The 197,747-nt window shown below is 38.5% G+C and carries 147 protein-coding genes and 1 pseudogene; 62 read left to right on the top strand and 86 right to left on the bottom strand.

What is annotated here, in order from left to right; all coding sequences use genetic code 11:
- The 13 genes from BUC06_RS14745 to BUC06_RS14680 form a co-directional block, all read right to left on the bottom strand.
- A partial coding sequence (locus BUC06_RS14745) for a DUF6443 domain-containing protein (RefSeq protein ID WP_228423765.1) occupies window positions 1-2,004 on the bottom strand: 2,004 nt, incomplete at its 3' end.
- A gap of 28 nt (window positions 2,005-2,032) precedes the next feature.
- The gene (locus BUC06_RS14740; RefSeq protein ID WP_073334775.1) at window positions 2,033-4,900 is read right to left on the bottom strand and encodes a hypothetical protein; all 2,868 of its coding nucleotides are present in this window, start codon (window positions 4,898-4,900) and stop codon (window positions 2,033-2,035) included.
- 6 nt (window positions 4,901-4,906) lie between these two features.
- Complete coding sequence (locus tag BUC06_RS14735; protein ID WP_228423763.1) at window positions 4,907-6,385, bottom strand: T9SS type A sorting domain-containing protein; 1,479 nt, start codon at window positions 6,383-6,385, stop codon at window positions 4,907-4,909.
- A gap of 432 nt (window positions 6,386-6,817) precedes the next feature.
- On the bottom strand, window positions 6,818-7,027 hold the full coding sequence (locus BUC06_RS14730; RefSeq protein WP_228423761.1) for a hypothetical protein: 210 nt from the start codon (window positions 7,025-7,027) through the stop codon (window positions 6,818-6,820).
- Between the two features lie 240 nt (window positions 7,028-7,267).
- On the bottom strand, window positions 7,268-9,937 hold the full coding sequence (locus BUC06_RS14725) for a beta-glucosidase (RefSeq protein ID WP_073334773.1): 2,670 nt from the start codon (window positions 9,935-9,937) through the stop codon (window positions 7,268-7,270).
- A complete protein-coding gene (locus BUC06_RS14720; protein ID WP_073334772.1) occupies window positions 9,934-11,379 on the bottom strand; it encodes an alpha-L-fucosidase in 1,446 nt (481 codons plus the stop codon). The genes BUC06_RS14725 and BUC06_RS14720 overlap by 4 nt, the downstream gene beginning before the upstream one ends.
- Window positions 11,380-11,429: 50 nt before the next feature.
- A complete protein-coding gene (locus BUC06_RS14715) occupies window positions 11,430-12,329 on the bottom strand; it encodes a TIGR01777 family oxidoreductase (protein ID WP_073334771.1) in 900 nt (299 codons plus the stop codon).
- 86 nt (window positions 12,330-12,415) lie between these two features.
- Window positions 12,416-13,120 carry a YqjF family protein gene (locus tag BUC06_RS14710; protein WP_073334770.1) on the bottom strand — a complete coding sequence of 235 codons (705 nt, stop codon included), beginning with the start codon at window positions 13,118-13,120 and terminating at the stop codon, window positions 12,416-12,418.
- Between the two features lie 61 nt (window positions 13,121-13,181).
- Window positions 13,182-13,637, bottom strand: coding sequence for an SRPBCC family protein (locus BUC06_RS14705; RefSeq protein ID WP_073334769.1), 456 nt, complete (start codon window positions 13,635-13,637; stop codon window positions 13,182-13,184).
- 190 nt (window positions 13,638-13,827) lie between these two features.
- Window positions 13,828-14,640, bottom strand: coding sequence for a DCC1-like thiol-disulfide oxidoreductase family protein (locus BUC06_RS14700; RefSeq protein ID WP_073334768.1), 813 nt, complete (start codon window positions 14,638-14,640; stop codon window positions 13,828-13,830).
- Between the two features lie 484 nt (window positions 14,641-15,124).
- The gene (locus BUC06_RS14690; protein ID WP_073334766.1) at window positions 15,125-15,526 is read right to left on the bottom strand and encodes a hypothetical protein; all 402 of its coding nucleotides are present in this window, start codon (window positions 15,524-15,526) and stop codon (window positions 15,125-15,127) included.
- A gap of 7 nt (window positions 15,527-15,533) precedes the next feature.
- Complete coding sequence (locus tag BUC06_RS14685; RefSeq protein WP_073334765.1) at window positions 15,534-15,878, bottom strand: hypothetical protein; 345 nt, start codon at window positions 15,876-15,878, stop codon at window positions 15,534-15,536.
- Window positions 15,879-15,947: 69 nt separating this feature from the next.
- Window positions 15,948-16,451 (bottom strand): GbsR/MarR family transcriptional regulator, encoded by a 504-nt coding sequence (locus tag BUC06_RS14680; protein WP_073334764.1) that lies wholly within the window; start codon window positions 16,449-16,451, stop codon window positions 15,948-15,950.
- 375 nt (window positions 16,452-16,826) lie between these two features.
- On the opposite strand from BUC06_RS14680, the gene mdlD reads away from it, so the two are divergent.
- A complete protein-coding gene (gene mdlD / locus BUC06_RS14675) occupies window positions 16,827-18,146 on the top strand; it encodes an NAD(P)-dependent benzaldehyde dehydrogenase MdlD (protein ID WP_073334763.1) in 1,320 nt (439 codons plus the stop codon).
- A 100-nt stretch (window positions 18,147-18,246) separates the two neighbouring features.
- Here the strand turns inward: mdlD and BUC06_RS14670 are convergent, their stop codons facing one another.
- The 4 genes from BUC06_RS14670 to BUC06_RS14655 form a co-directional block, all read right to left on the bottom strand.
- Complete coding sequence (locus BUC06_RS14670) at window positions 18,247-19,410, bottom strand: cytochrome-c peroxidase (protein ID WP_073334762.1); 1,164 nt, start codon at window positions 19,408-19,410, stop codon at window positions 18,247-18,249.
- A gap of 202 nt (window positions 19,411-19,612) precedes the next feature.
- Window positions 19,613-21,025 (bottom strand): RagB/SusD family nutrient uptake outer membrane protein, encoded by a 1,413-nt coding sequence (locus BUC06_RS14665; RefSeq protein WP_073334761.1) that lies wholly within the window; start codon window positions 21,023-21,025, stop codon window positions 19,613-19,615.
- Window positions 21,026-21,036: 11 nt separating this feature from the next.
- Window positions 21,037-23,829: a SusC/RagA family TonB-linked outer membrane protein gene (locus BUC06_RS14660; protein WP_073334760.1), complete on the bottom strand. Its 2,793-nt coding sequence runs from the start codon at window positions 23,827-23,829 to the stop codon at window positions 21,037-21,039.
- A gap of 388 nt (window positions 23,830-24,217) precedes the next feature.
- Window positions 24,218-25,204 (bottom strand): LacI family DNA-binding transcriptional regulator, encoded by a 987-nt coding sequence (locus BUC06_RS14655; RefSeq protein WP_073334759.1) that lies wholly within the window; start codon window positions 25,202-25,204, stop codon window positions 24,218-24,220.
- A gap of 226 nt (window positions 25,205-25,430) precedes the next feature.
- On the opposite strand from BUC06_RS14655, the gene BUC06_RS14650 reads away from it, so the two are divergent.
- The 4 genes from BUC06_RS14650 to BUC06_RS14635 all read left to right on the top strand — a co-directional run bounded on the left by BUC06_RS14650 (window position 25,431) and on the right by BUC06_RS14635 (window position 31,175).
- Window positions 25,431-27,848 (top strand): TonB-dependent receptor domain-containing protein, encoded by a 2,418-nt coding sequence (locus tag BUC06_RS14650; protein ID WP_083564084.1) that lies wholly within the window; start codon window positions 25,431-25,433, stop codon window positions 27,846-27,848.
- 95 nt (window positions 27,849-27,943) lie between these two features.
- Window positions 27,944-29,065 carry a glycoside hydrolase 100 family protein gene (locus BUC06_RS14645; RefSeq protein ID WP_073334758.1) on the top strand — a complete coding sequence of 374 codons (1,122 nt, stop codon included), beginning with the start codon at window positions 27,944-27,946 and terminating at the stop codon, window positions 29,063-29,065.
- Window positions 29,066-29,135: 70 nt separating this feature from the next.
- Complete coding sequence (locus tag BUC06_RS14640) at window positions 29,136-29,780, top strand: uridine kinase family protein (protein WP_073334757.1); 645 nt, start codon at window positions 29,136-29,138, stop codon at window positions 29,778-29,780.
- Between the two features lie 3 nt (window positions 29,781-29,783).
- Complete coding sequence (locus BUC06_RS14635; RefSeq protein WP_073334756.1) at window positions 29,784-31,175, top strand: MFS transporter; 1,392 nt, start codon at window positions 29,784-29,786, stop codon at window positions 31,173-31,175.
- A 166-nt stretch (window positions 31,176-31,341) separates the two neighbouring features.
- Here the strand turns inward: BUC06_RS14635 and BUC06_RS14630 are convergent, their stop codons facing one another.
- From BUC06_RS14630 to BUC06_RS14615, 4 genes are all read right to left on the bottom strand, one after another.
- Window positions 31,342-35,865 carry a TonB-dependent receptor plug domain-containing protein gene (locus BUC06_RS14630; protein WP_073334755.1) on the bottom strand — a complete coding sequence of 1,508 codons (4,524 nt, stop codon included), beginning with the start codon at window positions 35,863-35,865 and terminating at the stop codon, window positions 31,342-31,344.
- A gap of 3 nt (window positions 35,866-35,868) precedes the next feature.
- The gene (locus BUC06_RS14625) at window positions 35,869-38,634 is read right to left on the bottom strand and encodes a hypothetical protein (RefSeq protein ID WP_073334754.1); all 2,766 of its coding nucleotides are present in this window, start codon (window positions 38,632-38,634) and stop codon (window positions 35,869-35,871) included.
- Between the two features lie 68 nt (window positions 38,635-38,702).
- A complete protein-coding gene (locus tag BUC06_RS14620) occupies window positions 38,703-41,147 on the bottom strand; it encodes a vWA domain-containing protein (protein WP_073334753.1) in 2,445 nt (814 codons plus the stop codon).
- A gap of 11 nt (window positions 41,148-41,158) precedes the next feature.
- Window positions 41,159-41,677: an RNA polymerase sigma factor gene (locus tag BUC06_RS14615; RefSeq protein ID WP_073334752.1), complete on the bottom strand. Its 519-nt coding sequence runs from the start codon at window positions 41,675-41,677 to the stop codon at window positions 41,159-41,161.
- A 230-nt stretch (window positions 41,678-41,907) separates the two neighbouring features.
- Here BUC06_RS14615 and BUC06_RS14610 point away from each other — a divergent pair, with 230 nt between their 5' ends.
- From BUC06_RS14610 to BUC06_RS23865, 3 genes are all read left to right on the top strand, one after another.
- Window positions 41,908-43,110 (top strand): C1 family peptidase, encoded by a 1,203-nt coding sequence (locus BUC06_RS14610; RefSeq protein ID WP_073334751.1) that lies wholly within the window; start codon window positions 41,908-41,910, stop codon window positions 43,108-43,110.
- Between the two features lie 173 nt (window positions 43,111-43,283).
- Entirely contained in the window at window positions 43,284-43,445 is a 162-nt protein-coding gene (locus BUC06_RS23870; RefSeq protein ID WP_165789159.1) for a bacteriocin-like protein, read from the top strand.
- A gap of 84 nt (window positions 43,446-43,529) precedes the next feature.
- Complete coding sequence (locus BUC06_RS23865; RefSeq protein ID WP_164466145.1) at window positions 43,530-43,691, top strand: bacteriocin-like protein; 162 nt, start codon at window positions 43,530-43,532, stop codon at window positions 43,689-43,691.
- 153 nt (window positions 43,692-43,844) lie between these two features.
- Here the strand turns inward: BUC06_RS23865 and BUC06_RS14605 are convergent, their stop codons facing one another.
- Window positions 43,845-44,906 (bottom strand): NADH:flavin oxidoreductase, encoded by a 1,062-nt coding sequence (locus tag BUC06_RS14605; protein ID WP_073334750.1) that lies wholly within the window; start codon window positions 44,904-44,906, stop codon window positions 43,845-43,847.
- 132 nt (window positions 44,907-45,038) lie between these two features.
- Here BUC06_RS14605 and BUC06_RS14600 point away from each other — a divergent pair, with 132 nt between their 5' ends.
- A complete protein-coding gene (locus BUC06_RS14600; protein ID WP_073334749.1) occupies window positions 45,039-45,425 on the top strand; it encodes a winged helix-turn-helix transcriptional regulator in 387 nt (128 codons plus the stop codon).
- Window positions 45,426-45,441: 16 nt separating this feature from the next.
- Here BUC06_RS14600 and BUC06_RS14595 read toward each other — a convergent pair whose 3' ends face one another.
- Both BUC06_RS14595 and BUC06_RS14590 read right to left on the bottom strand, forming a co-directional pair.
- On the bottom strand, window positions 45,442-46,173 hold the full coding sequence (locus BUC06_RS14595; protein ID WP_073334748.1) for a methyltransferase domain-containing protein: 732 nt from the start codon (window positions 46,171-46,173) through the stop codon (window positions 45,442-45,444).
- A gap of 105 nt (window positions 46,174-46,278) precedes the next feature.
- Window positions 46,279-48,711: an alpha-ketoacid dehydrogenase subunit alpha/beta gene (locus BUC06_RS14590; protein ID WP_073334747.1), complete on the bottom strand. Its 2,433-nt coding sequence runs from the start codon at window positions 48,709-48,711 to the stop codon at window positions 46,279-46,281.
- 135 nt (window positions 48,712-48,846) lie between these two features.
- Between BUC06_RS14590 and BUC06_RS14585 the strand changes: the two genes are divergently transcribed.
- Entirely contained in the window at window positions 48,847-49,143 is a 297-nt protein-coding gene (locus BUC06_RS14585) for a hypothetical protein (RefSeq protein WP_228423759.1), read from the top strand.
- 157 nt (window positions 49,144-49,300) lie between these two features.
- Here the strand turns inward: BUC06_RS14585 and BUC06_RS14580 are convergent, their stop codons facing one another.
- From BUC06_RS14580 to queA, 5 genes are all read right to left on the bottom strand, one after another.
- The gene (locus tag BUC06_RS14580; protein WP_073334746.1) at window positions 49,301-50,278 is read right to left on the bottom strand and encodes a polyprenyl synthetase family protein; all 978 of its coding nucleotides are present in this window, start codon (window positions 50,276-50,278) and stop codon (window positions 49,301-49,303) included.
- Between the two features lie 73 nt (window positions 50,279-50,351).
- On the bottom strand, window positions 50,352-51,230 hold the full coding sequence (locus tag BUC06_RS14575; protein ID WP_073334745.1) for a hypothetical protein: 879 nt from the start codon (window positions 51,228-51,230) through the stop codon (window positions 50,352-50,354).
- 248 nt (window positions 51,231-51,478) lie between these two features.
- Entirely contained in the window at window positions 51,479-52,420 is a 942-nt protein-coding gene (locus BUC06_RS14570) for a sterol desaturase family protein (RefSeq protein WP_073334744.1), read from the bottom strand.
- A gap of 72 nt (window positions 52,421-52,492) precedes the next feature.
- A complete protein-coding gene (gene rlmN / locus BUC06_RS14565; RefSeq protein WP_073334743.1) occupies window positions 52,493-53,527 on the bottom strand; it encodes a dual-specificity RNA methyltransferase RlmN in 1,035 nt (344 codons plus the stop codon).
- A gap of 120 nt (window positions 53,528-53,647) precedes the next feature.
- Window positions 53,648-54,697: a tRNA preQ1(34) S-adenosylmethionine ribosyltransferase-isomerase QueA gene (queA, locus tag BUC06_RS14560; protein WP_073334742.1), complete on the bottom strand. Its 1,050-nt coding sequence runs from the start codon at window positions 54,695-54,697 to the stop codon at window positions 53,648-53,650.
- A 182-nt stretch (window positions 54,698-54,879) separates the two neighbouring features.
- On the opposite strand from queA, the gene BUC06_RS14555 reads away from it, so the two are divergent.
- The 4 genes from BUC06_RS14555 (at window position 54,880) to BUC06_RS14540 (ending at window position 59,073) form a co-directional block, all read left to right on the top strand.
- Window positions 54,880-55,572, top strand: coding sequence for an AIM24 family protein (locus BUC06_RS14555; RefSeq protein WP_073334783.1), 693 nt, complete (start codon window positions 54,880-54,882; stop codon window positions 55,570-55,572).
- A gap of 183 nt (window positions 55,573-55,755) precedes the next feature.
- The gene (locus tag BUC06_RS14550) at window positions 55,756-57,153 is read left to right on the top strand and encodes a Gfo/Idh/MocA family protein (protein WP_073334741.1); all 1,398 of its coding nucleotides are present in this window, start codon (window positions 55,756-55,758) and stop codon (window positions 57,151-57,153) included.
- A complete protein-coding gene (locus BUC06_RS14545; protein WP_073334740.1) occupies window positions 57,143-58,048 on the top strand; it encodes a sugar phosphate nucleotidyltransferase in 906 nt (301 codons plus the stop codon). The genes BUC06_RS14550 and BUC06_RS14545 overlap by 11 nt, the downstream gene beginning before the upstream one ends.
- The gene (locus BUC06_RS14540) at window positions 58,039-59,073 is read left to right on the top strand and encodes a phosphotransferase enzyme family protein (protein WP_073334739.1); all 1,035 of its coding nucleotides are present in this window, start codon (window positions 58,039-58,041) and stop codon (window positions 59,071-59,073) included. Before BUC06_RS14545 ends, BUC06_RS14540 begins: the two co-directional genes overlap by 10 nt.
- A 283-nt stretch (window positions 59,074-59,356) precedes the next feature.
- Here the strand turns inward: BUC06_RS14540 and BUC06_RS14535 are convergent, their stop codons facing one another.
- The 4 genes from BUC06_RS14535 to BUC06_RS14520 all read right to left on the bottom strand — a co-directional run bounded on the left by BUC06_RS14535 (window position 59,357) and on the right by BUC06_RS14520 (window position 63,152).
- Complete coding sequence (locus BUC06_RS14535) at window positions 59,357-59,848, bottom strand: DNA-deoxyinosine glycosylase (RefSeq protein WP_073334738.1); 492 nt, start codon at window positions 59,846-59,848, stop codon at window positions 59,357-59,359.
- 131 nt (window positions 59,849-59,979) lie between these two features.
- Window positions 59,980-61,974, bottom strand: coding sequence for a S9 family peptidase (locus tag BUC06_RS14530; RefSeq protein WP_073334737.1), 1,995 nt, complete (start codon window positions 61,972-61,974; stop codon window positions 59,980-59,982).
- A 301-nt stretch (window positions 61,975-62,275) separates the two neighbouring features.
- Window positions 62,276-62,620, bottom strand: a complete 345-nt coding sequence (locus BUC06_RS14525; RefSeq protein ID WP_073334736.1) for a phage holin family protein — start codon at window positions 62,618-62,620, stop codon at window positions 62,276-62,278.
- Window positions 62,621-62,729: 109 nt separating this feature from the next.
- Window positions 62,730-63,152 carry a PaaI family thioesterase gene (locus BUC06_RS14520; RefSeq protein ID WP_073334735.1) on the bottom strand — a complete coding sequence of 141 codons (423 nt, stop codon included), beginning with the start codon at window positions 63,150-63,152 and terminating at the stop codon, window positions 62,730-62,732.
- 456 nt (window positions 63,153-63,608) lie between these two features.
- Between BUC06_RS14520 and BUC06_RS14515 the strand changes: the two genes are divergently transcribed.
- Window positions 63,609-64,031, top strand: a complete 423-nt coding sequence (locus tag BUC06_RS14515) for a hypothetical protein (RefSeq protein ID WP_073334734.1) — start codon at window positions 63,609-63,611, stop codon at window positions 64,029-64,031.
- Between the two features lie 240 nt (window positions 64,032-64,271).
- Here the strand turns inward: BUC06_RS14515 and BUC06_RS14510 are convergent, their stop codons facing one another.
- From BUC06_RS14510 to BUC06_RS14490, 5 genes are all read right to left on the bottom strand, one after another.
- Complete coding sequence (locus BUC06_RS14510; protein ID WP_073334733.1) at window positions 64,272-66,395, bottom strand: type IA DNA topoisomerase; 2,124 nt, start codon at window positions 66,393-66,395, stop codon at window positions 64,272-64,274.
- 104 nt (window positions 66,396-66,499) lie between these two features.
- The gene (locus BUC06_RS14505) at window positions 66,500-67,375 is read right to left on the bottom strand and encodes a pirin family protein (RefSeq protein WP_073334732.1); all 876 of its coding nucleotides are present in this window, start codon (window positions 67,373-67,375) and stop codon (window positions 66,500-66,502) included.
- A gap of 127 nt (window positions 67,376-67,502) precedes the next feature.
- Window positions 67,503-67,814 (bottom strand): hypothetical protein, encoded by a 312-nt coding sequence (locus BUC06_RS14500; RefSeq protein WP_073334731.1) that lies wholly within the window; start codon window positions 67,812-67,814, stop codon window positions 67,503-67,505.
- Between the two features lie 42 nt (window positions 67,815-67,856).
- Window positions 67,857-69,467: a Na+/H+ antiporter gene (locus BUC06_RS14495; protein ID WP_073334730.1), complete on the bottom strand. Its 1,611-nt coding sequence runs from the start codon at window positions 69,465-69,467 to the stop codon at window positions 67,857-67,859.
- 137 nt (window positions 69,468-69,604) lie between these two features.
- Window positions 69,605-69,898: a GNAT family N-acetyltransferase gene (locus BUC06_RS14490; RefSeq protein ID WP_073334729.1), complete on the bottom strand. Its 294-nt coding sequence runs from the start codon at window positions 69,896-69,898 to the stop codon at window positions 69,605-69,607.
- 554 nt (window positions 69,899-70,452) lie between these two features.
- Here BUC06_RS14490 and BUC06_RS14485 point away from each other — a divergent pair.
- From BUC06_RS14485 to BUC06_RS14465, 5 genes are all read left to right on the top strand, one after another.
- Window positions 70,453-71,448: an EamA family transporter gene (locus tag BUC06_RS14485; protein ID WP_073334728.1), complete on the top strand. Its 996-nt coding sequence runs from the start codon at window positions 70,453-70,455 to the stop codon at window positions 71,446-71,448.
- 23 nt (window positions 71,449-71,471) lie between these two features.
- Complete coding sequence (locus BUC06_RS14480) at window positions 71,472-72,500, top strand: methionine ABC transporter ATP-binding protein (protein WP_073334727.1); 1,029 nt, start codon at window positions 71,472-71,474, stop codon at window positions 72,498-72,500.
- Complete coding sequence (gene metI, locus BUC06_RS14475; RefSeq protein WP_073334726.1) at window positions 72,493-73,149, top strand: methionine ABC transporter permease MetI; 657 nt, start codon at window positions 72,493-72,495, stop codon at window positions 73,147-73,149. The genes BUC06_RS14480 and metI overlap by 8 nt, the downstream gene beginning before the upstream one ends.
- Window positions 73,150-73,236: 87 nt before the next feature.
- A complete protein-coding gene (gene metQ / locus BUC06_RS14470) occupies window positions 73,237-74,043 on the top strand; it encodes a methionine ABC transporter substrate-binding lipoprotein MetQ (protein ID WP_073334725.1) in 807 nt (268 codons plus the stop codon).
- A gap of 319 nt (window positions 74,044-74,362) precedes the next feature.
- Window positions 74,363-76,624 (top strand): glycoside hydrolase family 3 C-terminal domain-containing protein, encoded by a 2,262-nt coding sequence (locus BUC06_RS14465; protein WP_073334724.1) that lies wholly within the window; start codon window positions 74,363-74,365, stop codon window positions 76,622-76,624.
- Window positions 76,625-76,999: 375 nt separating this feature from the next.
- Here BUC06_RS14465 and BUC06_RS14460 read toward each other — a convergent pair whose 3' ends face one another.
- From BUC06_RS14460 to BUC06_RS14435, 6 genes are all read right to left on the bottom strand, one after another.
- On the bottom strand, window positions 77,000-77,959 hold the full coding sequence (locus tag BUC06_RS14460) for a Fic family protein (RefSeq protein WP_073334723.1): 960 nt from the start codon (window positions 77,957-77,959) through the stop codon (window positions 77,000-77,002).
- 139 nt (window positions 77,960-78,098) lie between these two features.
- Window positions 78,099-78,653, bottom strand: coding sequence for a DUF2652 domain-containing protein (locus BUC06_RS14455; RefSeq protein WP_073334722.1), 555 nt, complete (start codon window positions 78,651-78,653; stop codon window positions 78,099-78,101).
- 59 nt (window positions 78,654-78,712) lie between these two features.
- A complete protein-coding gene (locus BUC06_RS14450; RefSeq protein ID WP_073334721.1) occupies window positions 78,713-80,131 on the bottom strand; it encodes an efflux transporter outer membrane subunit in 1,419 nt (472 codons plus the stop codon).
- Window positions 80,132-80,148: 17 nt separating this feature from the next.
- Window positions 80,149-83,289, bottom strand: a complete 3,141-nt coding sequence (locus BUC06_RS14445; RefSeq protein WP_073334720.1) for an efflux RND transporter permease subunit — start codon at window positions 83,287-83,289, stop codon at window positions 80,149-80,151.
- Between the two features lie 9 nt (window positions 83,290-83,298).
- Complete coding sequence (locus tag BUC06_RS14440) at window positions 83,299-84,444, bottom strand: efflux RND transporter periplasmic adaptor subunit (RefSeq protein WP_073334719.1); 1,146 nt, start codon at window positions 84,442-84,444, stop codon at window positions 83,299-83,301.
- Window positions 84,445-84,688: 244 nt separating this feature from the next.
- Entirely contained in the window at window positions 84,689-85,606 is a 918-nt protein-coding gene (locus BUC06_RS14435; protein ID WP_073334718.1) for a helix-turn-helix domain-containing protein, read from the bottom strand.
- A gap of 240 nt (window positions 85,607-85,846) precedes the next feature.
- Here BUC06_RS14435 and BUC06_RS14430 point away from each other — a divergent pair, with 240 nt between their 5' ends.
- A complete protein-coding gene (locus tag BUC06_RS14430; RefSeq protein WP_073334717.1) occupies window positions 85,847-87,922 on the top strand; it encodes a phospholipase D-like domain-containing protein in 2,076 nt (691 codons plus the stop codon).
- A gap of 22 nt (window positions 87,923-87,944) precedes the next feature.
- Complete coding sequence (locus BUC06_RS14425) at window positions 87,945-88,919, top strand: hypothetical protein (protein ID WP_139263367.1); 975 nt, start codon at window positions 87,945-87,947, stop codon at window positions 88,917-88,919.
- Window positions 88,920-88,922: 3 nt separating this feature from the next.
- Here the strand turns inward: BUC06_RS14425 and BUC06_RS14420 are convergent, their stop codons facing one another.
- Together BUC06_RS14420 and BUC06_RS14415 are read right to left on the bottom strand one after the other, a co-directional pair.
- Entirely contained in the window at window positions 88,923-89,669 is a 747-nt protein-coding gene (locus tag BUC06_RS14420; RefSeq protein ID WP_073334715.1) for a metallophosphoesterase, read from the bottom strand.
- A gap of 374 nt (window positions 89,670-90,043) precedes the next feature.
- Complete coding sequence (locus BUC06_RS14415) at window positions 90,044-91,432, bottom strand: MFS transporter (protein WP_073334714.1); 1,389 nt, start codon at window positions 91,430-91,432, stop codon at window positions 90,044-90,046.
- 142 nt (window positions 91,433-91,574) lie between these two features.
- On the opposite strand from BUC06_RS14415, the gene BUC06_RS14410 reads away from it, so the two are divergent.
- The 3 genes from BUC06_RS14410 (at window position 91,575) to BUC06_RS14400 (ending at window position 94,526) form a co-directional block, all read left to right on the top strand.
- On the top strand, window positions 91,575-92,045 hold the full coding sequence (locus BUC06_RS14410) for an Lrp/AsnC family transcriptional regulator (RefSeq protein WP_073334713.1): 471 nt from the start codon (window positions 91,575-91,577) through the stop codon (window positions 92,043-92,045).
- 292 nt (window positions 92,046-92,337) lie between these two features.
- Complete coding sequence (locus tag BUC06_RS14405; RefSeq protein WP_073334712.1) at window positions 92,338-93,105, top strand: methyltransferase domain-containing protein; 768 nt, start codon at window positions 92,338-92,340, stop codon at window positions 93,103-93,105.
- Window positions 93,106-93,347: 242 nt separating this feature from the next.
- The gene (locus tag BUC06_RS14400) at window positions 93,348-94,526 is read left to right on the top strand and encodes a T9SS type A sorting domain-containing protein (RefSeq protein WP_167367428.1); all 1,179 of its coding nucleotides are present in this window, start codon (window positions 93,348-93,350) and stop codon (window positions 94,524-94,526) included.
- A 102-nt stretch (window positions 94,527-94,628) separates the two neighbouring features.
- Here BUC06_RS14400 and BUC06_RS14395 read toward each other — a convergent pair whose 3' ends face one another.
- Both BUC06_RS14395 and BUC06_RS14390 read right to left on the bottom strand, forming a co-directional pair.
- Window positions 94,629-95,807: a hypothetical protein gene (locus BUC06_RS14395; RefSeq protein WP_073334710.1), complete on the bottom strand. Its 1,179-nt coding sequence runs from the start codon at window positions 95,805-95,807 to the stop codon at window positions 94,629-94,631.
- A 187-nt stretch (window positions 95,808-95,994) separates the two neighbouring features.
- Complete coding sequence (locus BUC06_RS14390) at window positions 95,995-96,321, bottom strand: hypothetical protein (RefSeq protein ID WP_073334709.1); 327 nt, start codon at window positions 96,319-96,321, stop codon at window positions 95,995-95,997.
- Window positions 96,322-97,183: 862 nt separating this feature from the next.
- Between BUC06_RS14390 and BUC06_RS14380 the strand changes: the two genes are divergently transcribed.
- From BUC06_RS14380 to BUC06_RS14370, 3 genes are all read left to right on the top strand, one after another.
- Window positions 97,184-99,514, top strand: coding sequence for a TonB-dependent receptor (locus tag BUC06_RS14380; protein WP_073334707.1), 2,331 nt, complete (start codon window positions 97,184-97,186; stop codon window positions 99,512-99,514).
- 3 nt (window positions 99,515-99,517) lie between these two features.
- A complete protein-coding gene (locus tag BUC06_RS14375; protein WP_073334706.1) occupies window positions 99,518-100,333 on the top strand; it encodes a DUF4249 domain-containing protein in 816 nt (271 codons plus the stop codon).
- Between the two features lie 474 nt (window positions 100,334-100,807).
- Window positions 100,808-101,836 (top strand): LacI family DNA-binding transcriptional regulator, encoded by a 1,029-nt coding sequence (locus BUC06_RS14370; protein WP_073334705.1) that lies wholly within the window; start codon window positions 100,808-100,810, stop codon window positions 101,834-101,836.
- Between the two features lie 275 nt (window positions 101,837-102,111).
- Here BUC06_RS14370 and BUC06_RS14365 read toward each other — a convergent pair whose 3' ends face one another.
- The 8 genes from BUC06_RS14365 to kduI all read right to left on the bottom strand — a co-directional run bounded on the left by BUC06_RS14365 (window position 102,112) and on the right by kduI (window position 111,855).
- Complete coding sequence (locus BUC06_RS14365) at window positions 102,112-103,725, bottom strand: UxaA family hydrolase (RefSeq protein ID WP_073334704.1); 1,614 nt, start codon at window positions 103,723-103,725, stop codon at window positions 102,112-102,114.
- 6 nt (window positions 103,726-103,731) lie between these two features.
- Window positions 103,732-105,195, bottom strand: coding sequence for a tagaturonate reductase (locus tag BUC06_RS14360; protein ID WP_073334703.1), 1,464 nt, complete (start codon window positions 105,193-105,195; stop codon window positions 103,732-103,734).
- 146 nt (window positions 105,196-105,341) lie between these two features.
- Window positions 105,342-106,871, bottom strand: a complete 1,530-nt coding sequence (locus BUC06_RS14355) for an MFS transporter (RefSeq protein WP_073334702.1) — start codon at window positions 106,869-106,871, stop codon at window positions 105,342-105,344.
- Between the two features lie 243 nt (window positions 106,872-107,114).
- Entirely contained in the window at window positions 107,115-107,792 is a 678-nt protein-coding gene (locus BUC06_RS14350; RefSeq protein WP_073334701.1) for a bifunctional 4-hydroxy-2-oxoglutarate aldolase/2-dehydro-3-deoxy-phosphogluconate aldolase, read from the bottom strand.
- Between the two features lie 2 nt (window positions 107,793-107,794).
- Complete coding sequence (locus tag BUC06_RS14345; protein ID WP_073334700.1) at window positions 107,795-108,802, bottom strand: sugar kinase; 1,008 nt, start codon at window positions 108,800-108,802, stop codon at window positions 107,795-107,797.
- A 9-nt stretch (window positions 108,803-108,811) separates the two neighbouring features.
- On the bottom strand, window positions 108,812-110,209 hold the full coding sequence (uxaC, locus tag BUC06_RS14340; protein ID WP_073334699.1) for a glucuronate isomerase: 1,398 nt from the start codon (window positions 110,207-110,209) through the stop codon (window positions 108,812-108,814).
- Between the two features lie 18 nt (window positions 110,210-110,227).
- The gene (locus tag BUC06_RS14335) at window positions 110,228-111,010 is read right to left on the bottom strand and encodes a gluconate 5-dehydrogenase (protein WP_073334698.1); all 783 of its coding nucleotides are present in this window, start codon (window positions 111,008-111,010) and stop codon (window positions 110,228-110,230) included.
- 8 nt (window positions 111,011-111,018) lie between these two features.
- The gene (kduI, locus tag BUC06_RS14330) at window positions 111,019-111,855 is read right to left on the bottom strand and encodes a 5-dehydro-4-deoxy-D-glucuronate isomerase (protein ID WP_073334697.1); all 837 of its coding nucleotides are present in this window, start codon (window positions 111,853-111,855) and stop codon (window positions 111,019-111,021) included.
- Window positions 111,856-112,735: 880 nt separating this feature from the next.
- Here kduI and BUC06_RS14325 point away from each other — a divergent pair.
- The 14 genes from BUC06_RS14325 to BUC06_RS14260 all read left to right on the top strand — a co-directional run bounded on the left by BUC06_RS14325 (window position 112,736) and on the right by BUC06_RS14260 (window position 131,943).
- Window positions 112,736-115,741, top strand: coding sequence for a SusC/RagA family TonB-linked outer membrane protein (locus tag BUC06_RS14325; protein ID WP_073334696.1), 3,006 nt, complete (start codon window positions 112,736-112,738; stop codon window positions 115,739-115,741).
- A 10-nt stretch (window positions 115,742-115,751) separates the two neighbouring features.
- The gene (locus BUC06_RS14320) at window positions 115,752-117,587 is read left to right on the top strand and encodes a RagB/SusD family nutrient uptake outer membrane protein (RefSeq protein ID WP_073334695.1); all 1,836 of its coding nucleotides are present in this window, start codon (window positions 115,752-115,754) and stop codon (window positions 117,585-117,587) included.
- An 80-nt stretch (window positions 117,588-117,667) separates the two neighbouring features.
- Window positions 117,668-118,690, top strand: coding sequence for a pectinesterase family protein (locus BUC06_RS14315; protein ID WP_073334694.1), 1,023 nt, complete (start codon window positions 117,668-117,670; stop codon window positions 118,688-118,690).
- A gap of 24 nt (window positions 118,691-118,714) precedes the next feature.
- Window positions 118,715-120,133, top strand: coding sequence for a pectate lyase family protein (locus BUC06_RS14310; RefSeq protein WP_073334693.1), 1,419 nt, complete (start codon window positions 118,715-118,717; stop codon window positions 120,131-120,133).
- A gap of 48 nt (window positions 120,134-120,181) precedes the next feature.
- Window positions 120,182-121,189: a DUF4861 family protein gene (locus BUC06_RS14305; protein WP_228423756.1), complete on the top strand. Its 1,008-nt coding sequence runs from the start codon at window positions 120,182-120,184 to the stop codon at window positions 121,187-121,189.
- Between the two features lie 13 nt (window positions 121,190-121,202).
- Window positions 121,203-122,462, top strand: coding sequence for a glycoside hydrolase family 88/105 protein (locus BUC06_RS14300; protein ID WP_073334692.1), 1,260 nt, complete (start codon window positions 121,203-121,205; stop codon window positions 122,460-122,462).
- 124 nt (window positions 122,463-122,586) lie between these two features.
- Complete coding sequence (locus BUC06_RS14295; RefSeq protein WP_073334691.1) at window positions 122,587-124,227, top strand: glycoside hydrolase family 43 protein; 1,641 nt, start codon at window positions 122,587-122,589, stop codon at window positions 124,225-124,227.
- Window positions 124,228-124,302: 75 nt separating this feature from the next.
- Window positions 124,303-125,148, top strand: coding sequence for a rhamnogalacturonan acetylesterase (locus BUC06_RS14290; protein WP_073334690.1), 846 nt, complete (start codon window positions 124,303-124,305; stop codon window positions 125,146-125,148).
- A gap of 1 nt (window position 125,149) precedes the next feature.
- The gene (locus BUC06_RS14285; protein WP_073334689.1) at window positions 125,150-126,817 is read left to right on the top strand and encodes a glycoside hydrolase family 28 protein; all 1,668 of its coding nucleotides are present in this window, start codon (window positions 125,150-125,152) and stop codon (window positions 126,815-126,817) included.
- A gap of 95 nt (window positions 126,818-126,912) precedes the next feature.
- On the top strand, window positions 126,913-127,830 hold the full coding sequence (locus tag BUC06_RS14280) for an alpha/beta hydrolase (RefSeq protein ID WP_083564082.1): 918 nt from the start codon (window positions 126,913-126,915) through the stop codon (window positions 127,828-127,830).
- 144 nt (window positions 127,831-127,974) lie between these two features.
- Window positions 127,975-128,943, top strand: a complete 969-nt coding sequence (locus BUC06_RS14275; protein WP_073334780.1) for a pectinesterase family protein — start codon at window positions 127,975-127,977, stop codon at window positions 128,941-128,943.
- Between the two features lie 149 nt (window positions 128,944-129,092).
- Entirely contained in the window at window positions 129,093-129,830 is a 738-nt protein-coding gene (locus tag BUC06_RS14270) for a rhamnogalacturonan acetylesterase (RefSeq protein ID WP_073334688.1), read from the top strand.
- Window positions 129,831-129,970: 140 nt separating this feature from the next.
- Entirely contained in the window at window positions 129,971-130,312 is a 342-nt protein-coding gene (locus BUC06_RS14265; protein ID WP_073334687.1) for a cupin domain-containing protein, read from the top strand.
- A 515-nt stretch (window positions 130,313-130,827) separates the two neighbouring features.
- Window positions 130,828-131,943 (top strand): pectate lyase family protein, encoded by a 1,116-nt coding sequence (locus BUC06_RS14260; protein WP_073334686.1) that lies wholly within the window; start codon window positions 130,828-130,830, stop codon window positions 131,941-131,943.
- Between the two features lie 254 nt (window positions 131,944-132,197).
- On the opposite strand, the gene pelA is transcribed toward BUC06_RS14260, so the two are convergent.
- From pelA to BUC06_RS14185, 15 genes are all read right to left on the bottom strand, one after another.
- A complete protein-coding gene (gene pelA, locus BUC06_RS14255; protein WP_073334685.1) occupies window positions 132,198-133,217 on the bottom strand; it encodes a pectate lyase in 1,020 nt (339 codons plus the stop codon).
- 10 nt (window positions 133,218-133,227) lie between these two features.
- The gene (locus BUC06_RS14250) at window positions 133,228-134,406 is read right to left on the bottom strand and encodes a DUF4861 family protein (protein ID WP_073334684.1); all 1,179 of its coding nucleotides are present in this window, start codon (window positions 134,404-134,406) and stop codon (window positions 133,228-133,230) included.
- Between the two features lie 190 nt (window positions 134,407-134,596).
- On the bottom strand, window positions 134,597-135,052 hold the full coding sequence (locus BUC06_RS14245; RefSeq protein ID WP_167367427.1) for a hypothetical protein: 456 nt from the start codon (window positions 135,050-135,052) through the stop codon (window positions 134,597-134,599).
- A gap of 49 nt (window positions 135,053-135,101) precedes the next feature.
- Complete coding sequence (locus BUC06_RS14240; protein ID WP_073334682.1) at window positions 135,102-136,469, bottom strand: hypothetical protein; 1,368 nt, start codon at window positions 136,467-136,469, stop codon at window positions 135,102-135,104.
- Window positions 136,457-137,116, bottom strand: coding sequence for a hypothetical protein (locus BUC06_RS14235; RefSeq protein ID WP_139263366.1), 660 nt, complete (start codon window positions 137,114-137,116; stop codon window positions 136,457-136,459). Before BUC06_RS14235 ends, BUC06_RS14240 begins: the two co-directional genes overlap by 13 nt.
- A 57-nt stretch (window positions 137,117-137,173) precedes the next feature.
- A complete protein-coding gene (locus BUC06_RS14230) occupies window positions 137,174-138,808 on the bottom strand; it encodes a phospholipase effector Tle1 domain-containing protein (RefSeq protein WP_073334680.1) in 1,635 nt (544 codons plus the stop codon).
- Between the two features lie 2 nt (window positions 138,809-138,810).
- Entirely contained in the window at window positions 138,811-139,932 is a 1,122-nt protein-coding gene (locus BUC06_RS14225; protein ID WP_073334679.1) for a DUF2931 family protein, read from the bottom strand.
- Window positions 139,933-140,025: 93 nt separating this feature from the next.
- On the bottom strand, window positions 140,026-141,108 hold the full coding sequence (locus BUC06_RS14220; protein ID WP_073334678.1) for a DUF2931 family protein: 1,083 nt from the start codon (window positions 141,106-141,108) through the stop codon (window positions 140,026-140,028).
- Window positions 141,109-141,317: 209 nt separating this feature from the next.
- Complete coding sequence (locus BUC06_RS14215; protein ID WP_228423754.1) at window positions 141,318-143,177, bottom strand: type VI secretion system Vgr family protein; 1,860 nt, start codon at window positions 143,175-143,177, stop codon at window positions 141,318-141,320.
- Between the two features lie 260 nt (window positions 143,178-143,437).
- Entirely contained in the window at window positions 143,438-143,845 is a 408-nt protein-coding gene (gene tssD / locus BUC06_RS14210) for a type VI secretion system tube protein TssD (protein ID WP_073334677.1), read from the bottom strand.
- 213 nt (window positions 143,846-144,058) lie between these two features.
- On the bottom strand, window positions 144,059-145,624 hold the full coding sequence (locus tag BUC06_RS14205; RefSeq protein WP_073334676.1) for an ABC transporter permease/substrate-binding protein: 1,566 nt from the start codon (window positions 145,622-145,624) through the stop codon (window positions 144,059-144,061).
- On the bottom strand, window positions 145,621-146,541 hold the full coding sequence (locus BUC06_RS14200; protein ID WP_073334675.1) for an ABC transporter ATP-binding protein: 921 nt from the start codon (window positions 146,539-146,541) through the stop codon (window positions 145,621-145,623). Before BUC06_RS14200 ends, BUC06_RS14205 begins: the two co-directional genes overlap by 4 nt.
- A gap of 9 nt (window positions 146,542-146,550) precedes the next feature.
- Window positions 146,551-147,723 (bottom strand): ergothioneine biosynthesis protein EgtB, encoded by a 1,173-nt coding sequence (gene egtB, locus BUC06_RS14195; RefSeq protein WP_073334674.1) that lies wholly within the window; start codon window positions 147,721-147,723, stop codon window positions 146,551-146,553.
- Window positions 147,724-148,043: 320 nt separating this feature from the next.
- Window positions 148,044-149,027, bottom strand: a complete 984-nt coding sequence (egtD, locus tag BUC06_RS14190) for an L-histidine N(alpha)-methyltransferase (RefSeq protein ID WP_073334673.1) — start codon at window positions 149,025-149,027, stop codon at window positions 148,044-148,046.
- 236 nt (window positions 149,028-149,263) lie between these two features.
- Window positions 149,264-150,364 carry a calcium:cation antiporter gene (locus BUC06_RS14185; protein WP_073334672.1) on the bottom strand — a complete coding sequence of 367 codons (1,101 nt, stop codon included), beginning with the start codon at window positions 150,362-150,364 and terminating at the stop codon, window positions 149,264-149,266.
- 797 nt (window positions 150,365-151,161) lie between these two features.
- On the opposite strand from BUC06_RS14185, the gene BUC06_RS24300 reads away from it, so the two are divergent.
- Window positions 151,162-151,293: a hypothetical protein gene (locus tag BUC06_RS24300; protein ID WP_262484531.1), complete on the top strand. Its 132-nt coding sequence runs from the start codon at window positions 151,162-151,164 to the stop codon at window positions 151,291-151,293.
- Window positions 151,294-151,450: 157 nt separating this feature from the next.
- Here the strand turns inward: BUC06_RS24300 and BUC06_RS14180 are convergent, their stop codons facing one another.
- Entirely contained in the window at window positions 151,451-151,720 is a 270-nt protein-coding gene (locus BUC06_RS14180) for a heme oxygenase (RefSeq protein ID WP_073334671.1), read from the bottom strand.
- Window positions 151,721-152,042: 322 nt separating this feature from the next.
- Window positions 152,043-152,603, bottom strand: coding sequence for a helix-turn-helix domain-containing protein (locus BUC06_RS14175; protein ID WP_073334670.1), 561 nt, complete (start codon window positions 152,601-152,603; stop codon window positions 152,043-152,045).
- Window positions 152,604-152,911: 308 nt separating this feature from the next.
- On the opposite strand from BUC06_RS14175, the gene BUC06_RS14170 reads away from it, so the two are divergent.
- On the top strand, window positions 152,912-153,352 hold the full coding sequence (locus BUC06_RS14170) for a hypothetical protein (RefSeq protein WP_073334669.1): 441 nt from the start codon (window positions 152,912-152,914) through the stop codon (window positions 153,350-153,352).
- A 71-nt stretch (window positions 153,353-153,423) separates the two neighbouring features.
- Here BUC06_RS14170 and BUC06_RS14165 read toward each other — a convergent pair whose 3' ends face one another.
- On the bottom strand, window positions 153,424-154,560 hold the full coding sequence (locus BUC06_RS14165; protein ID WP_073334668.1) for a 1-acyl-sn-glycerol-3-phosphate acyltransferase: 1,137 nt from the start codon (window positions 154,558-154,560) through the stop codon (window positions 153,424-153,426).
- 224 nt (window positions 154,561-154,784) lie between these two features.
- Window positions 154,785-155,330 carry a membrane lipoprotein lipid attachment site-containing protein gene (locus tag BUC06_RS14160; RefSeq protein ID WP_073334667.1) on the bottom strand — a complete coding sequence of 182 codons (546 nt, stop codon included), beginning with the start codon at window positions 155,328-155,330 and terminating at the stop codon, window positions 154,785-154,787.
- Between the two features lie 184 nt (window positions 155,331-155,514).
- Between BUC06_RS14160 and BUC06_RS14155 the strand changes: the two genes are divergently transcribed.
- The 13 genes and pseudogenes from BUC06_RS14155 (at window position 155,515) to BUC06_RS14095 (ending at window position 169,932) form a co-directional block, all read left to right on the top strand.
- Complete coding sequence (locus BUC06_RS14155; RefSeq protein ID WP_073334779.1) at window positions 155,515-157,059, top strand: T9SS type A sorting domain-containing protein; 1,545 nt, start codon at window positions 155,515-155,517, stop codon at window positions 157,057-157,059.
- Window positions 157,060-157,066: 7 nt separating this feature from the next.
- Window positions 157,067-160,294 carry a hypothetical protein gene (locus tag BUC06_RS14150; protein WP_073334666.1) on the top strand — a complete coding sequence of 1,076 codons (3,228 nt, stop codon included), beginning with the start codon at window positions 157,067-157,069 and terminating at the stop codon, window positions 160,292-160,294.
- Window positions 160,295-160,304: 10 nt separating this feature from the next.
- On the top strand, window positions 160,305-163,718 hold the full coding sequence (locus tag BUC06_RS14145) for a DUF6443 domain-containing protein (protein ID WP_139263365.1): 3,414 nt from the start codon (window positions 160,305-160,307) through the stop codon (window positions 163,716-163,718).
- Complete coding sequence (locus tag BUC06_RS14140; RefSeq protein WP_073334664.1) at window positions 163,705-164,190, top strand: ankyrin repeat domain-containing protein; 486 nt, start codon at window positions 163,705-163,707, stop codon at window positions 164,188-164,190. The genes BUC06_RS14145 and BUC06_RS14140 overlap by 14 nt, the downstream gene beginning before the upstream one ends.
- Window positions 164,191-164,319: 129 nt before the next feature.
- Complete coding sequence (locus BUC06_RS14135) at window positions 164,320-164,640, top strand: DUF2750 domain-containing protein (protein ID WP_083564080.1); 321 nt, start codon at window positions 164,320-164,322, stop codon at window positions 164,638-164,640.
- 318 nt (window positions 164,641-164,958) lie between these two features.
- On the top strand, window positions 164,959-165,258 hold the full coding sequence (locus BUC06_RS14130) for an NTF2 fold immunity protein (RefSeq protein WP_073334663.1): 300 nt from the start codon (window positions 164,959-164,961) through the stop codon (window positions 165,256-165,258).
- A 53-nt stretch (window positions 165,259-165,311) separates the two neighbouring features.
- On the top strand, window positions 165,312-165,665 hold the full coding sequence (locus BUC06_RS14125) for a hypothetical protein (RefSeq protein ID WP_073334662.1): 354 nt from the start codon (window positions 165,312-165,314) through the stop codon (window positions 165,663-165,665).
- Between the two features lie 391 nt (window positions 165,666-166,056).
- A pseudogene (locus BUC06_RS23595) lies at window positions 166,057-166,224 on the top strand (RHS repeat-associated core domain-containing protein); the annotation flags it as partial.
- Window positions 166,225-166,350: 126 nt separating this feature from the next.
- Complete coding sequence (locus BUC06_RS14115; protein ID WP_073334661.1) at window positions 166,351-166,896, top strand: HNH endonuclease; 546 nt, start codon at window positions 166,351-166,353, stop codon at window positions 166,894-166,896.
- 3 nt (window positions 166,897-166,899) lie between these two features.
- Window positions 166,900-167,340: a DUF4265 domain-containing protein gene (locus BUC06_RS14110; RefSeq protein WP_073334660.1), complete on the top strand. Its 441-nt coding sequence runs from the start codon at window positions 166,900-166,902 to the stop codon at window positions 167,338-167,340.
- Between the two features lie 4 nt (window positions 167,341-167,344).
- Window positions 167,345-167,965, top strand: coding sequence for an immunity protein Imm33 domain-containing protein (locus BUC06_RS23385; RefSeq protein WP_139263364.1), 621 nt, complete (start codon window positions 167,345-167,347; stop codon window positions 167,963-167,965).
- Between the two features lie 140 nt (window positions 167,966-168,105).
- Window positions 168,106-168,858 carry a DUF6882 domain-containing protein gene (locus tag BUC06_RS14100; protein WP_073334777.1) on the top strand — a complete coding sequence of 251 codons (753 nt, stop codon included), beginning with the start codon at window positions 168,106-168,108 and terminating at the stop codon, window positions 168,856-168,858.
- A gap of 147 nt (window positions 168,859-169,005) precedes the next feature.
- On the top strand, window positions 169,006-169,932 hold the full coding sequence (locus BUC06_RS14095) for a hypothetical protein (protein WP_073334659.1): 927 nt from the start codon (window positions 169,006-169,008) through the stop codon (window positions 169,930-169,932).
- 133 nt (window positions 169,933-170,065) lie between these two features.
- Here BUC06_RS14095 and BUC06_RS14090 read toward each other — a convergent pair whose 3' ends face one another.
- The 9 genes from BUC06_RS14090 to BUC06_RS14050 all read right to left on the bottom strand — a co-directional run bounded on the left by BUC06_RS14090 (window position 170,066) and on the right by BUC06_RS14050 (window position 189,082).
- Window positions 170,066-170,617, bottom strand: coding sequence for a hypothetical protein (locus BUC06_RS14090; protein ID WP_073334658.1), 552 nt, complete (start codon window positions 170,615-170,617; stop codon window positions 170,066-170,068).
- A complete protein-coding gene (locus BUC06_RS14085) occupies window positions 170,614-171,867 on the bottom strand; it encodes a condensation domain-containing protein (RefSeq protein ID WP_073334657.1) in 1,254 nt (417 codons plus the stop codon). The genes BUC06_RS14090 and BUC06_RS14085 overlap by 4 nt, the downstream gene beginning before the upstream one ends.
- On the bottom strand, window positions 171,864-173,135 hold the full coding sequence (locus BUC06_RS14080; RefSeq protein WP_073334656.1) for a condensation domain-containing protein: 1,272 nt from the start codon (window positions 173,133-173,135) through the stop codon (window positions 171,864-171,866). The genes BUC06_RS14085 and BUC06_RS14080 overlap by 4 nt, the downstream gene beginning before the upstream one ends.
- Window positions 173,136-173,139: 4 nt before the next feature.
- A complete protein-coding gene (locus BUC06_RS14075) occupies window positions 173,140-175,545 on the bottom strand; it encodes a glycosyltransferase (protein WP_073334655.1) in 2,406 nt (801 codons plus the stop codon).
- On the bottom strand, window positions 175,538-176,332 hold the full coding sequence (locus tag BUC06_RS14070; protein ID WP_073334654.1) for an alpha/beta fold hydrolase: 795 nt from the start codon (window positions 176,330-176,332) through the stop codon (window positions 175,538-175,540). The genes BUC06_RS14075 and BUC06_RS14070 overlap by 8 nt, the downstream gene beginning before the upstream one ends.
- Complete coding sequence (locus BUC06_RS14065; protein ID WP_073334653.1) at window positions 176,323-176,622, bottom strand: acyl carrier protein; 300 nt, start codon at window positions 176,620-176,622, stop codon at window positions 176,323-176,325. Before BUC06_RS14065 ends, BUC06_RS14070 begins: the two co-directional genes overlap by 10 nt.
- The gene (locus BUC06_RS14060; protein WP_073334652.1) at window positions 176,610-180,842 is read right to left on the bottom strand and encodes a type I polyketide synthase; all 4,233 of its coding nucleotides are present in this window, start codon (window positions 180,840-180,842) and stop codon (window positions 176,610-176,612) included. The genes BUC06_RS14065 and BUC06_RS14060 overlap by 13 nt, the downstream gene beginning before the upstream one ends.
- 19 nt (window positions 180,843-180,861) lie before the next feature.
- Window positions 180,862-187,857, bottom strand: a complete 6,996-nt coding sequence (locus BUC06_RS14055) for a type I polyketide synthase (protein WP_073334651.1) — start codon at window positions 187,855-187,857, stop codon at window positions 180,862-180,864.
- A gap of 775 nt (window positions 187,858-188,632) precedes the next feature.
- The gene (locus BUC06_RS14050; protein ID WP_073334650.1) at window positions 188,633-189,082 is read right to left on the bottom strand and encodes a hypothetical protein; all 450 of its coding nucleotides are present in this window, start codon (window positions 189,080-189,082) and stop codon (window positions 188,633-188,635) included.
- A 482-nt stretch (window positions 189,083-189,564) separates the two neighbouring features.
- On the opposite strand from BUC06_RS14050, the gene BUC06_RS14045 reads away from it, so the two are divergent.
- Complete coding sequence (locus BUC06_RS14045; RefSeq protein WP_073334649.1) at window positions 189,565-190,593, top strand: rod shape-determining protein; 1,029 nt, start codon at window positions 189,565-189,567, stop codon at window positions 190,591-190,593.
- A 114-nt stretch (window positions 190,594-190,707) separates the two neighbouring features.
- On the opposite strand, the gene glsA is transcribed toward BUC06_RS14045, so the two are convergent.
- On the bottom strand, window positions 190,708-191,721 hold the full coding sequence (gene glsA, locus BUC06_RS14040; protein WP_083564078.1) for a glutaminase A: 1,014 nt from the start codon (window positions 191,719-191,721) through the stop codon (window positions 190,708-190,710).
- A 287-nt stretch (window positions 191,722-192,008) separates the two neighbouring features.
- On the opposite strand from glsA, the gene BUC06_RS14035 reads away from it, so the two are divergent.
- From BUC06_RS14035 to BUC06_RS14020, 4 genes are all read left to right on the top strand, one after another.
- On the top strand, window positions 192,009-192,425 hold the full coding sequence (locus tag BUC06_RS14035) for a hypothetical protein (RefSeq protein WP_073334648.1): 417 nt from the start codon (window positions 192,009-192,011) through the stop codon (window positions 192,423-192,425).
- A gap of 376 nt (window positions 192,426-192,801) precedes the next feature.
- Window positions 192,802-193,989: an FAD-dependent oxidoreductase gene (locus BUC06_RS14030; RefSeq protein ID WP_073334647.1), complete on the top strand. Its 1,188-nt coding sequence runs from the start codon at window positions 192,802-192,804 to the stop codon at window positions 193,987-193,989.
- Window positions 193,990-194,002: 13 nt separating this feature from the next.
- Window positions 194,003-195,766, top strand: coding sequence for a flavin monoamine oxidase family protein (locus BUC06_RS14025; protein WP_073334646.1), 1,764 nt, complete (start codon window positions 194,003-194,005; stop codon window positions 195,764-195,766).
- Window positions 195,767-196,140: 374 nt separating this feature from the next.
- The gene (locus tag BUC06_RS14020) at window positions 196,141-196,338 is read left to right on the top strand and encodes a hypothetical protein (protein WP_139263363.1); all 198 of its coding nucleotides are present in this window, start codon (window positions 196,141-196,143) and stop codon (window positions 196,336-196,338) included.
- Between the two features lie 119 nt (window positions 196,339-196,457).
- Here the strand turns inward: BUC06_RS14020 and BUC06_RS14015 are convergent, their stop codons facing one another.
- Entirely contained in the window at window positions 196,458-197,678 is a 1,221-nt protein-coding gene (locus BUC06_RS14015) for a serine hydrolase (protein WP_073334644.1), read from the bottom strand.
- Between the last annotated feature and the right edge of the window lie 69 nt (window positions 197,679-197,747).

Raw genomic sequence — 197,747 nt, 5'->3', positions numbered from 1 at the left:
ATTGTTTGGATTCTGATAATAGCCTGCCAATAGCCTGTTGGTGCTGTCGTACGCATATCCATATCTCTTGGGGGTCAGAGATGGGTTTACGCCTACTGTTTCTATCGCTCTCCAGTCTATTTCCGTAATACTGCCGTTATATTTCGGACTTACATTTTTCCCTGGAAACTGAACAGTATCGGGATTATCAATACCCTCTTTTTGGCTGTACCTGATTCTGTACGCAAATAATTTCCCTCCAAGATCAGCAAGCCCCATCTGGTTTTTATTAATATCCGTCGTCCAGCCCCTGATATTGTAGGCATAGTCTATACTTTGAAGATTGTTTCCTACCTTCTTATTGATAAGCTGTGAAAGCTCGTTGTAGGTATTTTCCGTCAGCAGGACTTCCGGTTTATCATCCACCTGGTGATAATGCTGTTTTAGTCTTTTTTGAGCATCGTATACAAAACGTTCTTTAATGGTAACTCCCGGTTCATTCGCTTTTCTGGCGTGGTAAACATAGGTTTTTTGTGTTGTTCCTGAAAAATCAAGCTCAGCCTCCGTTTTAGTATATCCACCCAAATGATTTTTACCATACGTTCCAATCACTCTTCCCAGTGTATCATACCAGATAAAAGCAGATGTCCAGCTGTCATTTTCAATATTTTTGGTATAGCTTGCTGTTGGAAGTGTTTTTGTACTTCTTACAGACGATAGTCCATTGGAAACAATCGTTGTCGGTACAGATACAAGTGTTGTCTGATTTTGTATCTGTGATGGCTGCGAAGGAGACCCCGTAGGATATTCATCATAATAATTAACACTTAACAGGGTCATGCTTCCTGTCGGGAAAGCGGTTTTTGTATAGTACACATCAATTCCGTTGAGGGTAAATGGTGCTGTACTTGGAGTTTCATTATTATTGGCATTGGCAGACATATTGTTGAGTGCGGTCTGCATTGCCGCTCTTTCTGCTGTATTGGCAAAAAATCCAGTATAAACAACTCTTCCAAATTTGTCGTATTTGGTAAACAACCATCCTCTTTTTGTAAAGTTGTTGGTTGTAGTTCTCAGGTTGGCATCTTGTGAAAGTACAGCGCGGCCCTGCTTATCATATACCAGATATTCCCATCCTTTTCCGGGAATTTTCTTTTCTGCAACTCTGTTGTATTTATCGTATTTATACTGATAACAAAGCTGGTCTAATACAGTAGAGGTTAAAGTGGAAACGGAGGCTTTAGGAGGGATTACATAAGCAATATCATTAAATTCATTATAGACATAATAAGTATCCAGATTTTCGGTGGCTCCGTTTGTTTTTTTATTGATTTTACGAACTAAGAGAGTCTGTTTTTTAGAGTTGATAAAGGTGTGGATTTCATTGTTATCTTCATCTTTTGTAACCATCTTGTACAATGTATTGGCATTGTAATAGCCATTCGTTGTATACGCATCACCTGGTGCCGGAGCAATGGAAATATCATTGATCTGCGAGGAAGAATTCCATGTTGTGGTGACCTTATATCTTTTGACTTCACCCGCTTCATTAGAAAGGTATTCCATCTTTTGGGTATGGCTGCCGCTCATCTGCCAGTCTGATCCGGGAGCTGCCGATTTCTCAATCCTGCCCAAAGGCGATTTTTCGTAAAGAGTCTCCGAATAGGCATTAGCAGTCCCATAATACGTATTGACAGAGCTTTCTCCAATACCAGGAATAAAGGCTCCGTTTTGCGAGTCTACAGGTTGTGGAAGATAATCTTTCGTTTTTCTTCCTGATTGGTCATACACTACAGGAACAGCCAAATCTTTACCATTGGGCGATGCCTTTATAGCAATACTTTGGGTAGCCCTTCCCAGTCCGTCAAGATATTGAACTCCCTGAATCTGGGCTGCATTGGGCTGCTCTGAGGTAACAGGCTCCAGATAGGTCCTGCTGTATATATAATTTTCTGTTGGTGTTAAACTCTGTGCATGAAACAAAGCCACAACAAGAAAGGGTATGATAAATATAATTTTTTTCATAACTGATTGATTTTAATAAAAACTATGATTATAGCTGTGGTTTTGTATTGTACTTATAATCCTTAATGATATTTCCGTTAACATCAACTACTGCACTCAACTTTCCGTTTTTATCGTATTTGTATATTTCTCTTAGTCCGGTTGGATGTGTTACGGTTGTTGCACCCACCAAAGGATCATAGGTATATGTAGTAATCACAGCATTCTTCAATGCAGAATTGGTTCTGAACATATCTAATGCACCAATAAGAGCAGTTTCTGTCGAAGCATCTACATCTGCATTAGATTTTAGAATAATATCGTCTGCCAGATTTCCAATATCTGAAAGTTTCATCCCTTCAATCTTTGCTATCGGAAGGCTTTGATTATACCCCCAGATTATTACCGTTGGAATTCCGCCTCCCGTTGCAGCATCATAATTGGATGTAAATTGTCTGATATTTCCTTTGGAATCATAATCATCATACTTTACAGCTGTCTTCATACTATTATCATTAGGATTAACAGAAATTACCGTAGAAGGATACAAATTGTTAGAATTTTCATATTTGACCTTCGTTGCAGAAACCAATTTTCCATTATTCTTTATCTCTGTTTTTACAGGAACACCATTCATATTGGCAGTCTCTAAATTTTGATAGCCAGATAAACCTGTAGAGTAGGTAACTGTTCTTTCAGAAACATTTCCGTCTGATGAGGTTTCCTTAACAGAAGCTACTTTGAAGTTGACAGGATTAAATTCTGTCTCCACCTTACTTTCTACAAACCGGTTAGTTCCTGTATAATCCTTAGTAGTAACTTTTGTACTTTTCATAAAGGCCTTTTTGGTAACTCCACCCTCAACAGGTACTTCCGGCATTTGGTTTAATGTTTCAAAAGTGAAGTCATAATGAACGGCAGACACCAATTGATTTTGTGCGTTAAAAACCTCTTTTTTATCCATTACCCCGGTTTTGGTCAAATTATAATAAGGCCAGAAGTTTGTGCTACTGCCGTTATAAGTGTAAGGCGTTTTTGGATAATCATCAGGGTTTTTGAAATAATAATTAACGTATCCGTTGTCACTGTCATTGGTAACTTTTACATTTTTATAAAGTACTGTTGGGGAATATGAGACTGATAAACTTTCCATTTCTGGATAAAAACGATAGCCACTTACGCTGTTGGGATCACCAAATACATTATAATCATAGGCGACAGTTTTCTTAGCCACATAGTCTGCCTCAGAGTTGTAATATTTAACATTCTTAATACGGATTCCCAGTTTTTTATCGTTGCTTACCGCATTTTTATAAGGAAGTGGCTGGCTTCCTATATCTGATAGAGTAATCATCCCATGTCCTCCTGTTCCCGATATTTTAATGGTGTGGGTTCCGGGCATCAGGGATAATGTTTTAAATGACCATGTTCTGCCTTCCAATGCCTCATCATTATAGCTGTAGCACGTATTGGCAAGGTAAGGATCGTTATCTATTGTGTAATCAACGAAAGATTGAGGGTCCACAGTTGCAAAAGAAGGATAGTATTTATCTGCGTCGAAATCTACATATATTTTCTTGAGTTTATTAGGTTCTCCCGTCACCTGAAAAGTATAGGTTTGAGAAACATGGGTATCAAAAGGTACTCCTGCAAAAGTTTGGATAAACTGAACTTCCGGATCTGAAAAATATTCAGGCGTTACATAATCAGGCGTATTTTTATTGACATAATATTGGTTCGCTTCAAAATTATATTCAACCATTCCTCCTGTTAGCAGAATAACTTTGTGTAATGTTCCGACAGAACTTACTGTTGAATTTTGAGGATCAGCAGAACAAGCCCTGTCTCCCGAGCCATTACTGAAATAGTAATCTGTGTATAATAATTTGGTAGTTTCCAACGGACTTCCTGTAGGGTTTGATAAATTAATCTTATTAATTTTAATCAACTTTCTTGTATATCCCTGATTTATACCGTCAGAGTAGATCAACCCGTATTGTGAAATGACCCCGGCGTTATTATTTTTAAGTGAAACTTTTGTAATGCTGTAAGGGTCATTCATAGTGCCTTCCAACGTGGCGTCATAGTGATAATCAATACCGATGGAACCTGTTTCCGGAGATACAATGGTCTTTAATTTACAGGATTGATATAATATCTCGCTTGTATTAGGCTTGTTTTTATTTTCTTTTTGGTACGTAAAACTTAAAAGTTCTACATTATTTGCATTTTTAATTTGTGTCAGATAAAATGCAGATTTAAACAATGTCCCTGAAGTAAGGGGATGAGTGTAATTTCTAGCCTGGCTATAATCGTTAAAAATATATTTATAACCATTATCATCTGTTATCGTAAAAGAATTGGCAATCAGGGTGGCAGTATTACTGTCTCTTGTGTACTCAATTTTGATATTATTGGGGGTAAGATTTACAACTTGAAAGGTATTGGCATCTGTATTTCTTTCAATTTTGAATTTTCCGGATATGCCGGGTAAATTGTAATAATAGATGTCATCAAATTTATTTTTTTTGTAACCGATAAATCCCGCATCATCATATCTTTCATCCAATTCATCAACAACTTCTCGTGATATGATACCTCCTGCAAATATGGACCAGCCTATTCCTACTTCACTTCCGGCTTCTGTTTCATTCATATTTAACGGATGATACTGTAGTGATAGATTAGCGGCAATATTTTTATCATGGCTTGACAATCCAAATAAAGGAAATTTAATGTCAGGAACACCTGTTGCAAGAGATACCGGAGCCTCGGTGTACGTGGCTAAAGAGGAAACGGAAGGTACGGGTCTTGGTAAATCTCCAAAATTAATATCTGAGACGGGTTGCTGCTGTGCCAAAACAGGTATAGGCGCAATCCCTGCTATTATGCTTAATAGCGTAATAAGTTTTTTCATTTGTGTTTATTTTTTAATCAGTTTTGCATTGGCAGTTTTACCTGCATCAGTTTTCACAACGACCAGATAAGCCCCTTGAATCAAATTCTGAGTATTGATCTTGGTTACTTTGTTCTTCGTTTTCACAGTCTGCAACTGTCTTCCTCCCATATCATAAAGAATAATATCAGCTTCTTTAAAATCATACCCTATTTCCACATAAGCATAATCTGATACTGGGTTCGGATAGATTTTAATATCTTGCTTTTCAATCAACTGATCTAGTTGTTTATCTCCAAGCTTCACAATTTTCCAGTTCTCTTTTCCAAGCTCTTCAGCACTGGTTCCTGCCAGAATAATGGAGCCATCCCTGTTCAGTTTTATATCTGAAAGTCTCTCTTCTCTCTTTCTGGATTCACCTTTCACATGTTTGCGCCACTGTTCATTTCCGTCCTGATTCAAATACAGCATCCAGAACGTTTCGTCATCGGCTTCAATTCTTCCTTCGGCCTGCGTATAACCGCCCAACAAAATTCCTTTTGAAGATTTATCATCTGCTGAATGAAGTACGCTCATCCCCATAAGGATATCCCTATTTTTGAAATTGAAGGATTTCTGCCATAGCTCATCCCCTCTTTCATTTAAAGAGATCAACCATAGATCTGTTCCTTCTTCAATACCCACGGTTTTATTTCCTGATCTTTCTGAACGACTTTCGCCACCAATGATATAGCCAGTCGAAATCAAAGCAAGAGTTTTCAAATGGTCATCTGCTTTTCCACCAAAGTTCTTTTCCCATTCCACTTTTCCAGATTTGTCCAGCTTGATGATCCAATAGTCTCCTTCGCCAAAGTTTTCGGTTTTCTTTGAACCGCCCAAGTTGCTTCTGGAATAGATCCCTAACAAGGCACCTCCATCTTTAGTAGGAATCAGCTTTTCTACTTCATCAAGCCCCTTTCCTCCTAAAACAGACTGAGAGAGTTCTTTTCCGTCTTTGTCCAGTTTTACAATCAGAACATCTTTGGAACCGTAACCTTTAGCTGAATTCTGAACATTTCCAGCTACAAAAAAACCAAGGTCTGTTGTCTGAATAACAGATCTTGCTTCTTCATCAGAAGAGGTACCCAAGGTTTTCTGCCAAAGTTCATCTCCAAATTCGTTGATTCTGATCAGCCAGATATCCGATCCGCCTTTGGAATCCTCTTTTTTATCAAGACCTTTTCCGGAGTAGGTGGTGCCTGCAAGTAAATTCCCTCCGTCCTGCGTAGCAACGGTTGCAGAGAGATAATCATGATTTTGTCCTGAGAAATATTTTTCCCAGACCTGTTCGCCCTGCTGATTGAGTTTAATTAAGTGAAAATCATAACCATTATTTTGCTTATTGCCTCCAGCCTGAAGCTTAATGCTTTGAATACTGCTTCCCGTAATCAGATATTGCTGATCAATGGTTGTAGTCACCTGGCTTAGGAAATCCTGAGTAGAAGATTGGATATCTTTCTGCCACAATACTTCCTGGGCAGACAGCCCCAGAATAGTGCATAAGGTATACGCACCAGAGTAGAATTTCTTTATCTATTTGTGTATTTAAGTTAATGTTAGTTTTTATATAATTACAGAGCAAAATTAACAATTATTAACACATCTGCAAGTCGCGGATATAAGGTTTAATATGAATTTTATCACCTTATTGTGTATAAAGGTTTCCATTACTTTCTTACCGCAAATATAAATCCGCACAGCGACAGAAGATGTCGTATTATATTCCACCTGTAACTTTTTTATTGAGGTCAAAAATATAATGATTTACGATATTATCATTACGGAATACCATAACTACTTTAAATACAAACTGAGGTAACAGAAACTGATCTAAAAATTCAAAAAAAATACCCCCAAATAATTGGAGGTAAGGTATTGAAACGATGCATCTTTTTTACATCACATTTTTTTAAGTAATCTTTTCTGGCTCTGGTATTTTTCATTCAGGGCCTTGAGCTGATCTCTCTTCATTTTTTTAGTGGCAAGCGGATGATTCATAATTAGTCTTTTTTCTGTGTTGTATCTTTTATCCAGCTCACGCGACTTCATATTAATCATTTCAGTTTTAGACGGAGGTGCAGGCGGTCTCTTTTGCGCTTGAACACTCATTGATAAGCCTATTAGCAGTACTGTTGATATAAAAAAGGTTCTCATAACATTTACTTTTTTTGAATAATTATAAAAGATCAATATTGATCATCCAATTCATTTAGATTTAAAGCAAATATTACATATATCATACCATAATTTCAATTATCCTTTCATTTAATTGATATTGAAATCTTTAAATATTTCTTTTTATACGCTGGGGAAACATGACAACTGACTAATACGGTGATCCGTAAAAAATCATTCAACCTCAATATTCTGCTTTAACGTCAAATTTTTCGAAGAATTTCCAATCATAATCCTGTACATTCCTTTTTCTACGGTCCAATTCATGTTCTCATCTAAAAACTGAAGCTCTCTTACCGGAACTTCAAGGGTAACATATTTTGATTCCCCGGGATTTACATCCACTTTTTTAAAACCTTTCAGTTCGATGATCGGTCTTGATACGGAGGCCAGAAGATCTTTTACATACAATTGCACAACCTCGCTTCCTGCTGTTGATCCTGTATTTCGGACAAGAACCTTCGCGGTGATTGTTTCATTTTCTGAATACTTTGTTTTATTTAACTGCAGATCTTCGATCTCAAAAGTAGTATAACTGAGTCCAAAACCAAAAGGATACAGAGGCTCTCCACTCAGATCATAGTAATCATTTCCTCTTCCTGTCGGATGATGGTTATAGGTTAAAGGCAACTGTCCTTCTTCAGCCGGAAAAGTGACGGGAAGTTTACCGGATGGATTTTCTGTCCCAAACAGTACTTTTGCTACGGCATTTCCACCTTCTTCTCCAGGATACCAGATCTCTAAAATAGCACCTACCTGATCTTTCCAGGGAGTGGTTTTGATAGCAGATCCACCCACCAGTACTACGGTAACCGGCTTATTTAATTTTGAAACTTCCTGAATGAATTTCTCCTGATTACCGGGAAGACTCAGTGAAGAACGGTCCTGAAACTCTCCTTCATGGATTCCTGCCGCAATGATGATATGATCTGCCTTTTCTGCCATTTTCAGAGCATCGTCAAAATCTTTCTGGTGATGATCTATACCATAATTCCAGATCAGTTCGATATTGGCTTCTCCCCTGTTTTCACGGAACTCAATAGCAATATCATATTCCTGATCTTTCACAAAATCTACTGCTGTTGTTTTTGTTGAATATCCCAGTTTTTCCCATTGATCAATCATCAGTTTTCCATTTAAAAACAGCCTGAAACCGTCATTTCCCCGCAGCCCCAACTGATATTTTCCATGATCAGGACCTTTCAGTTTTCCTGTCCAGCGGATACTGTAATTATCGGATGGCAGTTTTTCAGGATCTGGCGAATACAGCGTCCACTTGAAATTCACTTCTTCATCCTGTCTTTCAAAAGCGGGACTGCCATTTAAGGTGCTGTTGGAAAAATAATGTCCTTGTAATCCTTTTTTATTTTCAAAAGATAAAAGGTTGGCAGAAACTGTTTTAAACTCTTTGATATCCCACGTAATGCCTTTTGCATAAAGGATTTCAATATTTTTATCCTTGGCGAAGTTTTTCATGCCCTGCAAAATACTCACCTTATTATTACCCGGTCCGGAATAACCTCCCAGTCTTGCATCAGCGGCATCGGTTCCAATCACTACTATTTTTTTTGCCGTGGAAGCTATGGGCAATGTCTTGTTATTATTCTGTAAAAGAACAAAAGACTCCACCGCAGATTTTTCTGCCAATGGCTTGTGACTGATCTTTTTTAATTCGCGGATATCTTTGTCAGAAACATAAGGGTTTTCAAACAATCCCAGTTCAAATTTTGCTCTGAGCACTCTTGTCACGGCATCATCTATCCTTTCCTTTGAAATTCTTCCGTCTAAAAACGGAGGGATAAACAAGGTATAGTGTTTGTATTCTGTCTGAAATATAACATCCAGTCCGGCATTGATGGCCTGTGCAGAAGCATCATCATAATTTTTAGCCGTAAAATGCAGCACATTGGCTCCTCCTACAGCACTGGCATCACTGATCACAAATCCTTTGAAGTTCCATTCCTTTTTTAATTTTTCTGTAAGTAGCCAATGATTGGCAGTTGAAGGTCTTCCGTCAAGCAAATTATAGGAAGTCATCACCGATCTGCTTTTTCCTGCTGTAAAAGCTTTTTGAAAAGGAATGAGGTGTGTTTCTTCGAGGTATCTTTTGCTCCAATGGATGGGATAGGAATCTCTTCCGCCCTCTCCTACATTCGCTAAAAAGTGTTTCGGAGTGGTAATGATTCCCTGATCTTCGAAAGAACTCACGAAATTAACGCCCATCACGGAGGTTAAAAAAGGGTCTTCCCCATAGGTTTCCTCTGTTCGTCCCCATCTGACATCACTGGCAAGATTCACCACGGGGGTCAGGATCTGCCTGATTCCTCTGAGTCTGGATTCTTTTGCAATGGCTGAAGATACATCTTTCATCAGATCCGGATTGAATGAGGCTGCTAATCCGATAGCCTGCGGAAAGGCGGTAGCGCCCTCGCGCATTAATCCGTGCAAAGCTTCATCAAAAGGGATGATGGGAATTCCCAATCTGGATTCTTCTATGAAATATTTCTGGATGGCATTGATCTTTTTTACCAGTCTTTCAGCGTCTTCGCCAGCATTATATTTCAACATCTGCCCTGCTGCACCTCCGCCCTGATTTCCGGCACTCACCTGTAATCCGAAAATCCCATGTCCGTACTGGTCTTTGGGAACGTTATCCAAATCTCCCGGAATCATAAAACACTGCCAGAATTTTTCTTCAGGAGTCATCCTCTTCAACAGGTCCTGAACCCTGACTTCAATAGGTTGCTTTGGGTCTTTATATAAAGGTTTTTGTGCTTGCGCAGGTATAAATCCTGAACTTAATGACGCTATGATGACCGTGATTTTAATACAGTTCAGTTTCATGATCTGGTCATTTGAATTACAGTGGCATACTTCAGTTTTGTTCTTTCCTCAGGAAGCTTTATTTCTATTGTTTTTCCAATCTGTTTCCACTTTACTTTTGAGGATAACCCAGGAATTCTCATCGATTTCGTTTTGAAATGATCAGGAATTGTGAACCTTAGGACCGATGGAGCCGTATAGTCTGTCTGGCCATCAATATGAAAAACATTCAGCGTTTTACCGTCTTTGGCCTGCGTATAATAAAAATTTCCGTCGTGATAAGGGCCTGCACTTCTCGTTGCAAAGACCGCCGATTGATTTTTTTCCATCCAACCTGAAATTTCTTTTAATCTTTCATAAACCACCGGATCATAGTCACCATTCGGCCCCGGGGCAATATTCATGAGGTAGTTTCCGCCTCTTGAAATAATTTTGATAAGTGTTTCAATGATCTTTTGGGAAGATTTGTAGTTGTCATTGGGAACGTAGGAAAAGGAATCTCCCATGGTGATGCAGCTTTCCCACGGAATCGACAGAGTGTGTTCCGGAACCGCCTGTTCGGGAGTTACATAATTCTCCCATTTCCCGGGCACCGTACGGTCTACCACAATGATTCCAGGCTGATTTTTTCTGGCCATGGTTCCTATTTTATCCATCTCAATATCCTGCTCTACTTTGATGGTTCTCTGCCATTCTACAGAAGGATCGATGGTTTTGAAAGGACGTACCCAGCCTCCATCCAGCCACAGAATATCAATTTTCCCATAATTGGAAGTGATCTCGTTCAGCTGATTAAATGTGAATTTTTTAAAGTTTTCCCATCTTTCCGGATATTTTTTCGGATCGTAATTAACGTTTCTGTCTTTGGGTGGAAAGTAGGGCCACCAGTAATTTTCAGAATGCCAGTCAGGTTTTGAAAAGTAGGCCCCGATCTTAAATCCTTCTTTTCTGAAGGTATTGAAAATTTCTTTCGTAACATCAGCTTTAGGATTTTTTGAAAAAGGTGTTTTGGGAGAGGTAATTTTATAGTCAGATTCTTTAGTGTCAAACATCGTAAAACCATCATGATGCTTTGTGGTAAACACTACGTACTTCATACCTGCCTTTTTTGCAGCATCTGCCCATTTTTGGGGATTAAAATCTACAGGATTGAAACTGGTCTGAAGGTTTTCATAATTCTTCACATACTCATCGTAAGATTTTCCATGTTCCGGTTTTCTTTGGGTCCAGGATTCATCTTCCGGACAAAGGCTCCAGCTTTCTACAATTCCCCACTGGCTGTAGGTTCCCCAATGCATAAACAGTCCGAATTTCAGATCCTGCCACTGTTCCAGATTCTGAACGACCTGTGGATCATCGGGCTTTTGATAACCTGCGGACACCTTATGCGCCTGCGAAAAAAAGGCTGAGGAAATGAAAAAGGAGGACAGGAAAAGGGTTTTTGTTTTCTGTTTAATGAGCATAGAAGGTTAGTTTTGGCTAATTTACTCATCCTTTCTTTAATCAGCAAACCTTAATTTTTCAGCAAAGCACTCAATGCGTTATCCAGATCAGAGTACAAAAACCGGAACCCGTTTTTGATGAGTTTTCCGGGATATACATTTCTGCTTTTAAGTAGAAGTTCAGTTTCTGTATTCAGAAATAATGAAGCTATTTCCAGCTGCCAGACCGGAGCGTTTAATCCAAAAGGAACCTTCAGTTGTTTTCTCATTTTTTTCATGAGATCTTCGTTTGAAACTGGATTTGGAGCCGTTATATTGACCGGTCCTGACATCTTTTCATTGTTGATGATCCATTCAATGGCTTTGCAGAAATCATCAATATGAATCCAGCTTACTTTTTGCTGCCCTTGACCTTGTTTTCCACCTAACCCTAATTTTGTGATCGTTCGGAGTTTCGGAAAAGCACCGCCGTTATTTCCCAAAACGATAGACGTTCTTAAGGCTACTTTTCTGACTTTTTCATTTTTGATCTTAAAAAATTCATTTTCCCAGCTTTTGCAGATATTCATTGAAAAATCGTCGCCAATAATTCCTGATTCTTCCGTATTCAGCTGTGTTTCTGAATGAACATAAATAGTTGCTGAAGCCGCATTCAGCCAGACTTTGGGTTTGACAGAACATTGATCAACCGCCTGCTGAAGAACTTTTGTACTGTCGATTCTTGAAGTATAAATTTCTTTTTTATTGGTTTCATTGTATCTGCAGTCTACAGATTTTCCTGTGAGATTGATCAGAGCATCACATCCTTCAATGGCACTTTTCCATTCTCCCAAGGTACGGGCATCCCAATATATATCATGATCCCGCTTGGGTTTTCTTGTTAAAATGTAAACCTGCGCGTCTTTTTGCTTAAAATATTGTTCCAGGCTTTCCCCCAGAAACCCGGTTCCTCCGGCGATTATTATTTTCATTGCGTTGTACGTTTTGAGTGATGATATTGATTGAGATGATACGGATGAGTCAAAAAACTTTTACATCTTATGTGGTTTCAGAAAAATTACAGAATATATTTTTTGGTTTTCACTTCAATTTCGGAGCCTTCTGCCAGCATTACTGAGACAGGACTTTGCTCATTCAGGAAGGCAAATTCTTTTCCGTAGAGCGCACTGAATTCTATATCCAGCTGATAATGTTTAACCGGATAATACTCCCATTTGGGATGACAGACTTCATATTCTGACGTTTTGTTTTCTCTTTTGGTAAACCCAAAATAATGTTCGGTAATAAATTCAAATTCTGAATCCGTTTCCATTGGCAAAGCAGCAGTATCAGCCGTGATTTGAATCGAATGCCAGCTTTTATCTTTCCATGAATATTTTACGGTCAGTTCGTCATCATTAACATCTATCTGATTATTCATCGGCATTGTTTTATAATTCTCTTTATAAAAGGAGTTGGCGACGAAGCTGAGTGCATATTTTGGAACGATCTCTTTGATGAAAACCACGCCTCTTTTCCATCCATATTTTTCTTTCTTTTTAACGTAAAATCTCAGGTTTACTTCTTCAAAATTCCGGTGAAAAGGAATAGAAACGCCCAATAACCGGGTATTTAAGAACATAAATCCAACGAGGCTTACGTAACACTTTCCCAGGTAAAAATCAAGTTCAGTGCCTTCCGGAAGATATTTTTCCAGAATATGAGGATCTATTTCATAATTGATAATCGCCAGTTTTCGCCATTCGGCTTTCAGGAAGTTCATTTTTGTTGGGTTTTAGGGTCATTTTCCGGGTTCGTGATGCAGAGTTTGGGTTTATTCCACTTTAATTATGAGCTTCTGCAGTTTCCTTAATTAATTCGTTTCGTTCTAATAAAAACCTTCTCATATAGGATTTAAGAAAAATATGATTAAAAAATCTTCCGAGTATTCCAAGAGGAGATTCAAATTCAAAAATATCAATCATCACGGTGCTGTTATTTTTCTTTTCAAAAATATGCTGATGTTTCATGGTCTTAAAAGCTCCTTTAAGCATGATATCGGTGAATTGAGATGGTTTTTCCATGCTTATGATTTTTGTGGTCAGGGTCTGTTCAACGCCTAAATGTCTGGCTCTCCAGGTGACCGTTTCATTTTTCTCAATAAGGCCCGATGTCCTTCCTGCCACTGCTTTTTCATTCGTTTTCCTTGTTGATTTCTGATGCAGATTGATATCTCTTGCCAGGTCAAAAACTTTGTGGATATCTGCGTTGATGTGGGTTTCTAAATAAATTGTAGCCATTGTTTGTTGTTTCTTGGTTCGGATATGGGATGAAGAGTTCAGGCGTTTGAAATACGAAGATTTGTTCAGTCCATTCCAGTCTATGATCTGATGTATTTTCTCTTGTCTCTTGTCTCTTTTATCTTTACTCTTTACTTTCTACTCCAAAATCTCCACAAAAACCATCAGTGCGACTCCTGTTTTCAGTTTTTTAAAAACTAAGCCAAATAATAAATGCCAAAGCGGTTATTCTGAAAAGGGTCCATGATAGGGTAGGAAGATAGTTCAATTTTAGGAGTTTACAACGTCTTATATGTTCCAGAAACATAATCAGCACTACCATTCCGAAATAGATGATATAAAAAACGGGAGTAAAATTCGTTAATAAAGCAGGAATCAGAAGTATTGTTCCGATCAGAGAGACCGTCATCATATTTCCAAGATAGTTCCAGATCTTGTCTTTTAAATAAGCTTTTAGAAATACAACCTGCCAAATAATCTGGCCAATGCATACTGCAAATTCTCTCCAAAAATTATAACTTCCATTAACTCCTAGTTTCCCGGAAAAAACACTTAGCACATAGGCTGATAAAATGACTACCCATGCTATATAAGTGATCCTGTATCTGAGATTAAAATCCGGCACACAAGCTTCTTCCCGATGATCATTTCCTGAAGGAATAATTTGTTTTCTGTTGTAGGAAATAAATGAATAAAGCTTCTTAAAAAACCAGTATAAAGGTTGTATTCTGGCTATTTTTTCCAGGAAAGGAAAGGAATTTCCAATGATAAGAAGAAGGCTGTCTAATCCGTACACCACTTTATTTCTGCGATGATCGATCAACGCAATTTCATTCTTTGCACGGGTAGAATCGATGATGGATTTATGGGCTGCAGATATTTCTGTAAAGGCTTCTCTTCCATTGTCATCAAGCATTCCGCATCGGGTAAAAGCTTTTGAATAGATCGTGCACATCGGACATTCATTGTCGTAGATCAGGGTGTGATTTTTCAGGGTTTTCATTTGTAGTTTGTATTAGATTTAACTTTTGATAATCGTTATAGCAGATGATATAATATGAGATGGCAAGAACCGGCGTTCCAAATAACCCAAAGCATAAAATACCGTATCCGAAATTGATACTATAATCATTTTTGAGAGGCAATGCGGAAAGAAGAAACAACGACAGCAAACTCAACATAAAAATCATACTGATCCAGTAGTAGACCGTAAACCAGATGGTTTTAATGTACTGTTTTGAAAAAAATCTTTTATTTGAGCTGATGATATGATTGAGAGCGATTAAAAAATAGATAACGGCTGATATAAAAGATCCAAAAACCCAAATGTCAAGGACTAAAAAAATAAAGAATAAGGAAAATAATATAGACTGAAGGTTATAATCTGTTTTGATAAAGTTTTTCATAGCGATCTGTTTTAAAGGTTCAGAAAGTCTCCTCTTGTTCTTTTATTCTGATAAAATTTGAATGTAAAGTACATCCAGATTTTAAAGATGATTGTTTTCATTTTCGATGAGTTTTTCTTTATTCATTGCATGTTTACGACCTTTCAGGAAAAGCAGTAAGTTAAAAAGCATCATAATTCCGAGGTAAATGGAAAAGCCGCCGATTTTTTTGCTAAGCGCAACCACCAGTCTCTCTATGGTTTCAATCTGGAAAAATTCAATAATGCACAAAGCGAATCCGATATTCAGGAGATAAAAACCAATCTTAAATAGAGAATTCGTTGCCAACGCAATATCTTTTTTCTGATGAAAGATATCAATCATGAACGTTTTTGAATTTTTGAACAGAAACTGGGATACCAGCACGGTCATAGCAATGACAATAGGTAAATAAATCATGTACGCTGAAAAATTGTACGTCGTGGTGAGAACTGTTGTGGTCATAGCGGTATTATTTTAATGTTAATTTGTTCCTTAAAACATAAAGGGTGAAAATGTTCATATAATGCAGTACACAGAGAATCAAAGCGATATATCCGATGCGGACCACAGTAACTGCAATGATTTCCTCCATAGAACTGACGCGGTCCCAAAATGCGAGGTTTACCGCAATATATCCCAGGTTCAGCAGATAGTAGCATCCGAGAAGAATCCTGTTGATGGTAAGACACATCTCCTGGTCATGAAGAAGATACTCCAGATAAGACTTTCCGGCCTGAAAGCATCTTCTTCCCACATCGATGGTAATGTAAGAGCTAACGGTAAGAAAAATGATGTATGAAACTATATTAAACATCTTGTAAATATTATATTTTCAGTAATTTTTGAAAATTAAATTCAAATAAAAAAGGAATTGAATCCTCTTTTATTTAAGCAGGTTGGTAATCTTTCCTACCAGCCAGTGATCATCGCTCTTAATGGCCAGATCCATAATATTATTGATTTTCCCGGTCACTGAACTGAAATCCTGCATCAGTTTAATGAACTCTTTGGCTTCCTCCGAATCATGATCTTCAATATTTTTCAGTTCTTCCAGAAAAGCAATGACAGGTTCTATTTCTCTTTTTCTTCGTTCTTTTGTGATCTGCTTAAAGAGATACCAGACATCTTTTTCGGCAATGAAATATTCTTTTCTATCGCCTTTTATAAATTCTTTTTTTACAATGCCCCAATCGATCAGGGCCCGTATATTCATATTGGCATTTCCTCTGGAAATTTCCAGCTGTTCCATCACCTCATCCGTAGAAAGCGGTTTACCACTCGCCAGAAGCAGTGCATGAACCTGCGCCATTGTACGGTTGATTCCCCAGTTGGTAGCGAATGTCCCCCATGTCTGGATGTACTTTTCTTTTGCTTCTGAAAGTTTCATTGATTACTCTTTTTTATTTCTGTAACAAATGTAATTATATTTTTTGAATTTTCAATAATTTTTGAAAGTTTATTTTAAATGATATTGATTAGTCTTTTCATGATCTTTCTTTCCTATCGTAAAAACGCTTTTTACTTCCGGTCTTCTGATTATGATATTTTTTAAATTTTCCCTCATTGACGAAAAATAAAATATCCTTTTTTTGTTGTTTATTAAACTCTTTTTACTTTCATAATGAAGCCATCCTTTAATATTATTTATACAAAAGAATTAATAACTGTATTTGCTGTAATCTCTAAAAATCAGGAAACGAAAACCGATACAATTATGGCATAAAAAATGATGGATTTATCCCCAATACAATTATTGAAAAAAATGGACGCACAATTAGAACAGCACATTATAGAAGTGTTTCAAAATCAGAAAAAATTCTTTGCAACACATCAAACAAAATCAATTGATTTCAGGATCAAACAACTGGAAAATTTCAAAAAAGTATTTGTTGCCCATACAGATGATCTTTGTGAGGCTTTATTTACGGATTTAGGAAAAAGCAGACAGGAAGCGGAATATGCCGAAATAAAGTTGGTAGTAGATGAATTGGACTACTGTTTATCCCATCTTGAAGATTGGGCAAAACCTGTAGAATTGCCTCCCGTTAAGCATTCTTCCGGAAGTGACATGATCAGTAAAATTACATTTCAACCCTATGGTGTTAATTACATCGTAGGTCCTTTCAATTATCCGGTCCAATTGACGTTCAGCCCTCTTGTGGGAGCCCTGATCGCTGGAAACACAGCGATCATCAAGCCATCGGAAAATACACCTAATGTAGCCCAGGTGATCGAAAAAATTGTACAGGAGGCCTTTCAGCAGGAGTATGTAAACGTTATCCAGGGAGCGATTGAAGAAAACACCCTTTTACTAAGTCTGGATTTAGATTATATTTTCTTCACAGGAAGCCCTAATGTAGGAAAGATTGTGATGAAAGCTGCCGCCGAAAAGCTGATTCCTCTTACCCTGGAATTGGGAGGCAAATCCCCTACGATTGTCCATAAAGATGCAGACCTGGATAAAACAGTACAAAGAATTGCCAGAGGAAAATGGATGAACTGCGGACAGACCTGTGTAGCTCCGGATTATATTTATGTACATGAGTCTGTCAAAGATGAGTTGATTCTACGGTTTAAAGCTTATCTGGATAAGACCTATCCGGATTCTTCGCTGGGCAAGATCGGAAAAATTGTATCTCAGCAGCAGGTTAAACATTTGGCAGGCTATTTAAGTGCTGCGGAAGATAAAGTAGTCTACGGAGGAAAATACGATGTGGAAAGCCGTCATTTTGAAGCAACCTTAATGGATCATGTGAACTGGGATGACGCGGTGATGCAGCAGGAAATATTTGGCCCGATTCTTCCTTTTTTGACCTATACAGATATTAATGTTGTTTTGGATGAAATTAATTCGAGACCCAAACCATTAGCTTTATATATATTCTCAGAAGACAGCCGTTTCGCTGAAGATGTATTGAACAGGACGACCAGTGGTGATGCTGAAATCAACAGTACCCTGATTCATGTCGGTGCTCATTTCCTTCCTTTTGGAGGTGTAGGAACATCGGGTATGGGAAAATACCATGGGAAATTCAGTTTTGAAACATTCAGCCATACGAGATCTGTACTGGAATTAAAATAAAAAAGAAATCACTTTAAGAGATACCCCATTCAAATTCTGTCAACAGACAGATCTATTTGAATGGGGTATCTATTTTATAATTAAGAGTAAGCTTTAGTCATTAATTCGGTAGTTTTGGCGGTACAGGTCTCGTTGTTCTTGTACTTAATGTACCCAGAAAAGCTTCCAGCTGTGCAATTTCCTCTTTGGTAAGATCCAGAAGTTTCAGCATTTCTGATTTTTGAGAATGCAGGGTAATACCTTCATGAACGGTGGATCTTTTCTTAGGAGGTTCCGGGTTTCCACTGTTGTAGAAAGTGAGTATATCAGTCAACGTACTAAAGGCTCCATTATGCATCCATGGCCCGGTTCTGGTAATCTCTCTTAAGGACGGAACTCTGAATTTCCCTGCATCTGCCGGATCTTTTGTGACCAGATATCTTCCCAAGTCTTCCTGTTTTGATCCTAATAAAGCGGTTCCGTCATTTTCAAACTGATTGTTTGAAAAATATCCGGAATTATGACAATTCATACATTGGGCCTTTGTGCGGAAAAGGTGAAGTCCCATCACTTCATTATCTGTAAAAAGGTCTTTTTGTCCATCGATAAATTTGTCGAATCTGCTGGGTGGACTTACTACTGTTCTCTCAAAAGTGGAGATGGCTTTTGCGATTCTCTCTTTCGTTACCCTGCTGTCACCGAAAGCTTTTTCAAAAAGGATTTCGTAGCCTTTTATTTTTGCAATTTTATCTGTGGCAATATCAATATGCTCGTGCATTTCTTTCTGGTCTTCTATGGGCATTCTCGACTGTTCTTCCAGTGATTCTGCTCTGCCGTCCCAAAATAAAGATTGGGCGTAGGCGATATTCAAGATCGTCATTGCGTTTCTGGATCCCAGCTGGCGATCATGTCCGAACGAAAAAGTTTTATTATCTGTCCATCCCAGCTCAGGGTCATGGCATGACGCACAAGCAATCTGGCTGGAGCCTGACAATCTTGGATCATAAAAAAGGGTTCTGCCAAGCGCTGATTTATCCTCAGAATAAGGATTGTCTGCAGGAAACTCCACTTTTGGCAAATGCCCGATTTCAGTAAAAACAGGTTTTGAAGGATCCAGGACAGGTTTAGGCCAGGATGAAGCATCACCAGATGAATACAGTTGTCTGAGCTGGTCAACAAAAGACTGCTTTTTACTGATCTCCTGGTACGTTTTGCGTTCAAGGCAGTTATTTAATAATGAAATGGTTAAAAATAAAACCAAAACCCAGCTTACCGCATTCTTCATTTTCTTGATAATTTTCGGCAAAAATAACCATTCTGAAATGAGATATGGCTGCCCTATTGACTAATTTTGTTTATTCTACTTTAAAACAAAGAAACTTAAAGAGAAACCTGTTATCGTCCAGATCAGGATTTCTCTCTTGAACACATGGACTGCTTTGACATGCCCACTCTTTTATTTTATTTACAACCGGTGAAGCTCAAATTTAGTATCCTTCATTTTGCTGCATACCGGTATTCACATTAATGGTTGCCTGTGGAATAGGAACCACAAACTTATTGTTCGGATAAGTGGGACTGCAACTGGTGGAGATACATCCGTTATTTCTTACAATATTTTTATGATTTCGCATCAGGTCAAAGAAGTACTGGTTTTCAAATGGAAACTCTTTTCTTTTCTCTTCCAGCAAAACATCAAGCGTGATGGCAGATAACGAACCTAATCCTGCTCTGTTTCTTATGGTATTCACATCACTTAAAGCCTGAGCAGAATTTCCCAAATGAAGAGCCGCTTCCGCCCTGATGAAATAAAGAAGGCTTAAACGATAGATTAAACTGGTCGTGGTGCCTTTGTACTTTTTGGTAAAGCGATAGGGAAGATTAGATGAGCCTGTAGTAAGATTGGTCTTTATATTTTGTGTTTCAAAAAGGCTTCTCCGGTTATCGCTGGCAGCATACAAATTATAGAGATCATCTGTTGCTACGTAATTCGATCTTTGTGCGTCACTCTTATAACTGTATACAGCATACGCCGGAAATTCATTGGTACTGGTATTCTCTATTTCAAAAATAGACTCAGAAAATGCCCAGTTGCCCGCCACTTCACCGGCAGAAGTAAGGCTAAGTCCTGAACCGTTAATAGCGTCGGTACTATAGTCGTATGCTTTTTGCCAGTCGTTTTTCCATAAGGATATTTCGGCAGCCAATGTTTTTGCAGCTGTTGCATTCATAAAGTTTTTCTTTACTCCGGCAGGAATCGCATGGTTAGGCTGAAAATAAGCAATGGCCTCAGCAATATCATTTTCAAGTAACGCAAAGGTTTCTGCAGACGTTTTCCGGACGGGATAGTCGATGCCTACTTTGAGAGGTGCTGTATTGTAAGCAATTCCTAAATGGGAAGCATCGGAAGTATAGGTATAATTTTGCGCATAATATTTATACAGCTGAAAATGCACAAAAGCCCTTAAGGATAATGCCTCCGCCTTGATTTCACTGATCTCTGAAGCGGTTGCATCAGGAAGCTGATCTGCATACTGAAGAATCAGATTAACATTATTGATGATCTGATAACTGTCGGAGTAAAAAGATTCAAGATCACTGCTCGTTTTCAGATCATCAAAATGATAAATTCCGTCTACCGAAGTTGCAACAGTCACTGCTCCCGATGTTCTTGGTGAAAATTTTAAATTTCCGGATAAAAGATCGCCGTAGGTAAAAACGGCTTCCTTAAAGTAATTTGAACGCAACTGATAATAGGCTCCGTTCAGAGATTCAAGAATCCCTTGCTTATTACTTAGCTGATCTTTGATAGAAATAGCTTCTACAGGCTCCTGTACCAGAAAATCACTGCAAGACATTGTAGAAAGTAAATAAATTGATAGCAATACTATTTTTTTCATGAGGGTGAAGATTAAAAATTAGCCTTAAATCCAAAACTGAAGGTTCTCATTTCAGGATACATATACCTGAATTCCCGTATTCCGTTTCTGCCTTCAGGCGATTTTTGTTTATACCAGTACAGCACATTGGTACAGTCGATAAAAATACTTGCATTTTTAATGAATCTGTTTCTGATTGTGCTTAATGGCAACTGATAATTCAGGTTAATGTTCTGAAGTTTTACGTACGTATTATCGTAAATAAATTTTGTGCTGTTGGGGATCACCCTGTTATTACTCTTAGGAATATGGTTCACCGCATTGGTGTCTCCGGGGCCCGTCCAGTAGTCAAGGGCATTGACACTCATATTTCGGTTCAGAAGAATTCTATGCTGATCAATGATCTCATCTTCTACGAGAATATCTCCCCCAATTTCAAAATTGATCAGAAATGATAAACTTATATTTTTATAAGTCATCGTATTGCTGAAACCTCCCGTAAGATCCGGCTGAGAATTGCCTATAATGGAATAAGTATCAGCACTTGCCGTAAACTGATTGGCATCTGTAGGCTTTCCGTTTACCATAAAGATATCCTGTCCATTGGCCGGATTAATTCCCAGCCACTCATACCCCCAGATCGCGGAGGTTGAAACGCCCACTTTCTGAGCTCTGGCAATGGAAGCAACAGAGAAATCGTCTCCAAAACCCTGTATTTCAGTTACACGGTTTTTTACACTTGAAATGTTAAATGAAGTCGTCCACCGGAAGTTTTTCCTGTTGAACCAGTTTCCACGCATGGAAAATTCAATCCCCTGATTGTACATGGAAGAACCGTTGATCTCTGCTGAAGAATAGCCTGTTTCCAGAGGTACTTCCCTGCTCGTAATCATATCAGATATATTGTTTCTGAAAACTTCTACTGTAAAGTCGATTTTTTTTTTAAAGCTGAAATCCAGTCCCAGATTCCATTTTTCGTTTTTTTCCCAGGATAATCTTGCATTCGGAGGTGCAGAATTATTTGGGTATGAATAATCGAAATCATATATAAAACCGGATTGATAGACATTATAAAGCCCCGAAGAGCGGTAGCTTCCTATTCTGGAATTTCCGGTAACACCCCATGAAGAACGAAGTCTCAGGAAGCTTAACCATGAACTATCTGTTAGTAAATTTTCTTTTGAGATCAGCCATGAAGCGCCGATTCCTCCATTTAATGAAGCATTGGTGTCAGGCCCGAAAGTAGAGCTTTCATCTCTTCTGATGCTGGCAGACAAAAAGTATTTCTTGTTGTAGTCGTAGTTAAACTGCCCAAAAATACTTCTCCCGCTATTGATCTGGGTAAGTGTTTTATAAGTATAGCTTCCAATACTGTTCCATGGATATTGATAATTGGTATAATTGTAAAAATTGCTGCTGTTATGTACTTCTTTAAAGTCTTTATTATGTCTTAGCTCTATACCTAACAGAAAATCAGTATGATGTTTAGGTGTAAAATCTTTTTCATACAGCGCCTGCATACTCCAGTTCCACTTTAAGGCATCAGATTTATTCAATCTGCTTCTTCCGTTAATATTATTTCCAATACCGCTTTGATTCACTCCGGATTTCCAATCTATATTTTCTTTTTCTGAAAAATCCATTCCGAATAATGTACTTACTTTTAGTCCCTTTGCCAGTTCGTAGCTCGCATTGAGACTTGAAAGCAGTGAATTATTATCAACATTGATCATATTCTGATTGGCCGCAGCTAAAGGATTAGGAATACCGTTGTTTCCTGATAAGGCATAATCACCGTTTGGACCATAAATAGCTCTGTCCGGAGCCAGTATAAAGTTAAAATAAGTATTAGGCTGCTGTTTATAGAAGTTGTTGTAGGCAGTATACAGACTGATATTCAATTTTTTATAATTAAATCCAATGGTTGCATCAATTCCCTTTTTTTCAAGAGAATTCATTACTTTTGATTCATTATTCTTAGAATAATCCAGTCCAACGCGGTAGGTTAAATATTTCCCCCCTCCACTCACGGTAAAGTTAGTTCTGAAGAAATCACCATTTGAATTCATGACATCAAACCAGTTTACATCCGTCCCGTTCCATGCATATCCAGGACTGGTAGCACTGTTATTTTTCAAATAGTCGTTATACAGCTTGGCATACTGCTGGCCATTCAGATATTTTATTTTATTAATGCTTTGGGATACTCCGAACTGAGAACTGATGCTATAACTGGGCTTTCCTTTTCGTCCTTTTTTAGTGGTAATCAGGATCACGCCATTCGCTGACTCAGCACCATAAAGCGATACTGCCGCGGCGTCTTTTAGAATATTAATACTCTCAATATTATCCGAATTAAATCTTGCCAGGGGGTTGATGTTCATCTCCGCATTGTTTCCTCCATCAAAAAAAGCATCCTGAAAAGGATTATCCTCTCTCATGATGATCCCATCAACCACAATGAGAGGCTGTGTAGAAGTCCCTAAAAAGCCACTGATAGGCACCATAGATCCAAGTCCACGAATGTTAATGCTTACAGGCTTCCCCAATTCCGGATTATTCACAATCTGTACTCCGGGAGTAAGCCCAATAATCATCTTATCAATACTTTCATAAGGCTGACTGGTGACGATATCCTTTTCTGTTAGGGTAACAATAGATCCTACCACTTCCTCTTTAAGCTTGTGGGTTCCGTAAGACGAAGTAATAATGACTTCTTCAATCATCTTTGAGTTCAAAGAATCCTGATCTTTCTTTTTTACAATTTGGGCTTTTACAGCAGTTACTCCACAAATAAGCAGTACGCTGGCAACAATTTTCTTCATTTTAACACTAGAAATGTAATCGATTAACCCATGCCTGGTGATCTGTATCAATAGAAAACAGGATTACCATTGGATTCTAAAACAAGCTGCCCATCATCATTTAGCTTATTTTGAATATCCAATCTCTACTCTCGTGTATCACGGCACAGTCAATGGCTGTTTTTAAATTATTTTATTTAGAATTAATAAAATTAAGGCGCAAAAGTAAGTAATTATTATTAAAAGAAACTAGTGCTTCATTCTGAATCAATATGATGTATGTCATGAATTAAGGGGTGATAAGATGAGGAATCAAAATCACATCAATTCTACGACATCACTCCTGCATCTATTTTAATTTCAGGTATTACAGAATGGATTTCATTATTTCACCCCCCAAGCTTTCCATTTATATATACTGTGTTTTCGGCAATGATCTACTCTGATCATCGTTATTTTTGTGAATAATACTGAGTAACCTGGAAGCTGCAATGATTCCCATCTGATAGCCATCATTGATCTCATATTCATAAGATTCATCAAGATATTTCGGAAGCTTTCCTTCGCTGATGGCCACGACTTTGATATTGGTATTATTGAGATTTCGCTTAATAAGACAGCTGTGAAGTCCGGCCAGAGTTTCATCACTCATCGCAAAAAAACCGTCAAAACTTTCCTGTTCCAAAATAACCTCCAATTGTTCTTTCACAATTTCCGGCGATTCACAAAATATCGTCTTATATTGAATTTCAGGGGAAGTATTTATTTTTTTTAAGAAAGATGTTTTTCTGGTCTGTGTAATTTCAAGGCTTTCATCTCCAAAAATGGCCAGTATTTTTTGACAACCCTGCTGAATAAGTTTCTCAGCAGATAATTCAGCATTTTTTTCATTGTCAAACACCACGGAATCATAAATATCCTGAGGAATGATTTTATCAAAAATGACCACGGGGATTTCCATTTCATCAATTTTCTGAAAATGCTTAAAATCCTTGGTTTCCTTAGTTAAAGAAATAAGAATTCCGTCCACCCTAGAATTGATACAGGTCTGAATATTTTCCAGTTCCTCTTCATAGGAATCCTCAGAAGATAAAATGAAAAAGTGATATCCTTCTTTATTGAGTACCGAAGAAATCCCTTTGATAATAGACGGGATAAAAAACATGGAGATGGCCGGAACAATGAGTCCGATCACTTTAGAAGATTTCTTTCTGAAATTGATCGCAAAATCATTGGGAACATAATTAAATGTCTCCGCGGCTTCCTTCACCCTGAGTTTTACAGAACTGCTGATATCGGGATGATCTTTCAAAGCTCTTGAAACAGTTGAAGCACTTATATGAAGCATTTCAGCGAGGTCTTTTATGGTCGTTCGTTTCATTTTGGCAAGTGACATAAATTATTGGGAGAAATTATGAATATTTTTGCGTTATTTTTTTATTAAAGAACGTTAAATAAAAACGGTAAAAAAGTTAACAAAATGTTAAATTTAAAATAACTTACTAACCGCAAACGTTTGCACAATCGTTTGCCATTCACAATCTGTTCACATGCTTATTAAAATCACTTTTTGATAGGGTAAAAAAAATACTTTTAGGCCATAAACAAAAACTCAAAAAATTATGGAAGCAAATGTGATTAAAAAATTGCTCGTTTTCGGAACGATGAATATCGCAGCCTTTATGTTCTCTCAAAGTACCACAACAGATTCTACTTCTGTGAAAGACAAAATGATCGATGAAGTAGTGATTACAGGTAACTCTAATCCAAAAGCTTCCATTAAAACGAGTACTTCTATTTCTACTTTAAAGCCTGCAGATATTATCAATGCCGCTCCAAGGACTACCGCTGAGATTTTCAGAACCATTCCGGGCATCCGTGCAGAATCTTCCGGCGGAGAAGGCAATTCTAATATTACGGTAAGAGGAGTTCCTGTGTCTGCAGGGGGATCAAGATACTTACTGATACAGGAAGACGGGCTTCCGGTGATGCAATTCGGAGATATTGCTTTCGGTACACAGGATCAGTTTACCAGATTTGACTCTTTTGTTTCGAGAATTGAAGCACTAAGAGGAGGTTCAGCATCTGTTTTTGCTTCTAACTCACCGGCAGGGATTATCAACTTTATTACCAAAACCGGAGAAAAACAAGGAGGAAGTATTACCCAGCAGGTAGGTCTTAATTATAAAAACTTCAGAACTGATGTTGATTACGGAACTCCTCTTGGAAATAATTATTTCATAGGAGTCGGTGGATTCTACAGAGGTGGAGACGGGCCAAGAAAAACAGGATATATATCCAATAACGGAGGTCAGTTCCGACTGTCTCTACTCAAAAAGTTCGAAAAAGGAAGCATCAGAATTTATGGTAAATATCTGGATGACCGTACTGCGGCCTACATGCCAATGCCCATCGCTGTTTCCGGTTCGGATTCTAACCCTGACTACTCTTCTCTGAGCAATTATAATATTTTAACCGGGGCGCTACAGTCTTCGAATTTTAGAAATGATCTTACCATCGGTGGAAACGGACAGGTCTTAAAAAGTGACATCCGCGACGGAATGCATTCTGTATCTAAAACTGTTGGTCTGGAGTTTAATTATGACCTGGGCTCCGGATGGAAACTTGAAGAAAAAGCAAGATATGCTGCGAATGACGGACAGTTTTTGGCTCCGTTTCCAGCTTCAGTAGGAAGTAAAGCTGAAATTCTGGAATCCATTGCAGGGTATGGAAGTGCCGTATATGCAGGAACCAACACCGCAGTAGACAGCAATGCAAAATATATGAAAACGGTTTTGTTCAATACCCAACTGAATAACCTTAACAATTTTTTCAGTGACCTGAATATCTCCAAAAAATGGGATAAGGCAAAACTGAATGCGGGAGTCTATAACAGCAGTCAGAACATCAATCTTTCGTGGAACTGGAATACGTATCTCATGGAAGTCTCTGACAACAACGCCAGATTGGTCGATGTGATCAGCCCTACAGGAACGAAAATTACTGATAGCGGACTGCTTCATTACGGAGTGCCGGATTGGGGAGGTGTAAACAGGAACTACGACACCAAATATTCAGTCATTGCTCCTCACGCGCAGGTAGAAATCAATGTTGTTAAAAATCTTACCCTGGATTTAGGGGCAAGGTATGATTTCGGAAAAGTATCCGGAAGTTTCTCGGGCACGCAAAACACGATGCGCACGATAGATGTCAACCAAAACGGAACGATTGAAACTCCTGAACAGTCAGTTGCTGTAGTGGACGGAACTGTACCTGTAAATTACCGGTACGGAATTTTTGGATACTCTTTTGGAGCCAATTATACCATCAACTCTCATAACGCATTTTTTGCAAGAGTCAGTCAGGGAGGAAGCGCTTCTGCAGACAGGATTTTGTTTGCAGGATATAACTACACGAACAATGATGATCCTGCTCTGGATGCTGTAAAAGTAAACAAGGTCAACCAGATTGAAGGGGGATACAAATTAAGATCAGCGAATTATTTCCTGAATACTACTCTTTTCTATGCTAAAACCATTGAAGCCAACTATGAAGCTACTACTCAGATAAGAACTGAAAACAGATACCAGTCCATGGGGGTAGAATTTGATGGATTTTACAAAATCAACAAATACTTTGATATCAAAGCCGGTCTTACGTATACTCATGCTGAAATTAAAGATGCCATTGATAAAACGATCGTAGGAAATACGCCCAGAAGAACGCCAAAATTCATGTACTCTATTAATCCTAATGTGAATATTGATAAGCTTAGCCTTGGTTTCTTTGTGGTAGGATCTACAAAAGCCTATACTCAGGACGTTAACAAACTGGTGATGCCGGGCTATGCTTTAGTAAATCCATACATCGCCTACCGACTCTTGAAAAATCTGACGCTAAATGTAAATGCCAATAATATTTTTAATTCACTGGCTATTACTGAAGCGGAAGAAGGTTCCATGGTGGGAACTAACGGAATTATCAGAGCAAGAACTTTACCGGGAAGAACTTTTGCGGCAAGTGTAAAATTCGATTTTTAAATAAGTAATTTCATTATCGATTTAAAGAAATTTTATTCATGATAATTTGATCTTTCATCAGAATTAACAGAAAGACTCCACTTTATAAAAATGATATGTTAAAGCAACAAGCCTTAGAAGTTATATACCAATCGATCTCTGAACAAGGGATCTTAGCATCATCCGAACAGCGGGACAATTATGCTAGAGTCTGGTCAAGAGATTCTATGATGACCGGAATTGCAGGCATACTGATTCAAAACCAAATCATCATTGATGGTTTAGAAAAGTCTATTCTGACCCTGGCCAAACATCAGGCTGAAAACGGACAGATTCCGTCGAATGTTTATGGTGAAAAAGCAAGTTATGGAACGCTTGTAGGAAGAACAGATGCTACAATCTGGTGGATTATCGGGGCTTGTGAATATATTGAGCATTGTAAAAACGATTCATTAAAAAACACAATACAACATAACATTTACAATGCTCTTTCATGTCTCAAAACCTGGGAGTTTAACCAAAGAGGACTTTTGTACAGCCCATTGGGGGGGAACTGGGCGGATGAATACGTCACTTCCGGATATGTTCTTTATGATAACGTCCTTCGATACTGGGCGCTGAAGAACGCCGCAAAAGTGTATGATGACTCTGATCTGGCCATGCAGGCTGCCGCAACAAAGAAACTCATTGAAAACAATTTCCGGAAAAACAGTTCTCATGAAACAAAACATCATGAGACTGCTTATCAGAAAGCAACGGAAAAGCCTTATTTATGGGCTTCTCTTAATGCAAACGGTTATGATGAACGTTTCGATCTTGCTGGAAATGCCCTTGCGGTTCTCCTTGGTTTTGAGCTTGATATGGATGCTTTTACTCATTTCTTAGAACAATTAAATTCAGAGTTTAAGCACTGGATGCTTCCTGTTTTTTATCCTGTCATTTTTCCTGGAGATTCAGACTGGAAATTATTAGAAAACAATTACAGTTATCAATTTAAAAATGAACCCTACCATTTTCATAATGGTGGATCCTGGCCCATTTATCTTGGCTGGCTTTGTCTTGGTTTGAAAAAAAGAGGATTTGACGAAATTCCCAATAAAATTTTAAGCCAATATGAACAGCTTCTTGAAGAAAAAGGAACCCGTTTTAAAGAGTATTACTCTACGGATCAATTACTGCCTTTAGGGACTGATCAATTATGTTTTTCAGCATCTGGGTACTTACTGATGACGGTTTAAAACACTTCATCACCCCTAATGTTGTCAAAATACCACAAAGAATTAAATTAATGACTAAACGAAAATAAAGATGATTGGAGATGTTATAGAACTGCAGGAAAAGCATTTGCATACAGCGGAAAATATTTATAAAATTATAAAGCAAACACTTGCTTTAAATGATGACTATAAATGGGCTGTCGGGATTTGTGGTGAAAGCGGGAGCGGAAAATCTGTCACTGCTTTTGCGCTGCAGAAGGTAATGGAACAAAGTGGAGTCAGCAGTCTGGTACTCCAGATGGATGATTACTTTACACTTCCTCCAAAAAACAATCATGAAAATCGTCAGAAGAGTTTAGACAATGTAGGAACCCAGGAGGTTCAGCTGCACCGTATCCAGGAAAATCTGAGGCAGTTTAAGGCCGGAAAAATTAGTATTGAAAAACCTTTGGTTGATTATCAGGCTAATTCTATTGCTACAGAAACTATAAAGACAGATGCTATTCAGGTCCTGATCATTGAAGGAACATATATACTGGATATCGATGATTTTGACTTCAGTATCTTTATTGACCGTAATTATAAAGACACCTATGAAAACAGAATGAAGAGAAACCGTGATGAACAAAGTGATTTCATAGAAAAGGTACTTGATATTGAACATCATATTATCAGCAAATTCAAGGATAAGGCGAACTTAATCCTTGACAAAAACTATCAAATTACAATGCCCTAAACCATGACAAAAAGAATAATTCCCCAACTTAGTTTCTGGCAGATTTGGAATATGAATGTCGGTTTTTTCGGCATTCAGTATAGTTTCGGACTGCAGCAGACTGCTGTAAATCCATTGTATTCTTTTCTGGGAGCCCACGCAGAGCAGTTGCCGATTCTTAATCTGGCAGGACCGGTGACCGGTTTGCTTATTCAGCCTCTGATCGGGGCTATCAGTGATAAGACATGGAGCCCAAAATGGGGACGCAGAAAACCGTTCTTCTTACTGGGAGCTGTATTTTGCAGTCTGGCACTTTTCATTTTTCCTTTCAGCTCTACGATATGGATGGCGGTAGGATTGCTATGGATTTTGGATGCAGCCAACAATACAGCGATGGAACCTTACAGGGCATTTATCGGGGACAAACTTCCTGAAGAACAGCAGACGTATGGTTTTCAGATGCAGAGTCTTTTTGTAGGAGCAGGCATTACGCTGGCGAATTTATCGTTATTCGTTTTTCAGAAGTATTTAGGGGGTACTTCAGAATCGGGAGGAATTCCGAAATGGGTATATTATTCCTTCTTTCTGGGATCTTTCTGCTCTATCGCTTCCGTGGTTTGGTCGGTGTATAAAACACCTGAAATTCCGCCCACAGATGAAGAACTTGCTCAACTGAAAGCAGAGCGGGAAAACAGCACCGTGTTCACTCCCTTCATCGATATTTTCAAAGCGATTGTGAATATGCCCAAAATACTCTGGCAGCTGGCTTTGGTTTATCTATTTCAATGGTATGCACTCTTCTGTTACTGGCAGTTTGTGACTCCTATGATCAAACAGACGCTTTATGGAGTTTCAGAAAATGATGAAGAAAAGGCGAGCCATATTCTGGAACTCTCAAAAAACGGATCAGCGATTGTGAACAGCGACCTGTCGTGGGCCAAAAATATTGTTCACCTGGCTGAAACAGCGGTAGGACAGACGGGTCTGATGAATGGTTTTTATAACTTCATTACGATGATTTCAGCGCTTATTCTGATTCCATTTGCAGTCAAATTTTCATCAAAAAAAGTATATGCTTTTTGTCTTTTTGCCACCGGATTATCATTGCTGGTATTACCTTTTATCAAAAATGAATTTTTAATATTACTCCCTATGGTCCTGTTTGGAATCGGATGGGCATCTATGATGGGACTGCCCTATTCGATGGTTTCCCCTTCTATCCCTTCGGAGAAAAGAGGTGTTTATATGGGCGTTATCAATATGATGATCGTTGTTCCGATGCTGATACAGACCATTTCGTTTGGTTTTATCTATAAAAATATTCTTCATAACAATCCTTCTTATGCTATTCTTACAGCAGGGATACTATTCTTATTGGCAGCTATATCCGTAACCTACATCAAGATGAAAAAATAGCTGGGTAATTATATACTTCACGGGTAAAAAAATAAATGAATGAACGCTTAGAATTATTTAAATTCAGTGTTATCATTTCATCTGACCTTTGAAGTATATAATTCCTATCCTCCCGGTAGCGTTTAATTATCTTGATCTCAATTGACAATACTACTGAAAAACTAATTTATTCCTCAATTTTTGCAGATATTCCCTGATTCCAGAATTTGGTTTCCGGCATATAATACAAGTACACATTGCTTGATTTCCCTGTATATTCTCCAGCAAATTCTACTTTGAGGTCAAGATTGATGATTTTCTTCTCTCCGGCATCAAAGTGTTCCCAGTACAGCACGAGATAGTTGTCGAAAATTTCATAATAAGAAACCTGTTTTTTATCGATGAGATCTTTCAGCAAAGCATTCTGCAAAGTCAATCCGGCAGGAATTCCGATTTTTGCAGTGACCATCGGCAGCGGCCCATTGATTTTGTTTTTTACAGTAATGATCATTCGATTGGTCTCCCCTACTTTTGAAATTGCCGATTTCAATTGGGTATCCAATGTCACAGAGAGGTCTTTTCTTTCCGGAGCCTGCAGAGTATAATACTCATATTCCAGTTTATAGGGCAAGCCATTTTTATCAGGATATTTCACATCTATTTTGTTCTCTCCCGACTGAAAAGCAGATCCAGCACTATTACCAGGTTTGATTTCTGCTCCGTTGATCCTTATGGCCGGTTTTTCCTTACCAAATAATTTCTCATTTTTAGAAAAGAAACCAGATAAACTTTCTATGGCGAGACTCGTTGCCTGCGTAGAGCCAAATCCATAATATCCGTTGTAATCCATCAGTTGATCTGCAGTCTCCGCTATTTTCATCTGATTTAATTTTTCATCTTTCTGAAGTGCCATCATGTAAAGAGACATTGTTTCTGCATCTGCGGATCTTCCCCACGCACCTGTAAAAGTGGCTTTGGACTGTATCCTTTTACTTTCATACTGACTGTTCAGAAGGTCCATGATCTGGTGGTATTCTTTATCTTTTCCAAGATGAGCGGATGCATTGCCCAATAATGCCAGCTGATAGGAATCTTTTGAGGCCAAAACTCTTTTAAGCATAACCTGATAGGAATCTTCCAGTTCATTTTTAAAACCTGTTTTAGACAGCGCATAAAGGACGTACATATTTCTTGACCATGAATACTCTGAGTAGGCTTCATTCATTTCGTATGTTTTTCTTACTTCAAAAAGTCCATTTCTGTTTTTCTTCGATAAAATAAATGACGATAATCCCTGAATCAGTTTAGGATCTATGTTTACATATTTTTTCAGATATGAAAACTCTAATAAGGCAAACGCAGAAAGAGATACATCAGATTCCGAACCGTTGCTGAAATATCCGAAACCTCCGTCCTTATTTTTATAGCTCAGCAGTTTTTGGAAACCTTTCTTCATATTTCTGATGACAAGCTCCTGATTCTCACTGTTGATCTTTCCAGCAGATTTCATGTAATCCAGTATAAAAATATTAGGATAGATGGTTGAAGACAGCTGTTCAAAGCAGCTGTAAGGTTCTTTTTTCAGTCTTTCCAGATCTTCAAATAATTGGAATGTCGAATTCTCGAAAACATAATAAGAGGAATAGAAACTTCCGTTGATATAATCCGGAATGTTGACGGTCTTAGTCCCTGTGCTATTATCGATAATGGAATGGTAGTGAGGAAATCCTTTTTCTTCTACTTTAAAAGGAAGAATCATCGTTTCGCGGAAATCTCCTGATCTTACCGTAAACTGAATATTGGAGTTGATGGTATTGTTTGTTTTTATACGGACCCATAATCTTCCGGATTCTAGAGGTTTTAAAGTAATTACACTGTCGGATTGCATTAATGTAACATGGTTAGGAACGATAACATCCATTACCATTTTTCTAGTTTCCGAAGAATTATTTTTAATCACAACCGGAATCGTAATTTGATCCGTTCTGGTCAGGTATTGCGGAATTTTAGCATCAATCGAGATCAGGCTTTGTGCTGCATACGTAGTTTCATCTCTTCCTAAAAGTCCTGATGAGGAAACCCCTTCCGTCATAATTCTGAATGCTGAACTGGCATCGGAATTATAAAATTCTACTTTTGCCTTTCCGTTTTTATCAGTTTCTACCACCGGATTCCAATACAATGCTTCCCGGTAATCGAAGCGGTATGAGGTAGCTGTTGAGGGATATACCGGATAGGAAAATTGTCTGCTTGGTCTGTACTCTGTAAGACTGTCTGGCGGAACTGATGTTATACCAAAATAAGACTTTGGAGTGATGTCAAACTTCGTTTTTGAATTATTGTCTTTAAATGAATTAATGATCACTACACCGTCTGCAGCCCTGCTTCCATAAACTGCCGTTGCAGCTGCATCCTTAAGGACTGTAATGCTGTTGATATCATTGGTATTGACTAATGTATTAAAATTGTCAACCGGAACACCGTCTACAATGAACAGGGGCGTTTTATTTGTGGAAGAGGATGCTCCTCTTATCCGGACATTTCCCTGATTAGGCATTCTGTCCGCTCCTACAATCTGCAATCCGGCAACTTTTCCGCTCAAAAGAGAGGGCATATTGGGGTTTAGAATTTCTACAGTGGTAGTGGTCGTTCGTGATGCTGCCTCCAGATTGTTTTTTATATTAAATGCCCCAACCATAACCACTTCCTCTATGGAAGAAGTTCTGATGGTATCTGATCTATTGCCTGCTGGTCTATTGACACGAGGTGGCGTAATTTCTTTGGCTTCTTTCGATTTTTCTTTGATCTCGGCATCTTTGATGATCTCTTCTACATCAATGTTACTTAATTTCTGATTGATCAGTGGATTAACATCCAGTCTGTAAGATAAAATTCTGGCTTTAACAGTCTGTTTAGGCAGAAAGGATCTGGCAATAATTTTATAAGAAAGATTTCTGTCCAGATCTGAAAAATAAAATTTTCCGTTTTCTGCTGTAGTCTGCTTCAGAATTTTGCTCTCTTTAGAATTTTGCTCTACCAGAAAAACGTCTGCTTTTACAGGGGTTTTATGTTCATCTTCTACGACTCCATAAATGGTATTCTTCTTTTCCGGCAGGTATTTATACTTCCCGGTTTTCACCACTTCAGGAATTATTTCAAAATAGCGATAACCGTTGGTAAGCATCACAAGGTCAAGGCTTTTTTGAGCTTTTTCTTCTTTTTGGTCAAAGTAAAACTGAGGGTTTTCAATTTTTCCTCTTAACTCGGAATCCATCAGCAGCCATGAAATGATATGATTTTGTTTGTCATCGGCATAAGTCCAGAGTTTATCATCTACCACACTCAGCGCTAAGTTGGCAGGAACCGGGCTTCCCTGATTATTGGTGGTTTCAATATCTAAAACAACTTTTTCTCTGGGAAGGTAGTGCTGTTTTACGGGCTGTATTTTCACATTCATTAGTCTGTTCTCATTGGTGAAAATAATACGTTCAGCCAATGGTAGGTCGTTTTCTGAAACTGTAAATCTGCAAATCCCCGATGGCAGCTCCGTTTCTGACACCTGGAGCTCATTCAATCCGCTTTTCAGTTGAATCGCTCTGGTATATATTTCCTTTTCACGAAAAGATCCTTTGAACGTTATATTTTTCTCATTTAAAGAAAAAAGTTTGAACAACAATTTTCCATTTTCTTTATTGATGTTAAAAACCAGACCCTCATCTTTTGCGATGGGCAGATCAAAAGTCTGTACAATATTTTCAGGCTTCATCACTTTTGCATAGTACGTTTCCTCTTTCTTTGGGGTGAAAAAGAAACTTCCCATCCCAAAATTATAGGCGGATACTTCTTTTATCTTTTGATGGTGCTGATTGTAAATTCCCAGTACAGCATCTACAGGTTTTTCAAATTCATCCAGGATCTTGAATGCTATATTCTGCTCTATTCCATTGACCAATGTTCCTCCTTCAGGCATGAATCTTACATCAAGATTATTTAAAACAACAGGAATATTTCGTGAAATTGATTCTGTAAAACCATCAAAATTCACTTTAATATTCAAGACGGCATCTGAGGATTTTAAAACAGCAGGAAGTCTGAACTTCAGCAGGTTTTTCCCTTCTTTATCGGTATCAAGCTTACCTTCTGAAACTTTTTCACCGTTGTGCATCACTGTATAATCCGCTTCATAAAACGGAATCGGAAGGTTACTGAGACTTCTCATTGAAAAATCTGCGGTCACCTCATCGCCTGCACTATATCCTTTTTTAGGGAAATCGAGCTTCATCAGGATTCTTGGTGAAACTATTTTCTGCAGGGTAATTTCTTTTTCAAATCCATTTTTTCCGGCCTCATTCTGCATCCAGTTGGTAGATGTTCTGATTTTATGGATTCCTCCTTTCATATCATCTGCAAAATAAACGGAACCTTCTGCATACCCGTTCCTGATCTCATATTTCGATTTCAAAAATACGCTACCGCTTGGCTCAATCAGCTCAAAATTGACCACTTTACTATCTTCAGATGGGAGATTATTTTCTCCTTTTACTACGTAGATTTTAAAGTACATCATGTCTCCGGGTTTATAAAATACATGATTGGTCTGTATATAGGTTTTCTCTTTTTCGAAATCATGAAATGCCTTTTGTGCCTTAACAAAGACTATTGAGCACAAAAAGAGAATTGAAATGATAGATGATGTCAACTTGTAATTCATAGGTTAAAATTTGAATGAAACCATGCATCCGAATGTTTTAAAAGAAGGGAGATTGAAGAAATCCAGTCCCCGCCCGTTATCCATATCGTAAAAATTCTGAGCCGGGTCTACGCCTTTATTGGCCTGCCAGAGCAGAATGTTATTGACGTAAAAAGTCAGAGTCAACACACGCTGGGTCTGATTAATCGGAAAATTGGCGGATAATGAGATATTATTGATTCTGATAAAATCTGCTTTTTGTACATAATCTTCGGCAACGCCTGCATAACCGTACCTCGACCATCTGTTTTCCTTTACATTGTTTTGAGGATTATAAAAATCAACAGGTACCTGATTGACACTTCCCGCCGCATTAACACCCTGAAAGATATAATTTTTGACATTCCTTTCTTCACCGGAGATAGAGGAACGTCCGTAATAATCAAGTACCGCCTGGGTTCCGTTCCAAAGCTGACCGCCGTTTTTCCATTCCCAATTGAGGTCTAATGTGTATCTTTTATAATTAAAACTATGATTGAACTTCATCACAAAATCCGGGGTAGGATCGGCAATTATTTTTCTTCCGGCAGCTTTTTTAGGAAATCCTGATTCATCAATGATCACCTGTCCGTCCGCACTTCTTTCATAATAACTTCCGACAATCGCTCCTAAAACCTGACCTTGTTTCAGGGTTTTGTAGATATCTTTAAATCCGGAAAGTGCCAGATCATTATAGACGGGAGCTGTTTTATCTACGATATCCGTATATCTGAAGAATGAAACTTTATTCGTTGTATAAAAATAATTCGACAAGGGCAGCCGGTCATACGAAAAATTGAATTCATACCCGCTGTAGGTATGATCTGCAGCATTTTTTAATAACAATTGATTATTTTCAAAAACGGGAAAAACATCATCTTTAATTTTTCTGCTGAAATATTCTCCTTCAAAACTTAGCCTGTAGCTTATATTGATTTTCGCTCCTGCTTTCCATTCTCTGGAATTAATATTGGACAATCCCTTAAAACTTTCAGCTTCCATGACAGGAAAGTATTGGTCATACTGATCCGCATTCAGGAGTACGGAAGCGTATGAAGCATATGATCTGGTCATCTCAGGTTCGGAACTTAATTGGGTATAAGCGCCTACAATTTTAAAATTAAAATTATTCCAGTTAAAAACATCATTAAACTTTAGTGAGGCATTGACTTTAGGCAGCCAATAATTATTTTTTTGTGACGTATTTGATATGTAGAATGAGTTTCCAAGATTAAATCCTGCTTCAAAATCATCATCTCTGATTTCCATATTGTAATTAAAAATATGATCCTGAGAAGTTCGCTGATAGATATTTCTCTTCACATTCAAACTGTTGTACACATCAGATTGGATATCATTGAGGATAAAATTAAGGCTGAACATATTCTTAAAATCATACCCTCCCAAAGTATAGGTTCCTAAAATATTGGAATGATAAAGCTTGTCATGCTGCGATCTTTCATTGTAAATTCCATTCGCAAATCCTGTAGTGGAGGGACTGTACCGGTCCAGATTCAGGAAACTGTCATTTTCATAGGACTGATTGATGTTCAGTTTAAAATTGCCCCAACTTTTGGAAGCTTCCAGACTGAATTGCCTGCGCTGGCTGCGGTAACTGTATCTTTTATCCTGATCAAAAAGAAATTGAGGATTATCAGCATTACTGCTATAACTTCTTTGTGAGCCGTCATTCAAAAACAGTTGCTGAGCATTTGAAAATGATACAGGTGTTAACAGTGAATTCAGATATACCCTGTTGAACAGTCCTGTTCTATTGGTATTTGTGACTTTATTGTCGTTATAATTAAAGGTGAAATTGAAAATATAACCGTTAAATAAGGTATTTAGCTTTGTTTTAATGGAATTGGCTATGCTAAACTGATCTGTAAAATACATCTGGTCCTTTTGATTTCCAAGTTCCACTGAAAGCCGGATTTTTTCCGCGTAGCCTTCTTTTATAAAAGCATTCAGCTTAAGTTGATTATTATATCCAACCGTAGTCTTAAAAACGTTATTATCATAGACTTTAGCAGGAAAATGACCGTCTGAAAGAGGCACCAACCTTCCGTTAAAATCATAATCATAAGGCAGTCCGTCAAAGGCTAATGAAGCGATATCCGGTCCGAAACTGAACATTTCATCTGTTTCTGGACCTTTCCATACAGGATTTCCGTTTTCAGATCTTCCCTGTACATAGGTTCTTTGGGTCTTAGGAACTGCATTCCGAGTTTTGACATCAAATGAAGTGGTAAAACTGCCGTTAAAGATCAAATTATTATGATTTAATCTTTTCAGCTTGTAAGTGCTGTCGGTTTTCTGTTTCAGTTTTCTTATTTCGTAAAAAGAGGCATCGGAATTTTTAGTCAGAACGGTTGGAGCATTATCAATACTGAAACGGTCTTCGTTTTTTCTGAAGATCAGACTGTCATAATCTTTAGTATAAATAGGAGTGACTGTTTCATTTTTTATTTCTCCTTCTACAATGGATTTAAGTTCTCTCAGATGATAAGACTGTACTACCAGATTATTTTTGCCGTTGTTCCAAACCAAGGTGTCATAAGGCTTGGCCGCAATAATGGCAGATCCTTTCTCATTGGTCATTTCATAAATACCACTGCTTTTATTATAAATTTTTAAAAAGTTCTGAGCCTTATCCCTGGGCGTTAAGAAGGTTCCGGAATAATACAGCTGTGAATTCTGTGCGCGCAAAAAGGTGACGGCAAACGGCAGCAGCAGATAAATTTTCTTCATCGTTATTAATATCTTTAAAAATAGAGAAAAAAAAGAAATTTCCGGGGAAATTTCTTTTCTTAAAAATACTACTTAGAAATAACTTTATAGCTTTCTACAAGTCTTATAAACTCAGATCTGTAGCCTTCCATATCATTTACTTTTCCCTGTCTGGCAAGGTCTTCAATATCAGAAAGATCTTTTTTTAGGATCAGATCAGATTTTCTGGTAACCAAACCGAACCATGCAACGGATGATGCAAATTTAAAATCAGGACTTGCTGAAGATATCTTCCCGGAAGAGTTTCCAATGATCTGGCTGATCTCTTTACTGGTATTTTCGTCAGGCTTTTTATACCTGAATTTAACTGTCGCGAGTTCACTTCCAAAATCTCCGGAAGATTCTGTACGTGTATATTTCAAACTACTGCCTTCAGGAATAAATTCTGATTGGGTACCTGCCGGAATAATCTCATACAAAGCCGTTACTGTATGACCGCTTCCCAGTTCTCCGGCATCAATTTTATCATTGCTGAAATCTTCATTTCTCAATTTCCTGTTTTCATATCCTATCAAGCGGTAAGAACTTACGTATTTAGGATTAAATTCAATCTGAATCTTGACATCTTTTGCTATCGCATACATGCTTCCTGCAAATTCTTTACCCAGAAATTTATTAGCTTCCCGAAGATTATCAATGTAAGCGTAATTCCCATTTCCTTTATCTGCAAGTGTTTCAAGCATATTATCTTTATAATTCCCCATACCAAAACCTAAACAGGTAAGAAAAACACCAGATTTTCTTTTTTCCTCAATAAGGGTCTGTACATTGGAAGTAGAAGAAGCACCGACATTAAAATCTCCATCTGTTGCAATAACCACACGATTGTTGCCGTTTTTGATAAAATTTTCCTGAGCCAGTTTATAAGCAAGCTCAATACCTGCTCCACCTGCCGTACTTCCTCCCGCCTGAAGATTATCCAGGGCAAGAATTATTTTGTCCTTTTCATTAGCCGAAGTTGGTGGCAAAACCATCCCTGCGCTTCCCGCATACACAACAATGCCAACTTTATCCTGTGGTCTGAGCTGATCCAGCAACACTTTGAAAGATGATTTCAGGAGGGGAAGTTTATCCGGTGAGTCCATAGATCCGGAAACATCGATCAGGAATACCAGATTAGATGCTGGGAGATTGTCCATGGGCACCTTCTTTCCCTGAAGTCCAATTTTTAAAAGTTTATGACCAGGATTCCAGGGCGCATCACTATATTCTGTATTGATTGAGAATGGCTCATTATTTTTAGGTTGAGGATAGGTGTATTTAAAATAATTAATCATTTCCTCAATCCTTACTGCATTTTTATCTATGATCTGCCCATTATTGATCATTCTCCTGATATTGGAATAGGCAGCGTTATCTACATCAATTGAAAAAGTTGACTGGGGTTGATTTTTTGTCAGTTCAAAAGGATTTTCTACAAATGCATCATACCCTTCATCATCGGAAACTTGATTTTGTTTATATTGATTGATGGTTTGCTGCATCTTTTCCATTCTTCTTTTTTCCCTTCTCGAAAGTCTTGCGGTCTTCACTACAATCACTCCATTCGCGCCCTGGCTTCCATACAAAGCAGATGCTGCCGCTCCTTTTACCACTTCTACACTTTCAATCTTTTGGGGATTTAATGCTCTGAAGTAAACTTCCTTCACAACTTTACCGTTGACAACAAATAATGGTTCATTTGTACTTTTTAAAGTGGATAAGCCTCTTATGGCAATTTGACTATTATTTAAATAGCCATTATTCGCTGTATTGACTGTATTTTTAATTTTATCACCCTTTCTACGCATAATTCCAGATGACTGTACCTGAATGCCTGCTACGCTTCCCTGAAGTGCCTGCCCAGTATTATTTGATGCGATATAATTTAATGGTGCACTACTCACAATCGTACTTGATGAAGTTGTTGTTGATATTGTTTTTTTGTAAGTCAAAGGTGCATAAAGAACTACTTCTTCAATATTTTGTGTTTTATTAATATCTTTCTTTTTAATGAAATATTCATCTGTTGAGTAATCCCCACTTCTTGAAGCAAAGATCTCGTTATTTCTGTTAACAACTGTAGCTTTTCCTACCTTATCTGGAATTTGAATGTTCTCATAGGCTAAAGCAGGCGGTTCCTGTGGTGACTTTGAAACTTCAATTTCTTTTTCAATATTAGATTTAACCGTGCTGTCTATGGTTTGGATCTGGTTTCTCTGAAGATGATCTTTTGGCTTTTCTGCAATAACAGGATTCCCGGGAGCTGTTGTTTCTTTTTTATCTAAAAAATAAAGTACTCCCAATCCAAGGATCAGACTTGCCGCAATCCCATAAGGAAACCACACCGGCAGTATTCTCTTTTTCTCTTCTTTTTGATCTAATTTTTCTTCAACTTTTCCCCAGACTTTTTCAAAGCCCGGAAAAACAGCCGGCTCTTCTGAAAGCTTAGAAGCTTCATTGAATCTTTTATCTATGTCTTGATTATTTTCCATTGCTCTAAAATTTAAATGTTCTGATTCACCAAAAGTTCCTGTAGTTTTTTCCTTGCAAAATTGAGCTGCGATTTGGAGGTTCCTTCACTTATTGAAAGCATAGAGGCAATTTCTTTATGAGGATAGCCTTCAATCGCAAATAGATTGAATATCGCCCTGCAACCTTCGGGAAGAAAGTTGAGGAGACTCAGAATATCTTTCTCAAACGAAATGCTTTCGGATAAGGTTCCTGATGTTTCTACAAAATCATCGTCCATGGAAACGAACTGCGCTTTCGTGGCTCTGAGTTTCTGAAGGCATTCATTGACGGCAATTTTTTTAGCCCACCCTTCAAAAGTATCCAGATTCTGGAGTTGGTTGATCTTTGTGAATATTTTGTAAAAAGTATCGGCCAATACTTCTTCAATATCTTCATCATTTTTCAGATAGCGTCTGCAGACTGAGTACAGCTTGCCGGCCATTTTCTCGTAAACCTTCCGCTGCGCACTGCGGTTGCTACGTTGGCATTCTATTAGTAATTCTCTTTCCATAGTCAGGCTTTATACTGTTATAGATGCATAAACTTCAGGATGGGTTGGAAACATTTTATTTTTTTTAAAGAAAAATCAAAATAATGGATCAACTGATCAATAAATAAACCTATTAATTTTCAGGCAGTTCTCCGTTTTATTCAACTTTTTTCCGTTTCAAATTTAACTTTTCCCTTTGTAACAAATCTTTACTATGAACGACTATTCGTATAAATAATCTTTTTATAGTAATGAAAAATACCAAAATTGCCTCATTACTTTTTGTTTTGTCTGCAGGAAGTATGATGTTTGCCCAAGATGACTTGATCAACAAATTAAAAAACAATCAATCTCAAAATGCTAATTTTCAGTTCACAGCGTTAAAAGACGTAGGAGCTACTTCGGTAAAAAACCAGGGTTCATCGGGAACTTGCTGGAGCTACTCAGGAAATTCTTTCCTTGAATCTGAAATGCAGAGAATGGGTAAAAAAACTGTAGATCTTGCTGAAATTTTTACAGCAAGAAATTCTTACCACGATAAAGCGAAGTTATATGTACTGAACAGCGGAGCGATCAGCTGGGGTGACGGCGGCGAATTGCACGACGTTGTGAATATGTACAAAAAATACGGTGCGGTACCTCAGGATGTGTATACAGGACTGAAATCTGGACAGAGCCTTAACAACTTTAAGGAAATGCAGGGGAAATTAAAGCCCGTACTGGACAGCCTTGTACAGGCAGGTTCAAAAGGAAAACTTACGGATAACTGGATGGATTCAGTAGATTCTATTCTGGATGAATATCTTGGAAAAGTTCCGGCTAATTTTACCTATGAAGGAAAAAATTATACTCCAAAAACATTCGCGAAGGAAGTAGTGGGAATTAATCCTGAAGATTATATCGAAATCTCTTCGTACAAAGATTATCCATACTATCAGAAATTTGTAGTTCCAATTCCTGATAACTGGAGTCATGATTCTGACTGGAATGTCCCTATGAAGGATTTGACAGCCATTATTGATAATGCTGTAACCAAAGGATATTCTGTGGGATGGGCAACAGACGTTTCTGAGCCTTATTTCTCTTATAAGAACGGAGTAGCCTATGTTCCGGATATGGATCTTAACCAGATCACTGCTGAAAACAAGCAGACTTTATTCACAGAGCCTAAGAAAGATAAAACCATCACTGAAGATATGCGTCAGAAAGCGCTTAACAACCTTTCTACAACGGATGATCACGGGATGCACATCGTAGGACTGGCAAAAGACCAAACGGGTAAAGAATATTATATGGTTAAAAACTCATGGGGTGTAACCAATGATTTCGAAGGGTATCTGTATGTAACAAGACCTTATGTTGAGTATAAATCAACGGCTATTCTTGTTCACAAAAATGCAGTTCCAAAAAGCATTCTTAAGCAATTGAAACCGACTAAAAACATTGGCTTATAATCAAAAATCACTATTACCATCACTACGGTAATTTTAGATATTTAAATCTGTTAAAACCGCGCTCCAAAAATTTTGGAGCGCGGTTGTTTTTATTACTTTTGACATTTTTCACCCATAATATTTCGCTATTTAGTGAAAATACTATACTTTTAATCAACAACAAATTATAACATATGAAAAATTTAAAAAAATTAGCAAAAGCAGATTTAAAGAAATTGAATGGCGGAAACGCACCGGATTGTCCTGCGGGAACAACACCATGTCATCACCGTCGTAAAGATGGTTTTCCAAGCTACTGGACTTGCGAATCCAATGGTACGGTATGTCAGGACTAAAAAACAGATCCACTTCATTTTTAGGAGTGTATTTGTCTTTTAATTTGTAGATCACCGAAAATATTAACCCAAAGATTATTACGCATGAAAAATTTAAAGAAATTAATAAGAGCCGATTTAAAGAAACTGAATGGTGGAAATGCACCGCAATGTCCGGAAGGAACAACAGCCTGCTATATCCCGCCTAAAAACGGCTTCCCTTCCCGTTGGAGATGTATTTTGAATACTTTGGAATGTCCGGATTAAAAACCAATAAAACCCGCTTCAGGAAAATTCCTGAAGCGGGTTTCTTTAAAAAAATAATTAGGTAGAAAATTAAATATAAATAAGTGAACTGTCAATTCATTTACAATGCCGGTTATCCGGCATCAAAGTGCATCTGCAATTCATAATGGTCTTTTAATAAAGTACGGCTAAACTTTCAGCTGAAAAGTTTAAAAGCTCATCGGTATTCCCTTCTTTTACTTTTTTTACCCATTCAGGGTCTTGTAACAGGGCTCTTCCTACCGCAACAAGATCGAAATCTCCTCTTTCCAGTCTTCTGATCAATTCAGATAAGTCTGCTTTTTCAGTTCCCTGTCCTGCAAATGCAGCCATGAAATCACCTTCAAGACCTACAGAACCTACCGTAATAGTCGGTTGTCCGGTAATTTTCTTTGCCCATCCTGCAAAATTCAGATCAGAGCCTTCAAATTCCGGTTCCCAGAAACGACGTTGTGAACAGTGGAAAATATCAACTCCTGCTTCTTTTAAAGGTAACAACCACTCTTCCATTTCGGAAGGTGTAGCCGCTAATCTGGATTTATAATCCTGTTGCTTCCACTGAGAAAGACGGATAATAATGGTGAAATCCTCACCAACGGCAGCTCTGATCGCTTTTACGATATCAACAGCAAATCTGCTTCTTTCTTTCAATGTTTTCCCTCCATACTCATCGGTTCTGGTATTGGTGATTTCCCAGAAAAACTGGTCGATCAGGTATCCATGGGCTCCGTGAATTTCAACAACATCAAAACCTAAGTCTTTTGCTGATTTCGCAGAAGCTGCAAACTGAGCAATGGTATCCTGAATATCCTCCAGAGTCATGGTAGAAGCTTTCTCCATTTCAACTAATGGATAGTCTTCAGAACTTCTGGTATCCCCAACGTGCCAGATCTGAGGTCCCATTTTCCCGCCATTTTCATGAACGGCATCGATTACATTTTTCCAGCCGTTTAATGCTTCTGTTCCATAAAAGTCAGGAATGTTTTGAATGTTTTTTGAAGCGGGTCTGTTGATCACTGTTCCTTCGGAAAGGATCAAACCTACTTCTGAAGCCGCTCTTCTTGCGTAATAATCTACGATTTGCTGAGTGGGTACTCCGTTATCAGATTGAGCTCTCGTCATCGGAGCCATCACCACTCTATTTTTAAGTTGAAGATTTTTATAACTAAATGGACTAAATAATGCGTCTATACTCATTTTGCAATTATTTTATATTTAACATTTTTAAATTGTTACACAAAGTAACTAATAATAGTTCGTATTTGTATCTTATAAAGAAAAAAAGTGGTAACTTCGCAGTAACTTACATTAGTAACTTAAAAGTAACGCATGGTAAAGAATGAATTGATGAAATACAGCTGCCCTTTAGGGAAGGCAATGTCTGCCCTGGGAAGCAAATGGAAACCGATCATTGTATTGGTGATCAAAGACCGTAAACTTCGTTTCGGAGAGCTTGCCGTACGAATTAATGTGATCTCCAGAAAAGTACTGACCGATCAGTTAAGAGAAATGCAAACCGACGGACTGATCATCAGAGAAGAGTTTAAAGAACTTCCTCCAAGAGTTGAATATTCGTTGACAGAAAAAGGATTGGCTTTGCTGCCGATTTTGTATTTGCTGGAAGAATGGGAGGCGAAGTTTGCTACGGAAGATTATGGCTCTGAAAAAAGCTGTGGTTTGCTGGATAAGAAAGTGACAAAGGATGTCAAAGTCTGATTATTCTTTATTTCAGTTATTTTAGAATTAACATATTGGCAAAAGGAGTAATTTTTTGATTAGAAATTATTCGCAAATCTGCACTGGAAATGGCTTTCTTCCATTGCTTCTGACTCAGAAAATGAAATGCTCCGATATTAAAGAAAACAAAATTGGTTGTATCTCTAAATTGCTCCGAAACAATTATTACCCCATCATTTTTCAATATTCTTTTCGCTTCTTTAAAAAACAGAACTCTCTGTTCATGATCTAAAATTTCATGCAGTGATGTCAGTGCAAGAATGACATCCTGGGATTTATCCTCAAAAGGTAATTTCTCCGGAGAAATTTTTATTTCTTTTGGGTTAGGTGGAAATATTTGTTTTGAAGTTTCAATTCCTTTTTCATGTTCGTGTCTGTTTCCATAAATATCACAAACTGTTAAATTTAAGTTTGGATATTTTTCTTCTAATCTTTTGGACAAAGGATCAAAACTGGCATGAACCAGAATTGCACTTTTCGTCTTTCCAAAATCTACAGTTCCTTTTAAGCTTTTTAGTTCATATAGATCAGAATTATCATAAAGAATATAAGACGCAACAAGTGAAGCCATAATATTTAAAATAATAAGAGCTCCTAAAATTCTCAATGCTAAAACAAACATACCTGAGTTGATATAAAATGATAATCCGAAAAGAAGAGCTGAAACAATTAGTCCCAATAGTATTTTTTGATAATTGAAGAGAATGACAAGTTTGGTGATTTTCATGTTTATTGATTTTTCATATTTAGCTTATGATCCAAATTTATAAATTTTACAATGAAAAAACCGCTTCCCAAAGAAAGCGGTTTCAAATTTATCTAAAAGCCCCAATTAAAATATCGCTGGATATTTCTGAGGATTTGTTTCATTGAACATCGCGTAGATTTTTTCAACCATATCATCTGAAGATGGCTTGCTGAAGTAATCTCCGTCACTTGCATACGCAGGTCTGTGGTCGTTGGCAGCGATCGTTAACGGATCTGAATCCAGATATCTGAATGCTTTCTGCTTCTCAAGGATCTGTTGTAAAATGAACGCTGAAGTTCCACCTTCCACATCTTCGTCGATTACTACCAATCTGTTGGTTCTCTTCACGCTTTCAGCAATTTCATTCGTTAGATCGAAAGGAATTAAAGACTGAACATCTATAACTTCTGCAGAAATTCCTAATTTTTCCAATTCATCGGCTGCATCCATTACGACTCTCCAGGTTGAACCGTACGTTACCAAGGTAACATCTTTCCCTTCTTTAGTGACTTCAATCTGACCAACAGGAACAGTGAACTCCCCTAAGTTATCCGGTTGTTTTTCTTTTAATCTGTATCCGTTCAGACATTCAACAATCACAGCTGGATCATCACTCTGAAGCATCGTATTATAAAATCCGGCCGCTTTCGTTAAGTTTCTTGGGACCAATACCAGAATTCCTTTTGAAAGATTCAGAATCCCCGCCATTGGAGAACCTGAATGCCAAACTCCTTCCAGTCTGTGCCCTCTTGTTCTGATGATCACGGGAGCTTTCTGACCGCCTTTGGTTCTGTACTGAACCGTCGCCAGATCATCACTCATTCCCTGTAAACAGTATAAAATATAATCCAGGTACTGGATTTCAGCGATTGGTCTCAAACCTCTCATGGCCATCCCGATCCCTTGACCAAGAATGGTCGCTTCACGGATTCCGGTATCTGCTACACGTACTTCGCCATATTTTTCCTGCATTCCTTCCAATCCCTGGTTAACGTCACCGATATTTCCGGCATCCTCACCAAAGACTAAAGTTTCAGGATATTTTTCAAAAATTTTATCAAAGTTATTTCTTACCACTACTCTTCCGTCAACATCTTCAGAACTGTCAGAATAAACTGGTTTTACTTCCTTCACATTTTCAGCTTTCCACTGAGACTGAGAATATAAGTGAGAAGAATAGTTGTCTTTTTCTATTTCAAAAACTTCATTGTACTTCTGCATCAACTGCGTTCTTTCCGCAGAAGAGGTTCCTCTTGTTGCCAGTAAAGCTTTTCTTGTTAAATGGAAAATGTCTTTTTTAGCTTTAGAAACCAATTTATTGAACTGGCCAATATAGCCTTCAATTTCAGAATTCTGTCCTTTCAGGTTCTCCACCAATGGAAGAACAGACTTAATTAAATCTGTAATCGTCTTCTGATAGTTTTCCCAGGCATTTTTCTGACCTGCTTTTACTATTTTCTTTGCTTCATCATCTATGGCATCCAATTCTTCAACAGAAGCGATGATTTCTTCTTTTCCTTCAATCTCGATGGAATAATTTAAAACCCATTCTCTGAATTTCACCAATCCGTCAAATTGAGATTCCCATGAAAGGCGCTCTTCATTTTTATATCTTTCGTGAGATCCGGAAGTTGAGTGACCTTGTGGCTGAGTGACCTCAATCACATGAACCACTACAGGAACACTTTCTACTCTTGCAAACTGCTCTGCTCTTGCATAAGCGTCCAATAATGCAGGATAATCCCAGGCTTTTACCTGAATAATCTCGCATCCCTGGTTTTCCCCTTCTTTTCTTTGGAAACCGCTTAACATTTCTGCAATGTCAGCCTTTGCTCTCTGATTTTTTGTAGGAACTGAAATTCCGTACCCGTCATCCCAGATAGAAACAATCATAGGAACCTGAAGCGCACAAGCAGCATTCAATGTTTCCCAGAAATGTCCTTCTGCAGTAGAAGCATCGCCAATGGTTCCGAAAGCAATCTCGTTTCCTTCGTTTGAGAACTTTTCAGAACCTTCAAATTTTACACTTTTATAAATTTTAGAAGCCTGAGCCAATCCTAACAGTCTTGGCATCTGACCTGCCGTAGGAGAAATATCTGAAGAGATATTTTTCTGTGCGGTAAGATCTTTCCAGCTTCCGTCTTCATTTAAACTTCTGGTCGCAAAGTGACCGTTCATTTGTCTCCCTGCGGATGCCGGTTCTCTTTCAACACTTGTATCTGCATAAAGCTGTGCGAAAAAGCTTTCAACCGTTAAAGCATCTACCGCTAATGCAAAAGTCTGATCCCTGTAATATCCTGAACGGAAATCTCCATTTCTGAAAACTTTCGCCATGGCCAGCTGAGGAAGCTCTTTACCATCCCCAAAAATTCCGAATTTAGCTTTTCCTGTAAGCACTTCTCTTCTTCCAAGATAAGACATCTCGCGCGATATCCTTCCTAACCTGTAATCTTCAAGTATCTGGTTTTTAAAATCCTGGAAAGAAATTTGCTGTGTTTCAATATAGGTTGTCTGCATAGCTAGATATAAAAGTTTTTTTATTCTTCAAGTATGGCGCTAATATACAATTTTTAAATTAATTTTAATTTTCAATAATCTTTTTTAAAAATTTGATAATAAAAAAATTGTGCTTTATATTGTAAAAAATTGTAAATGATGGAAAAAAAGTCACCTCACATCCTTAATGCCTCCAGCAATCTTTTAGGTTTTTCTTTAATTATCATCACTTCACTGAAAATTACTAAAATGAGTGAGCATACTCATTTGGATGAGTTTGCGGGTGTTGCGTGTATTCTTTTTGCGTGCAGCTGTTTTTTTTCTTTTCTGGCGATCAGGACCGAAAATGAAAAGCGGGAAACCAGATATGAGACTATTGCGGATTATTTATTTTTAATCGCTTTATTTTGCGTCGTCTTAGCGGTTATTATTGTAACCATAAAGGTATTGTAGTGCAATTTTTTATGTATTAATGCTTGTCTTGGTTAAAATGAAAAACAAATCTCTATCATAAAACAACTTGCCAACTTGGCATCATTCAGGATAAAATGTAAACTTATTTAAATGAAAAGGATGACTGCTTCCGGCCATCATCCCTATTCTATTTCTTTTAAAATTTTCTTTCAATCACGTAATCCAGCATACTGTTCAAAGATTTTTTTGCTTCAGAATCCGGAAATTCGTTGAGAATATCTTTCGCTTTCTGTTGGAAATCTTTCATGACCTTAATGGCGTAATCCATGCCTCCGGAGTTCTTGACAAAGTCTATAAGCTCTTTCACGCGTTTGGGATCGTTATTGTAGCGTTTGATCGTATTGAAAAAATATTTACGATCTTTTTCTGCGGCTGTTTTTAAAGTATGAATCAGGGGAAGCGTCATTTTCTGCTCCTTAATATCGATTCCTACCGGTTTTCCGATAACATTTGAGCTTAAATAGTCAAATAGGTCATCCTTAATCTGAAAAGCCATTCCGGTGTAGGTTCCGAAGTCCATCATTTTTTTGGCAAGTACTTCATCTGCATTGTTGGACAGGACCCCTATTTCACAACATGCAGCAATTAAAGTCGCTGTTTTCTGACGAATAATCTCATAGTATACCTCTTCAGTGATATCCAGCTTTCTGGCTTTTTCAAGCTGCAAAAGCTCACCTTCGGACATTTCACGAATTGTCCTTGAAATGACAGCCAGCAGGTCGTAATCTTTATGATCAGTAGATAATAAAACTGATTTTGATAAAAGATAATCCCCTACCAAAACTGCAATTTTATTCTTCCACAACGCATTAATAGAGAAAAAATTACGTCTTTTAAAACTTTCATCTACCACATCATCATGAACCAGGGTTGCCGTATGAATCAGTTCGATCATTGAAGCTCCACGGTATGTTTTTTCGTTGACCTCCCCGATTAACTTTGCACAAAGAAATACAAACATAGGACGCATTTGTTTTCCTTTAGTAGTAACGATAAACCGGGTTACCTTATCTAATAAAGGGACTTTACTCTGCATAGACTCATAAAACTTCTGCTCGAAAAGTTTCATTTCCTCGTTGATCGGTTGTTTGATTTCTTCTACGATGTTTGCCAAAATCTGTGGATGATTGGTATATAATTATTAATTATCACAAAGATAATTTTTTTCACGCAATTTTAAGATAAAATTAATCTTTGAGTTGTTCTTTGGGAATAAAATACAGGGAGGGCTGCGCCGTTCCCAATCTCGATTTGAACTTTTCCCCCGAAATATAGATTCCGGTTTCATTCACGGCAATCCCTTCGATCTGGCTTATTGCAAGGGCACTTCCTAAATAATAATGTTTCGGGGTCTCTTTAAAAAAAATTCCCGGTTCTGTTTCGGTAAAGATATTCAGAAAGACCTCTGTTTTCTTGGTATAGCCTACCAGATATAATTTTTTATCAAAATAGGCAGCATCAGTGACCACAAAATTGGTTTTGTAAGATTCTACTTTTTCAGCCTTCTGCTTTTCAGAGGTTGTGGGATCAATAATGTAATGCGAGGTTGATTTTGATTTCCATTCTTTAGTAAAAAGGTGCAACTTTCCGTTGAGATAGATCATTGCTTCAGCATCAAAATCATTATTGGTATATTGGGGAATGAATTCTGTCTGCTCAGGATAATAGAACGAAATTTTCGTAATTGAATCGTTCTTGGGTTCGTTGTTGTGAAAAGGAAGTTTATAAATTTCAAGATCTCTTCTCGTTCCTCCGTTATTTCCAAAGTCTCCGATATAGAAATTCTTTCCATCGTTAGTCAAGGCTTCCCAGTCTTTATTTTTTGCATTAATGGCCAATGTATTTTTGATGCTGCCCAAAGTTTCATCCAACTCAAAAAGTTCCGGAGCATTACCACTGTCATTGAAAGTGTACAGTTTTCCATTCAGAATACTTAACCCTGACGTTTCCTGAATTTTATCATCCAGGTAAGCAACCCTGAATTTTCTTATTTTCAGGAAATCGGTCTGCTGTGAAAATGAGAATTGAAAAATGATTAGAGCAGCAAGAAAGAAAAGTTTTTTCATGAAGCAAAAATAAGGGTTTAGGGGGAATGAGGAAAAGATTGGAGATATTTTGTTTTTTTGGAACCACCCCGTCAAAAATTCTTTGAATTTTCGCCACCCCTCCACAGGATGGGAATTGTCAATCATTCAATGGTCATTATCATGAAAATATTTTTCACCGGAGATTGCAAAGATTTTACCAATATTTCAATGTAAAAAGCTTTTATCTTTTGTGGTTCAATAAAAAACAGAATGATAAATACATCAGATCAGGCAGATTTCATTTTTTGCTTTTGCTCCTGTCTTTTGTCCTGTTTCTTTAAATAGTCTTTCTGGTATTGCCTTACTGTTTTACCGGTTCCATCATGCCTCCATCCCGGAGAATTAAAAATATAGTTAATCCTGTCTGAAATTTTCAGTCCCGGCTGTCTGATATCTTTCCAGATTTTTCTCCATTCATAAAGAAGAACAGTATCTGGTTTGTTGTCCGGCATTTTTGGATATATTCCATACTTGATAGGCACATTGGGGTCTTCTTTTTCGAAGGTCCCGAAAATTTTGTCCCAGATAATCAGACACATCCCCATGTTTCTGTCCAGATATTTAATATTGCAGGCGTGGTGCACTCTGTGATGCGATGGGGTTACCAGAATATATTCTAAAACACCCATACTTTTCACGGTCTGTGTATGCACCCAGGTTCCATACACCTGCCCAATGGCATAAACAACCATGATATGCCATGGATTAAAGCCTAAGAAGGCCAGTGGAGAAAAGTAAAGATATCTGTAAAGAGGCTGCAGTACAGGACTTCTGAAACCCGTAGTCAGGTTGAAATATTCTGAATTGTGATGGGTAATATGAACTGCCCAGAATGCTCTGGAATGATGATCTACATAATGCAGTACATAATAAGCAAAGTCTGTAATGATAAAGCAGATCAGCCAATACCAGACGGTAAAATCCCAGGTGAAAAGCTGATGATTGTAAAAGAAAAACATGACTCCCATGGCAAAAGCCTTCATGACAAGATCCAGTCCGAAGTTCATCAATGCAAGGTAGATGCTCGTTGCCACATCCTTTCCATTATACAGCTTAGCCTCAGAAATATGGCTGTAGATCATTTCTGCTAAAATTACGGTAGCATGAAGCGGAATTGACCATGCATAGACATTTTCAAGCCCATCTTCGCCTGTAAAGAAATCCAACATCCCTTATTAGTTTATGTAAAGGTAGGATTTTAGGAAATTTTTAAGAAAAGTTTTTAATCTTTTAAGGAAATTTTAATCCGTTGTTTTGTTGGCAAGCTGTCCACAGGCTGCATCGATGTCGCCACCGCGGCTTTTTCTGATCATCACTGTGATTCCTGCATTTTCCAGTTGGCGTACATAGTTGTCTTCTGCCTGTTTATTACACTGGTCATATTTTCCGTCACCAATAGGATTATACTGGATCAGATTCACTTTGGAGGGTACCTGTCTGCAATATCTGATAAGTGCTTTGATGTCTTCATCTCCGTCATTGATTCCTTTCCATACACAGTATTCAAAGGTAATAACAGAACCTGTTTTCTGATACCAGTACTGAAGCGCATCCATGATATCGGTTAGTGGAAATTTATCAGAGAAAGGCATGATTTCATTACGCTTGACCTCTATAGCAGAGTGAAGGGAAAGTGCCAGTTTTACGCGAAGCTCATCATCTGCAAGCATTTTGATCATCTTCGGAATTCCGGATGTAGAAACGGTAATTCTTCTTGGAGACATGCCCAAACCTTCAGGCTGGGTAATTTTTTTGATGGCCTCTACAACGTTTTTATAATTCATCATTGGCTCTCCCATTCCCATAAAAACGATATTGGAAAGCGGTCTGTTAAAGTACATTTTGCTTTGGCTGTCGATCAGGGCAACCTGGTCTACGATTTCAGCGACTTCAAGGTTTCTCATTCTTTTCAGCCTTGCCGTTGCACAAAATTCGCAATTCAGTGAACATCCTACCTGTGAGGAAACACAAGCTGTAGTTCTTGTTTCCGTAGGAATAAGAACAGATTCCACCAGCAGTCCGTCGTGAAGCTTCACCCCGTTTTTGATGGTTCCGTCTGAACTTCTCTGCAGTTGGTCTACAGAAACCGGATTGATGGTATACTCTTCGGAAATTCTTTCACGAAGCGTTTTCGAAAGATTCGTCATTTCATCAATCGAATGGAGATTTTTACTCCATAACCAGTCGTAAACCTGTTTCGCACGAAACGGTTTTTCCCCTAAAGTCAAAAAATAGTCTTTAAGCTGGTCTAGTGATAAAACTCGGATATCTTTCATTATTGTAAAAAGTGTGATGTATGATGTACAATGTACAAAGTAATAATCTTATGTATTATCTTAAGTTTTAAACCCCTAAAAAACACATTATACTTTGTACATTATACATTAATACATAATTTATAGGATTAACATTGCGTCACCGTAAGAATAGAATTTATACTTTTCTTTTACGGCTTCTTCATAAGCATGCATAATAAAATCTTTTCCTGCAAACGCAGCAATCATCATCAATAATGTTGATTTCGGTGTGTGGAAATTGGTGATCATTGAATTCGCTACCCCAAAATCGTGAGGCGGGTAAATGAATTTGTTCGTCCAACCGTTGAATGCAGAGATTTTTTTGTTTGAAGAAACAGAAGTTTCCAATGCTCTCATCGTTGTAGTCCCTACTGCACAAACTCTTCTGTGAGCATCTACCGCTTTATTGATGATGTCAGCATTTTTCTCATCGATGATGATTTCTTCAGACTCCATTTTGTGCTTGGAAAGATCTTCCACCTCAATAGGGTTGAAAGTTCCTAAACCTACGTGAAGTGTCACCTCAGCAAAATCGATTCCTTTGATCTCTAATTTCTTCATCAGATGCTTAGAGAAGTGAAGACCTGCTGTAGGTGCAGCCACCGCTCCTTCAATTTTTGCATAGATCGTCTGATATCTTTCTGCATCTTCCGGCTCTACTGCTCTTTTGATATATTTTGGAAGTGGAGTTTCTCCCAATTCCTTCAGTTTTGTTCTGAATTCGTCATAAGATCCATCGAAAAGGAATCTTAAAGTTCTTCCTCTAGAAGTGGTATTGTCAATCACTTCTGCTACTAAAGATTCATCTTCAGTAAAGAACAGTTTGTTACCAATTCTGATCTTTCTTGCAGGATCTACAAGAACGTCCCATACTCTGGTTTCTTTGTCAAGTTCTCTTAAAAGGAAAACTTCAATTTTAGCGCCTGTTTTTTCTTTATTTCCATAAAGACGTGCAGGGAAAACTTTAGTATTGTTGAAAATGAAAAGATCTTTCTCATCGAAATAATCTACAACATCTTTAAACAACTTATGTTCAATAGTTTGAGTTTTTCTATTAAGAACCATTAGTTTGGCTTCATCTCTGTGTTCAGATGGGTGTTCTGCCAATAATTCTTCAGGAAGATCAAAATTAAAATCTGATGTTTTCATTTTTTTAAATTACGGTTTAAAAATTATTCAAATTACAAGTGTAATTTTCGGTGTGCAAATATACGACATTGAATACCCCTTTGTCAAGTAATATTTAAAATCAAATATAAAACCGTGATTCTACGGTGATTCATGAAGGAAAAAAAGGTTATTTTTGGAAATATTTAAAACTTTTAACCTTTATGAGCAAATATTCATTAGAAGCTTTTGTCAACGAGACTAAAGAAAATCCACAGCAAAGAGACTATTTTGAGCTTGAAACGCCCCACCTTTTAGAAATCAACCTAAATAATCAGGCGGTATGGACCAAAAGAGGAAGCATGGTAGGCTATGTGGGAGGCATCAATTTCGAAAGACAGGGAATGCTGGCCGGAGGTATTGGTAATCTTTTAAAGAAAGCGATCAGTGGTGAAGGAACAAAACTGATGAAAGCAGAAGGGAACGGTAAGTTGTATGTCGCAGATTCTGGTAAGAAAGTCCGTATCCTTTATTTGAATAATGAATCCGTATGTGTCAATGGAAATGATGTTCTGGCCCATGAGCAAAGTGTAAAAAGCGATATTACCATGCTTAAAAGTGTGGCTGGTATGATGGCTGGTGGTCTTTTTCAGGTAAAGCTTTCCGGAACCGGACATATTGCCATAACTACCCACGGTGAACCCTTGACATTGATGGTTACTCCTGACAATCCTGTTTTCACAGATCCTAATGCTACGGTAGCATGGTCCGGAAACTTAAGTCCTGATCTGAAAACAAATGTTTCTTTCAAAAGCCTTATCGGAAGAGGAAGCGGCGAAGAATTTCAGATGAAGTTCTCAGGAAACGGATGGGTACTGATCCAACCTTATGAAGAAGTATATTTCACGGAGAAATAATATATTAAAAATTGATGATTCTAAAAGTGGCTGTTCCTTCAAACCGGGCAGCCGTTTTTAGTTTTCAACAACACCATTCTCATCCCGAACCCAGACTCTACTTAACCCGAATCTCGCAACTTGTAACCCGCAACTTATAACCCGCATCCCACAACTTTTTAATATATTTAGAAAAAAATTTTGATGGACAACACCTCTTCACGCAGAACCTTCATTAAGACTGCAGCCCTGGCTAGCTTTGGCGCTTTGGTTTTACCCAATTCTTTATTTGCCTACTCCAATGATTTTAAAACAGATAAAAAAGTCCGTGTCGGATTTATCGGCGTGGGACTTCGCGGACAGGAACATGTAAAACTGCTGGCGAAACGCGATGACGTGGAGATTGTGGCTTTTGCTGATCCGGATAAAAGAATGCTTGCCGCATCTCAGAAAATACTGAAAGACCATCATAAATCTGCCGCCCAGGAATTTTCAAACGGCGAATATGATTACCGGAATCTTTTGAAATTAAAAACGATCGACGCTGTAGTGATTGCCACTCCGTGGGAATGGCATCTTCCGCAGGGTACAGAAGCCATGCGCGCCAGAAAAATTGTAGGGATGGAGGTGTCCGGAGCTATAAAGCTTCAGGACTGCTGGGAATTTGTGAAAGTCTATGAGGAAACTAAGGTGCCTATTTTCATGATGGAAAATGTATGTTACCGCAGGGATATCATGGCCATTATGAATATGGTTCGAAAAGGAATGTTTGGAGAATTGGTTCATGGAAGAGGCGGCTACCAGCATGATTTGAGAGGCGTTCTTTTCAATGATGGAGTGACTCCTTACAATTCGGGTGCTGAATTTGGTGAAAAAGGGTTCAGTGAAGCGCATTGGAGAACGGAGCATTATGTAAAACGCAACGGAGAGCTTTATCCTACACATGGATTGGGTCCTGTGGCAGTGATGATGGATATCAACCGAGGAAACCGTCTGACCAGACTTTCGTCATTCTCTTCAAAGTCTGTGGGACTCCATAAATACATTGTGGAACATCCAAAAGGCGGAGAAAATCATCCTAATGCCAAAGCAAAATTCAATCAGGGAGATATCGTGACCACACAAATTGCCTGCGCGAATGGCGAGACGATTCTTTTAACCCATGACACCAGCTTACAGAGACCTTATGATCTGGGATTCAGAGTTCAGGGAACAGAAGGTTTGTGGCAGGATTTCGGATGGGGAGATTTCGATCAGGGACATCTTTATTTTGAAAAAACAATGAATCACAGCCACCGATGGGAAAATACGGAAAAATGGATGAAGGAATTTGACCATCCTATCTGGAAAAAATTCGAAAGTACGGCTGCAGGTGCAGGCCATGGAGGAATGGACTTTTTTGTAATGAATACTTTTATAGAATGTATCAAGCGAAATATAGAATTCCCGATGGATGTGTATGATCTTGCTTTATGGTATTCAATCACCCCGTTGAGCGAAGAGTCCATTGCTAAAGGAGGTCAGGCGGTAGATATTCCTGATTTTACCAACGGAAAATGGAAAACCCGTCAACCTGTATTTGGAATGACCGATGACTTCTAGAAAAGCATTACTCATCCTGGCCGGAGGTTTAGGAAGCCGCTACAAGGGTTTGAAACAGGTCGATGGAATTCTTGAAAATGGTTCTCCTATCCTTGAATATTCCATTTATGATGCGCTGGAAGCAGGTTTTAGTATAGTGGTCATTATTGTGAACAGGCTGATTCCTCAAAGTTATATTGATAGATTAAATACAATATCCAAAGTCAAAAACTTTGAACTTCACTGGATCTGCCAGGAAAAAGAAAGTTTTCTTCCTAAAGGTTTTAACTTAACAAAAAGAGAAAAGCCCTGGGGAACCGGCCATGCTGTTCTTTGTGCAAAAAATGCGGTACAGGAAACTTTTGTGATGATCAACGCTGATGATTTTTATGGTAAAGAAGCCTATCAGCTGGCTTCTGAAGAAATTGATTTTCACATCTCAGGATCACAGTTTGGAATGGCAGCCTATCCCGTAGGGTCTACTTTGAGTGGAAACGGATCTGTAGCAAGAGGAATATGTACCTTAGATGAGGAGGATAATCTGGTAAAAATAGAGGAGCAGACTTCGATCCGCAGAAATGGAGATTCAATTGTGTATACTGAGAATGGAAATGATATTGAACTCACATCCGATGCGCTGGTCTCTATGAATTTTTTCATTTTTCATCCGGATATTTTTAATGCTCTTGACATGTATTTTAATGATTTTATACAATCAGATCCTGAGCCATCGCAAGAGTTTTACATCCCCTCTGCCGTACAGAGAATGATTGATGAGAAAAAAGCGAAAGTACGGGTGAAGGCTTCTCCTTCGCAATGGATGGGAGTTACCTATGCCGATGATAAAAGCAGTATTAAAGATTTTCTGAGATCAGAAATCGAAAAAAACAGATATCCAGAAGATTTATGGAATTAAAACAGATTGTTACCGGATTTACCGGAACTGAAAATTGTACCATCACTCCTATTACAAACGGACTGATCAACACAACGTATTTGGTGGAAGATCATGATTCTGACGAAAAATGGATCCTTCAAAAGATCAATACTCAGGTTTTTCCCTTTCCTGAAATCATCAGCCAAAATCATCTCCTGATCAACGGGATGCTGGAAGAGGGAAATTATCCGCTGGAAATCGTCAAACCAAAAGCAAGTTTATCAGGACATTTCATTCTGAATGATGACAACGGAGGATCATGGAGAGTGCTCAGTTTTCTTGAAGATACCCGAACCTTTTTTAAAATTCCGGATCTAAAAACAGCCTATGAATCGGCAAAAGCAGTGGGATGTTTTTTAAATACAATAAATCCTGAACACCTTCCTGACCTTAAAGTTCCGATTCCTGATTTTATTAATTTTGAAAAAAGGATGCAGGATTACCAAACGTCGTTACAAAATGCAAGCGAAGATCTGTTAGAAAATGCTGCTCCGGAAATCGAAATGATGAATGAGCTGCTGTCTCTTCCTCAAAAATGGATCGAAATGGAAAGGGATCATCTTCTTCCCAAAAGAATTATCCATGGTGATCCTAATGTGAGAAATATTCTTTTTGATTCAACATCAAAACCTCTGGCGGTTATTGATCTGGACACGGTAACCGTTTCCACCATCCTGTATGACTTTGGTGATATGGCAAGATCATATACCAATACTTTGGATGAGGATCTCAAAACTGCTGAAAACAACTTCAATCCGCATATGTACAGAACCGTAAAAGATGGATTTTTACTGTATTTAAAGAAAAAACTGAGTTTTGATGAACTTGAAAACCTGGATTATGCTGCACAAACTGTGATCTATATTCAGGCGATCCGTTTTCTGACTGATTATTTGAACGGAAGCACGTACTACTCTACTAAGTATGCTGAACACAATCTTGACAGAACGAGAAATCAGTTGCAGCTGCTGAAAGGTTTGAGAAAATACCTGCGTGTTGATTAGATTTTATCCCACGGATCTCGAAGAAAGTCGGAGATCTTTTCGTTGGTGCAATTTTAACTTTAAATCTTAGGTTAAAACAAACTACTCTGTTGAAATTCTAAAATTCTTTCAGGAGATTGCTTCGCCCTGCTCGCAATGACTGAGGAAAGTTTTCGGAGCGGGAAGCTTTGCTTCCCGCTCCGAAAACTACATTTAAGCTGTCAAAAATCTCTGATTTTCTAATGACTTAAACTTATAATTTTTAAGGTAATAAACTTTTCAAATTTAATGAAGTTAAAAAAGTTTAAGCTAAGAACTCAAGGATTTTCCTCCACTCTTGCAATTTACTATCAAAAGACACGGTATGAAGTGGGCTCGTAGAAGGAAGCTGAATAATAGGTAACTTATAATTTTTGCCTAAAAGTTTCTGCAGATTTTTATACGATTTACCTCCGTTGCAGAAAATTGCTTTGATATGGGCATGTTCTTCCAAAAGTTCATCAATCCGGTTGGCTTCTTCATTTTTAATCTCAGAATCGAGGCTTCCTTTTCTTTCGCAGGAATCGATAACATCCCAGACTGCGAGGTGATGTTTCTTTAGGATTTTTTTTCTCTTGTTATAATCTTCAGTAAATTCTTCGTTGAACAGGTGAAAAATAATGGTCCAGAATTTATTTTGCGGATGACCGTAGTATTGCTGCTTTTCCAGTGACTTGACACCAGGAATTGAACCTAAAATTAAGATTTCAGACTGATCATCAATAAGCGGTGGAAAAGAGGAAATTCTGTTTTGCATATTCAAATATATAAAATCTGGTTAAAGGCGTTTCATTATCCCATAAAAAAAACGGGCCAAAGCCCGTTTCTATTGATATTTTCAGGAATAATTAAAAGCCATTCGATTCACTTTCAGTTATTCGTTTTTCATTATAAAGTTTCCTTCAGCCAGTCGAAGAATTCTCTCTGCCATACCAATCCGTTTTGCGGATGAAGTACCCAGTGATTTTCATTAGGGAAATAAACCAATTTAGATTTCAATCCTCTTAATTGAGCTGCCTGGAAAGCTTCCTGTCCCTGCTCGTAAGGTACACGGAAATCAATTCCTCCCTGGAAGATCATAATCGGCTTGTTCCATTTTTCAACAAAATTGCTTGGGTTGAATTCTGTATAGGCTTTTGGAAGTGGTTTTTCCCAAGGAGAACCAAGGTCCCAGTTGGCAAACCAAAGTTCTTCTGTAGTAAGATACCAGGATTTCATATCGAATAATCCATCGTGTGCGATGAATGTTTTGAATCTGTTTTCATGGATTCCGGCCAGCATAAATACGCTGTATCCTCCGTAGCTTGCTCCTACTGCTGCTACTCTTTCACCATCTACATATGGTAATGTTTTCGCGTAATCTGTTGCTGCCAGATAATCTCTCATCGGCTGTCCGCCCCAGTCTTTAGAAATTTCTTCATTCCATTGTGTTCCCCAGCCCGGCATTCCTCTTCTGTTTGGTGCTACTACGATGTATCCGTTGGCAGCCATGAGTGCGAAGTTCCATCTTGTACTGAAGAATTGCGTCAGTGCAGACTGCGGACCTCCCTGGCAATAAACCAGTGTAGGGTATTTTTTATTCGGATCAAAATTCGGTGGGTAGTGGAACCATACACCCATTTCTTTTCCATCTGTTGTTTTTACCATCTTCAGTTCAGATTTCCCCTGTGCCAGTTTAGCATACGCTTCTTTATTGGCTTCGGTCACCTGCTTCATTTCACCGTTTTTCACGTTCACAGAGAATAATTCCGTGGCATGATTAACGTCTGTTCTTCCTACTAAAAGTGAAGTTTTATTATCAGTAAAGATTTCGTTAACGTCAAAATCACCTTTAGTGATCTGCTGTACTTTTGCGGCTTTAGGATCCAGAGAGAACAACTGTTTTGTTCCTTTGAATGCAGCTGTAAAATAGATTATTTTGGAATCACCGCTCCAGAATACATCTCCGGAAACGCTTTCATCCCAACCCGCAGTAAGATTGCTCGTTTTTCCAGACTTCCAGTCCATGATTTTCACATCATTTTTGTCTGCTTCATATCCGTCTCTCGCCATACTCTGCCAGATCAGAGATTTTCCGTCCGGGCTGAATTTTGGATTTACATCATATCCTTTATTGGATTCTGTAATATTTTTCGTAATTCCTGAAGCAAGGTCGTAAGCAAAAATGTCTGTATTGGTACTTGTAGAATATTCTTTACCGCTTTTAGGTTTTGTAACGTATAAAAGCTGTGAAGAATCCGGGCTCCAGATAAAATCTTCAGCTCCCCCGAAAGGTCTCTGAGGAGAATCCCATGTTTTCCCTTCTAAAAGATCTTTTGCAGATTCTGCTTTATCTGTGGTATTGACAACAAATACATGGTTGTATTTCCCTTCATTGAAATAATCCCAGTGTCTGTGGTTTAAGTCTGTATATACCTGAGCTGTCGTTTTAGGGGTGTCGCTGTATTTGTCTTTCCCCATCAGCTTTTCTACCAGAACCTGTTTGCTGAATGCAATTTTTTTACCGTCCGGAGAAATCACAATATTATCGACTTCACCAATGGTATAAAATTCCGACCAGGTTTTTCCATTATCTTTTGACAGATAAATCTTGTCTCCTTCCTGTGCATAAATTCCGTTTTTATCCCACTGGATAAGGTTTTTTTTACCGAAATCTATTTTGGAAGACTGGCTATTGAGAACATTGAGAAAGTAGTTTTCATTTTTTGTTTTTTCTGTTTTCAGATCTACCTGTCCTATTTTATAAATCAGGGAAGCCTGATCCGGCGAAACGGCCTGCACTCCTACTTTTTTCAAAGTCCAAAGAATTTCAGGCGTCATGAGTTGTTGTGCATTCATTAAAAGCGGAGCTGCCAGAGCCAGCAGACTGTACTTAAGTTTCATATGTTGGTATTGATTTTTTAACGGATATGTGAAACCGGCATGATTTCACACATTCCTTTTATTTAATTCAAAGAAGGCCAAAGTTAATATTTAAAATAAAAATGAGCGAAAGAATTAACATTTAAGTTTTGATTTATTCTGCATTCACCATAAATATTTTTGAAAATGACACTCATCATTATAAAACATTTTTACCTAACACCTATTTTCAGCTTAGATCTATTCTTTAATATAGCGTAAGCAACAAAAAAGTCTGCCGTAAGAACAGCAGACTTTAGGATATGGATTTATATCGGATGAATTAATCTCCATCTGAAAACATGGAATTGGCCAGTGAAGTCACAAAGGACAGCAACACACTAAAGATCAGTGCCCACCAGAAGCCGTCTACGACCATACTGTCTATAAAATAATCTGCAATCAGAATGATCAGAGCATTGATCACCAGGGCAAATAATCCCAATGTAATAATCGTTAATGGTAATCCAAAAAGTCCCAGAATAGGTTTTACAAAAATATTTAATACCCCCAGTACGATGGCAAATATAATTGCCGAAGAAAATCCTTCGAAATTTACCCCCGGTAGTACCTTGGTCAAAAGATACGCAACGATGGCTGTAATGAACAGCCTGATAATTAAGTTCATATTATATTTTTTAATGTTTATGGTCTTTATTGAGCAAAACCTGTTCCATTTGCATTGAAAAAACACAGTGAGACTCTTTGTTTACGTAATATTTTAATTTGGGTGTCCTTTACTTTATCCTCATCATAGTCACCAGTGAAGTAGCCACATGACTTTCGGATCCGGTATTTTCATCAAGAACATAAATTTCAGTTCTTACGACAATGATCTTTGCTCCGCCTTTGATAACGTAAGACCGCGATATCAGGGCATCTCCCAATGCGGGACGAAGATAATTGACCTTCAGTTCAACGGTGACCACATAACAATCGTCTTTGTAGTGACTTACCGAGGCATATCCTGAGGAAACATCCACCAGGGAAGCGATCATCGCCCCATTGAACATTCCGGCTTTCCGGGTCATCATTTCCATTTTAGGAATTTTAATGGAGACGAAATCGGTGTCTACTTCCAGTAATTCTGCATTGTAGAATTTCAATGTTTCTGAGCGGTCAAAGCTGTCCGTGATGAGTTTCTTTTTTTCTGGAGTCATGAATATCTATTTAATCTGAATGTAAACACAAAGTTCACCAATGTTTTTCAGAAAACCCAGAAAATTGAAAACAAGTTTACTTCTTAATGCTGAAATTCTAAATAGTTCAACAAGCTTTTACCACAAAAGATGCAAAAGCTTTTTAACACTTAAGCTAAATCGATAACGCACAAGAAGTACACTTAAGTTTTCCCAAAAATCTAAGATTTTTATTTATCATGATAAAAAAATCGGTGTCATCTGAGAAATCTTCGGGAGATTAAAAAATATACATTAGGTACAAAAGTTTTTTAAGCACTTAAGTTTTTTTGAAAATCATAATTTTAATGATGACTACTGTTGAATAATGAGTATTCCTCTCATCCGGAGGGATGGTGAAAATTCAAAGAATTTTTGACGGGGCGGTTTATAGAACGGTTACAAAAAGTATTAGCTTTGCTACAAACAGTCATCCGTATGAACACCACAAAGATATTCACCGTTTTAAGCCTCCTGATCTGCTGTCTTTTTCAGGCTCAGACCTTACACCTGTATGGCGGTTCCAATCAGGATCAATATCTGGGATGTTTAAACTGTGATACTTTTGATAAAAATTCAGTTTGGAATACGTATGGGGATTATGGAAATGTTTACAGTTCAAAATCCATCTGGAACAGTTACGGAAACTATGGAAGTTCATACAGTACGTATTCTCCGTGGAACAGTTATGCTTCGTATCCTCCGGCTATTGTTGATCAGGACGGTAATTTTTTTGGTTATCTGACTTTAAACACTTATAAATCTGAAAGATCGGAACTTGAATTGGCTCAGGTCTTATGTAAATATTATGATGATATAAAAAAAGATATCGGAGGATGGTATGGTAAGTTGTTTAGGTGAGGGAGCTCGGCTTTGTGAGTGGGTGGCTTATGTTGTGAAATATTGGAACCACCCCGTCAAATCTTTGATTTGCCACCCCTCCGGAGGAGGGGAATTCTTTGTCATTCCATTGTTATTTTTGTTGGGATTTTGATTTTCAGGAATTTTTATCCTGGGTTTGAGGCTGAGTGAGATTAAAATTTTTATGGGTATAAATTTTTAATTAGGGCTGATTCCGCTGGTTTTTAGAATTTAAAATTCTCACGCAAGCTGGACCTGGAAATCTTCTCCAATGGTTAGAACGCCTTCTGTCAAGCTTTCAGAATGGGTGCTGAAACCTTTCAGTTTTGATGTTTTTCCTTTTAAAACGAGATCTAAAAGCTGTTTATCCGAAAGTTTCTTTCCGAAAATATCAAAGGTGATTTTAAAACCACAGTTTTTGAAATCGGAACATCCCACCGCTGCTTTTCCTTTGATCAAATGGTGTTCTTTACATTTTGGACATTGGGTTTCTTCCCAGGATTGAAGTTCTTTTTTGACGGCAGGTTCGCGTTTTTTCTTTTCTTTGACTTCTTCTTTTTCTTCGTATAATGTGATTACTTTTCCTTTTCCATACACGACTTTTTCGGTCAGTTCCGTGACCATCTGAATCAATTCTTCTTTAAACTGGTTGGCTTCATATTCACCGTTTTCAATTTTACGAAGTTTAGATTCCCATTCTCCGGTTAATTCGGGGCTTTTCAGCAGTTCGTCTTCAATGGTATCGATCAGCTGCATTCCGGTTGGAGTAGCAATGAGGTTTTTTCTTTTCTTTTCTATATATTTTCTTTTGAAAAGGGTTTCAATGATGTTGGCACGGGTAGACGGTCTTCCAATTCCGTTATTTTTCAAAAGTTCACGCAGTTCTTCATCATCCACCTGTTTTCCGGCTGTTTCCATTGCTCTCAGCAACGTTGCTTCGGTGTAGGGTTTCGGTGGTGTGGTTTTTCCCTGATGGATCATCGGATCGTGGGGTCCGGTTTCTCCAACGATAAATTCCGGAATGGTCTGTTCTTCTTCCTTCTCTTTTTCTTTATCTGCAGATTCTTCTTTGGGCTCTTTGGCATAAACAGCTCTCCATCCCGGTTCCAGAACCTGTCTTCCACTTGTTTTGAAGGGAATCGTTCCTACTTTTCCTTCCACCAAAGTATTTGAAATCTTACATTCGGGATAAAACACTGAAATAAAACGTTTGGCAATAAGGTCATAAATCAACTTCTCTTCTCTGCTCAGATTTTGGGAAGGCGGAACTTCAGTTGGGATAATCGCATGGTGATCGGTCACTTTCGTATCATCAAAAACTGCTTTTGACTTGGGAATAGGTGCCTCCAGCAATGGGGAAATCAGATCCTGATAAAAATGCATTTTCCGAAGGATGCCTTCTATTTTCGGATACAGGCTTTCGGATAGATAAGTGGTATCCACACGTGGATAGGTCACGTGCTTTTTTTCGTACAGACTTTGGATATAATTTAACGTGTTTTCTGCGGAGTAGCCATATTTTTTATTGGCTTCTACCTGAAGTCCTGTCAAATCAAAAAGTCTGAGATTTTTTTCTTTTCCTTCTTTAATTTCAAAAGAGACAATTTCAAAAGGATTTAATTTAAGGTATTCAAGTCCTTTTTCAGCACGGTCTAAAGTTTTCAGACGATCAATGGCTGCATTGAAAATAACGTCGCGGTATTTGGTTTTAAGTTCCCAATATTCTTCGGTATTGAACGCATCAATTTCTTTCTGACGCTGAACCAACATGGCCAACGTAGGCGTCTGCACTCTTCCAATAGAAAGGACGGCTTTGTTTCCGCCAAACTTTTTAGTAAATAATCTTGTAGCATTGATTCCCAACAGCCAGTCGCCAATCGCTCTTGCATTTCCCGCCAGATACAGATTTTTGTAATCTTCCGCAGGTTTTAAATTCGCAAATCCTTCTTTGATCGCTTCTTCGGTAAGGGACGAGATCCATAACCGCTGAACAGGTTTGGTACATTTTGCTTTCTGCAAAACCCAACGCTGAATGAGTTCTCCCTCCTGCCCGGCATCACCACAGTTGATGACCTCATCACATTCTTCCACCAATCTTTCAATTACTTTAAACTGGTTTTCAACACCTTTATTGGGAATTAATTTGATCCCAAAACTGCTTGGAATAATGGGCAATAAAAACAAATTCCAGGATTTGTACTGAGGACCATAGTCGTGAGGTTCCTTTAAAGTACAAAGATGTCCGAAGGTCCATGTCACGCAGTATCCGTTGCCCTCCATATAGCCTTGTTTAGGCATGGTAGCACCTAATACTTTGGCGATATCTCTGGCAACACTTGGCTTTTCGGCAATACAAAGTTTCATGAATTTCGGAATTATTGAAGGGGGACAAAAGTCGGGATTTTTTTTGGATTTTGCTAATTTAGTTCGGAGTGGATTCTTTTAAATACTATGGTGCTGTGTTCAGATTACATCGTCATGGGAACATCCATTAATAGAATCTCCGTGTTTTCTGCGGTTGCTTTAATATTTAGCTCTGAAATATCCCAAACTCCGAAACCGTCTCTTTCTTCCAATGATTGACCTTCGATCTCTGCTGTTCCTTTTAATAGGAAAACATAGACCCCATTTCCTTTTTTTCTGATCTGATAATTGCTTTCCATCCCTTGATCAAAACGTCCTAAGTGAAACCAGGCATCCTGATGAATCCATACACCGTCATCATCTGCATTGGGAGAGAGAATCTGCTGAAATGTATTGTGGCTTTTTGTTTTGTCTAAAGTAATCTGATCATATCTCGGACTTACATTTCTCTTATTAGGATATACCCAGATCTGAAGGAATTTGACCGGCTGATCGGTGTTCTTGTTAAATTCGCTGTGCATAATGCCCGTTCCAGCACTCATTACCTGTATATCTCCACTTTTGATCACCGTGGTATTCCCCATATTGTCTTTGTGCTCAAGATCTCCTTCCAGTGGAATACTGATGATCTCCATATTGTCATGAGGATGGGTTCCAAAGCCTCTGCCCGCCTCTACTTTGTCATCATTTAAAACCCTGAGCACTCCAAAATGCATTCTTTCAGGATTATGATAATTCGCAAAACTGAAGGTATGGTTACTTACCAACCATCCATGATCTGCTTTTCCTCTGGAATCTGCTTTATGAATGATGGAGTTATCTTTAATTTTTGACTCCGGATTTGGTAAATGATTGTATCCGATAGGCTCCAGAGGCTCAATCTCGTCGATTTCATTTTTCATCGTATTTCCCAGAGAAGCAGAGGCTACAAACATGCCTGTTCCCAATAAACCTTTCTTTAAAAAATCTTTTCTGTCCATATCTTTAGTTATTTTTTTGATTTTGATTATAAAAATTTACAGTGATGTAAAATCCTGTGTATTTAACTGGTTTGTTTTCAGTGAGACTTATACATTGACTGATACTATTTTCAAACATTGACTCAGTTTATGGCTGCAAATCAGGGAAAAGGCTGTAAACTTCGTTCTTTAAAAGTCCGCTTCCGCCACCGTAATGATCGATCACTTTAACCTCTTGATCTAATTCTTCACAAAAGACTTTTATATCTTTTTCAAACTGATCTTCCAACCCTGAACTTAAGAGTACAATATCCACCTGATTGTCTTTAATGTAATCATAGCATACCGATTCATTGCTTTGGATCTGAGCTTTCCAGCCTTCATTGTTTTCGATGATTCTTTTTAAAGTTTCAAGAATTTCCTGATTTTTTCCAATGACTAAAAATTGTAGTGTTTTCATTTTTATCTTGTTTTTAAAAGGGAAGAATGTGAAATTTTAAAATTATAAATGCTTATTTCCTGTAATTTTTAATTCATTTAAATCCAGTTGCGATTCTGCTTTTCGGATCTCATCGTCGCTGAAAAGCTTTTCTCTTTTCAATCTGAACAGTTCTTTTCGTTGTAAAGCAAATATATCCAGCATAATCTGATGGTATTCCTGAAGATCATTCTGCCTGTTGGAGCATGTTTCAAGAGAACTCAAATGACTCTGATGCAGTTGGATGTCATTTTGAAGACTATCCTTTAAATTTTCAACCAAACTATTGCCTGTTAAATTTTTTTCATATTTTTCATTCAATCGGTCAACTGCCAGTTGATCCAGACGTATCTGAATTCCTGCCTGCTGCTCGTGAGAGGGTAAAATAGGATCAATTTCTCCAATTTTGGTTAATTTAATAATCAAAGGAAGCGTCAGTCCCTGGAAAACAAGGGTCACAAAAATGACGACAAACGTAATGAAGATGATTAAATTTCTTAGTGGAAATTCTGCCTGATCGTTCATCATCACCGGAATTGACAGTGCTGTGGCCAGCGAAACTACCCCACGCATTCCTGCCCAACCAATGATCAAGGGATTTTTCCAGCCCGGACTGGGATCCTGACGTACTTTTTTGCTCAGCCATCTCGGAATATGAGCTACGGGATAAATCCATAGGAGACGAACGAGAATGACAATCAAACTGATGATCAATCCATATTTTATGCCTTCCATCAAGGATGTTTCACCCAAACCATCGATGATATCGGGAAGCTCCAATCCGATCAATACAAAGACTAGCGCATTCATCACAAAAATGAGGGTATTCCAGACGCCTGTCATATTGATTCTGGTGGTTCCCGTTTTAAAAATCTCATGCGAACGGAAAGACATAAACAACCCGCCACTTACGACGGCCATCACTCCTGAAAAATGAAAGTGTTCCGCCCCCAGAAATAAAATATAGGGAGTCATGACGGTAAGTGCGGCATCTATCGCCGGAGTTGTGGGTAAAAACCGGTGGATCGCGTAGAAAATATGAGCCCCAACAATTCCTACTACGATTCCCATTCCAGCGACAAGAAAAAACTGCCCTGTTGCTTCCTGCATGGAAAATACACCCGTCATCACCGCTGCTAAAGCAAACCTGAAAACAATCAGCGACGAGGCATCATTGATCAGACTTTCGCCTTCAAGCATCGCAATGGTTCTTTTCGGAACCTTTAATCCTTTTAAAACAGTGGTGGCCGCGACAGCATCCGGTGGTGAAACAATTCCTCCCAGTAAAAATCCTAAAGCCAGCGTAAACCCCGGAATTAAAGACTGAGCAGCAAAAGCAACCACTATAGACGTTAAAAACACCAAACCAAAAGCCATCAGCGAAATCGTTCTTTTCCATTTCCAGAAATCATTCCAGGAAGTGTACCATGCCGCTTCATATAAAAGTGGGGGTAAAAAAATCAGGAAAATAATTTCGGGATCCAATTTTAAAACAGGAACTCCGGGAATAAAGCTGATTCCCAATCCCGCCAATACTAAAAATATCGGATAGGCGATTTTAATGCGCTGTGCCAGCATCACCAGCAGCATGACGACGAGCAAGAGTGCGAGGATTAGCAGGAGATGTTCGTGCATTTTTTGTTTAGAAATTAGAGGTTAGTGACGGTTGGCGTCTGAGATTTTTATTTTTTGGAGAGAGGCTTCTTATCATAGGATTTATTTACTGGCAAACCATGATGGAGTACAAATAAAATCAACCATTTTAAAATTGATTAATTTTCTTTCAGCCAAACATCGTTGTATTCATCGGGATGACGTTTGAACTGTAAGTGAACGTACGGACATAGCGGTACAATTTTAAGATCATTTTCCCTTGCATAGGAAACCAGTCTTTCCAGTAATATTTTTGCAAAACCTTTTCCTTCATGTTCAGGATCAACTTCTGTATGATAAACCGTTAATTTTTTCCCGATTACTGAAATGTCCATTTTCCCAGCTTTATGGTCTTCTGAGAAAAGTTGAATTTCTCCTTTCACATTTCCTAAAACGATTTCTGTTCTTTCCATTTTTTTAAGCTTTTAATTAATAATTCAAAATTATGATCTTTATTAAAGCTGAGTAATGATGTATGATAACTTCGGTATCAGCACTACGCTTTTATGATAGATTATTTTAATTGGTTGAGGAGTCTTTCGAATAAACTCATCTGCTATAACGATACTATTCAAACTGCAGAATTTACTTTTTTCGATGCATCTTATCGCGAAATCCATACAACTGAACTTATTTCGACTTTGATTAAAAAAAATAATTATCTGATAACCATATAATTAAATACTTCAAGAATGAAAAATTCCAAAAAGTCTATTATTTTAGTGGACTAATAAAAATATATGTTCTATATTTGCAACCGTATTCAGGAAAAGAAAACAAAATGAAACAAGGATTTAAACTTCAATCACTTAAGAAACAAAACATCAAAACTATGATGATGTGCAACTGTATGCCTATGCATCAGAAATCCCGTGGCTGACCTTACTTTTATATCACATATTTCTAAAGGCCTTACCACGTTGTAGGGCCTTTTTATTTTAATACACATCCTATAAAAACATACATCATGAGCAGTTCTAAAAACAGCTGGCTGGTGCCGGTGGCATTTATCAACATTTACGTGATTTGGGGAATTACATTCTTAGCCATTTCATTTGGTCTGAAGGGATTTCCCCCGTTTATTCTTTCCGGATTCCGCTTTTTAGCGGCAGGATTGATGATGATCGGTTGGTTGCTGGCTAAGGGTGAGAAAGCCAATTCTCTCATTAGCTGGAAAAAAAATGCCATCACGGGAATACTTATTCTTACCGGTGGAACAGGGCTTGTCGCCTGGGGGGAGCAGTATGTATCCGCCTCTGAAGCAGCGATTGCTATTGCCACTGGGCCGTTCTGGTTTATTGCGATTGATAAGAAAAACTGGAAGTATTATTTCTCAGACAAATTTATTCCGATAGGACTGATTATAGGTTTTGCAGGACTGATTTTATTCCTGAACGGAAGTGTTTCCAGCGCCCATCATACAGCCGTGGACGGCAACCTCCGGATCACAGCATTCATTGTTCTGGCCTTAAGCTCAGTGGCCTGGGTTCTGGGATCTCTGTATTCAAAGAAAAACCCGGCGTCGCAGTCTACGTTCATGAATATTGCACAGCAACTTATCATCGCTGGGGTTGCTTCCTTTATTATAGCTTCTTTCAGACAAGAATGGCACGGTTTTTCATTCTCCAATGTTCCGGCATCGGCATGGGCGGGTGTACTGTTCCTGGTATTCTTCGGATCTATTGTAGCTTATTTATCTTATATATGGTTGCTTTCTGTAAAGCCGGCAGCTTTGGTAAGTACCCATACTTATATTAACCCTATTGTTACGGTACTGGCTGGCTGGATCGTAGCCGGACAAACGATTAACGGAAGCCAGCTGTACGGATTGTCCGTTATATTATTGGGGGTACTGCTTACCAATGTGACCAAATATTTCAGACTTTCAAAACGCTCGAAAGTGAAAATAAGAAGACTGAAGAGACTGGTTAATAAAAGTGTACGACCGTATCAGCCCATTTAAAAATTAAAACTATACATTAAAAAATGATAGAAATAAAGAACATTTCAAAGACTTTTCATCAGAAAAAGCAGTCTTTCAAAGCACTGGATAAGGTAAGCCTCAGTGTTGAGAAAGGAGATATTGTTGGGATCATAGGATTTTCCGGAGCAGGAAAAAGCACTCTGATCCGTACCGTCAATCTTCTGGAAAGACCAGATGAGGGCCAGATTATCATCAACGGAAGAGATTTCACCCAATTGAGCTCAAAACAGCTTGCAGGTGAACGTAAAAAAATCGGAATGATCTTCCAGCATTTTAACCTGCTTTCGTCAAGAACTGTTTTTGACAATGTAGCGCTTTCACTGGAATTGGACCATGTGAGTAAAGAGGAGATCAACAGAAAAGTCAATGAACTGCTGAAGATTGTAGGATTGGAAGAAAAAGCTAAGGACTATCCCAAAAGCCTTTCCGGAGGCCAAAAACAGAGAGTCGCCATTGCAAGGGCCTTAGCGAATGACCCTTATCTCCTTCTCTGTGACGAAGCCACTAGCGCTCTGGATCCGGCAACCACACAGTCTATCCTGCAGCTTTTGAGGGATATTAATCAAAGGCTTGGCATTACCATTCTTCTGATCACCCACGAAATGGAAGTCATCAAGGCAGTCTGCAATCATGTAGCTGTGATCGACAAAGGCAAATTATTAGCAAAAGGAACATTAAGCGAGATTATTTCGGACAAAGAAAATCCGGTAATCCGTCAATTTATAAATTCAGACATCATGACGATTCCTCAGGAACTCAATAAAAGACTGCAGCAAGAACCACAGGATGGTTTATTTCCGCTGGTTGAAATAGAACTCAATGAACATATCAGTGTTGAAAAACTGCTTTCAACGCTTTACGATCAATATAAAATACCGTACCGACTTCTGAAAGCCGATGTAGAATATCTTGGCGATTCCAATTTCGGAAAACTACTGCTTCAGCTTCAGGGGGAAACCGAAGAAAATCAGAAAGCCATCTATTATTTTAATCAGAATAAAATTCAAAATACAGTAAAAGGATATGCTTAGTGATTCGGTAATTGCTCTTTTGGGAAAGGGACTTTGGGAAACAATTTATATGACATTTGTTTCGGGATTTTTTGGATTTGTTTTGGGACTTCCGGTGGGGATCCTCCTGTTTTTAACAAGGAAAGGACAACTGTTGGAAAATGCAGCTTACTACAGAATAACCTCTATTCTGGTTAATATTTTCCGGTCTATTCCATTTATTATTTTAATTGTCTGGATGATCCCTTTTACAAGAGTCATCATAGGAACTTCAATAGGAATGAACGCAGCATTGGTTCCTCTAAGTGTAGGAGCTGCTCCGTTTATCGCAAGACTGGTTGAAAACAGTCTTCTTGAGGTTCCGCATGGTTTGATAGAAACAGCAAGAGCACTGGGTGCATCTCCTTTACAGATCATCCAGAAAGTATTGCTTCCTGAAGCACTTCCTTCCCTGATCAACAATGCAGCGATTACCCTGATCACTCTGGTAGGTTATTCTGCAATGGGTGGCGCACTGGGAGCTGGCGGACTGGGACAGATCGGGTATCAATACGGCTACATTGGTTATGACGCGGTGATCATGAATGTTGTTCTGATCCTGTTGGTCGCATTGGTGTTTATCATTCAGTTTGCGGGAGACAGATTGGCGAAAAAATTTGATCACAGGTAAATCAAAAACCTGGAAAGTTAATATATAAACCTAATAAAAAAGGTGGCTTCTACTCCCTCAGCCACCTTTTAATCATAAAAAATTTTAATGAAAAAGATAAAAACAATAGCCTTGTTAACGGCCGGACTTCTCGTATTCAATGCATGTTCCAAAAAGAAAGATGACCCTAATCATATCGTGGTGGGAATAACGTATGGTCCGGAACTGGAAATTGCCGAAGCTGCTAAAAAAGTAGCCAGGGAAAAATACAATCTTGATGTGGAGCTGATTCCTTTCAATGATTATGTGGTCCCGAATGAGGCTCTGAACAACGGAGATATTGAAGCCAATGCTTTCCAGCATGTTCCGTATCTGAACGAACAGTCGAAGCAGAGAGGCTACAAGCTGGCTGTGGTAGGAAATACCTTTGTTTATCCTATCGTAGCCTATTCAAAGAAGATCAGAACAATCAGCCAACTTCAGAACGGAAGTACAGTGGTGATTCCCAATGATCCTACCAACGAAGGACGTTCTCTCCTTCTCCTTCAAAAAAACGGACTTTTAAAATTAAAAGAAGGAACCGGACTTCTTCCGAAAGTCACAGACATTGTTGAGAATCCAAAACAGTTAAAGATCCTTGAAATTGAAGCTCCGCAGCTTCCAAGAGTTCTGGATGATCAAGAAGTGGTTATCGCCATCATCAATAATAATTTTGCAGCTCAGGCAGGATTAGATGCCAGTAAACAAGGTGTTTTCAGCGAAGATAAGGATTCACCCTATGTGAATGTAGTGGTTTCAAGACATGACAATGAAAATTCCGATAAAGTCAAAAATTTTGTAAAAGCTTATCAGTCCGACGAAGTCGCCAGGAAAGCTGAGGAGATTTTTAAAGGCGGAGCGGTGAAAGGATGGTAGTGCGGTGAGGAGGTGGATTTTGAAATAATGAGTAAAGATAAAAGACATGAGATATCAGATGTCAGATATTTGATATTAGATGATAAATTTTAGACAATAGATATAGACCGTGATTTTCAAAGATTCTTACCTGTTAAAAAACTCAAACTCTTTATCTCATCATCATGAAAACCCGAATTTTGCATCCGCATCATAAACCCCGAAACCTGAAACCAAAAAAAACCGATCCCGCAATACTTATTCGATAAAATTCATTTTCTCAATTTGAGATAATAAAAATTTTACTTACTTTTGTTGTTAATCAATAAAAAGGCATTTTATGTTCAAGAAAACCGCCATCGTAAGTTTATTCACTTTTATTGCTGCTTCATATATGGCTCAGACTCATACTCAACCCGTTTATTTAGATGAATCGAAACCTGTAGAGCAACGTATTCAGGATGCTCTTTCCCGAATGACTGTGGAAGAAAAAGTGGCTATGCTGCATGCACAGTCCAAGTTCAGTTCTCCTGGCGTTCCCAGACTGGGAATTCCTGAATTCTGGACTACAGACGGACCTCACGGGGTACGTCCGGAAGTGATGTGGGACGAATGGGACCAGGCCGGATGGACGAATGACTCAATCATTGCCTACCCTGCCCTTACGGCACTTTCTGCCACATGGAACAAGAAAATGTCCTGGAATTACGGGAAAGCTCTGGGCGAAGAAGCCCGATACAGAAAAAAAGACATTCTTCTCGGACCTGGTGTTAATATCTACAGAACACCTCTGAACGGAAGAAACTTTGAATATATGGGGGAAGACCCTTACTTAACTTCAAAAATGGTGGTTCCTTATATTCAGGGAGTACAATCCAATGGTGTGGCAACTTCTGTGAAGCATTTTGCTTTAAACAATCAGGAAATGTTCCGTCATACGAGCAATGTCAATATTGATGACAGAACGCTTTATGAGATCTATCTTCCACCTTTCAAAGCAGCGGTAACTGAAGGAGATTCATGGACGATCATGGGCGCTTATGATATGTACAAAAACCAATATGCCAGCCAGAATCAATACCTTTTAAATGACATTCTGAAAAAAGAATGGGGCTACAAGGGAGTTGTCGTTTCCGACTGGGGAGCGGTCAACAATACAGAACAGGCGATCCACAACGGATTGGATCTTGAATTCGGGAGCTGGACGAACGGACTTTCTGCCGGGACGAAAAATGCTTACGACAATTATTATCTGGCAAAACCTTATTTAGACCTCATCAAAGCAGGAAAAGTGGGTACACAGGAACTTGACGATAAAGTAACCCGACTCCTTCGTTTAGCGTACAAAACAACGATGAACAGAAACAAACCTTTCGGGAATATTGCTTCTGAAGAACATAAAGCTGTGGCAAAAGAGATCGGGGAAGAAGGAATTGTATTGCTGAAAAATCAAGGCAATGTACTTCCTATTGACATCAATAAAGCTAAAAAAATTGCAGTGATTGGTGAAAATGCCATCAAAATCATGACCGTGGGTGGTGGATCTTCTTCTTTAAAGGTAAAATATGAAACGCTTCCATTGGACGGAATCAAATCCAGATTTGGAAAACAAGCCGATGTACAATATGCAAGAGGTTATGTAGGAGATATTGGAGGAGAATATAACGGGGTAAAATCCGGACAGAACTTAAAAGATGACCGTTCTCCAGCCGAATTATTGAATGAAGCTGTGGAATTGGCAAAAAAATCAGACTACGTTATTTTCGTAGGTGGACTGAATAAAGCTGATTTCCAGGATAGTGAAGGTAACGACAGAAAAAGCTACGGACTTCCTTACAACCAAGACAATGTGATTTCTGCGTTAGCGAAAGCCAATAAAAACTTAGCGGTAGTCTTAGTTTCCGGAAACGCGGTAGCGATGCCGTGGATCAAAGATGTTCCTTCTGTTCTGCAGTCGTGGTATTTGGGTTCTGAGGCTGGAAATTCTATCGCTTCTGTTTTGGCAGGTGATGCCAACCCTTCAGGAAAACTTCCGTTTACTTTCCCTGTGAAGCTGGAAGATAATTCAGCCCATCAGTTGGGAGAATATCCGGGACAAAAAGACGAACTGGCAGCCGGAAAAGGAAAAGATCAGAAAAACCCAATCAATATTACGTATAATGAAGGTGTTTTCGTAGGCTACCGTTGGCACGACACGAAAAAGATCAAATCTTTATTCAGTTTCGGACATGGACTGAGCTATACCACATTTGAGTTTGGAAAGGCTTCTGCTGATAAAACAATGATGTCTCAGGATGATAAGATCACATTCACCGTGACTGTAAAAAATACAGGAAAAAAAGCAGGTGCTGAAGTAGCACAGTTATACATCAGTGATACCAAAGCTTCTGTACCACGCCCTGCCAAAGAACTGAAAGGTTTTGAAAAGGTATATTTAAATCCTGGTGAGCAGAAAGAAGTGACGTTCACGATTGATAAAACAGCATTGAGCTATTTTGATGCAGATAAGCATGAATGGACGGCTGAGCCTGGAGATTTTGAGGCGCAGATTGGGAATTCTTCTGATGCGATTAAGACGAAAGTGAAGTTTACGTTGAAGTAGTAATTATTTATCTATTTAAATATCAAAGCAGGTTCTACGGGATCTGCTTTTTTTTGTATTATGTAATTTGTTCTTTTGCCTTGAAGCAAAATGAACCAAAAATTCAAGACTAGACCCTTCCGCTAAAAATGAAATCTGTTCTCTAAAAACTCTAAAACTCGTGCGGTAACACTCTATGTTAAGAATCAGGATTTGTCCCGAACTCAGACAAAAGAGTTTTCTTTACGTTCACAGAATTCATTTTCTTTACGCTCCAGTTTCTTAGGTCAAGGATTGGTCGGTAGTACAGGTTGAAGGAGCTCCTTATAAAATTCACTTTTTCTAGTTTCTTTTTTGTACTCAATTCCTTCGTCAATATTCTAGATACAGACCACCTTAACCTATGAACTGATACTCAGTCAATCGCTGTTTTCCATATTTCTCTAAAATCTTCTGTTCTGTGGCCCATTTTAAATCCCTGCTGGCCGTGGGTGCGGAAATGTTTTTGAAATGTTGCAGATAATCTTTTCTGCTGAATCTTTCGATCTTCATCTTTTCTTTAAAAATCAGGATCCTTTCTTTCGTATTCAGGTTTGTATTCTGAGACTGCAAAACCTGTTGAAGCGCTTCTAAAATAATTCCCATCATAAATTCAACAAAGGGAGTAGAATTTCCTTTTTTATCGGATTCTGAAAGCTTGCTGTAATATTCCTTCTGATTCTTTTTAATAAGACTTTCTACCGGAAGATATTCAAATACCGGGTATTGTTGCATCAGAATCAACGTCTGCCACAATCTTCCCATTCTTCCATTACCATCTAAAAAGGGATGGATAAACTCAAATTCATAGTGAAATACACAACTTTTTATTAAGACAAGTTCGGGATCAATTTTCAGATATTGGAAAAGATCATTCATCAGCCCTTTTACCATTGTTCCGGACGGAGCAATGTGCTCTACTTTAGAACCTTTGACTATTCCTACATTTGAAGTCCTTAATTTTCCAGCTTTATCTATCAGATCTTTCATTAAAATAGCATGGGCCTTCTCCAGGTCTTTAAGACTGTTTGGATTAAATTGTTTTAAGCGTTCATATACTTCAATAGCATTGTGTACTTCCTGAATATCTTTTAATGGGGCAATGATGCGCTTATTTTCCAGTAATGCCGTGATCTGTTCTTCAGTGAGCGTATTTCCTTCAATTTCCAATGAAGACTGAATGGTTTTGATACGGTTCTTCTTGCGTAGCTCTGTTGCTGGTTTATAAAGATGATGGGCATTAATTTCTCCAATCTTTTCAGATATAGAAGCAACTAATGATAAGATTTTATCGGTAATGGTATAGGGTGGCTTCAAAACTTGATAGTATCATTTGATAGTATCAAAGATAGGAAATCATTTTTTAATTTATGTCATAATATGACATAAATTAAAAATGCCCGGATCTCACCCGGGCATCACATAGCCAATTGACAAGGATTAAAAAATAAATAGGCTAGTTGACACTTTCAAAATAATGAATCATCCCTCCTTCCGGAAGATGATATTTCTGTGTATTGATTTCTGAATCACTGTTTCCACTGTTTTCTAAAAAAGAATGGCTGAAAAGAGCATAAGACGGCTGTTGGGCAAATTCATTCTTCAGCATCTGATGAGCCTCCACAACCGTTTTGCCATAGAGCTTTTTAAAACTTCCTATCGTATACTGTGAAAACTTTCCATAGTGTACAATGAACTTCAGTGACATATCTATGGACATACTCAACTCCTTGCTCAATTCTTTAATCTTCAGGTTAAAAGCATTCCGCATTTTCCAGAGCATCGTTGAAATCTTCTGATAGGAAGGTTTGTCATCATATCTGTAAAATAAAATGGCATCGCCCTCGATCTCTGAAATTTCAAAATACTGATCATTCATATCGATCAGTGTAGATAGTAGTTGTCTTACAATATATTCTCCTGTATAAAGTTTTGTATTGAACACAAATTCAGTAAACCCGCTGAAATCAGGAATAAGAATAATACCCTCATGTATATTTGTATTCTTCATAATGATTATAGTTTAAAAACCTGCTGCATCCTCATAGACGAAGCAGGTTTCATTTTACTTTACTGCCAACCGCCGCCAACTGCTCTGTACAGAGAAGTGATGGCATTTAAGCGTTGGGCTTTCAGGGAAGCCAGATCCAGTTCTGCCTGAAGCTTATTGCTTTGCGCGATGATCACCTCCAGATAAGTCGCGGAATTGTATTTAAATAAAATATCAGCTTTCTTCACGGCTTCACCGGATTTCGTAGCCAGTCCTTCTGCAATTTTCTGCTGTTCCTCAAGCTTCTGGATTTGCACCAGCGCATCCGAAACTTCTCCTACCGCTTTTAGTACAGACTGCTTAAAATTAATTTCAGCCTGATCTGCCAGCACTTTAGACTGTTCATATTGCGTTTTCAGCTGCTTTCCATTCAGGATAGGCTGCGCAATCATTCCTGCCGCCATTCCGAAAAGGGAACCGGGAACACTGAACCAGTGACTGGCCTGGAAAGCATTCAATCCGCCCTGAGCAGTGATATTCAAAGAAGGATACATGCTCATTTTGGCTACATGAATAGCCGCTGCACTTTTTCTGACTTCGAGTTCTGCGGTTTTAATATCCGGTCTGTAGCTTAACAGTTCTGATGGAATTCCTGCTGCAATCCTGTCCGGAGACTGTACATTGTTCAGACTCGCACTTCTTTCAATCTTATCAGGCATTGAGCCTGTCAAAAGACTTAATGCATTTTCCTGAATCGCAATAGAACTTTCAATGGCAGGAACCGTTTTTAAGATCTGATCTTTTACAATTTCCTGTTGCTGTACGGCAAGAGCGGTGGTTAAGCCCAATTCCTGCTGCTTGGTTAAGAACTTCAAGGTGGTATCAGAATATTCAAGATTGGATTTTGTGATCTGCAGTTGAGTATCCAGCATCAGCAAATTATAATACCCTTGTACTACTGAAGCTACTAACTGTGTTTTCACCGCCTTTGCCGCCTCCTGGGTTTTAAGATATTCTGTCAGAGCCTGCTCTTTTCTTCCTTTGATCTTTCCCCAGATGTCAGCTTCCCATGAAATATTCACAGATGTGGTATAATCTTCTGTATATTTTCTTCCCATGAACTGTCCGGCCATTATTCCGTTCATACTGTTGTCTGATGGTCTGCTGATACTTGCGTTTCCAACGGTTGCACTGATGGTGGGAACATTCCCCCACTTGCTCTGGTTATAAGCAAGGGAGGCATATTCTATCTGTTTTAAAGCAACAAGAAAATCATTATTCTGTGCAATGGCTTTATCAATAAGACTGACCAGAACCGGATCTTTAAAGAAATCCCGGTAACTTGTCTTTGCTATATTTTCCTGAGTTTCCACAACGATGCTGTCACTTCTGAACGCTTCAGGCATTTTCACTTCAGGCTGTTCATATTTCTGAACTTTGCATGAAACGGCAACTCCTGAGATCAATGCGATATATGCTATATTTTTAATTGAATTCATTTTAATAATCATTTGGATTAATATTCCCAGTCGGCTTCCGTTATTACTTTTCCGCTCATTCTTTCATGTAAGGCCTGGAAGACTACAAAAAGCACCGGAACCACGAAGATTCCTAACACAGTTCCGAAGATCATCCCGGAAACAGCGGCATACCCGATAGAATGGTTTCCTAAAGCTGATGGCCCTATGACAAATAGTAATGGAAGAAGTCCCGCAATAAATGCTAAAGAAGTCATCAGAATCGGACGCAGACGGGCTTTGGCTCCTTCTACTGCAGAAGCAATAAGGCTTTTTCCTGCTCTTCTACGCTGTATGGCAAATTCGACAATCAGAATTCCGTTCTTCGCCAAGAGACCAATCAGCATGACCAAAGCAATCTGCACATAAATATTATTGGAAAGATCCGCCATGGTAATTCCTACAAATACTCCTGATAAACCTACAGGAATCGCAATCAGTACCGCAAACGGAAGCACATAACTTTCATACTGGGCTGATAAAAGGAAAAATACAAACACAATACACAATCCGAAGATCATCACCGACTGTGAGCCTGCACTTACTTCTTCACGGCTCATTCCTTTGTAATCGTATGTATATCCCGGAGGAAGCACCTGCTTGCTTACCTCATCAATAGCAGCCATCGCCTGCCCTGTACTGAATCCCGGAGCCGGCATCACCGTTAAGTTAGAAGAGTTGAACAGATTAAAACGGTCTACCACTTCTGCTCCTGTCACCTGCTTCAGACTTACTAATGTATTGATAGGAACCATTTCGCCTGAATTATTTTTCACGAAAATACCGTTCAGTGATTCTTTATCTTCTCTCGTTTCCGGAGTAGACTGAACCAATACTCTGTAATATTTCCCGAATCTGTTGAAATCCGAAGACTGAATACTTCCGTAATAGCCCTGCATTACGCCCAATACATCGGAAACATTCACGCCAAGCTGGGCTGCTTTTACTTCATCTACCAAAACTTCAAACTGCGGATAGGTTACGTCAAACGTTGTAAATGCCACTGCCACTTCGGGTCTCTGCATCAAAGCTCCCATCATTCCGTACGAGATATTTCCAAGATTCTGAAGTTCGCCGTTCGTACGGTCCTGAAGCACAAGCTCCATCCCGCTGGTATTTCCGAAACCGTCTACTGTAGGCGTATTGATCACAAGGAAATTCGCTCTTTTATCCTGGGAAAGTGTTCCCTGAACCTGACCGATAATGTCATTGATATTCCTTACATTTCCTCTTTGCTCTGTCTTTTTAAGTTTAACGAAAATAGAAGCCGCTGAAGATGACATCGATCCACTGAATAAGTTCAGCCCGTCCACTGAAATCACTTTTTCCACTGCCGGATTTTTCATTAACAGATCTTCTGTATCAGAAACCACTTTGGTGGTTCTGTCTTTGGAAGCTCCAGGTGCAAGATTGGCCGTTACGATGATAAAACTCTGGTCTTCATCAGGAATAAATCCTTTCGGTGTCGTCATAGACATCCATACAAACAGTCCTCCGAATGCAACAATAATGATCCCTGCCACCCATTTTCTCTTTAATAAGAACAGAATGGCTTTTCCATAACGGAAGGTCAGTTTATTAAAACTAGCATTAAAACCGGCAAAGAAACGGTCTTTGAAGTTCATTTTCTCATGCGTTTCCGGATGATGCTGTTTTAAAAATATAGCACATAAGGCCGGACTCAAAGTCAATGCATTAACAGCTGAAATCACAATAGCAATCGCTAATGTCAAGGCAAACTGCTGATAGAACAACCCCGTAGAACCACTCATAAAGGCTACCGGAACGAATACCGCAGACATGATCAAAGTAATGGAAACAATAGCTCCCGTGATCTCACTCATCGCCGACATGGTCGCAGCCCTTGGATTAAGCTTTTTATGTTCCATCTTAGCATGGACCGCTTCCACGACGACAATGGCGTCATCTACCACAATACCAATGGCCAGTACCAGGGCAAATAACGTCAGGATATTAATAGAAAACCCAAATAAATTCATAAAGAAAAATGTTCCCACAATTGACACCGGAACCGCAATAGCCGGGATCAGTGTTGAACGGAAATCCTGCAGGAAGATATATACCACGATGAATACCAGGATAAATGCCTCGATCAAAGTATGAATCACCTGATCAATAGACTGATCCAGTGCTTCTTTTGTCGCATAGGGAATTTCATAGGCCATTCCTTCCGGGAAGGATTTTTCAAGCTCCTTCATTCTTTCCTGAAGGGCAATCTGTACTTCATTGGCATTAGATCCAGCCATCTGGAAAATCGCCATCGTTACCGAAGCTTTTTTGTTAAAATTGGAAGAAACCGTATAACTGTACGCTCCAAATTCAACTTTGGCAACGTCTTTTAATTTCAAAACAGAACCATCGCTCAGGGCTTTGATGGTGATATTTTCATACTGTTCAGGTTCTGTGAATTTTCCTTTATACCGAAGCACGTATTCCATTGCTTCTTTACTTCTCTCCCCGAATCTTCCGGGTGCTGCTTCAAGGTTCTGTGTCTGGATTGCCCTTGAAATATCAGACGGGGTAAGTTTGTATGAGGTCAGTTTATTGGGATCAAGCCAAACTCTCATGGAGTAATCTTTGTTTCCGTACACCATGGCGTCTCCTACTCCTTTTACCCTTTTCAGGTCAGGAACGATGTTGATTTTAGCATAGTTTTCAAGGAAAAGATCATCCATTTTACCATCCTTGCTGGTTAATGAAACCATTGCGATCATACTGTTCTGTCTCTTCACCGTTGTAATTCCGGCCTGAATTACTTCTGCCGGAAGCTGGTTCGTTACCTGCGCTACCCTGTTCTGCACGTTAATCGCAGCCTGATCGGGATCTGTACCCAGTTTAAAGATAACTGTGATACTTAACGTACCGTCGTTACTGGCTGTGGAGGTAATATAGTCCATATTTTCCACGCCGTTGATGGCATTTTCCAAAGGCGGTGCCACGGATCTCGCGATTGTTTCCGCGTTGGCTCCCGGATAGGCAGCAGTGACCATCACCGTAGGCGGAGCGATATCAGGAAATTTGGTAATCGGCAGGCTGACCATACCGACGATACCCAGAATAACAAGCAATACGGAGATCACCGTTGCCAGTACGGGCCTTTTTATAATTGTCTTTAACATGATTTTTTCTTACGATTTTTTGGGTTGACCATTCTTTTTCTGAGCGACTACCGGCGTTCCCGGCTGCAATCTGTCGAAACCTGTTACAATGTACTCATCACCGGCTTTTAACCCTTTTGATACGATGAAATTATCACCTGCTTTTCCTGTTATTTCAACTGGAAGCATCGCTGCTTTTCCCCCTTTGATCGTGAACACGAAGATCTTATCCTGAATGGTTCTTGTAGAAGCTATCGGAAGAAGAATGACATTGCTGTAAAACTGCTCCATCACAATCTTTCCGGTATTTCCGCTTCTCAAAAGACTATCAGGATTGTTGAATTTTGCTCTTAAAGTAATAGAACCTGTGGTTTTGTTAAACTGTCCTTCTACTGCATCTATTTTTCCGGTCTGTGCATATTTTTCCCCTCCTGAAAGCAATAGGGAAACGGCAGGAGTATTTTTGATGATCTCGTTGATATTACTTCCTGGCTGTTGCTTCTGGAAATTATTGAAATCATTTTCACTCATGCTGAAATAAGTATAAACCTCATGAATGTCTGATAAAAGCGTAATCGGTTCCTGATTAGAAGGGGTCATTAAACTTCCAAGACGGTAGTTGAATCTTCCGATAAATCCGCTTACCGGAGCTTTGATTGTAGAAAAATTAAGATTGATCTTTGCTGATTCGATGGTAGACAAGGATTGACTTACGGCACCTCTTGCTGCATTGTAAGCTGCTTCCGCTTCTTTTACCTGAATATCGGAAACCATTTTGTTTCGTAATAATTCCTTCTTTCTGTCAAGGTCAATTTTAGACGTGGAAAGATTCGCCTGTGCTGTGATCAGAGCTGCCTGAGCACTTTTCATCTGCTCACGGAAAATCTGGTCTTCTATTTTGAAAAGCGGCTGCCCTGCTCTTACGTAATCCCCTTCATCTACAAAGATCCTGCTTAAATATCCTGTCACCTGCGGTCTGATCTCTACATTGGAAATTCCCTCTACTGATGCTGCATATTCTCTGGAAACAGAAACGTCTCCCTGCTTCACTTTTTCTATTGGAAGTTCGGGAGCCTGCTGTTGATAAACCTGGTTTTGATTGCTTTTCCTACATCCCGCCAAGACCATCAGCGAGAGGAAAAGTATAGTTGATTTTTGAATAAAAAATCTCTGCATAACAATATTCCTTTTAAATTTACGGGACAAAATTCGCCCTAAAAAAATTCAACCGAAATATTCAAAAAACTCCTTGTTTTGTCAGAAAGACTCCTAATTCTTTAAAACATGAGAAATATCATTTAATCCCTTTAATAGAATACATAAATAAGATAATTCTATTTTTTCCATTAAAAATCAGTACTACTTTAGCAAAAAGACATCAATTGCCAATATCAAAAAAAAACAAATAAGTAGCTGATTATCAATATAAATCATCTTTTTTATATTCTAACGGAGACTTTCCCACATGTTTTTTAAAGAACTTACTGAAAGATGCCTGATCTGAAAATTTAAGCTGTACCGCTACATTATTGACATTAAGATTGGGATTTCTGAGCAAAAGCCTGGCTTCTACGGCCAATACCTGATGGATAATATCGCGGGGTGATTTAAACATGGTTTTATTGATCACTTTGGTCAGATATTTACGGCTGATGCAAAGTTTGTCTGCATAGAACTGTACATTATGTTCCTCCTTGAAATGTTTCCGTACCAGAGTGAAAAAACTCGTCGTTAGTTCATCTTCACGGTGAGTTACCTGATGTGGTTTTTCAATTTTCTTAAAATAATTGTCGATTTCATAGATCACCAGTGAAAAGTGATGCCAGATCATTTCATTGAAATAATAATCTTCTTTTTCTGCATTGTTGAGAGCCTTCAGCTCATCAAGATGGAAATTCATCCTTCTGTAAAGATCGGGCTCGTTCCTTATAATGTGTGCGGGATCTGATGACAGGCTTTTCAGTACATCATTTGATTTATAATTAAATCCGGCATCAGCAATAAAGTCTAATGAAAAAAAGATGTACTTTGCTTTATAGTCCTCAGAGATACGATCTATCCAAAATATTTCTGAAAAGGGACAGAAAATAATATCCCCTTTCTCAACATCATACCCTTTGTCATCAAGCCTGAAACGAATACTCCCCTCCTGCATCATAAAAATGCAGAAATAATCTGACCGGTAAGGTGTATTGAGTTTTATGACATAATTAGCCTTATCAATTTCCATGACGACAAATTCTTTTATCCTGAGATCAAATTCTACCTCCCGAAGAAGTTCTTCAAAAGTAAACAGGGATACAAATTCTGTGGGGTCTGCAGTGGATTTTTTAGCCATGAAGGATAAATTAGGGTATTTGAGTGAGAGAGGCAAAAGAGTTTAGTACGCAAGCTGGATGATAGTTATTATCATTAAAAGAACAAATTTCAATTGTTATTTTAATTTTTTCAAGACTGTTTTATCAATTTACGGGAATCCGTAAAAATCAGATTTTTAATGTTTTTAATTTTGAATCATTAATAAAAGTCACTGAAAAGACATAAGATTAAAAAAAAATTAAACGATATAACCTTACTTATGAATACGATGATTCAAGACTCTATTTCCAATACCGATGAAATTCTGGAAAGAATTAAATCGGAACTGCGAAATGCAAAATCAGAAATACTTATTGCAATGGCCTGGTTTACGAATCCTGATTTGTATACCATTATTCGTGATAAACTACATGAAAATGTAAAAGTATCCCTTATCCTTTCGGATCAACCGGACAATGAAAAGCTGGATTTTGATATTCTTGTCAGCCATGGTTTAAACTTTACAAAAATAAAAAATATAGGCTATGGAATGATGAATCTCAAGTTTTGCGTGATTGATCGGTCTATAGCCATTTCAGGTTCATACAACTGGTCCAACAATGCTAAAAACAATCATGAACAGGTATTGGTGACTAATTTTCCAAAAACGGTACACGAACTCATCGGAAGTTTTTCCCGGATTAAAAACAGGATTGAAAAACTGAACAGCGGGCTTAGTATGGAAGACATTGAAAGGGAGGAAAAAGCATTTTCAGAAGCTTCTGTGAATATGATGAAAACTGAAATAAAATCAACACCCCTGAACTTCCAGGAACAGTCATTGAAGGAATTCAAAGACGTTCTGGATAATATTATCGCTACGGAAGTAGGCTCCTTTGATAAAAGTCTCCTGAAGGAAAACGCTTATCAGAGAGCTTTTGAAAATCAGGGTGATCATCAGGTACTTCCTCAGGCAATGGATAGCTTGTATTCGAACTTCATCAATGAAATAGAAGTGATCACTGAAAAGAAAACCAGATTGAAAAACAGAATTGAAGAGCAGCTTAAAGTGAGCATCAGCAATGTAGAAATGAAGACTCAGAATGAAACCGATACCCTGCACTACAATCTCACTTCTGAAACCCAGAATATTGGAGACAACATGCGGGAAACGGAGAAAAACATTGAAGATAAAAAACATAGCATTGAATCCAACATTACCATTAAGATTCCTTTTATTCAGGATAAAATCAATGTTCTGACCCAAAAAATAAACGAATTAAAAGTTGACTTTGTAAAACCTCCTGTGAACTGGCCGCTTACGTTATTATTAAGCTTTATTACGCTGATGCTCGTCTTGTATATTTTTATTTTCTATTCATCAGTCGCTTATATTTTTATCTTTTCAAAAGAGGACATTATCGCTGAACTCAGAAAAGGTTTTGTCACGGAAATGCCGGAAGTATTTAATGCTCATGCCATAACAAAAATATGGAACAAAGGTGCCGGGGGAATATTGTTTCTTTTTCTTTTTGTGATTATACCTCTTGCTCTAGGAATGTTGAAATTAATCAAGCCTGAGAATACGGATATTACAGATTCCGACACCGGAGAACAAAAAAGGAAATCAAAAATTTCACTATTTATAGATCAAAACAGAGGTTTATTGCTCATCTTTCTTGTAGACTGTTTTATCGCCTATAAAGTAGCCAAAAACATCAATGATATTGAATATCTTATTAATCAGACAGATCAGAAAGCGACATTCTCAGAGATCGTTTTTTCACAGAACTTTTTATTGGTTTTCACCCTGGGAACATTAAGTGTTTATCTTTTCGGAATAGTGATTGATAAGCTGTATCATTCTTATCACAAAAGAACCAGAACCCATCATCAGGAAAAGACAGAATTCATTGTAGGCAAATTGGAAGAAGAAAAAGAAGAGCATCAAATACAGGTAAATAGTTTAAAGGAGGAAAACAACAAACTGAACAGCGACATTCAGGGTCTGGAGAGAAATAAAGTGACCATGAATAAACAGCTTCAGGATCTTCCCTTATTGACCAATACCAAAATAAACAATCTGAAACAACTCTTGCTTACTTTCAGGGAAAAGGTAGAGAATCTTGCCCAAATTTACAAAAGCCAGGTTGATAATGACAGGCTTCCCATCTCAAAACCCGAGATGGAAAACAGGGTGAATATCTTCATGGAAGGCTGGAGCAAATATCTGTATGAAATCTATTCCGTGAATAAAGCAGAGATCAAAACCACAGAAGCCATCAGAGAATGTGAAAACTGGCTGAATGTCATCGCATTTCACGAAAATTTCGTTTCAGAAATATCCCAAAACTAATCCAAACCATCAGATGAAAACAATGACAAAATCAATATCCGGAATTCTGAAAGTATTGTGTATATTATTCATTACCTCATGTTGCACAAAAGAAACCCCTTCAGAAATTCCAGATGACAACTTACCTAAAATCTATGATTATAATGTTTTAATTGTTCCGGATCTTTCGAACAGAATTAATCCTGAAATACACCCAAAACCACTGAACGACACTTTATTAATCAATACAATTGCTGATCATATAGACAATTTACTGAAAATAAAAAGCAGGCAAATGAACCAGCTGGACATTTATAAATTTGACTTTATCAACAGAGGAATACTCAATCAGCATATTGCGAACACGGAGGATCTGGAAATCAATTTCAGAAAATTCAAAGATCAGGCACAGGAAGCATCCCATTACAAAAGACATGATCTGAAGCCAGACATTGCATCATTTAAAAATAATATTTCGAAGGTCTACGATTATTCACTTGCCCACTCTGCAGGATCGGATGTATGGAATTATTTTAATCAGAATATTAAAAATTCGATGATCAATGAACCTGATAAAAAAGTTGAAATTGCAAAAGATGAATTTGTCATTACAGGTACCAGAAATATTGCCGTTCTATTTACGGACGGCTATATTGAGAGTGCTAACAATAGTTCCGGGCTTAGATTAGATCAGGATCTTATCAAAAAAATCAGGAAAGAATTCGTCAGCAGCGGATCTGTTGATCTTGAAAAATTCATTCTATCAAAACCGGAATACCTCATCAGGAAAACCTCAGACCTCAATCAGCTCAATGTTATTGTATTCGAAATGGTAGATCGTTCACTGGATAAAAACGGAGTCACAACTGTACAACCTACAGATTTTGAGATCATGAAAATCATCTGGAAAAAATGGCTGAAAGATTCCGGTGCCGCACAAGTGGAAATCTATCCGGCATTGACCAATAAAACAGAAGCTTATGAGGCTCTAAAAAAGTTTATGGAAGAAATCAAATAACCATTATATTTCAATAATCAGCTCTTTTTCATAACCATTGTATTTTTCATCAATATAACCATGCGGATTACAGATCACCTCGGTTTTCCCAATAGCATATCTGCATGGGGTATGGATATGTCCGTGAATCCAGTAAAGCGGCTGATGTTCTTGAATGAAATCTTCCATATCGGAAGCATAAGCAGCAGTCAAAGGATCTTCTTTATACTGTTCCGGGACACACCGTAAACTTGGTGCATGATGGGTAACAACGATATTTTTTAAGCCTGTTGAATTTTCGAGACTTTCTTTTAACCAAAGCCTTGAAAACTGATGAATTTTAAATGTATCAATGGTCCTCATTTTTGAATAGGAAGGATCCCGTCTGATCATTTTATAATCATTCATTTTGGGCTGACAGATCATTCCGTACTGAACAGGATTTCCAAAAACAGAAAAATCCGTCCAGAGCGTGGCTCCGTGAAAGCGAACACCCTCAATATCCGCGGCTTTATCTTCAAGAACAAAGACATTTGAGCCTTCAGCAGAGTGTTTTATTTTGTTTAAGGTTTTAGGATAGGAGCCTTTATAATATTCATGATTTCCCAGAACATAAATGACAGGTTTGTCCTTTATTTTCGACTTAATCCATTCAACTCCTTTGGTACCCAAATTAATATCTCCAGCCAATACGACCACATCTGCATGATCAAAAAATAAATCAGTCGATCCGAATTCCTGGTGAAGATCACTGATGATCTGTATTTTCATGCTGCTAAAATAAAAAGAACCGACAAAATAATGCCGGTCCTCTTTCATATAGTTTTGTATATTTTTAATAGAAACTTATCTATCAGTACCTATTGATATGAGTAAATAACTATTATGAGTTTATATGTTCTTTTGCCTTGAAACAAAATGAACCAAAAATTCAAGACTGGAATCTTTCGCTGAAAATTAAAACTTGCTTCTAAAATTTCCAAACTCGTGCGGATTCATCGTTACTCCTACGATTCAATATACTTCCCGCAATCAAACAGCGGAATTTTTTTAATCAGCGGCACATTCATCTTTTTTACTCTCCTCAAACAGACAGGAATAATAATTTATTTGCGTTAAAATTATGGGGTTATAAATATTTTTATCTATGAAACCGCTATTTCCGCCTGTCTGGTTTTTAAGCTTTTAACAATAAAATACAGCAGCATCGCAAGGGCCAGTAAAGCATATCCAACCAGAATAATCAAACTGAGATCTCCCACTGCATACTGAGAGGGAAAGATCTGGCTCATCAACGTCATAAATGACAATCCTATTCCGGCTCCCAGGAAATAACTGGTGGAACTTAAACTGGAGGCTACTCCGTAATGTGAAGGCTCCACATCCTGAATTCCCAGCACTGAAAGTGCGGTAAAACAAAATGTCATCCCTATTCCTGAAATACAGGCAGCTCCAAGTAATACTACCGCCAATGGATGGCCTGTATACACCGAAATCAGTAAGGATAAAGCACCTGCCAGCATGAAACTCCATCCGAAAACACCCATTTGTGAAGAACTTAATCTTTTAGAAATATGGGGAAGTGCAAATTTTGAAGCCAATGCAGACATGATACTGAAAGGTACAAGCATCAGTCCCGCAGAAGCCGCACTGTGTCCCATATCTTTCTGAAGCATTAATGAAATAAGAAATAAAAATCCTATAAAAAATGCCCCTAGCGTGAAAAACACCATATTAGAAACCAGCAGTGATCTGTGTTTAAGCAATTGTAAATCGATTAAGGGCTGGGATACAGACTTTAATCTGACAAACACAGCGACTAAAAGTAAAACCGCAAGCACAAGAGAACCGACAATCATTAAAGGATTTTCTTTGATATGAACCAGTTCATGGGTTCCGTATGTAAGACTTAAAAGTCCCAAAACAAGCAGCATTCCGGAGATAAGATCCGTTTTCTGACCGCTCTGTCTTTTTTCGTCTGCCGGAAGATATTGGTAAGCAAAAACTAACGTAAGCAACAAAATGGGAACATTGATGAGGAACACCCAATGCCAGCTCAGATAAGTACTGATGATACCACCGACAGACAAACCGCTTCCGGAACCTATCGCTGCAAATGAACTGAAAATTCCAATTGCGTAATTACGTTCCTGCTCTTCTCTGAATGTATTGGTCACAATAGATAAGGCAGAAGGCATAATGAATGCTGCTCCCAATCCCTGAAGAGCACGGAATATGGCTAAAACTTCAAAGCTCTGCGAAAGTCCTGCTCCCAATGAGGTCAGCATAAAAATCAAAGCTCCGATCAGGAAAATTTTCTTACGACCCAGCTGGTCTGAAAGTTTACCCCCGATGATCAGAAATCCCCCGAAAAACAGCACATAAAGCGTTTGCAGCCACTGCACGGTCTCTGCTCCGATGTGGAACTGCTCCTGAATAGAAGGAATCGTTAAATTAATAATGGCAATATCCAAAGCCTCTACAAAAGTTCCTACCGATGCTAATATTAATATTAAATTTTTCCTTGTACTCATAGATTCAAATTTCCTGCAAAATTAAAATTAAAAGAACATATGTAAAAATTATATAGTAAATTTGGAACGAATCAGCTATACAAGCTATTAAAAAAGAACAAATACACTTCAACCCCTCATAACAAGCCTAAAAACAGAACAAATGACTACAGAACATTATACTCCGGATGAGAAAGATCTTTCTATCCTTCGTTTATTACAGAAGGATGCCAAAATGAGTATTCGTGATATTTCGGCAAGGATCAATTTAAGTCCTACTCCCACTCATGAACGGATCAAGCGGATGGAAAAACAGGGAATTATTAAAGAATACACCGCTGTTGTAGACCGAAAAAAGGTGAACAAAGGCATGATGGTGATTTGCATGATTGCCCTGAATGTCCACAATAAAAAGACAGCCGGAAAATTTATTGAAGAGGTGGGAAAACTGAAAGAAGTGGTAGAGTTTTATAACATCAGTGGAGACTTTGATTTTATGCTTAAGATCCTGGCTCCGAATATGGATGATTTCCATGAATTTTTCGTCAATAAACTTTCTGAAATTGAGGGAATCGGACAGACGAAAAGTATTTTTGTGATGAACAGCATTAAGGAGAGTGCCCAGATTTTGTAGGAGTTTGAAGAGGGAAGCGAGAAGATGGGCGCGGGAAGTTACTTTCAGTCTGTAAATGGATTTCTGGTCATTTTAAGATCCTTGTCAAGGTTTTGAACCTTGACAAGGATTTTCACCGAATTCAGATTAACTTGATGAAACTGTAAATTCAATGAAAACAGGATTCATTGTTCTTTCTTCTTTGAGTAACTCCTATCCTCCCACTTCCTTTCTTTTAAGAATCTTTTACTATTTTATTTTCGTCATTCTGTTTAGGATTAAGTAAATTGAAGTCCATTTAAAATTACAGACTATGCCCTGGAATCCTGACGTTTATAATCAATTTAAAAATATCCGTTTTAAGCCCTTTTATGATCTTGCAGAGCTGATCACTGATGAAAGAAATATGAAGGCAGTAGATCTTGGTTGCGGAACAGGCGAACAAACCGCCATTCTTACTGAAAAATTTCAAGATGCTGTTTTTACAGGAATCGATTCTTCTCCGGAAATGCTTGAAAAATCCAGGTCACTTGAAAATGAGCGGCTCCATTTCAAAATGGCAACAACGGAAGCCATGTTGGATGAAGATGAAAACTGGGATCTTATTTTCAGCAATGCAGCACTGCAGTGGTCTGATGATCATCAGCATCTGTTTCCGAAACTTATTTCCAAACTGAATACCGGAGGACAACTGGCGGTACAGATGCCTTATCAGCCGGGCAATACCCTGAATAAAATCCTTTTTGAACTGGCCAATGAGGAACCTTTCCGAAATGACCTTAACGGCTGGAACCTACCTTCTGCGGTGTTGACAATCGATGAGTATGCTCAAATTTTATTTGACAGCGGCCTTGAGGATCTGAATTTATCCCAGAAAGTTTATCCCATCATTGCGGAAGACCACGAAACTTTATTCAATTTTATCTCCGGATCAGCTCTGATTCCTTATCTGGAAAAACTTACTGAAGAACAGCAGAAATCTTTTACAACTGAATTTAAACAACGTATTGCAAAGGATTTTGCTAAGCTTCCTGCTATTTATTCTTTTAAAAGAATTTTACTTTATGGAAGAATAAAATAAGTAAAAGAAGAATTTTGAATTATTAAAGTGGAGAAAATACGGGTATTAAAAAGACTTTCCAAATAATTAGATTTTACAAATAAATAATATAGATATTAATCATAATACAAACTATTCCTTTTATCATTGAATTTAAATCAATATACCTCAATTTAAAATCACTTTATTGTGACAAATAAGTGTTTTCAATGATAATATTTCATACTTTAGTGATAACTAAAAACCATCAAAATTCAAAATTTATGAAAACATCACTATTATCCATGAAAAATGGCCTGACCACCGCTATGGTACTGTTAACTGGAATCGCCAGCGCTCAACAGTGGCAAGTTACAGGAAATGCGGGAATCACTCCCGCTAATTACGCGGGTACTGTAGATCCAAGGCCTTTTTATCTGAGAACCAATGGCGCTTCTTCCAACCCAGGACAAGCTATTCTCAATGAGGCAGGTTCATTTATCGTAGACGCAGTCAACAATTCCAATGTGGCAAAAGTAAAAGGAAGTATCGTTAACGGTATTTCCAATATTCTTGGTGCGCAGGCCAGCAGTTCTCTTGTCAGCGGCTGGGAAAATGATCTGAGCAATGGCGGAGGCGCGAATATTATTGGCGGACAGGCTAATGTAGTTTTGAATAATGCCGGAAAATCTGTGGCATTAGGCTGGAAAAATACCATCCGAAACTCTAATCAGTTTGCCCTAGGGGTAGGAATTGACCTTAAAGATGTGTATTCCGGAGGATTCGGAATTGATCTGGCTGCGACGGGAAACCGTTCTTTTGTAATCGGATCAGGAACAGGAGGAGCAAAACTGACGAATAATATTCCATTATCGATCATGTTTGGTCTGTCTCCTACCTCAACGATGCTGATCAAGGATAAAAGTGTGGGAATCCTTACGCTCTCTCCTACTGCCAATTTCCATACGGTGGGAACGGTACGGTTTGAAAATTTACCTTCAGGAAGCGGAAACGCGCTGGTCGTTGATGCAAGTGGAAATGTCATGGTATCCACCACGCCACTCAGCAGAACGGCTACTGCTTCAGATGCAACGGTACAGCAACTGGAAGACCGCATTAAAAATCTTGAAAACACAGTAGAGGAACTTAAGCAATTGTTGCTGAACAAAGGGACTTCAACTTCACTTACAAGTTCTTCAGATATCGCTCAGCTTTCTCAAAATGTTCCCAACCCTACCCAAAACGGAACGAGCATCGGTTATTATCTGCCACACAATGCAAAATCAGCTTCGATCGAAGTTTATAATATTTCCGGCCAGCTGGTAAGAACGCTTCCCCTTCGCGATAAAGGCAACGGATCGATCAATGTCTCCAGTTCAGACCTTCCATCCGGTACCTATGTTTATAAAATGACCACAGACGGAAAAGTAACGGGCGCCAAAAAGATGGTGATCCGGGATTAGATTCTTGATATATTATTTTCAAAAGAATGGCTGAAGGATTTCTCTTTCAGCCGTTTTTTTTATCTATTCAGATCCATCAAAATTATAGTAGATCCTTTTTTCTTATATTTTGGTTCTTCTCTTATAATTAAACAAAATATAAATTAAAAAACCAATGAGCCAAGCTCCGAATACAACGCCAATAAAGATCATGCGAATAGACGGATGAAGGTAATTGGGTTGATAAAATAGGCGCTCCAATGTCTTGAATCTTTCGGACAGTGCCTTTCTGTCAAAATAATTTTTGATCCCACCATTCAACAATTCATGATTGTGCTCTTTATAATAGAAAACATTTTTGGCCAGCTCTTCAGGAATGATTTGAGTTTCGATCTTATATTTTTTCAATAAGGTATTCAACTTCTGGAAATTGGAAACCAAGGAATCCTGCTTGTATTTGTAAAGCAATTCGTATCGTTTTACTGCGGCATCAAACTGTTGTTTTTCTTTCGGAATTCCTTTAACAGGCTTATACAAGGTATTATTTTCAATAAATATGCAAATATCTTCATCATATCCGGGATTGACCTCCTGCCCTTTATACATAATCTGGGTACTGTCTTTTATAACATTCTTCTTAATGATTCGCTGCAGGAGTTCTTCTTTACCAAAACCAATACGGTCCAAAACTGAACTCGTAGCAGTAGAAATTTTATCTAAATCAGCAGTCAGCATTTTTAAAGTATCAATGCTGTAATATTTCGATTCTACACTATAATATTGATCAGAAATCAAAGTACTGTCTACGACCTCCATCACCGGATAAGGTTTTGGATAAAGAATATTGACCGGATTGAATAGCTTATCCGAACTGTAAGAAGTGTCATTGTATAAAAACGGATTTAAAACATTCAACAGGGTTTTATCTTTATTGAATTTTGACTCAGACAGCTCCGATTTTAATTTTGCATTGAGGCCAAAACTATAACTTACAAAAAAAGTAAAACTGAAAAAGGAAATCAGGAGCAATACCCCTCCAATTTTAAGCAAATCAGGACGAGAATAATTTTGTTTCGAATGATTTTTCAGTAAAAATATCAGGAAGAAAAGTAAAAACAATCCACTTATAAAAACGTGAGAAATGGATACATCATCATAAAACTTAAACCTGTAGAATTCAGTATAGATGTTGATATTCCCTATTCCTTCAAACTTAAAATACCCATATACAAAATAGCCCAGATGAATGAACAGGAGTACTCCAAAAGATTTTGCAAAGAATTGCTTTAATTTTTTATCCATATTTTATTTTGAGAAGTGATTCTCAAATATAAATAAACCGTTATAATGAACAATATAAATGACAATTATAAATTAAGATAATTTAAAACAGAAAATGACATCACATCATTACCACTCTATTTTTACTGCAACTTCCTTCAAAATAAAATAAATTTTGCCAGATTTAGGCTCATTTTCTCACATCAATCTATGCTTCATTTATGGCATAATTATACAAAAGTTCAGCAATATCTTTATCTGTAAAATCCAGATGATCTGACTTTTTGATTTCTTCAAGCACATTGATAAAATAAGGAAAACCAAATAAGCTGTAATATCTTATCCCGTCTTTAACAAATTCAAGGCTGCCTTCTGTGGTTTCAATTTCAAAAAATGCTAAGGTATTGTTTAACTCTAAAGGCTGCTCCATATAGATTTCAACAGCTTCAGACTCTTGATCTAATAACTGATCCTGGCAAAAATCTTTATAAGAACCTCCGCTTCGGAAGTAATTGATTAATTCTGATAAATTCATATTGTTTTGTACGGCCTTGAAAATTGATTCATTTTATTCATCACCTTATGGGTATATGAATACGAAAAGCAGCCGTGATTGCAAATTTACCGAAAATTAGAGATGAAAATAAGCTGGTTAAAAAAAAATACAGCTTCAATGAAGCTTTACTTATATAGTAGAAGAAATGACGTTATCATTTTTAGTTATTAACTTACAAATAGCAACCGAACAAAAAAAGCAAGTTCGTGGAATGGAGTCATTTTTTAATTAATTTTAATTCAATATAATCTGCCGAAAAACCTCCATTGCGGCTACCAGATAATCATTATACAAATATAACGGATTCCGTTTTTATTCTTTATCCCATTTTTCGGATCAGATCATTTCAGCTGATCGTTTTCATTAAAGTTCAAACAGTTAATTAATCATAAGATTACCATTAATTACAATGCTGGTCATAGTATTTTATTACTTTTGTATTCCCGAATGGGGGATTTTTTACTTTTTTCAAAATAACCAGACAAAAACTATGAACCAGATAACTCCATGCAGCCTGCCTACGATACAAGAAAAAAGACGGAAAGGGGAGATCAGTATGATTTCAAAAATACCTTATCTTTTTCAAACTTTCGCCAATGGATCTTTCGATCCGGATATTGATAAGAAAATATTCTGCTGTCAGAGCTCTGATATCCCATTTTTTTTCACGCAAACCGTAATATCCGGGGGATTTTTACGTTTGACAGTAAACTAAGAATCATTTTACCTAACATTGAAAGTTTGACCCGTCTAATTTCACTGTTCTGCAGGATCAGCTTACCATCAATCCATTAAAATAGACTATTTGACAGATATCTACTCCATTAAAAATGTAAACTCAATGCAAAAATTGTTTTTTAAGACTGCCGTCACGGCCGCTGCCCTCTGTTTCAGCTCCATGGCCCTGGCGCAGCAGAAATACTCCGTAAGCGGTACAGTGAAAGACCATAAGAATGGCGAACTGCTGATCGGGGTTACTGTAAAAGTGAATGAAGATCCTTCGATTTCTGTAGTGGCCAACGAATATGGATTTTACTCGCTTTCCCTTCCTGAAGGAAACTACACCCTGATTGTTTCTTATCCGGGCTACCGTGATTATGAACAGGCTATAAAAGTTGAACAAAACACAAAAGTAGACCTTCCTCTTGACCAGGAAGATCAAAAAATAGGAAAGATTGACGAGGTTGTTATTTCCGGAGTTAAAAAGAATAAAAATCTTACCACCGCTCAGATGGGAACAGAGACTCTGAGCATTAAGAATATCGAAAAACTGCCGGTTTTATTCGGGGAAAAAGATGTTATGAAAACGATACAGCTTTTACCGGGAATAAAAAGCAATGGTGAAGGAAGCAGTGGATTCAGTGTAAGAGGGGGCGCTACAGACCAGAACCTGATCTTACTGGACGAAGCACCTGTCTATAATGCTTCGCACTTACTTGGCTTTTTCAGTACGTTCAACAGTGATGCGCTGAAAGATGCAAGCATTATCAAAGGAAACAGCCCTGCGCAGTATGGAGGCCGTCTTTCTTCGGTAATGGATGTTAAAATGAAAGATGGAAACAATAAGGATTATAATGTGAATGGTGGAATTGGCCTGATCAGCAGCAGACTGAGCGTGGAAGGTCCTATCCAGAAGGAAAAATCTTCATTTATCGTTTCCGGGAGAAGAACGTATGCCGATCTTTTCCTTAAGACCTCCGATGATTATAAGGATAGTAAACTGTACTTCTACGATCTGAATTTGAAAGCAAATTACCAGATCAACGACAACAACCGTCTTTATTTATCCGGATATTTTGGAAGGGATGTTTTGGGATTGGGCGATACGTTCTCTACAGACTGGGGAAATACAACCGCTACCCTTCGATGGAACAGCATCATCAACAGTAAATTGTTTTCGAATACTTCATTCATTTACAGCAATTACAATTATAAAATCAGTCTTAAAAGCAATGATAATACTTTTGGTTTAGATTCTCAGATTGAGGACTGGAACCTTAAGCAGGATTTTACCTGGTTTGCGGGCAATAAACATTCCGTACGTTTCGGGTTTCAGTCTATTTACCATACGATTACCCCAAGCAGTGCTTCGGGAACAAGTGTGAGCAGTTTTCCAAGAAATCCGAGAAAATCATGGGAAAATGCGGTGTACATTAATGATGATTTCAAAGCTTCTGACAAATTCACGGTGAACTACGGTTTGAGACTTTCTATGTTCAGTGTTTTAGGGGGTGACACGTATAATACGTATGAAAACGGAGTCGTTACAGACAGTCGATTTCTGGAAAAAGGGAAATTCGGAAAAACGTATGTTAATCTTGAACCGAGAATTACAGCGAACTACCGTATTAATGAGGTCAGCAGTGTGAAAGCAGGATATTCCCGCAATACGCAGAACCTTCATCTTCTGAGCAACAGCAGCAGCGGAAACCCTACAGATCAGTGGATCGGAAGCAGCTACAGTGTAAAACCTGAAATCGCAGACCAGATCAGTGCAGGATACAGCAGAAATTTCAATAACAATAATTATGAACTGAATGCGGAGATCTATTATAAATCTATGCAGAACCAGATCGACTTTAAAAACGGTGCGCAGATCTCATTTGATACGGCAGCTGATGTAGAAAGTGAATTGCTGTTCGGTAAAGGAAGAGCGTATGGTCTGGAACTTATTGCGAAAAAGAAAAGCGGAAGACTAACCGGATGGATTTCTTATACGCTATCTAAAACGGAGCGAAAAATCGATGGAATTAACGATAATGAATGGTATAATGCGAGAATGGACAAAACACATGACCTTTCTATCGTTGCCACTTATGAACTGAATAAAAAATGGTCGTTATCAGGATTATTCCTTTACAGTACAGGTAACGCAGTTACTTTCCCTACCGCAAAATATGAACTGAACGGACAGACTATCTTTCAATACAGCAGCAGAAATGCGGACCGTATGCCTTCCTATCACAGAATGGACCTGAGCGCGACCTATGAACCGGAATCTACGAAACGCTTCAAAGGATCATGGTCTTTTGGTATTTATAATATCTACGGCCGTGAAAATGCCTACACCATTACCTTTGAAGATAACCCGAATAACCCTGGAACTACCCGCGCTATGCAGACTTCATTATTCCGTTGGGTACCCAATGTCACGTATAATTTCAAATTTTAGATCATGAAGAATATTATTTTTATCATATTAACCCTGTTTTTATTCTCTTCCTGTGAAAAGGAGATCGACCTGGATCTGGACGACAAAAGCGGAAACATTGTCATCGAAGGTAATGTAACCAATCAGCCGGGACCTTATTTTGTAAGAATAACCAAATCGGTAGCCTTTAGCCAAAATAATCAGTATCCTGCGGTGACCGGCGCTCAGGTTGTTTTAAGTGACAACACGGGGCAGACAGAAACCTTACAGTATGTAGGGGACGGGAAATATAAAACCACCAATTTTACAGGCGTTACCGGACGTACCTATACCCTGAAAATACAGGCTGAAGGAAAACAATATACCGCCCAAAGCTCTATGCCTGAAGTGGTGAATTTTGATGGACTTACACAGGATTCTTTTACTTTCGGAGGAGAGACTACTTATACCCTTCTTCCTGTTTTTACGGATCCGATAGCTTTAGGAAACCGTTATCTTTTCAATTTTACGGTGAATAACATGACTAAAAAAACGTTTGAAGTATTTTCAGATAATGTGAATAACGGATTGGTGAACCAAAGACCACTACTCCTTCCGAATGAGGACGATGACAAAGATCCGACTGATCATAAGGTGGTGCCTGGAGATACGATCTATGTTGAAATGCAGTCTATTGATCACAACATATTCACCTATTATTCTGCTCTTCTGCAGATTTCAGGGGATGGAGGCCCGGGTGCAGGGGTTACTCCTTCCAATCCTCCGAGCAATATTGATAATGGTGCTTTAGGATATTTCTCAGCCCATACCTCACAGAAAAAAAGTATTGTGATTCAGTAGATCAGGATCGCGATTGTATAGATAAAGGCTATCCCAACAAAGGAATAGCCTTTTTTGTGAACCACCCCGTCAAAAATTCTTTGAATTTTCGCCACCCCTCCACGGGAGGGGAATTGTTCTTATCATTTCAATAGGATGATCAGGAGGGATTTTTTGGTTTTTAACCGCACATATGAACAACTGTTTATTCAGTATTACACCCTCGATAGAATAAGACTTAACTTAAAAGCGAAAAGTATTGTACAATAAGTTTTCCCCATAATAAGATTGTTTAATTTTGTGTAAACTTTTGGATGCAGTCCGATAAAAAGCCAATGTCATGTTTTTTAAGTGATGAGATGATTAATTTTAAAAAAAATATTCTCAGTGAACATATACGCAGCAATGATGATTGATTTTCTACCATAAAAGTCGTGGGATCCCTTTAATTTGATTAAATTTACGTCTTATCAAAAAACAGTTTATAAACGACGTATGAATAAAAAAAATGCCACGATATACGACATTTCAAAGAAGCTCAATGTAAGTGTAGCTACTGTTTCCCGGGCATTGAATGACAACCCAAGAATAAGCGAAGCCACAAAAGATCTGGTCCGGAAAACGGCCAAGGAAATGAACTATAAGCAAAACAATCTGGCTAAAGCCTTGAAAAGCGGGGAAACAAAAAACGTAGGCATTATCGTTCCTTATATCAATACCAATTTCTTTTCATCGGTGATCCGTGGCATTGAGGAAGAACTGTCTCCTCATGGTTATCATGTCATCATTTGCCAGAGTCATGAAGATGTCACTATTGAAAAAAGACAGCTGAGTACATTGCTGAATGCTCAGGTAGATGGGATTTTCATGTCGGTTTCCAAAACGACTGTTGATACAGAACATATTAAAAACATTTTAGAGACAAGCAATACACCGATTATCTTTTTTGACCGTAAAAAGGACATTCCGGGAATCAGTACGGTAACGATCGATGACTACCGCGCCGGGTATATGGCAACAGAGCACCTGATCAAAGAAGGTTATAAAAACATCTGTCATTTTGCGGGCGATCTTAACCTTGAGATCTATCAGAATCGTCTTAACGGTTATAAGCAAGCTTTAGTGGATCACAATTTTCAGGTAAAAGAGGAAAACATAACCTTTACAGGCAGTTCCATTGAATCCGGAATTGAAGCGATCAAAAAACTCTGGGATAAAAAATCAGTTCCGGATGCCATCTTTTCTGCCAGTGACTTTGCTGCTCTTGGAGCCTGCCAGGAACTGAAAAAACGTGGGGTAAAAATTCCGCAGGAAGTGGCTGTGATTGGTTTTTCTAATGAACCTTTTACGCAATTCATGGAACTTCCGATCAGTTCTGTAGATCAGACTCCGGTGATCATGGGAAATATGGCGGGACGGGTTTTTATTGAAAGTGTAAAGGAAAATGGTTCCGGGGTTTCTATTGAGAAAAAAGTGGTGTTAGCACCGCAGATCTATATCAGGAAATCTTCTAAGAGGAAATAGATTTCTTTTGTCCTGAAAAAAGATTCGCCGAGACAAATACGTGATAAAACTCTATTTATCATCCCTGAAAGAGTCTAAACTCTGATCTTTTTATTTTGTTTTGGGTTAAAGTCAATGGTGAATTTATCTTTTACTAAAGGAACTAAAGTCCATTCCTAAAGGTATAAGCTTCGTGTTTATTCGTGAAAACATTCGTGCTATTGGTGTTTAAAAATAAAAGAAAATGCCTCCTACCAACGTAGAAAGCATTTTCAACCCTAATTATTTAATAGAAATTATAAAGATACGCCCCGTCTCCAGGGAATAAAATCATTCTGATTTAAAATGGCCGCTTTTGTTTTTATGTTTCCGCTGGCCACTTCGATAATAAACTCTAACAGTTCTTCCGCTTTTTCATCAATTGTTTTTTCTCCGGTAATAACGTCACCTGTATTGAAATCGATGATATCGGGCATTCTCTCTGCCAGAATGGTATTGGATGATATTTTCACCACAGGAACTACCGGGTTTCCGGTTGGCGTTCCCAAACCTGTCGTAAATAAAACAATGTTGGAACCTGAACCCACCAAAGCTGTCGTGCATTCTACGTCATTTCCGGGCGTACACAGGAGATTCAAACCTGGTTCTTTGATGTATTCTGTAAAATCAAGAACATCATTAATGGGTGACGAACCTCCTTTTTTAGCTGCTCCGGCAGATTTCATCGCATCGGTGATCAGTCCGTCTTTAATATTTCCCGGTGAGGGATTCATATCAAAGCCTGATCCCGCTGCCACAACTGATTTTTCAAAATCTTTCATGAGCTGTAAAAATCTTTCGGCATCAGCTTCATTCACACAACGATTGACCAGTTCCTGCTCTACTCCACATAATTCCGGAAATTCTGAGAGAATGGTTGCTCCTCCGATTCCAGCCATCAAATCTGACAATTGTCCTAGAACCGGATTGGCAGAAATTCCTGAAAAACCGTCTGAACCGCCACACTCCAATCCTAACACCAGTTTTGAAACAGAGGCAGGTTTTCTTTCGATTTCATTAGCTTGTTTAATGGCTTCATAAGAATCTTTGATAATTCCGTTCAGCATTTCATCTACTGTCCCGGACTTTTGCTGCTCGTAAACGATGATGGGCTTTTTATTGTTTGGACTGATTTTTTCTAACGCATCTGTAAAAATCTGAACCTGCAAATTCTGACAACCCAAGCTCAAAACCGTTGCACCAGCTACATTCGGATTATTAACATATCCTGCCAACAATCTGCCCAATGCTTCTGCATCCTGACGAATTCCGCCACAACCGCCCTGATGGGTAATAAATTTTACATCAATATTTTTAAAAACCCGGGAATTCTGATCTTCTTCAACAACTGTTTCTGTTTCAGAATTATTGATGAGTGATCTTAATAATAGCTGATGTTTTGTTACTTTTTCAAAGAGCAGTTCTTTTTCAAAAACATCTTTTAAAATCTCAACATTTCTGTTTTCACAAAAAACCAAAGGAAAAAAGAGCCAGACATTTTCTGTTCCCACCTGTCCGTCCTCACGGTGATATCCCATGAACGTTTTGTCTTTCCATTGGTCCACATTCGGAGCGGTCCAGGAAGTTGTTTCTGTTTTTCCTTCTACTTTTGCACTTTGGTGCTTAACATTTTCTGTGGTGATCACCTCTCCTTTTTGGATCGGCTGACTTGCTTTTCCAACTAAAACGCCGTACATGATGATGGAATCACCAACAGCAAGGTCTTCAGTCACGAATTTATGTTTTGCCTTCGTGTCTTTTATAATATCATAAGTAAGATCACCTAAAGTAACCGTTTCCCCCTGCATCAGATCTACCAATGCTACTGCTACATTATCTTTGGGATTTACTTTCAGTACTTTCTTTTGCATGATTTCTTAAGAATTGAATTGGATAAAATTTTGATAGGCTGTTTCCATATCATGGTGATCAATTTCCCACAGTGCTTTTGCCACTGCAGAGGTCAAACCATCGACCTGAGTAAGGTCGGTGTCCCAGAAAGCCGTTTCGCGTAAAGCCAATGCTGCCACTTGCTCATGATCTTCGTTTTCCCAGATCTCTCTGAATCTGTTGACAACGGACTCTTCATCATTTAAGGGTAACGGTTTTTCACCCAAACTTCCCTGATAGAATCTGATTAAACTTGCCAATGAGAAGGTTAAATTAAGCGGGAGTTTTTGATTAATATCAACATACCCAAGCAAGCTTGGAAGAATTCTTACTTTAAATTTAGAAACAAAATATAAAGCAATACTTGCCTGATAATGTTTGATAAAAGGATTTCTGAACCGGTCGAAAACCTCATCTGCAAAGTCTTTTAGTTCGCTTTCGTCTAAACCTAATGTAGGATTGACCTCATTGAAAATCGTATCCCTTAAAAACTGACCGATAAACGGGTCATCAACAGATTCTTTGACGGTTTCTTTTCCTGATAAAATAGCCGGAGCCAGCATCAATGTGTGACCTCCGTTCAGAATTCTCACTTTTCTCAATCGGTAAGGCTGAATGTCATCCACTACTAAAATCTGTTCATTGATCTGATCAAATGGAATTCTTGCTTTTAAATTCCCGGCCTCCTGAATTACCCAAAGCAGGAAAACTTCAGAAACAACCATCATCCGGTCCTCGTAATCCAGTTGGTCTTCGTAGGTTTCTGCCTCATCTTTCGGATACCCCGGAACGATCCTGTCTACCAGAGTATTGTGAAAGTAATTATTCTGTTCTATCCATTGTACAAAACCCTCTTCCAGATTCCAAAGCTTTGCATATTTTAAAATGATTTCTTTTAAAGCCAGCGCATTATCTTCGATCAGTTCACAAGGAATAATTCTCAAGCCCTTATCTTCTGCTCCCTTGAAATGTTTAAATCTTTCATGGAGTAAAACGGCAACTTTCGCAGGGAAGTTTTTGTGTGGACCAGCATAATTATTTTCTGATTCATCGTAAGCAATCCCGGTTTCTGTTGTATTGGAGAAGATAAATTCCAGTTCCTCTTCTTTTGCCAACGCCAGGAATTCATCATAATGGGTATAAGGATTAACAGATTTCTGAATGGCTGAAATCACCTGTTTGGTATCAATGATTTCTCCTTTCTTAATGCCTCTTGAGAAAAGCGTGTATAAATTATCCTGCTCTTCAAGCTTATGAACCGAACCGCCCTGAGTAGGCTGAACATTGACAATTCCTGCATTAAATCCTGCTTTTTTATTTAATTGATCAATCACATAATCTGTGAATCCTCTCATGAAATTCCCCCCTCCAAACTGTACGATTTTAATGGGAAGTTTTTCCTGAGAACCGTTTTGCTTACGGCTTAATTGATGTTTTATCTGATTTTCCATTCTTCTAATTTGAATATGCTTTTTTGTTTTAAACACCAGTTTTGCTAAGGTTTTAAATAGTTTTCTGTTCTATTTTACCTTCACAAGGGCGTTTGATTTCGTCGAATCTTCGATTTCACTCAGCAATGGGAGTATAGAATCTATTCTTATTTACTGATCACTTTATATTGGGGAACCAATGCTTTCATGACGCTCCATGCAATGAGGTAAGCAACAGCACACACTGAAAAAATGATCATATATCCTTTATCGATTCCGTCTGAAACTACAGCTCCGGACTTCTCCAGCTGTTCGAAAAAACCTTCCGGTAATCGTTCGTTGACGTATTGCGGATATTTTTCCAGTAAAGGAATTCCGTCAACGGTGCTCCATGCTTTATGCGCATGATCGAATAATACTCCTGAAGATTTGTTGATTAAAAACGATCCGATTCCTCCTGCCATACCGCCGATTCCAGTGATGGTAGCAATGGCTTTTTTAGGAAACATATCGCCTACAGTGGAGAAAATATTGGCCGACCAGGCCTGATGGGCAGCTCCGGCAATTCCGATGATCAGAACGGGAATCCAGTAAGTGATGGAACCTAAAGGCTGTGCCAGCAATGCCAGCAACGGGAAAAAGGCAAAGATCAACATGGCTTTCATTCTTCCGGTATAAGCATTCATTCCTCTTTTTTCAACGAAATATTTTGGAAGCCAGCCGCCGATAATAGACAGTAAAGTGATCATGTAAAGGACAAACAAAGGCAGTGCACTTTGAGTGGAATCCATTTTATAAACGGAACTTAAATAGGCGGGTGTCCAGAACAAAAAGAACCACCAGATTCCGTCTGTCATGAATTTCCCGAAAGCGAAAGCCCAGGTTTGTCTGTAGCTAAAGCATTCTCTGAAAGAAAATTTCTTTTCGGGAACACTTGCATCTGTATTGGGCAGATCATCCTGATCTTGCTGAATATACGTTAGTTCATGCTCATTTACCTTATGATGTACGTGTGGTTTTTTGTAATAAAATACCCAAAGTCCCATCCATACAAACCCTAAGGCTCCGATGATGATAAATGCCCATTCCCAGCCCATTGATCTGGCAATAAAAGGAATGGTAATCGGTGCTGCCAAAGCGCCTACAGTAGCTCCGGCATTGAAAATACTCGTTGCTAAGGCTCTGTCTTTTTTAGGAAAATATTCGGCGGTTGTTTTGATGGCTGCAGGAAAGTTTCCAGCTTCACCCACAGCCAGTACGAAACGGGCAAAGATAAACAGGGTTACACTTGTGCTGATAATGGCGCCTACATGATCTACTCTTCCTATTATTTCTTTAGACTCTGCAAAGCCTACCATCCAGTTTCCGGTTAAAACGCCAGAAGTGGCAATTCCGCAAAAGGCGTGTAATACGGCTCCTACAGACCAAATAGCAATAGCCCAAAGGAAACCTTTTTTGGTGTCCATCCAATCGACAAATTTCCCTGCGAAAAGCATACTTACCGCATAGAATATAGAAAATAATGCGGTGATATTTCCGTAATCATTATTGTTCCAGTGGAATTCCGGCGCAATGAAATCTTTCCATGTCAGGGACAAAACCTGTCGATCCATATAATTGATCGTCGTTGCAATGAACAGCAGAAAGCATATCGTCCATCTGAATGTACTCGGTTTCGGGAATATTTCTTTTTTCATATCAATCTTTAATAGTATTGATTTTTATTGATTCTTGAAACAAATGAGAGCAAAAACGCTCCTTTCCATGCTGTTTTCAGCAAGGACTTATTAATTGTGAAAATCGTTTTTATTTAAAACTAAACCATTTCTGAAACGTTAAGTTGTTAAGAATAGTCGGGTTACCTTTGCTTTAGAAATCCAATTGATTTTCTTGATACCTCTTGACTCATTCAAAGATCTTAGTGGTTTAATACGTTTATTTTAAACTGATAATCTTAATTCTTTAATAATTTGAATTGAATTAGCTACAGTCTCTGTAATTTTTTCGTAATCATATTCCCCGTTTTCATTTTTCACAAACAACTGCGACCCCAATCCTACGCAATAAGCTCCTGCCGAAATCCATTCTGAGAGATTTTCTTTTGTTGGCAATACTCCACCTGTAGGCATGATATTGGACCAGGGCATCGGACCTTTTACAGCTTTGATGAATTCCGGTCCTCCCACTTGTGTTGCCGGGAAAATCTTAACAATTTCAGCACCCAACTCTTCTGCGTAAGAAATTTCAGAAACCGAACCGCAACCGGGCATCCATGAGATTTTTCTTCTGTTGCAAACTTTCGCCACCTCAGGATTTAATACCGGAGCAACGATGAAATTGGTTCCATTCTGAATATATAAAGAAGCTGTTCCTGCATCCACTACAGAACCTACTCCCAGGATCATTTCAGGAAGTTCCTGTGCTGAATATTTCACCAGCTCTGCAAAAACTTCGTGCGCAAAATCGCCTCTGTTCGTAAATTCAAAAACACGGGTACCGCCGTCATAGCAAGCCTTTAAAATGTTCTTGCCAATCTCTGCATCAGCGTGATAAAATACAGGAACAATCCCTGTTTCTTTTACTTTTAATGCCACTTCTATTCGGGTAAATCTTGCCATAATTATCTTTTTATTCTTCCTCCTGAACTTCCGTTCATCACTTCCAAAATGTCTTCTGCACTGCAGTAGTTGATGTCTCCGGGAATTGTATGTTTGATCGCGCAGGCTGCGTTGGCGAATTTCAGTGCTTTTTCGTCATCGAAATTCATTAAACCATAAATCAAACCTGCGGCAAAAGCATCACCGGTACCAATTCTGTCGATCACGGGATTTACTTCCAGAAGCTCAGTCTCAAAATACTGGTCCTGAACCCAAGCTCTTCCCTGGGTTTGCTGAGAACTTGCAGTGATCCCGATTCTGATTTTATCGAACACTTTCCGGATGGAAGGTATTTGATGTTTTAATTCCTGACAGGCTTCAATGAAACCTTGTTGATCTGATGAAAACTGAGTTCCTAAAATTTCGTTGATCTCATTAACCCCGCCAATAAACAGCGTTGAGTAGGAAACCAGCTCTTTTAAAATGTCATTTCCATTTTTTCCGTATTTCCACAGATTGGAACGGTATGCGGGATCTGTCGTGATATGAATTCCCATTTCCTGAGCTGTTTTCAACCCTTCTTTCAACGTCTCGTATGCTGCTTCGGAAATTCCGGGGCTGATCCCTGTCCAGTGAAAATATTTACAGCCGTCGAGCGCTTTTTTCCAGTCTATCTGGTCCGATTGAATGTTGGCAAAAGAGCCGTTCAATCTGTTGTAAGCGATTCTGCTTGCCCGAACTGATGAACCTGCTTCAAGGAAATATAAACCTAAAGGATGTTCGTTTTTGGTCATGAAACGGGTGTCGATTCCAAAACTTTTAATGAAAGAAACAGCCGATTCACCTACGAAGTCATCGGAAACACTGCTGATATGTCTTACATTACAGCCCATGGTAGCCAATGAAGAAGCAACATTAAGTTCCGTTCCGCCGAAGAAGAATTCCATTTCGTGGCTTTGTTTCATGACTCTGTTTCCCGGAGGTGAAAGCCTCATGATGACTTCACCGAATGTGACTATTGTATTGCCCATCCTGTTTATTTAAAAATCAAAATAATGTTTAGCATTGTGATAGCAGATATCAGAGATTGTTTTTCCAATCAGGTCGATATCGTCAGGTAATTCACCGTTTTTCATTTCTTCTCCAAACAGGTTACACAATACTCTTCTGAAATACTCATGTCTCGGGTACGAAAGGAAACTTCTTGAATCCGTCAGCATTCCTACAAAACAACTGATCAGTCCCATATTGGAAAGGGCGTTCATTTGTTTGATCATTCCGTCTTTCTGATCCAGGAACCACCATCCGGACCCGAACTGTACTTTTCCTTTGATGCTGCCATCGTTGAAATTCCCGATCATGGTCGCAAAAATCTCGTTATCGGCAGGATTTAAGTTATATAAAATGGTCTTTGTTAATTGGTTTTTTCCGTCTAATGTATTTAACAATCTGGACAGGGTTTCAGCCTGAACGAAGTCACCAATGGAATCCCAACCTGTATCCGGACCGAGGATCCGGTGCATTCTTTCATTATTATTTCTCAGTGCTCCCAGGTGGAACTGCTGAACCCAGCCGAATTTGTGGTAGGTTTCGCCTAAGAATAATAAAATGGCAGTTTTGAACTGATTAACCTGCTTTTCAGCAATCACTTTTCCTGATAATTTATCATTGAAAATGATGTTTACTTCAGCATCAGTTGCTTCCTCGAAAGAAATATTATTCAGTCCGTGGTCGCAAAGCCTGCATCCGTTTTCGTGGAAATATTCAATTCTTTTAAGCAACGCATCACATAAAGTCTGATAAGAATTAATCTCAATACCAGCGGACTCGCCTAATTTTGAAATATAATCTGCAAAATTGTGATTTTCAATCAAAATTGCCTTATCCGGACGGAAAGCTGTGCTTACTTTGATACTGAAGTCGCTTTTCGCCAAATCCTGATGATAATTCAACAGATCGGTAGGATCTTCCGTGGTACAGAGAGATTCTACGTTCATCATTTTTAATAATCCTCTTGTTGATTTTTCAGGCGTCTGAAGCTGAGCGGTGATGTTCTCGTAAATTTCCGATGCATTGTCTGCATTCAGCAATTCATCAATTCCGAAATATCTTTTTAATTCTAAATGCGTCCAGTGATACAATGGGTTTCTCAAGGTATATGGGACTGTTTTCGCCCAGGCTTCAAATTTTTCTTTATCTGAAGAATCTCCGGTAATGAATTTTTCGCTGACACCCAGGGTACGCATCGCTCTCCATTTGTAATGGTCGCCTGCAATCCATACTTTTGAGATATTTTCAAAAACCGTGTCTTCTGCAATATCTTTAGGAATCAAATGATTATGATAATCAATGATCGGTTGTTTTTCTGCGAATCTGAAGTACAGTTCTTCAGCTTGTTTATTGTGTAGTAAAAAGTTATCTGTAATAAAAGGTTTCATTCTAGTCTAATTCTGTTGTTACTCATGAGCAGGTTTCCCGATGGTGGCCAAAATTCCTCCATCTACGTAAATAATCTGTCCGTTGATGAATCTGCTTGCGTCAGAGGCTAAGAAAATAGCCGTTCCTGCAAGATCTTCGGGATTGCCCCATCTTCCTTCCGGAGTTCTGCTGATGATAAAATCATTGAAAGGATGTCCATCCACTCGGATAGGTTCTGTCTGAGAAGTCGCAAAATATCCGGGACCGATACCGTTCACCTGAATATTGTGTTTTGCCCATTCCGTCGCCAGATTTTTGGTGAGCATTTTAAGTCCGCCTTTTGCAGAAGCGTATGCTACTACATTATCACGGCCCAGCTCACTCATCATCGAGCAGATGTTGATGATCTTTCCGGCTTTTCTTTTGATCATGTGTTTGCCGATTAACTTCGACATGATAAAAGGTCCTGTAAGATCTACATCGATTACTTTTCTAAAGTCTTCCACTTTCATCTCAATTGCCGGAACACGTTTGATGATTCCTGCGTTATTGACAAGGATGTCTATTTTTCCGTGGGTAGCCTCCATGAGAGCTACTTTCTGAGCGGCTTCCAGTTCGTCTGTAACATCAAAAAGATAACCTGTTGCTTTGTATCCCTTTTCGTGATAATACGCTAAAGCAGCCTCTAATTTTGATGGTGTTGTACTTGTAATAGCCAGTTCAGCACCTGCCGCAGCAAGACCTTCAGCCATTGCCATTCCCAATCCGTGAGTACCGCCCGTAACGACCACTACTTTACCGGATAAATCAAATAAATTCATTAGAAAAATTACTTTAGTTCGTTAGTTTTGATCCCGTCCATATCGCCGTAGTCCATATTTTCTCCGGCCATACCCCAGATAAAAGTATAGTTGGAAGTTCCCACTCCTGAATGAATAGACCATTCCGGAGACAACACCGCTTCATGATTTTTCATAAAAATATGACGCGTTTCATGAGGCTGCCCCATCAGGTGGTTTATCGTCTGCCCTTCTTCCAGATCAAAATAGAAATAGGCTTCCATTCTTCTGGCATGAACATGCGCAGGCATCGTATTCCATACACTTCCGGGTTGAAGTTCTGTCATTCCCATTTGAAGCTGACAGGTTTCAAGAACACTGTTAACAATCAGTTTATTGATGGTACGTTTGTTAGCATATTTTTCTTCACCCAGCTCTACAATTTCAGCTTCATTCTTCGTGATCTTTTTTGTTGGATAGGTATGGTGTGCGGGAGCTGAATTGATATAAAAGTAAGGCTGTTCAGCCCCATCTTTTTCAAAAACCACTTCTTTTGTTCCTTTTCCAATGTACAGGGCTTCTTTATTTCCGAGCTCATATACTTCGCCATCCACTGTTACTTTTCCTGAACCTCCCACGTTGATGATTCCCAGCTCTCTCCTGTCAAGAAAATGTCCTGCTTTCAGATCGTCTGTGGGTTCCAGTTTCAAGGCTGTTGATACGGGCATTACCCCTCCTACAATAAGCCTGTCATACATAGAATAGACCAGTTTTATTTTATCTTCATTAAATAAATCATCGATTAGAAACTCCCTCCTGAGGTCTTCTGTTGAATATTTTTTCACATCTTCAGGATGGTGGGCGTAACGAAATTCTGATTGTGTCATACTACTTGATTTTTATCCTTTTCACTTTGCGGTTTTATCAAACCTGTTAAACATTGCGTAATCGATTGCATAAATTACACTAAAATTGAGCAGAAATACTTGTGGGATAAATATATAATTATTCTTTAATTAGTTCACAAAAAATTAATTTTAATTCATAAATTACTGATTTACAATTAAATAAAATGATATTATAAAAGAAAAACAGAGAATTTTTGAAGAAAATATGAGATTTATATTAACCAAAATTAATGCTCAACATAAGGTCAAATATAAAATCATGCCAAATAAAACAGTACAATTTAAAATACTAAATCAGTATAAATAATGAAAAATTCATCTATATACTCTATATAATAAGACTAAACGTTATCAACTAGAAAATACAGTCTCCAATTTCAGGTGTAAAAGATGACAAAAATCAGGAAATGAGTGAAAATTTTCTTCTTAAGGACGAATTTTGGAGATTTTTGGGGCATCAATCAGGCTAAATTTTAAGCAGTTTTTAAGTTTTAAAATGTTAAACAGTAAAAAAATATAAAAAATCAAAAAGAATTAACAGAAGACATGCAACATCAACAAAATACTGATAAACAATATTTTATATAAATGTAACTAACCCATATTTTATCAAAATGAATGAATTAAACATTCAAATTAATGAAAAAATAATATTTTTTTCTTTGCATATTGGAAAATAATATTAGTTTAGGAGCCAGAATAAAAGAATATGAAAATTTACGCAATCGATTGCACAATAAAGGCGTAAAATTTTTTAACAAGATCTACCACTAGAATAAGCAGAATACTTCATAATCCAAAAACAAAAAACGATTGAAAAAAAACTTTCAACCAGGAATTAAAACTATAAGGATACAAAATGGATAAAAAAGTACAATCAATAAAGTGGTTATATTTAACTGTCTTTCTACTTCCTGTCCTTGCCATGGCTCAAGAAAAAGATAAGGAAACCAAACTGGACGATGTGGTTTTGGTAGGATATACAAAAGTTTCTAAGAAAGACGTTACAAACGCTGTTTCTTCAGTGAAAGGCGAAGCTCTTAAAGATATGCCTTCCACGAATGCGGCAGAAGCAATTCAGGGAAGACTTGCAGGAGTACAGGTATCACTCAGTGAGGGATCTCCCGGAGCTGATGTGGATATTGTAGTCCGTGGAGGAAACTCCATTACGCAAAGCAACGCACCGCTCTATATCGTAGACGGTATTCAGATGGACAATGCGCTGAGTATTTTATCTCCAAAGGAAATAGAATCAATAGAAGTCCTGAAAGACGCCTCATCCACCTCGATTTTCGGTTCCAGAGGAGCGAACGGAGTGGTATTGATTACAACAAAAGGAGGTCGTAAAAAAGCAAAGACTACCATCAATTATAACGGATTTGTAGGGGTAAGAAAAATTCAGAATAAAATTGATGTTCTCGATCCTTATCAGTACGTCCTTTACCAGTACGAGCAATATTATAAAAATGGCTTAGAAGCTGATATTACTACATTTAATACACGCTACGGAACCTTCGATCAGCTGGGTAAATATAAGTCCATGAAAAAGACGGACTGGCAGGATAAGGTCTTTGGGAGAGAAGCATTCAACTTTACCCATAACGTTTCTATATCAGGGGGATCTGAAAATTCTGCCTTCGCATTGACATTGAATAATGTTCAGGAAGACGGGGTGATGATTGGTTCTGCCTTTAAGCGTAGTATGGCGAACTTCAAATATGATTATGATGTTTCGAAGAAGTTAAGCATTGGTCTTAATGCACGATACAGCAGACAGATGATTTATGGAGCAGGAACTTCTGCTTCCGGTTCACAGAGTACGAACAGATTAAGAAACGCCATACGATATCAGCCTTTTGAAGGCGGGTCATCTGTAGATGTGGATGAGTTTGATCCTTTATTTGCAGATCAGACGAATCTTGTAAATCCTGTTTTATTAGCCAATGATGAAGTTAAAGAAAGCGGAAGAAATGATTTATTGCTTAACGCAACTATTGATTATAAACTAAGCAAGGACTTTACTTTCCGTAGTGTGATCGGATATGTACAGAGAGATCAGCTCGTTAATCAGTTTTCTGGTCCTGTGACTACACTGGCAAGACAAAATAATGACCAGCCGGTTGTATTTTTAAGTAACAGTCAGTCCAGAAGAGTCACCAATACCAATACCCTGAACTACAGAAAAACCTTTGGAAACCATAAACTGGATTTATTAGCAGGTCAGGAAACGGTAAGAACGGATGGTGAATCGATGTCTATCAACATCAAATGGTTCCCAAAATCTTCTTCAGCCCAGGAAGCATTTGCGAATGTACAACTGGCTTCCCCTCCATCAGGAATGGTTCAGGATGCGCCTAAAACAATGGGAGATATAGACCGCCTTGCTTCATTTTTTGGAAGAGCAAACTACATCTACAAAAACAAATATATTGCAACGGTATCCATGAGAGCGGACGGCTCAAGTGTTTTCAAACCAGGCTCGAATCAATGGGGATATTTTCCGGCAGCTTCATTGGCATGGAAAATCAAAGAAGAAAATTTCTTAAAAGAAAACAATTCAATTAACGAATTAAAACTCCGTTTAGGATTCGGAAAATCCGGAAACAACAGAATCGGAGCCTTCTTATATGATACATTTTTTACTTCTTCATCAGATTACGGGTATGCTTTCGGAACCAGCGTTACTCCAGGGGCTACCACCGGGAATATCATGGCCAACCCGAATGTAAAATGGGAAACCGCCAGTTCTTATAATGCAGGTTTAGACTTCGGTTTATTTAAAGGCAGACTATACGGTACTCTTGATGTGTATAAAACCGATACAAAAGATCTTTTGTTATTGGCTAAAATTCCTCAAACTTCCGGCTATGAATATCAATATCAAAACTCCGGAAGCAGCGAAAATAAAGGGATCGAATTATCAATGGGTGGTGCGATTATCAACAAAGAAAATTTTTCATGGAAGATCGATGCCAATATTTCTTCTAACAGAAATACAATTAAAAGCTTAGGAAATAATGCATCCGCAAGTGCCAATTATTACTACTACCCTTCCGGATGGCAAAACAACCTGTTTGATTTCTTAGTACAGGTAGGCAAGCCGGTAGGTACTTACTGGGGATATGTGACTGCCGGAAGATATGAAGTGAGTGAGTTCAATTATGATGCAGCAACTCAGGCGTATTCTCTAAAGGCAGGGGTAGCCAGTTCAGCAGCCGTAGCCAATGGAGCAAAACCAATCCAGCCGGGAGATCTTAAGCTGAAAGACATTAACGGTGACGGGGTGATTGACAGTAAAGATATGACTGACTTAGGAAGTGCACAACCCAAATTCTATGGGGGGTTCACTCAGACTTTCAGATATAAAAACTGGGATATGAGTTTGCTTTTCAACTTCTCAATCGGAAATAAGGTCTACAATGCCAATAAGATAGAATACAGTACACAATATCTTTACAAAGACAATAATATGCTGGCAGAAGTTGCCGACCGATGGAGATGGTTTGATGATGCGGGAGTAAAGGTGACAGACCCTACTGCTCTTGCAGCTCTTAATGCCAATACAACAATGTGGACTCCGCCTGCAGGAGCCTATTTCCTGCATTCCTACGCCATTGAAGACGGATCTTTTTTGAGACTAAACAATGTTACCGTTGGATTCAGTTTGCCAAAAGGTTCTCTGGAAGCTATTGGTGTTAAAAACCTGAGACTATATGCTACGGTAAACAATTTATTTACCATTACAGGATATTCAGGATTTGATCCTGAGGCTAATACCAGAAGAAACCCTCTTACGCCTGGAGTAGATTATTCTGCTTATCCGCGAAGCAGATTTATTTTATCAGGAATTGATATCACTTTCTAAAACTAACCCTATGAACAAAAATAAATTCTTAGCCATTTTCTTTTCTCTTGTCGGTATGGCTTCTGTTTATTCATGCAGCGACTATTTAGAAGTAGAAAACTTATCCAATACAGCAGAAAAACAACAATTCGACTCTGCCTCAGATACTTTTGCAGCGTTGGTTGGAGTTTATAACAGCGCTATGGGCGACAATACCTATGGGCAGAGAATGAACCTTATTCTTAGCCAGTCCGGTGACGATTTCAGGACATCGGGAGATTACAATGCCAATGACCGAAGAGGAATCAGCTGTTTTGGAGCAGTGCCTACCAACACTGAACTGTTAAGACCTTTCTTAGATACGTATGCAGGAATCGAAAGAGCGAATCTTGTTATTAAAAATATCCCCATCTCACCTGTGTATCAGACGGGATCCGCAGCAGACAAAAAGCTGATGGACAGATACCTGGGCGAAGCACTTACTTTAAGGGCTCTGTTTTATTATGATCTGATCAAAAACTGGGGTGATATTCCTTTTCAGGAGGTTCCTTCAGCAGATCTTGCCACAGTATATTTACCTAAAACAGACCGTGATGTTATTTATGATAAAATCTTAGATGACCTTGCTAAAGCCGCAACATTGGTTCCATGGAAATCTGAAGCGGGAACCACTGCCCAAAGAATCTCTAAGGCCGCAGTTAAAGGTTTGAGAGCAAGAATTGCACTGGCAAGAGCCGGATATTCTCTACGCAGAAGCCCGCAAGCGATGGTACAGGGTTCCAATCCTCAAAAGTATTATCAGATCGCCTACGACGAATGCAAAGATATTATCAATTCCGGAGAACATAAACTTAATCCTAGTTATGAAGGTCTTTTCAGATCATTGCACACCAATTCTCAGGATGCAACGAATGAAGTGATCTTTGCAGTAGGCGCTTTCGGAGGAAACTCAAGAACAGATTCCAAGATCGGATACTACAACGGATTAAGACATGATGATACAGACTGGAAATCAGCAGGAGGAATCAGTGCCATCCCAACGTATTTCTATGAATTCAGCAAATTTGACCTGAGAAGGGATGTGAATATTGCCATCTTCAGAGTAAGCACAACCAAGCAGGAAGATCTTCAGACTTCTATCAACTGGAATGATGCTAAATTCAGAAAATCATGGACCAACATTACCGGAACATCACAAAATTTAGGGATTGACTGGCCACTGTTAAGGTATGCTGATGTTTTACTGATGTTTGCCGAAGCTGACAACGAATTACACAATGGGGCTTCACCAGAAGCTGTTAGTGCCGTACTTTCTGTAAAGCAGAGAGCATTTGCCGGAAATTTAGGACAGGTTGGAACGATACCAACGGGTAAAAATGACTTCTTTAACTTCATTGTGAAAGAAAGATTATTGGAATTCGGAGGAGAAGGATTAAGAAAATATGATCTGATCCGCTGGAACCTATTGGAAACAAAAATCAATGAAACCAAGCAGAAACTTGTTGCTTTCATGAACGGAACGGGAGCCTATGCCAATGTTCCTGAATACATTTTCTATAAAAAGCCCGCCTCTACCGTGGTGAATTATGTTCCAACGAAGACGGCTCAGCAAAATGTACTGGACATGGATCTTTATGTGAACGGAATCGCGAAAGCAGATGTGTTCTACAGTCCGAATCAAAGTGTTGCAACTCCTACAGGATACACCAAAGTGAACTGGAGACTGGCTATGACACAACCTTACATCAGTGGAGATCCTATAAAAAGTTATGCGCACTATTTCGAGCCTAACAAAAAAGAACTTCTCCCGATCGCCCTGGATGTCATCAATTCAAATTACAATCTTACCCAGGATTACGGTTATTAGACAAATAGTTTCACATTCATATTAAGTAGATACAGACTTTCTCTTCACAGAGAAGTCTGTATTTTAAACAAAACCATTCAATGAGAATTTCCGCTCTTCTTAAAGATTTTAAAGTGTTGACCGTTTTTTCGATCGTGCTGATCGGTCTTCTTTCTTTCAAAACCAGCGATAAAACCATCGTGGTTTCGAAAGACGGAAAAGGCAATTTTACAACAGTACAACAGGCTATCGATGCTGTCGAAAATGGTTCTGCTTCAGAAACAAAAATCATTATTAAAGCCGGAGTTTACAAAGAAAAAATCACCATTCCTGAAACCAGGGGAGCCATTTTTATGGAAGGAGAAAATCCTGAAAATACGGTCATCACGTACGATGATTTTGCTTCCAAAAAGAATCAGGAAGGAAAAGAGATCGGAACAACAGGTTCTTCCACTATTTTTATCTATTCAAACGATTTTACTGCAAAGAATATCACATTTGAAAACAGTTCAGGAAAGGTAGGACAAGCTGTTGCTGTTCTGACCACCGGTGACAGAATCGTTTTTGACAATTGCAGGTTTCTGGGAAATCAGGACACTTTATATCTGAAAGGAGCACAGGATTTTGCAGACAAAAGCAAACCTTCAAGAAATTATTTTAAAGACTGCTATATCGAAGGAACTACAGACTATATTTTCGGAGCGGGAACAGCTGTTTTTGAAAACTGCACTATTTATTCCAAAGAAGGTGCATCTTATGTGACCGCCGCTTCTACTCCACAGGGCCAGGCTTTCGGATTTGTTTTTATTCATTCTAAAATTATTGGAAATGCTACCCAAAACTCAGTGTACCTGGGAAGACCCTGGAGACCTTTCGCCAAAACAGTCTACATCAACTGCGAAATGAATGCTACTATCAGACCTGAAGGATGGCACAACTGGAGCAAACCGGATGCTGAAAAAACAACGTTCTATGGAGAATTCAATTCAAAAGGAACCGGAGCTAATGCATCAAAAAGAGTTTCATGGTCGCATCAGTTAACACGGGAAGAACAAAAAAAATATACCGCAGACTCTATTCTCAAAGGAAGCGACCGCTGGAATATTAGAAAAATTCTGCAATAAACCTCAATATCAACGGTTTTCATCATGAAAAAACAATGGACCAAGCTATTCACGATAGGCGTTTTATGCGGTACAGGTGTGTCCGCTGAAGCTCAGAACGTATTGAGTTTCCCCGGTGCAGAAGGTTTCGGGAGGTATACATCCGGTGGACGCGGCGGAAAGATTTATTTGGTAACAAAAACTTCGGATGACGGTTCAGAAGGAACCCTCAGATATGCCCTCAACCAAAAAGGTCCAAGATATATTATCTTTAAAACAGGAGGGACCATCTATCTTCAATCCCCGTTAAAAATACATGAAGGCAACGTAACGATTGCCGGGCAGACTGCCCCGGGAGACGGAATTACGATTGCCAATTACGAAACTTTTGTAGCTGCAGACAATGTAATCATCCGGTACATGAGATTCAGAATGGGGGATCAGAAAAAATTTGAAGGCGACGCCCTTGGCGCAAGATTCATTAAAAACCTGATCGTGGATCATTGTTCGATGAGCTGGTCTACCGATGAGACCGTTTCTATTTATAACAATGAAAATACGACGCTTCAATGGTGTATCATTGCAGAAAGTTTAAGAAATTCTGTTCATCAGAAAGGACCGCACGGATACGGAGGAATTGCCGGAGGAAAACAGGCTTCATTTCATCATAATCTGTACGCGCATCATGACAGCAGAAATCCAAGATTGGGTGAGTACGCAGGAAGTAAGTTTGCTTTAACCGATCTTACAGATTTCAGAAATAATGTGATTTATAATTGGGGCCACAACAATACCTATGGAGGAGAAGCAATGAACGTGAATATCATTAATAATTATTACAAACCCGGCCCTGCAACGATGACGAAAAAAAGAATTGTTGCGATTGATAAAAATGAAAAACCGGAAACTGAAGTCTACAATATCTGGGGGAAATATTACATCAACGGAAATGTGGCAGAAGGAAGTTCTGAAGTTACCAAAGACAACTGGACGGAAGGCGTCTTCAGCCAGATGAAATCTTCTTACCATCTGACAGATCAGGACAAAAACGCTATTAAAATGAGTAAGCCACATGATATTCAGAATGGTGTAGAAACACATTCTGCACAGGAGGCTTATGAGAAAATTATACAGTTGGCAGGGGCCAGTCTGGTGAGAGATGCTGTGGATCTGCATGTCTTAAAAGATGTCAAAAACCGAAGTTTCACCTACCAGGGTTCAAAAGGAAGCACCAACGGAATCATCGACTCTCAAAAGGATGTTGGCGGATATCCCAATCTGAAAGAAGGAAAACCACTCCCCGACTCTGATAACGACGGGATGCCCGATGACTGGGAAATCAAACACAGTTTGAACCCAAAACTCTCCAACGCCAACGGAAGAGATTTAGAGAAGGACTACGACAATATAGAAGTGTACATCAATGATATTGTCCATAAAATAACCGGGGGACAAAAAAACTAATAACCATGAAAACTTTTTGTTAAACCCGGTTATATAATAAAAACGATTATGTCAAAATTGAAATTCAGTATATTCAAAATAGCAGCAGCAGGAGTATTCATGGGTTCTGTAGTATTACATGCTCAAACTTCTGTGATTGAAAAAATCCGTAAAAATCCCAAAGCTCCTTTTTCCTATGCAGAGCTTTCTGTAAAAGAAGGCGGAAAATGGGAAGGAGACCAATACACTGGCGGTACTTTCAAAAATATTCAGGAACTCACAATTCCCGCGGAACATACGGATCATTCGACTTACATCCGGTATGAAGGCATCGGACTGGAAAACAACCAGATTGGCTACAGGCTCTATCTGGACTGGAGAAATGCCACTGATATTTTCGGTAAAAAAGTAAACACCCTGGTTTTACCGGAGGTTGGCCAGGACGGTTTTGAGTCTTATCATCACGATGCCCCGTGGGGACAGGATGTTTTAAAATCCGGCCGCACCATTGGCGTAGGTTCTTATGGAAGATATGACGAGCAGAATGACTATGTGGAAACTTTCAAAATAGTAAAAAATACAACGGCCAAAGTCAGCAATGAAAAAGACAGATCCTTCGCTACCATCGATTATAAAGGATGGAAAACCTGGGGCAGCGCGGTAGACCTTCAGTCAAAACTGACCATTTTTCCCAAAGACCGTTTTGTAAAAGTAGATTTATCTTTGAGCAATACCCTGTCCGGGTTGTGTACAGGAATTGTGTCTATTAAAAACATTCCCGTAAAACAGGGAATCAGTCAAAATAAAAAATGGGCCTACATCGCCACGTACGGAAACCAGACTGAAACCAAAAAAGATGACAATCTGGGAATGGCTGTCTTCTACCCTGTCGAAAGTTTTGATAAATATGTGAAAACAAAATCCACTCACACGGTGGTTTTCAAAAAAACAAAAAACGTTTCCTATTACTTTCTAGGAGCGTGGTCCCTGGAACCCAACGGTTTGACCACAGAAGAATCATTTTACCAGGATCTGGATAAAAAACTGGATCTGCTAGATAAAAATAATCAACTTTAAAGTTTGAAATAAAATGAATTTGATTAATCATCAACTTAAAATATACGCACTGGCGGTCATGGGTTCAGGAATCTTCATGGCCTGTGCTCAAACCCGAAAGGTCACCCATTCAAAAACGAATGCTGCACAGTCAAAATCAGGAAAAATAATTCCATCCCAGTTAAAATGGTCAGAAAGAATGCTCCTTTCCGAGATCAACAGATTCCCGGAAGCCTGGATGCTTGATTATAATAAAAATCCTAAATGGAGTTATCCTACAGCCATTGTGCTGGAAGGTGCGGAAAGGCTATACCAAAAGACAGGTAATAAAGAATATTACAACTACATCACCCAATTTGGAGATACGATGGTAAAAGAAGACGGAACCATTGTTTCATACGACCTTACCAAATATAATATTGATATGCTGAACTGCGGAAATGTTTTGATTTACCTTTATCAGCAGGAGAAAAGAGAAAAATATTTAAAAGCATTACAAACCCTTCGTTCACAGATCGACGGACAACCAAGAACCTCCGAAGGTGGCTTCTGGCACAAGAAAATCTATCCTAATCAAATGTGGCTAGATGGCTTGTACATGGGTGAACCCTTTTATGCCAACTACACCCACGAATTTTCAAAAGGAGCCGATGCTGAAAAAGCCTACGATGATATCATCAATCAATTTGCCTTAATTCAAAAACATCTTTTGGATAAAAAAACAGGTCTGCTGTATCACGCCTGGGACGAAAGCAGAGAACAGGCCTGGGCCGATAAAGAAACCGGACTTTCACCCAATTTCTGGTCCAGAGCGATGGGTTGGTACGGAATGGCCATGGTCGATGTGCTGGATTATTTACCTCAAAATCATCCGGGAAGAGCCCAATTGATTTCTTATTTAAAATCCTACACCGATGCGGTTATCAAAGTTCAGGACAAAGAAACGGGACTTTGGTATCAGGTTTTAGATAAAGGGGGAGAAAAAGGAAATTATCTGGAAGCAACGGGTTCATCCATGTTTGTCTATACCATCATCAAGTCAGTTAACAAAGGTTATCTCCCGAAATCCTATAAAGCGTATGCTAAAAAAGGCTACGACGGAATCATTAATAATCTTATCACAGTTGACGAAAACGGACTGGTGAGCCTAAATAAATGCTGCGCAGTGGCAGGTTTGGGTGGAACGCCTTACAGAAGCGGTTCTTATGAATACTATATCAATGAAGAAATCCGTTCCAATGATCCAAAAGGAACAGGCCCCTTTATTCTGGCAAGTTTAGAATTTGAAAAATAACGGAAGGAAAAACATTCACATTTTGCTGAGTAGAATACCCTATTGAGTCCAAATATCATATTGATTATAAAAAAGTATTTGACCTGGTGTTAAAATTAAAACAGATAAAAAATCTGATTTTACGATGATAAAGAACATTTTAAACAGAACAGCAATTACCGTATTTTCAATTGCTTCAACATATCTTATCGCGCAGGAAAAACCTTCCATCTCTGAGGTATGGACAGCAGATCAGGGGAAAAACTTCAGAAATCCGATTCTTTACGCAGATTATTCTGATCCCGATGTCATTCGTGTCGGTGACGATTATTATATGACCGCTTCCAGTTTCAATGAAGCTCCCGGGCTGCCGATCCTTCATTCTAAAGATATGGTGAACTGGAAATTGGTGAATTATGCACTTCCTGATATTCTTCCGCGTGAACATTTCTCGACCCCAAAAAGAGGCGACGGTGTTTGGGCACCCAGCATCAGATTTCATCAAGGTGAATTTTACATTTACTGGGGCGATCCCGATTTCGGAATCTATAGGGTGAAAACCAAAGATCCTCTTGGGGCCTGGGAAAAACCGGTTTTGGTAATGGAAGGAAAAGGTCTGATTGACTCATGCCCGTTTTGGGATGAGGATGGAAGTGCCTACTTGGTTCATGGCTGGGCGGGAAGCCGTGCAGGGGTTAAAAGTTTGTTGTCAATCAATAAAATGAATTCCGAAGGAACAAAAGTACTGGACAAAGGTGTTCATGTTTTTGATGGCCACGACGCTCATCCCACCGTTGAAGGTCCAAAACTGTATAAAAGAAACGGCTATTACTATATTTTTGCTCCGGCAGGTGGTGTGGCCACAGGATGGCAATTGGTCCTGAGATCCAAAAACATTTATGGTCCCTATGAAGAAAAAATAGTTTTGGAACAGGGCTCAACAAAGATCAATGGACCGCATCAGGGAGCCTGGGTAGATACGCCTTCCGGTGAAGATTGGTTTTATCATTTTCAGGATGTGGATACGTACGGAAGAATCGTCCATCTGCAGCCGATGAAATGGGAAAAAGACTGGCCCGTCATGGGAATTGATACAGATAAAAACGGCATTGGAGAACCCGTTTCAAGCTATAAAAAGCCCAACGTTGGTAAGTCCTGCCCTGTCGTTACTCCTCCTGAAACCGATGAATTTGACGGTGAAAAATTAGGCCTTCAATGGCAATGGAGTGCCAATGAAAATATCGTTTGGTCATCTCAACTTCCTGGACAAAAATTTTTAAGACTATTCTCCATGAAAGTTCCTGACGGTGAAAAAAACCTTTGGAACGTCCCCAATTTATTAACCCAAAAATTCCCGGCTCCGAATTTTACAGCATCAACGAAAGTTAAATTAACACCGGAAGATGCCAAAGAAGGGAAAACGGCAGGATTACTGATCATGGGATTAGATCATGAATCCCTGGTGATTACCAATAAGCCTGACGGATATTATGTACAGTTAAGAAGAGCTGAAAAAGCAGATAAAGGAGGTGAGGAAAAAATCTTATTTGAAACAAAATTAAAAGGAAACGAAGTTTATTTAAAAGTAAATATAAACGAGCCCAATGGATTGTGCCAGTTCAGCTATAGTGAAAATGGGAAAAGCTTCATCAAAGCCGGCGACGTTTTTCAGGCAAAACCCGGGAAATGGATTGGAGCTAAAGTCGGGCTTTATAGCATAAGTACAGCAAAAGCACCCCGTGGCGGATATGCTGACTTTGATTGGTTTAGAATTACAAAAAATTAGATTAAAAAAATGATGGTAGCCATCACATATTTAAAAAGCTTTCTGCCTTTGCGATGACCAACAAATATATAAGTCATGAAAAAAAGAACATTTACAATAGTTTCATTTTTATTCAGCGTTTTGCTGTTATCTGCCTGCCAGTCACAAAGCAATGTGCAAAAGACGACAGCGAAACAGAATAAGAAAGTTACTCATATTTATCTTATCGGAGATTCTACCATGGCAGATTACACCGGAGATTATGATCCCGGAAAAGAGTATATGAAAGTCCGTTACCCGATCACAGGTTGGGGCCAGGTTTTTCAGCCATTTTTTGTAAAAGACAGTCTGGCTTCTCTGAAACCTGCGATGGCCAAAGATTCTGTAGCTGTCATCGACAGAGCCCACGGCGGAAGAAGTACGCGAACATTTTTTCAGGAAGGAAGATGGAGATCTGTGTACGATCATTTACAACCCAAAGATTATGTCATCATGCAGTTTGGCCACAATGACGGTTCGGAAAAACATCCTGAACGGTATATCAACATTCAGGGGTATAAAGAATTTTTAAGGTTATTTGTATCGCAGACAAGACAAAAAGGAGGAAATCCAGTTATTGTGACTCCTGTTGCCCGAAATTACCCATGGAAAGATGGAAAACTGGAAAATGTACATGGAGAATATGCGCAGGCCCCGATTGACATTGCTAAAGAAATGAATGTTCCTTACATTGATTTAAACAAATTATCAATGGAGTATTTTACCCAAAAGGGACAGGATTTCACTACGAATCATTATTTCATGAATCTTCCTGAAAACGTTTATGAAGCCTATCCTAAAGGGCAGAAAGACAACACCCATTTTCAGCCGGAAGGAGCGAAAGCGGTAGCCGCGATGGTTTATAAAGAATTTAAAAATGTAATTAAAACTCAAAAAAAATAAAATGAAGAAGTCTCTTACAATTATCGGTTGGGCAGCAGCCTTGATCTTTTCAGGGCAAATCCAAGCTCAGAATCTGGATATTTACAAAAATATTGAGTTTAAAATGCCTCAGGTCGCAGAAACTTCTTTTGCCGCCAATACGGTTTTTATCACCCAATATGGTGGAATTGCAGGAGGAAATGTGAAAAACACGGAGGCCTTTAGAAAAGCCATTGAAGACCTTAGCAAAAAAGGCGGCGGAAAACTGGTAGTTCCCCGCGGAATGTGGCTGACCGGTCCTATCGAATTGAAAAGCAACATCAATCTTCATGTAGAAGAAGGAGCATTCATTATATTCAGCAAAGACAAAGAAGATTATCCTCTGGTGGATGTGAGTTTTGAAGGCTTAAATACCATTCGCTGCCAGTCTCCGATTTCTGCAAAAAATGCAAGCAATATTGCGATTACAGGAAAAGGGGTGATAGACGGAAGCGGCGATGCGTGGAGAGCGATTAAAAAGAGTAAGGTGGCAGAATCAGAATGGAAAGGAATTGTTTCTTCAGGCGGAATATTATCTTCTGACGGAAAAACATGGTATCCTTCTGAAAGTTACAAAAAAGGATTTGAAAGCAGTTCCAGCTTCAATGTTCCTGATAAAATCTCTAAAGACGATCTGAAAACCGTTAAAGATTTCCTTCGTCCCGTTATGGTAAGTCTGGTAGGCTGCGACAAAGTTCTGCTGGATGGCCCTACTTTCCAGAATTCACCAGCATGGAATCTTCATCCGCTGATGTGTACGAATGTCATCTTGAGAAATCTTACAGTAAGAAATCCCTGGTTCTCTCAAAACGGGGATGGTGTTGACCTGGAATCGTGTAAAAATGTTCTGATCTACGATAATACTTTTGATGTGGGTGACGATGCAATTTGTATTAAATCAGGAAAAAATGAAGACGGAAGAAAAAGAAATAGGCCTACGGAAAATGTAATCATTAAAAACAATGTTGTCTATCACGGTCACGGAGGTTTTGTGGTAGGAAGTGAAATGTCGGGAGGAGCCAGAAATATCCATGTTTCCGACTGTACTTTCATCGGAACAGACATCGGTCTTCGTTTTAAAACAACCCGCGGAAGAGGCGGAATTGTTGAAAATATTTACATCAAAAATATCAATATGATTAATATTCCAACGCAGACGATTGGTTTCAATATGTTCTACGAAGGAGCATCGCCTGTTTTGGAGGAGGGACAGAAAAAAGAAGGCAATCAGGCTCCGGAAAAGGTATATCCTGTGACCGAAGAAACGCCTATTTTCAGAAATATTTACTTTAAAAACATCAATGCTGTTAATTCTTATGAGGCGATCACTTTATTTGGATTGGCTGAAATGAATCTTAAAAACATCGTCATCGAAGATTCGCAGTTTGACACCAAAAAAGCCTTAACCATCGTTGATGCAGACGGTATTCAACTGAAAAATGCAAAGTTGAAATATTCTGAAGGAACGGGAGCGACCGTCTATAACAGCAAAAACATCAATCTTTCGACCGTAAAATTTGAATCTCAAAATAAGCCTGTTGTAAAAGTACTGGGAAATAAAACCGGATCCGTACTCTTACCAAAAGAAATAAGCAATAATAAAACGGCAGTTTCCATTGGAACAGAAGTCAATAAAAATTCAGTGAAATAGTTGGCGATCCCAAAGAGGTAAAAATAACACTTTGCGATTCCAAAACGAATATCATTAGTCTTAAAAAAATTGTATAAAAAAATTCCCACAAGCGAATGATTTTTAACAAAACACCTACTTATATTTCTATTTTTTTAATGGGAGGAATGGTAGCATTCGGTCAGGTTCAACGGCCGAATGCTTCTCCCTATACCAACGAATCGACCTTCGAAAAACTCAAAAAAAAGCATCCTTTCATTACGCCCCTGGAAAGACCTGTTCCAGCCAATATCGGGATTGATCAGAATGTAGAATATGCCAATATCAATGGACTTTCTTTAAAAGCTGATGTCTACTACCCTCTTGATACATCCAAAAAACATCCGGGAGTTGTAATGGTTCACGGTGGCGGCTGGATTTCAGGAAGCAAGGAAAATGAAAAGTACATGGCTCAGGAACTGGCAGCCAAAGGTTATGTTGCCATTGCCGTCGGTTATCGTCTGGCTGACGTAACAAAATATCCCGGTGGCGTTGAAGATATTGAGCAAGCCCTTCAATGGTTAAAGAAAAATCATAAAAAATACAGTTTAAATCAGAAAAAAATAGCCGTTTTGGGAGAGTCGGCAGGAGCCCAGATCGCCACTTTGGTTGGGGTAAGATCAAAGAATAAAATAAAAGCAATAATCAATATTGACGGAATTGTTTCCTTCATTCATCCTGAAGCTGAAGAGAGCACCTATGCTTCTTATTGGTTAGGAGGTGATAGAAACGTTAATTTAAAAAACTGGACAGAAGCTTCTCCTTTAGAGTCCGTTAATAAAAATACACCACCCACCCTATTCATCAATAGCTCCCAACCCAGATTCCATGCGGGAAGAGACGATATGATGAAAAAGCTGAAAAGCTATCACATCCTGACAGAATTTCACGAAATCAGAGATACACCACACTCCTTTTGGTCGGCAGAACCATGGTTCACGGAAACATTGAATTATACAATTGATTTTTTAGATAAAGTTTTAAAGCAGTATTAACTATCATTCTAAACGCAAAGATTTATCAATAATAATATTAACCTTAAGGAACAAAGAATGCGACAAGTCGCTGATGAAGATTTACTCACTAAAAATAAACATGAAGAAAATCAAATCTTTACGTTAAAAATAACAACCCTGTTTATGAAAAAGTTATTCTTAATTCTATTCATTTCTATTGCTAATTTTCTTCTGGCAGGCAATGATCCTTACCTTAAAATTACTGTAGCAAAAGACGGAAGCGGGGACTTTACCTCTATCCAGAAAGCAATCAACTCAATAAGAGACTTAGGTCCTGCAGAAGCATTGATTTTCATTAAATCAGGCATTTATCATGAGAAAGTAGTGATTCCTTCTTCAAAACATAAAATCATTTTAGAAGGTGAAAATAAGGACAGCACTGTGATCATCAACAATGATTTTTCAGGAAAACAGGATGCCTTAAATGAAAAAATGACCACCTTCAATTCTTATACTTTATTGGTGATGGCGGACGATATTAAGATCAGTAATCTGACCATTCAAAACAGTTCGTGTAACGAAGGTCAGGCCGTTTCTCTTCATGTGGAAGGTGACCGTTTTGTGATCAGAAACTCCAACATTCTCGGTTGTCAGGATACCGTTTATGCGGCGACCAATCACAGCAGACAGTTTTTTGAAAACTGCTCTATTGAGGGAACGACTGATTTTATTTTCGGACAGGCAACAGTAGTGTTTAAAAACTGCACCATTAAAAGCATGGCCGATTCATACATCACTGCTGCTGCAACAGAAGCAGATAGAAAGTATGGATTCGTTTTTATTGACTGCCGGTTAACAGCCAAAGAGGGCATCACAAAAGTATATCTTGGAAGACCCTGGAGACCGTATGCCAAAACAGTTTTTATCAACACAGATATGGGAAAACATATTCTTCCGGAAGGCTGGAACCCATGGAAAGGCGACAAAATGTTTCCTGATAAAGAAAAAACAGCCTACTACGCTGAATTCGGAAGCAAAGGCGAAAGTGGTACAACAGCAAAGCGGGTGAAATGGTCCCGTCAATTGACTCAAAAAGATTTGAAAAACTATACTTTGGACATGATTTTTGATGGGTGGAATCCCAATCAATAATTGAAATGTCTGGACTTTCGCTCAGCATGACAACGCTACAAATAAAACGCTAAACGATCAGAGCTATAATAATGACTTCCCATTGAATTGTATAAGCAAAACCCACCATTTATATTGAATAAAATCAATCATGTTTAATTAAAAGTACAATGAAAAAACTTCTTCTGACATTTTATATTTTCTTCGCTGCGCTCTTATTTGCACAACAAAAACCAACCTTATTTTTAATTGGTGATTCCACCATGGCCAATAAGGAAAATCCTGATAAAAATCCTGAACACGGTTGGGGACAGATGCTTCCCCTGTTAATGACCTCAGGAATTGAAATCCAGAATCATGCAACGAACGGGAGAAGCTCCAAAAGTTTCAGGACAGAAGGCAGATGGGATAAAGTGATGAAACAGCTTAAAAAAGGAGATTTTATCATTATCCAATTCGGACACAATGATCAGAAAATAAACGATTCCGCGCGTTTTACCAATCCTTATACGCAATACAGAGCGAACCTGGAAAGGTACGTGAATGAAACCAGAGCAAAAGGAGCCTATCCTATTCTGATGACTTCCATTGTAAGAAGAAATTTCAATGAAAATGGCGTTTTGGTGGATACTCATAAGGAATATCCACTGGTGGTAAGGATGGTGGCCAATGATCTGAAAGTTCCCATGGTAGACTTACAGTTATTGACAGAACAAATGGAAATTTCATACGGCCCGGAAAGGTCAAAAAAGCTGCATCTTCATTATAAAAAAGGGGAAGTTGATTATTATCCTGAAGGAAAAGATGATGATACGCATTTATCAAAATTAGGAGCAGAATCTATCGCAAAACGGGCTACCGTTTCTTTGAAGAATATGAAAACAGGTTTGGAGAATTTTATTAAATAATTTAAGATCTACTTCCCCACCGATTACACAGATCTTATGCAATTATCTGCGAAATTCGTGAGATCTGAGGGAAATTATTTTACAACGTACTTTTACTTTAATTCATAAACCTTTTGATAATTAACAAAAAAATCAACTAAATGAAATTTAAAAAAGAAAAATTCTTTGACGGTCATTCTGAATGGGAAGATCTTGGAGCAGGTGTTTCCAGACAATTTGTAGGATATAATGCTCAGGTGATGATGGTGATCGTGAAATTTGAAAAGGATGCCATCGGTACCTTGCATCAGCATTTCCATTCGCAGATTACGTATGTAGCATCCGGTATATTTGAGGTGACCGTGGATGGCGAGACCAAAATTTTACAAAAAGGAGATGGCTTTTTCGCTCAGCCCAATATTTTTCATGGCGTCAAATGTCTGGAAGAAGGACAATTGATTGATGCTTTTACTCCATTCAGGGAGGATTTTCTTAATCCTTAAAAAAAAGTCAATCACAGTATCTCATTTTATTCAGAAAATTTGTTGTTGTAATTAAAAATCACTCAATAAAGCTGAAAAATAACCTTAAAAACACTTTGACTTTGCTCAGTGTAACATTGCTAATACTATAGCGTTGGTGGAGTATTGTCAGTCTGAGTGAAGTCGAATACTTGTTTTGTAAAACATTTGTAATCAACAACTTAAATTATATCCGTCAAAGAAAAAATGGGTTTATCCCATAATTTTTCTCATCGTAGCTTATAAAAAGTAAATACTGGTCCCACAGATCTCATGGATTTCACAGAAAATAACCTGTATAATCTGTAAGATTTGTGGGTATTTTATTTGTGGTAAGCTTATTTTAGTTATATTTTACAAATAATATAAAATGTAACCGATTGAACAATTATAATAAATAACATTATAATTATATAAATATGAATACATTAAAATATAAAATTATTTGATATCATATTAATAATTTTACATCAGTTAAATTACAATATATAAAAACTATGAAAAAAACCTTAAAAGCAATCCTGCTGACGGCAGCATTAAGTTCAGCTTTTGTATTGACCGGTTGTGGTCAGGAAGACCTTAAAACACAATTGTCAGAAAACCCCAATGATTTAAACCTGAAAAACTCCCTGGATGCAAAGGCGATTATACCATTGGCCAGTTGTGTTGCTCCAGGCTGGGCTTCTCAAAATGGTGGAACTACCGGGGGTGGAACTGCTGCTGAAACTACAGTAACCAACTATGCTCAGCTGAAAGCTGCTATTGAAAATACTGCAGTAAAAGTGGTGAAGGTGACAGGAACCATTACGATCACGACACGTTTATCACTACAGGATCAGACCGGAAAAACCATTTATGGAACCAGCGGTGCAAAATTGGTTTCTACGGATCAGACAAAGGATGGTTCAGGAATCATCAATGTTAAAAGATGTAATAATATCATTATCAGAAACCTGATCTTTGAAGGACCGGGAGCTTATGATACAGATGGCTGGGATAATGCCATTCTGGATGACTGCCGAAATGTATGGATCGATCATTGTGAATTCAGAGACGGTGTTGACGGGAACTTCGATATTAAAAACAAATCTGACTTTGTTACTGTATCGTATACTAAATTTCATTATTTAAAAGCTCCAAAACCAGGCGGTTCAGGAGGAACAGATGACCACAGATTCTCTAATCTTATCGGTTCAAGCGATGGCGCCACTGCTGATGCAGGAAAACTAAACGTCACCTTCGTTCGTTGCTGGTGGGCTCCGGGATGCAGAGAGCGGATGCCGAGAGTAAGATTTGGAAAAATTCATATCTTAAACAGTTACTTCAACAGCTCTGTAAGCAATAAATGTATTGCTGCAGGGGTACAGGCGAATATTCTTGTGGAACGCAATGTTTTTGAAAATGTAAAAGAACCTATCAACCTGATGGGTGGATTTACGGCTGTGACACAAACAGGAAGCATATTTACCAATGTAACAGGAAATACGGCAGGAAGCGGAACCGCATTTACACCTGCCTATTCCATCAATAAATTAGCAGCCTCAGATGTAAAAGCAGATGTAACCGCTAAAGCAGGTGCTACCTTAACAGGAAATATCTGTGATTCATTTTAATTAAAAAAGGAATTTAAACACAATCTAAGAAAAACGACTGAGAAATGCTCAGTCGTTTTTTGCTTATTATGTAAAGATAAGATGTAAGATTTTAGATTTCAGATGTCAGACTTCAGATTGTAGATTTACAACTGTTTTACTAATATTGCATTGAGCTATTATTGGCTGTCCATCAGATCTATTCCAACCCATTCATTCTAAAGCTCTCAAACCCTTAAACTACTCTACATCCCTCGTACTCAAAAGAAAGCATATCAACCTCCAATTGTATTCTTCAATTTCCATTTTGGATATTCTTTGTCTATGAGTTTTTGTGGACTGTCACCAAACCAGCTGTAGCCGTTTCTTCTTTCTTCTGATATGTCGTTATAATTATATTTTACACTTCCGTCACGGTCGCCAAAAAGGGGTTTGTTGGTATGTAGATCGTAGAATCTTGCCCAGATCACAGAGTTTTTATCTTCTGCTAAAATTCTTACTGTTTTACCATTTTGTTGACCAACATGATAACTGTATCCTTCCATTTTATTGCTTTTAAACCATTCTATAGCTGCGTTGATAGACTTCTGAATTTCAGGAGTTGCAGGCTGCATCATTAAAAATCTGATGATTCCTACAGACTCTCCGGTTGCCAGAGAAATAGGCTCAAAAGCTCTGGCTTTGTCGGGCTGCAAAGTAATTTCATTGTATTGATCTGCCCATATAGACGGACTTCCTTTTTGCAAAACCTGGGTTTTTAAGATACATTCGATGCCTTTCTGAAGGGCGGCTTTTGATTTTTCTCTGAGTTTTGAATCCACAGCATCAAAATCATTTTTACCTTCTGCCACATTGTAAAGCACCGTCAAAGCATTGATCATGGCGTTGTCATTGTAGGTGACCTGCTTCCTGTACAGTCCCGTATTCGGATAGTATTGAGGAAAACCTCCATTGTCATACTGCATTAAAAGAAGGTAATGGATTCCTTTTTCTGCAGATTTAAGGTATTCGGGATTTTTTGTGGCTGCATAGGCTTTTATTAGTATATTAATTTCTCTGGACGTGGCATTGTTATCAATGGTTGCGTGATCATCCCCTGTTGCCTTTATTTTTCTTAAGAGATTTTTGTCAACCGGCATATTATAATTCACGACCGACTTATCATTCAGCTGCTTTCCCCAACCTCCCACCGGAAGCTGATAAAGCACTATTTTTTCCGCCAGCGTGTCTTTCATCTGCGCAGAAACAACCGTCGTAAAGCAAAGGACTGCTATTGAAATTCCCGATTTTATCATGGTATAATTCTTATTTGATTTTAATAATGAGTGGATTCGATATCATTTCCGCTTTTTGCTGCAACATCAGTTCCCAGTCTTTTCTTGTTTTGATCTGCCCGCTTTTCTGCCATGCAAATCCGGCATAATAGATCCGTTTTTTTTGAGGTCTGGTCACAACCAGCAGATTGCTCTGATCCGGAGTTTCAGATTTAAAAGCTATTGATTTTTCAACGACTTCAGGATGTATTACGATTCCTTCCCCTACAAAGGCATCATCAATTTTTTCCCAGTGAAGATAGTACCCTTCTTTATCACTGAGTACAGTTTCTCCTTCATTTTTATGCAAACTGATTCCGATGGTATAATTGGGAACTGGCTTTTCAGCCTCAAAATAGGATTCAAATTTCGAGAAATTAGAGCCCAGATCTAAAGAAATACGTTTGGTTTCTTTGACTCCGTATTCACTCCAGGGATTGTAGGTTAGCTCAAAAACGGTTCTTAAGGGACCTTCGGCTATGGTTTTAGCAGTAACAAAATTTTGGGAAACCTGAAGGCTGTCTTTCGTCCATATCCCGATTCCGCCTGTGCCGCGACTGTTTCCTACGTGATAGGGATCATATCCTTCTTCTCTTGTATCTCTGTGGTAAAACATGGGATCGGTAAGATACCCTTTGTACCATTTATTGATAACCGGCAGATCAGTCCGCTTCAGCCAGATATCCACTCCACTGGAAAGGGTACTGCTTTTAATTCCCTGTAAGGCTTCCTGCTGACCTTTCGGACCATAGACCCTGAAAGCAATTTTATCATTTTCCCAGGCATAGTCATCTACACGCTCCGGGACAAGTCTTGAATAGGTAGAAATCCTGCTTTCGTGAACCGGAACACTTCCGTCAACAGAAATGCTGTATAGGTTGATCTTTTTTGCCCCGATAACAGCCTGAAAAAGCAATTCATCGTCTTTCCCGTCGGAATCATTATCAATCCACTGAACCGGAAGTACTTTATGATTGCTGTCTTTTATTCTGATCTCATTTTTTCTGTTTTCTTTCATCAACGCCTTCAGCTGATGTACAGGAATGGCAACGACTTCATTCCTAGAGAAATTCAATGTATTCTTTACTTCAATCCGGGTTTGGGAAGTTAAAGAATGAGCATTCGCTATGCAATCGATTGCGCAAATAAATCCAATAATACATTTTTTCATAGAGATTGCGGTTGTTTCCTCAAAAATAGAAAATATTTTTAAGTAAAAGATGCTACCTATTCAACATTTTAAAATATTTGTAGACTTGTGTAAGAATGCTTTGAGTTGGGCGAGAATAATTGCTTTTTTGTTTTAAATAAAGAATTATAGTAGACTCCAGATAAGTAAAGATAATATGTCTATCAAAAATTTATTCAAGATTTTTTTTTGAACATCTCATCAAATATTTCTTGTTATCTAATAACTTTTCCTGAACATCATCAAAACTATTTTTCTTCAAAGAAAACCTGATGTTTTTCGGTATTTTATATTGACATCTTTCTGTCATCAATCTCTCACTTAAAGGATTGGTTCTGGAACTTAAAATGTCAGTTAAAAACCAATCTCTTTTTACTGTATTATAGCTAAAAGTCAATAAATCAAAGTCAAGGTATTTTGGTGCGTAAGTAAATTTAATATTGATGATATTCTTTATTATTTTTACATTTAAACCTCCTGCTTCCGCATGATAGTTTGAGAAAAAAAATATTGAATCTTTTTTGTTTACAATTGGTTTACCATACTCAAAAATCAACTTATTGGTAATGGAATCTTTATAAATAATATCCTGACTTTTATCTAAATTCAAATCCTGTTTAGCGATCATCTGATATTGGGCGTTGCTAAAGAGAGGAATTAGCACAAGCCAAATTATGTTACTTTTTTTTAGAGATACACAATTCATCATATTTAAAAAATAATTTTAGATTTTTGGTAAATTCTTTTCTTTCTTTTAATCCATATGGATTTTTTACTTTTCCATTTATACATTGTGAAACCTTTAAAACATCATCTTTATCTGCAACAAGATTAATATTTTCTCCTGTTGGTACAGTTTTGCCAAGATTCTCCCAGTACCATCCTGCTGAATCAAAAGCAAAATGTAAATTACTTGCAATAAGCGAAGCTGAGTCTACATCTACGATTTCGATAACTTTTTCTTTAATTGGTTTTCCTTTTGTATTTAAGACCTTCTTGCCTTTATCATCAACTTTATCCTTGTAATAAATATATTTTTCTTTGTACAATGGTTTCCGATCAAATAGTTCATCAATTTTCTTGGTATTTAATAGTCCAGGCTCTTTTTCCAAAACATATGAAAAGTATTTTTTTTGTGTTTTCCTCCAAGTTAGCTGAATTATTCCTCTCCCTTTATATCTTGGCCCATCTCCTTCAACAGTATGTTCCATTGCCTTTGCGTCACTATGATTTCCAGGATTATATTTCTTTCCAGAAGAATATTCTAATGTAGTGCCATATCTTGATGATTCATGATAAGACTGTGCTAAAAAATGAATTTTCCTAATACAAGTATTAATATTATGCTTTTTCATCATACTGTTAAGCTCTTCACATAATCTTTTATAAGTTTTATCAGATTCGGATAATGTACAATTCTCATCATAAAACAGAGAAGTTGTCTTTATTTTCTCTGTTTCTCTAAGCTTCTTAATAATTGCTTTTATATCATCCTCTGTAAAATCTCTGTCACAATAACATTTTTCATCATCTTTCTGCTCCGGTACTGGTGCCCCCTTCGCAGCAACACTTTCAGGTTCGTTGACCTGTCCTGATGTTATAAACTCTATCTTTCCGGTTTCAGGGGGTATATTACCCGGCATTTTGCCTGTCCCTGGTAATGTTGATTTTTTTAATAAGACATAATTCTCCTGTACTTTAGCGGTCCCGAAATCCTGCCATTCTGTGAGGGATATCATCTGAAAGCCATCATAAAATTTAAAATTGGGAATCTGCTTTTCTACAATTGTTCCGGTAAGTTTCCCTTGTGTGGTAGGTACATCAGTTAAAACTTTAAATTCACCTAAATGAGCATTGAATTTAATCTTTGCTCCATGTATTGCCAACAGCAATCCATCTTCAACTTTATCCTTTTCCTCATTTTTCGCCCGTTTCTCCTCCATTTTCTGGCTGTTCGCAGCCTTAATATGATCGCTGTCCTGTGCTGTCCCCTGAGTTTGAGTTTCCGGAACGGCACCTTCTGTATCTTTATCTAGCCTATCCATAGTAATGAATGTTTTAAATGGGTACTATTTTTTTTGATTTCTATAAAACCTTCCTCATAATGATCTCCTTTGAATACAAATAATCCTCTGAAGTGATCAATTTCTGTTGGGTCAAGATTTTCAGGAGTAAGGGTTAATGTTATTTTTTCTTCTTCTTTTACAGGGGTCATGATTTCTGTAAATCCATCTGAAGATTCTCTCTTTCGCCTGGTATCAAATGACTGCAACAGGCCATTGAAAAGCAATCCAAACATATGGTAACCGCCTAAAAAATCGATGAGCCTGCTTTCATCCTCAAGGACACCGCTGATCTGACTGAAATAGTTATCTATGACTTCACCCCTGTGGGTTTCTGAAAGTCTGGCCGCTATTTTCATCCATCGTAAACGAAGAAAATTAAGGTTATTCACTTCAACAATATTTCCTTCCTGATCAACAGTTAATTCCAACTCATCAAACAAATAACTGATTTGTTTTAAAAATTTCCCCATGGCATTATCATCGTCTGAAAAAATGAAATCAACGACTAAAACATGATATTTAAAATGGTCTTTTTCATTTCCTAAATGATAAACCTCAGCTATTCTCACATAATTTTTTTCTTTACAGTAAGAAGTATCAGGATTAGAAATAACAAGCGTTTCCAATCTATAGGTTTTGCTAGAATTTTTTAGAGGATGTTTCAATATCAATTTGTTTATCGTTTAAAACTCCATTCTTTTTCGGTCATCAGTGGGTGAATAGGCAAGACTATCCATTAATGTATTAATTTTCGCAGATCGGTGTAGATATCTATTCTTCAGTTTTCTAAGAAGATAATCAGACTTATAGGCTGTAACCACTACTTCTTCGAGTTGTTTTGCAGGAACTGCCTGATCAGCAGCTGTTGCTACAGGGGCCTCTATATTGCTTTCTTTTTCAATTTCCGATTCTTCTTGATGCTTAAAATTTCCTTTAAGCGTCCAGCTTTCATTCTTTTCTATAATATGATCTTTCATGTATGCTTTTACCTCATCTAAGAAAGTATCATTCAAAGCATAATCTGCCATAACTTTTGGATAGAACAGGAAATTATCATCTTCATTAAGATAAGGCAAAGCGTAATCACACATAAAATGAAGTGGAATAAAACTGTATCCTCTATACAGATAACGGTTTCCTGTAAGGGTGTATTTCCAGTGTGCTTCAATAGCCAACTGATCTCTTTTAAACCAGCCGTGCTCTATTAATTCATCTCTAAAAGCGTCTAATGATCCTGAAAAATAAGCTTTTTCAAGCCAAACGTATTCTTTTTCAGTAACCCCTTCTATGGGATCGGGTTGGTAACCGCTTGCACTGATTTCCGCTACAGACAATACATCATGATTGTAGCTTCCCCCCACATCACTGTGTACACCTGGAAAATTTCTTTCAATACCTGATTTAAGGTCTACCGCAAGGAATCTTGTCAGGGAAAAATTTTCCCGATGCTCATCAGCAGCTGTAAAATGTACAGCCTTTCTCGGGGAACCTAGCTCATGCAAATGGAGTTCGTTCACTTTCTTCTGAAAGCTAGGAATGAGAAGACATGTAGGATCATACGAGGCTACTGTATCATAAACCCCTATAAATCTAACATTAATGGTCATGGAATCTACCAGTTCACGAGCTAATCCTGCTTTTAAAAGTGCCGTGCCAAGGTGTCCAAATTTAGGAAGTACTCCATCTTTCACCCATGATTTTTCGATGGACATGAATTCACTTGTCTCGTGGTCTACATCAATTCTTCCTGCTCCCTGTACTGGCGGATAATAAGCTTTTGGTGCATACGTTCCCATCTGTAAGTTATAGGCAAAGTTTCTTGCTGCTGCTGCACCACGGCTAAATCCGAAAATATCAACAGTTAAAATAATTTCATCAATATCATCTTTAGACTTATCTTTTCTATCTTTCACATTTTCGGCCAGGGTTTTACATCCATTTCTTACCTTTCCTACCACACCCGTTTTCCCACGACCATATTTAAAACCGCCTCCTTCATCATCTGCTTTGTCGATGGTAGCAATACCTTCTACATAAAATGAATAGATATCTCTTTTCGTACACATATACTTCCTTGCAATGTTGGTAAAATCATTACCAAAACTATTATCATCCTTAGCATACTTTTCAAAAATTCGTCTTTCTTCTTCCGTCGCAGAAACATTACTGAATTCTCCTTTCCTCTGAACCTTCTTGCGTATTTCGGTGTTTTTTAGATTATTTCTGGTTCCATCGAAGAATATTCCACAGGTAATCTTTAAAGTTCCCGGTGGATCTGGCAACGGATTGCCCGTATTATAAACAAAGGTTTTACTCATGGCTAATCTTTGTATTTAGTTTTACGTACCATTATTTTACTATTTTTCAACCAAACCTGTTTCTCTCCGCTTACTAACTTTACAGAAGCAGAGGTTTTAGGAATATTAACGGTAATCTGTAATTCAATTTTAGCATTAGGATCATCAGAAGAAATTTCCTTAAAGGCAGGAAAAATTTCCTTTTCATCAAATTCTATATTACTGACATATCGATATCCGTCAGCACCGTCTATCCACAAAATTTTAATATCATTTGCAACAGCTCTTTTCTTAAGGGTATTCCATTTCAGTTGATTGGAAATAATACGATTATATTTTTCTGCCAGAATTTCGCCAAAGGTTATTTCCATTTCACCATTGTAATGAAAATAAGTAACTTCTTTTGTTTTTCCATTATCTGGTAGTTCAACCTGTACATTCCAATTATATTCTTCTCTATAGCTGTCCCACAATCCGTATGGAATCGGCTTGCCTTCGTTTGCCTTAACCACTTCCGCCGGAACAATTCCAAATTCATGTATAATTTTACGTTGGTATTCAGGATCAAACATATTTTTCTGAGGTCCCGGGCTTAAAGCATCTATTTCAGACTGCGGTATGACTATTTTCTTGCTCTGATACCTTCCTATTTCCACCTGTCTTCCCGGTCCGGAAAGCCAAAGCACAACCAAACCACCCGGCGCAAAGCCTACAATAATCTTGTCGTAATTTTCTTTCCTTGGATTTGGATTATCTCCATTGGAAGGGGTATAATAGCCGTTTTTAAAAAGATCAGTCATTTTCCCGTTATCCAGATCGGTGTCGATTTCATAAAATATTTTTTCAGCATAGGAAACCCAAATGACATGCAGATGATTGGGGACATTTTTTTCTCCATTATTCATCCCTCTGTTTGCTTCCCCCCATGATCCACCAGTTGTTCCACTATACAAACTAGTAAATTCCCCGTTTGCGGATTCCAATCCCCCGCGATAAACATCAACGGGATAACCTAAAGGGGCTGAGGTAGCATCTAGCCATTCATATTTTGTCATTGCTTTTGTTTTTTGAAGGTCTTTCTTTTCCTGACACGAGATCTGAATAAAGAATAATAAGCTTAATAAATATTGTACTAATTTTTTCATTGTTTAAAAAAAATATTCTTGAGATGCAGTTCATCTATAGGAGGAACAGCATTACCTGTATTATACACTAATGTTTTTCCCATAATTCTCGTTTTAGAAAACTTCTACTTTATCTGCTTTTATAAAAGCTACTTTACCATTCTCGCCTCTTAGTTGTATCGTAAAATGGCTGTTTGCTTCATTTACTTTAATCACAATATCAGCTTTAGTTGAGGTAGGATTTTCTCCAAATACAGCTTTAAATGCTTCGAAGCTGGATTTTTCATTGAGATCACCATTCGCTCCATACTCCTTGTGATCACTGCCAATAAAATCAAAAACTATTCTTGTTGGCATTGCTCTTTCTGCATTTTGAGCCACAGAAATTTTTGCAGCGTCCAGTTGTTCTTTCTCTCCATTGATCATGTCGATTCCAACATCGGTTAAAGGGTTGAGCGCTGCTTTTTCCGGAAGTTGAAAAACAGGCTTCCAGCTGTACTGTATTCTATAGATATCCCAAATCCCAAATGGAATGGGTTTTCCTTTATTTTCTTCTCTTATTTTTTCAGGAATCACTTTGCCATTGTTAAAGACCTCATCAAGATAATCTTTTCTACAAAAACGGTTTTCATGGCTATCCAGTTTTGCAATTTCCGATTCCGGAATCGTTACTTTTTTTCCCTGATAGCGCCCTACTTCTTTCTGAACACCTACACCAGCGACCCAAACCACCACTACTCCACCAGGGGCCATTCCAACGCCAATTTTATCATAATTTAAATGTTCCGTTTCTCCACTTCCGTTGGTGACCTTTACTTCATATCCTTTGCTGAAGTATGCTTTTAGTTTTGCAGTATCAATAGGAGTGTCTATCATATAAAACTGGTTTTCCATGTAAGACATCCAGATAAAATCCAGACGGGTAGGAAGGCTTTTAAAACCATTCCCCATTCCATGATTGATAGCTCCCCAGATATTTCCGCCGGGAATAATCCCAAAATCTAACCCAACCCACTCTCCGCCTTCGCATTCCATTCCTCCTTTATATACTTCCATCGGATATCCGGAGGAAGCAGAAGTCCCCTCGGTCCATTCATATTTTGTCATGGCTTTTGTTTTTTGATGCTCTTTCTTTTCCTGACACGAGATCTGAATGAAGAATAATAAGCTTAATAAATATTTTACTGATTTGTTCATTGTTTAGGAAAATTATTCTTTACTACCTTACTATTACTGGGCTTCTTTTCTAATTTATTTTTTTCTTTTTTATAAGTCCTAAATTTCTGATTGTTTATCCTGTTTTGTAATTAGATTCGCCGCAATTAATTACTGATAAAAATACCTAAGCATAGCATATACCTCATTTGCAGCGAATGTTGATATTAAACTCTGAATTATATAAGTTTTCAGCCTTTATTCACCTTGGCATCTATTTTCCCAAGCATTTTGGCAACACCGGAACTCTGTAATAAAATATCACCATTCTTGGCGTTATGGGTGGTTGTAGAAGTGGTCTCTTTCAAATCCCCCGTTATATTGATGGTTTTATTTTCATTGACGGTCTGTTTATAATTCTTTGAAGTGAACTGATGATTGTTTATAATATTAATGGCATTATCATTTCCAACACTTGTTTTCATATCTTTTCCTACATTAATACTAAGATTCTCACCTGCGTTGAAGGTCATATTTTTGGGAGCAGTAACGACGATATTCCCAGCTCCGTCCATGAAGTAATTGTTGCCGCTCGGATCGATAATATTGACACTTCCTTCTGCATCATTCATTAAAATTCTGATTCCGCTTCTGGTTTGTATTGATTTTAAATGATTATCAACCCCGCCTCCTAAAGCGGTCCCTCCATGAAACATTCCTCCCATCACGAAAGGCCTGTCCGGATGGTTGTGTACAAAACCTACCATTACCTGATCGCCTACTTCGGGTATGGCTACATATCCTCTGTTCTGGCTGATCTGATCTGTACCTCCTGCATCCGGAGCCATCATCCGGATAAAATTGGTAGTATCATTCATCTGCCAGTCGAATCTCACCGTTACCCTGCCCTGTCCCAGAGGATCAGTATTGGATATTACGGTGGCAATTTGTGGCTGTGCAATGGGTACAACAAAATCGGGTTTTGGGATATATCCTGTATCTGAAGCTATTGCTTCGAATTTCCCGGTATAGTTTCCTAAGGTATCCACTTCATGGGTAACTTCGGTCATCATCAGTTTTGTAAAATAGGCCGTCTGGCTGCTATCAGTTTTCCGCATTTTAATATCAGCGATACATCCCGGGTATAAAAAAGGCAGCGTTGTTCCTCCCGATACCGTAAAGACTTCTACAGCCCTGCTTCCTGATGTGGAGGTCTGGGAAATGACCACATCCATATCGGTGGCCGCTTTTATCGGGGCAACCTGCAAAGATGGTGTTTTGAATATCCCTTCATTGTTCTGATAGGCGGTTTTTGCTAAATTCCCCACATGCTGGATAGGGGTTTCCCCGGAACTGAGCTTAGTATTGGAACTGCTGTTATAGCCATAAAAACTTGGTTTGATATGGACGGCTTTCAGTTCAACACTCACGTCGGAAACACTGCTTCCATAGATCAGCTCTAAAGCTTTATTTTGGGGAGGCATATTTCCGAAGTGCAGAATTTCACCATCGTAATAAAACTGCTCTCCATAAGCTTCTGCCATTCTGCAAAGATAATTGTAGTGTGTTTCTTCATACTGGGCACTGTAGAGGATTTGGGAAGAGGCTTTTGCATTGATTTTTACATCAAACCTGCTGCTTTCGATTCCCTGCTTGATGATATCCGTTGCGATGATGCCCATATTTACGGGTTGCGCTCCCCCAAAACTTTGGGTATGAGGAGCAGCGTCCAGTAAGATGGTGGGGCTGTAACCTTTCAATACGATGTTTCCAAGACTATGATTTTCCTGGCTAAACGCTACTTTTGTAATAACCCCGACAAAAGTTCTTTCAGGACTATTTTCAACGTCTTTATAGGTAATGGTTACAGTTAATCTTCCTCCTAAAAATTTGTTAGCTTCTTCAAGCTCATGATTTTGTTTCTCAGACAGGGTATCATTGGCAAGGATAAGTTCAAATTCATGATGCTTTCTTACACTCTGCTGCATCCGGAAATGTTTAAAATGCCTGATGATCTTACCATCAATCACAATATCCAGTTTCACCACACGGTTGATTCCAGGAATATTATTCTCTGTAATCTTGTCAGAATTTGGAATATTTTTATCCATAGTATTTAATGTGTTTTGGGGTTCTTAATTTTTTAAAAAAATTAATAAAATATACAGATACTCTATAAAGTCAAAAGTTTTACTGGTACAAAATCATATAATTGGACCTACTTTTAAATTATTAATAGAAATATGAAAGATCCTACTAATTAATATCAAAGCAGCCATCTTTATCATAGACAAAAAAGGCAGAACGGCACTCCTACCGCCGGATACACCATTCTGCCTGATATTTTTTTAAAATTTAAAAAAAATATGCTCTACGAAGTAGGCCATTCTGCCTTGTAAGAAGAATTACCCAGGTCGATAAGCTCTGCACTTACAATGAAACTTACGTACATACTGTTTTCATCTACTGCATCGAAATCTACTTCGTGCTGAATCACATATCCGTTTTCCCACTTCAAGGTAGTGAGCGTTCCTTCTTCATGAGATTTGTTGAATGTTACTTCTCCTGTTGTAGGTTTGTATTTTCCGTTAAGAAGACTTTCCAGAATGTCTGACTTTTCTGTAGCTTCTACTGTAATTTTGATGAGTGCATTCGATGGATCTGATGCTACTCTTCCGGATACGTCTGTGGAACGGGACACGCTATAATTAAGTCTTAGTAATTTCTGCCCTTCGCCACCGTTGAATTTAAGAATTCCTCTTGAATTTTTGTCTGCCATAATTGGTCAATTTTAAATATTAATATTCTGTGATTTGATGTTCCTTATTTCACCAAATATAGAATATTAAACTTACAAAAAGGACGTTTATCGATAAATATGAAAAAGTGTAGTAGTACTACTACTAACAATCGTTAGGCTTTATTAATATTGTAAATCAGATATTTACATTAAAAAAAAAGAAAATCATACTATGGATCGTAGGTAATGTATTTACTTAACCTCAAAATATTTTTTAAGGTCCGATATACTTTTTACTCTGAGTTCTTCAGCCTGTTTTCTGCGCATCATCAGGGCATAGGAATTATTAAACCCAAGCGGTTTTAACCATTGAATGCCGTACTGTTGTTGGAATTCGGAATTGACATACTGATAGGTTTTATCGGCACTTTGAGTCACGGTCTTAAGGGTTTGTTCTGTGGGTTTTAAAAGGACCAAAAGTCCTGTTCCGGTATATTCCGGATAGAAATCTATGCCGTCATTCATCAAAGCATCAAAACATATTTTGGTTCCGCCCAGCCCTGTTTTGGTTTCTACTTTGTAATCGGTGTAGCCTTCAATCAGCATTTTATACATTTCGGTGAGAATGTATTGTTCACCAAAGATCTTTGAACCGATTTTTACGGTTCCTGAGCTGCCATTTCTTGAGTTTTGGTATAATTGATTCTTAACTAAAAAATCTCTGGCTATTTTTTCCGGTGTCTGATTGAGGTAATCCGATTTGTAATTCAGATCGGTCATGATAGAGTCATTGAATTTACCGGCAAGAAGATTCAGTGTTTTTTCAAGGTCCGGAAATTTCTTCAGCGTTTTTGTCTTTATAATGGGTGCCGCAAAATAAGGTGGAAATATTTTCTTATCATCATCCAGAACGTACAGATCAAAAGCTTTAATTCTGCCATCTGTAGAATAGCCGCTGATGAGATCAAGTTCCTTTTCGTAGGCTGCTTTGTACATAATAGCATCATTGACCACAACGGGATTTACATTCAGTCCGTACACCGACCGTAATCCCAGATCACCATCCTGTCTTCCCATAAACTCAGGGGTAAAACCTGCTTTAATCGTATTGCCTGAAACTGAAGTGAACAAATAAGCTGCTCCCAAAATGATAAGGAAGGCCGGAACCACATACTTTAGTTTTTGAAACAAGCGGTATCCTGATTTCTGTACCACCGCAATTGTCTGATCAAGCAAAATAGCCAGTAATGCCGCGGGAATGGCTCCTGCAAGAATCATATTGGTATTATTCAGAGAAATTCCGCCAAATATAAATTCTCCCAAACCACCTGCTGCAACGAATGACGCTAATGTAGCAACTCCCACATTGATTACCGCTGCCGTTCGTATTCCTGCTATAATGACGGGCATTGCCAAAGGAAGTTCAACTTTAAAGAGAAGCTGACTTTTATTCATTCCCATCGCTTTTGCCGCTTCAACGACGGTTGAGTTGACGCCTGTAATTCCGGTATAGGTATTTCGGATAATGGGTAGAAGGGCATAAATGAGCAGAGCAACGATAGCGGGTTTAGCCCCGATTCCAAAAGCGGGAATCATGAACCCTAACAGGGCAATACTGGGAATCGTTTGTAAAATACCGGCAACCCCCAGCACCGGACTTGAAAGTTTTCTTTTTCTGGCAATAAGGATCCCCAAAGGTACCCCAACGATGATCGCCAGAATTAATGACAGAAAGGTAAGTCCTAGATGCTGTACCACCTGAGTGAGTAATTTTTCCTGCTGTTCTATGATAAACTGCCAAAGACTTTGCTGCTTCATACGATCTGTAATTTTCTGTACTCATTGAATGCCTTGATGAGGTTTTCGTAATATCCTGTATTTCTATGATCCGAACTCAGTTTCTGCAAAGCATTCCAAACACTGGTTTTTTCGGTAAAGCCAAATGTTCTGTGTGTATTTTCTGAATTTAAAAATGCGCCCATCTCTTTCAGTGTGGCAATTTTATATTCCAGTAAAAGTCGGTTTTCAGTAAAAAAGTCGCTGACAAAGTTGTTCTGCGGGCGATAAAGCATTTCTTTTGGAGTTCCTGTCTGAATAATTTTCCCTTTATCCATTAAACAGATCCGGTGTCCCAATTCGAAGGCTTCCTGTACGTCATGCGTCACAAGTATAATCGTCTTATTTTTAAGTTCTTCCAGTGATTTAAATTCTGAATGAATATCTGCTTTTGTAATATTATCCAAGGCTCCAAAAGGCTCATCCATCAGCAAAACGGGTGTGTTGGCGATCAAAGCTCTGGCAATCCCTACTCTTTGCTGCTGCCCGCCACTCAGTTCATTCGGAAACCTTGAAAGTACATCGTCGGAAAGATGAAGTTTATGCAGAAGTTCTTCTGTTCTGCTTTCTGTTTTTTTCTTATCCCATTTCAGTAATTCCGGAACCACTGCAATGTTTTGTTTGATGGTATAGTGAGGAAATAAACCGGAATGCTGCATCACAAACCCGATTCCCATGCGCAGTTCTTCTGCTTTTTGATCTAGTATATTTTTACCATCGATTAAAATAGCTCCGGAATCTGATTCTATGAGCCGGTTGATCATTTTCAGGGTGGTTGTTTTGCCACAACCGCTGGTTCCCAGAAGCACCAGGATCTCCTGATCATGGGCCTGAAAAGAAATGTGGTCAACGGCTGGTTTTCCGTTAAATTTTTTCGAAACTGATTCAACTGTAATCATAGGCAACAATTATTGGGCAAGTCTGATCCCTGTCAACTGCCATTTCAGGCTGGTCTGGAAAAAATTACGATATGTATTTCTGCTGTGTCCCGGAGGCGTTGCATCGGAAGCTCCACGCAAAACCGTTTGATTGACCATAAATTTTCCGTTGTACTCTCCCACTGCTCCCGCTTCTTTTTTAAAACCAGGATACGGTAAATAAGCCGAATTCGTCCATTCCCAGCGATTCCCCCACTCGAAATGTACGGATGCAACTTCCCATTCTGCTTCAGTGGGTAATCGCATTTCTTTCCAGGAGGCAAAAGCTGAGGCTTCGTAGAAATTGATATGACAAACAGCTTCATCCGGATCTACTTCCTGTAAGCCATTTAAAGTATAATGCATCCATTTCCCATCTATATGATGCCAATACAAAGGAGATTGTGCATTATTCTGCTTTACCCAGTCCCAGCCTTCAGCGTGCCAGTGCTTAAAATCTGAATAACCGCCAGCTTCCATAAACTGAAGATATTCTCTGTTGGTGACCAACTGGTCTGCTATTTCAAAATCATTGAGAAAAACTTTATGCCTTCCCAGTTCATTGTCAAAACAGAAGCCTTCTCCATCAAAACCTATTTCATAAACGCCTTCGGAAAAACGGATCATGTGGGGATGTTCAATCTTTTTATTTTTAGAAATGCTTTCTTTTTTATAGGCCGGAAAAAGTGGATTGTGCCCTAAAATATATTTGATATCTGTGATCAGTAACTCCTGATGTTGCTGCTCGTGATTAAGTCCCAATTCCAGCAGTGATTCAACGTCTTCTGTCAGGAACTTACTTTCAAGAAAGGCCTTCATATGATCGTCTACATAGTTCCGGTATTTGTAGATGTCTGAAACGGAAGGGCGGCTGAGATTTCCCCGGTCGGTACGGATGACTCTTGCGCCGATAGTCTCGTAATAGCTGTTAAAAACAAAATTATATTGTGGATCAAAAACTTTATAATCAGGGAAATTGGGTTCTAAAATGAACGTTTCAAAAAACCAGGTGGTATGCCCAAGATGCCACTTGGGAGGACTTACATCTACGATAGGCTGTACCACATAATCCTCAATCTCCAGAGGAGCACATATTTCTTCGGAATACTTTCGGATACTGGTATATCTTTTTACTAGATCTGATGTCGTTATTTCTGGGGTCATGTTCTTTAGTTTTAATAAGTTAATTGGATCAGATAACAAATTTGATTGACGGAACTATGGTTTTTTAACTGAAGATCACTAACAGATAAACATCTGTATGATGGATCTACGGATGATTTTGCTTTTTTTTGTTAACGCAAAATTTTAGTTAAATAAAATTCAGTTTTGAGGTAAGCAAAGATGGCAACGGTGTCGCTGATAAAGCTTAATGGCTAATCATTTATTTTCTTTGTTTATGCAATATATCCTTTGTGTTAAAAATATATTTTCGTTTTATGATCTGTGAAATCTGATGAATTTTTTGGAAATTTACTTTACCGTTATTTTACCTCCCAGGCAACATCTACGAACCATCTTTTGGAGTCTTTGATCTCACCTGCTGACAAAAATCCGGATTTTTCTCTTAGTTCTTCTATTTTCTCCGGTGAAAACTTCTGGGAAATCTCCATGTCAATCAGTTCATTTTCAATGAATGAAATACAGTGATCATCTATGGTGACTTTCTGATCTTTAAGACTCACCAGATAACTCTTACAGGCTCCGCTCACGGGATCATAGGTCTGATAATGCTGAAACTGATCTGTATCAAAATCAGCATCGAGTTCTGTATTGATCCGGGTGAGAAGATTAAGATTGAATGCCGCTGTAATTCCTGCTTTATCATTGTAGGCATTTAAAATGGTATGAGGATTTTTCTTCAGATCAAAACCTATCAATACTTTATCTCCGGAAGTTAAATTTTGGTTTAAATCGGAGCAGAATTGATCGGCTTCTCCGATATCCATATTCCCGATATTGCTTCCTAAAAATAAAATCACCTTCCTTCTGTCGGACAATGCTGCTGCTTTCTGAAGCATCTGGAAATATTCGCCTTCAAGAGCAACTATTGGTAAATCCGGAATTTCATGACTTAATTTTTCATTTAATATGGAAAGAATATTACCTGAAATATCAATAGGCATATAAGTGAAATTGATTCCCTGTTCAACAAGATATTGAAGTAGAAAGGTTGATTTCATCGCATCTCCGGCACCCAGCTCAATCAAATCGAATGGCTCATTGTCAGAAATAATTAACTGGGCAAGCGCTGCGGTTTTATTTTGGAAGATATCAAGTTCACATTTCGTGAGATAGTATTCAGGCATTGCCATGATTTCCTGGAACAGACGGTCTCCGTTTTTATCGTAAAAATATTTTGAAGATAACCTTTTCGGATTGCTTTTCAAGCCTTCCAAAACATCCGAACGAAAACCGTCAATAGGAGTATTTTCAACCTTGGAATATGGGTTTAGCTTTAGATTCATATGTTTTAATTTGTGTGGGTTTGTAGTTACCTACAACTATCTTGCCGCTCCAACATTGAATTCTATAAAAGTATTCCCTCTGTGATTTCATTAATTTAAATATACGGTAAATTTCTATACGCTACTGATCAAAGGATACCACATTTTTGAGTTTAATCAGATTTCCGGAACCATTGAGTATGGATTATATTTGAAGTCAGCTCACAGCAACCAACTCTGTACTCGTAAAAGGTAATTCAGGGAGCCAGGGTGGTAAAAAGATAGAGAAGAAAGATAGACAGCAGAACAAAACCCTGCATAATATTCGTCTTTCCTGTGGCCAGTGAAATCGTGATAATAAATAAGGACAGTCCCAAAAGAACGGTTGATTTTATATTAATTCCCAGCGTCATTCTAAAATCTGCCATTACCGAAGCTACTGCTACGACCGGAATACTGAGCCCAATACTTGCTAATGCAGATCCGAATGCAAGATTAAGGCTGGTCTGCAGTCTGTTATTGTACGCTGCTCTGATGGCCGCAATGCCTTCCGGTAAAAGAACAATACCGGCAATAATAATTCCGACGATAGATTTCGGAGCACCTGCTCCTACAACGAGGGCATCAACATCTTTTGAAAGGTATTTGGCCAATACCACGACAATTCCCAGGCACAAAACCAAAAGCACAATACTAAGCATCGTTACTTTCAGAGAAGGTTTTTCAGGAAGGATTTCCTGGTCCTCTGTTTCAAGATCATCTTTAGGTTTGGGGGCAACAAAATAAGCTCGGTGCCTGATGGTCTGTACCATAGTAAAACCTATGTATAATGCCAGACAGGTGATTGAAATGAAAATAAGCTGAAAGGAAGTGTACTCGCCATTATCATGACTGATGGTATAGTTGGGAAGAATGAATAAAAATGCTATGATGGCAACTAAGGTGATCATCGCTGTACTTACCCCCTGCAAAGTAAATACCTGGACCTTATACCTGATGGATCCTACAATAATGCAAATTCCAATAATTCCTGTAAGAATAATCATGACCGCCGCAAAAACGGTGTCTCTTGCCAGGCTTATGGTTTCCAAACCTTTTGCACTCAGCATGATGGAAATAATAAGAGAAACTTCGATCACAGTAATGGCAAACGCCAGTAATAAAGTTCCGTAAGGCTCTCCTACCCGGTAAGCAATGGTCTCCGAATGATATACTGCTGCTAAAACAGACCCTATTAGGAAAAAACTAAGGAGTATAGAATACAGATGACCTGTCATCGTGTAATGTGCAAAATAAGCAAGCCAGGCAAGTACCGGAATCAGTATTGTCCATCCTACGAGGTAAATCTTTTTTTTCATAAATTTTAAACATTTGACCACGACTGAAGTACGATCTTCCAGGCTTTATTTATTGTGATAAAGTCAGTTCCGGAATCTTCTCAAACGCACAGAACTGCATTCTTACAGATATAGATTGAGCAAAACTGCATCTGATTGATGAGAATGAATGATCGTGCGAATTTTTTTGTTATCCCTATCATAAAAAAGAACAGATACCCGGAAAGGTTCCTGTCCTCTTTTAGCTAAAACCTTAAAAACATATTTACTATTTTTCGGGGTATTAAGCTCTATATTTTGCCTTATTCAATATCGGATCTGAAGGTTTTAACCGAAAAAAACAGCTTTCTTTTCTTCCTGTATTGATGAGGATTGATCGATGTCAATGAAGGATAATTGTGGATTTATTCTGATCCAAAGATCGTTTTTTTAAAACATAATATCCTACACTCTTCCGGAACAAACTTACATCTATCCCACTTTTTTAAAGATTAAAAAAATGACGAGTGTTTGTTTTTCAATGGTTTAGAGAATAAGGGAGAAATTCAGCAGAGAAAATTTATGTTATAGCAATTCCAAGTCTGTATTTTTCAAATTCCGGAGGAAACATCATTTGACGGCTAAGATTTTATCTTGATGTTCTGAAAGCTTCATCATCCTTATCAAATTGAAAAATCCTTTACTCCATAAGGCGGCTATTTTTTTAAATCAGGATAGGCAATTGTGAATATCTATGATTTATGTAACAAATGACCAGACTCTTGCAAGCTGTTCCATTTTTAATCCGTGACCTTTACATTCAATCAAAATTGTATACAATGGCAAAAGAGAAAGACGGAAAAAAGAAGACAGACAAAACAGCTCCCTTAAAAACCGCAAAAGAAAAACGGGAAGACAAGGCTACCAAGAGAAAGGATAAAGAGAGTGAAAGCAGAAATGCCACCAGTTAAATAATACTGGATTGAAAGAATAAGATGAAGTCAGATGTGGAGGACAAAGCAAGCAGGTCTGTCCTTCCCGCTCCCAAAATATTAAGAACAAGACAGACAACCATAATTTAGCCAACGGACCTTGATCAGACGGTGAAATTCATAATACCGCTTGTTTTCAGAGAATATCATCCTCGCCAACAGCGGTAACAAAATAATGGTCAATCGTTTCGTCTGCGTCTTCGCACATCTTCAGCAGATCATCCTGTGAACGATCTTCCAAATTACAATCATCTTGGGTTTCAATGATAAACTCGGTTACTTTTTCGGTATCCATTAAATCATATTTCATTAAATCATTTAAAGTTTCCAATCCGTAGCTTTCCTTGAAAAAAGGAATTTTAAGGGAAATGGTATCTTTAAACTTAAAGAGATGGATTGTTTTCATTATTTAAAATATTGTAGTGTTCGTCTATACTGTTTCAACCGGCACAACCTATAAAAAGAGATAGAGACCTTTAAGCTTCTATCCCTTCTTCAAAACTCTCTTTGAAAGAGGAGTTGTGAAATATTAATTTCCTATTTAGTTGTGATGATTTCTTACTGCTTTTTAGTTTTGGCTTTATCTTATCCTCGTCAAGTTTCATGTTTTGTGATGGTCTCCGTTACGAGGATTATTTGATGAAGTTTAGCAATGACTGTACAAAATTGGGATTTCCTTTCCTGATGATGTTACAGATGAGTAGATTAATCTTACATCTATCACACCTTTAAAGGTCTTCCAGATTATTTTTACGTTTAAGTCCCAGCTGTTTGTAGAAAGACGGAGAAAGTCCTGTGATTTTTTTGAACTGGTTGGAGAGATGGGCGGCACTGCTGTAATTCAACTTATAAGAGATCTCCGTAAGATTAAGTTCGTCATACAGTAAGAGTTCCTTTACTTTTTCAATTTTATTGATGATGATATAATGCTGTATCGTGATGCCTTTCACTTCAGAAAATATATTCGCCAGATAGGTATAGTCGTAGCCAAGTTTTTCACTGATATAGTCTGAGAAGTTTTCTTTGGGTAGCTCTTCAGAATAGTGAATCATTTCGGTAATTACATTTTTAATTTTTTCGATCAGAATACTTTTTTTATCGTCTAATAATTCAAGACCTGATTTCAACAATTCCCTTTTTAAAATCTCCCGCTGCTCATGGGTAATGTCTTCCAGCAACTCAACCATGCCAAGATCCACCACAGCATGCTTAATACCCAGATTATTAAGCTCTTCATGCACCATCATTTTGCACCTGAGGCTAACCATATATTTTATGTACAACTTCATTTCATTCAAAGTTACGCATTAAAATTTTGAGGATCAGAATATAAAGACCCGGTATTCTTTAATGAGCAAAGAGAAAATAGAAAAAGTAGTGACCCTATCTCCTTTATTTTTATTTTGTATATTTGAAATGCAGTAAAGAAGCCGATGCATTTTGTATCATGTATTGATCACACTTAGCGGATATTTTATAAGCTTCAAATACAGAGTATCAGTGTTGTCAGTCTGAGCGAAATTAAAAATCCCTTTTTTAATATTAATATTCAATTATTGATACTCCTGATACACAGACTCATTTAAAAAGTAAACCCATGCCATTTGATCCCTCTCTATTCACTGAAAAATTACGTCACCGGGACTACGATTTCCTGATCTCAAAGAAAAATATTTCTGAAATCATTTATAATGGAGATGAGATTATCCTTGTAATGATTAAAGTACAAAAAAGTGAGATCCCTGATTTTACTTCCTTTATCATTTCAGCGATGGGAACTTCGGGATTAGATGAATGGGAAATACAAAACTGCAGCATCATGGCGACCGATGAAAAATTAATGCTGCAAAAAACAGACGATTTTCAGATCTACTGGAAGCTTGATTTAACCATTGAAACTTATCTGGAAGGAGACCTTCAGTATCTTTATGAAGTGGATACTGATCCCAGTAAAAAAGGGCATGGCAGTGAAATGTGCTACGCCATTGAAACCACAACTTCCTTTATCTATTTTTATACGAGCCATTTTTACTACTAGTAATGGCAGGTGATGTTTAAAAATAGTTATGATCTTTGATTTCAACACTGAGAACGCCTGTCACTGTTTCATTAAAGCATTTCACCATACTTCATTTTATTCATCAGTGGATTTGCGTACATCATCAGGAAAAATTCTTTTGAAACGGCATCAGAAGGATCAATTCTCATTTCAAGTCTTCGGACAAACAGCTGTTTTTCCTGTTCTGTATATTCTGAGGCATAAGTATCCGTATTGTGAAGGAGGTCGTAAGCGATAAACTTGGTCGGCCACAGCTTATAGTTTTGTATGATCGAATCGTCAATGATCTGGGCAATTGCCTGTAACTGCTTATTTTTGTTTTCAAAGTTCACGGCAATATCATCCAGTTCTGTATCCAGTACATTTCCTGCATGCAGATGAATGCGTTTCTTTTGACCCAATACTCCACTCAGCATGGTCATAAAATCTTCATCCTTCCCTTTGATGTATTCCTCGTCTCTGTGTTTAGCCAGAAGCTGAGGCATTTTTAAAGAATCGGTAGGATCATATTCATAAGAGATCGATATCGGAACGATCTTCAATGTTTTAAAATAGTCAGTGAGTGAAAGATCTCCGGCCGCCATCGCAAGCATTTTTAAAACGCCCTGCTGGGTAGCATCATTTCCGTCTTTGGTACGGCCTTCACGCTGAGCGATCCAAACGGAACGTTTTTCAACATGCAGAAGCTGCTCAATATATTCGGACATGATCTGGGAACTTTTCAATTGTTCACGAATCGGCAAACCTCTCTGAACTAAAAAGTTGCGGTTCAGTTTCGCCAGTACATGCAAAAAAGTCTTTTGCACAAGGTTGTCTCCTATCGCAGAAGACGTCATGATCAATTTCTTGTCAAGCAAAACCAGATTCAGCAGTGAAGTATCCAAAACAATATCTCTGTGGTTGGAAACAAAAAGATAGGGTGTATTTTTATCCAGCTGATCAAATCCTGATGTGGTTAATCCCTCAGAACTCTTCGCCAGAATCTGACGAATGGTATGGGCAATAAAATTGTGCTGAAAATCACTTATCGAATGAATACTCTTAAACTGTTCCCTCCAGACCTGCTTATCAACATCAGGAAAAGTGAAACTCATCAGTGCGGTCATCATAGGATCACGGGCTATTCCCCGTAACGCTTCATTCACTTCATGATCATAAAAAGGCCTGATTTCATCGAACTTCGACATGTAATTATTTAAAATTAATACTATTTTGCAAAAGAACAAAAATTTATTGAGGGGACCTTACAATGTTTGTTAAAGTATACCCTTTACCCGTATAACAATCTATATGTTCTACATATCATTGAAATTTTTACTGTAAAAATAAAGAGACAGACTATTTTGATGGGTTTACCTAAATCCTGAGCCTATCATTTTAAAAATATCATCCCGTTTCCTGAAATAAATCTTTATTTTACTTTCTCCAAAAGATACAATTTAGCCCCTGAAAATGCCAGTTTAGGCATCAGGTTTCCCTCCAGTACCATGGTCTTATTGTTGACATCGATCACTGAAATATAATTGTTGGAGTTGTATTCTATATAGTTTTCTTTTTCTTTGGTGACCGGATTTTTCCCGAATTCCATAGAATATTTTACCCAGTCTTCTTTTTCGGAACTGCAGTGTAAAGGTTTGAATTTCGATTTTTTAGCTTTGAAAATGATCTGATCAAAACCTTCCGTACAGTCTGAAGTAAACGAACTTTCCGGATTCTGGTCATTGGTAAAGTCTTCAAAAGAACCTTTATATGCGCCCACTACTTTCCAGGTCCCGTCTACACGATCTTCATCTATTTTCCCTTTGGCTTTGCTTACCGCCCAGCTGATCCCATTCACCGTTCCTTTTACGGCTTTGTAACTGACGTTGACGGCACCTTTAACGACTTTGGCTGCGGTGGAAACCACGCAAGAGTTTAACACAAGAACGGCTGAGGCGAGGAATATTATTTTTTTCATGTTGTGAGTCTTTTTTAAAAACCGAAGATAGTATTTTTCAAAATGATCAGAAAGCTTTTGAGATGATGAATATTTATTTTCAGATTAAAATGACTGACCGTAAAACTACTACTCAAAATATGGGGTTTTCCCCATAACATGAATGACAAACTAATTCTAAATTCACACAAAATATCAAATGCCTATGAAAAAAACTTACTTAAGTGTACTTATGTTGTGCGCAGTATCGACAATTTATGGCCAGCAAGTGCTCTGGCAGAGAGACATTAAGTCCAGTACTCAGGACTTTTTAAGTCAGATAAATACCACTATAGATCAGCAGTATCTAATTACGGGAAGCAGTATTCAAAGCGATAAGCTTCAGGCTGGAGACAATAAGCAAAACAACGGCTACGATTTTCATTTAATCAAACTCAATCAGCAGGGCGAACAGGTTTGGGAAAAATATTTTTCCGGCAATAACCATGATTATCTGTCATCTTCCGTGACCACTCAGGATGGTGGGAGTCTTGTTTCAGGAACTTCTTATTCAGGAAAAGGCTTAGATAAAAAAAACGACTCCAAAGGAGGTTCAGACATCTGGTTACTACGTCTTAACGAATTTGGAGATGAAATTTGGCAAAAAACTTTAGGATCATCCTCAGATGAAGAAGCAAGAGCCGTTGTTCAAACTACCGATCTGGGATTTTTTGTAACAGGAAATGTCCAGAATTATTCTAAAGGCTACGGCTCGAAAGATGTCCTGCTTATCAGATTAGATAAGTACGGAAATGAACTTTCTCAGTCAATTTTAGGAGGGAAAGGTCTTGATGAAGTTGAAAAAATGATTCCAACAAAAGACGGTGGTGTACTGCTAGGGATCTACTCAAGAAGCAACCCGGGCGGTTCTAAAAAAACCGAAAATTATGGAGAAGGAGATTATTGGGTCATTAAACTTGATAAAACCGGAAAAGTAGAATGGGAAAAGAATTTTGGAGGAAAGGGTGATGATCATCTTAGAACACTGGCTTTGACTTCAACTGGTTATGTTATCGGTGGAGAATCAAGATCCGAAAGATCAGGAAACAAAACAGTAGGTATTGAAGAGGGAACGGATCTATGGCTTATTTCCTTAAACGACAGAGGTGAAGAGCTATGGCAGAAATCGTTTAATTTCAAAAACCGTGACATCCTCATGGGAATGAACGTGCTTCATTCAGCAGATGGTCAATCATCAAAAGGAATTCTTTTAGGCGGTTATACGCAGACTCAAGGAAGAATCGAAGCAGAGGATGAGACCTTCTGGATGCTCTACTTAAATCAGGACGGAAATGAGCAATGGAGAAAACACGTCAAAGGTGAATCCAGAAAAAGAGAAGAAAGGTTGTCTGATTTGAAACTGAATAGGGATGGCTCCATCATTCTTGCTGGCACCAGTGCCGAAGAATTAGGAAAAGAAAACTGGAAGATTGTGAAGCTTGGAGATAAAAAAATTGATCAATTGATTGAAAAACAGGACATTAAAATCTACCCCAATCCGGTATCTGATTATACTTACGTAGAAATCGGCGTTGACTTTAAAGAAGCAGATATCATGCTGTATGATATGGGCGGCAGACAGCTTCAGACATTGAAAACCAAAAACAAGGTAACCAAAATTAATACCCAGAATTTAATTCAGGGAGCTTATCTGGTGACAATAAAAACGGATACCAATACAACAGCGAGTGCTAAACTGATAAAAAAATAAAACACAAATGAAAAGATCTTTAATATTGGCTGGAGTTATTCTTTCAGCCTTATTGTATAGTCAAAGTAATAATCAGGATTATACCAAAAATACGAATGATGCAGGAAAACACATTCCTAAAATTGCACCAACAACTCCCCAATCATTCAAATTCAGCCAATATGGGAATATTCCCATTGGACTTTTTACAGGGGCACCTAATATAACTATCCCCATTACAGAATTAAGCGTGGATGGAACAGGTATTCCTATCTCTTTAAGTTATTCTTCAAATGGTATTAATGTCGATGAAATGAATGGTTCTGTTGGTTTGGGCTGGACTTTTATTTCAGGAGGGGTAATCACAAGGACAATAAGGGATAAACCTGATGAAGAGAGTAATTATAATAGCGGCGATGTTCCTCCATTAGAGAACTCAGCCGCACAGATGATTGAATATCTAAAATTTTGTGAAGTAGATAACTTTGATTCTGAGCGAGATCTATACACTGCCAATTTTGCTGGAAACAATGTTAAATTTCTGATTAACAAAAGTGGAAATATCTTTATGATTGATCAGAAAGATTACAAAATAAAAAGGAATGATAGTGGAAACTTATTTTCAATTATTCTGGATAATGGAGTGAGATATAATTTTAATGCTGTAGAAAATGTACTTAACAGAACTCTGAATGTAGGAGGACACCAACCTCCCTTACAATATCCACAGTCCTGGTATCTTACCTCAGTAGTTACAACCAACGGCCAAACACTCACCCTTGAATATCAGGATGTGAGCTATAACAATACTCTGTCACAATCTCAAAGTATGACTTATACGACTGGGGGACAGCAGAAATATGGAGACGTAGGATCAGGTCCTAATGGTGGAAACTACTGTGAAGTGGTCAATTTTATTTTACCATCAAATAATATAGGACTTATAGCAGATTCCCAGCAGGAAGTATACGGTAAACAAATCAAAAAGATATATGACTCTAATAATAATTCCATTGAATTTACCTATTCAAATCAAAGTGAAGATTATTCAAAGCTGACGAATATAAAGAAATACAATAACGGCAGAATTGTAGATGATATTAGTTTAAACTATTTAACAACTGCTGCTTCTAGATTATTTTTAACAGAGATCCGCAATAATAAAAGCAGTTCTTCTCATAAGTTTACCTACCATAATCCTGAAAACTTTCCGGTAAGACTTAGTTTTTCCCGTGATATGTGGGGGTACTATAACGCCGCAAGCAACAGTACTCTTGTACCTCAGATTTTTCGGATTGATGACCCACAGGCACCTCAATATAACGGAGCTAATCAGTCAGTCACACCACAGGTTGGGTATTATGGCTTATTAAAAGCAGTTACCTATCCTACAGGAGGAAATACCTTGCTAAATTATGAAAACCATAAGAAGAAAGATAATGTATTTGTACCAGCACCAAAAATTAATGTAGGAATTTCAAAATTCAATCCTTTAGGAACTAATACATCAACTAATGAAATAACTATCATTCCTCAAAAAACGGGGCCTGTAGAAGTCAGGCTTTCCAACTATCTGTATTCCTCTGGCACCTGCCAGAACAGCCCTGCTCTACAAACAGGCAAACAAAAGGGTTACATAGAAGTATTCGACCAGGCAGGAAATAATATCGGAAATTCAGATTCATCTTTAAACAATAGCAGTACGATTTCTGTGAATGCTATAAAAAACCAACCTGTTAAGGTAGTTCTTACAGCCATGTTTGCCTGTTCTGATGCACGTGCTCAGATCTATTATTTCAATGAGGATGATAAATATGTTTTACAGGATGTTTTATTAGGCGGATACAGAATTAAATCAACTGTTGATACGCCAACGGACGGACTTCCCATTACCAGAAAGTATAACTATATCAAAGATAATGGAGATTATTCTACCCATGTAACACGTGATCCTTTATTTAATGAAACAAGAACTATAGGTTCTGTATGCTTGGGAGGTGGTACTTCAGGGACAACACCAATATTTTCAAGCATCATAGCTATTACTTCCTCTAATATTGGAAGATTATTTTCTTTTAATCCCAATATATTTTATGATACCGTTGAAGAAGAAATTGAAGGAAATGGAAAAATCATTCATTATTTCAATTCCAATAAAGATTATTGGGGAAATCCAATTAAAGGAAACTCAATTATATCAGCTCCTTGGACGAATTCAGGATGGGATAATGGGAAAGAGATATTGACCATTTATAAAGATAATGCCAACACAATTCAAAAAAAGGTTGAGTATAATTTTACGGAAGATACCTCCAGAACATCTTACCTAGGGGCTATTAGTCGTCGCAAACGTTTTGAGCCTATTTTAAATGACGGGACATGGAATGGCTTTGAAAACCTGGATGCAGTATATTATAAAAACATAAGCCGTTTTACGTATTTAAAAAATCAAAAAATAACTGATTATCGCAATGGACTACCTGTAAAAACCGAAACGGAATATTTCTATACAAACCCTTCGCATTATCAGCTTAAAAAACAAAAAACAACTTTGCCTGACGGAATTATTAATGAAAAAAGCTATGATTATGCCCACGAAAAAAATAACCAGTTAATGATTGGTAAAAACATGGTAGGTATTCCTCTGGAAACATCTGTTACCCAAGCCCAAGGAAACACCTCTACCATGCTTTCAAAAGAAGAAACTGTTTATCCACAGTCTCTTCCTAATGCTTCAACCGGGGATTTTGTGCTGCCTGTATCGGTAAAATATTTTGATGTACTCAATACAACTGCATCCAGTACTGATATTACGTATGACAAATATGACAATAAGGGAAACGTGTTACAGTATACTACGAAGGATGGTGTTCCGGTGAGCATACTATGGGGATATAATCAGACCTGGCCTATTGCAAAAGTAGAAGGTATCGCCTATAGCGCAATCGAAAATACCCTGCCATGGATGTCAGCTTCCTCAGATGCAGATGCAGCAGATCCTTCCCAGGAAGCAAATCTTCTTGATACTTATGAAAGATTTAGAAAATTGCCTATACTGTCAGATAAGCTGGTAACCACTTTCACTTATGATCCACTAATCGGGGTAACATGCATTACTCCGCCATCGGGAATCAGAGAACTTTATGTTTACGATATAGCAAATAGGCTTAAAGAGATCAAAATAAGAGAGAAAGACAGTAGTGGAAACTACGTTTACAAAACGGTAAAAGAGTTCAGCTATAATTTCAAACCATAAAACAACAATCATGAAAAAACAATTAATTTTAAATATACTCTCAGTACTCTTTCTGCTCTCAATGGCAGTAGTGAGGGCACAGACGTCCACGGAAAACTATGTTCAGTCCAAAACCTGCCTAAGCGGGGATTGTACTAAAAGATCCGAATCCATCACCTATTTTGATGGTTTAGGAAGGCCAAAACAGATCATTGATGTAAAAGTTTCCCCTTCAGGAAAAGACTTGGTTACTCCGGTTGTTTATGATGGGTTCGGAAGGCAACCGAAAGATATTCTTGCGGTTCCGGCATCTACATTGAATGCTACTTACCATTCGGGAATTACGAATGAAAACACGGCCAACAGCTATTATGGCTCATCCAATGCCTTTGCAGAAAAGGAAATTGAAAGCTCTCCTCTGGACAGAGTACTCCAACAAAGCCAGGCAGGTGATGCATGGAAATTAGCAAATGGGCATACAAAAAAATATAAGTATGAAACCAATGCAGTAAACGAGGTCAAAAAGTTTGTGGTTACTACTTCCATTATTACCGCCAATAACGTTTCAGGAACCAGTTCTTCACTGAAAGTATCTTCCGAGAATTCAGGGTATTATCCAGCTGGAGTCTTGTATAAAAATACAGTAACAGATGAAGACGGCATCCCTGTTGTCCAGTTCGAGAATGGGCTTGGACAGGCTGTTCTCGTTAGACGTATCGATGGAACTCAAAATATTGACACCTATTACGTTTACAATGAATACAATCAGATGGCATTTGTTATTCCACCTAAAGCGGTGCAGCAGATTGAGCAGGCAGGTAATGTGGTAACTACAGTGATCTTGGAAGATTTATGCTATCAATATAATTATGACGGGCAGAACAGAGAAGTTGAGAAAAAATTGCCTGGAAAAGACTGGGAGATGACAGTATATGATAAGCAGGACAGGCCCGTACTTTCTCAGGATGGTATTCTGAGAACCGTAAATAATAATTTCGGAAGTAAAGGCTGGATCTTTACAAAGTATGATGAATTAGGCAGAGTCGTCTATACAGGCTTTTTTTCCAATACTGCAAACAGAAGGGTTATGCAGAATGCAGTAAACAGCATGTCTGCCAATGCCTATAACAATGAAAAAAGAAGTGCCAGTCCTTTTAACCAACAGGGGATCAATGTCTATTATGATAAACAGGCTTTTCCTACCGGAAGTATGACTCTTCTGTCGATAAACTATTATGACAAGTATCCACCTGAAGCACCACTTGTACCGCAGACAGTTCAGGGACAATATACATTGTCACAAACATTAGGAACAGGTGATGATGCTTCTACAAAAAGCTTACTAACCGCTTCATATGTGAAAAACATAGAAGATAATAACTGGACAAAAACATATAAATATTATGATTCCAAAGGCAGGCTCGTGAGTGTAAAAACAGACAATCACCTGGGCGGATATACCAACAAGGAATTGAAACTTGATTTCACAGGGCAGACGGAAGAAAGTTATACTTCTCACAAAAGAAGCTCTGCTGACGCAGAAGTTCTGGTAAAAGAAAGATTTGTCTATGACGGACAAAACAGGCTGCTAAAGCAATACCACCAAGTGGACACCAATCCCGAAGAGCTGCTTGCCGACAATACCTACAATGAAATTGGCCAGCTGACCAATAAGAAAACCGGGAATACTTACGGAACTCCGTTGCAGTCTGTAGATTATGCTTACAATATCAGGGGATGGGTTACAAAAGTGAATAATCCCGCTGATCTGGGTGGAAAATTATTTGCCTATGAACTGAAATATGATAATCCAACCGACGCTTCCGCAGCTCCTGCAAAATACAATGGTAATATTTCAGAATTTGACTGGAGAACCAGCAGTAATGACTTTCTGAGAAGATATGCCTACCGATATGACAGATTAAACAGACTAAAAGACGCTTCATACCGCGAGCCTGCTGCCACTGCTCCTGTAAATGACGGCTATAGTGAGAATCTCACGTATGATTTGAATGGAAATATCCAGACCCTGAAAAGATACCAGCCTTTAGCCAATACACCCATACTTATAGATGATCTTAAATATCAGGTATATGAAGGCAACAGGCTGAAAAAAGTAATAGATGAGAATACCAATCCATCCGGCTATCCAACGGGTGGGAACACCATTGGCTATGATGTGAATGGAAATATGACCGATCATTTGGATAAGGATATAACTTCTATCTCGTATAATTTTTTAAATTTGCCTAAAGAGGTAAAGTTTGCTCAGGACAATAATAGCCTTCAGTTTCTGTACAGGGCGGATGGTATTAAACTAAAGAAGGCATTTGCATATTTATCCTATAAAAGTGGCCTGATGATCACCAATAATACTGACTACCTTGATGGCTTTCAGTATGAACAGGAAGGTGGCGGACCTATATCTCTTCTGTTTTTCCCTACAAGTGAAGGTTATTATGACTTCCAAAAGAAACGGTATGTTTATAATTATGAAGATCATGTAGGAAATGTAAGGCTTGCTTATTATAAAGGAAGCAATAATGTCGCAATAGTTGATAGAGAAACCAATTACTATCCTTTTGGGATGGAGTATGAAGGGTTTCAGGGAGCAAATACCCAGCTGCCAAGCTACAAATACGGTTTTCAGGGGCAGGAAAAGCAGACCGAAACAGGATGGAGTTCTTTTAAATGGCGAAACAGTATACCGGAACTGGGGAGATTCTTCAATGTTGATCCGTTAAGCGAAGATTATGCATACCAGTCGCACTATAATTTTTCGGAGAACAGAGTTGTTGATAACGTTGAGCTTGAAGGTTTAGAAGGTGAAGATTTCCGTTTCCGTATGGCTATGAAGCAGAACGGAGGGGTCCAAGCAAGAGCAGAAAAGTTTAACCAAGATGCAAACAGTGCTGCATTTATGGCTGTTATTAAAATAGCCACTCCTATTGAGGAACTTTATACGCTTGCTAGTGGAAGGAACTTTGAGGGAAATAATGCCAATAGAAAGGATGCGGCAACACTTTTAGCACTTAATCTTGTTCCTCAAGTTAAAATTGAAGCAAAAGTTGCTACTGTTGTTGTTGAGGCCGAAGTAAAAGCTGCTGCAAAAACGGAGGCGAAGACTGTAGCGAAAAAGGCTTACAGCAAAAGTAGACCTTCCTATGCAAAAGATCAAGTTGAAACTGTTTGGAATTCGGCAAAACAGAAAGATGGTAAAGTGTATGACCCAAACACAGGTGAAGAGTTAACGTGGGATAAAGCAATAAAACCTAGATCTTGGGATATGGGACACAAGCCTGGACAGGAATATAAAAAATTACATGAAAAATATATGAATGGTAAGATAACAAAGGAAAAGTTTTTAGAAAAATATAAAAATCCTAAAAATTATCAACCAGAATCAAAATCAGCAAACAGAAGTCATAAATATGAAAAAAAATAATATTAGCGATGTTTTCGAAATGATCGAATTTAATGATTTAGAAGACTTGGAAAAAATTGTAAACGAAAATAATGTAAATTTTTTTGTTAATGAATTTGGACAAAATCTTTTACATGAGGCCATCACGCAAGACAAACCAGAGATATTCAATTATCTTTTATATTGTAATATTGATAACAACAAATTAGATAGAGAAGGTAAAACTCCATTACATTACAGCACAGCCCATAATAATTATAATCTTACAAAGTTACTGTTAGAGTCTAATGGTATTGAAAAAGGTATAAAAGATCAACATGGCAATAACCCGATGTGGGTTGCGGTTTTTAATTCCCGCGGCCACTACGATATTGTTAAACTACTAATGGAACATGGAATCGATGCACAATCTAAAAATACAAGTGGCAGATCTGCCCTTGATTTTGCTAGACAAATCAAAGACGAAGAACTTGTGCAAATTTTATTAGGTTAGAGTTTTATAACTTAAATACAGATTAGCGCAACAAAATGATGCGCTAATCTTTAAAATATAAATAAAATGAATCAGAAAGAAATTGAAAGCGTTATTGCTTTGCAACCCTTGGAGTGATACAAAAATTTCATTAATAAGGTGGCTGATTGGGAATTTTTTTTCACTCTTGTTAACGATAAAGGAGATTATGCATTATCTCAATTAGATGGAAAAAAAATGTTTACTGTTTGGAGTGCAGAAGAATACGCAGAACTATGTAAAGTAGATGGTTGGGAAGTTTGTTCGATAAAAAAATTGGATTTGGATGATTTGGAAAATGAAATCATTGATTTTATAGTTGATGAGGATTGTTTGATTAACGTTTTTCCTATTTATGACAAAACAGGCTTCGTTGTAAGTCTTAAAGAATTTTCTTCGGATTTAAGTGAAGAACTAAGCAATTATAGCTAAAGTATTCATAACAAACTAGAGCATTGAAATTCAATGCTCTAGTATTTAACATTAGACAGAATTTTATTTTAACATGGAAAATTTTGCGGTTAGGGGATGCTGAACTAGAAAAAATAAAAAACCGCCAGTATAAAATCCAAATCCTTCAACTGGTGATTATAAACCTAAACCTATTAAAATATTTCCGGACTCAGATTCTTCAACTGACAAATCCAAATCCAAATCCAAATTAGATGGAGGATTAAAATCAATAGAGGATAAAAAAAGAGAGCAAACACCATTAATAAATAGATCAGGAACCCCCAAAATTAATTAATTATGAGACAATTTTTTTTTATAATACTTACAACTTTACTTATTTGTTGTCAGAACGGAAAATTAAGCAAGAATGAAGATATTAACTCAGACTCGAGTGTAGCAATTTCTCTAGCAGAAGAAAAATGGATTGAGATTTATGGCAAATCGGTAAATGAGCAAAAGCCATTCATTGCAGAAAAGAAAAATGATAGTGTTTGGATTGTTCAAGGAACTTTGCCCAAAAACAGATTAGGGGGTGTTGCCTATGCAGAAGTAAATGTAAAGGCAAAGAAAGTAGTTAAATACACTCACGGAAAGTAATCTTAGACATTATAATATCTTTAATTAATAATTTTTATTAAGAAACTAAAAAAATGAAAAAAATTACATTAATTCCAATACTCATTTTAAGTTCACTTCTTTATGCTCAACAAAAAACTGAGGTTAAAATAAAGAAAATAATTGAGTTTGAAAAATCTTATGTTTTTAAATTTAAAAATATGAAGACAAGAAAGATAGATTACTTTTTCTCCTATAAAAAGGACACCTGTGACAATGGATTGAAAATTTACAATGGTAAAAAGTACACTCTTATAATTTCTGAATTCACTATTCCTCATCAAAATGATGGAAATACTTACATGATGGGTGTAGATGATTTTATTCTTCCGTCAGGTCACAAATTTTATTTCTCTGAATATGTCAGAGGTTTGTATGTTTGTCAATAATGAGATATGATAGGTGGTAATCAGGGTAATGTTCCAAAGTTAGTGATAGAATCATTTTAATTGTTAACTTGTTGGAAATCAATATACATTAAATTTTAAAATTAAAATAGCGAGGGTAGGTTATCCTACTCTTGCTTATTTTAGCCGATAAAAATGATCTTAAATGATTGAAGATCCTTCCTCATGTATCAAAGTTAGCGATGCTTGATTTTTAAATTGATTTTCAGAAGAAAAGGTACGTCTACAATTATGAAGATCATGTAGGAAATATCAGGCGGGCCTACTATTGGAATACCGCAACCCAAGATGTTGCCATAGACCGTGAAACCAATTATTATCCTTTTGGGTTAGAGTATGAAGGTTCCAGCACAACCCAGCTGCCAAGCTACAAATACGGTTTTCAGGGCAGGAAAAGCAGACCGAAACCGGATGGAGTTCTTTTAAATGGCGAAACAGCATCCCGGAACTGGGAAGATTCTTTAATGTAGATCCGTTAGCTGAAGATTATAACACATGGTCTACCTATGCATTTAGTGGGAACAGGGTTGTAGATGCAAGAGAGCTTGAAGGCTTAGAGCCTGTAAGCACAAAAAGAGAGCAAGATCTACCCGGCACTGAAGCTGAATTTGCCGAATTCATTGGTGGTGGAATTAACAGTGTAAGAGCTGCTGCTTCTAATTTATTTATGAGAGGCTACAATAGTGTAGCTAAAAATGAAATAAATAATGCATATGAAGTAGGAAGTGATGGAAGGCTGGCCTTAACGATTGGTGTTCCGAAGGAAACGACTAAGGAAAAAATAGTAAATAGTGCTTTTGACCTTGCAACAATAGGCATGGCTGCCTTTGGAGGTGTCGAAGGAGCGTTAACTGTTCAAGGCGGAAAGGTTCCAGCATTAAGAGCTTTTGAATCAGTAAGGCAATTTCAGAAACTAGAGGCGAGAGCCGCAAAATTGAGTCAAAGACCACGACCTAACATGCCTTTTACAAAAGCTGGTAAAAAAGTTGTAATAGACCTAAATACCCTTAAAAATGCTGGTAAAACCATATGTAAGAAGTGTAAAGTTGAAACTGTTCCTGCCCAACAATCCAAGAAGGGAGTTGTACCGGATAAGAGGGAAACACAAGTTGATCATATAGAAGCAGAATCACTTGGTGGTAGTGGTACACCAAATAATGGACAGGTATTATGTAGAGATTGTAATATAAAAAAGAGTAACAAAAGAGAATAATATATGGAAAATAGAACTAAAGTTTTTTTTGTGCAAGAAACTGCCGAAAAAGAGTACCAAACTGAATCATTATGGTGTAAATCAGATGGGGATAATTTTATTGTAGACAATATTCCTTTTATTGCAGAAAGGATTTCTCTTGGTGATACTATTGAAGTCGAATATGATGAAGATGATAAGCAGTATTATTTTGAAGATTTTGTTGAGAGTTCTGGAAATACAACTGTCCGGATCTTCGTCTACAAAGATTATGAAAATAAAATAGAAGAAACCAGACAATGGTTTAAAGAAAATGGTTGTGATTCGGAAGTTTTCTTGGATAGAAACATAATTGCAGTCAATGTGCCAGCTAATATCTCTTATAGGCCGATTAAGCAATATTTAGACGAGGGGGAAGGAAACGTTTGGTCATATGAAGAATCTTGTTTAGAACATGAATATTAGATCTATGAATCAAAAAGAAATTGAAATAAAAATAAATAATATTTATGTTGAGACTAAAGGACTATATCTTTATTTAGATAAAGAAATTAGAGTTGCTATTGGTAATAATCAACCAGAAAACTATATAGAGGTTATAAAATATATTATAGATTATATTGTAGGTAGTAAACCTATTATTTCTGAAAACCAAAATATTGGCTATTATTCATGTCTTTTACAATTTAGGCTGGATGAGGATAACTGCTATGACTTGTATGAAGCAAACGCTGACGGCAGTGGCTATAATAAAGGTTGTGATATGGCAATTTCAGTTGTTAGAGAACAAGGGGAAATATGTTGGCAACAAAATCTTATTCCTCATTTTCCAACCTTCAATCAGTCGATTGTTATATCAGATGGTGTTTTCGAAGGAAAAGATATCGAAGGAATTAGATATGATTCACCTCAGGACGAAAGTGGTTGGTATCTTATCACAGATGATTATAATGACGATATTAAGTCATTAAAAATGGTGCACTTTTATCATGTCGCTTTTGCTCGTCCTGATATTTTGAAATATTTAGCATTGCCTTTCGGATATAGATTTTTAATGGGAAATGGAAATGTAGCCATATGCAAAGATTAGGAGTAACAAAATTTGCTAACCATTCTAAATATTTAAAAAATTATTTAGAACACTGTTTTCAATGCTCTAAATTTTAAAATCAATGTAAAAAGCGTCCTTTGGAACAATCTTAGAATTAAATGATTTTTAACACAATAGAAATGAACTACAAAGAATTCTGTCAGGAAAAGCTGGATCACCTCATTGAAATTCAAAATTTGTTCAAACAACAATTTGATATAGATTCCTACGAAAATTGGTTTTATGATAGTGAGTTTGAGCTTTTACGACTTTACAACTCGGACGAAGATGAAGTATACTTTACCTATATCCCGGTAGGAACCTATTCAAAAGAAAAGCAAACGTGGATGTGGAGCTGGTTCAATGACAGTTCCATTGAAAAGAATAAAAAAAAATTACTCGTTGTCAAAGAGTTTGGAATAAAAAATCAATACGAAAAATTACAGGAAGGAACCTTTCCAAGTGATGAATTGGATGGTTGGGAATTGACATCAGTGTGCCTGGATTTTCTGAATGGTATTGGAGCATATAAAGTCAATTCTGACCATTTGGATTTTTACATGGTTCTTACGGCTGTTGAAGATAAAAATTCTAAAAGTGTTCAACAATCTAAACAAAAAATAGTAGAATGTACTCAGCATGGTTTTGCGCGTCCAGGATTTGTGTGTCAGCACTTAGACTGTAAAACGGTAAGCGGTTTTCATGAAGCCTTCGACACTTACAAAGGAATGGAGTTGGAAGAAGAAGATGACTTCCAGGCATGGTGTGATGAATGTGAAAAAGTAAGAGCTGAGTATGGTGAATGGAACGAAGAATCTGAGAATTTTGCACAAATTAGATTAGTTTGTGAAAACTGCTATTTTGAGCTAAAAAAATTCAACCAAAATTTTTAACACCTAAAATTATAAGGTTAATCATGTCCAATAAATGTAATCCATCTATTATCTTTGGAGAATAAATCAGTCATCTTATTCATAATAACTCACAAAGTAGTAATGGAATGTTAAATGAATAAGATCAATATAAATTAAAAACAACAAATGATTTTTCCAAAAGCAAAAAAAATAGCCAAAGAACTTGGCTGGTATAAAACAAAGGACAGTGTATTCGGACTCTACAAAGGATACTTTTTCAACGTTTCAGATGCAAGTTTAGTCACCACACCGCAATTCAAATTGGTAACGGCGACCACCGGAAGCTTAACAGAAGAACAAAAGCTACACATCAAAACTGAACTCAACACCAACAAAAAGAAATTAAAGTTTACCCACTTTGAAATTAGCGATCATGCGATTTTTTTTAAATTCGTTGAAAATGTAACGCTTACTCAACTTAAGACGGTTTATGCTTTGTTCGATTTTCTGGTTGATCTGTTCAAAAAACTAAATCTGCCAGAGCAAAACCATTGTCACAGCTGTGGACAAGATCAAAGAATCAACTATTATGATCTCAACGACAACGGTATTATACTTTGTGATCGCTGTTTCAGCCAGGAGGATCGTAGATTTTACGAAATTGAAAAAGAAAGAATTTCAAAAGAAAAAAATTATTTAACAGGATTTTTAGGGGCCCTACTCTTTTCGGTTCCGGGAATTATACTTTGGGTTTTATGTGCTGTCTATTTTGAAAGACTGGCCTCCGGAATGGCATTCGTCATCGCAATTCTCGGAATTTTAGGCTATGATTATTTCAAAGGACTGCATGGAAAACTGACAAAATATATTATTGTTCTTACAAACATCATCAGCATCATTATCGCCAACGTTACGACAGTCATTACTTTACTGGTAAAACAGGGCTTAACAGTCAATCAGGCTATACAGGAGTTTCAAGCCAACGACGCAGCAAAAGACTTCTTTTATCAGAGTATTGTTATTTCTTTTATTTTGGCATTTCTTGTTTGGATCTGGCTCCTATTTTTCAACAAAGACAACAAATTAATGATACAACCTGCAGAGAAATTTTAGATTTTAAATAGTATCCAACTCCGTATGGACAACAAAAAATCAACTTTAAAAGTTGGTTTTTATTTTTTCAGGAGTACTTGAATAAACTGGTTTTATTTTTCTGTACAATGTGAGATCTGATTCTGGTTTTTAATTACTCATTCTCTTCTACAGTTAATACCACTCCCCTCCTCCACATCCACCTCCTCAACCTCCACACCGGCACATACACAAAAATAACAGAAAGGATTCCTGCCAGCACCCCAACCAGCACCGCCATGGCAGTGGCGTCCAGTTTATAATATTTTGATAAACTGAATTGTGCGATCATCAATACAGACAAGACCAATAATCCTGTAATGACACCGTGTACAATACTTAGTTTCGTCATCAGTTTCTTTTTATTGAGCTGATCATCTACGGTAAATTCAATCGCTCCCTGTTCGGAAGCAATGATCACCCTGTTGATAATATCGATGGTAAGGACTACAGGCAGGAATATAGCCATAGGAAGCGTCAGCCGGGCCAGATTTTGGGTTCCTGAAAAAAAGTGGGTATATCCTAATTCCTGAAAACTGGCATAGGCAATAATGAAATTGAAAAACACATTCGGAAGCACATAATAGATCGTCCGCTTGATTAAAAAGCGTTTCAGCGTGGTTTTCTTGAGGAGCTTAGGCGGCGCAGGCTTGAATTTTAATTTCATAAAGACGAGGTCAGGAGTTCAATGGCTTTGTTTTTAATTTTTATGGCTTCTGCCTTCGGAAGGAAATGCTCGTTGGACATAAAGGTAAAATCCATTTGCTGATTGTAGGTGGTGGTCACCAGCGTATTCGAATTCAGCCATGGAAATGCAACCGTCGGGCTGATGATGGTTTCCAGTGTAAAATGCTTATAATCATTGGGAATATCAATTCTACCCATATTCGAAAGCGTGATATCATGTCCGCCTTTACTGGATTTCAGCATCGTGATCATACGGTCCACAAGCGGGTGCATTTGCTCTCCCATCCATAGAAGTTTTCTCGCTTCAATCTTATCTATTTTCTGAAGAAGTTCCTTTTTGATCTCCCGGGCATTGTCCATGACATCCAGGCTGCCTTTTTTCAACGGAAGTTCAACGGTAGGAGCAAAAGCAAACAGGTGATCTTTTTTAATCTCCGGAATAAAATGACGTACATCTACAGGACTGATTACTTTTCCTTTCGCCTGCTTCCCTTGTATTTCTTTAAAAGCCTGCATATAGGCTGCACACAACAAAGCATGTACGGAAATACCTTGAGCTTTGCATTTTTCAGTGATTTGAGTCGTTATAGAAGGATCTTCCTTCCAGTGAATGAGATAGTTTTTTCCAAGATTACTAGTTTTACTTTTCCGCTGCATCATAAAAAAGAACCGGGCCATCAGCATATAAAACCGGGCTTTGCGTTTCTCTTTTTTCGAATTGAAATCCAGAGGCAGGAAATCATTAACAGAATTGAATAGATGATAAGGACTCATCTCAAAAGAGGGATCATCCAAAAGGCCCAGAAGTTCCCGCATCAGCGTGACAGCAGAAGTTCCGTCACAGATACAGTGAGGCATTACCCAAAGCAGTTCCGAAACATCATCTCCTTTAATCCATACCAATTGGGCAAGCGGTTTTTTCTCATCTTTAAACAGCCTGAACCATTCCTTTTCAGATTCCTGCAGCCAATCGTTGTCCGTTTTCCGTTCAACAACACGGAGCGGAATGGGTTCGATCTCCTTATCTTCAGTAAAAAAAGGATATTTCTCACTGCGGATATCGATAGCCGATCTCAGCAAAGGATGTTTCTGCTGAATTTTTGCCAAAGCAGCCTTAACGTTTTCTTCTGGAATTTTCCCTTTGATTTTTGCGGTAAATACTAAGTTTATCGGTGTATCCGGATCCACATACATGATCCTTTCCACCATCATCAATTTTCTTCTGATCATAATACGGATATAGGATCTAATTGTTCTTTTACAGTCTGAATTACCTCATCACGGATTGCTAACGCTTCAGAATACGGTAAATAACCCTCGCTTCCTACAAAAGAGAAATCCATTTCCCCATTGAATGTTGACGTCACCATCGTTGTGGTATTTCCCAAAGGACCAATCACAGAGGGACTGAAAATGGTTTCCAGGGTAAATGCTTTATACTGATGGGGGATCTGAATGCGTCCCAGATTGGAAAACATACAGTCATTGGAGGATTTCCCATGCTTGAGCAGTTTGGTGAAACTTTTCAGGGCATCATGAGCAGACTCCATCACCATCATGGTAATATAGGGATTCAGTTTAGAGGTTTTCCGTTCTACGGATTCCTGCATCAGCCTTAAATTCTCCGAAAAGCTTATTTTATGATTCGCTGAGACCACGATCATCAGTCCGAAAGCAAAAATATGATCTTCTTTGATCTGGTTCGCAAAACGCCTGATATCTACCGGACATGAAACCTTATTGAAAGCAGCAGCTCCTTTTACCTTTTTAAATGCCTGGAGTACCACTGCACATAAAAACGTGTTCACCGTGACTTCCATGGATTTGCAGTAGGAAATTAATTCCTTACTTATTTCTTTGTCAAATTTCCAGTGAATCATGTAATCATTCTGACGCTCCACTGCTTTTTTACCAACGGGAATACACTTGATGGCCGTTGCCGCTACCCTGCCGATCAATTTTGCTTTCAGCTTTTGTGTACGGTTCGTCAAGATGGATTCCGGAACCACATCATGAATTCCCAGAATAGGATTTTCTACTCCAATTTCCGCTGACGGATGATCCAATATCGTTAAAAACTCATATAAGAAAGCCAGCGCAGAACCTCCATCGCATAAACAATGGTGAAAAGAAAAAAGCATATCCGAAACCTCTTCTCCTCTGATCCATATGAACCGGAGAAGGGGCTGCTCGCCATATTTAAATAAGGTCTCCCACTCTCTTCTGGATTCTTCCTGCCAATCGTCGTCCCCTCTCCTGGAAACAATCCGAATGGGTATGGGCACATTTTTTTCCAACACTTCAAACCATGGCACCTTATTTTCGTCATGGTGAATGAGTGCTCTCAACCAGGGATGTTTGCCCTGAAGCCGACTCAGGGCATGCTGAATTTCTTCTTTTTTAAAAGTGCCCCGCAAACGGAACGCAATAACCACATTAAAAGGCTCTGTTCCGTCTCCCAGAAGTATGCGCTCTCCAAATAACAATTTTCTTTTCATAGGCTTATCCTAAAACTAATGATGTTTGTTCCTGTTGTACAAAACCTTCCAGCAGCTCTACCGCCAGGTCGTTACCGCCTGCATTGAGCAAACTCGACTGAACTTCTTTCGCTGCGTTTCTATAGACCGGATTTTCCAGCAATTCAAAAACGGTTTCACGAAGGGCTTCCACCCGTAATCGCTTGTATCGGATGCTGATTCCACACCCTGCTTTTTCAATTAATTTCGCAATATGGAAATGATCGTAGGCAATAGGCGTAATCAACATCGGTAATCCATTGGTGAACGTATCATTAACGGTATTGAAACCGCCGTGGCAGATCACCATATCCATATAAGGCATGAGGGCAGATTGAGGAACAAAACCGCTTACAATAAAATTAGATGGCCATTCATCAAATATGTCCGGCGGAGTGGCTGCGATCACCGTTACAGGCTGATCTGCAAAAGCAGCAATGATCTTTTCAAAAAATGCTTTCCGGATATCTACCAGCAAAGTGCCCAGCGATACAAATATTTTAGGGGTCGTAGAGGCTTCCAGTTTTTCCCAGTCAAAAGGAGCAGGGTTCGGACGTCCTTTTACCGGACCTACAAACTTCATATGCGCCGGAACGGTTTCAAAATCTGCAAACGTCTGTGAGGTGAAGACCAGATTCAACTGATTGGAATGAATAAAAATGCCTTCATCCTCAATTCCCACTTCTTTCTGAAGGTCTTTGATCAGGTTTTGCTGCCATTCGAATATTTTGGGTGCGCTGTTCGCGGTATCACCCATTACATCGGGAGGAACAGGCGTAGTTGTTACACATGGAATCTTATGTTTGTGAGCAAATAATGCACCTCCGAAAGTGATACAGTCATTCACGAGAACATCAGGTTTCCACGTATCAGTAAGACGTTCTAATCCGGGCATCATCATTTTGGCAAAGGGAACATAGGTTTCCTCCAATGCCAGTTTCATGACTTCAGGGCCCGAACATGCAGGTCCGTCATCCTGTCTCTTTAAAATACGCTGAATATCTTCCTGAAACGGACTCAGATCTTCTTCAGGATAAAAATAACTTCCTCCTTCCGGAATATGTTTAGGGTCTAATGGGGTAATTCCAAACCATTTTACTTCGTGTCCACGGGCAATCAGACTGGCACCAACACTCAAGGTCGGGCTGATGTGTCCGAAAAACGGCGGAATCACAAATAAAAACTTAGATCCGGTCTTTATCTTTTCTGAAACAGGAAGCAATGCTTTTTCTAACAGATCAGCAGCGGTTGGGGTACCTCCCGCTTCAACGAAAGATTCACGAACCTTTTCAGCAGCTTCTTTATATTCCGGTTGGTATAAAATCTTCTGAACCGCCTCGTTCAAATGATGAGATTTAAAACGGTTAAAATTAAGACGTTCTCCTGATCCGGTACGCACCACACGTCCAGCCACATGCGACTGATCATATGCAATAGGGATCACCACCAACGGAAGACCGTTGGAAAGGGCTTCAGAGACGGTATTGTGACCGCCATGGCAAACCACTCCATCCAGATAAGGCAGCAGATCCAGTTGAGGAACCTGCTGATACACCATAAAGTTCTCCGGCCAGCTGTCAAAAAGCTGAGGATCAGAAACTAGTACAACGGTTACCTCTTCATCTTTAAAGGCATCAATTACTTTCTGGAAAAAAGCTTTTTTATGATCATGATCGAAGGTCGTTCCGATACTTACTAAGATCTTTTTGTTGGCAGCATTTTTCAACCGGTCCCAATCAAATTCACAGGAGATGCGGCGTTCCATAAGAACAGGTCCCGTGAACTGATAATTCTCCGGCAGATCCATTTCACCAAAGAAATATTTCGAGGTTAAAACAAGAGTCAGCAGATCGGAAGAAGCCAGTGAACGGTTTTCCGTCACACCCAATTCTTTCTGCAGTTCAATGATCTTGTTGACTTCCCATTCGTGTACTTTAGGCAGCTCCTCCATCATTTTAATAGCAGCCGGAGCGGTAACGGAGGTGCTGTAAGGAAGGTTCAGTTTTTTTGCAGCAATAGCGGCGGCAAATAACTGATGATCTCCAATCACCATATCGGGCTGATAGGTTTCCAGCAAGGCAACAATACCGTTATAACAATGTCTGTTTAAGGGAATCAGGACCTCATCGTACAGAAACTTAATGCTGTCGATTCCGTAGACTATTTTTTTAGAAATGATATCAAGATAGTTCTCACTTTCTTTTTTTTCTTCGTCGGTTTGATCATATTGAATGAGTAACAATTCTCCTCCGACAGGAAGTTTTGTACTTAAGTTTTTATCAAGACTGATCCAGGCCACTTCATGTCCTCTTTGCAGTAATGCTGCGCCGATGCTTAAGGTTGGATTGATATGGCCTGTCAATGGGGGAACAACAAATACAAATTTAGCCATGATTTTGTGTTAATGTGTTAGATAATGATTGAGATAAAAAATGAACAATGGTTTCTGCGATCTGAACAGGTTCCTGTATCGGGACATTGTGATCACCGGGAATCAGTTCCAGTTCAGATGAAATGATCTGGGTTTTCAGCCATTCACCTGTAGGTCTACAATTGGATTCAGATCCGTATTGTAATAATGTGGGAATATGCAGTCCTGAGAAATTGGCTTCACTCAGAAAATGTTTTTCCCTGATCATATCTGCTTTGATGCTGGTCTTTTCAAACAGGAACTCATACATGCGGTGGTTTTTCTCCATCTGCCTTTTACCCATCTGCACCTTGGTGGTATCTGTAAAATTGGCAACATAATGTTCGAGAAACTCTTTGCTGTATTCATCGATGATATTTCTTGCTTTTTCGTCCTGAGGATCCGGGGCTTCTATCACCACCAAGTGACTGACACGGTCCGGAGCTTTCAATACCGTTTTCAAGGCAATCAATCCTCCGAAACTGTATCCGGCCAGATGTACTTTTTTAAGGTTTAAAACATCTATCAAAGCCAAAAGATCGGATGACATGCTTTCCAGATCATAGCCATCTGTAAAACGTTCACTCATGCCATGGCTTTTCAGATCGTACATCACGACATGAAAATGTTTCGCCAGGATCGGGGCAATATTGAAATAATAAATGGACAGGTTGCTGAACATCCCGTGGATAAGCACCACCGTGTGTTCAGCCCCTTTGTTGAGTTCCTGAATATGAACTTGTTTATGGTTTACATTGATTATTGGCATTCGTAGATATAATTGATGATCATACTCAGGTCAAGGTCGATCAGTTCGTCTAAGTCCATAGAAGACAGCCATCCCGTGAAGTCAATCTGATCGCCGAAATGCGCTTTGATCTTTTCAGAAAAAGAAACAATTTCTATACTGTCCATTTCCAGGTCTTTGGTGAATGAACTTTCCGGAGTGATGTCCATTTCCTCTACAAATTCAGCGCCTATCACTTCCGTAATAAAACCTTTTAAAAGAGTGAACAATTCCTCGTGATTCAATTGTAATGTGTGGTTTATAGTGTCCATCCGATAATATAATTTTTATGTTTAATAGTTTTTATTTCAGTTTGGTTGATCCATAAGTAATCTCCCTCAATATGTTTGATTTCAAATGCCTTTGGGTTTCCTTTCAATCCGGTTCCCAGAAATTTCCCGTAGGCTTCTTTGGCTACCCAGAACCTGGTGGTCCATTCTGCCTGATCCTTGTCTTTTAATAAAGCTAATTCGTGATCGGTAAATACCAGATCATAAAATCCGGAGCTGCGTTCTTCCATGATCTCCATGTCAATGCCCACCGGACCACCATGACGTGCAATACCCACCGCATCTTTTCCTTTGTGAGCCAGAGAAATATGGATACCTTCGGTAACATCGCCGATCAGATAAGGCTTTCCAACTTCATCCTTCCCTATTTCAAAAGTGATTGGAAAGCAAGGATGATTTTTCTGTTCGCGGAGAAGGTTTCGAACGGCATCTTTCACCGCCACACGGCTCACCATCCATTCTTTTCTCTTGTTGGGAAACAATTGCTGGTGATATTGTTTTTCCGTCTGGTTGAAATATCTTTTGAGAATAAAATCCCATGAAGCCACTCTGGTATACGCCTGATGAAAGAAAAATACTTCAGGAGCTATTTCCTCCGAAAGACGGTTGTGCAAAGGCGACATGGAAACATTCCACAGCGGTTCATCGATTTCCAGTCGGCGGTTTTGCCATCCTGTAATCGCGCACCATACTTTTCCGTCTCTTTTCAGGATGATATCGGCAATGGCAAATTCTTCATTGAGTTCTGTAAGGATACAGGTACATTCAAAAAGGCCGTCCTGATCTTCCATATCTCCAAAGAATTCAATATCTCTGATTTTTACCGGGAAAGCAATACGGTCTTTGGTCAGGGTAAGCTGCAGCCACAATCCGAATAGCTGTCCGGCATTATCAAGCAAAGAACCTTTTCCACCGTTTCCTTTGATTTTTCCTACAATTCCTTTCGTTCCTACTGCTGAAACTTCTGCAATTCCCTGATAGCGTTCTCCATGGAACATATGTTTGTCATAAATCTCTTCTGGCGTTCTTTCGATTGGCAGAAGATCTCCGATCGATAAGTTAAAGACAGGAACTGCAGGCGCAGATGAAGCCAGTAGGACTTCTGCATTCGCAAAGTTCTCTATATCAAGATAAGCGTGGTTATTTGAACGCCATTCTCCTTTGACTGTTTTTTCAAAAGGTTTGGCGACATTCATCCATTGAAACACACTTACATTCATAATTTTATGAACCCGTGTACCCTGAATTTCTGCCTGTGCGATTTCTGCTAACTGCTCAAAAATCATCGTCATCGGAATTACGGGTTCCATATCAGCCAGTTCATGCCATCCTTTGGGTTGTCTTAATAAACTGTGATCGATAAGGTAAGGATGACTTTCTAAAGTAACCTGTAAAAGTTTCGAGAAATTCTTATTGACCGGTACTTTAGGCATCACGGGTTTTGCCACTTTAATTTCAGAACGGTTCTGAAACAGCGTCAATACTTCTTCCTGCATGCGGATCATATCAGAAATATTGTCCTGGAAGGCCTGAACAAGCGGATGTCCGGTTTTAGCTACCGTGGCAGTAATGGTATTTTGCTTTGGCATTTCAAAAGACTGAGCCAGATTTTGAATTTCTTTAAAATCGCGGATAATCGGTGAACCTAACTGTAATTTGATTCCCTTTCCTGTTGATTTTTTGGATTGATTTTGTATTTCTAAAAAGTCCAATGCCACTGTTTTACCTTCCACGAATAACGCAGCTACCACACGCTGAATCTGAGCCAGTGCAGATCGTGTGGCTACGCTGGAAGCAATGGTACTGAATGCTTTTCCTTTTAAGGTATCATCGATAAATCCGATCAATCCTCCGGTGCCTATCTGAATAAAGAATTTTGCGCCTTCTTCATACAGTTTATCCGTCAGTTCACGGAAACGGACAGGCTGCACCAAATGCTCTGCGCTTAGTTTTCTGATCGCATCCTGATCGGCAGGATACGGTTCCAAAGTCGTTGCAGACCACAATGGGATTTTCGTCTGTTGAAACTGTGCTTTTTCCATTCCTGCTAAGATAACCTCCAGTTGATCAGCGATAAAAGGCGAGTGAAAACCGGACTGGAACGGCAGAATCTGATGGAAGATCTGTTTTGATTTTAATAATGGAACCAATTCATCCAAGGCTTCATTACTGCCGCAAAGGATTACCTGATTAGGGCAGTTATCATTGGAAACATAGAGGTTGGAAATGGTATCGATAAAAGGCTTGACCGCATCAATTCCCGCTCCGATCGCAATAAATCTGGAATCTTTTAATTCAAAGGTTTCCGGATTAAGGACATCGATCAAAGCTTTTACAGAATTCACTTCTGCCAGTTCGGAGGAATATCCTGCCAGCCATTCTCCCAGGCTGTGTCCGGCATTCATATCAGGAACAATTCCCAGTTTTTTCAGGGCGTTGTCAAGAATACTGCATTTGTTGAAAATACCCAGTGCGTCCGTTAATAAACCTTCTCCTTCTGTTTCGATAGGTTCGGTCAATCCGAAATAACGGCTGACACTGTCTACTTCGCCTTTCGCAAGGCCGTCCAGCCCCGGAAATACGAAGGCAATTTTACCACCATCTTTCAGTAAAGGCGTGTTGGTGTACCAGATATCCTGTTTATTGCGCCATGGATTATCTTTAGCTACAATTTTAATCGCTTTTTCTATTCTTTCAGGGGTTGGGTCGAATAAAGCAATCCGGTAATCCCCTTCACCTACTCTGTTTTCTTTATTTTTTAAAGCTGAAAGCAGTTCTTCATGAGTGGGCCTTGCCAATACCAAAACACGGTCTTTTTTCGGCATATCATAGCCTTCCAAAACAACGTGTGCATTGATCCCTCCAAATCCGAAGGCATTGACTGCCGCTACTTTCGGCAAGCCTGTTTTTGACCAGCTTTTCGGTTCCTGTACCGGAGCAAAACGGGTCTGCTCCATATCTGCAATTGGATTTTCACAATATAATGTAGGGGGTAAAGTATCATGATGAAGCGCCAGGCAGGTCTTGATTAAACCTGCGATCCCGGCAGCCGGCATAGCATGCCCGATATTGGATTTAACAGATCCAATTCCTGCAGCCTGGGTTGTTTCTTCTTTAGTGAAAAACTGCGCTAAGGTCTGAAGCTCTGTTTTATCTCCAAGTGGTGTTCCTGTGCCGTGAGCTTCAAGATATCCAATCTGTTTTTCATCCAGATCTGCATTAATCCAGGCTTGTTGCAACGCTTTAAGCTGACCTTTAACGGATGGACTCATGACGCTGATTCCGTTACCATCGCTGCTTACGCCAACGCCTTTGATCACGGCGTAGATTTTATCCTGATCACGGACTGCGTCTTCCATTCGTTTTAACACGACGAAACCACAGCCTTCACCAATTAATAATCCGTCTGCATCCATACTGAACGGCTTGATCTGCTGTTGATGAGACAAAGCTCCCAACTGGGCAAAAATACTCCAGAAAGCAGCATTCTGTCCGGTATGCACACCTCCCGCGATAACCATATCACAACGGCCACGGTTCAGTTCCTGAACGGCATGATCTACTGCAATCAGGGCACTGGCACAGGCGGCATCTACTGTAAAAGCAGCACCTCCCAGATTGAAACGGTTGGCAACTAAAGAGGCAACCAGATTGGGAATCAGTCCCATGGCTGTATCTGCTGCGAAACGTCCTTTCCGTTCCTGGAAAGCATGCTTCACCTTTTCGATATCTGCTGAAGATACCTGGGGTAACAATTCCTGCAATAACGAAGAAATCTGTTCTCCGGTTCGCACAATTTCGATAGCACGGGTCGCTCCGGGACCGGTATAGTTTCCTTTACCAATGATGATTCCTGTTTTTTCAAGGGATGTTCCCTTTTGAAATACACCGGCATCTTCCAGGGCTTTTTGTACCAGATCAAGGGTTAGCAAATGATCCGGTTCTGTCCCTTCAACGGCTAAGGGTAAAATCCCAAAAGCGGTTGGATCAAATTCATAATCTGAAATAAATCCACCACGTTTACAGTAAAATCTGTCAACAGGACTGGTAGCATCACTGAAGTGTACAGGATCAATCCTATCCGCCGGAGCCGATTGGGTAGAATCTACTTTATTGACAATATTCTGCCAAAAAGTGCTGGCATCCTGTGCCCCGGGAAAGACACAGGATAAGCCAATGACAGCAACATCTGTTTTTTTCATAGTTATCGTATACAGAGGGTTACCAGTTGCTTCCTGACATGATCAATACCTGACTTTCGGTTCCGTATTTGATCTCATTAAGAAAAATTTCTTTTCCCTGGTCCAATGGAATTAAAGAGATTCCACGACGTTCGTATTCTGTTTCCAGCGTTGATGAAACCATTCCGGCTCCTTTCCATGGACCCCAGTTGATGGAAATTACTTTTCCTTTTAATTTTTTGTTTAAAGCTTTCGCATAATCATCCAGTACAGAGTTGGCCGCAGCATAATCTGTCTGACCTTTATTTCCATATACCGAAGCGATACTTGAGAAGAGCACTACAAACTGACAGTCAGCTCGAAGTTGTTCTGCCAATACACGAAGCGGTTTTACTTTTGTATCGAATACACGCTCAAATGAGCTGGATGTCTTCTGTCTGAACAGTTTGTCTTCCAAAAGACCTGCTCCATGAATGACTCCGTCTAAACGGGCGTACTTATCGTAAATATTTTTGATCAAATCTGATAATCCTTCTTCGTCACAAAGGTCTAAAGATTGGTATACTACCTTACTTCCCAGTTGTTCCATATCACGGATCGTACGGAGGATCTGATTGTTTTTGAAAATTCTTACGGTCTCTTTTTCTATTTCAGCAGGAGAAGTGAATGTTCCGGTTTTAATAAGATAACTTCTTATTTCTTCCTTGGTTTTCATCGCTTCCACTTCTTTAAGGTCTGCTATGACATCTCTCGGATCTGCTGATCTTCCCACCAAAATATAGGTGCATGGATAGGCTCCGGACATATGCTTCACCAATTCAGCAGTGATTCCCTGCCCGCCACCAAGTACCAGGACTACAGATTCCTGATCCAGCTGGATATGTGCTTCTTCAAGGCTCGTTGACAATGGAGAAGGGATCATATCTATTTTATGTCTTTGGTCGTGTTTGTAAACGACTTCGGAAGGTTTATCTGTGGTTAATATTTCTTTTAAAGCAATCTCCGTAATCTGATCAACTTCCTGTGGCGTACTCAGACTGATCAGTCTGCAAGAGGTTTGTTCAAATTCTCTCGCTAAACTTTTGAAAAGTCCGGGATAACCTTTGTAATGACGTAAAAGACGGGTATCAGTCAGTTCCTGAATATGAGCAGGAATGTCTGAAATCAGATACACCCATTTGGCTTTATCAAGATCCAGTTTCTTGATCTGATCTACGTGATCAATGATGCTGTGTTTTACGGTTGAGGAGAACAGATCCAGAATGATCAGTCCATCAAAATCCTTTAGATCTTTCTCTGTATCTACCAATTCTGCGATGGCACCATATTTTTCAAGAGCAGTTTTGATTGCCCGCGTTTGCGAACTGTTGTCCTGTGTAATCGCGAAACGTTTTCCCTTTATGATTTCAGTATTCTGTTCCGTAGAAACATCAGTGGGAGTCAAACCAAAACGAAGACGCGACAGTCCATTTTGTACGGGCTCAGCATCGTTGTTTCCGCTCATTTCGCTGATCCATGAGGCCAATCCTTTTAGTGTTTTTATAGCAGCCAGCTTCTCCATCAGGTCGTCCGCCTGATCCATATCTTCTCCAAAACCGATTTTGGTTTTAAGATCTCCGATAATCTCCATACGCTTGATGGAATCAATACTTAAATCTGCTTCCAGATCGAGATCCAATCCAAGCATTTCCTTTGGATAACCCGTTTTTTCACTGACAATATCCAGAATGACATGCTGAAGTTCTTCAAGAGAGAATGCAGATTTACTTTTTACTTCTGATGCAGATGTTACCGCAGATCCGTTTTTTTCAGGAGCAGCTATTGGAGTTCCTGTAAATTCTGTCAACCAGGAAACCAAACCATTTAAAGTTTTGATCGAGGCTAATTTTTCCATGATTGTATCTTCATTGGCATGATCTGATGTAAGCGCTCCCAGTTCACTGCGAAGCGTTCCTATGATTTCTACCCTTTTGATAGAGTCGATGCTCAAATCTGCTTCCAGATCCATTTCCATCCCGAGCATTTCGTGTGGATATCCTGTTTTATCGCTGACCACCTGTAGCAACAAGGTTTTAATATCTTTTACCGGAGCCTGTTTTACCGCAACAGCAGCAGGCTTTTCTACATTAACCGGCTGTGCAGGAATTGTCACCAAACGATCGTTCATTGGTGAGTGTACCGGCGCAGCATAAACAGGTGCAGAGCTGACTTGTGGATTCTGTCCCAGGAAGGAAAGCATCACATCACGCTGTGCCTGGATCAGCTGATTCATGGTATTTAAATATTCGTGCAGCATACGTTCAGCGGCAGGCTGATGTTCGGCTACAGGAGTTTGATGGGTATTAGTGAAATTGTTCATGGGAATAGGTTTTAGTATCGGTAACGCACCATTAGATGGCAAGTTACCTGTGGTTGGATGGGCCGTCTGTCCGTTCACACGCCAGATGGCTGGATTTTTCTTATACAGTTCAGGCTGGTCTATCTGAATCAGTCTGGCATTACGGCCATCGAAAAGTTTTTCAATGCTGAAGCTTCTGCCAGTTCCAAGATATTGCGCCAGCATGGAAAGAAGATGGCTCAGTTTATTTCGGTTGCTGTCTTCTACATACAGGATCAGCTGATCTTTTTCTAAGCAGGATTTCGTCAATCCGGAAAGGACTTTCCCTGGACCTACTTCGATGAATATTCTGGCTCCGTCCTCATACATCGCCTGAATTTCTTCTACAAATCTCACGGGTTGTACCAGATGATCCGTCAGTCTTTCTTTGATTTCACATGGACTTGCTGGATATACTTTTGCACTGGTATTTGACCACACCGGAATCTGCATTTCTCTGAAAGGAATCTCTTGTAAGACCTCATCATACAAGCCTTTAGATTTGGCTAATAACGGACTATGGAATGCACAGGCAACTTCTAATTTCTTGGCAGAAATACGTTCCTGCTTAAGGATTTCCATTAATTTGTTGATCGCCGGTGTACTTCCTGCTACCACACATTGGGTTGGAGCGTTATAATTAACCGGATAACAGCCCTCAGTTTTGTCCAATATCGGCTGTAACTTTTCTCTTGTGGTGCTCACCGCAATCATCGTACCCGGATCTCCGCCTTCTACTGAATCTAAAATAGCGTGAGCCCTTTGAATACTCAAATCAACCAGTTTTTCTTCTTCAAAAACGCCGGCAAAACATAAAGCTGGTAATTCACCATAGCTGTGGCCTGCCACCATATCCGGAACAATGTCCAGCGATTGAAGGAATTTAGCCAGCGCGAGGTCAACTATTCCCAAAATAGGTTGTGCCAGACGGGTATCTTTAATGGCTTCTTTTTGCTGTTTTAAAGCAGCTTCATTAAAGGTAGCGGAAGGGAAAACTACTTTTTCGAGTTCAGGATATCCTTCAATCAGGTTACGCATGGCCGGAAAAGCGACGAACAGATCTCGAGCCATGTTGATTCTCTGACTGCCTTGTCCTGGGAACAGGAATGCTACTTTACCATCACGTCTGTTGACTGTAAATGTATCTTTGCTTTCAATGCCTGATAATGCCAGTTCGATGTTCATCATCAAATGTTCAGTAGTATCGGCGACCATGCTTAGCTGAATTGGTTTTTCTGAATCGACCGCTAAACTGTAGGCCATATCTTTTAAAGGAATATCATCGTTGATTTCTAATAAGGACTTGATCTGGGCCAATTTGATTTTAGCTTCGTCATAGGTCTCTCCACGGAAAACAAATAATTCCGACGGCCACGATTGCAATACTGCAGCATCATCCTGCTTAGGATGATTGGCAATGACCGTATGGAAGTTGGTTCCCCCGAATCCAAAAGCACTGATTCCGGCATAACGGTTTTTCTCGGTCCACAATCCACTTTCTGCATAAAAAGCAAAAGGACTGGTTTCAGCGTTATAATAAGCATTGGGCTGCTGCAAATGAAGCGTGGGAGGTTTCACCCCGTGGTAGACTGCCAGAGAAGCTTTGATCAATCCAGCCAATCCAGCTGCACATTTGGTATGTCCGATCTGTGTTTTTACGGAACCTAAGTGAGTCTGTCCCGGTATTGCTCCTGAACGGCTGAATAAATTGGTCAAAGCGCTGAGCTCGGTTTTATCTCCTACGACAGTCCCGGTTCCGTGGGCTTCCACTAAACCAACAGTCGCAGGACTAATCCCTGCTTGGGAATACGCACGTTCCAAAGCACGTACCTGTCCTATTTTTCTTGGAGCTGTAAGACCTAGTGCTTTTCCATCACTTGATCCTCCTACTCCTTTGATTACAGAATAAATACGGTCGCCATCGCGAACGGCATCTTCATATCTTTTTAAGACAAGAATCGCCACCCCTTCTCCAAGGGCAATCCCGTCAGCTTCCCCATCAAATGTTGCACATCTTCCTTTTCTTGAAAGGGCGTGCGTACTTGAAAACATCAGGTAATCATTGATTCCGTTATGTAAATCCGCTCCTCCTGCAAGAACCATATCTGATTTTCCTAATATCAATTCCTGACAGGCTAAATCAATAGCTGCCAAAGAAGAAGCACACGCTGCATCTACCGTGAAATTTCTTCCTCCAAGATCCAGACGGTTCGTAATCCTGCCTGCGATCACATTGGCCAGAATACCCGGGAACGAATCTTCTGTGGTATGTGGAAATGCCTGCTTCACCTCTTCATGAAGTTCTCCAAATACCTGCTTATAATATCCTCTGAAACTATAGCTGTTGGCCAGGTCATTCCCACCTTCAGCACCTATAATTACAGAAATGTTTTCTCTGTTGATCTGTTTTTCTCCATAGCCTGCATCTTCCATCGCCCGTTTGGCAACCAATAAGGTCAACAGCTGTGTTGGCTCAATGGCTGCCAGAGATTGCGGAGGAATTCCGAATGCTAAAGGATCGAAATCAATTTTTGGAATAAATCCGCCCCATTTCGAGTGAGATACATCCGGTCCGTCTGAATCGGGATGGTAATACAGTTCTTTATTCCAGCGTTCATCAGGCACTTCTGTGACGCTGTCTCTTCCTAATATAATGTTTCGCCAGTATTCTTCGAGGTTTTTTGCCCCCGGAAAAATACATTCCATCCCAACAATAGCCACATCCAGTGGTTTTTCTGTTGATGACGGTTCTTCCGGCAAAGCTGCCTGTTCAATATATTGATAATTATCAATACTTACATTCTGATGAAGGGCTGCAACGGAGATCACGCGGTTTTGCATGGTAGCGACCTGTCCGATCATATACATTCCCAGATCCAGCTGTTCGCTGGTTGGGATATTGATCAATTGATCTCCCTGACGTTCAACACCTTTAGCAGCAATCCGAAGACGGCCTACGTTTAATTTTTCAAGCTTTTCCCAAACTTCTTTTTTATCCATTCCAGCTGCCAGAAGTTTGGTTTTCTCCGTGCTGAAATGTTGGGCAAAAGCTGTATTTAAACAACGGGTTTCGTGTCCCGGTGCTGTTTCTAATAAGACCGTGTCTTTAGCCTGCATGGCTTGTAGCTGAAATTCCTGCTGAATCGCTCCGGTTTGTACGGCTTCTTCAGTGTATAGGTATGCGGTTCCTATCAATACCCCTACTTTTACGCCTCGCGCTGCCAGTGGAGCCGCCATGATGGAAACAAACGCGGTTGAAAAAGCATTATGGATTCCACCCGCAAAAAATACACTGATCTTTTCAGGATGATCTTCTTTTAAGATTCTTTCAATCTGTTTCTCCCAAAGAACCATGCTTGAAAGCGGGCCTACATGGCCACCACATTCGCGTCCTTCAAAGATAAAATTAGTTGCTCTCTCTTTCAGGAAAATATCCAATAGTGCAGGGGAAGGAACATGCAGAAAGGTTGTTATTCCAGCTTTTTCAAATACTTTAGCCTGTGCCGGTCTTCCTCCGGCGATAAGAACTACAGAAGGTTTAGCCTCTAATATATAGGATGTCTGTTCTTCTCTCAATTCCTGAGGGGCAAATCCAAGAATCCCTACTCCCCATGTTTTTTCGCCCGCCAGTTTTTTAGTATCCATTACCAAAGCTTTGGCAGCCTCTCCTTTAAGTAAGGATAAAGCTACGAAAGGTAAAGCTCCCGCTTCTGCAACTGCATTAGCAAATAAAGGAACATCACTGACACGGGTCATTGGTCCTTGTGCAATAGGATAACGAAGCCCCAGCTGTTTGGCCATTATATTGTTCTGATCGATTACCTTAAGGGCTTTTGCCTGCTTCAGATGACCATACATCGCTTCTTTGAAACCAAAAATCAGTTTTTTAAGAGTTTTGAAATCTTCATAGAGATCTACCGCCAACGAAATATCCTGCCCCATAGGAATATAACTATTGGCTGGATCAAGATCAGTAAAATGTGATCTAAGTTCTTCAGCATTTACATCTTCCTGTAAGACAGGTGAGTTGGGCCTTACCAATACGCGATGGTTAGCAATAATCCTTGTTTCGGTCCCGTTCAGTTTTGAGCATAGATCTTTTACATCCTGTGGAACAGAACTTTCAGGAAACATGGCAAGCTGACTATCCAGTACGACACCAGTGGCTCCCAGCGCTTTTACAGCTGCTGCGGTATGGAGGCCTATTCCTCCCTGTACCCATACAGGTATGGCACTGATTTCTTTGATAATACGCTGAAACAATACAAATGTTGATTCATAGCCTACCAGTCCTCCTGCCTCATTTCCTTTTATAATAATCCCTTCCGCTCCAGACTGTTCGGCCTTCAGGGCTTGATCCAGACTGTTTACCTGATAAATAACCGGTAAATCAGGAGCAACACTCATAGAAACACCGGAGGGAAAGATCGCAAACCTCACTTTTTTCGGGATCTTAAGTGAGATGAAGGTATCATCAGCGAAGCAAATACCAAATGAAGGTACATCGGTCTGGTCAAGTTGATCCAGAGCTTCCTGAGCATCTGCCAGGTCCTGTCCTAAACTTAAGATGGGAAACGCACCCGCCTGGTGCAGTTTAGACATAAGATTCACATCCGGCTTTTCAAAAGGCGTTAATCCAATAATGGTTAAATTTTTCATTGCATTTATGGTATTGAGATAATAACTGGGAAAACTTCATTAATAAATGCTACACCTTTCGGCACAAATCAGCATTTATCATTTATCAGGGAATAAAAATAATAAATTTATACTACATTTTCAACCATAAATGAAATTTAATAATAAATTATTAACAATAAATTATTATGAATTTAAATAATATCAAAAAATGCAGTTTATATTTTTATTATCAGAAATAAGACGGTACAGTCTATACGATTCAATTATAAAGGTTTATAAGTGATAATTTAAAGCAAATATAGAAATAAAAAATATAATAAATCAAAAATAAGAGAATTATTTTTCTAATATTACATAAAGATAACACACCTATAAAGCCGGATGAAATCTGGAAAAACTGACTTCCGTCATCGTATGAAAAAGATCAGATAAATCGGAAATAAAATATTCAGTGATAAAAATTCAAGAGATTTTTTATTAAAAAAAACAACATCACCAGGAAGCAACGCCATGAAAATAAGAAGATTAAAAAAACTACTCATTGCTAAATCAAAAAAATAAAGCCTGTACAGTTGTAAAGACTCTGGTCGGAAAAATTCCTTGACAGTTAATTTTAATAGACTGTAATTTATTTTCAATATAATTGTTTTACCGTCTCAACGATTCCTGTTTCGGCATCTATAAACAGAAAGATACTTCCCTCATCGTGGAATAGTTCTCCTTTTTTAAGGTCTACCTGTCCTAGAAAGTACAAAGGTTTCTCATTTTTGATGGGCCAATCCGGATTCTGTATTCATTTCGGTGGTTTTGTCTGGTATTTAAAAAGTTCTGCATACCGCTGTTTCATATACTGTTTCCGCTCAGCTTTTGAAAGGGTTTTGTCTTCCGGTACAATATATTTTTCAATAAAATCTGCTTCCGCATCAATAAATTTAGGGCATATACGGAGCAACAGTTCATAATCATCGGTATGTTTTGCAGAAGTCACGACTTCAATTCCTATTTTATTTAAAAACAGTTGTACTGTTTCGTGAGCATTTAAACGTCCCTCAGTATTTTTATAGTTTTGACCGATTAAGTATAGGAAAGCTGTTGTACCCTGTAAGTAGGTTCCGTACCAATTAACCGCTGAGTCTGAAAGCAATTTCTCCAATGCTGAATTTATATAAAGTTGTTGCTCAAAATCATAATCTGAAACTTTCCCTTCAACAAAATCTTTTAAAATCTGTATTTCATCTGCCATTTGTTATTATAATTTTAGGAGTATACCGTCAAAGGCCAAATGTATGCATTCTGTTATTTAATCTTTATATTAGATATCATTTTTACAAAATTTTAAAGATCAGGCAGGTGAGATTCTTCCGGTGGGCAGTTCAAAATATAAAGAGCTTAAAAGTAAGATGATTTGATGGCTGAACTCTACGCCTGTAATTTACACTGATTTTTCATCGTCATTAAGTGGTATTTTTAAGATCGCGTTCTTCAAGGGATATTCGTATTTGATAAGTACCACTATAAAATTTTCTATATTTTACTTTTTTACGGCATTTAATTGTCTTACAAGAACTTTTTATCAATAACATGATATAATTCTTCAGAAAGTGAAATGGATTCAGCGAATATATGGAGATAATTAACACAATTTTAACTCCAATTGTAAAGTCCGGAAGTATTTTTATCAATCGATAAAGCCGTACTTTGCAGTCTTAATAAAACAATGAAAAGATGGGGCTATTTGATATGTTTACGCAGGAGATCGCAATGGATCTTGGAACTGCCAACACCTTGATTATACATAACAACAAAATCGTCATTGACCAGCCCTCGATTGTTGCTATTGACCGCACAACAGGAAAACCTATTGCCGTTGGAGAGCAGGCCAAGCTGATGCAGGGGAAAACCCACGAAAATATCAAAACGGTTCGCCCGTTAAAAGATGGAGTTATTGCAGACTTTCATGCTTCAGAACATATGATCAAGGAATTCATTAAACAAATTCCCGGCATCAGAGGCAGATTTATCCAACCTGCGCTGAGAATCGTCATCTGTATCCCTTCAGGAATTACAGAGGTGGAAAAAAGAGCGGTAAAAGATTCTGCACTGAAGGTAAATGCTAAAGAGGTAAAGCTGATCTACGAACCCATGGCTGCAGCTATTGGCGCTGGTATTGACGTTCAAAATCCTGAGGGAAATATGATTATTGATATAGGCGGCGGAACTACAGAAATAGCCGTTATCGCACTGGGAGGTATCGTCTGTGACAAGTCTTTAAAAATAGCGGGTGATGTTTTCACCAATGATATTGCTTATTTTCTGAGATCGTACTACAATTTATATGTTGGGGAAAGAACCGCCGAAAGAATAAAAATTGAGATAGGTTCTGCACTGGAAGAGCTGGATTATCCTTTAGAAGACATTCCTGTACAGGGAAGAGATATGATCACGGGTAAGCCAAAAGAAATTATGGTGAATTATAAGGAAATTTTCAAGGCACTTGATAAATCGATTATGAGAATTGAAGATGCTGTGATGGAAACCCTTTCTCTGACGCCACCTGAACTTGCAGCAGACATCTACAAAACAGGAATTTATCTTGCCGGAGGTGGTGCCCTTCTGAATGGGCTGGCAGACCGTATACACAGAAAAACAGGATTGCCTGTATGTGTTGCAGAAGATCCTTTAAGAGCGGTGGTACGTGGAACGGGTATTGCCCTTAAAAACATTAATAAGTTCAGATTTCTTATGAGCAGCTAAACGATCTGATCATCATAAAAAAGGCTTCAAATCACGTGATTTGAAGCCTTTTAATTTTTAATCTTATATTTTCTTAATAGTTATTCAATTTGTGGATAAGCACCGGAATTCTTTTTAAAACAGACTTAAACCGTACTGCTTTACCAGGTCTAAAATCATATGATATCCTGCTGAGGAATTTCCATGCTGGTCCAAAGCCGGACTGAAAACCCCGATCCCCATTCTTCCGGGTACACTCACTGTAATTCCGCCGCCAACCCCTGACTTACTTGGCAACCCTACCGTTCGTGCATATTCCCCACTGAATTCATACATCCCTGCAATAAGCATTTGTGATTCCACCAATTTTGCAACTTCTTCGTTTTTGTACTTTGCATCTCCATCAAAACGAACGCAAGCATTAGCAAAGAAATATCCGATTTTGGCTAAATCTTCAGCCGTCAGCTCAATAGAACATTGCTTGAAATAATTGTCCAGCTGATCTTCATTGCCTGAGATGAGTCCGTTGTTTTTCATCAGATAGAACATTCCGCGGTTGCGGTGCCCGGTAGATTTTTCGGATTCATACACAGATTTACTGTAATCAATTGTCTGATCTTTGGTAATATAACGAACCATCTCTAAAATTTTAAGAAATGGTTTTTCACCTTCACCGGAAATTAAGGAAGTGGTAAGAATGGCTCCTGCATTTATCATCGGATTCAGCGGCTTACCTGTGGTTTCCAGGTTGGAAAAATGATTGAAGGGTTTATCGGTTCCGAAATAGCCCATTTTATCAAAAACATTGGCCTCACCTTTTTCATTGACAGCAATCATCAGGGCGATGATTTTCGATATACTCTGCATGGTAAATTTCTTGTGAACATCTCCCACATTCAGCACTCTCCCATTTTTCTCTACCACTGAGAAAGCGACGGCTCTGGCATCCATTTTTCCCAGTTCGGGAATATAATCCGCCACTTTACCCTGCGTAGAATAGGTTCTGTTTTTTTCAAGAATGCTGCTTAATGTTTTTTCAGAAATGGTGGAAATATCTGCGGTCTTCTGAGCATATATTATGGTATTTAAAGAAAGAAAGGCTGCAATATAAATTCCTTTTGCAGAAAATAGGAAACTGTTGTTATTCATATAGGTATTTCGGCTAATATCTGATCATCAACCCCGAAAAACAAAGATAAAGTATTTCATGGATTACCCGCAAATCTCCCGACCACAGGATGAGTATAAATAAATTTCATAAGATTAGGTATTTCTACCCAAAACCGTAATTTGTCATTTGTACGCTACCACAGATTCTTTCTTGTTTGTTACTTTGAGATACAAATCAAAGCTTAAAAAGGAAGATTACAAAGTATTCTGATGTACTTCCGAAAAGCCATTACAAACAAAAACTAACCAATCAAAATATATTCAACATGGAAACATCCAACGTAAGCGGAATCGCAAACTCGTCCGGCCAGCTTCAACTGGGTAACGGCGCTCAGTTCTGGGTATATCTTTCCCCTCAGAACAATACCTCTACAATGATTTCAACATGGCGCGTGACTTTCTCACAGGGCAACTGGAGTGATGTCATTTCAAGTGAAGATCCTACAAAGCAAATTCAGACACCTAATCTTTCGGGTATTTTTGATATTAAAGTAGAATTATTAAGCGGATCGACGGGTACATGGCGTCAGATCCCTCCTCAGAAAGGCAGTTACAATGAAATAGGCTGTAATTCCAACTGTGCCTCCATGGTGGGTATTGTTGCAGACAGTACTTCCCCTCCTCCCGGTGCCATTAATGCGCATTTCTGGACCACTTGGGATGCCATGTGCAAATCTCACTAGAACGAAAAAAGTCTCAATCATAACCAGTCCATATCCTTCAATTGGCGGCCGTTTTTTTTGCGAGTTATAGTGCATGATGTAAAACTCGTGTGTTTAAAACTTTCGAAAAACACGGCCGGTAATTGTGCATCATGTACAAAACTCAGGGAAGCAAATTTGGAATCAATTTCATTGATCCCGAAAAAGCAAATGAGAACATATCGCATGTTTTAAAATTTCACGCAGATTAATCAGATGATGCAGATTTTCATGTTTGTGGATCTGCGCGGTCTGCATGATCTGCGAGAATAAAAATAAAAGTACTTAAAAAGCTTTTATGATCATCATTTAATTCGTGATGAGTACGCGGATTTTTCAGATAAAAAAACTAATACCTATGAAAACAGAAAACTACGACGTCATTGTCATTGGCGGCGGCGCTATAGGCTTAGCCACTGCCTATCATCTGGGTCAACGAAAAGCTGACACCTTAGTCCTGGAACAGTTTACTTTTGTGAATCAATTAGGAAGCTCCGCAGGCGTTTCGCGTCAGTTCAGGATTCCGTATCCTGATGAATATATGGTAAAGATGGCTCTTGAGGCCCAACCGTATTGGGATGCCCTCGAAAAGGAAGCCAATAAATCACTGCTTGACAAAGTAGGCACGCTCTGGTTTGGAGATCCGGAAGTACATTCCACTGAAGGAAATATCGCTGAAGCTGAGAAAGCACTGCAAGCTCTGGACGTTCCCTATACTACCCTGACATCAAAGGAAATTGAGGAGAAATACCAATTTAAAAATTTACCTGAAAATTATACGGGACTGTTTCAACCGGATGGGGCCAGCATCAATTTTAAAGCAACCATTGAAACGCTTTTAGACCTTTGCAAGAAAGAAGAAACCGTTCAATTAGAAGAAAACTCGCCAGTACTTGATATCAAACAAATAGGAGAACTCTTCGAAATCACGACTCCCAACGGAATTTATATCGCTAAAAAATTGGCCATCATTCCAGGACCTTATATCAACAGCGTGATTAACTTACTTGATTTTAAGATAGAAGCAACGTACTGGAATATGTCTTCAGCTTATTTTAAGAAAACGGATCCTACGATCCAGTATCCAACCTGGTTTGTGTTTCAAAATGCAATAGGTGAAAACGGGAATCAGTTTTATGGTTTTCCTTCCGTAGATTGGGATCATCCGGAATATATCCGGGTAGCACCGGACTTTGTGATTACTCCTTTGGAAGAACCCAGTGACCGGACATTAATTCCGAATCCTCAGGAGCTGGCCTATACTTCTGAATGGGTGCAGCAGCATATGACAGGACTGGGTACAGAACCTGAATACACCTCAACCTGTCTTATTGCCCTGAGTACGATACCGAATAAGGAACTGTTGATTGATTTTGCCCCGAAATATGTCCCGAATTATAAAAACATCGTGGTATATGCCACCGGATGGGCCGCAAAATTCACTCCTTTCTTAGGGAAAATCATGTCTGATCTTGCTTTGGACGGGCATACAGATTTTGATATCTCGCATTTCCAGTTAGGACGCAAATTCTTTAAATCTATTTAAAAACGATTACATAATGAATAAAAATACACCATTAAATACAGGAAAACATCCTGATTTAAAAATAGAAGTCGCCATTATTGGTGCCGGAACTTCCGGATTATATACTGCTTACCGTTTGGTTACGGATAAAAAATACAAGGCAAGTGAAGTCCAGATTTTCGACATGAACAATAAGCTGGGCGGAAGGCTGGAATCTGTGGTTATGCCTGGAATGAATTTCTGGGGTGAATTGGGCGGTATGCGGTATCTGACTTCTCAGGAAATTGTAACGACCTTGATTGAAGGTTATCCTCTTACCGAAGAAGATCCTGCGAAGCGTATTCCTGTTCTCAAAGATACGATGACTCCTGTTGCATTTCCAATGGGTGATCCTTCAAAACTGTTAATGTACCTCCGGAAAGACCGCTGCAAGCAGGATGCCTGGAATGTAGCTCAGGATGAAGGTAAAAAACTGCCTACCCGCTATTACCTGAATGACGATGATGATGGTTTCAGTTCAGATCAGCTGTTTAACAAGATTATTTATGAGGTTTTAATGGCAGATCCATGGGTGGCTGAAACGTATAAAGATAAAATCATCAAAGGAGATGGCATTTATGATTATTCTTTTAAATTAACCAGCGAAGACTGGGATGTGATCAAACCCCGATTGGTTTACAATTTCCCGAATTCTCCCTATGATCAGCGCAAAGTGAATGATTTAGGATTCTGGAACCTGATTAAAGATCAGATTTCTCAGGAGGGCTATGAATTTGTAGCGAATGCCGGCGGCTATTATTCCAATACCATCAACTGGAACTCAGCGGAAGCTTTTCCTTATATGGTAGGAGATTTTTCTGCGGGAACCATTTATAAAACGATTGAAGAAGGCTATGACAGCATCGCTTATGCAGTGGCGAATTCTTATATGGATCATGAAGGGGCATGCATCTGGTCTGAAAATAAGCTGCTTACTTTCACCAAAGAGCATTCTTTAACCAATACTCACAAATACCAGCTGACTTTTTTAAATCTGAAAACAAACACGACATGGAATGTGTATGCCAATACCTTGATTCTTGCCATGCCAAGAAAATCGCTGGAGCTTTTGGATCAGAATAATTTCTTTTTCAATATTAATGAGAATTCAGTATTGAATACCAATATCCGTTCTGTGATCATGGAACCTGCCTTTAAAATATTGATGGGCTTTGAATATCCATGGTGGAAAGAATTACAAATTGATTCCGGGCACTCTATTACGGACCTGCCGATGAGACAGTGTTATTATTTCGGGACCGATCCTGAAACGAACAATTCCATGCTGCTGGGAAGTTACGGAGATATGGAAACTGAGACGTTCTGGAAAGCGCTAACGGATGACAAACTGCTTTTCGAGGTAAGAGCTGCAAAATCTGCTTCGCTAAAAGAACTGCACCAACTGGATGATGTTCAGGCTACCAAGCTCATGGTCGACGAATTGATGAATCAGCTTCGTGAACTGCACGGCCCGGATGTCACGATACCGGAACCTTATGTGACGTACTTCAAAGACTGGACGGATGAGCCTTTTGGTGCCGGATACCATGCGTGGAAAGCTGGCTACTCCGTTGAAAATGTAATGCCTTATATGAGAAAGCCTGTAGCAAATGAACGTATTCATATTATCGGAGAAGCTTATTCTGACCAGCAGGGATGGGTGGAAGGCGCTTTCTGCGAAGCGGAAAAAATGCTGCAGGAACATTTCGGAATGGACCGCCCGATCTGGCTGAGCCCTACTTACTATATGGGCTGGTAGATCAACAAGGTCATTTATAAAACAGCACAACCGTCTCATTTTCAGAAGTGAGGCGGTTTTTTATATTATAATTTCAACCTTACGGATATCCGTAAGGTTGATTACTGAAAGTCAATTACTTTTACTTCAGGTAGAACAATAGAAAGATTAACCTGTTATTTTATTCGATAGGAAGAAAAAAAATACTTTAATCTTATACACTCTGGCTTCGCTCAGTGTGACACCCTTAATAACATGCTGTTTTAAAAGAAGATGTGGTTCTGAGCAAAGCCTGAGATTTTTATCCCTACAAAAAATTGATATTAAATTATTTAAATACAAAAACCAAGTACACAACAGGTACTATGATGTCTCATTTAAAAATATATGATCCTATGAAAAAACTCATCACACTTATTACTTTGGTATTGCTGTTCATCTCCTTTCAAAATTTCAGTGCCCAGAAAAGATATTCAGGCAAAAGACATTCTTCAAGCCATAGCGGAACCTATAAAAGCGGAAAAGGAAGTTCTCATAAAGGAGGTACTTACCAAAATGCAAAAACAGGAAACCGATATGGAAAGCATCAATAATTTAATTATTTTTTACTAATTCTATGTTGAGTTGAGGCTGTCCAAAAGACAGTCTCTCTTGTTTACCCATATTAAAGAACAGAATGGAAAAAAACTTTTAAACCGGATCTGACAATACATTATGTCTTAGATATTCCATCCATTTTCTTCATCACTTCCTTCGCATTTGTATTTTCCGGATTTAATTCAAGCGATTTCTGATACATCTTAACGGCCTCTTCTTTTTTTCCACATTGGAGCAGTGCCTCGCCATAGCTATCATAGACATTCCAGCTCTTTGGAAAAATTAATGAAGCTGCATGGAAAGTCTGTAAGGAGTTTTCACATTTCTGAAGTCGGAGAAACTGATACCCTAATCTATTGAAATCTCTTTCCGTGGCATCGTAACGGGCTGTATTTTTTAAATATTCCTGAATCAGCTGATTGGCTTTATCCTGACTTCTTTTGTCAAGTAAACTGCCATACATTCTTGATAGATTTTTTACAGGCATAGTATAAGGCTGATGATCAAGCAATTGAAATACGACATTGGATGTTGAAAAAACAGGATTATTACCAGTGTTGGCAAGAAGGATCACCGTCTGATTTTTGTCCATATTATGGATCAGGATACTGGTAAGTCCTGTGATAGATCCATCGTGAAAAACTATTTTCCCGTTACTTTCATCGGTATACATGGCCCAGCCCAGTCCGTAGCTCATCTCTTTTCCGTCTATCGTATACGTTACCTTTTTTCCATCATTAAGTAATGTAGCTGTTAAAGCTTCCTCCAATTCTTTCGTTCCTAAAATCTGATGGGTAAATAAGGCATTCTGGTATTTCTGAAGGTCTGAGGCTGTACTTACAATCCCCCCATTTCCATAAAAATTGCTTTTTGCATGGATTGGAAGTGGTTCTTTTAAGGTATTGACATTAACAAGATCCGTTGAATACAGATTAGGATAAGCGTATCGTTCTACCTGATTGATTTCTTTTCTTTTTCTGTCGATCGGAACCAATGAATTGTTCATTTTTGCCGGGCCGAAAATATTTTTCTTCAGATAAACGGCATAACTCATTCCTGATACTTTTTCGATAATCATGGCAGCGATACAAAAGTTAACATTATTGTAATCCCATTTGCTTCCGGGCACGAATGCAAGTGGTGTTTTGAAACGAATAAACGTTGGGATAATATCCTGATTGGAAATTATTTTTCCCGGCTGTTCTTTAATAATACTATCAAATAAAGTATACTCCTGCGCCAACCCGGAAGTATTGCTGAGCAAATGCCTAATACTGATATTGGAATAAGGAAAATCCGGAAGGTATTTTTGGACTGCCCCCAAAAAGTTAGACACTTTTTAGGGGCATTTTTTATGTATAGAAAAGAAAAATTTAGCGTTGCTTTCAAATTAGAATGTATTAAA

The sequence above is a fragment of the Chryseobacterium carnipullorum genome (genome assembly GCF_900142785.1).
In the GTDB taxonomy this organism is placed as follows: domain Bacteria; phylum Bacteroidota; class Bacteroidia; order Flavobacteriales; family Weeksellaceae; genus Chryseobacterium; species Chryseobacterium carnipullorum.
This window is presented reverse-complemented; position numbering and strand designations above follow the sequence as displayed.

Excerpts from the sequence above, each read along its gene's own strand:
- BUC06_RS14740 (WP_073334775.1), bottom strand. The coding sequence starts at position 4,900 with ATGAAAAAACTTATTACGCTATTAAGCATAATAGCAGGGATTGCGCCT.
- BUC06_RS14730 (WP_228423761.1), bottom strand. The coding sequence starts at position 7,027 with ATGAGTGTTCAAGCGCAAAAGAGACCGCCTGCACCTCCGTCTAAAACT.
- BUC06_RS14725 (WP_073334773.1), bottom strand. The coding sequence starts at position 9,937 with ATGAAACTGAACTGTATTAAAATCACGGTCATCATAGCGTCATTAAGT.
- BUC06_RS14720 (WP_073334772.1), bottom strand. The coding sequence starts at position 11,379 with ATGCTCATTAAACAGAAAACAAAAACCCTTTTCCTGTCCTCCTTTTTC.
- BUC06_RS14715 (WP_073334771.1), bottom strand. The coding sequence starts at position 12,329 with ATGAAAATAATAATCGCCGGAGGAACCGGGTTTCTGGGGGAAAGCCTG.
- BUC06_RS14710 (WP_073334770.1), bottom strand. The coding sequence starts at position 13,120 with ATGAACTTCCTGAAAGCCGAATGGCGAAAACTGGCGATTATCAATTAT.
- BUC06_RS14705 (WP_073334769.1), bottom strand. The coding sequence starts at position 13,637 with ATGGCTACAATTTATTTAGAAACCCACATCAACGCAGATATCCACAAA.
- BUC06_RS14700 (WP_073334768.1), bottom strand. The coding sequence starts at position 14,640 with ATGAAAACCCTGAAAAATCACACCCTGATCTACGACAATGAATGTCCG.
- BUC06_RS14690 (WP_073334766.1), bottom strand. The coding sequence starts at position 15,526 with ATGACCACAACAGTTCTCACCACGACGTACAATTTTTCAGCGTACATG.
- BUC06_RS14685 (WP_073334765.1), bottom strand. The coding sequence starts at position 15,878 with ATGTTTAATATAGTTTCATACATCATTTTTCTTACCGTTAGCTCTTAC.
- BUC06_RS14680 (WP_073334764.1), bottom strand. The coding sequence starts at position 16,451 with ATGAAACTTTCAGAAGCAAAAGAAAAGTACATCCAGACATGGGGGACA.
- mdlD (WP_073334763.1), top strand. The coding sequence starts at position 16,827 with ATGGACGCACAATTAGAACAGCACATTATAGAAGTGTTTCAAAATCAG.
- BUC06_RS14670 (WP_073334762.1), bottom strand. The coding sequence starts at position 19,410 with ATGAAGAATGCGGTAAGCTGGGTTTTGGTTTTATTTTTAACCATTTCA.
- BUC06_RS14665 (WP_073334761.1), bottom strand. The coding sequence starts at position 21,025 with ATGAAAAAAATAGTATTGCTATCAATTTATTTACTTTCTACAATGTCT.
- BUC06_RS14660 (WP_073334760.1), bottom strand. The coding sequence starts at position 23,829 with ATGAAGAAAATTGTTGCCAGCGTACTGCTTATTTGTGGAGTAACTGCT.
- BUC06_RS14655 (WP_073334759.1), bottom strand. The coding sequence starts at position 25,204 with ATGTCACTTGCCAAAATGAAACGAACGACCATAAAAGACCTCGCTGAA.
- BUC06_RS14650 (WP_083564084.1), top strand. The coding sequence starts at position 25,431 with ATGGAAGCAAATGTGATTAAAAAATTGCTCGTTTTCGGAACGATGAAT.
- BUC06_RS14645 (WP_073334758.1), top strand. The coding sequence starts at position 27,944 with ATGTTAAAGCAACAAGCCTTAGAAGTTATATACCAATCGATCTCTGAA.
- BUC06_RS14640 (WP_073334757.1), top strand. The coding sequence starts at position 29,136 with ATGATTGGAGATGTTATAGAACTGCAGGAAAAGCATTTGCATACAGCG.
- BUC06_RS14635 (WP_073334756.1), top strand. The coding sequence starts at position 29,784 with ATGACAAAAAGAATAATTCCCCAACTTAGTTTCTGGCAGATTTGGAAT.
- BUC06_RS14630 (WP_073334755.1), bottom strand. The coding sequence starts at position 35,865 with ATGAATTACAAGTTGACATCATCTATCATTTCAATTCTCTTTTTGTGC.
- BUC06_RS14625 (WP_073334754.1), bottom strand. The coding sequence starts at position 38,634 with ATGAAGAAAATTTATCTGCTGCTGCCGTTTGCCGTCACCTTTTTGCGC.
- BUC06_RS14620 (WP_073334753.1), bottom strand. The coding sequence starts at position 41,147 with ATGGAAAATAATCAAGACATAGATAAAAGATTCAATGAAGCTTCTAAG.
- BUC06_RS14615 (WP_073334752.1), bottom strand. The coding sequence starts at position 41,677 with ATGGAAAGAGAATTACTAATAGAATGCCAACGTAGCAACCGCAGTGCG.
- BUC06_RS14610 (WP_073334751.1), top strand. The coding sequence starts at position 41,908 with ATGAAAAATACCAAAATTGCCTCATTACTTTTTGTTTTGTCTGCAGGA.
- BUC06_RS23870 (WP_165789159.1), top strand. The coding sequence starts at position 43,284 with ATGAAAAATTTAAAAAAATTAGCAAAAGCAGATTTAAAGAAATTGAAT.
- BUC06_RS23865 (WP_164466145.1), top strand. The coding sequence starts at position 43,530 with ATGAAAAATTTAAAGAAATTAATAAGAGCCGATTTAAAGAAACTGAAT.
- BUC06_RS14605 (WP_073334750.1), bottom strand. The coding sequence starts at position 44,906 with ATGAGTATAGACGCATTATTTAGTCCATTTAGTTATAAAAATCTTCAA.
- BUC06_RS14600 (WP_073334749.1), top strand. The coding sequence starts at position 45,039 with ATGGTAAAGAATGAATTGATGAAATACAGCTGCCCTTTAGGGAAGGCA.
- BUC06_RS14595 (WP_073334748.1), bottom strand. The coding sequence starts at position 46,173 with ATGAAAATCACCAAACTTGTCATTCTCTTCAATTATCAAAAAATACTA.
- BUC06_RS14590 (WP_073334747.1), bottom strand. The coding sequence starts at position 48,711 with ATGCAGACAACCTATATTGAAACACAGCAAATTTCTTTCCAGGATTTT.
- BUC06_RS14585 (WP_228423759.1), top strand. The coding sequence starts at position 48,847 with ATGATGGAAAAAAAGTCACCTCACATCCTTAATGCCTCCAGCAATCTT.
- BUC06_RS14575 (WP_073334745.1), bottom strand. The coding sequence starts at position 51,230 with ATGAAAAAACTTTTCTTTCTTGCTGCTCTAATCATTTTTCAATTCTCA.
- BUC06_RS14570 (WP_073334744.1), bottom strand. The coding sequence starts at position 52,420 with ATGTTGGATTTCTTTACAGGCGAAGATGGGCTTGAAAATGTCTATGCA.
- rlmN (WP_073334743.1), bottom strand. The coding sequence starts at position 53,527 with ATGAAAGATATCCGAGTTTTATCACTAGACCAGCTTAAAGACTATTTT.
- queA (WP_073334742.1), bottom strand. The coding sequence starts at position 54,697 with ATGAAAACATCAGATTTTAATTTTGATCTTCCTGAAGAATTATTGGCA.
- BUC06_RS14555 (WP_073334783.1), top strand. The coding sequence starts at position 54,880 with ATGAGCAAATATTCATTAGAAGCTTTTGTCAACGAGACTAAAGAAAAT.
- BUC06_RS14550 (WP_073334741.1), top strand. The coding sequence starts at position 55,756 with ATGGACAACACCTCTTCACGCAGAACCTTCATTAAGACTGCAGCCCTG.
- BUC06_RS14545 (WP_073334740.1), top strand. The coding sequence starts at position 57,143 with ATGACTTCTAGAAAAGCATTACTCATCCTGGCCGGAGGTTTAGGAAGC.
- BUC06_RS14540 (WP_073334739.1), top strand. The coding sequence starts at position 58,039 with ATGGAATTAAAACAGATTGTTACCGGATTTACCGGAACTGAAAATTGT.
- BUC06_RS14535 (WP_073334738.1), bottom strand. The coding sequence starts at position 59,848 with ATGCAAAACAGAATTTCCTCTTTTCCACCGCTTATTGATGATCAGTCT.
- BUC06_RS14530 (WP_073334737.1), bottom strand. The coding sequence starts at position 61,974 with ATGAAACTTAAGTACAGTCTGCTGGCTCTGGCAGCTCCGCTTTTAATG.
- BUC06_RS14525 (WP_073334736.1), bottom strand. The coding sequence starts at position 62,620 with ATGAACTTAATTATCAGGCTGTTCATTACAGCCATCGTTGCGTATCTT.
- BUC06_RS14520 (WP_073334735.1), bottom strand. The coding sequence starts at position 63,152 with ATGACTCCAGAAAAAAAGAAACTCATCACGGACAGCTTTGACCGCTCA.
- BUC06_RS14515 (WP_073334734.1), top strand. The coding sequence starts at position 63,609 with ATGAACACCACAAAGATATTCACCGTTTTAAGCCTCCTGATCTGCTGT.
- BUC06_RS14510 (WP_073334733.1), bottom strand. The coding sequence starts at position 66,395 with ATGAAACTTTGTATTGCCGAAAAGCCAAGTGTTGCCAGAGATATCGCC.
- BUC06_RS14505 (WP_073334732.1), bottom strand. The coding sequence starts at position 67,375 with ATGGACAGAAAAGATTTTTTAAAGAAAGGTTTATTGGGAACAGGCATG.
- BUC06_RS14500 (WP_073334731.1), bottom strand. The coding sequence starts at position 67,814 with ATGAAAACACTACAATTTTTAGTCATTGGAAAAAATCAGGAAATTCTT.
- BUC06_RS14495 (WP_073334730.1), bottom strand. The coding sequence starts at position 69,467 with ATGCACGAACATCTCCTGCTAATCCTCGCACTCTTGCTCGTCGTCATG.
- BUC06_RS14490 (WP_073334729.1), bottom strand. The coding sequence starts at position 69,898 with ATGGAAAGAACAGAAATCGTTTTAGGAAATGTGAAAGGAGAAATTCAA.
- BUC06_RS14485 (WP_073334728.1), top strand. The coding sequence starts at position 70,453 with ATGAGCAGTTCTAAAAACAGCTGGCTGGTGCCGGTGGCATTTATCAAC.
- BUC06_RS14480 (WP_073334727.1), top strand. The coding sequence starts at position 71,472 with ATGATAGAAATAAAGAACATTTCAAAGACTTTTCATCAGAAAAAGCAG.
- metI (WP_073334726.1), top strand. The coding sequence starts at position 72,493 with ATGCTTAGTGATTCGGTAATTGCTCTTTTGGGAAAGGGACTTTGGGAA.
- metQ (WP_073334725.1), top strand. The coding sequence starts at position 73,237 with ATGAAAAAGATAAAAACAATAGCCTTGTTAACGGCCGGACTTCTCGTA.
- BUC06_RS14465 (WP_073334724.1), top strand. The coding sequence starts at position 74,363 with ATGTTCAAGAAAACCGCCATCGTAAGTTTATTCACTTTTATTGCTGCT.
- BUC06_RS14455 (WP_073334722.1), bottom strand. The coding sequence starts at position 78,653 with ATGAAGAATACAAATATACATGAGGGTATTATTCTTATTCCTGATTTC.
- BUC06_RS14450 (WP_073334721.1), bottom strand. The coding sequence starts at position 80,131 with ATGAATTCAATTAAAAATATAGCATATATCGCATTGATCTCAGGAGTT.
- BUC06_RS14445 (WP_073334720.1), bottom strand. The coding sequence starts at position 83,289 with ATGTTAAAGACAATTATAAAAAGGCCCGTACTGGCAACGGTGATCTCC.
- BUC06_RS14440 (WP_073334719.1), bottom strand. The coding sequence starts at position 84,444 with ATGCAGAGATTTTTTATTCAAAAATCAACTATACTTTTCCTCTCGCTG.
- BUC06_RS14435 (WP_073334718.1), bottom strand. The coding sequence starts at position 85,606 with ATGGCTAAAAAATCCACTGCAGACCCCACAGAATTTGTATCCCTGTTT.
- BUC06_RS14430 (WP_073334717.1), top strand. The coding sequence starts at position 85,847 with ATGAATACGATGATTCAAGACTCTATTTCCAATACCGATGAAATTCTG.
- BUC06_RS14425 (WP_139263367.1), top strand. The coding sequence starts at position 87,945 with ATGACAAAATCAATATCCGGAATTCTGAAAGTATTGTGTATATTATTC.
- BUC06_RS14420 (WP_073334715.1), bottom strand. The coding sequence starts at position 89,669 with ATGAAAATACAGATCATCAGTGATCTTCACCAGGAATTCGGATCGACT.
- BUC06_RS14415 (WP_073334714.1), bottom strand. The coding sequence starts at position 91,432 with ATGAGTACAAGGAAAAATTTAATATTAATATTAGCATCGGTAGGAACT.
- BUC06_RS14410 (WP_073334713.1), top strand. The coding sequence starts at position 91,575 with ATGACTACAGAACATTATACTCCGGATGAGAAAGATCTTTCTATCCTT.
- BUC06_RS14405 (WP_073334712.1), top strand. The coding sequence starts at position 92,338 with ATGCCCTGGAATCCTGACGTTTATAATCAATTTAAAAATATCCGTTTT.
- BUC06_RS14400 (WP_167367428.1), top strand. The coding sequence starts at position 93,348 with ATGAAAACATCACTATTATCCATGAAAAATGGCCTGACCACCGCTATG.
- BUC06_RS14395 (WP_073334710.1), bottom strand. The coding sequence starts at position 95,807 with ATGGATAAAAAATTAAAGCAATTCTTTGCAAAATCTTTTGGAGTACTC.
- BUC06_RS14390 (WP_073334709.1), bottom strand. The coding sequence starts at position 96,321 with ATGAATTTATCAGAATTAATCAATTACTTCCGAAGCGGAGGTTCTTAT.
- BUC06_RS14380 (WP_073334707.1), top strand. The coding sequence starts at position 97,184 with ATGCAAAAATTGTTTTTTAAGACTGCCGTCACGGCCGCTGCCCTCTGT.
- BUC06_RS14375 (WP_073334706.1), top strand. The coding sequence starts at position 99,518 with ATGAAGAATATTATTTTTATCATATTAACCCTGTTTTTATTCTCTTCC.
- BUC06_RS14370 (WP_073334705.1), top strand. The coding sequence starts at position 100,808 with ATGAATAAAAAAAATGCCACGATATACGACATTTCAAAGAAGCTCAAT.
- BUC06_RS14365 (WP_073334704.1), bottom strand. The coding sequence starts at position 103,725 with ATGCAAAAGAAAGTACTGAAAGTAAATCCCAAAGATAATGTAGCAGTA.
- BUC06_RS14360 (WP_073334703.1), bottom strand. The coding sequence starts at position 105,195 with ATGGAAAATCAGATAAAACATCAATTAAGCCGTAAGCAAAACGGTTCT.
- BUC06_RS14355 (WP_073334702.1), bottom strand. The coding sequence starts at position 106,871 with ATGAAAAAAGAAATATTCCCGAAACCGAGTACATTCAGATGGACGATA.
- BUC06_RS14350 (WP_073334701.1), bottom strand. The coding sequence starts at position 107,792 with ATGGCAAGATTTACCCGAATAGAAGTGGCATTAAAAGTAAAAGAAACA.
- BUC06_RS14345 (WP_073334700.1), bottom strand. The coding sequence starts at position 108,802 with ATGGGCAATACAATAGTCACATTCGGTGAAGTCATCATGAGGCTTTCA.
- uxaC (WP_073334699.1), bottom strand. The coding sequence starts at position 110,209 with ATGAAACCTTTTATTACAGATAACTTTTTACTACACAATAAACAAGCT.
- BUC06_RS14335 (WP_073334698.1), bottom strand. The coding sequence starts at position 111,010 with ATGAATTTATTTGATTTATCCGGTAAAGTAGTGGTCGTTACGGGCGGT.
- kduI (WP_073334697.1), bottom strand. The coding sequence starts at position 111,855 with ATGACACAATCAGAATTTCGTTACGCCCACCATCCTGAAGATGTGAAA.
- BUC06_RS14325 (WP_073334696.1), top strand. The coding sequence starts at position 112,736 with ATGGATAAAAAAGTACAATCAATAAAGTGGTTATATTTAACTGTCTTT.
- BUC06_RS14320 (WP_073334695.1), top strand. The coding sequence starts at position 115,752 with ATGAACAAAAATAAATTCTTAGCCATTTTCTTTTCTCTTGTCGGTATG.
- BUC06_RS14315 (WP_073334694.1), top strand. The coding sequence starts at position 117,668 with ATGAGAATTTCCGCTCTTCTTAAAGATTTTAAAGTGTTGACCGTTTTT.
- BUC06_RS14310 (WP_073334693.1), top strand. The coding sequence starts at position 118,715 with ATGAAAAAACAATGGACCAAGCTATTCACGATAGGCGTTTTATGCGGT.
- BUC06_RS14305 (WP_228423756.1), top strand. The coding sequence starts at position 120,182 with ATGTCAAAATTGAAATTCAGTATATTCAAAATAGCAGCAGCAGGAGTA.
- BUC06_RS14300 (WP_073334692.1), top strand. The coding sequence starts at position 121,203 with ATGAATTTGATTAATCATCAACTTAAAATATACGCACTGGCGGTCATG.
- BUC06_RS14295 (WP_073334691.1), top strand. The coding sequence starts at position 122,587 with ATGATAAAGAACATTTTAAACAGAACAGCAATTACCGTATTTTCAATT.
- BUC06_RS14290 (WP_073334690.1), top strand. The coding sequence starts at position 124,303 with ATGAAAAAAAGAACATTTACAATAGTTTCATTTTTATTCAGCGTTTTG.
- BUC06_RS14285 (WP_073334689.1), top strand. The coding sequence starts at position 125,150 with ATGAAGAAGTCTCTTACAATTATCGGTTGGGCAGCAGCCTTGATCTTT.
- BUC06_RS14280 (WP_083564082.1), top strand. The coding sequence starts at position 126,913 with ATGATTTTTAACAAAACACCTACTTATATTTCTATTTTTTTAATGGGA.
- BUC06_RS14275 (WP_073334780.1), top strand. The coding sequence starts at position 127,975 with ATGAAAAAGTTATTCTTAATTCTATTCATTTCTATTGCTAATTTTCTT.
- BUC06_RS14270 (WP_073334688.1), top strand. The coding sequence starts at position 129,093 with ATGAAAAAACTTCTTCTGACATTTTATATTTTCTTCGCTGCGCTCTTA.
- BUC06_RS14265 (WP_073334687.1), top strand. The coding sequence starts at position 129,971 with ATGAAATTTAAAAAAGAAAAATTCTTTGACGGTCATTCTGAATGGGAA.
- BUC06_RS14260 (WP_073334686.1), top strand. The coding sequence starts at position 130,828 with ATGAAAAAAACCTTAAAAGCAATCCTGCTGACGGCAGCATTAAGTTCA.
- pelA (WP_073334685.1), bottom strand. The coding sequence starts at position 133,217 with ATGATAAAATCGGGAATTTCAATAGCAGTCCTTTGCTTTACGACGGTT.
- BUC06_RS14250 (WP_073334684.1), bottom strand. The coding sequence starts at position 134,406 with ATGAAAAAATGTATTATTGGATTTATTTGCGCAATCGATTGCATAGCG.
- BUC06_RS14245 (WP_167367427.1), bottom strand. The coding sequence starts at position 135,052 with ATGATCGCTAAACAGGATTTGAATTTAGATAAAAGTCAGGATATTATT.
- BUC06_RS14240 (WP_073334682.1), bottom strand. The coding sequence starts at position 136,469 with ATGGATAGGCTAGATAAAGATACAGAAGGTGCCGTTCCGGAAACTCAA.
- BUC06_RS14230 (WP_073334680.1), bottom strand. The coding sequence starts at position 138,808 with ATGAGTAAAACCTTTGTTTATAATACGGGCAATCCGTTGCCAGATCCA.
- BUC06_RS14225 (WP_073334679.1), bottom strand. The coding sequence starts at position 139,932 with ATGAAAAAATTAGTACAATATTTATTAAGCTTATTATTCTTTATTCAG.
- BUC06_RS14220 (WP_073334678.1), bottom strand. The coding sequence starts at position 141,108 with ATGAACAAATCAGTAAAATATTTATTAAGCTTATTATTCTTCATTCAG.
- BUC06_RS14215 (WP_228423754.1), bottom strand. The coding sequence starts at position 143,177 with ATGGATAAAAATATTCCAAATTCTGACAAGATTACAGAGAATAATATT.
- tssD (WP_073334677.1), bottom strand. The coding sequence starts at position 143,845 with ATGGCAGACAAAAATTCAAGAGGAATTCTTAAATTCAACGGTGGCGAA.
- BUC06_RS14205 (WP_073334676.1), bottom strand. The coding sequence starts at position 145,624 with ATGAAGCAGCAAAGTCTTTGGCAGTTTATCATAGAACAGCAGGAAAAA.
- BUC06_RS14200 (WP_073334675.1), bottom strand. The coding sequence starts at position 146,541 with ATGATTACAGTTGAATCAGTTTCGAAAAAATTTAACGGAAAACCAGCC.
- egtB (WP_073334674.1), bottom strand. The coding sequence starts at position 147,723 with ATGACCCCAGAAATAACGACATCAGATCTAGTAAAAAGATATACCAGT.
- egtD (WP_073334673.1), bottom strand. The coding sequence starts at position 149,027 with ATGAATCTAAAGCTAAACCCATATTCCAAGGTTGAAAATACTCCTATT.
- BUC06_RS14185 (WP_073334672.1), bottom strand. The coding sequence starts at position 150,364 with ATGAAAAAAAAGATTTACCTCGTAGGATGGACAATACTGATTCCGGTA.
- BUC06_RS24300 (WP_262484531.1), top strand. The coding sequence starts at position 151,162 with ATGGCAAAAGAGAAAGACGGAAAAAAGAAGACAGACAAAACAGCTCCC.
- BUC06_RS14180 (WP_073334671.1), bottom strand. The coding sequence starts at position 151,720 with ATGAAAACAATCCATCTCTTTAAGTTTAAAGATACCATTTCCCTTAAA.
- BUC06_RS14175 (WP_073334670.1), bottom strand. The coding sequence starts at position 152,603 with ATGAAGTTGTACATAAAATATATGGTTAGCCTCAGGTGCAAAATGATG.
- BUC06_RS14170 (WP_073334669.1), top strand. The coding sequence starts at position 152,912 with ATGCCATTTGATCCCTCTCTATTCACTGAAAAATTACGTCACCGGGAC.
- BUC06_RS14165 (WP_073334668.1), bottom strand. The coding sequence starts at position 154,560 with ATGTCGAAGTTCGATGAAATCAGGCCTTTTTATGATCATGAAGTGAAT.
- BUC06_RS14160 (WP_073334667.1), bottom strand. The coding sequence starts at position 155,330 with ATGAAAAAAATAATATTCCTCGCCTCAGCCGTTCTTGTGTTAAACTCT.
- BUC06_RS14155 (WP_073334779.1), top strand. The coding sequence starts at position 155,515 with ATGAAAAAAACTTACTTAAGTGTACTTATGTTGTGCGCAGTATCGACA.
- BUC06_RS14150 (WP_073334666.1), top strand. The coding sequence starts at position 157,067 with ATGAAAAGATCTTTAATATTGGCTGGAGTTATTCTTTCAGCCTTATTG.
- BUC06_RS14145 (WP_139263365.1), top strand. The coding sequence starts at position 160,305 with ATGAAAAAACAATTAATTTTAAATATACTCTCAGTACTCTTTCTGCTC.
- BUC06_RS14140 (WP_073334664.1), top strand. The coding sequence starts at position 163,705 with ATGAAAAAAAATAATATTAGCGATGTTTTCGAAATGATCGAATTTAAT.
- BUC06_RS14130 (WP_073334663.1), top strand. The coding sequence starts at position 164,959 with ATGAGACAATTTTTTTTTATAATACTTACAACTTTACTTATTTGTTGT.
- BUC06_RS14125 (WP_073334662.1), top strand. The coding sequence starts at position 165,312 with ATGAAAAAAATTACATTAATTCCAATACTCATTTTAAGTTCACTTCTT.
- BUC06_RS14115 (WP_073334661.1), top strand. The coding sequence starts at position 166,351 with ATGAGAGGCTACAATAGTGTAGCTAAAAATGAAATAAATAATGCATAT.
- BUC06_RS14110 (WP_073334660.1), top strand. The coding sequence starts at position 166,900 with ATGGAAAATAGAACTAAAGTTTTTTTTGTGCAAGAAACTGCCGAAAAA.
- BUC06_RS23385 (WP_139263364.1), top strand. The coding sequence starts at position 167,345 with ATGAATCAAAAAGAAATTGAAATAAAAATAAATAATATTTATGTTGAG.
- BUC06_RS14100 (WP_073334777.1), top strand. The coding sequence starts at position 168,106 with ATGAACTACAAAGAATTCTGTCAGGAAAAGCTGGATCACCTCATTGAA.
- BUC06_RS14095 (WP_073334659.1), top strand. The coding sequence starts at position 169,006 with ATGATTTTTCCAAAAGCAAAAAAAATAGCCAAAGAACTTGGCTGGTAT.
- BUC06_RS14090 (WP_073334658.1), bottom strand. The coding sequence starts at position 170,617 with ATGAAATTAAAATTCAAGCCTGCGCCGCCTAAGCTCCTCAAGAAAACC.
- BUC06_RS14085 (WP_073334657.1), bottom strand. The coding sequence starts at position 171,867 with ATGATCAGAAGAAAATTGATGATGGTGGAAAGGATCATGTATGTGGAT.
- BUC06_RS14080 (WP_073334656.1), bottom strand. The coding sequence starts at position 173,135 with ATGAAAAGAAAATTGTTATTTGGAGAGCGCATACTTCTGGGAGACGGA.
- BUC06_RS14075 (WP_073334655.1), bottom strand. The coding sequence starts at position 175,545 with ATGGCTAAATTTGTATTTGTTGTTCCCCCATTGACAGGCCATATCAAT.
- BUC06_RS14070 (WP_073334654.1), bottom strand. The coding sequence starts at position 176,332 with ATGCCAATAATCAATGTAAACCATAAACAAGTTCATATTCAGGAACTC.
- BUC06_RS14065 (WP_073334653.1), bottom strand. The coding sequence starts at position 176,622 with ATGGACACTATAAACCACACATTACAATTGAATCACGAGGAATTGTTC.
- BUC06_RS14060 (WP_073334652.1), bottom strand. The coding sequence starts at position 180,842 with ATGAAAAAAACAGATGTTGCTGTCATTGGCTTATCCTGTGTCTTTCCC.
- BUC06_RS14055 (WP_073334651.1), bottom strand. The coding sequence starts at position 187,857 with ATGAAAAATTTAACCATTATTGGATTAACGCCTTTTGAAAAGCCGGAT.
- BUC06_RS14050 (WP_073334650.1), bottom strand. The coding sequence starts at position 189,082 with ATGGCAGATGAAATACAGATTTTAAAAGATTTTGTTGAAGGGAAAGTT.
- BUC06_RS14045 (WP_073334649.1), top strand. The coding sequence starts at position 189,565 with ATGGGGCTATTTGATATGTTTACGCAGGAGATCGCAATGGATCTTGGA.
- glsA (WP_083564078.1), bottom strand. The coding sequence starts at position 191,721 with ATGAATAACAACAGTTTCCTATTTTCTGCAAAAGGAATTTATATTGCA.
- BUC06_RS14035 (WP_073334648.1), top strand. The coding sequence starts at position 192,009 with ATGGAAACATCCAACGTAAGCGGAATCGCAAACTCGTCCGGCCAGCTT.
- BUC06_RS14030 (WP_073334647.1), top strand. The coding sequence starts at position 192,802 with ATGAAAACAGAAAACTACGACGTCATTGTCATTGGCGGCGGCGCTATA.
- BUC06_RS14025 (WP_073334646.1), top strand. The coding sequence starts at position 194,003 with ATGAATAAAAATACACCATTAAATACAGGAAAACATCCTGATTTAAAA.
- BUC06_RS14020 (WP_139263363.1), top strand. The coding sequence starts at position 196,141 with ATGAAAAAACTCATCACACTTATTACTTTGGTATTGCTGTTCATCTCC.